This is a genomic window from Streptomyces sp. V4I23 (assembly GCF_030817975.1).
Taxonomy (GTDB): Bacteria; Actinomycetota; Actinomycetes; order Streptomycetales; family Streptomycetaceae; genus Streptomyces.
On sequence record NZ_JAUSZW010000004.1, the window covers coordinates 3,141,833 to 3,369,693 of the forward strand.

A 227,861-nucleotide genomic window follows, 5' to 3' on the forward strand; every position below is an offset into this window, starting at 1 on the left:
GTACGTCTCGTACCTGCTGATCAGCGTGGCGCTCACCATCTGGGTCGCCCGCACCCTCAGCCGGAACGGCAGGGTCTTCCTCGCCGACGTGCTCAAGGGGAACGAGAAGCTCGCCGACGCCGTCAACCACCTGCTGGTGGTCGGCTTCTACCTGGTCAACCTGGGCTTCGTCGCCCTGTATCTGAGGTCTTCCGAGGCAGTCACCGACGCACGCGGCCTCCTCGAGGCCCTGTCGGTGAAGATCGGCGTCGTGCTGCTCGTCCTCGGCGTGATGCACCTCGGCAACGTCTACGTGCTCAACAAGATCCGCCGACGCGGTGTCATGGAGCGCGAGCAGACCCCGCCGGTCGGACCGCAGGGCTGGACCCGGCAGTCCTCCGCCGACCCGTGGAAGGGACCGGCCGCCGGTCCCGCCGGGGCGTGACGGCGGTGGCCGCCCCGGTCCGCGCACTGACCGTCCTCTACGACGCGAACTGCCCCCTCTGCGTCCACCTGCGCAGCTGGCTTCTGCGGCAGCGGCAGCTCGTCCCGCTGCGTGCCGTACCCGCCGGATCGGTGGAGGCGCAGCGCAGGTATCCGGAGCTCGATCACGCCCGGACGCTGCGGGAGATCACCGTGATCGGGGACAGCGGCCAGATCTACACCGGCCAGGCCGCCTGGGTGGTCTGCCTGTGGGCGCTGGCCGAGTACCGGTCCAGGGCCCACTGGCTGGCCACCCCCGCGGGGGCGCCGTTCGTCCGCGTGACCATGCTCGCCGCGGCCAAGTACCGCGAGGCCGTGGGCCGTCCCGGCACCGCGTCGCCCTGCGCAGAGCAGTGCGCCGTCCCCCGTTAGGCTCGGGCACCGTGACTGATCCGAAGGACCCCACCGAGGCCAAGGCTCCCAAGAGCGAGCAGACCCGCACGCTGATCCTGGAGACGGCGCTCCGCCTCTTCCAGGAACGTGGTTACGACAAGACCACGATGCGGGCCATCGCCAAGGAGGCCGGCGTCTCGGTGGGGAACGCGTACTACTACTTCGGCTCCAAGGAACACCTCGTCCAGGGCTTCTACGACCGGATCGCCGCCGAGCACCGCGCGGCGGTCCGGCCCGTGCTGGACAAGGAGACCGACTTCGAGGCGCGGATGGCGGGCGTCCTGACCGCCTGGCTGGACATCGCCGAGCCCTACCACGAGTTCGCGGCGCAGTTCTTCAAGAACGCCGCCGACCCCGAGAGCCCGCTCAGCCCCTTCTCGCCCGAGTCGGAGCACGCCCGCGAGGAGGCCATCGCCGTCCACCGCGAGGTCCTCGCAGGCTCGAAGGCGAAGGTGGCCGAGGAACTGCGGGACATCCTCCCGGAGCTGATGTGGCTCTCCCAGATGGGCCTCGTCCTGTACTGGGTGTTCGACCGCTCCGAGAACAGCGAGCGCAGCCGGCGGCTGGCCGTCCGCGGCGCCCGGCTGACCGCCCGTGGTGTGGCGCTCGCCCGGTTCCGGGTGCTGCGGCCGCTGGTGCGCGAGGTACACGAGCTGTTCACGGACTTCCTGCCCGGGATGGCGCACACCGTCGCCGCCCGCAAGGGGGGCGGCGACGGCTCGGACTCCGTCTCCGGCTCCGGCTCCGGCTCCGGCTCCCGCGACGCGGGCGGCGAGGGCTGAACGGACACCCGCCCGCTGTCACCGCCGGTCCGGGTCCCACAGCCTCCACACGCCCGCGCCGTCCGACAGGCACCGGGCGCGGGCCATGCCCGCCCGGCTGATCCCGCGCCCCGTCACGCCTGGCGTGAGGCGAGCTCCACGACGGTGATGTCGGACGAGGCCCCGACGCGCACCGGCGGGCCCCACGCGCCCGCGCCGCGGGAGACGTACAACTGCGTGTCGCCGTATCGCTCCAGACCCGCGACGGTCGGATTGGCCAGGCCCGCGAGGAGGTTTCCCGGCCAGAGCTGGCCGCCGTGGGTGTGCCCGGACAGCTGGAGGTCCACGCCCTGCTCGACGGCGCCGTGGATGACGACGGGCTGGTGCGCGAGGAGGACGGCCGCGCGGGAGCGGTCGCGGTCACCGAGCGCCTTCGCGAAGTCGGGGCCCTGGCCTTCCCTCTCGCCCGCGACGTCGTCGACGCCGGCGAGGTCGAAACCGCCCGCGATCTCGACGCGTTCGTTGCGCAGCGGCCGCAGGCCCAGCTCGCGGACGTGGTCCACCCACGCGTCCGCGCCCGAGAAGTATTCGTGGTTGCCTGTCACGAAGAAGGCGCCGTCGCGCGAACGGAGCCCGGCGAGCGGTTCGGCGGCGGGCCCGAGGTCGGCGACGCTGCCGTCGACGAGGTCGCCCACGACGGCGACGAGGTCGGGCTGGGCCGCGTTGATGGAGTCGACGATGCGCTGCGTGTGGGCGCGGCCCAGGATGGGCCCGAGGTGGATGTCGCTGACGACGGCGATGCGGTAGCCGTGGGCGGCGCGGGGCAGCTTGGCGAGCGGAACGGTGACGCGCTTGACGCGGGGGCCGCGCAGGACGCCGTACGTGCCGTATCCGACGGTCCCCAGCGCGGCGGTGGCGGCCGCGCCGCCGACGACCCGCGCGACGAACAGCCGCCGCGAGAGCGCCCCGCGGGCCGCGTCGCCGGATATGGGTGCGTCCGTACGAGTCTCCTCGGACGCGGCGTCGCCCGTGTCCGGCGGGACGAGGTCCTTCGTCGCAACGGCCCCGTCGCCGGACGAGCTCGCGGGCCCGGCAGGAACAGCGGCCTCGGCGAGGACGCCGGCGGGCGCCGGCGAGACGGCGGCCGGGGTGGCGACCGGCCCGGCGGCGGAGGCGGGAGCACCCGCGGACGCGGCGTCGCCGGAGGCCGGTGCGCGACGGGCGAGGTAACGCCGCAGCACAGGGCGCACCGCCTCGCCCGCCACCAGCGCCGGCACCAGGTACAGCAGCACCGCGAGCCACAGGAAGCCGGGCCAGGCGACCACCTGCTGCACCGCGAACGGTGCACCCGCGCGGCCCGACATCAGCGCGCCGAGCGACAGCAGCGGCAGCACCCACAGCACCGCCGTGCCGACCCTGCGGGCGGTCCCGCCCGGCGCGGTCGTGTCGCGCACCAGGCGGCGCCACACGTACCAATGCACGCCCGCGAGCAGGGCGACGACCAGAATGATCACGAGCACGACGACAGCGACCACGAACGCGTTCCCCTACCCCTTGTGCGTGCGCTCATGGCGCAATGCGCGCAGACCGCGCAACCCGATGATGCCGATGGCCGTCCCCAGGACAAAGGACGTGATGGCGAGCAGCAGATGGACCCAGAAGTACCCGGTCGGGTCGCCCGCGTCGTCGAACGCGAGCCCACTGGCGTCCTGCCACAGGTTCTTGACGAAAGTGATCCAGATGAACCAGCTCCATACCCCGAACGCGAGCAGGAACCAGGACACGGGGCGGCTGAGCTTCATGAGTCAAGTATCGCGGGCGTCCGCCGAGCGGGCCTCGCGGGGTGCTCTGTCCCGGCGTCGCTCCCGGCGGGTCAGCGGGCCGATCTCCATATTTTCAGCAACGCCCTGTACGTTCTCGTCCGTGTCTGCTCTGTCTGCTGCCCTCAAACCGTTCGCGAGAAGAGCCGCGCTCGCCGCCGTGGCCTCCGCGATGCTGCCTGCCCTGACCGCCGCACCCGCGTTCGGGGCGACGCTCGACGACAAGCCGGGCACCAAACAGCCCAAGCCTCCTGCCACCATGTCGACGGTCGGAGGGGCCCAACTGGGCAAGCCGGGCACGCAGGTCAGACTCGGCGCGGGCGCGCCGGTCCTGCCGAAGGACGTCAGCGGCCGTTCGTGGATCGTCGCGGACGCCGAGAGCGGCGACGTGCTCGCCGCCCACAACGCGCACTGGCGCCTGCCCCCCGCCTCGACGATGAAGATGCTCTTCGCGGACACGGTGCTGCCCAAGCTGTCCAAGGACACCGTCCACAGGGTGACCGCCCAGGACCTCGCGGACGTCGGCGAGGGCAGCAGTCTCGTCGGGGTCAAGGAGGACCACACCTACACGGTCCACGACCTGTGGCTCGGCGTGTTCCTGCGCTCCGGCAACGACGCCGTGCACGTGCTGACGGAGATGAACGGCGGCATGGCCAAGACGGTCCAGGACATGCAGGCGCACGCCGACGAGCTGCAGGCACTCGACACGCGCGTCGTCTCCCCGGACGGCTACGACGCCCCCGGTCAGGTCTCCTCCGCGTACGACCTCACGCTGATCGCCCGCAGCGGCATGCAGAAGAAGGACTTCCGCGAGTACTCCTCCACGGTCCGCGCGAGCTTCCCCGGGGAGCAGAAGGAGGGCGAGGAGCGCGACTCTTTCGAGATCCAGAACACCAACCGCCTGCTCACCGGGGCCGTCGGGATCGAGCCGTACAAGGGCATCGCGGGCATCAAGAACGGCAACACCACGCACGCCGGAGCGACGTTCACCGGTGTCGCCGAACGGGACGGCCGGGTCCTGCTCGTGACGGTCATGAACCCGGAGTCCGAGGAGAGCCAGGCCGTCTACAAGGAGACCGCCCGGCTGTTCGACTGGGGCTTCGCGGCGGCCGGCAAGGTGACCCCGGTGGGTGAACTGGTGCCGCCGAAGTCGGCCGGGACGGCTCCGACGGCCGAGCCGGTCAAGGACGGCAAGGGGGCGCCCGTGAAGCCCGTGGCCGCCGCCCAGCACGGCTCGGGCGGCATGGGCATCGCGCTCTCCGTCGCGGCCGGCGTGCTGGTGCTGGTGGCCGCAGGCGCGTTCCTCGTCAGGCGGCGCTGGCCGCTTCCCGAGAGGATGCGCCGCCTCCCGCGCTCCTGACGTCGTCGCCGTCGCCGCTGCTCCGCGTCGCCGTCCAGGCGGCGCAGAACAGCAGCAGTTTGGCGGTGAAGTTGATCCAGAGCAGGAGCGCGATCGGCACGCCGAAGGCGCCGTACATGCTGCGGGTCGCGACGCCCTGCATGTAGCCGCCGAGCAGCATCTTGAGCAGTTCGAAGCCGACCGCGCCGATCAGGGCGGCCACGACCAGCCGGTGGCGCGGCGGCTGCACACCGGGCAGCAGCGTCAGGACGTAGAGCAGGATCAGGAAGTCGGCGAGCACCGCGACCACGAGGGCGGCGATGCGCAGGAGGACGCCGCCGATCCCGCCCTCCTCCAGGTCCAGCCTCTCCGCGCTCCAGCCGACCGCCGTGGAACCGAGCGCGGAGGCGGCGAGCGAGGCCAGACCGATGCCTCCGAGGCCGGCCAGCACGCCCGCGTCCTTGAGCTTGCGGACCAGCGGATTGCCCTCGTCCTGGTCGTCGCGCTCCCACACGGCCCGCAGACAGTCCCGTATCGAGCCGACCCAGCCGATGCCGGTGAACAGCAGCAGGGCGCCGGCGACCGCCCCCACCGTGCCCGCGTTGGCGACGAGGCCGTCGATGTCGAGCTGGTCGGAGATGCCCGGCACCTGGTCGGAGATCTTGTTCTTCAGCGTGTCCAGCGCCTCCTGGTCGAGCAGCCCGGCACAGATCGCGGCGGCCACCGTGATCAGCGGGAAGAGGGCGAGGAAGCTGAGGAACGTGACGGCCGCGGCCAGCCGCGTCCAGTGCACCCGCTCCAGGGTCTCGTAGCTGCGCCAGGCGTGCGTGCGCATCAGGCGGGCGGCGAGAGGGCCGACGACGGGGAGCTTGATCAGCCAGTCCATGCCGTACGCCTACCCGGCGATCGCGCCGCCAGTGCCCCGACCCGCCGGTGCGGCGGCGAGGCGGTCAGGCGGTGGTGGCCCGCTCGTCGACCGGTGCGCCCTGAGCGGGGACTCCGGGGACGCCGCCCCCGAAGGCGAAGGTGCGCAGCTTGCGCCACACGCCGTCCGCGCCCTGCTCGTACAGGGCGAAGGAGGCGCAGGTCCACTCGGCGGCGTACTCCGACAGCTCCTCGTACGCCCGGTCCATCGCCTCCTCGGGGATGCCGTGGGCGACGGTGACATGCGGGTGGTACGGGAACTGCAGCTCGCGCACCAGCGGGCCGGACGCGTCCCGCACCCGCTGCTGGAGCCACGAGCAGGCCGAGCCGCCTTCGACGACCTGGACGAAGACGACGGGCGACAGCGGGCGGAACGTGCCCGTGCCGGACAGGCGCATCCGGAACGATCGCCCGGCCGCCGCGACGGCCGCGAGGTGCGCCTCCACCGCGGGCAGCGCGGCGGAGTCGACCTCGGTCGGCGGCAGGAGGGTGACGTGAGTCGGAATGCCGTGCGCGGCGGGATCCCCGAAGCCCGCACGCCGCTCCTGGAGCAGGCTGCCGTACGGCTCCGGGACCGCGATCGAAACGCCGAGCGTTACGGTCCCCACGTCGTTCTCCTCAGTCTCGGTGCGCGGGCTGCTGTCGACAGCCTGCGCGGGTGTGCAGCGCCAGTGTGGCGGCTGTACCGCCGGTTCGGCCAGAGTCCTTGGACACAGGTCCTCCGACTCCTTCCGCCCGGGCGGCCTTCCGGTGTGCGCTCGGTGTGCGTCCGGGCGCGCTCGGTGCTCGCGCCCGGTCCTCGCGGTCCTCGCGCTCAGTGCTTGGCGGGGAGGAAGCCCACCCGCTCGTACGTGGTGGCCAGCGTCTCCGCGGCCACCGCGCGGGCCTTCTCCGCGCCCTTGGCCAGGATGGAGTCCAGCGTCTCCGTGTCGTCCAGGTATTCCTGTGTCCGGGTGCGGAACGGTGTGACGAATTCGACCATCACCTCGGCGAGGTCCGTCTTGAGCGCACCGTAGCCCTTGCCCTCGTACTTCCGCTCCAGATCGGCCACAGCCGTACCCGTGAGGGTGGAGTAGATGCTGAGCAGATTGCTGACGCCCGGCTTCTCGACCGCGTCGAAACGGATCACGGTGTCCGTGTCGGTGACCGCGCTCCTGACCTTCTTCGCGGTCGTCTTCGGCTCGTCGAGCAGGTTGATGAGGCCCTTCGGCGTGGAGGCCGACTTGCTCATCTTGATCGACGGGTCCTGGAGGTCGTAGATCTTCGCCGTCTCCTTGAGGATGTGCGGCGCGGGGACGGTGAACGTGTCGCCGAAGCGGCCGTTGAAACGCTCGGCCAGGTCGCGGGTCAGCTCGATGTGCTGGCGCTGGTCCTCGCCGACCGGGACCTCGTTGGCCTGGTACAGCAGGATGTCCGCCACCTGCAGGATCGGGTACGTGAACAGGCCGACCGAGGCGCGATCGGCGCCCTGCTTGGCGGACTTGTCCTTGAACTGCGTCATCCGGGACGCCTCGCCGAAGCCCGTCAGGCAGTTCATCACCCACGCCAGCTGGGCGTGCTCGGGCACGTGGCTCTGCACGAACAGCGTGCAGCGCTCGGGGTCGAGCCCCGCGGCGAGCAGCTGGGCGGCGGCGAGCCTGGTGTTGGCACGCAGCTCCGCGGGGTCCTGCGGAACGGTGATCGCGTGCAGGTCCACGACCATGTAGAACGCGTCGTGGGACTCCTGGAGCGCCACCCACTGGCGGACGGCGCCGAGGTAGTTGCCGAGGTGGAACGAGCCGGCGGTGGGCTGGATTCCGGAGAGCACACGAGGTCGACGCTGCATGGCGGTGCCATTCCCCTGAGGGTGGTGGTGGGCGACGGGCGGGCGAACTGAGGCCATGCTCCACATTCTCTCAGGTGCGGAACCGACGTCCGGCCGCCGGTGCGTTCCTTGCACGAGGCGGGGCGAGGGGTTCGGACCGTGCCTGCTGCGCATCGTGGCCGATGAGACGAGGAACACGGTGCGCTCCGCCGTGCGGGCAGGGCCGGCCGGGCCGACCGGCTGTCCGGGCCGCCGGCCGGACCGGCCCCGAACCGGACCGACCCGGACCGGCCGCCTCGGGCTACGCGGGCAGGCCCGGTGCCGGGTGCGCCGACATCAGGTCCGACACCTCCGCGCGGATCGCGGCCAGCGCGGTCTCGTCGCCCTTGGCCGCCGCCGCGACACCGCGGTCGATCCACTTGGCGACCGCGGCCATGTGCTCCGTGCCGAGGCCGCGGGAGGTCAGCGACGGGGTGCCGATGCGGATGCCGGACGGGTCGAACGGCTTGCGCGGGTCGAACGGGACCGTGTTGTAGTTCACGACGATCCCGGCCCGGTCGAGCGCCTTGGCCGCCACCTTGCCGGGGACGTCCTTGGAGGTGAGGTCGATCAGGATCAGGTGGTTGTCGGTGCCGCCGGAGACCAGGTCGAAGCCGCGCGCGAGCAGCTCGGCGGCGAGCGCCTTGGCGTTGGCCACGACGGCGTGGGCGTAGTCGCGGAAGGAGGGCTGGGCCGCCTCGTGGAGGGCGACGGCGATCGCGGCGGTGGTCTGGTTGTGCGGGCCGCCCTGGAGACCCGGGAAGACGGCCTTGTCGACGGCCTTGGCGTGCTCCTCGCGGCACATCAGCATGGCGCCGCGCGGCCCGCGCAGGGTCTTGTGGGTGGTGGTGGACACGACGTCGACGTGCGGCACGGGCGACGGGTGGGCACCGCCCGCGATGAGACCGGCGATGTGGGCGACGTCGGCGACCAGCACCGCGCCGACCTCGCGCGCGATCTCGGCGAAGGCGGCGAAGTCGATGGTGCGGGGCAGCGCGGTGCCGCCGCAGAAGATGACCTTGGGCCGCTCCTTGAAGGCGAGGTCGCGTACCTGGTCGAAGTCGATGAGCCCGTCGTCGTGGCGCACGCCGTACTGCACACCGCGGAACCACGTGCCGGTGGCCGAGACGCCCCAGCCGTGCGTGAGGTGGCCGCCCATCGGCAGCGCCATGCCCATCACGGTGTCGCCGGGCTGGGCGAAGGCGAGGTAGACGGCGAGGTTGGCCGGGGAGCCGGAGTAGGGCTGGACGTTGGCGTGGTCGACGCCGAAGAGGGATTTGGCGCGGGCGACGGCGAGACGTTCGACCTGGTCGATGTTCTGCTGGCCCTCGTAGTAGCGGCGGCCCGCGTAGCCCTCGCTGTACTTGTTCTGCAGGACCGTGCCGGACGCCTCCAGCACGGCGGCCGAGACGTAGTTCTCGCTGGGGATCAGTCGCAGGGTGTCGGCCTGGAGCAGTTCCTCGGCGCCGACGAGGGCGGCCAGTTCGGGGTCGGCGGCGGCGAGCGCGGGGTGCGGCAGGGGAAGGGCCATGGTGTCCTCCGGGACGGTCCGTGACATCGGTCGTGGTCCCGGGGTGCCCAGGCGATCGACACCACGCGTTACTGCCCCGCGCGGCTTCCTCGGGGTCGGTTCCCCGTACGCCAGTCGCCGCACGTACCGCCCACCCTAGCGGGCACGCCGAAGGCCCGGTTTACCCGTCCGCATGGCGAGCGACGATAGAAACGGGAGCAAACCCCCGGATCCGGGCACCCTCCAGGGGACGGGCGCCGTCCCTCGCAGGCTGGTCCGTCCTGACGATCGGAGCACCCGTGTCGACCACGAGTTCCGCCTTCGCCTCCGCGGAGGCGCACACCGCGCACAACTACCACCCCCTCCCGGTCGTCGTCGCCTCGGCCGACGGCGCCTGGATGACCGACGTCGAGGGGCGCCGGTTCCTCGACATGCTCGCCGGCTACTCGGCCCTGAACTTCGGCCACGGCAACCGCCGGCTGATCGACGCGGCGAAGGCCCAGATGGACCGGGTCACGCTCACCTCCCGCGCCTTCCACCACGACCGGTTCGGGGACTTCTGCGCCCAGCTGGCCGAGCTGTGCGGCATGGAGACGGTGCTGCCGATGAACACCGGCGCGGAGGCGGTGGAGACGGCGGTGAAGACCGTCCGGAAGTGGGGCTACCGGGTCAAGGGCGTCCCCCAGGGGCAGGCGAAGATCATCGTGGCGGCGAACAACTTCCACGGCCGTACGACCACGCTGATCAGTTTCTCGACCGACCACGAGGCCCGGGCGGACTACGGCCCGTACACGCCCGGCTTCGAGATCGTGCCGTACGGCGACCTGACCGCGCTCGAGGCGGCCATGTCCGCGAACACGGTGGCGGTGCTGCTGGAGCCCGTCCAGGGCGAGGCCGGGGTGCTGGTCCCGCCGCACGGGTACCTCCCCGGAGTGCGCCGGCTCACCCGGGAGCGCGGTGTGCTGTTCGTGGCGGACGAGATCCAGTCGGGCCTGGGGCGGACGGGAAAGACGTTCGCGTGCGAACACGAGGGAGTCGTGCCGGACGTGTACGTGCTGGGCAAGGCGCTCGGCGGCGGTGTGGTGCCGGTGTCGGCGGTCGTGTCGTCCGCCGAGGTCCTCGGGGTGTTCCGGCCGGGCGAGCACGGGTCGACGTTCGGCGGCAATCCGCTGGCCTGCGCGGTGGCGCTGGAGGTCATCGCGATGCTGCGCACCGGCGAGTTCCAGGCGCGGGCGGCCGAGCTGGGCGAGCACCTGCACCGTGAACTGCGCCTGCTGGCCGAGAGCGGCGTCGTGACGGACGTGCGCGGGCGCGGGCTGTGGGCGGGTGTGGACGTCGCGCCGGGCCTGGGCACGGGCCGGGAGATCTCGGAGAAGCTTTTGGACCGGGGTGTCCTGGCCAAGGACACCCACGGTGCGACGATCCGGATCGCGCCGCCGCTGGTGATCAGCAAGGAGGACCTGGACTGGGGGCTCGACCAGCTCCGGGCGGTCCTCACGGAGTGAGCCGCGACCCGCGCGGTTCACCCGCCGCGGGGCATTCGCCGGCCGGCCCCCGTCCAGGCCGCCGCGCCTCGGCCGTCGGCGGCCTCCGCATACTCCAGCGACTTGCACAGCGCCTCCAGCGCTCCCGCCCAGGCACTGTCCGGCGGCGTCGCGTACCCGACGACGAGTCCCTCACGGTCGGCGGCGCGCGCGTCGGCGTGACGGAAGTTCGAGAGGCCGTGCAGCGCGAGGCCGTGCCAGGCGGCGGAGCGGACGGCCTGGCGCTCGGTGCCCGGCGGGAGTTCGAGCACCGCGTGCAGCCCCGCCGCGATCCCGCTGACACGGACGGCGGGGGCGCGCTCCGCCAGCGCCGCCACCAGCTGGTCGCGCCGCCGCCGGTAGCGCAGCCGCATCCCCCGTACGTGCCGGTCATACGCGCCCGAGGCGATGAACGCCGCCAGCGTCAGCTGGTCCAGCGCGCCAGAGGCCAACTCCTCGCGGCCCTTGGCCTCCAGGGCCTCGCCGATCATGCTCTCAGGCAGCACCATCCACCCCAGCCGCAGCCCCGGCGCGAGGGACTTGCTCGCCGTGCCCAGGTAGACGACGCGTTCGGGGTCGAGTCCCTGGAGGGCGCCCACGGGCTGGCGGTCGTAGCGGAACTCGCCGTCGTAGTCGTCCTCGAGAATCAGGCCGCCCGTCCTGCGCGCCCAGTCGACGGTCGCGGCGCGCCGGTCGGGATGCAGGGGAACGCCCAGCGGGAACTGGTGCGCGGGCGTCATCAGCACCGCGCCCACGCCCCGCATCCCGCCCAGCCCCTCCGTGCATGTGCCGGCGTCGTCGAAGGGCAGCGCGGGCGTGCCGAGCCCGGCCCCGGTCAGCAGGTTCCAGTGGACGTCGAGCCCGTAGGACTCGACGGCCACCTCCCGCACCCGCCGTTGCCCGAGGATCCTGCCCATCAGCATCAGGCCGTGCACGAAGCCGTTGCAGACGACGACCCGTTCGGGCGCGGCGTATACACCGCGCGCGCGGGCCAGGTAGTCGGCGAGCACGGTCCGCAGTTCGACGCGTCCGCGCGGGTCGCCGTAGCCGAACGCGTCGTGGGGCGCGGCGGTCAGCGCCCTGCGCGCGGCCTTGAGCCATTCCGCGCGCGGGAACGAGGCGAGGTCGGGGCTGCCCGGCTTCAGGCTGTAGGCGGGCCCGCTGCGTGCGGGCCGCGCCCGCACCCGGGTCTCCCCCGACGGCGGCTTGCGCGGCGCGGACCTCTGGGCGACCCGAGTGCCCGAGCCCTGCTGTGCGACGAGCCAGCCCTCGGCTACCAGTTCCGCGTAGGCGTCGGCGACGGTGTTGCGGGCGACGCCCAGGTCGGCGGCGAGGGAGCGGGACGACGGCAGGCGGGTGCCGGGCATGAGCCTGCCGGTGCGGACCGCCTCCCGCAGGGCGTCCATGAGTCCGCTGCGCAGCCGGGTGCCACGCAGTTCCAGATGCAGGTCGACCCCGAAAGTGGCCCAGGAATCCATCATGAGAATGGACCATACCGCTGAGCCACACGGCCCGTACGGTCGTCGCCATGACGACGAACGACACGTACGCCACCGAGGTCCAGCCGCGTATCCGCGTCTCCGAACTCCTCCCCGATGTCTACAAGGCCGTGGTCCGGCTGGACGGGGCCGCCCGGAAGAACCTCGACCCGACCCTGCTGGAACTGGTGAAGATCCGCGCCTCGCAGATCAACCACTGCGCGTTCTGCCTCGACATGCACAGCAAGGACGCGCTGGCCGCGGGCGAGTCGGTGGAGCGGATCGTGCAGCTGAGCGCGTGGGAGGAGTCGCGTCACTTCTACACCGAGAAGGAGCTCGCCGCACTCGAACTGACCGAGGCGGTGACCGTGCTGACGGACGGTTTCGTCCCCGACGAGGTCTACGAGAAGGCGGCCAAGCACTTCGACGAGACCGAACTGGCCCATCTCATCGCGTCGATCGCGGTGATCAACGTCTGGAACCGCTTCGCTGTGACCGGCCGGCTCGTCCCCGGCCACTACACTCCCGGCTCGCTGAAGCACTGAAGGGCGCGAGATGACCGCAACCGCTGGGGCGTTCCGCGCCCTTCACCACGGACGCGAGGCCGGTGATCCGCTCGTCCTGCCAGGGCCGTGGGACGCGGCGAGCGCCCGCGCGTTCGCCGACGCGGGCTTTCCCGCCCTCGCAACGCCGAGCGCGGGGGTCTCGGCGTCCCTCGGCCACGACGACGGCGAGGCCCCGCCGGACGAGATGTTCTCAGCCGTCGCCCGTATCGCACGGGCCGTCACCGTCCCCGTGAGCGCCGATGTCGAGGACGGCTACGGCCTGCCGCCGAAGGAGCTGGTGGCACGGCTGCTGGAGACGGGCGCGGTGGGCTGCAACATCGAGGACACGGACCGCGCGACGAAGAGGCTCAAGGATCCGCACCGGCACGCCGCCTGGCTGGCGGAGATCCGCGCGGAGGCGGGTGACGCGCTGTTCGTCAACGCCCGCGTCGACACGTTCCTGCGCGCGGTGAGCGACCCGGAGGAGGCCGTCGCCCGCATCCGGCTGTATGTCGAGGCGGGCGCGGACTGTGTCTACCCGATCGGTGTGCCGTCCGGGCAGCTGCCGCTGCTGCGTGCTGCCACCGAGGCCCCGATCAACGTGTTCGCGCCCGCGTCCGACCCGCCGGTGGCCGAGCTCGGCCGGCTGGGCGCGACCCGGATCACCTTCGGCCCGGGTCTCCAGCGCCGGGCGCAGGCCGCGGTGGCGGACGTCGCCCGCGAGCTGTACGAGACAGGGCCGGGGCGGGCGAAGCTCTGAAGAGGCTCAACTGCGTTGAGGACAGGCCTGTCATGGAACACGATCACCGTATGTTCGGACTCACCAAGCAGGAACAGTCAGTGATCGTGCTGCGCGACGCGGACAGCATCGTCGCCGCGGTCCGCGCCGCGCTGGACCGGGCCACCCCGGAGGAACGTCCGGGACTCCAGCGGGCCCTGGAGATCGTCGAGGACGCGTCGGCCTCGACGCACGAGGACCTGGAGGCCCGCTGGGTGCGCCAGCGGCTCGACGCTGCGGGTGTGACGGGCCCCGCGGACTCGATCCCGGCGATCAAGGCCCTGCGGGAAGCCGCACCGGGCCTGAGCCTCAAGTCTGCGGTGGACCTGGCGAAGACGACGCGGTCGGCCGAGTCGGCACGCCGCGGCGCCTAACGGAACCCCGCTCGCCTGCCGAGCCCCGGCCCACTCGCCTCCCGAGCCCGCGCCGCGGGCGCCGGGCGGGCGGGCCGGGGGCCGGCCCGCCCCCGGTGTCACTTCTTCGGCAGCCAGGCCTTCCACGTCGACTCGTTCGCCTTGACCCACTTCTCGGCCGCGGCCTCGGGGGACATCTTCTCCCCGGCGATCATCTGCGCGACCTCGTTCTGCTGCTCGGTCGTCCACCTGAAGTTCTTCAGGAACTCGGCGGCGTCCCCGCCGTTCTTCGCGAAGTCCGCGTTGAGGAACTTCTGCAGCGGGGTGTTGGGGTAGGCGCAGGCGACCTTCTTCGGGTCGGCGTCGCAGCCCTCCTTGTACTCGGGGAGCTTGACCTCGACCAGGTCGACCTCGGCGTTCAGCCACTGCGGCGTCCACCAGTACGTGAGGAAGGGCTTCTTGTCCTTCACGTACTTCTTGATGGCCGTGATCTGCGCCGCCTCGGAACCCGCGTAGTTGGTCTTCAGGTTCAGGCCGAGGTTCTTGATGATCGCGTCGTCGTTGGTGACGTAGTCCGGCGAACCCTCCAGGATCTCGCCCTTGCCGCCGCTCTCGGCAGTCGCGAGCTCCTTGGCGTACTTGTCGAGGTTCTTCCAGTCCGTCACGTCGGGGTGCGCGTCGGCGAAGTACTTGGGCACGAACCAGCCGATGTGCCCGGTGACACCGAGGTCGCCGCCCTTGACGACGGTCTTCTTGTCCTCGACGTACCGCTTCTCCTCCTTGGGGTGACCCCAGTCCTCCATGATCGCGTCGACGTCGCCCTTGGAGAGCGCGTCCCAGGCGAGGACCTCGCCCATCTGCTGGGACTTGACCGTGTAGCCGAGCTCCTTCTCCAGGATGTACTCGGCGACGGCCGTGTTGGCCTGCGCGCCGACCCAGGAGGGGACGGTCAGCTTCACCGTCTTGTCGCCGTCGGCCGCGTCCTGGCTCTTGCCGGTCTCGGCGGCACTGCACGCGCTGAGCGAGAGGACGCCCAGGGCGCCGACGACGGCGGTGGCGGTACGGAGGGTTCTGGTGCGGTTTCGCATGAGGGGGCTCCTGCTGTGGGTGACGGGGACGTCAGTGGTGGTCAGGGGGCGTTCCGGACGGATCAGGGACGCTTGCGGGCCGTGGGCTGCGTGACCCGGTCGAGTACGAGACCGAGGCAGACGATCGCCACACCGGCGGTCATCCCGAGGCCCATCTCGCCGCGGGACAGGCCCTTGACGACGTCGTAGCCGAGCGCTCCGCCGCCGACGAGTGCGCCGACGACGACCACGGCCAGGACCAGCACGACGCCCTGGTTGACGGCGAGCTGGAGAGCCGGCCGGGCGAGCGGCAGCTGAACCTGGAAGAGCTGCTGCCGGGTCGAGGCGCCGAGTGAGCGCGCCGCCTCCATCGCGGCGGGGTCGACCTCGCGCAGGCCCTGTGCGGTGATGCGCACGACCGCGGGCAGCGCGTAGACGACGGCCGCGATGATGGCCGACGCCCTGGTGACGCCGAAGAGCGCCACGACCGGGATGAGGTAGACGAACTGCGGCATCGTCTGCATGGCGTCGAGGACGGGCCTCAGCCAGCGTTCCAGCCGCCCGGCACGGGCGCACACGACGCCCGCGAGGACGCCGAGGACCAGCGTGACGACCAGCGCGGCCAGTACCTGGGAGAGCGTGTCGAGGGACTTCGTCCACACACCGAGCACACCGATCGCCGACATCGCGAGCGTGGCCGTCAGAGCCGTCGCCCAGGTGCCGACGAGCCATGCCAGACCGGCGACGATCAGCAGGACCGCCCACCAGGGCAGCAGGACAAGGCCGTCCCGCAGCGGGTTGAGGACCCACAGGGTGAACTGCTCCGACCATGTCTCGGTGCCGCCGAGCACCGGGACGCCCGAGGAGACGTGGGCGGTGATCCAGCCCTGTGCCTTGTTCACGGGGGTGGAGATGTCGAACGTCCAGGCCTCGGGCCAGGCGGTGCCGACGAGGAATCGCGCGGACACCGCCGCGACGACACCCGCCGCGACCAGGGCCCAGCCCGAGCGGCCGTGCAGCGGTCCGCCGCCCGGCGTGCTGTGACCGATGCGGTCGCCGGCCGCCGCGGTGGTGCGGTCGAGCCAGATCGCGATCAGCACGATCGGGATACCGGCGGCCAGCGCCTTGCCGACGTCGACGGTGGACAGTGCCGAGTAGACCTCTTCGCCGAGGCCGCCCGCGCCGACGAGCGCGGCGATGACGACCATCGACAGCGCCATCATGATCGTCTGGTTGAGGCCGAGGAGCATCTGCTGACGGGCGAGCGGCAGCCGGGCCGTCCGCAGGCGCTGCCACGCGCTCGCGCCGAGCGAGGCGGACGCCTCGAGCACCGAGGGGTCCGCGCCGCGCAGTCCGAGCGCCGTCAGGCGGGCCATGGGCGGGGCGGCGTAGATGACGGTGCAGAACAGCGCGGCCGGCGTGCCGGTGCCGAAGACCAGCACGAAGGGCAGCAGGTACGCGAAGGCAGGCAGCACCTGCATGGTGTCGAGCACCGGCCGCAGCGCGCGGTTGATCCGGTCGGACAGACCGGCCGCCAGGCCGATCAGCACACCGAGCAGCGCGGCGACCGCCACGGCGACGACCATCAGCGCGATGGTGAGAAGCGTGGCGTTCCACATGCCCAGCAGTCCGCACAGGGCGAACGCGCCGAAGGCGGTCGCGGCGACCTTGACACCGCTGCGTCCCAGCCCGGCGGCACGCCAGGCGAGGAGGACGCCGGCGGCGAGCACCCCGACCCAGCCGATCGAACTCAGCAGGTCGTACACGCCACCGACCGCGTCGGTGGCCGTGTTGGACAGGTGCAGCAGGAAGTACAGGAACAGCGGGTGGGTGTCGCGGTTGTCGACGACCCACCGGTTGGCGTCGTCGAGCGGCCCGGAGATGTCGACGTGCAGGGCGGCCGGCCAGCTGCCGCTGCCCCACAGGGCGATCCCGGCGGGCACCAGCACGACCGCGAGGGCGGCGAGCGCCAGCAGCTTGGCCTTCACGGGGTGGCGCAGGATGTCGCGGAGCGGCTGCCCGGTGATCCCCTTCTTCTCCGCGGCGGGCGCGGACACGGCGGCGGTCATCGAGACCACCGTCCCTCAGTACTTCGGCGGGCTGTCGGGTGCTGTCGGCGTATCACGCGGCGACCTCCTTGGGGCCGGTCGTGCCCGCCACGACCGCCAGCAGGTCGGCGTGGCCGACGACGCCCAGGCACCGGCCGTCCTCGACGACGCGGGCCGTCTTTCCGGTACGTGCCACGGCCTCGATCGCCTCGAAGACGGTCGCGCCGGGGGCCAGCGCCGGCCCTCCCTCGGCCTCGTCCCCGTCGGCGGGCCGCATCGCGGTGCGCACGGTCATGACCTGCTCGCGCGGCACGTCCCGTACGAAGTCCCGTACGTAGTCGTCGGCGGGGGCGCCCACAATCTCCTCCGGGGTGCCGAGCTGCACGATCCGGCCGTCCCGCATCAGCGCGATGCGGTCGCCGAGCTTGAGCGCCTCGCTCAGGTCGTGCGTGATGAAGACCATCGTGCGGCCCTCCTCGCGGTGCAGCCGTACGACCTCCTCCTGCATGTCCCGCCGGATGAGCGGGTCGAGCGCGCTGAACGGCTCGTCGAACAGCAGGACCTCCGGGTCGACGGCCAGCGCGCGGGCCAGCCCCACGCGCTGCTGCTGGCCGCCCGACAGCTGGCCGGGGCGGCGGTGCTCCATGCCCTCGAGGCCGACCTTGGCCACGACATCGGCGGCACGCGAGCGGCGCGCGGCCCTGCCCATGCCCTGGATCTCCAGCCCGTAGGCGACGTTGTCGAGGACCGAGCGGTGCGGCAGCAGCCCGAAGTGCTGGAAGACCATGGCGGCGCGGTGACGGCGCAGTTCACGCAGTCGCCCGGCGTCCATGGACAGCACGTCCTCGCCGTCGATGGCGATCGAGCCGGACGTGGGCTCGATGAGACGGGTCAGGCAGCGCACGAGGGTGGACTTGCCGGACCCGGACAGGCCCATGACGACGAAGACCTCGCCCTTGCGGACGTCGAAGGACACGTCGCGCACGGCGGCGGTGCATCCGGTGCGTTCCCGCAGTTCGGCGGGGGCGAGAGCGCCCAGCGCGGGGTCGGCGGGCACCCGGTCTGCCTTCGGACCGAAGACCTTCCACAGGTCGCGTACGGAGAAGACGGGCGGCGGCGGAGTGTTCATCAGGCATTGCCTCCCAGCAGGTCAGCGCATTTCTCCCCGACCATCAGCACGCCGATCATCGGGTTGACGGCGGTCATGGTCGGGAAGACGGAGGCGTCGGCGATCCGTACGCCGTCGAGCCCCCGGATCCTCAGGTCGGGTGTGACGACGGCGAGTTCGTCGTCGGCGGCACCCATCCGGCAGGTGCCGGCGGGGTGGTACACGGTGTGCGCGACCTTGCGCGCGTACTCGCTGAGCTCCTCGTCCGAGGTGACCTCGGGTCCCGGGCAGACCTCCCGCTTCAGCCAGCCGGCCAGCGGCTCCTGGGCCGCGATGCGCCGGGCGATGCGGATGCCGTCGACGAGGGTGCGGCCGTCGTAGTCGTCCTCGTCGGTGAAGTACCGGAAGTCGAGGGCGGGCTTGACCTCGGGGTCCGCGCTGGTCAGGTACAGCCGGCCGCGGCTCCTCGGCTTGGGGATGTTCGGGGTCATCGACACGCCGTGCGCGGGGCGTTCGTAGCCCAGGCGCTCCGGGTTGTCGGTGAACGGGACCTGGTAGAAGTGGAACATCAGGTCGGGCCCGTCCGAGGCGAGGTCCCGGCGGACGAACAGACCGGCGTCGCTGTCCATCGCCGAGTTCTCGGGGATCGGCCCGTGGGTCTCCCAGACGATGACGGACTCGGGGTGGTCGAGCAGGTTCTCGCCGACGCCCGGCAGGTCGTGGACGACGGGGATGCCGAGCTTCTCCAGGTCGGCGCGCGGCCCGATGCCCGAGTGCATGAGCAGCCTCGGGGTGTCCACGGCGCCCGCGCACACGAGGACTTCGCGCCGGGCCCGTACGACGTGCTCCTCGCCGTCCTTGGTGCGCACGTGCACGCCGGTGGCCCGGGCGCCCTCGAGCTCCAGGCGGAACGCCCAGGTCTCCAGGGCGATGTGCAGGTTCGGCCGGTCGAGGAAGGGGTGCAGGTAGGCGACCGAGGCCGAGGAGCGCTTGTTGTTCTCCGGGTGGTACGCGAGGTCGAAGAAGCCGACGCCCTCGTGGAACGGCTTGCTGTTGAAGCCCTCGATGCGCGGCACCTCGAGCGCGGTCTGCGCGGCGTCGACGAAGTCGCGGGCGATCGCGTTCCGGTCGGCTTCGTCGACGGGGACGATGTTGTTGCGCAGCTTGGCGAAGTACGGGTCCATCGACGCGGCGTCCCAGCCCTCGGCGCCCGCCTCGGCCCACTCGTCCCAGTCGGACGGCAGCGGTTTGAAGGCGATGAGGGTGTTGTGGGAGGAGCAGCCGCCGAGCACGCGGGCGCGGCTGTGGCGGATGTGCGAGTTGCCGCGGGGCTGCTCGGTCGTCGGGTAGTCGTAGTCCAGTTCGCCCCCGAGGAGTCCCATCCAGCGGCGCAGGGTGAGCACGTCGTCGCGGCCGACGTCGCTGGGGCCGCCCTCGATGACGGCGACGGTGACGTCGGGGTCCTCGGTGAGCCGGGAGGCGATCACGGATCCGGCCGTGCCGCCGCCGACGACGACATAGTCGTACACGGTGTGGTGCTCGGTCATGTGCTGTTCTCTCCGCTCAGCCCGCGAACCAGCGCACGGGGCGCGGGGCGAGGTTCTGGTAGATGTGCTTGGACTCGCGGTACTCGGCGAGACCCGTCGGGCCCAGCTCACGGCCGGTGCCCGACTTCCCGAAGCCGCCCCACTCCGCCTGCGGGAGGTAGGGGTGGAAGTCGTTGATCCACACGGTGCCGTGGCGCATCCGTCCGGCGACGCGGCGGGCGCGGCCGGCGTCGGCGGTCCACACGCCGCCCGCGAGGCCGTACTCGGTGTCGTTGGCGAGGGCGACGGCCTCGTCCTCCGTACGGAACGTCTCGACGGTGAGGACCGGCCCGAAGATCTCCTCACGGACGACCCGCATCCGGCGGTTGCACCGGTCGAGGACCGTGGGGCGGTAGAAGTAGCCGGGGCCGTCCGGACGTTCGCCGCCCGCCCTGAGCACCGCGCCCTCCTGCAGCGCGGACGCGACGAAGTCCTCGGTCCTCGCGAGCTGCTGTGCGGAGACGAGCGGGCCGCACTCGACGCCCTTGTCGGTGCCGCGTCCGAGCCGGATCTTCTCGGCGCGGCGGGCGAGTTCGGCGACGAAGCGCTCGCGCAGGGACTCCTCGACGATGAGGCGCGATCCGGCGGAGCAGACCTGGCCGCTGTGGATGAAGGCGGCGTTGAGCGCCTGGTCGACGGCGGTGTCGAAGCCTTCCTCGGTCGCGCAGGCGTCGGCGAAGACGACGTTGGGGTTCTTGCCGCCGAGTTCGAGGGCCACCTTCTTGACGGTGTCGGCGGCGGCGTGGGCGACCTTGGTGCCGCTGACGAGCCCGCCGGTGAAGGACACGAGGTCCACGTCGGGGTGCTCGGCGAGGCGTGCGCCGACGCTGTCGCCGGGACCGGTGACGAGGTTCGCGGCGCCGGGGGGCAGCCCGGCCTCCATCAGGAGCTCCATCAGCGCGACGGTGGTCAGCGGAGTGATCTCGCTGGGCTTGATCACGAAGGTGTTGCCGGCCGCGAGCGCCGGGGCGATCTTCCAGCTGGCCTGGAGCAGGGGGTAGTTCCAGGGCGTGATCAGCGCGCAGACGCCGACGGGCTCGTGGACGACCACGCTGTGGATCTCGTCGGACCCTGCGTCGACGACGCGGCCGCCGCTCTCGTTCATGACGAGGTCGGCGAAGTAGACGAAGGCGTCGCGCACGCAGTCGACGTCGGTGCGCCCCTCTTCGAGGGTCTTGCCGGCGTCCTGGCTCTCCAGACCGGCGATCCGCTCCCGGTCACGCTCCAGCAGGGCGGCGACGCGACGCAGCAGGGCGGCACGCTCGGCGACCGGCGTACGCGGCCAGGTCCCGTCGTCGAAGGCGGCCCGCGCGGCGGCCACGGCGTCGTCGGTGTCGGCGACGCCGCCCTCCGAGACGACGGCGAACACGCTCGTGTCGACGGGGTCGATGATCTCGCGCGTGGCGCCCGAGAGGGCCGAGCGCCATTCTCCGCCCACGTGGATGGTCTGTTGTGCTGCCGACACGTCGTGTTTGACCTTTCGTTCCCGTTTCGTCCTGCACCGGTCACACCCCGGCGATCTGGCCGCCTGCCCGGGGATCCCAAATCCATGCGGAACGGTTAACGGAAAGTGTCCTGCTTCACACCATGCGTGCGACGTACGTCACTCGCGCCCGAGGACGATCAAGGAGGCGGCGCATGGAGGCCGGCTCCCTTAGGGTCAGGTGCATGACCACGACCTTCAGCGAGCCGTTCCTCCGGCTCACCGAGCAGCACGCGGCCTGGGGCGCCGAACAGCTCGAAGCGTTCAACGAGTTCCTGCCCATGGGCGAGTGGAGCGCCGACCTCGGGGAGTGCCTGTACCGGCAGTCCGGCCGGGAGCTGCGGATCTCGCTGCTGGGCACATTCGACACCGACGAGCAGTCGTGGCTGTGGGCCTGGGCCAACCCCGGCTTCCAGGGCTCGCCCGTGGTGCACGCCGCCGAGACGCTCCGCGCGTACGGCCGAACCCACGGTCTGCCGGAGCTCACAAGTGAGCTGCTCCACCTCGCCGGGCACGAGGATCCGCGCCGCGCCGCGGAGACCCTGGCGTTCGCCGCGATGGGGGTACTCGGCGCGTCCGGCTACATCGGCGTGCAGGCCAACCCGTCCGCGCGCGCCTACCTGGTCCCCGACGACCCCCGGGTCCCCGTCGCCGAGCCGAACGCGATCACGCTCCCCCGCGTCCTGCTCACCGGAGCGGGGCTGCTGGGCGGCTCCGCGCGGCGGGTCGTCGAGGGCTACTTCGCCCACCACGATCTCCCCGTACGCCGGGCCGCCGACCGCATGAGCGCGGGCCTCCCCGACGGCGGCACGGTGGACGTCCTCTTCGACGACCTCGACCGCATCGCCTCCGTGCACATCAACTCGGGGTCACCGGCGGCCGTCTGAACGCACCCCGGCCTCCCGGCCCTGCGGCAGCGCGGAAAACAGCACGCCCCCGGAGGCCGGAGCCGCCGGGGGCGTGAACCGCTGTGTGCGGCAGGTCAGATGAGGCCGAGCTCGCGGACCGCCGCGCGCTCCTCCTCCAGCTCCTGCACGGACGCGTCGATGCGCGCACGCGAGAAGTCGTTGATCTCCAGGCCCTGGACGATCTCGTACTTGCCGTCCTTGCAGGTGACCGGGAAGGAGGAGATCAGGCCCTCCGGGACGCCGTAGGAGCCGTCCGACGGGATGCCCATGGAGGTCCAGTCGCCCTCGGCGGTGCCGTTCACCCAGGTGTGGACGTGGTCGATGGCGGCGTTCGCGGCCGACGCGGCCGAGGACGCGCCCCGGGCCTCGATGATCGCGGCGCCGCGCTTGGCGACGGTCGGGATGAAGGTGTCGGCCAGCCACGCCTCGTCGTTCACGGTCTCGGCGGCGTTCTTGCCCGCGATCTCCGCGTGGAAGATGTCCGGGTACTGGGTCGCCGAGTGGTTGCCCCAGATGGTGAGGCGCTTGATCTCGGAGACGGCGGCGCCGGTCTTGGCGGCCAGCTGCGAGATCGCGCGGTTGTGGTCGAGGCGGGTCATCGCGGTGAAGCGCTCGGCCGGTACGTCCGGGGCGGCGGCCTGCGCGATGAGCGCGTTGGTGTTGGCCGGGTTGCCGACGACGAGGACCTTGATGTCGTCCGCGGCGTTGTCGTTGATGGCCTTGCCCTGCGGCTTGAAGATGCCGCCGTTGGCGGACAGCAGGTCGCCGCGCTCCATTCCCTTGGTGCGGGGGCGGGCGCCGACCAGGAGGGCGACGTTGGCACCGTCGAAGGCCACGTTCGGGTCGTCGGTGATGTCGATGCCCTTGAGCAGCGGGAAGGCGCAGTCGTCGAGCTCCATGGCGGTGCCCTCGGCGGCCTTCAGGCCCTGCGGGATCTCGAGCAGGCGCAGCTTGACCGGCACATCCGCGCCGAGCAGGTGGCCGGAGGCGATGCGGAAGAGCAGCGCGTAGCCGATCTGGCCGGCCGCGCCGGTCACGGTGACGTTGACGGGAGTGCGGGTCATGGCGATCTCCGTATGACAGCTGGCGGTGGGCAACACTGCCCCTCGTGCGGGACATCTCGTCCACGCCCGACCTGAATCTTGACGTGAAGAGAATTCCAGCGGTCAGGCTATCCGACCCGGGCACTGGGCAATCCACACCCCCTTGTGGCGCGGCTCACCCGTCCGGACGACTCGCGAGCGCCGCTTCGCCCACCGTACGGCCGGTCGCGCCGCGATGCGCGTCGCGTCCTGACCGGGTGTACGGCGGCCAGGCCCTGCTGACCAGCCCGTTCCGGTCCGTGGCGGAACGATCACACGATGGCGGAATGGTCACCTCCGTGCCACAGGCCCCAGCCGTCCCTTGAACGCCCTTGGCGCGTGCATGACTCTTGAAACACGACGGCGCCCGTCCTCCCTCGGGGGAGAGGACGGGCGCCGCTCGCCGTTTCGGAGGGCCGCGAAGCCCTCTCTCGAGGACCTAGCGCACCGTGAAGTGCACGGCGTCCTCGAGGATCGGGATGTCCAGCCAGGGCTTCGGCTGCGTCACGAGCGCGAGCAGCACGATCGCCACGCCGAGCACGCCGTACGTGATCATGTCCGTGAAGCGCGAGCGCACGGCGAGCATGCCGACCGAGGGCAGGCAGCGCCGCAGTACGGCTCCGGTGATGAGCGCGACCCCGATGAGCATCGCGCCGACCCGGAAGGCCTCGGCGAAGGCGTCGGTGCCGACGACGAGGATGCCGGCCGCGGTCATCCCGAGGACGGTGAGCAGGGGCCACTGCCGCGCGGGAGCGGGGGCGTCCTTGGGCGCGGCGCGCCCGCCGCCCTCGGGCCGCGCGGTGTCCCGCGTGACGGCGGGAGGCCGCCGCGAGGGCTTCTTCTCCCCGGCCCCGCCGGGACCGGCCTCCTGCCGCGCGTCGTCGGCGGCCCCGTCGTCTCGGGGGCCACCCGGCTCTCCGGCCGCGGACCGGGCCCCGCCCGGCGCGGCAGCGCCCGCGTCAAGGCCGCCCGGCCCCGCGACGGGCGCGTCGTGATCCGCGGGCCCGTCCGTGACAGCCTCGGCGGGCCCGGCGACGGGCGCGGCACCGTCACGGCCGGCCGGCGCGGCAGCGCCCGCGGCGGCGTCGTCGGGGACCTCGTTCGTGCGTACGCCCATGGCGCCGGCTCAGCCCTCGGTCGTGGCCGACGCCGCGCGCTCGGCCGCCTCGACCACGTTGACCAGCAGTTGCGCGCGGGTCATCGGGCCCACGCCGCCCGGGTTGGGGGCGACCCAGCCGGCCACCTCGGCGACACCGGGGTGCACATCGCCGACGATCTTGCCGTTCTCGTCGCGGCTGACGCCGACGTCCAGCACGGCCGCGCCCGGCTTGACGTCCTCGGGCTTGATCAGGTGCGGGACACCGGCAGCGGCGACGATGATGTCCGCCTGCTTCAGGTGCGCCGACAGGTCACGCGTGCCCGTGTGGCACTGCGTCACCGTGGCGTTCTCCGACTTGCGGGTCAGCACCAGCGGCATCGGCCGGCCGATGGTGATGCCGCGGCCGACGACCACCACGTTCGCGCCCTTGATCCCCACGCCGTGGTGGCGCAGCAACTGCACGATGCCGTACGGCGTGCAGGGCAGCGGGCCCTCGATGCCGAGCACGAGGCGGCCGAGGCTCATCGGGTGCAGACCGTCGGCGTCCTTGGCCGGATCCATGAGCTCCAGGACACGGTTTGCGTCGATGCCCTTGGGAAGCGGGAGCTGCACGATGTAGCCGGTGCACTCGGGGTTCTCGTTGAGCTCCCGTACGACCGCCTCGATCTCCTCCTGCGTCGCGGTCCCGGGCAGTTCGCGCTGGATGGAGGCGATGCCGACCTGCGCGCAGTCGCGGTGCTTGCCGTTGACGTACCAGCGGCTTCCCGGGTCGTCCCCGACGAGCAGGGTCCCGAGACCCGGGGTGACACCCCGCTCCTTGAGGGCCGCCACGCGGGCGGTCAGATCGGACTTGATCGCGGCTGCGGTGGCCTTGCCGTCGAGAATCTGGGCAGTCATGCCCCCATCCTCCCGGATGGACCCGTCCCGGTTCCAATCCGGTCCGCCGCGATCTCGCACTTCGGGCGAACAGCAGGTTGCACTTGCACAACACATACGGATACCGGCTGGACAAGAAGTCGACGGTAATACGACGATGAGCCCGCGCAGTGCCGCGGGCAGTGCCGGGGGGCAAAACAGGAAACAACCATGCAGTTCCTCCGCTCGGACCGCGTCGTCCCTGGATCATCCAACGGAGGAACCCCACCCATGAGCTTCGGCGACCCGAACAACCCGTACGGCCAGCAGCAGGGCCAGCAGCCCGGCTACGGCTACCCGCAGGCCCCGCCGGTCCAGCCGTACGCGGGCGGCGGCTACCCGACCGGTCCGACGGAGATGCCGGGCGGCGTCAAGGCGGCCCGCGTGATGCTCTTCGTCATCGCCGGCTTCCAGGTGATCGGTGCGATCTTCGCCGCGATGGGCGCCGTCGGCCTCAACGAGGCCAAGAACGACCCGGCACTCAAGGACGACCTCCAGTTCCAGCAGATCGCCGACATGTCGGTCGGCGCGGTGTGGGCCATCGCCCTGCTGATCCTGCTGTGGGGTGTGCTCGCCATCTTCCTCGGCGTCAAGTTCGGCAGCGGCGGCAACGGCATCCGCGTCACCGCGATGGTCTTCGGCATCATCACGGCGGTCCTGGGCATCTACCCGTTCGTCCTGGTCGGCCTGGTGCACACCGTGCTCGCCATCCTCATCACCGTCTTCGTCGGCAAGTCCGACGGCGGTGCCTGGTTCAACCGCCAGCGCGTCTGACCCCGCGCAGCACCTCACGTGCGAAGGCCGTGAACCCGCTCCGGCGAGGGTTGACGGCCTTCGGCTGTTTTCCGGCACTCTCGTGCCACTCCGAACGTGCCACTCCGAACGGCGCAGGGGCCCGCTGGTTGCTCACCAGCGGGCCCCTGCGCCGTTGTCGGCGGAACCTGCGGAACCTCAGTGGAAGAAGTGGCGCGTGCCCGTGAAGTACATCGTCACGCTTGCCTTCTTCGCCGCCTCCACGACCAGCTCGTCGCGGACCGAACCGCCGGGCTGGACCACGGCCTTGACGCCCGCGGCCGTGAGGATCTCCAGGCCGTCGGGGAAGGGGAAGAACGCGTCGGACGCCGCGTACGAGCCACGTGCGCGCTCCTCGCCCGCGCGCTCGACCGCGAGCTTCGCCGAGTCGACGCGGTTGACCTGGCCCATGCCGACGCCGACGGAGGCCCCGTCCTTGGCGAGCAGGATCGCGTTCGACTTGACCGCGCGGCAGGCACGCCAGGCGAAGGCCAGCTCGGCGAGCTCTTCGGCGGACAGCGCCTCGCCCGTGGCGAGCGTCCAGTTCGCCGGGTCGTCGCCGTCGGCCTGGAGACGGTCGGTGACCTGGAGCAGCGCGCCGCCGTCGATCGGCTTGAGCTCGACCGGGTTCGCCGGGGCGCCCTCGGCGCGCAGCACGCGGATGTTCTTCTTCTTGGCCAGGACCTCGACCGCGCCGTCCTCGTAGCCGGGCGCGACGATGACCTCGGTGAAGATCTCCGCGACCTGCTCGGCCATCGCGACCGACACCGGGCGGTTGACGGCGATCACGCCGCCGAACGCGGACAGCGGGTCGCAGGCGTGCGCCTTGCGGTGCGCCTCGGCGACATCGGCGCCGATCGCGATGCCGCACGGGTTGGCGTGCTTGATGATCGCGACGCAGGGCTCGGAGTGGTCGTACGCGGCCCGGCGCGCGGCGTCGGTGTCCGTGTAGTTGTTGTACGACATCTCCTTGCCGTGCAGCTGCTCGGCCTCGGCGAGACCGCCGGTGCCCGAGGTGTAGAGCGCGGCGGGCTGGTGCGGGTTCTCGCCGTAGCGCAGCACGTTCTCGCGCTCCCAGGTGGCGCCCAGGAAGTCGGGGAAGTCGCTCTCGTCGGCGGGGGCGTAGGAGGACGCGAACCAGGAGGCGACCGCGACGTCGTACGCGGCGGTGTGCTGGAACGCCTCGGCCGCGAGCCGCTTGCGGGCCGTGAGGTCGAAGCCGCCCTCGCGGACGGCCGCGAGCACGTCCGCGTAACGGGCCGGGCTGGTGACGACGGCCACGGACGGGTGGTTCTTGGCGGCGGCGCGGACCATGGACGGGCCGCCGATGTCGATCTGCTCGACGCACTCGTCGGGGCTCGCGCCGGAGGCGACGGTCTCCTTGAACGGGTACAGGTTCACGACGACCAGCTCGAACGGCTCCACGCCCAGCTCGGCGAGCTGCTCGCGGTGCGCGTCCAGACGCAGGTCCGCGAGGATGCCGGCGTGCACCCGCGGGTGCAGCGTCTTGACCCGGCCGTCGAGGCACTCGGGGAAGCCGGTCAGCTCCTCGACCTTGGTCACGGGCACCCCGGCCGCGGCGATCTTCGAGGCGGTCGAGCCGGTGGACACGAGCTCGACGCCTGCCTCGTGCAGCCCGCGGGCAAGCTCCTCAAGACCCGTCTTGTCGTAGACACTGATCAATGCGCGACGGATGGGCTTGTTACCCGACTTATTCACCGACATGAACCTTTCGTCCCTCAATGCTGTAGCCGTGCCGGGCGAGACGCCCCACGACCTCGACGAGCAGCGAACGCTCGACTTCCTTGATGCGCTCGTGCAGAGCGGCTTCGTCGTCCGTGTCCCGGATCTCGACCACGCCCTGGGCGATGATCGGTCCGGTGTCGACGCCGTCGTCGACGAAGTGGACGGTGCACCCGGTGACCTTCGCGCCGTACGCCAGCGCGTCCCGCACGCCGTGGGCACCGGGGAAACTGGGCAGCAGCGCAGGGTGCGTGTTGACGATGCGCCCGCCGAACCGCGCGAGGAACTCCTTCCCCACGATCTTCATGAACCCCGCCGAGACCACCAGGTCCGGACCGTACGCGGCGGTGGCCTCGGTCAGGGCCGCGTCCCACTCCTCACGGGTGGCGAAATCCTTCACCCGGCACACGAAGGTCGGCAGCCCCGCCCGCTCGGCCCGCTCCAGCCCGGCGATGCCCGACCGGTCCGCACCGACGGCGACGACCCGCGCCCCGAACCCGTCGGGATCGGCGGCGATGGCATCGAGCAGGGCCTGGAGGTTCGTCCCCGATCCGGAGACCAGGACGACGAGGCGGGCGGCAGCCACAGGGGGACTCTTTTCGCGTTGCGGTGCGGCTTTGTGCGGTCGTACGAACGAATCGCATCCCTGGATACGGGGAACTCTACGAAGGGGCCGACCGTCAGCAACGATACCGGCACTCAGCACGGCCCCCACGGGACGGGGGCGTGGCCGGGGGGTAGCGTCTGAGGGCAGAGCACCCGCCCGGACGCCGTTCGACGACGGGCATGACGAGGGGAAGACGTTCACCAGATGCCGGACCGACGCCACCGTACGAACCTCCTGTTGACGCGGGAGCGCCAGTCCACGGACGACGACAATCCCTTCGCGCCCCCGCCGGAGGGCCGGCCGGACCAGCCGTGGCGGCCCCGTCAGCCGTCGGACGACGGCTCGTCCTCCGACGGCCGTTCGTCGGGCTCCTCGGGCTCGTCCCCGGACGGCTCGGACGGCACCGACGGCTCGAACGAGTCGAACTGGGGCAGCCAGTGGAGCAGCCGCCAGCCGGGCCGCTCGTCCGGCGGCTTCGGCGGCCGCCCCGGCGGCCAGCGGGGCGACCAGAACGGCCCGGAGGGCGGCGGCCCCGGCCCCGGCGGCCTGCGCTGGGACCCGACGGACCCGGTCCAGCGGCGGGCGCGGTACGCGCTGCTCGGTGGCATGTGGGCGTTCTTCTTCGCGCTGTTCGACTTCCCGGAGATCGCGCTGCTGCTGGGCGCGCTCGCCGTGTACTGGGCGATCAGCTCCCTGCGCGCCAAGCCTCGGCGCACCACCCCCGAAGCGGTGACGAGCGGGGCGCCGTCGGCCGCGCCGGCGCCGTCCCCCCAGTCGAGCAGGCCGCAGATCACGTCGGCGATGAGCGGCCTGGTCATGGCGGGCATGGCGCTGCTGATCGTGGCCGCGTCGTTCACCGCGCAGCTGGTGTACCGCGACTACTACACCTGCGTGAACGACGCCCTGACGAAGTCCGGCCAGATGGCCTGCAACGATCTTCTCCCGGAGCCTCTGCGGGACGTGCTGGGCGTGAAGGAGTAGCTCCCGCCTCCCACGGACGTGAGACGGCCCGGACCGCGACGGCGGTCCGGGCCGTTGCGCGTCCCGCGTCAGACGGCGGCTGCGCGTCCCGCGTCAGACGGCGGCCGGCGGATCGTCCCCGGGCCGGGCGTCGGTGGCGGCGGCGGAGTCCGTCCCCGCCTCGGGCCCGGTTCCGGTGGAGCGGGCGCCCGGCTCCCCGTCCACGGCCGGCTCGGCGGAATCCGCGGGCCCGGCCGCTTCCTCGGACAGGGCGGGCTCGGCTGCCTCTCCGGCCGGGCCCGCCGCCGGGGGCGCCGGGGTGGTCCGCGCGCTCCAGGTGTCCGCCGGAAGGAAGTCGTACGGCTCGAAGTCCTCGTCCGGGGCCGGCTCCCCGGCGAACTCCGGCGCCACCGCCGGGGGCGTCACCGCGTCGCGCGCGGGACCGGCCCCGGTTCCGGCCCCCGGCTCCTCCGTCACACCCGCGCCGCGCACCCGCCATGCGCGCAGCGCCACGGCCACCGGAACCGCGACCACCGACGTCCAGAGCAGGGCGGCCGCGCCCGTCAGCCACCACACCGGCCCGAACTCCGCGAGCCGTTCTCTGCCGAGCGGACCGCCCGCCGCCGCGGCGAGCACGGCCATGAGCGCCCCGCAGCCGACGGACCCCAGCAGAGCCGCCAGCGCCGTGCCGCCGCGTGTCCACGCCTGCTCCCGCTCGCCGTACCGGGGTGCCGCCGCGTGGACGGTACGCCACGCGACGCACAGGCCCGCCACGACCGGAACCGCTGCCGCCGCCCAGTGCGGGGCCGTTCCGGGGCCGGGGCCCGGCACGGCCGCGAGCAGCGGGAACTTCGGGAGCGCGGGTGTGCCGGTCAGCGCGAGCGGAGTGGCCGTGGCGCCCGTGCCGAGCGCGAACCCGGGGCCGAGCCCGTAGGCCGCGGCCCACACTGCCGCGTTCGGCAGCAGGGCCAGCACGAGCAGGACGACGGCCAGGCGGCCGGACCAGTCGCCGGCGAGGTCGAGGAAGGATGCCTGCGCCGCGTGTCGGTGCGCGACGAGGGACACCACCACGAGCACCACGCCCCCGCCCACCATCACCAGGGCGCCGACGGCCGCCGAGCGCAGCGCCACGGCGACCCGGCTGCGGGCGAGGGCGACCCGCAGCCCCTGCGGCAGCCCGGCCGGGAGCGGCCCGAGCGGGCAGCCGCTCGCCGCCCACACCCCGCCGGCGGCGGCCAGGAACGCGAGGAGCGGTACGCGCACGAGAGCGCTCAGCGGTTCGGCGGCGACCGGGCCGCCCGCCGCGTAGAGCACGACGGGCGCCCCGACCAGCACGTACCCGGTGGTCACGGCGGTCAGCGCGCCCGACGCGGACGCCCGGGGCCGCGACGCGTCGGGCTCGAGCGCGTCGCGCGCCGCCCGGTGCGCGAGCCATACGGGCAGCGCGGCCAGCAGCAGGGGCACGACGCCCACCGGGGCGGGGAGCTGCGAGAGGGTGTCCGTGCGGACGAGCTCCGCCCCGTGCGCGAGCAGCCACAGCGCGGTGGCGAGGCGCAGGGCGCCGCCGGGGCCGCTGTCCGGGAACGGCGAGCTGATCCACATCAGCATCACCAGCGCGGTGATCACACCGAGGCCGAGTCCGGCCGCGGTCGCACCGCGGACGCATCCGGCGACGAACGCCGCCGACGCCCCGCCCTGGACGGCGACCGGCGCCTGCGGCAGGGGCGGGCTGTGATCGGTCAACTGGGTCACGCGGCCATGCTGCCAACGACACGCGCTTTCACCCGGTAACGGGCCAATGGCCGTTGTGTCGCTAAAAATACGCTTATGCCATTTACTGCCGAGTGCCGTGTCGCATGGAGCCCCGCATGACACAGAGCGCCACACACTCCGCGTCAGGATCATCGCCGCTCCCTCCGCCCAAGGAGCGGCGAAGGCTTCGCGAGGCGAAGTCGCTGACCGAGACGCAGATCGCCACGATGCTCGGTGTCACCGGCGCCACGATCAGGTCCTGGGAGACCGGCCGCACGAGCCCCCGGGGCCGCGAACGGGAGGCGTACGCGAAGCTGCTCGCCGCCTTCGAGGCGGAACGGGCCGCACCCTCGGAGGAGAGGGCCGCGGACGAGACGGCACCGGGGTCCGAGGCTCCTGAGCCGGCGAACGAGCCGGTCCACGAGGCACCCGAGCCGGCACCCGAGCCGGGCCCGGAGACGGTCCCCGTCGCGGAGACGGCCGAGCGGACGGACGGCTCGGAGCGGCAGCCGGTCCCGGACGACCGGGACGCCGACGCGGGCCCGGCCCCTGCCGAGCCGCCGCTGCCCGTGCCGCTGCTCGTGCCGCTCGCCGGAATGACGCCCGCCGAGGCGTTCGACGCGCTCTACGCGTACGCCGCGCCCGAACTTCTCCGCCAGACCTACGTGCTCACCGGCCGTCGTGGCCTCTCGCAGGAATCCGTCGAGCGCGCCTTCCACCTCGCCTGGCAGCACTGGCCCGAGGTCGCCGTCGACCGGGACCCGGCAGGCTGGGTGCGGGCGGCCGCCTACGACTGCGCCCTGTCGCCCTGGCAGCGGCTGCGCCCCGCCCACCGGCACGCCGACGAGCCGCTGGACGACCCGGACAGGCGCGCCCTGATGCAGGCGTTTCAGGAGCTGCCCCCGTCCTACCGACGGTCCCTTCTGCTCTACGACGGAGTCGGGCTCGACCTGCCGGGGACGGCCGCGGAGACCGAGGCGAGCACCCCCGCCACCGTGAGCCGCGTCCTGAACGCCCGTGAGGCCGTGGCCGAACGGCTGCCCCGTCTCGCCGAAACAGCGGTGCTCCGGGACGAGCTCAGTGCGCTCGTCCGGGCGGCGCCCACGCCCCGCCCGACTCCCGCCGGGGCGGTACGCACGGGGTGCGAGCGCCGGGCCGAGATGTGGACCAGGGCCGTGGTCGCGGCGACCACGCTGATCGTCCTGGCGACGGCTCTGGCGCTGCTGACGTCGCCCCGGCAGTACGAGCCGCCCGTGCCGCCGAGCCAGCAGGTCGAGGGTGTACCGCCGCCGCACGGCGGCCCCCAGGTGCTCAGCGGGGCTCCCTACAGCGGCCCGCGGCAGCTCAGCGCCAAGGACCGGAAGCTGCGCGACAAGCTGCGCGCCGAGCCGGCCGCAGGGCCGCAGCGGCTGCTGCCGCAGCTCCGCTGAGGACCGCCGGGAAAGACCTGTGGGCCCGCCCCCGGAGATCCGGGAGCGGGCCCACACGGTGTCCGGGACGACTCAGCCCGCGAGGATGGCGCGCGCGAGCTTGGCCGTCTCGGTCGGCGTCTTGCCGACCTTGACACCCGCGGCCTCCAGGGCCTCCTTCTTGGCCTGTGCGGTGCCAGAAGAGCCGGAGACGATGGCGCCGGCGTGGCCCATGGTCTTGCCCTCGGGCGCGGTGAAGCCCGCGACGTAGCCGACGACCGGCTTGGTGACGTTGGCCTTGATGAAGTCGGCCGCACGCTCCTCGGCGTCGCCGCCGATCTCGCCGATCATGACGATCAGGTCGGTGTCGGGGTCGGCCTCGAACGCGGCGAGCGCGTCGATGTGCGTCGTACCGATGACCGGGTCGCCACCGATGCCGACGGCGGAGGAGAAGCCGATGTCGCGGAGCTCGTACATCATCTGGTAGGTCAGCGTGCCGGACTTGGACACGAGACCGATGCGGCCGGGCTTGGTGATGTCACCCGGGATGATGCCGGCGTTGGACTGGCCCGGGGTGATCAGACCGGGGCAGTTCGGGCCGATGATGCGGGTCTTGTTGCCCTTGGACTTCGCGTACGCCCAGAAGGCGGCGGAGTCGTGGACGGCGATGCCCTCGGTGATGACCACGGCGAGGGGGATCTCGGCGTCGATGGCCTCGACCACGGCGGCCTTGGCGAAGGCCGGCGGCACGAAGAGGACGGAGACGTTCGCGCCCGTCTTCTCCATCGCCTCGGCGACGCTGCCGAAGACCGGTACCTCGGTGCCGTCGAAGTCGACGGACGTGCCGGCCTTGCGCGGGTTCACGCCGCCGACGATGTTCGTGCCGTCGCCGAGCATGAGCTTGGTGTGCTTCATGCCCGTGGCACCGGTCATGCCCTGGACGATGACCTTGCTGTCCTTGTTCAGGAAGATAGCCATGGTTCTACGATCCCTCTTCCCTTACTTCGCAGCAGCGGCGAGCTCGGCGGCCTTGTCGGCCGCACCGTCCATGGTGTCCACGCGCTGCACCAGCGGGTGGTTGGCGTCGGAGAGGATCTTGCGACCCAGCTCCGCGTTGTTGCCGTCGAGGCGCACGACGAGCGGCTTGGTGACCTCTTCGCCCTTGGAGGCGAGGAGCTGGAGGGCCTGGACGATGCCGTTGGCGACCTCGTCGCAAGCGGTGATGCCACCGAAGACGTTGACGAAGACGGACTTGACGTCCGGGTCGCCGAGGATGATCTCGAGGCCGTTCGCCATGACCTCGGCGGAGGCGCCGCCGCCGATGTCGAGGAAGTTGGCGGGCTTCACGTTGCCGTGCGCCTCACCGGCGTAGGCGACGACGTCGAGGGTCGACATGACCAGACCCGCGCCGTTGCCGATGATGCCGACCTCGCCGTCGAGCTTGACGTAGTTGAGGTTCTTGGCCTTGGCGGCAGCCTCGAGCGGGTTGGCTGCGGCCTTGTCCTCGAGGGCCTCGTGCTCCGGCTGGCGGAAGTCGGCGTTCTCGTCGAGGGAGACCTTGCCGTCCAGCGCCAGGATGTCGCCGGAGGCGACCTTGGCGAGCGGGTTGACCTCGACGAGGAGCGCGTCCTCGGCGATGAAGGTCTTCCACAGGGTCACGAGGACCTCGGCGACCTTCTCGGCCACGTCGGCCGGGAACTGCGCCTGCGCGACGATCTCGCGGGCCTTCTCGATGCTGACGCCCTCGTTGGCGTCGACCGGGACCTTGGCGAGCTTCTCGGGCGTCGTCGCCGCGACCTCCTCGATGTCCATGCCGCCCGCGACGGACGCCATGGCGAGGAAGGTGCGGTTGGTGCGGTCGAGGAGGTACGAGACGTAGTACTCCTCGAGGATTTCCGGAGCGGTCTCCGCGATCATCACCTTGTGGACCGTGTGGCCCTTGATGTCCATCCCGAGGATGTCCGTCGCGCGAGCGACGGCCTCGTCCGGGGTGGCGGCCAGCTTGACGCCGCCGGCCTTGCCGCGGCCGCCGACCTTCACCTGCGCCTTGACGACCGACTTGCCGCCCAGCCGCTCGGTCGCTTCGCGCGCCGCCTCAGGCGTGTCGATGACTTCACCGGCCAGCACCGGTACACCGTGCTTGGCGAAGAGGTCCCTCGCCTGGTACTCGAACAGGTCCACGCGCGTCCGTCCCTTTTCTGATGATCGCGGTTCGTTGTCTGCGTGGGCGTGCCGCGAAGGGCAACGTGACTGCTCTGTCACAAGGGAGGCACACACGGTGTCCGTGGGCGCGGCATGTCCGCCTGGCAGGTTATCCCCGCTGGAGGCGGGTCCCTAAATCACAGATCACACCTGGGCGGTGATTACGGTCACAGATCGCGACTCACCGTGCTCGGAGCGGATGTGTGAGGACGGGCGGCCTTCCGTGCGCAGGGCCGCCCGTGAAGCCGTCGCGCGGGGACGCCCCGCGCGACGGCCGGAGTGCGGACGTGCTCAGATGCCGTACGGCAGGTAGCTCGGGGTCACGTCGGAGACGACGCCCTGGACACCGGCGACGGCGTTGCCCGCGAGAGGCGCGGCGTCGGCCTGGACGTCGCCCGTGACGGCCTGCGCGAACGGCTGCGCCTCGGAGACGACACCGCCCGCGAACGGCTGCGCCTCGGAGACGACACCGCCCGCGAACGGGCCGACCTCGGCGGTCACTCCGTACGCCAGGCCGGTGGCGCTGCCGCCGACTCCCTGGGCGAGCGGCTCCACGTGCTCGACGACGGCGTCGACCAGCGGCTGCACCTCGGAGAGCACAGCGCCGGCGAACGGGCCGACCTCGCCGGTCACCCCGTACGCGAACGGCTGCACCTCTTCGGCGACGCCGTACGCGAACGGCTGCACCTGCTCGGTGACCCCGTAGGCGAACGGGGCAACGTCGGAGACGACACCCTGGGCGAGGACGCCCGAGTCGGCGACGGCCTGGTGCGCGACCGGCTGGACACCGGTCACGGCGGTGGCGACGATCGGCGGCAGGACGGCCGCGGACGTCTCGTCCACGATCGGGCCGGACGCGGCGACCAGGCCCTCGGCCCGGGCCTGCGCGTCGGAGGGGGTCTCCTCCAGGTGGGCCGCGAACGCGGAGAGCGGGCCGAAGAGGTAGTCGATGTCCGCGTCGACCTGCGGGGCCTGGACCTGGGGTGCCTGGACCTGCGGGGCCTGGACCTCGGGGACCTGGACCTGCGGCGTCTCGACGGACGGGGTCTCGTACGCGGGGAGCTCGCCGTCGACGTAGTGGCGGGCCTGGTCCTGCACCCCGGACGTCACGTCCGGGACGCCGACCGGCGGCAGCCCGGTCTCGAGCTCGGCGCCGACGAGGCCGATCCCGGCGGCTCGGACCTCGGCCGAGGCACCGTCGGTGCCCGCATCGGTCGTGACGCCGACGGCGTCGGTGACCTCGTCCACCAGGTCCGGCGTGGAGAGCGGCGCGGAGACCGGCAGTTCGTCGGCGCTCGCGGCGGCGGTGCCGAGGGCCCACATGCCGGTGGCCGTGGCGGCTACGGCGATGGAGCGGCGGATGTTCTTGTTCATGCTCGGGTGATCCTTCGAATTCGTTCGGCGGTCCGGAAGCGGTGGAACGGTTCCGGAGTGGAGGGCAGACCTGCCCACCCCCGCGCGGCAGGTCAGGAGGCGGGGGAAGGCCTGCCCTAGCCGGGGAATTCGAGAATGTCGCGCGGCCTGTCGCGGGTCGGGGGCTCGGCCGCCGGACAGACCTGGCCGGACACGAGCGCGTCCCGCGCTCCGTCCGCGCACGCCGCCCCGTGCTGGTCGCCCGGGCGCGGCGTGTGGTTCTCGCCGCTGTGCTGCACGGTCCCGGGCACGAAGCCGCAGGGGCGGACCGGCTGCGGGCCCTGATCGGGCGCCGACACGAGGACGGGCGTCACGGCCGGTGCGACGGGCGCGTCCGGCGACCACCCCGGCCACGTACCGCCGGCGTACCCGGCGGCAGGGCCGGAACGGGCGTCGGCGGCGGGCTGTCCGGCCGCACCGGCGTCGCCGGTCACGGCCGAAGCCGTGGCCGTGAGACCGCTGCCCCGGCCCGTGGAGGGCTCGATGTCCGGCACGGGCCACGCGGCCTCGGGACCGCTGGGGATCGCGGGCAGTTCACCCGGGGCGGGGAGCGGCAGCGCCCGGGACAGCACCTCGGTGAGGTCGTGCACGGTCCCGACGACGGGCCGCACCGCCTCACGGACGCCGTCCGCCGCGTCCCCGGCGGCACGCCGGAGTTCGCGGATCGCCGCGTGCTCCCTTGCGTCCTGACCCGGCGGCAAGGAGCCGGCCAGGTCGTCCGGCCCGGCCACGTCGCCCAGGCCGTCCGCCTCTTCCGCGTCGGCACGGCCTGCGACGCCGGAGCGGACGTCCGCACCCGCTTCCGCCTCGGCACGGACCTCGGCGTGTGCCTCCACGGCGTGCGCCTGACTGCCGCAGAGCAGACCGAGCGTCAGGAGCCCCGCGAGGAGCAGCAGAACGCGCAGCGCACGCGAACCTGCCACCGCCCGGCGCAGCGCGCACAGGACGGCAGCGGGAGAAAGCGCTGCGGAGGTCACGGAGGAAGAGCCCTTTTCGGTCGGGAGCGGCACGATGCTCGCACGAGCCTCCGGGGGCGGCGCAAGTCCCGTGTTACTGATGAGTCACCATGTCTGCCGATGCGGCCGATACACCGTCATGTCCGGTATGACCGATCGCGTCGTCCTTCCATCGCACCCCTTCAGGGTCCCGCCTGGGCACCCGCCGCGCTTGTCCCCCGGCCGGTTCGAACGGGACCTGTGCGCCTCGCGCCGGCGCGCCTGCCTGGTGCCCGGCCCGCATGTCACGTCGGACGCCGGGGACTTCGGCCGGCGGACTCAGTCCGCCGCCGGCACCGGAAGCGGGCGCTTCTCCATCGCCGCCGCCATGACGTCCGGGAACAGGTCCGGCGTGCACGCGAAGGCCGGTGCGCCGAGGGCCGCGAGCGCCGCCGCGTGCTCACGGTCGTAGGCCGGCGCGCCCTCGTCGGAGAGCGCGAGCAGCGCGACGAACTGCACGCCCGACGCCTTCATGGCCGCGACGCGCTTGAGCATCTCGTCCCGTATGCCGCCCTCGTAGAGGTCGCTGATGAGCACGACCACGGTGTCCGCGGGGCGGGTGATCTGCGACTGGCAGTACGCGAGCGCCCTGTTGATGTCCGTCCCGCCGCCGAGCTGCGTGCCGAACAGCACGTCCACCGGATCGTCGAGCTGGTCGGTCAGGTCCACCACCGCCGTGTCGAAGACGACGAGCCGCGTCGCGATGGAGCGCATCGAGGCCAGCACCGCGCCGAACACCGAGGCGTACACGACGGACGCTGCCATCGACCCCGACTGGTCGATGCAGAGGACGACCTCCTTCTTCACGGACTGCGACGCCCGCCCGTAACCGATGAGGCGCTCGGGGACGACGGTGTTGAACTCCGGCAGGTAGTTCTTCAGGTTCGCCCGGATCGTGCGGTCCCAGTCGATGTCGCGGTGGCGCGGCCGGCTGATCCTGGCGGAACGGTCCAGCGCTCCCGTCAGCGTGGAGCGCGTACGGGTGGCGAGCTTCTTCTCCAGCTGCTCGACGACCTTGCGCACGACCGCCCTCGCGGTCTCCTTCGTCGTCTCGGGCATCGCCTTGTTGAGGGAGAGCAGCGTGCCGACGAGGTGGACGTCCGCCTCCACCGCCTCCAGCATCTCCGGCTCCAGCAGGAGCGTCGACAGACCGAGGCGGTCGATCGCGTCCCGCTGCATGACCTGGACGACGGAACTGGGGAAGTACGTACGGATGTCGCCGAGCCAGCGGGCCACGGACGGCGCGGACGCGCCGAGTCCGGCGGAACGGCTCCCTGAGCGGGAACCGGTCCCGGCGCGGGCGCCGTAGAGCGAGGTGAGCGCGCCGTCCATCGCGGCGTCCGTGCCGGTCAGGGCGCAGCCGGTGCCGTCAGCCTCCTCGCCGCCCAGCACCAGCCGCCACCGGCGCAGCCGCTCGTCGTGGCCGGCAGCGGTCTGTGTCGTCGCCGGTGTCATCGGGCCACCCCCGCAAGGTCGTTGTCGTCGATGCCGAGAAGCAGGCGCAGTACGGGCAGGACCGCGTCGGCGCGCGCGTCGTCGAGTCCCGGCCCGAAGCCCGGGACCGCGGTCTCCGCGTGGGCCGGGCCAGCGGCCGCGGCCGGCCCGCGGCGCACGAGCTCGCCGAGTGTCCGTCGCACGCCGGGCTCGTACGCCGAGAACGTGCGCCGCAGCAGAGGCAGCACGTCCGTGAACGCGTCCGCGGGCACCCCCGTCAGCCAGGCGTCCACCAGACCGAGCAGCCGTTCGTCGTGGACGAGCAGCAGCCCTCCTCCGGATGTCCCGCCGACGAACCCCTCGATCCACGCGGCCGCTTCGGCCGGCTGCGTGGCCGGGGAGAGAGCGAGGGCCATGAGCCGGGCGGCCTCGTCCTCCGCGAGCCGTCCGTCGTCCAGCAGCAGCCGCGCCGCGCGCCCGCGTATGACGCCGGGAACCGATTCGCGGACGGCGAGCTTGCGCAGCACCGCCTGCCAGCGCCCGGCCATCTCGGCGGAGTCGGGCAGCAGTCCGATCGCGCTGTGCACGCCGTCGAGATGGCCGCGCATCTCCGCGGCGGCGTCGGCGTCGAGGCCGCCGCAGGCGGGCGGCAGCCCGACGCAGATCCGCTCGGCGAGACCGGCAGCGACCTCGGCGAGCGCGGCCGTGTCCGTGGCCCGCACGTCCCCGTACCGCAGGGAGCGGGCGAGGGCGGGCAGCGCCTGGGCGAGGTGGCTCACGTCCGCGTCGAGGGCGGCCCGGTCGGCGAGCGCGGTCATCACCACGGGGAGCGCGTCGGGCAGTTCGGCGAGGAGGCACTGCTCGGCCAGTGCCGTGACGTCCCCGAGTGCCGTGGCCGCGAGGGCCTGCGACTCGGCCTTCGCCGTGGCGGCCGAGAGCACGGTGGTGCCCCATACGCCCGCCTCGGCGACCCTGACGAACAGCTCGGGCTCCCAGCGCAGCCGCCACGTCTCGCGGAACGTGCCGGTGCTCCCCCGCCCGGCCGCCGGCTCGCCCCAGTGGACACCGAGGAGGCGCAGCCGGTGCAGCAGCCGGCTCTTGCCGCCGTCGCTGTCCTTGCGCAGGTCGAGCTCCAGCTCGCGCTCCAGCGCCTCCGGCTTGAGGCGGAGGCTGCGCTGCTGCCTGGCCAGATCGCGCTGCAGCGGAACGGCCGGGGCGTCGTCCGGCACTTCGCCGAGCACGTCGCCGACGACGAGCCGGTCCCTGACGAGGTCGAGCGGCACGTCGGAACCGTCGCACATCACGGCCCGCACGGCGTCGGTGGTCTCGCTCAGCCCGGCGAGCGGGCGGCCGCGCACGACGGCGAGGGTCTCGGCGAGGCGCACCGCCTCGATGACGTGCGCGGACGACACCATGTGGTCCTCGTCCCGCAGCAGACCCGCGACCTTGGTCATCCAGCGCTCGACGGGCCGGTCCGGCGCGGCGAACAGATGGCCGTACCAGCCGGGCGAGTCGATGCCGGCGCCGTAGCCGGAGTGCCGCGCGAGGCGGCGGTGCGTCCAGGGCACCCAGGTCATCTCGGTCCTGACCTTGGGCAGTCCCTTGAGGAGGGCGCGGTCGGCCGCGACGGTCGTCTTCCGTGCCAGCGCCGGGACGTGCCAGGCGCCGCAGACGACGGCGACCCCGTCCCCGAACTCCTTGCGGGCGGCGCGCAACTGGACGCGCATGTAGGCCTCGCGGACCAGGTCCCGGTCGTGCCCGCCGTGCCCGTACGTCTCCCGGAGGGCGGCCATGGCCTCGCCGAGCGCGACGAACGGCCCGTAGGCATCGCTCCCTCCGGCACCGCCCGTACCACGGCCCCGGTGCTCGACGACGTCCTCCCACCAGCGCTCGGGGTCGTCGTACCCGGCGGCCTCGGCGAGCACCCCGATGGGATCGATCCGCACGTCCCCCGGCTCGGCCACACCGGCGGACTCCGCCCCGGTGGGGTCGGGTCCGGTGGGGTCGGGTCCGGTGGGGTCGGCGGACGCGCTGGGGCCGACGGACCCGGTCGGGTCGGCGGAGCCGGCCTCCGCCGGGGCCGGTGGCGCGGCGTCCGCCGGGGCCGTGGGGCGGGCGGGAGCGTGGCCCGGCTCCATCGCCAGCGAGTGCGCGGCCGGCAGGTCGATGAAGCGGACGGGCACGTCGTGCGCCAGGGCCCAGCGGATCGCCACCCACTCGGGGCTGAACTCCGCCAGCGGCCAGAACGCCGCCCGGCCCGGGTCGTCGACCGCGTGGGCGAGCAGCGCGACCGGCGGGCGCATCTGCTCGTCCGCGGCCAGGGGCAGCAGCGCGTCCCCCTCGGGCGGGCCCTCGATCAGGACGGCCCGCGGCGACGCCGCGTCCAGCGCGGCCCGCACCGCCCGGGCCGAGCCCGGCCCGTGGTGGCGGACGCCGAGCAGGAGCGGGCCGGTCATGCGCTCACCTCGCGGCAGGCGCGGTAGAAGTCCTTCCAGCCGTCCCGCTCGCGCACCACGGTCTCCAGATACTCCTGCCAGATCACCCGGTCCGCCGCCGGATCGCGCACGACCGCGCCGAGGATGCCGGCCGCGACGTCCTGCGGGCGCAGCACGCCGTCGCCGAAGTGCGCGGCGAGGGCGAGGCCGCCCGTGACCACGGAGATCGCCTCGGCCGTGGAGAGGGTGCCCGACGGGGACTTGACCTTGGTGCGGCCGTCCGTGGAGACGCCGTCCCGCAGCTCGCGGAAGACGGTGACCACGCGGCGGATCTCGTCCAGGCCCTCCGGCACCGCGGGCAGGTCGAGCGAGCGCCCTATCTGGTCGACACGGCGGGCGACGATGTCGACCTCCGCGTCCGGTGTCGCGGGCAGCGGCAGCACGACTGTGTTGAACCGCCTGCGCAGCGCACTGGAGAGGTCGTTGACCCCGCGGTCGCGGTCGTTGGCCGTGGCGATCAGGTTGAACCCGCGCACCGCCTGGACCTCCTGGCCCAGCTCCGGCACCGGCAGGGTCTTCTCGGACAGGATCGTGATCAGGGTGTCCTGCACGTCCGCCGGGATACGGGTGAGCTCCTCGACCCGCGCAGTCATGCCCTCCGACATGGCGCGCATGACGGGGCTGGGCACGAGGGCGTCGCGGCTGGGACCGTGGGCGAGCAGCTGCGCGTAGTTCCACCCGTACCGGATGGCTTCCTCCGGCGTGCCGGCCGTGCCCTGCACGAGCAGCGTGGAGTCGCCGCTGACGGCCGCGGCGAGGTGCTCGGACACCCAGGTCTTCGCCGTTCCCGGCACGCCGAGAAGGAGCAGGGCGCGGTCGGTGGCGAGCGTGGTGACGGCGACCTCCACGATCCTGCGCGGTCCCACGTACTTGGGTGTGATGACGGTGCCGTCGGAGAGCGTGCCGCCGAGGAGGTAGGTGGCGACGGCCCAGGGCGACAGCCGCCAGTTCACCGGTCGCTGCCGGTCGTCGTGTGCGGCGAGCGCCTTCAGCTCGTCGGCGAAGGCGTCCTCCGCATGCGGCCGCAGGGCCTCGGCTCCGCTGGTGGTCCCGGTTTCGGACACGGTCATGGATCCCCCTCCAGATCGTTCGACCCGTTGTGTGATCCACCGTGCACCATGCCACTGACAATCGGCCGTCGTCGCAGGTCGGAGCCGTTTGTCAGTGGTGGCCCATAGCGTCGTGGACATGAATCAGCACGGGGTGCGCTGGACGTCGGAACAGGTGCTGTCGCTGGCTCCTGACGACGCATCACGCAAGGCGGGGAACAAGTTGTCCGCGGCCGGGCCCTGGTCCGGCGCCGGCTGCGACGGATCGGGGGCGGTGTGGGGCCTGTGCAAGGGCAGCGGCAGCCGGCCGTACCAGACGGTGGTGGACACCACGGGCCCGGCCTACAAGTGCAGTTGCCCGAGCCGGAAGTTTCCGTGCAAGCACGCCATCGGACTGCTGCTGCTGTGGGCCGCGGACGAGCAGACCGTGGCGGACGGCGCGGTTCCGGACTGGGCCGGGGAATGGCTGTCCGGGCGCAGGAAGCGCGCAGCGGACCAGGAGGCGGGGGACGCGGGCGCGCCGGCGAAGAGCGCCGACCCAGAGGCGGCGCGGCGGCGCGCCGAGCGCCGGGCCGGTCGGATCACCGCAGGGGCCACGGAGCTGGAGCAGCGGCTGGCCGACCTGCTGCGCGGCGGACTCGCGTCCGCCGAGCAGTCCGGCTACGGCCTGTGGGAGGAGACAGCCGCCCGCATGGTCGACGCGCAGGCACCGGGACTCGCCGCGCGCGTCCGCGAGTTGGGTGCGATCCCGGGCTCCGGGCCAGGCTGGCCGGTGCGGCTGCTGGAGGAGTGCGCCCTGATCCACCTGCTGGACTCCGCGTGGCTGGGACGCGAGCGGCTGCCGGAGCCGCTGGCTGCCACCGTGCGCACACGGGTCGGCCTCCCGTCCGCCGCCGAGGGCGACCGGATCCGGGACCACTGGCTGATCCTCGCGCAGTACGACTCGTCCGACGGCAAGCTCACCACCCGCCGGATCTGGCTGTACGGACGCGAGTCGGGCCGAACGGCCCTGCTGCTCTCGTTCGGGGCGGCGGGCCGCTCACCCCAACTGGCGCTTCCCGTGGGCCTGATGGTCGAGGCCGAGCTCGCGCTGCACGGCGGGGCTGCCCAGCTGCGGGCCGAGGTGGGCGAGCTGTTCACCGCGCCCGTCCCCCTCGGCACGCCGCCGCCGGGCGGTTCCTGCGCTTCGGCCGTCGAGGCGTACGGGCGCGCGCTGCGGGACGACCCGTGGCTGGAGTCCTGGCCGGTCACGCTCTCCGGCGTCGTGCCGCTGCCGGCAGGCGACGGCTGGCAGCTGGCCGACGCGGGCGGCCCCGACGGCCCGGAGGGGACGACGGGCGGCGACCCGGCCGGCGGGGGCGCGCTGCCCGTGGCGGCCTCCGCCCTGTCCCGGCCGGGCCTGTGGAAGCTCGTCTCGCTCGCGGGCGGGCGGCCGGTCACCGTGTTCGGCGAGTTCGGCCACGCGGGCTTCGTGCCACTGACCGCCTGGTCCGACGACGAGTCCGAGACCGTCCCGCTCATCTGAAGGAGGCCCCATGACCGGCACCACCAGTACGTCACCGTGGGAAGAGCTCGTCACGTCGGCCCTCCTCGGCACCGACCGGCGCACACCACCGGCCGGCCTCGTGCCCGCGGGCAAGGAGGCACCCGTCGCCCTGCTCGACGCCGCCGCCCTGCACACCGTGCGGCGCAGGGCGGGGCTGCGGCCCGCTCCCGCCCCGACCGCCGGCGAGCGGCCCGCGGCGGCGCCGCACGACCCCCGGCCCGCCCTGCCGGACGCCGCCCGACGGCGGCTCGCCCAGCTGCTCGCCGACCGTGGCTCGTCGGGGTCCGGCGGCCGCCGGGGCGCCGCGCCGGACCTGACCGAGCTGCTTCCGCAATGGCTGGCCGCCGCCAACGAGCACGGCTACCAGGCCCCGCCGTCCCTCCTGCCCGCCCTGCTCGACGCGGCCCGGGGGCGTACGGACCTGCGGCCGCAGGCTCTGGCGTTCGCCGGGCCGCGCGGGCTGTGGCTCGCCCGGCTCAACGCGGAATGGAAGTTCGCCCTGCGCGGTGGTTCCGGGGGCTCGGCTCTGCCCTCGCCCGACGACGACGACGCCGTGCGTCAGCTGTGGGAGGAGGGCCTGTTCGCCGAGCGCGTCGCCCTGCTCGCGTCGGTGCGGGCGCACGACCCGCAGGCGGCGCTCACCCTCCTCGGGACGAGCTGGCCGACCGAACGGGCCGAGGACCGCCTCATGTTCCTCGACTTGCTGCGGACGGGACTCTCCGGCGCGGACGAGCCGTTCCTGGAGCAGGCGCTCTCCGACCGCAGCCGCAACGTCCGCGCCACCGCCGCCGAGCTGCTCTCGGCGCTGCCGCAGTCCGCGCTCGCCGCGCGGATGGCGGCGCGGGCCGCGTCGTGCGTCGCACTGGACCGGAGCGGCGACGCGGGCGTGCTGATCACGGTCGAGGCGCCGCACGAATGCGACGCCGGCATGCAGCGCGACGGAGTCGTCGCGAACGCGCCGTCCGGCCGCGGCGAACGCTCCTGGTGGCTCGGCCAGCTGGTCGAGTCGGCCCCGCTGTCCACCTGGCCGGCCCGGCTCGGCGGCCGTACGCCGCAGGAGATCGTCACGCTGCCGGTGTCGGACGACTGGGCCGACGAGCTGCACGCGGCCTGGTGCCGGGCTGCGGTCCGCCAGGGCGACGCCGAGTGGTCCCGCGCCCTGCTCGGCGCCCCCGGTACGCCGCCGTCGAGCGGTCCCGGCACCACGTCGCTGGCCGAGCGCTCGAAGCTGCTCGCGACGCTGCCCTCGGAGGAACGGGCCGGCTGGGTCGCGGAGTTCATAGCCGCGCACGGGCTGTCGGAGGCGTTCCAGCTGCTGGGCGTCTGTGCGGTGCCGTGGGCGGAGCCGCTGGGCCGCGCGGTGGTCGACGCGCTCGACATCGCGCGCGACGCGGGGAGTTATCCCTGGAGCTTCAGCGGCGTGATGGGCCTCGCGGAGCGCTGCCTGTCCCCGGCGGAGGCGTCCCGCCTGGAGGTCCTGACGGCGACACCGGCGGAGCAGGAGGACGCGTCACCGGGAGCGGGCGGGTACTGGTCGGAGGCGTTCCAGCGCCTGGTGTCGACGCTGCGCCTGCGCGCCACGATGCACGCCGAACTGGAGCGCTGAGGGGCCGGGGCCTCGCGCCCCCGGGGCGCTGGGCCTCCGGTGCCCCCGGGCGCGCTGCCGGGCCACGCCCGAGAGCACAGGCCGCGTCAGGCACACGGGCCGGGGCCGCGCCCGAGAAGCCGCGCCCCAGAAGCCGGGCCCCGGGAAAGCGGGCCGCCGAGGGCGCGCCGCGCTCACCGGGCCGGCGCGCCCCGGGAGCGCAGCCCGGTACGCCGCCCTCCCCCATAGCCCTCCGGGCATGGGAGGTACCCCCATCGGGCTACGCCGCCGCGCGGACGTTCGTGTTCACCCACTCCACGATGGAAGCCGTCGTCGCGCCCGGCGTGAAGATCTCCGCCACGCCCTTGTCCTTCAGCGGCGCGATGTCCGCCTCCGGAATGATGCCGCCGCCGAAGACCTTGATGTCCTCCGCGTCGCGCTCCTTCAGGAGCTCGATGACCTTCACGAAGAGCGTGTTGTGCGCGCCCGAGAGGATCGAGAGGCCGATGGCGTCCGCGTCCTCCTGGATCGCCGTGTCCACGATCTGCTCGGGGGTCTGGTGCAGCCCCGTGTAGATGACCTCCATACCGGCGTCACGCAGCGCCCGCGCGATCACCTTCGCACCGCGATCGTGTCCGTCGAGACCCGGCTTGGCGACCACCACGCGGATCGGACCCGTCACACCCATCACTGCCTCCACATACCGACTGCGCCGCCTCGGGCACGGGTCCCCGCGCCCGGCGAGCGGAGCGCGGAGAGTGAACGAACGTTATCTGCAGATGTCCAGCATCCCGCAAGCCGCCGTTTCGCGGTGGACTGCGAGGGGGAAATCACACGTGGGACATTTTTCGCTGAGCGTCGTACCGGCACCAGGCACCGCGCAGGCCGCGCGGCCCCGGCGGGCACGACCGCACCAGGGGAGCCGCCGCAGTCCACACAGGTCGCCGCGCCGCCGTGCCGACAGCCGCACGTCACGGTGGCGCGGCGACCGCTTCCGCAGCGCGCGCCCCACGAGGGCGCACCCGGGCCGCACGGGGGCGCCGGTCGGGAGGTCGCTGTGAAGGCCATGCCTCTGCCCTGTTGCCGCGTCGTCACCGAGTTCACCGCGCAGTGGCTGAACGGACTGCGCCACCTCCTCCCCGCCGCGCTCCTGCGCGCCACCGCCCTGGAGCTCGCGATCCTCGCGGGACACCTCGTCCTCTACCCGACCGGGATCACCGCCGAGCGCCCGCCCCGCAGGCGCTCCACTCCCGGCACGGCACAGCTGCCCGCGGCCCGTGCCGACGTCGTGCCCACCGTCCTGCTCCACGGGTTCGTGGACAACCGCTCGGTGTTCGTCCTGCTGAGGCGCGCGCTCGCCCGGCACGGCCCGCACCATGTCGAGTGCCTCAACTACTCCCCTCTCACCTGCGACATCCGCACCGCCGCCGAGCTGCTCGGCCGCCATGTGGAGGAGATCTGCGCGCGGACCGGGCAGCGCGAGGTCGACATCGTCGGGCACAGTCTCGGCGGCCTCATCGCCCGTTACTACGTGCAGCGTCTCGGCGGCGACCACCGTGTCCGTACGCTCGTCACGCTCGGGACCCCGCATGCGGGGACCGCGTTCGCGCCGCTCGCCGGCGCGCACCCGATCGTGCGGCAGATGCGCCCCGGCTCGTCGGTCATCGAGGAGCTGCGCATGCCGGCGCCCGGCTGCCGTACGCGCTTCGTCAGCTTCTGGAGCGACCTCGACCGGATCATGGTCCCGGTCGAGACGGCCTGCATCGACCATCCCGACCTTCTCGCCCAGAACGTACGAGTGAGCGGAATCGGCCATCTCGCTCTGCCGGTTCACCCCGCCGTCGCCGCCGGGATCCGAGAAGCGCTCGCATCGGGTGCGGCCGCGGCCGGTCCTTCGGGAGCGGTCTCGGTCGCCTGAGCCCGGCCGCCGGACGAGACGATGCCGGGCGGTACTCGCAACCGACATTTTCTCGAACGCTTCTCGAACGTAGGGCCAAAGCTGTGCCCGCAGTCCGCCGAAAGACGGCTGATTGCCCGTTTCCTGATTGCGGAGATGCCGCCGAAGATTGTCGCCATCGCGGACCGCCGGGTACAGTCGCGCCACTGCTTCCCCCTGGGACCCCTGCAATCCGGCGGTCCCGGATGCAGGTCCTGCTGCCGAGGCGAGAGAGAAGTTGGTGAACGACCAGCACGCCCACGCCGGGTACACCGGTTATGCCACCGGCAGCTTCGAGTCCGATCCGCTCTTCGGCGCCATGCCGGGCAGTTACGAGTCCGGGCACAGCGGCCAGTACGACGCGTCCCAGTGGGACACGGGGGCGCACGAGACGGCCGGCTACGACGCGTACGCGTCCGCACAGCAGGCCCAACAGCCGCAGTACGACCAGCAGTACGCGCAGTACGACACCACCGGCCAGTACGACACCACGGGCCAGTGGGACGCGAGCGCATGGAACCAGGCCGACCAGACGGGCCAGTACGAGACCGCCGCCGCGGCGTTCGCGTACGACGCGACCGGCCAGTGGTCCTCCTCGTCCTTCGAGACGGGCGCCTACGACGCGACCGCCTGGAACCCCGGCACGGCGACCACGCCGGAAGGTCTCGTACCGCAACAGTTCACGCCGGAGCACGAGTTCGTCCCGGCGGCCGAGTACGACACCGGCTACGCCGACTACCAGACCACCGATCTGCCCGGCGCGGAACATTCCGGTCAGGACTTCCAGAGGTCGGACTTCCAGGACGCCGAGTACGCACCGGAATTCCAGGACTTCCAGACGCCGGACATTCACGCCCAGGACGTCCCCGACCAGGACTTCGCGGGCGCCGCGCACCCCGAGGGCCCGGACACCGGCGACGCCGTGGCGGAGGAGGGCTACGCGACCGAGTACGAAGCCGGTCACGGCCACGACGCCGAGTACGGCGACGACCCGGAGAACAGTGGCGAGTCCCCGCACGACGCGCTGACGCAGACCATGACCTCCGTCCCGGCCGCTCCTGTCACCCCCCGCCCGGTCCGCCGCTCCGGCGGCAGCCGCGGCCGGCGCCGTACGCCCGCCAAGCGCTCCGCGCTTCTCACCGTCGCCGTGCCCTCCGCCTGCGTGATGGGCGTCGCCGGTATCGCCGCGGCCTCCGTCGGCAGCCTCGGCAGCGAGCAGAAGGACGACGCGCCCAATCTGGCGGCCGCCGACCCGACCTCGGTCAAGCACGTCGCCGCCAACAGCAAGATGGACACGCAGCTCGCCGCGCTCAGCGAGGACGCCCGCGACTTCGGTGACCGCGCCTCCCGCACCCAGGAGCGCCTCGACCTCAAGGCCCGCCAGGAGGCGGAGCGGAAGAAGCGCGAGGCGGAGGCGGCACGGCGCGAGGCGCTGCGGCCCAAGTTCGTGCTTCCCGTCAAGCGGGACGGGCTCAGCGCCTACTACGGCCAGTCCGGCGTCAACTGGATGTCCCTGCACACCGGAATCGACTTCCCCGTCCAGTACGGCACCGAGGTGCTGGCCGCCACGGACGGCACCGTGCGCACCCAGTGGAACAGCGCCTACGGCAACATGGCGATCGTGACGGCGGCCGACGGCACGGAGACGTGGTACTGCCACCTCAGCACCACCAAGATCCGCAGCGGTTCGGTCAAGGCGGGCGACGTCATCGCCTACTCGGGCAACTCGGGCAACTCCACAGGCCCGCACCTGCACTTCGAGGTGCGCCCCGGCGGCGGTTCGGCCATCGACCCGCTGCCGTGGCTGCGCGGCCACGGCCTCGACCCGACCTAAGCGGCGGGCAGGCCACAGCGAGCATGAACGAGGCGGGGGCCGCGGCCCCCGCCTCGCTTCGCTGTCAGAGCTTCTCGACGGGCGCGTACCGCAGCAGCAGCCGCTTCGGCTTCTCGTCGCCGAAGTCGATCGTCGCCTGCGCGTCCGAACCCGACCCCGAGACCGCGACCACGGTCCCCAGACCGAACTGGTCGTGCGTGACCCGGTCGCCCACGGACAGCGCGATCACCGGCTTGTCGTTGGTGCGCCGCGTGGCGAAACCGGACGCGCCGCCGCGTGCACGCGACGACGACAGCGACGACGTGATGCCCGACGTCGGTCCGGCCGGCGCGGCCATCGGGCCGGTGCGCTTCCACTCCACATGCGCGCCGGGGATCTCCTCCAGGAAGCGCGACGGCGGGTTGTACGAGGGCTGGCCCCAGGCGCTGCGCATCGAGGAGCGCGTCAGGTACAGGCGCTCGCGGGCGCGGGTGATGCCGACGTACGCCAGGCGCCGCTCCTCCTCCAGCTCCTTGGTCTGGCCCAGCGCCCGCATGTGCGGGAAGACGCCGTCCTCCATGCCGGTCAGGAAGACCACGGGGAACTCGAGGCCCTTGGCGGTGTGCAGGGTCATCAGCGTGATGACACCCGTACCCTCCTCGTCCTCGTCGGGGATCTGGTCGGAGTCGGCGACGAGCGCGACCTGCTCCAGGAACTCGGCGAGCGTGCCCGCACCCTCCTCCTCACCGCGGTCCTGCTCGAACTCCAGGGCCACGGCGGCCAGTTCCTGAAGGTTCTCGATGCGCGTCTCGTCCTGCGGGTCGGTGGACGCCTGCAGTTCGGCGAGGTACCCCGTGCGCTCCAGGACGGCTTCGAGCACGGTGGCCGGTCCGGCGCCGGACTCGGCGATGGTGCGCAGCTCCTCCATCAGCACGTTGAACCGCTTGACGGCGTTCGCGGAGCGGGCCGCCATGCCGTACGCCTCGTCGACGCGGCGGAGCGCCTGCGGGAAGGTGATCTTCTCGCGGAGCGCGAGGGCGTCGATCATCGCCTCGGCGCGCTCGCCGATGCCGCGCTTGGGCACGTTGAGGATGCGGCGCAGCGGGACGTTGTCCTCGGGGTTGGCGAGGACGCGCAGGTAGGCGAGGACGTCCCTGACCTCCTTGCGCTCGTAGAAGCGCACGCCGCCGACGACCTTGTAGGGCAGGCCGACGCGGATGAAGATCTCCTCGAAGACACGGGACTGGGCGTTCGTCCGGTAGAAGACGGCGACGTCGCCGGCCTTCGCCTCGCCCGCGTCGGTGAGCCGGTCGATCTCGTCGGCGACGAACTGGGCCTCGTCGTGCTCGGTGTCCGCGACATAGCCGGTGATCCGGGCACCCGCGCCCGCGTTCGTCCACAGGTTCTTCGGGCGGCGGGACTCGTTGCGCTCGATGACCGCGTTGGCGGCGGACAGGATCGTCTGGGTGGAGCGGTAGTTCTGCTCCAGGAGGATCGTGGTCGCGTCCGGGTAGTCCTCCTCGAACTGGAGGATGTTGCGGATGGTCGCGCCGCGGAAGGCGTAGATCGACTGGTCGGCGTCACCGACGACGCACAGCTCGGCGGGCTCCAGGTCCTCGTACCCCTCGCCCACCAGCTCGCGCACGAGCGTGTACTGGGCGTGGTTGGTGTCCTGGTACTCGTCGACGAGGACGTGCCGGAAGCGGCGCCGGTAGTGCTCGGCGACGTCGGGGAACGCCTGGAGCAGGTGGACTGTGGTCATGATGATGTCGTCGAAGTCCAGGGCGTTGGCCTCGCGCAGCCGGGCCTGGTACATCCGGTACGCCTCGGCGAGCGTCTTCTCGAAGCCGTCCTGCGCCTGGTCGGCGAAGGTCTCCTCGTCGATCAGCTCGTTCTTCAGGTTGGAGATCTTGGCACTGAAGGACTTCGGCGGGAACTTCTTCGGGTCCAGCTCCAGGTCGCGGCAGACCAGCGACATCAGGCGCTTGGAGTCGGCGGCGTCGTAGATCGAGAACGACGACGTGAAGCCCAGCTTCTTCGACTCGCGGCGCAGGATGCGGACGCAGGCGCTGTGGAAGGTCATGACCCACATGGCATGGGCACGCGGGCCGACCAGGTGCTCGACGCGCTCCTTCATCTCGCCGGCGGCCTTGTTGGTGAAGGTGATCGCCAGTATCTGGCCGGGGTGCACGTGCCGGGTGGCCAGGAGGTGGGCGATGCGGTGGGTGAGCACGCGCGTCTTGCCGGAACCGGCCCCGGCGACGATGAGCAGCGGGGAGCCGGTGTGGACGACGGCGGCGCGCTGCTGCTCGTTCAGCCCCTCGAGCAGGGCGGCCGCGTCGACGGCAGGCCGGGGGGCGCCGTCGCGGTAGTACCCGTCGCGGGCCGGCGGCACGTCGTAGGCGCCCTGGAAGAGGTCGTCCGGGATCGGTTCCGGAGCCGACTCCTCGGGGGGCGGAGGAGGCTCCTCGCCGTGGGGCTGGAGATCCGCCAGGAAGCTGTCGTCAAAGAGGCTGCTCATCGCTTATCGAGTCTAGGCGGCCGGACCGACAACCGGGCCCGCATGCCCATACGGGGCAGGTCACATTCCGTGACCGGCCCTGCCCGGCGCGCCACGCCGGTGCCGGATATGCGGCCGGCACCGAAAGAGGTCACGAAAATGTATCGGACATATCGAACATCAACCTTCACAGCCCGCACACGAGTTGGCTAGCGTGCTCGACCAGACGGCCCGCACCCCTCCCGGCGAACCGCGCCGAACGGGTCGACTCCGCCGAATTCGGGCTGCCCCGGAGGCAGTTCGGAACCGGGGACCCGAACTATGCACAACCGGGGTGAATCGGACCGCCTGTCCACGGTCCGTAGGGCATCTTCCGTTCTGCCCGAACCCGACAGCTAACCCGGTAGGCGGTCCACGGAAGAAGGAGATGCCGGCCTTGGCGTCGCATCGCAGGATCCGCAGCCGCAGCACGAAACCCTCCCACGCCGTCGGGTTCACGACGGCCGCCCTCGCCGGCGCCGCCCTCCTGTCGACACAGAGCGCCACCGCCGCGCCCAGCGACCCCAAGCCCTCCGTCGAAGAGGTGCAGAAGAAGGTCGACGACCTCTACCGGCAGGCGGGCAGCGCGACCCAGGAGTACAACAAGGCGAAGGAGGCCACCGCCGAGAAGCGGCGCGAGGTCGACACCCTGTTCGAGGAGGCGGCCACGCGCGCGGAGAAGCTCAACGAGTCGCGTCGCGCCCTCGGCGCCTATGCCGCGGCGCAGTACCGCACCGGCGCGGTCACCCCGACCGCGGCGCTGCTGTTCGCGGACAGCCCCCAGGCGTACTTCGACCAGACGCAGCTGATGGACCGGATGACCGACCAGCAGCGGACCGCCGTCACCGACTACGAGACCCGGCGCGCGGCCGCCGCGAAGCAGCGGGCGGAGGCGACGAAGCGGCTGGAGTCGCTGACCGACTCCCAGCAGGCCCTGCGCATCAGCAAGGAGAAGGTCCAGACGAAGCTGGCCGAGGCGCGCACCCTGCTGTCGAAGCTGACCGCCGAGGAGAAGGCCCGGCTGGCGGCGATCGAGCGCGAGAAGGAGGCGGAGGCGCGGCGCAGAGCGGAGGCGAAGGCGAAGGCCGAGGCGGAGGCCAGAGCCCGCGCCGAGGCCGAGGCGGAGCGGCAGCGCCAGGAGAGCGACCAGCCGCCCCTGGAGACGGGAACCGGGACCGGCGACGACGCTTACGCGACCAGGGCCGACGAAGTCCTCGCCTTCGCCCGCGCCCAGATCGGCAAGCCGTACGTGTGGGGGGCGACGGGCCCGTCCTCGTACGACTGCTCGGGGCTCACCCAGGCGGCCTGGAAGGCGGCGGGCGTCGATCTGCCGCGCACCACCTGGGACCAGGTGGAGGTGGGGCAGCGCGTGGCGACGGCGGACCTGCTCCCCGGCGATCTCGTCTTCTTCTACGACGACATCAGCCACGTCGGCATCTACATCGGCGACGGCAAGATGATCCACGCGCCGAAGCCGGGCGAGAACGTCCGCGAGGAGTCCATCTACTACATGCCGATCTACGGCAGCGTCCGCCCGGTCTGACCCGGTCGCTCACCCCGCGTGCCCGGACGGTCCCGCCGTCCGGGCACGCGTGTGCCGGGGGTCGGTCAGGTCCAGAGCGTCGCGATGAAGACGTTCGCGACCGTCAGACCGCCGACGGCGCCGAAGAGCGCCTTGTCGACCCGCTCCTCGTCCCGCTTGACGTAGACCAGGCCGAGGATCACCACCAGGACCGCCAGCTTGATGGCGATCTTGAGGTTGTTCACCGTCTGGTCGTCGGCCTGGTTGAGGCCCACCAGCGCGACGCCTGTGATCAGCATCGTCAGCGCACCGTGCAGCATCACCGGGTTGAAGCGGGCCGTGCCCGCGCCCATCGCCTTCATCTGGGTCAGGAAGCCGCCCAGCAGGGAGGCGATGCCGATGATGTGCAGCGCGACGAAGACATTGATGAGTACGTCCATGGGGCGGAGCCTAATCGGCGCCGTACCACCGTCCGGCGGCCGGGGGAGCCCGATCGCGGCGTTCGGTCGGCCCTGCGCCGCAATGCGGCCGGGCACCGGCGTCCGGCGCACAGAAAGCGGACATCGCCGTCCAGGTTCGGGCACTTCCCGTCGTCACCTCTCCGTCCCGGGACCGCCCGGTTTAGCGTCAGCGCCCAGGTGGCCGGCTCCCCACCGCCGTCGTGCAGCCGGACGGCTCGGCCACCCCCGCCGAAAGATCCGGCGGCGTACCGCTCCCCCGTGCGGTACGCCGCCGGACCGCAGGTACGCAGGTACGCAGGTACGCAGGTACGCAGGAAGGACGTGTACGCCCCGTGGCAGCGCACCGGAAACCGAGGCAGCATCCGCTCACCGGGCCGGCCGCCCGCACCGCAGCCACCCTCGCGCTCGCAGGCGCGGCGACCACGACCGCGCTCGACGGCTCGGCGCACGCCGAGCCCCGTCTCACGCCCGCCCAGCTCAAGGCCCGCGTCGACCGGCTGTACCAGGAGGCCGGGGAGGCGACCGAGAAGTACAACGGCGCCAAGGAGCTGACGGCGCAGGCCCGCGGAGCGCTCGACGAGCTGCGCGACGAGGCCGCCCGCCGCACGGAGCGGCTCAACGCCTCCCGCAACGCACTCGGTTCCGTCGCCACCGCGCAGTACCGTTCCGGCGGCATCGATCCCGGCCTGCAGCTCGCGCTGACCTCGGACCCCGACGAGTACCTGGCGCGCGCCTCGCTCGCCGAGCGGGTCGGCGAGCGGCACGCGGCCGCCGTCGCCGGTGTGCACCGCCGGCTCGTGGACCTCGGCAGGCTCAGGGCACAGGCCGGCGAGACGACGGCCGAACTGGAGCGGCACCGCCGGGAACTGGCACGACACAAAGCCGTCGTGAAGAACAAACTGGCCGCCGCCGAACGCCTGCTGGCCCGGCTGACCGCCGAGCAGCGCGCCGCGTATGACGCCGGACCGGCCGATCCCGCCCGCGCCGACCGCTCCACCGCACCCCGCGGCGCGCTCAAGCCGCCGAACGGCCGGGCCGCACAGGCCGTCGCCTACGCCTACGGCACACTCGGCAAGCCGTACGTGTGGGGGGCGACCGGGCCGTCCGCATACGACTGTTCCGGGCTCACCCAGGCCGCCTGGCGCTCGGCCGGAGTCTCACTGCCCCGCACCACATACACCCAGATCAACGCCGGGCAGCGCGTCTCCCGCGCCCAACTCGCCCCCGGGGACCTGGTCTTCTTCTACTCCGGCATCTCGCACGTCGGCCTGTACATCGGCGGCGGCCAGATGATCCACGCGCCGCGGCCCGGCGCGCCCGTGCGCGTCGCACCGATCGACCACATGCCCTTCGCCGGGGCGACGCGGGTCTCGTAGCGTCCGGAGCCGTCCGGGATGGCCGCGCGGGTCGCGCCCGGCGTCAGACCAGGCGCCGGGCCGTCGCCCACCGCGTGAGCTCGTGGCGGTTGGACAGCTGCAACTTCCGCAGCACCGCCGACACATGCGACTCGACCGTCTTCACCGAGATGAACAGCTGCTTGGCGATCTCCTTGTACGCGTACCCGCGCGCGATCAGCCGCAGCACCTCGCGCTCCCGCTGGGTGAGCCGGTCCAGGTCCTCGTCGACCGGCGGCGCGTCGGTCGAGGCGAACGCGTCCAGCACGAAGCCGGCGAGCCGCGGCGAGAACACCGCGTCGCCGTCCTGCACCCGGAAGATCGAGTCGACCAGGTCCCCGCCGGTGATCGTCTTGGTGACATAGCCCCGGGCCCCGCCGCGGATCACGCCGATGACGTCCTCGGCGGCGTCCGACACCGACAGCGCCAGGAAGCGCACCGGGTGCTCCGCCGATGCCATCAGCGGCGCACAGCGGCGCAGCACCTCCACGCCTCCGCCGCCGGGCAGGTGCACGTCCAGCAGGACGACCTCCGGCCGGGTCGCCATGATCACGGTGACCGCCTGGTCGACGTCGGCGGCCTCACCGACGACCTCGACCCCGGTGCGCCCGGTCTCCCCGATCTCGGCCTGCACACCGGCGCGGAACATCCGGTGGTCGTCGACGAGCACGACCCGCACGCGCCGCTCGGCGCTCTCTTCCGCAGACTCGGTCATCCGTCAGCCCTCTCCATCTCGAGCTCCACCTCGGTGCCCCCGCCGGGCACCGTGCGCAGCCGTGCCGTGCCGCCGTTGCGCTGCATCCGGCCGATGATCGATTCTCTTACGCCCATTCTGTCGCCGGGAACGGCATCCAGGTCGAACCCCGGCCCCCGGTCCCGCACGGAGACGAAGACGGTGCGCCCCTCGACCTCCGCGTAGACCTGGACCGCCCCTCCCGCGCCACCGTACTTGGCGGCGTTGACCATCGCCTCGCGCGCGGCCTGCATCTGTGCGGCCAGCTTCTCGTCGAGCGGGCAGTCCCCGACGACCACGACCTCCAGGGGCACGCCGTGCTTGTCCTCGACCTCGGCGGCGGTCCTCTTGACCGCCTCGGCGAGGGTGCCGGGCTCCTCGTCCTCGTCCTTGCCGGTGCCCTCCGGGCGGTAGAGCCAGTTCCGCAGCTCGCGCTCCTGGGCGCGGGCGAGCCTGCGCACCTCGCCGCGGTCGTCCGCGTTCCGCTGGATCAGGGTGAGGGTGTGCAGGACGGAGTCGTGGACGTGGGCCGCGACCTCGGCCCGCTCCTGGGCGCGGATGCGCATGGTCCGCTCCTCGGAGAGGTCCTGGGTCATCCGCACCAGCCAGGGGCCCGCGAGCAGGGCGACCCCGGCGATGACGGCGATGGCGGCCGTCAGCACGTTGCCCAGCTGGGCCGCCGAGCCGCGCACCACCATGAACACGGTCAGGCCCATGCCCACGAGCGCCACCCCGGCGAGGGCGCGCGCCAGTTGCACCAGGCGGCGGCGCCTGCTGTCCGTGGCGAGACTGGCCCAGCGGGCCCTGCGCGCGTTGTCCGCCTGCCGCCACACCAGCACCACACCGGCGCCGATGAGCAGCGTCGGCCACACGTAGCGGTTGGCGGTGCCGTTGGTGTCGACATTGCCGACGAAGACCGCCGCGCCGACGAGCAGTGCGACCAGAGCGAACAGCTGCCCCGTGTCGGGCTTGCGCAGCCGGCGCCGGCCGTCGGGCGTGATCTCGAAGACGGAGCGCGGCTCGGCTGCCCGGCCGCCGACGCCGAGCGGTACGACGATCCAGAAGACCGCGTACAGCAGGGCGCCGAGGCCGTCCGCCATGAACAGGGCGAGGAAGAGGAGGCGCACCCAGACGACCGGCAGCCCGAGGTGTCCGGCGAGACCGCGCGCCACACCGCCGAGCATGCGTCCGTCGGCGCTGCGGTACAGCTTGCGGACGGCCATCTCTTCGGTCTCGGTCGGACGGGCGGCGAGGGGCATGCCCTGATCGTCACACGGCCCGGCCGGGCCGGTCATCAGGGCCGTCCCTTAATCCGACCCTGAGAAGTCCCCGTCCCTCAGGGGGAATATCAGGGGACGGCCAGGGTCGGGGCGGCTGCCGCCCCGGCGCCGGGCCCGTCACCATGGAGTCATGACCCAGCCGACCGCCGCGCCGCCCCAGCCACCGCAGGAGCCGCCGTCGCGGCTGCGCCGCGCCCCGCGCCACAAGGTCGTGGCCGGCGTCTGCGCCGGGCTGGGCAGGCACTGCGACATAGACCCGGTGATCTTCCGGATCGTGATCGGCGTGCTGTCGGTGACCGGCGGCATCGGTCTGATCTTCTACGGCTTCGCCTGGCTGCTGATCCCGGCCGACGACGAGGAGGAGAACGAGTTCCGCAGGATGCTCTCGGGCCGCGTCGACGGCGCCTCGCTGAGCGCCGTGCTGCTCGCCCTGCTCGGCTGCGGACTCCTCCTGACGATGCTGGGCAACGGAAACATGCTCGGCTTCGTCACGATGCTCTCGCTGGCGGTGACCGGCGCGGCCGTGTGGTCCCAGCGGCGTACGCACACCCCGCCCGGCGGCGAGCACACGGCCACGGCCGCGGCGCACGCCGTCGCCGAGGCGCCGCCCGAGACGAAGGCCCCTCCCGTACCGGACAGCCCGTCCTGGTGGCGCGACCCGATCGTCAAGGACGGTACGACCGGACCGGTGCCCACCGGATATCTGTGGGGCCCCGAGTCGGCGCTCGCCGAGAGTGCCGTCGCTCCGCCGCGCGCCGGCACGCGCCCGGCCGACGCCGTGGTGGTGCCGCAGCCGCGCGGCCCGCGCGGGATCGGCGGCACCGTGTTCCTGCTGGCACTGGTCGCGGGCGGTCTGGGCACGGGCCTGAGCTGGGAGAGCCGGCCGCTGGGCACGGCCCTGCAGATCGGGCTCGTCGCCGCTCTGGCCGTGTTCGGCCTCGGCCTCCTGGTGAGCGCGCTGCTGGGCCGCACCGGTTTCGGCACGGTCCTGCTGACGATGGTGACGGCGGCTCTGCTGGCGGGCGCCGCGGCCCTGCCGAAGGACATCAGCACGAAGTTCGGCGAGAGGACGTGGGCGCCGGCGTCGGCGACGGCCGTCCGGCCGAGCTACGAGATGGGCTCGGGGCAGGGCACCCTCGACCTCTCCGCCCTCGAACTGCCCGCCGGGCAGACGGTGTCGACGAGGGCGGAGATGGGGCTGGGTCACCTGAGGGTCGTCGTGCCGAAGGACGCCGCCGTGCGGCTGGAGGCCGAGGTGGGGGTCGGAGACATCAGGCTGCCCGACGACGCGCCGGACGATGTGGACGTCGGCCCGGGCCAGGACCGGCGCAGGACGCTTCCCGCCCCGCCGGGAGCGCGACCGGGCGGGACGCTCGTCCTCGATCTGGAACTGGGCATCGGACAGGTGGAGGTGACCCGTGCCGCGTCGTGAGCTCCGGCACGATTTCCGTCCGGGCAGGCTGGTAGCCGGACTGTCCGTCCTGACAGCCGCCCTGCTGTACGGGGGCGATGCGGCGGGCGCCTGGCACACCCCCTGGTTCGTCGCCTTCCCGGTCGTGTTCGGCGGTCTGGTCCTGGCGGGGACCGTCGCCGCCCTGCACTACATGGTCCGGCGCCGCCGGGCCCGCAGCACGGCGTCGAGGGAGAACACCGAGGCGCCGGCGAGCACCAGCGGCAGCCAGGCCATGAGGTAGGCCAGGTCGTTGCCGTAGTAGTACGGATCGGTCTGCCAGCTCACGGTCAGCCACAGGCTCAGCGAGATGAGCGCGCCGCCGAGGGCGGCCAGCCGGGCGAGCAGCCCGACCAGGGTGGCGAGGCCGACGGCGATCTCGCCGATGGCGATGGCATGGCCGAAGGCCTCCGGGTTCTTCAGCGCCAGGTCGACGAGCCAGGGGACGGCGGAGCCGTCGCGCACCGAGTTCATCACCTCGCCGATGGAGCCGGTGCCGCTCGCCGCCAGGAACCGGCTGTCGGTGAGTTTGTCGAGGCCGGCGTAGACGAAGGTCACGCCGAGGAACAGCCGCAGCGGCAGCAGCGCGTACCGGGTGGCCTGCTCTCTCCAGCCGCGCGGCCCGTCGCTGTCCGTCCTGTAGATCGGTGTCGTCTGGTAGGTGTATGTCATCGCTCGTCCCGCCTTCGCTTAGGCCCTCAGACGACCATACGTACGGCGAGGCCCTGCCGCTCACCAGGCGTGCGCCACACGCTGTGACAGGTGGGTGACATGTCGGCCGACGACTCCGGTCGGCCCCGGCACGGGCGCTGCGGGGTCAGTCGGTGATCGCGATGAGGCAGCGGTTGCTCGCCACTCCGGCGGCCGTCACCACCTGCACGTCGACCTGGCCAGGCTCGACCTCCACGGGCACGGGCACCGTGAGCAGGGTGTCGGCCGGATTGGCGAAGCCGCCCGCCACCGGGATGAGCGGCACGTGCACATGGACCGCGCCGAAGCGGACGACGAGCTTCGCCAGCAGGTCCGGCCGTTCCGCGCCCGGCGGCACGAAGCCGGTGCCCCGGATCTCGATGTCGTCACCTGTACGGATGGGCCCGTCCAGGTCACCGGCCTCCCGGGCCCGTACCACCGACATCACGACGGGCCGGCCACCCTCCGCGTGCTTGCCGGCGAAATACGTCCCGGCCGACAACGCCACCAGCAGCACGAGCCCCCACGGGATGTGGGGCAGCCGCTCGGGGGCGCGGGCCAGCGCGGTCAGGGCGAGAACGACGGCGGCAGCGTTGACCAGCACGTACTGCCCGTCGGCGAAGGCGGCCCGCCCGGAGTCGTCGCAGAACAGGTCGGAGGCGCGCGGGTGGTCGGCGCGCACCTTCTGCAGCCGCAGCGCGGCGACCCGTACGGCCACGGTCCTGCGCACCCCGACGGCGATCGCGCACACGACGGCGAAGACGCACAGCAGCCCGCCTCCGGCGGCGAGCCCCAGCCCCTCGGCGAGCCTGTCGCGCCGGACGCCCGACGAGGCTCCGGCCGGCAGGAAGGCGAGATGCAGCAGGGTGCCGCAGACGACGAGCAGCCAGGCGGCGGCGACCGTACGGGAGGTGGACAGGCGGTTGTCCTCACCGGTCAGCACGGCGAGGAGGCCGCCTCGGGCCCCGTGCGCCCGCGCCGCGCCGGTGAGGGCGCCGGCGACGACGAGCGCGGCGAGCAGCCCTGCCGTGCGCGTCGGGGTCCAGCCCGTGCCGATCGCGGTCGCCGTCTGGGCGACGACGAGCGCCGTGAAGCACCCCCACACCCCGGCCAGGGTGCGCAGCCGCACCTTGCGCAGCCGGGACGCGGCCACGGCCCGGTCGAGGCCTGCGACGGTGCGGGCCGACTGCGTCAGCTCGTCGGACACCCACTGCCGCGACGCACCCGGTGAATGGGCGACGCCCGCGGGAAGCCCTCCACCCGCCGCGAACTCGTCCCGTTTGGCGAGGAATTCGGCCACCGCGCGCCGATGACCTTCGCGCGCCCCGTGCGCGCACGTGTCGCACTGTCCCGCTTCTTGCACCGCCACGACCGAACGCCACCTCTCCGCATCGCCAGGCCAACCGCCTTGTGATGCATGGGAATTGTGCCGTACGCAAACCGCCGCCACCCCGATGGTCGAGGCCAGGAAGGGTGAAACCGGCGGAGCGGGGTTGACCTCGGCTACTGGAAGAGGTCCGGTTCGGCGCGGCTGATCTGCTGCCACAGCGGCTGGAAGCTGATCCAGGCCACCAGGTCGCCGCCCAGCTGTTCGCGGGTGGCCAGCGCCTCCCGGCGTCCGATGGGCACGGCCTTGCCCGCGGCCCGCGCCGCCAGCTGCACCTGCGCGCAGCGCTCCATCGAGATGAACCACCAGGCGGCGGCGTCGACCGAGTCGCCGACGGTCAGCAGCCCGTGGTTGCGCAGCACGAGCGCCTTGCGCCGCCCGAGCGCCTCCGCGATCCGCCGCCCCTCGTCCTCGTCCACGCCCGCCCCCGTGTACGCGTCGACCACCGCGTGGTCCTCGTAGAAGGCGCACGCCTCCTGGGTGAGGGGCTCGACCGGGCGGCCCAGCGCGGCCAGCGCCCGCCCGTGCACCGTGTGGGTGTGGGCGACCGCGACGACGTCGGGGCGGGCCAGGTGCACCTGGGCGTGCACGGTGAAAGCGGCCTGGTTGACGCGGTGCCGGCCGACGACGGCCCGGCCCCACCGGTCGGCGAGGACCAGGTCGCCGGCGGAGACATGGGCGAAGGGGACGCCGAAGGGGTTCACCCAGAAGCAGTCGGTGAATTCCGGGTCCCGTGCGGTGATGTGTCCCGACACCCCGTCCTCGTACCCGAAACGCCCGAACAGCCGCAGCGCCCCGGCGAGCCGCTCCTTGCGGTACGCGCGCTCCTCGACGACCGACTCGTGGACGGGCGGCATCGCGAACCGCAACTGCTCCACGGGCAAGGGCTCCGGCGTGAACGTCATGGCCCGGAAGGTAACGCCGCGGAGGTCAACTGACCAGAGCGGCCCCGGACCTCAGGGGCTTGGTTCCCCTCCGGGGCGCCATAAGCGTGCGCCGACGGTCGATCGTGCTCGCTCCCTCTTTCCTCGGGACCTCCGCGCGTTCTCCCTTTCGACACCCGCGCGCCCCTTCAGCTGCGGCCCCCGCATACGGCGACGCCGCCACCCGCACGAGGCGGGCGACGGCGTCGCGTACGGCGGCGGGGAGACTCACTCCCACTCGATGGTGCCCGGCGGCTTGCTCGTCACGTCGAGCACCACGCGGTTGACGTCGGCGACCTCGTTGGTGATCCGGGTGGAGATCTTCGCGAGCACCTCGTACGGCATGCGCGTCCAGTCGGCCGTCATGGCGTCCTCGGACGAGACGGGGCGCAGGACGATCGGGTGGCCGTAGGTGCGGCCGTCGCCCTGGACGCCGACGCTGCGAACGTCGGCGAGCAGCACGACCGGGCACTGCCAGATGTCGCGGTCGAGGCCGGCCGCGGTGAGCTCCTCACGGGCGATGGCGTCCGCCTCGCGCAGCAGGTCCAGGCGCTCCTTGGTGACCTCGCCGACGATGCGGATGCCGAGACCGGGGCCGGGGAACGGCTGGCGCTGGACGATCTCCTCCGGCAGGCCGAGCTCCTGGCCGACCATGCGGACCTCGTCCTTGAACAGCTTGCGCAGCGGCTCGATGAGCTCGAACTCGAGGTCCTCGGGCAGACCGCCCACGTTGTGGTGCGACTTGATGTTGGCGGTGCCGGTGCCGCCGCCGGACTCGACGACGTCCGGGTAGAGCGTGCCCTGCACAAGGAAGGCGACGTCCTCGCCGCCCGCGGCCTCCGCCACGATCTCGGCCTGCGCCTGCTCGAAGACCCGGATGAACTCCCGGCCGATGATCTTGCGCTTCTCCTCGGGGTCGGAGACGCCCGCGAGCGCGTCGAGGAACCGCTTCTCCGCGTCGACGACCTTGAGCTGGACGCCGGTCGCGGCCACGAAGTCCTTCTCGACCTGCTCGGTCTCGCCCTTGCGCATCAGGCCGTGGTCGACGTAGACGCAGGTCAGCTGGGAGCCGATGGCCTTCTGGACGAGGGCCGCGGCGACCGCCGAGTCCACACCGCCGGACAGACCGCAGATGGCGCGCTTGGTGCCGACCTGCTCGCGGATCGCCGCGATCTGCTCCTCGATGACGTTGCCCGTGGTCCAGCTCGGCTCGATGCCGGCGCCGCGGTAGAGGAAGTGCTCCAGGACCTGCTGGCCGTAGGTGGAGTGCATCACCTCGGGGTGGTGCTGCACGCCGTAGAGCTTCTTCTCGTCGTTCTCGAAGGCGGCGACCGGGACCACGTCGGTGGACGCGGTGACGGTGAAGCCCTCCGGCGCGGCCGAGCAGGCGTCGCCGTGCGACATCCACACCGGCTGCTCGTCGGGCGTGCCCTCGAAGAGGGTGGAGCCGGGCTTGGTGACGTGCAGCGGCGTACGGCCGTACTCACGCGCACCGGTGTTGTCGACGGTGCCGCCGAGGGTCGTGGCCATCAGCTGGAAGCCGTAGCACATGCCGAAGACGGGGACGCCGGCCTCGAAGATCTCGCGGTCCAGGCGCGGGGCGCCCTCCGCGTACACCGACGACGGGCCGCCGGAGAGGATGATCGCCTTCGGGTTCTTCGCCAGCATCTCCGCCACGGGCATCGTGGACGGGACGATCTCGCTGTAGACCCGCGCCTCACGGACGCGGCGGGCGATGAGCTGGGCGTACTGGGCGCCGAAATCGACAACCAGGACGACGTCCGGGTTGGATGCGGGCGCGGCAGCGGGGGACGCTGATGACACTGGCGGCCTTCCGGCGGTGGGAGAGGGTCGGTATTTGTCGATTCTACCGGGACGGGCGGGCATACCTTCGTCTCACCATCCGAACCGGGCTTTGGCACGGGGCGGGGGCGGGGTCCATACTGACCGCATGCACACGCAGCTGACCTTCGTCTTTACCTATGGCACCGGCCCGTCCGGCTGCCATGGTCGTGCTGCCTAGCTTCAGACAGCGACTTCCCAGGCGCCCCGGGCCGACAAGGCCCGGGGCGCTTCGGCTTTCTCCGGGCCGTGCCGATCCGGGGCCCCCACACAAGGAGAGCCCCCGTGACCGAGGTACTCGACAAGACCGGCGCCCGCACCGACGACGCCGCGCACGTGATCGCCGGCGCCCGCGAGCGCATCGACGCGCTCGACGACCGCATCATCGGCCTGATCCAGGAACGCATGGCCGTCTCGGCGGTGATCCAGGACGCCCGGATCGCCTCCGGCGGCCGCCGGGTGAACCTGGCGCGCGAGATGGAGGTCCTCGGCCACTACAGGGACGCGCTCGGCAAGCCCGGCACCTCGCTCGCGATGACGATGCTGGAGCTGTGCCGGGGCCGCATCTGAGCCGTGGGCCTACGCCTGCGCACCTGCGTTCGGGCGCATCCTCACCCGTACGGCGCGTGACGCACCCGGTCGGTCTTCGTTGGTCCCGATGTCCGTGCCAGCCAGGGGCGGGCCTCGAGGGAAACCACGCGTGGCTCCGCTGGAGCGTGTGACGCACCCGCAGGTGCGTCGTGGGACCTCGCCCCAGCGCGCGTGACCGGTCGGCAGGGGACAGCAGCCCGGTCACCCCAAGGGCGGTCGGCTCCGGGGACGCCCGGCGCCGACCGCATCCGGTCCGACGGCTGCGCAGGCCGCAGCCCGTCCCGCAGACACGAGTTACGAGCACGTCCCCCTCTGCGCAACCGCACTGTGACAGGCCGAACCCCAGGCGCCCCGAAAGCGCCGGTGCGGCGGCCTCCTCCACGCGGCGCAGCCCCCCGGCGCCGCGCCACGGCACCGCGCAGCCCTGACGCCGGTGCCGAACGGAAGGGCCCCGCGGACCGGTGTCCGCGGGGCCCTTCACCTGTCGTCTCCCCGTGGGGAGGGCGGGTCAGCCGTCCGTACGCCGGCGACGGGCCGCCACGATCGCCACCGCACCCGCGGCGAGCGCTGCGGCCGCGCCGCCCGCGGCAAGCAGGGCCGAGGAGCCGGTGGCGGCGAGACCGCCCTGGGCGGTGGCGCCGCCTGCCGAGGTCCCGGACGTCGTGGAGCCGCCGGTGGTGCCGCCCGTCGACTCGTCGTCGTCGCCACCGCCGCCGGTGGAACCGCCGGTGCCGCCGCCCGTGGCCGGGTCACCCGTGCCGCCGCTGTCGGAGCCGGCGTCCCCGCTGTTCAGGACGACCGCCGCGGTGTTGTCGTCCGTGTCGGGGTCGAAGGGGAGCGCCGGGTGGGACGCCGACCAGTTCCGGACGGTCACCTTGCCCTCCGCCCGGTGGACCACCTTCTCGATCTTCATCTCGAAGGGCAGCGCGAAGTCCTCGTCCTCCCTCACCACGGAGGGGACGGCGCAGAGGTAGCGGGGCGCGCCGAGCTGCTGCTCGCGGTCGCCGCCGGAGGCCGTCACACCGGTGCAGGTGTCGGGCTTCCCGGTCACCGCGGCCCCCTCGGGGACCGTGAAGTCCACGACGCCGATGTCCTCGCCGGAGCGGAGGTAGCCGATCCAGGCCGGGCCCTCGTTGCGGAAACCGACGGTCGTCCGCACGGTCTCCCCGGCGGGGGCCTCGGCGACGGATGCGCCGTAGGCCACGAAGTCGGCGGTGTTCTTCGCGCGGATGGACTGCTCCCGCTGGTTGTCCCGCGGGGCGAGGTCCGCGGAGCGGGCGGAGAGCACCTTCTTCAGGGCGAGCTTCCCGCCGCTGCCCCGGGTGAAGGAGGCCCCGGCGCGCTGGGCGTCCCGTTCCTTCTGCGTGTTCTCGCCGACGCGGTAGACGAAGTCCTCGTGGAAGGCGTGCTGCGCGGCCTTGACGGTGAGGGGTTCTGCCAGCTCGTAGACGGTGCCCGGCTCGTACGAGCCGTCGAACGAACAGATCGCCGTGGAGAGCACATCCTCGGCCGACGCGCCGGCGCCCTTGGTGTACTCGCAGTTGGAGTACCGCTCGGGGATCTCGATGCCGTGCGTGTACTTCAGCGTGAGGAGCACGCCGTCGGCGGCGGCGGTGCCCGTGTTCGCGAAGGAGATCCGCGCGGGCTGTGCCTCGCCGGGCAGGACGTCCTGCCGGAGACCGAGGGGCCGCATGACGAGGTCGGGTCCGCCGACCGTCACCTTGGCCGTGTACGGGGTGAACGTCGCGGTCCCGGACTTCCCGGTGACCTTGATGTCGCCGCCGGCGCCGAGGACGCTTCCCTCGGCGGCGGTGAGCTCCAGGCGGGCCACGCTGTTGAGCGCGGATCCCCAGATGCTGTGGTCGGTGCACACCGCCGTCGTTCCGGTGATCTCGCAGTCGGCGCTCGTGGCATCACCGTCGAACCGGACGTCCGCCACGCCCGCGATCCCGCTGAAGTCGAAGGCGACGGTGTACTCGTCGGTGAAGTCCTCGTCCCGCGGGTTGTCGACCGTGACGTCCAGCGTCGCCTTCTGCGGCGCACCGCTCCCGGGGTGGGGGCGCAGGCCGATCTCCGCGGGACCGCCGAGCGTGAAGACGGGGTCGGCGGCATGGGCGGGAGCGGCGAAGAGCCCGGCAGCGGCGATCATTCCCGCGGCGGCGACGCCGGCCGCGGAACCTCGCGCGCGGGCCGACGAGTTGACGCGTCTCATCTACGAACCTCTGGGTCGGGTGGGATCCATGGGCCGCGTGCCGGGTGAGCGACGCGGCAGTCATGTGACCAGGAGGAGCGGTGAACGGTTGCGCGGGACAAGATCACGGCTTGGCCACGACCTCGCATGTGATCCACCTCACAGGAGGATTTCTCTGGCGTGAGGACAACCATCCCCACTGGTCACAGGTCATGCATGCGTAACAACGGCCTCCTGTGCGCTCCGGCGCGCGGCGGCCGCGAAGAGCCAGGAGGCCGCTGCACTCGGAGGGGGGTGCAGCGGCCTTCGTCGTGCGCGGGGGCGGCCCCGGGCGCGCGGGCTACTTCTTGGGCGGGACCGCCGGGATGCCCAGGAACGGCAGCTTCAGCGCGCCGAACGCCTCGGCCGGGACCGCCGGGGACTTCGGCGCCACCGGGGACAGCCGCTCGTAGGCGGCGCCCTGGGCAGGGCGGGTGTCCTCGTCCCCGTTGTTGGGCCAGAACGACATCGCGCGCTCCGCCTGCGCCGTGATCGTCAGCGACGGGTTGACGCCCAGGTTCGCGGAGACGGCGGAGCCGTCGACGACCGAGATGCCCGGGTGCCCGTACAGCCGGTGGTACGGGTCGATCACGCCCTCCTCGGCCGAGGCGCCGATCGGGCAGCCGCCGAGGAAGTGGGCGGTGAGCGGGGTGCCCATGAGCTCACCGATGTTGGACCCCGCGAAGCCGTTGATCTCCTCCGCGAGCAGGGACGCGGCGCGCGTGGCCTCGGGGATCTGGTTCGGGTTCGGGGCGCCGTGGCCCTGGCGGGCGGTGAGCAGTCCCTTTCCGAGGCCGCTCGGCTTGCGGTAGGTGGTCAGCGAGTTGTCCAGCGACTGCATGACCAGGCCGATGATCGTCCGCTCCGACCAGCGCCGGTTGGACAGCGCGCGGATCGCGAGCAACGGGTGCCTGGCCATGTTGCCGAGCCAGCCGGCGACCCGGCCCTTGACCCGGTAGGGCACCTGGAGGATCGTCATGCCGCCCATGGCGTTCGAGCCGCGGCCGTAGCGGACCGGCTCGATGTGGGTGTTCTCGTCCGGGTGGATCGAGGACGTGATCGCCACACCGCGCGTGAAGTCGACCCGGTCGGCGCCGTGGCGCTTGCGGTAGCGGCGGTTGTCGGTCTGGGCGCCGACGAGTGCCTCGGAGTTGGTCCGGGTCAGTTCGCCGAGGCGCGCGGACAGCCGCGGGAGCAGCCCGCTGTCCTTCATCCGGTGCAGCAGGGTCTGCGTGCCGTACGTGCCGGCGGCGATGACGACCCGGCGGGCCCGGAACGTACGGCCCCGCCCCTTGCGCTTGTTGTCGCTCGGCAGCGTCCTGACCGCGAAGCCGCCGCGCGGGTCCTCGGTGACCGCGACGACGGACGTCATCGGGTGGACGACCGCGCCCGCCTTCTCGGCGAGGTACAGGTAGTTCTCGTTGAGGGTGTTCTTGGCCCCGTGCCGGCAGCCCGTCATGCACTCGCCGCACTCGGTGCACGCCCTGCGCGAGGGGCCCTGCCCGCCGAAGTACGGGTCGGCGACCTCCTGGCCGGGCCTGGCCTTCGCCGATCCCTCGGCGTCCTCGCCGTCCCCGAAGAACACCCCGACCGGAGCCATGTGGAAGGTGTCGCCCACGCCCATCGCCTCGGCGGTCGCCTTCAGGTGGACGTCCGAGGGCGTCATCGTCGGGTTGAGCCGTACGCCGAGCATGCGGCGGGCCTGGTCGTAGTACGGCGCGAGCTCGTCCTGCCAGTCGGTGATGTCCTTCCACTGCGGGTCGTTGAAGAACGGCGCGGGCGGGACGTAGAGCGTGTTGGCGTAGTTGAGCGAGCCGCCGCCGACGCCCGCCCCCGCGAGCACCATCACGTTGCCGAGCAGGTGGATGCGCTGGATGCCGAACAGGCCGAGCGCGGGGGCCCAGAGGTAGTTGCGCAGGTCCCAGGAGTTCTTCGGCAGCGACTCCCGGGTGAACCGGCGGCCCGCCTCGAGGACACCGACCCGGTATCCCTTCTCGGACAGCCGGAGGGCGGAGACCGAGCCGCCGAAGCCGGAGCCCACGACGATCACGTCGTAGTCGTACGCGTCACCGTCATCATCGCCGCCCGCGTCCTGGTTTCGGGCAGGGGGTACCTCGGACATGGCTCTCCTCGTGAAAAATGTGCGGGCGTACGGGTGCGGGGGGCCGGCGGTCAGCGCAGGCGCAGGGCCTTCATCGCCTTCAGGCTGACGCTCATGAACGCGGCGTACTTCTCGTCGTCCATGCCGAACGACGGGGCGAGCGGCAGCAGTCGCTGCTGGGCGACGGTCTGCGCCTCCGTGTACTTGAGGATGCCCTCGGAGCCGTGCCGCCGGCCGAGCCCGGAGTCCTTCATGCCGCCCATGGGCGCCTGGACGCTGCCGTAGGCCGGGGCGTAGCCCTCGTTGATGTTGACGGTGCCGGTGCGCAGCTTCGCGGCGACGGCGTGGCCTCGCTTGCCGTCCTTGGTCCACACGCTCGAATTGAGCCCGTACGCGGTGGCGTTGGCCAGCTCGACGACCTTGTCCTCGTCCGAGAAGCGGTAGACGGACACGACCGGGCCGAAGGTCTCCTCGCCGCACACGGCCATCGGCGCGTCGACGCCGTCGAGGATGGTGGGCTCGTAGAAGTACGGGCCGATGTCGGGGCGGGCGACGCCGCCGGCGACGAGGGTCGCGCCCTTGGCTACGGCCTCCTCGACATGGCGGGTGACGGTCTCCAGCTGGCGCGGGCCGACGAGGGAGCCCATGTCCGCGCCGTAGGCGAGGGAGTTGCCGAGCCGCATCGCCTTGGTGCGCGCGGCGAAGCGCTCGACGAACTCGTCGGCGATCGACTCGTGGACGTACAGCCGCTCGATGGAGATGCACAGCTGGCCCGCGGACGAGAAGCAGGCGCGGACGGCACCGGCCGCGGCCTTCTCCACATCGGCGTCGTGGAGGACCAGCATGGCGTTCTTGCCGCCGAGTTCGAGGGAGACGCCGACCAGCCGGGCGGCCGCCCCCTGGGCGACCTCGCGGCCGGTGCGGGTCGATCCGGTGAAGGAGACGTAGTCGGCGTGCTTGACGACCTCGGGGCCGACGACCGGGCCCTCGCCGATGACCACCTGGAACACCTCGGCGGGCAGGCCCGCCTCGATCAGCAGGTCGCGCGCCCACAGCGCGGTGAGCGCGGTCTCGGTGTCGGGCTTCATGACGACCGCGTTGCCGGAGACGAAGGCGGGCAGGGCGTCGCCGACGGACAGCTCCAGCGGGTAGTTCCAGGGCGCGATCTGGCCCACGACCCCGCGCGGCTGGCGCAGTTCGGTGGTCTTCGTCAGCACGGGCACGACGCCCGTGTGGTGCTTGGGCCTGAGGTACGCGGGGGCCTTGCGCCCGTAGTGGCGGGCCGCGACGGCGACGGCCTGCACCTCCTCGTGCGCGTGGAGCCGGGCCTTGCCCGTCTCCAGCTGGATCAGGTCCAGCACCTCGGCCTGGCGCTGGAGGACCAGGTCGTGGAAGCGCAGCAGCACGGCGGCACGGGCGCGCACCGGGGTGGCTTCCCACACGCGCTGGGCGGCGCGGGCCCGCTCGAAGGCGGCGGCCACGTCGTCGGGGGTGGACTCGGGCAGGTCCGCCAGCTTCTCGCCGGTGAACGGGGCGTGGTTCGCCGTGCGGCCGGAGCCCGTCACACCCTTGGTGAGCTGGGCGACCAGTTCGGGAGTGACCACGTCGGCTGCGGTGCGCACGCCGGCCGGCGAGGCGGCGATGGGGTTGGTGCCGAGGGCGGTTGCGGTGGCCTGCGAGTCCGTCATGGGGGCGAGAGTATGCGGCGGCGGGCACTTTGGGTACCCGTCGGTAACAGCTTTTCACCGGCCCCCACGATTGCGCCAGCGATCACTGGCGGATAAGCCCTGATCAGGGGCTTGTCATGGTTGGACAGGGGTCGGCAGCGTGATGAAGCCGTAGTACGGATCTCCGCGGACGACCGCCCGGACGTCAGTTCGGTCCCGGCCGCCAGCCTCTGAGCATGGTGTCGAACTGCTCGCGCGTCACGGCCCAGTCCTTCGCCGGGCCGGACATGTAGAGGGCGTACTCGGTGCCGTCGTCCTCGTAGTACATCTGGTCGATGGCGCGCCGGGGCCCGGGGTGCTCCGTGCGCTCGGTCCAGGTGAACTCCCAGAGCGCGGACTGCGTCTGGTCGCGGAAGGTGTTGGGACGCAGTTTCACCCGGCGGTAGTCCGGGAGGCGCTTCTCCAGCCGCTGCTGCATGTCGAGCATGTGCATGTAGGGGTTCTCGAAGTCCGGGGAGGGGTCGACGCTGATCCGGATGCGGTGGCGGCCGTTGTCAGGCGTGTAGTCGATCTGGTCGCCGTCGGCCTGGCGCTTCCAGCCGTCGGGCACCCAGAGGCTGAATCCCTTCGGGTCCTTGACGCGCTCCCAGCCGTCGGGAACGTCCGACGCCCGGGCCTGCCCGGTCGGCCCGCTGTCCGTGGCCCTGTCCTGGGCGCCGCCCCGGTCCGCGTACTTCATCGCGGCGAGGCCGGCTCCCCCGCCGATCAGCGCCGCGAGGACCACGACGACGGCGAGCGTGCGCAGCCGCGGACCACGCCGCGGCCGGACGGGGCCCGCGCCGGGCGCCGTGGCCGGGACCGTGCCGGAACCCGCCGCGCCCGTGCCCGCGCCGGAGGCCGGGAATCCGCCCCACGGCAGCCGCTGGGTCACCCTCTGCGCCGGCACGGCCGGCTCCCGGCCCTCCATGGCCTCCGTCAGCATCCGCTCGGCCTCGGCCACCGAGGGGCGGGCCGCCGGGTCCTTGTGGAGCAGCGCCGTGATCACGGGTGCGAGGCGTCCCGCCCGCAGGGGCGCGGGCGGCTCGTCGTCCACCACGGCCTGCATCGTCGCCAGCGGAGACGAGCGGCGGAACGGCGACTGCCCCTCCAGCGCCGTGTACAGCGTCGCGCCCAGCGACCACAGGTCGGACGCCGGGCCCGGGTCGTGGCCGCGTACCCGCTCGGGAGCCAGGAAGTCGATCGAGCCGACGATCTCGCCCGTCCTGGTGATCGTCGAGTCGCCCTCGATCGCCGCGATCCCGAAGTCGGTGATCATCGCCCGGCCGTCACGGCCCAGCAGCACGTTGGCGGGCTTGATGTCCCGGTGGAGCACCCCGGCCGCATGCGCGGCGCCGAGCGCGCCCAGGACGTGCAGCCCGATCCGGGCGGCCTCCCGCTCGTCGATACGGCCGGGCTCCTTGGCGGCGTCGGCGAGCGACGGACCGTCGACGTACTGCATGACGATCCAGGGCCGGGCGTCGTGCTCCAGCACGTCATGGACGGTGACGACTCCGGGATGGCTGATGCGCGCCGCCGCACGGGCCTCCTTCTGGGTCCGGGCGTGCAGCACGATCCGGTCTGCCTCGGAGACGTACAGACCCGCCGTCAGTTCCTTGACGGCGACTACTCTGTGCAACAACTCGTCATGCGCGCGCCAGACTTTTCCCATGCCGCCGCGCCCGATGGTCTCGCCGAGCCGGTAGCGCCCGGCAAGCAGCAGACCGGTGCCTGTGCTGTGAGTGTGTTCCACGTACCCGCCCCGTTCTTAGGATTGACAGGTTACGGAGGGTTGGTACGCGCGTGGAACCGAGGTTCGCTCAAGTGACCGCACTGTGATGCGTGGTGAGCTGCCGAGGCGTCACTCTCTGTGAAAGAGTGGCCGGTTCGGGGTGGTTCGGGCGGAACCGGGAGGCCCGGCAGGGCGGTTGACGGCGGGGCCGCGACTCAGCGCGTGACGCGGTACGTGGCCGTGGCCTGCTGATGGATCTCGGTGACCCGGTCCCGGCGGTCGGCGGGTCCGATCACCTGGATCACGTGATAGCTGTCGCCGACGATCAGCGCGAGGTTGCGGACGAACACCTCGCGGCCGGTGCTGTCCTGCCAGGTGAACTGGCCCTCCGCCATCGACTGCTGCCCCACGTCGATGCGGCGCAGTCCGCTCGCGCTGGCCCACGACGAGTCCCGGAACGGCTGAAGCTCCCGCTCCTTGTCGCGCTGGTAGACCAGCGGATCGTCGCCGCTGGTGCTCACCCGGTCCCGGCCTGGCACCACGATCAGCGTGAAGTCGCCGTCGGAATAACGCACTTGACCGGCGTCGTTGATCGGCCTGCGCTGCCAGTCCTCGTCGACGGCGAGCCGGAAGCCCTCGGGGTCCTCGCGCAGCACGTAGCCGTCGGGCAGGTTCGCGGCCGGTGCCGACGTCTGCGGCTGCTGCGCACCGGGGCTCCCGCTCGGCGAGGGCCCCTGACCGCCCTCCCCGTCACCGCCCGTCCGCCCCGGGCTCGGCCCCGCACCCGCCGTGCGGCCGGCGCCCTGGTCCGGCTCCCCTGAACCGGCCTTGGGCATGAACAGGAACGCGTACGCGACGGCCGCCACCACGGCGAGCAGGATCAGCAGCAGCAAGATGCGGCCCAGGGCACGCGGCGCGCGCGCCCGACCGTCGTACGGCTGCCGCTCCGGACGCACCAGGTGGTCCCGGCGCTCGACCCGCCCCGGACGGACACCGCCTCTCGGTCCCTGCTGCCGGTGCCGGCCGTGCGCCGCCTCCCGGCCGCCGGACCGGCGCCTGCGCACCAGCTCGCCCCGCCGCCGTACGACCGGCAGGCGCGAGGCGTCCACCGGGCCCGCGGGAAGCGGCACCACGCCCATGCCCGCCTCGGGCTCCGGCGCGGAGCGCACCAGAGACCGCAGCCAGCCGCGCAGCTCCTCGAAGTCGGGCCGCTCCGTGGGGTCCTGACGCAGCAGCGATTCGACGACCGGACGCAGCGGCCCGCACTCCTCCGCGAACGCGGGCGGCTCCGCGCACACGAGCTGGACCAGCTCGGCGGCGCTCTCCTCGGGGTACGGGGCATGGCCCTGGACGGCCCGGAAGAGCAGCGCGCCGAGCGCCCACAGGTCCGTCGCGGGTCCGACGGGGGCGGCCAGCTGCCAGTTCTCGTGGACCGGTCCGGCCTGTTCGGGGGCCCACCGCTCGGTGACCGCGCCGACGACGGCGATCCGCGCCTGGCGCGCACGCTCGGCCGCCAGGGGCGTGGTCGGGCCGCGGAAGACGGGGGCGGACTCGCCGCCCGCCACGACGTCGTCCCAGCGGTCGGACGCGGGCGCCGGGGAGCCCCCGGCCGGGAGTGGACGGCGCTGGGCGTCGGCGCGCAGGGCGTCCCCGCCGCCACCGCCGCGGTTCCAGCTGCCCGTCGCCGCGCTGTCCGGGCGGGCGGCCGGCAGCGCGGGACGGGCTCCGTGGGCGCCGCCGTCCGGACGCCCGTGACCGGCCGCCGCCTGGCGCACGCCGTAGGGGTCGTCGCGGTACGTGTCTTTCCGCAGGGGCTCCTGGGCGGGGCGCGCCGCGGGCAGCGCGGGACGGCTGCCGCCCGCGGACAGGGGGCCCGGGCCGTCACGGCCGGGGAACGGAGCGTCGTGCCAGGTCCCGGCGAGGCGGGCGCTGCCGTGCCCGTCCTCGTAGTCGTCGTAGTCGTCGTCGTACGCGGATGCCTCGTCGTGGCCGGCGTCGTCGTAGGCGGATGCCCTGCCCTGGCCGGCGTCGTCGTACGCGGATGCCCCGCCCTGGCCGGCGTCGTAGGCCGTTGCCTCGTCGCCGGCGCGGAGGTCCGTGCCCTCGCCCGGGCGACGGGCCCACCAGTCGGGGTCGAGGCCGTCCTGCACGGGGCGGTCGTCGTCGGCCCCGCCCGTGTACCGCCCGTTGTCGCGCGCCTGGCCGTCATGGACGCGGGCCGCCGCGCGGGCGCCCGCGCGGTAGGCCGCGATGGCGCCCGCCCTGGCGGCTCGTACGTCGGGGACGTGGCCGGTGTCCGTGCCTGCCTGGCGGGGCAACGCGGACCGGGCGGGCTCCAGGGCGGCCGGGCCGTCCGGTGCGCCGCCCAACCGCGGCCGCGGCACCGGCTCGGCGCCGGTGTCTTCCGGGGCGCCCGCGAGGTCGTGACCGCGGCCGGGGCCGTCGAAACCGGCCTCTGGACCGTCGGGGCCGGACCCGGGCGGCTCGGGGACCGGCGCGTACCCGCAGAGCGCCTCCTCGGCCGCTCCGGAGGCCAGGCCGGTGAGCACCACGCGGCCGTCGTCGCAGACGAGGACGGTGCGCACGGTGATGTTCCGGTGGGTCCAGCCGTGGGCGTGCAGCACGCGCAGCGCGGTGAGCACATCGGACGCCACCTCGGCCGCGCGGTACGGGCTGAGCGGCTTCTCGGCGAGGAGGGCGGCGAGCGGGCGTGCGCCGACGAGCTCGCTCACGATCCAGAGCGAGCCGTCCTCGGCGAAGACGTCGAAGACCTGGTCGAGGCGCGGATGGTCGGGGATCTGCGCCGCCGCCTGCGCGGCCTCGACGGCCCGGAGCACGGCCGGGTCCGTGGGGCGCCGGGTCGCCCGCCCCGGTATCCGCCGGGGCACGGCGGCGCCTGCGAGCCCGTCGCCGTCGACCACCTCCGCGTCCACGACCTCCGGCAACGGCACCTGCCGCACCAGCACTTCATGGCCGCTGTACGTGTCGAAGGCGCGCGTCTCGGCCAGCTCGAACGCGTCGGAGGGCGGCAACGGCAGGCGGTAGCGGTCGGCGAGCACCCTTCCCGCATAGTCCTCCACGACGCCTCCCCACAGCGCGGTGTCCCCGCCCGCTCCGGTAATCCCGCACCGAGCCGTCACATTCGGTCGCTCGACGGCCCTTCGGGGCTCCGTACTGTTCGCACGTTCTCACGATACGTGGCCAAGCCCATCCTTGCCGAGTGAACCTTGCCACCGCCGCCGGAGGACGTCCGCCGGCCCCGCGACCTCCGGTCCTGCTGGAGCAAACGCCTTGCCACGAAAGCGGCATGACGTCTCGTGGGGTCTCGGAGACAGGACCGCTCAGCCGGCCTTCGGCTGGAAGGTCTTGAAGAAGGTCTGGAGCGTCACGTCGGCCTCCGCCCAGCCGGCGTCGCGAGCAGTGAACATGATCCCGTAACCGAGGTCCCGACGCACCACGAAGCCCCGGTCCACAGACCGGTACTTCGTTCCTCCTTCGGTGAACGTGAACTCCCAGTCGGCAGCCGTCCAACCCCGGTACTCGACAGCCTTGATGCTCACTCGCTTGTAGTTGTCACGCCGCATCCACGCTTCCTGGGCTGTCCAGTCGGCGACCGGGTTGCTCTTCGGAGAGGTTGTCCAGCCCACGAGCAGCCGTTGACCGTCGGGGCCCGAGAATCGCGCTCCGGCCTTGTCGGTCCCGGTGTGCTTCCAGCCCTTAGGCAGGCCGATGGAGAAACCCTGGTCGTGCCGGTAGGCCACCGTGCTCTGCTCATCACCGGCGTCGGTCCCGTCATCGGACCGATCCGTGCCGCTCCCCTGCGAGCCATTGCTCCCTGGCGCACCGTCACTGCCGCCGTCAGTGGTCTCTTCGCCCGTTCCTGCGCTGCTGTCAGGGGTCTGGGCACCGCCCGACCCCCCGCTCGCGGCCTTGCCGTCGCCGCCCGCGGTCGAGCCCGCCGACGCGGCGGTGTCGTCCTTGCCCTTGCCCTCGTTGGCCTTGTCGTCGCCGCCGAACGCGAAGACGAGCACGGTGGACAGCACCACCAGCGCGGCGACGACCGCGATGATCACCAGGGTGCGGCGGGGCACCACATCGGTGAGCGGCGCGCGGACCGGAGCGGGCTTGCCGGAGGACGGAGCGGCGGAAGCCGTCGGCGCCCCGGCCGTGGTCGCGGTCCTCGTCCCCCCGCCCGCTTCGGACCGCGACTCCGTCTTGGCCGCCGCGGCGGCGTTCCGTACGGAACGCAGGGCCCCGCGCAGCCGCTCGGCCGCCGGGTCCTTCGGCTTGGCGTCCGGGCGCGGCGCTGGGAGAACGGGCGGAACCGGCGGGATCCGTATGGCCCGCGTCTGCTCCACCGGGGCCTCGATCTCGGCCGTCCGGACCGGCGCCTCGGGGGCGTTGACCACCTGGGTGAGCAGAGCGCGGGCGCCCGCGTCGTCGAGCCGCTGGGCCGGGTCCTTGGCGAGCAGGCCGTAGATGACCTCCTCCAGCGGGCCCGCGTTCTTCGGCGGGTCGAGCGGTTCGGTCATGACGGCGGTCAGCGTCGCGATCGCCGAACCCTTGTCGTACGGGGGGGAGCCCTCGACGCTCGCGTACAGCAGGCCGCCGAGGGACCACAGGTCCGCGGCGGGGCCGGGCTTGTGGCCGCGGGCGCGCTCGGGCGAGATGTACGAAGGGGCGCCGACGAGCATGCCGGTCGACGTGATCGACGGGTCGCCCTCGACCTGGGCGATGCCGAAGTCGGTGAGGACGACGCGGCCGTCCTTGCCGATGAGCACGTTCGACGGCTTCACGTCGCGGTGCAGGATGCCCTCGCGGTGCGCGGAACGCAGCACGTCGAGGATCGCGAGCCCGACCTCGGCCGCGCGACGGGGCGTCAGGACGCCGTCCTCGCGCACGACCTCGGCGAGCGACTTGCCCTCGACGAGCTCCATGACGATCCACGGCCGGTCGTCCTCGTCGACGACGTCGTAGACGGTGACGGCGCTGTTGTTACGGATCCGGGCGATGGCCTTGGCCTCGCGGAGCGTACGCGTGATGAGCCGGCGCTTCTCCTCCTCGTCGATCGCGTTCGGGAAGCGCAGCTCCTTGACGGCAACGGTGCGCCCGAGCGTCTCGTCGACGGCACGCCACACCGTGCCCATCCCACCGCGGCCGAGCACGCCTCCCAGCCGGTAACGCCCGGCCAGCAACCGCCCTTCGGGGGCCTTGGCTCCGCTGGGGGCGGCCTTCTTGGCTCCGGCCCCCGCGGCTCCACGGCGGGTGCCGCTCTCGGCGACGCCGGTGGCGTCCTTGCCCGCATTTGTGGCTGCCGCGCCGCCGCCGGAGGCGGACTCACCCGCACCGGTGGCTGCCGCGCCGCCGTCGCGAGGGCCGTTGCCGTCCGCGCTGTCAGAGGCCACGTCAGCACCGGCCTTGGCCGCGCCGGAGGGCGCCGCGTCCCCGTTGCCAGTGGTCGTGCCGGTCACGTCCTTGGCCGCACCCGCGGCCGTCACGTCGTCGGCCGCGGGAGCGTCACCCGCGTCGGAGCCCACCTCGTCGGCGTCGCCGTCGCCCGTGCCCGCCGCCGGGTCCTCCGCGGCGGCTGCCTCCCCGACGCCGGCGTCCGAGGGCTTGACGTCAGCGGACGACAGTTCTCCGGCCGAGGCCTCATCGGACGACACGTCACCTGACGACGTCTCGCCGGACGGCGTCTCGTCTCCCGCCCCGGCATCGGACGCACCGCTCTGAGGGGCCGTCACCGTCCCGCCACGCGCCGCTCCCCCCGGCGCTTCCCCCGCGTCCTCGGGCTTGGAGTCGCCGCTGCCGCCCCCGGCGCCCACGGCGGAGTCCTCGCCCTTGCCGGCGAGGCCGGCCCCCTCGGTCTCGTCCCGCTGGGGCTCCCGCGACTGCTCAGCCTCCGACATGCGTCCCCTCTGCGATCCCTGATCTTCGCCCGCGCCTGCCGCTTCCCGCTCGATGCGGTAACCCGCCCTGGCAGAGCGACCATTGTCCCTTACTCCGGGACGGGAATCTCTCCCGGGTCCACCCACCGGGCGCACGCGGGCGCGCGGACACGGCGCCCAATCGGGCGGTCACGCGGTGTGAGGGCCGCCCCTGCGCTGGTGGGGGCTTTGCCCGCCTTGCCCGCCCCCGTGGGCAAGGCGACTCACCGCCGATCAGGGTTCGGCGGAAACAGTCGGGGAGGCCGGCCTGCCCGCCAGAGCGGACGGGCACGCTCCGGCCCGGCCCCGGAGCATCCGTCAGATCGGCACGATGTCCGGTGCCCCCAGCCGCGCCGCGTCCGCCGTCAGGTCGTCCGGCTGACGCTGCGACTCCCGCTCCGCCTCGACCCGCTTCTCGTAGTGCTCGACCTCCTTCTCGACGTGCGCCTTCTCCCACCCCAGCACCGGAGCCATCAGCTCCGCGCACTCCCGCGCACAGCGCGTCCCCCGGTCGAAGGTCTCGATCGAGATCCTGGTGCGCCGCGTCAGCACGTCGTCCAGATGGCGTGCGCCCTCGTGCGAGGCCGCGTAGACGACCTCGGCGCGGAGGTAGTCGTCGGCGCCGGTGAGCGGCTCGCCGAGCGAGGGGTCCTCGGCGATCAGCGCCAGCAGCTCCTCGGTCAGGGAGCCGTACCGGTTCAACAGGTGCTCCACGCGCACGACATGGAGCCCGGTCCGCGACGCGATCCTCGCCCGGGCGTTCCACAGGGCGCGGTAGCCCTCGGCGCCGAGGAGCGGGGTCTCCTCCGTGACGCATGTGGCCACCCGCTGGTCGAGACCGTGCACCGCCTCGTCCACCGCGTCCTTCGCCATCACCCGGTACGTCGTGTACTTGCCGCCCGCCACGACCACCAGCCCCGGCACCGGGTGCGCCACCGTGTGCTCGCGGGAGAGCTTGCTCGTCGCGTCGGACTCGCCGGCGAGCAGCGGCCGCAGCCCCGCGTACACCCCCTGGACGTCGTCGCGGGTGAGGGGCACGGCGAGCACCGAATTGACGTGCTCCAGCAGGTAGTCGATGTCCGCGCTGGACGCGGCGGGGTGCGCCTTGTCCAGGTCCCAGTCGGTGTCCGTGGTGCCGACGATCCAGTGCCGGCCCCACGGGATGACGAACAGCACCGACTTCTCGGTCCGCAGGATCAGACCGGTGGAGGAGTGGATGCGGTCCTTCGGCACCACGAGGTGGATGCCCTTGGACGCCCGCACGTGGAACTGTCCGCGCTCGCCGATCAGCGCCTGCGTGTCGTCCGTCCACACCCCGGTCGCATTGACGATCTGGCGGGCACGGATCTCGTACTCCCCGCCGGCCTCGACATCGAGCACCCGTGCCCCGACGACCCGCTCACCCTCGCGCAGGAAGCCGACCACCCTTGCGCGGCTGGCCACGTGGGCTCCGTAGCTCGCGGCCGTGCGCACCAGGGTCGTGACGAAACGGGCGTCGTCCATCTGGGCGTCGTAGTACTGCAGGGCGCCCACGAGCGCGTCCTTCTTCAGCGCGGGCGCCACCCGCAGCGCATGACTCCGTGACAGATGGCGGTGCACGGGCAGACCGCGTCCGTGGCCCGAGGAGACCGACATCGCGTCGTACAGCGCGACGCCCGATCCCGCGTACCACCGCTCCCAGCCCTTGTGCTGCAGCGGATAGAGGAAGGGCACCGGCTTGACCAGGTGGGGGGCCAGCCGCTCCAGGAGCAGCCCGCGCTCCTTGAGTGCCTCTCTGACCAGGGCGAAGTCGAGCATCTCCAGATACCGCAGACCGCCGTGGATGAGCTTGCTCGACCGGCTCGACGTGCCCGACGCCCAGTCGCGCGCCTCGACGAGCCCCGTCGCCAGGCCTCTCGTCGCCGCGTCCAGCGCGGTGCCCGCTCCGACGACGCCGGCGCCGACCACCAGCACGTCCAGTTCACGCTCGGCCATACCGGCGAGCGCTGCGGCGCGCTCCTCGGGTCCCAGTGTCGCTGTCCTCACTGCTGCCTCCCGTCGCCCCCGTGCGTCCCCTGCGGTCGGGCTCACAACCTCGATTCTGTCCGCACTCACCGACTTCAGCCACCGCCTGTGGATAACACTCCGTTAGCCACACGCGCACAATCCGACATAACGGTCATATTTACGCCTAGTCTGACATTGCGCACGCCCGTTCCGCCCACAGGGCTTGCGACCTCTGTCCCCTCCGGCTATGGGAAAGGACGGCCACCGCCATGCCCGCAGATCTCGCCGTCATCGGACTCGGCCACCTCGGTCTGCCCCTCGCCCAGGCCGCCGTGGCAGCTCGCATCGAGACCATCGGTTACGACCCCGACCCGCGCCGTCCCGCCGAACCGGCCGCCGGAGTCACCGCCGCGGACATCCGCCGCATGCTCTCCGCCGGCTTCCGCACGGTCACCGACGCGGCCGAACTGGGACGGGTGCGCACCGCCGTCATCTGCGCCCCCACACCCCCCGGCCCGGACGGCGCGCCCGACCTCACCCCACTCGCGGACGCGGCCCGCGCCCTCGCCTCCCGGCTGCGCCCGCACACCACGGTGCTCCTCGAATCGGCCGTCCAGCCCGGTACGACCGAGGAGTTCCTCCGCCCGCTGCTCGAACAGGGCTCCGGCCTGCGCGCGGGGCGCGACTTCCACCTGGCCTACTCCCCCAGCCGCACCGACCCCGGCAACCGGGACCACGGCTACGCCAACACCCCCAAGGTCATCGGCGGCCTCACTCCCGCCTGCACCGAGTCGGCCGCCGCCTTCTACGGCCGGCTCACCGACAAGGTCGTCCGGGCACGCGGCTTGCGCGAGGCCGAGACCGTCAAGGTGCTGGAGACGAACTTCCGGCACGTCAACATCGCGCTGGTCAACGAGATGTCCGTCCTCTGCCACGATCTCGGCATCGACCTGTGGGACGTCATCCGCTGCGCCGAGACCAAGCCGTTCGGCTTCCAGGCCTTCCGTCCCGGCCCCGGCGTCGGCGGGCACGGCGTCCCCCTCGACCCCGGCCACCTCCCGCCCACGGGCCGCACCCTGCGCATGGTCGGCCTCGCCCAGGACATCAACACCCGGATGCCGCAGTACGTCATCCAGCGCAGCGCAACGCTCCTCAACGAGCACGGCAAGTCGGCCCGCGGCGCCCGCGTCCTGCTCCTCGGCATCACCTACAAGCCCGACCTCGCCGACCTGACCGGCTCTCCCGCCACCGAAATCGCCCGCCGCCTGATGGACCTCGGTGCATCCGTCAGCTACCACGACCCGTACGTCCCGGACTGGCAGGTGAACGGGCTGCCCGTCCCCCGCGCCGACTCGCTCTACGAGGCCGCCGCCAACGCGGACCTGACGGTGCTGCTCCAGCACCACCGCACGTACGACCTCCAGGGACTGGCGGTCAAGGCGCAACTCCTGCTCGACACCCGGGGAGCGACCCCCGCGGGCGCGGCCCACCGCCTCTGAGGAGCCGGTGTGCGGCGCTGGACAGATCCGGTCCCGGTACGGGGGGCATCACCGACGACCCGACGCAGGTACGGGAGGCCGCGGACGGCAGGACACACGTCGTCCGCGCGGGCGCCGCGATCGGGGAAGGCCGACGGCTGACGCGCACCCCGCACAGGGAAGGGCCCGGCACCGAAGGACGCAGCGTCCCGAAGTGCCAGGCCCTTCCCTGTGTACGGCCGGACGTCAGCGGCTGTGCTGCGAGTCCGCCACCGTGACCTCGACCCGCTGGAACTCCTTGAGCTCGCTGTAGCCGGTCGTCGCCATCGCCCGGCGCAGCGCGCCGAAGAAGTTCATCGACCCGTCCGGGCTGTGCGAGGGACCGGTCAGGACCTCCTCGGTCGTGCCCACGATGCCCAGGTCGACCAGCTTGCCGCGCGGCACGTCCTCGTGGACGGCCTCCATGCCCCAGTGGCGGCCCTTGCCCGGCGCGTCGGTCGCGCGCGCCAGCGGCGAGCCCATCATCACCGCGTCCGCGCCGCAGGCGATCGCCTTCGGCAGGTCGCCCGACCAGCCCACACCGCCGTCGGCGATGACGTGGACGTACCGGCCGCCGGACTCGTCCATGTAGTCGCGGCGGGCCGCGGCCACGTCGGCGACGGCGGTCGCCATCGGAACCTGGATGCCCAGCACGTTGCGCGTGGTGTGCGCGGCTCCGCCGCCGAAGCCCACGAGCACGCCCGCCGCGCCCGTGCGCATCAGGTGCAGCGCGGCGGTGTAGGTGGCGCAGCCGCCGACGATGACCGGGACGTCGAGCTCGTAGATGAACTGCTTGAGGTTCAGCGGCTCGGCGGCGCCGGAGACGTGCTCGGCGGAGACCGTCGTACCGCGGATGACGAAGATGTCGACACCGGCGTCGACGACGGCCTTCGAGAACTGCGCGGTGCGCTGCGGGGAGAGCGCGGCGGCGGTGACGACGCCCGAGTCGCGCACCTCCTTGATGCGCTGCCCGATCAGCTCCTCCTTGATCGGAGCGTCGTAGATCTCTTGGAGCCGGCGCGTGGCGCTCTCCGGGTCCAGCTCGGCGATCTCGTCGAGCAGGGGCTGCGGGTCCTCGTAGCGGGTCCACAGGCCCTCGAGGTTCAGGACACCGAGACCTCCCATCTCGCCGATGCGGATCGCGGTGCTCGGGGAGACGACCGAGTCCATCGGGGCGGCCAGGAAGGGCAGCTCGAAGCGGTAGGCGTCGATCTGCCAGGCGATCGAGACCTCCTTCGGGTCCCGCGTGCGCCGGCTCGGTACGACGGCGATGTCATCGAACGCGTACGCCCGGCGGCCGCGCTTGCCGCGCCCGATCTCGATCTCAGTCACGATGTGTGGCCTTTCCCTCTTACTTCTGCGCCTGGGGCCCTACCAGTATCCCCGACCCACACACGAGGGGCGGCCCCGGCGACCCGGGACCGCCCCCCTCGTGGGACGTACGCGCTACTTCCTGCTGTAGTTCGGCGCCTCGACCGTCATCTGGATGTCGTGCGGGTGGCTCTCCTTGAGACCCGCCGAGGTGATCCGGACGAACCGGCCCTTGCTCTCCATCTCGTCGATGGAGGCCGCTCCGACGTAGCCCATGGTCTGGCGCAGGCCGCCGACCAGTTGGTGCAGCACGGCCGCGAGCGGACCGCGGTAGGGCACCTGGCCCTCGATGCCCTCGGGGACGAGCTTGTCGTCGGAGGCCACTTCTGCCTGGAAGTAGCGGTCCTTGGAATACGAGCGGCCCTGGCCGCGAGACTGCATCGCCCCGAGCGAGCCCATGCCCCGGTACGACTTGAACTGCTTGCCGTTGATGAAGAGCAGTTCACCGGGGGACTCCTCGCAGCCCGCGAGAAGGCTGCCCAGCATGACCGTGTCGGCACCTGCGGCGAGCGCCTTGCCGATGTCTCCGGAGTACTGCAGGCCACCGTCGCCGATCACCGGGACGCCTGCGGCGCGGCAGGCCAGCGCCGCCTCGTAGATCGCGGTGACCTGCGGGACACCGATGCCGGCGACCACACGGGTGGTGCAGATGGAACCGGGTCCGACGCCGACCTTGACGCCGTCCACACCCGCGTCGATCAGGGCCTGGGCGCCGTCGCGCGTCGCCACGTTGCCGCCGATGACGTCGACACCGACGCTCGACTTGATCTTCGCCATCCAGTTGAGGGCGTTGCTGTTGTGTCCGTGCGAGGTGTCGACGATCAGGAAGTCGACGCCCGCACCGGCCAGTGCCTGAGCCCGCTCCAGCGCCTCCGGGCTCGCACCGACGGCCGCTCCGACGAGCAGACGGCCCTCGGCGTCCTTCGCCGCGTTCGGGTACTGCTCGGCCTTGACGAAGTCCTTGACCGTGATGAGGCCCTTGAGAATGCCGGCGTCGTCGACCAGCGGAAGTTTCTCGATCTTGTGGCGGCGCAGCAGCTCCATGGCGTCCACGCCGGAGATGCCCACCTTGCCGGTGACCAGCGGCATCGGGGTCATGACCTCGCGCACCTGGCGTGTGCGATCCGACTCGAAGGCCATGTCACGGTTGGTGACGATGCCGAGCAGCTTGCCCGCGGCGTCGGTCACCGGCACACCGCTGATGCGGAACTTGGCGCACAGGGCGTCGGCCTCGGCGAGGGTGGCGTCGGGGTGCACCGTGATCGGGTCGGTCACCATGCCGGACTCGGAACGCTTGACCAGGTCGACCTGGTTCACCTGGTCCTCGATGGACAGATTGCGGTGCAGCACACCCACGCCGCCCTGGCGCGCCATCGCGATCGCCATGCGGGACTCGGTAACCTTGTCCATCGCCGCCGAGAGCAGCGGGATGTTCACCCGGACATTCCTGGAGACACGGGACGAGGTGTCGACTGCGTTAGGAAGCACTTCCGACGCACCCGGCAGCAGAAGCACATCGTCGTAGGTCAGCCCGAGTGTCGCGAATTTCTCGGGCACTCCGTCGACGTTGGTCATGACACCTTCCCCAATGGCCTTGATCGGTGCGGATGTCCATGCTAACGGGCTCGGCACCCGTCTCATTCCACGATCAAGATCAGTAAGCAGCTTTGTACGTTCATACGTACGCGGCCGCCGCGCGGATCACTGCTCGGCCAGCGCCCGCAGACGGCTCAGCGCACGGTGCTGGGCGACCCGCACCGCACCGGGCGACATCCCCAGCATCTGCCCCGTCTCCTCCGCCGTCAGCCCGACGGCGACGCGCAGCACCAGCAGCTCGCGCTGGTTCTCCGGGAGGTTGGCGAGAAGTCTCTTGGCCCACTCGGCGTCGTCGCTGAGCAGCGCGCGCTCCTCGGGGCCGAGGGAGTCGTCGGGCCGCTCGGGCATCTCGTCGGACGGCACGGCCGTCGAGCCGGGGTGCCGCATCGCGGCCCGCTGCAGGTCGGCGACCTTGTGCGAGGCGATGGCGAAGACGAAGGCCTCGAAGGGCCTTCCGGTGTCCCTGTAGCGCGGCAGCGCCATCAGCACCGCGACGCAGACCTCCTGGGCGAGGTCGTCGGCGAAGTGCCGGGCGTCGCCCGGAAGTCTGTTCAGACGGGAACGGCAGAAGCGCAGCGCGAGCGGGTGGACGTGCGCGAGCAGGTCGTGCGTGGCCTGCTCGTCGCCGTCGACGGCACGATGGACGAGCGCACCGATGGCCCCCTGGGCGTTCGCCGCCTCGTCGTCACGCATCGGTCCATGGTGCCTCGGCGCCGGAGCGTCCGTGGCACCGCGTCCCATGTTGTGCACCGAAGCGTTATGAGCAGGTGCGCCGGAACTCATCTCCTGCGCCCTCCCCTCCCGCTCGACCGACTTGTCCCCGAGGAACTCCACACCCTCAAGGATGCGGCATCGCGCGGGAAACGGATGCCCTCGGGCATCCGTCACCCCGTACGGGCCCACTCAGCGGACCAGGCCCCACCGGAATCCGAGCGCCACCGCGTGCGCCCGGTCCGAGGCGCCGAGCTTCTTGAACAGGCGCCTGGCGTGCGTCTTCACCGTGTCCTCTGACAGGAACAGCTCACGCCCGATCTCCGCGTTGGACCGGCCGTGGCTCATGCCCTCCAGCACCTGGATCTCGCGCGCGGTGAGGGTGGGCGCGGCGCCCATCTCGGCCGAGCGGAGCCGGCGCGGGGCGAGCCGCCACGTCGGGTCGGCGAGCGCCTGGGTCACGGTCGCCCGCAGTTCGGCGCGCGAGGCGTCCTTGTGCAGATAACCCCGGGCGCCGGCGGCGACCGCGAGCGCGACACCGTCCAGATCCTCGGCGACGGTGAGCATGATGATCCGGGCGCCCGGATCGGCCGACAGCAGCCGGCGCACGGTCTCGACGCCGCCCAGTCCGGGCATGCGTACGTCCATCAGAATCAGGTCCGAGCGGTCCGCGCCCCAGCGGCGGAGGACTTCCTCGCCGTTGGCCGCGGTCGTCACGCGCTCGACGCCGGGCACGGTCGCGACCGCGCGGCGGAGCGCCTCTCGGGCAAGCGGGGAGTCGTCGCAGACGAGGACGGATGTCATGACTGACCTCCGTGGCTCTCGCAGCAAATGCGCGTCACCTTGAGCCTCCAGGCTGGGTACGTTTCATCACCTGAGCGGTTGAACGCTCTCGGACATGTGCCCGACAGCTTGTTCCTTCAACCGCCTCCGCCCTCTCAACGACGGTCACTCGAAAGAGTTACGGGTCGGACGAGGCTCTTCGGCACTCTGCGTAGGGGACCGTACGCGAACCGCAGCGCCGCAGGTCACCGTCGTTTCTTCGGCAAGCCGTGCCCCATTCAGCGGCTTTTCTTCCCATTCGCTGGTGTCTTTGGCTAGATTCGCAATGAGTCATATTTACATCTACTTACACAGCAGATGTACGGTCGTTGGCACAGTGCGGGGTGCCGGATCCGGCACAGGCCGGCCAGGAGTCCCGTCCGTATCCGACTTGTCCTGTATCCACTCAGCACGGTTTCAAGGGGACATGCGCTATGGCAGATTTCTCTCGCCTTCCCGGACCCAACGCCGATCTGTGGGACTGGCAGCTCCTCGCGGCATGCCGTGGGGTCGACAGCTCGCTCTTCTTCCATCCGGAAGGCGAGCGCGGTGCCGCGCGCAGTGCGCGCGAGAACTCGGCGAAAGAGGTCTGCATGCGGTGCCCCGTCCGGGCCGAGTGCGCCGCACACGCACTGGCCGTGCGCGAGCCGTACGGCGTCTGGGGCGGGCTGACCGAGGACGAGCGCGAGGAGCTCATGGGACGCGCACGCCATCGACTGATCCCCGCGACGAGCGCGGGCGGCGCGGTGGGCGGCTGACGCCCGGACCGCGAGCTATCGAAGAAACGTTCCTTCGCCCGTATGAGCGAATACGACAGCGACGACGACCGACGACGATCATCTGCACGAACGGCAACGGGCGATCCCCCTGCGCCCCAGCCCCCGACTCCCCGCCGGTCCCGGCCACTGCCGGGACCGGCTTCCGTGTCCTCAGCGCCGGGCTGCCAAGGTCAGCTGGTCGAGGGTCGCAGCGACCGCCGGGACCTGGGACAGGTCGGGCAGGGTCAGGGCGACGATCTCGCGCACGACGGGCGGGGTCACCGCGATCGTCCGCACGCCCTTGGGGCGCACCGACTCCAGCGCGAGCTCCGGCAGCACCGCCACGCCCAGACCGGCGCCCACCAGCCCGATCACCGCCGGATAGTCGTCCGTCGCGAAGTCGATCCGGGGGGTGAAGCCCGCCTCCTCGCAGACCTCCACGAGCTGACGGCGGCAGCGCGGGCAGCCCGCGATCCACGGCTCGTCGGTGAGGTCGCCGATCGCGGCGCTCTCCGCTCCCGCCAGGCGGTGCCCCTCCGGCACGAGCCCGACGAGCCGGTCGGTGAGCAGCGGACGCACCACGAGGTCGTCCCATTCGGCGCCCGCCGTGCCGTATCGGAAGGCGAGGGCCACGTCGCAGTCACCTTCGCGCAGCATCTCGACGGAGCGGGGCGGCTCGGCGTCGACCAGGGAGACCCTGGTGCCGGGGTGGGCCGCGCGCAGGGCGGCGAGCGCGGTCGGCACGAGCGTGGAGCTGCCGCTCGGGAACGACACCAGCCGGACCCGGCCCGCCCGCAGACCGGCGATGGCCGCGATCTCCTCCTCCGCCGCGGTGAGTCCCGCGAGGATGCCGGAGGCGTGCCGGACGAGCACTTCGCCGGCCTGGGTCAGGCGCATCTCCCGGCCCGTACGGATGAGCAACGGTGTGCCGGCCGAGGTCTCGAGCGCCTTCATCTGCTGGCTGACCGCGGGCTGGGTGCAGCCCAGTTCGCGCGCGGCGGCGGAGAAGGAGCCGGTGGCGGCGACGGCGCGCAGGACACGGAGATGACGGGCTTCGATCACCCCTTGAGCATAAGGGAGCCTTGGGGGCCGAGGGGAAATATCGGCTGGCTCCTTTGAGGAGCACCGGGCTAGCGTGCCCCGTATGAAGCTTCTGAGTGTGAACGTGGGGCGGCTGAAGCCGGTGGACTACGCGGACACCGGCACGACCGGCATCGACAAGCGCCCGGCGGAGGGGGCCGTCCGGGTGAGCGATCCGGGCCGCAAAGGCGAGGGAGGCAGCGGGGTGGCCGGCGACGCCATATCCGACCTGCGTCACCACGGGGGCACCGACCAGGCCGTCTACGCCTTCGCGCGCGAGGATCTGGACCTCTGGGAGAAGGAGCTGGGCAGGCCGCTGGCGAGCGGCTCGTTCGGTGAGAATCTCACGACGAGCGGGCTCGACGTCAACGGCGCGAGGATCGGCGAGCGCTGGCGGATCGGCGAAGAACTGGTGCTCGAGGTCACCGGCGGACGCATCCCGTGCCGCACCTTCGCGAGCTGGCTGGACGAGAAAGGCTGGGTCAGGAGGTTCACCCGGGCCGCCGCCCCCGGGGCGTACCTGCGGGTGATCACGCCCGGCGAGATCCGTGCGGGCGACCCGATCGAGATCGTGCACCGGCCGGAGCACGACGTCACCGTCTCGCTGTCGTTCCGGGCCGGGACCACGGAACGCGCCCTGCTGCCCCGGGTGCTCGCCGCAGGCGACGCCCTGCACCCCGAGCAGCTGCGCGAGGCCCGGGAGTACGTGGCCAGGTACGGGGCCGGGGGCGCGGAGCAGCCGGTCGCCTCGTAGGGGAAATCCCCGAGAGGGCACGTCAGTTGGATCGGGGGCCGATGGGGGACGGTCCCCGATGTGGCCGCGCGCGGCGGCCGGGACGCTGGAGGCATGTCCCGGCTCAAGCGCGTCATCATCATTCTCACGGCCGTCGGCGTCGCCTTCGCCGTCGCGGTCGGCGGCGGGTTCTTCTGGCTGTACTCCGACGCCCGGGTGTCGACCGTCGGCACCACGTTCAGCCGCGAGTTGGCCGTGCCGCCCCTGGCCGAACCGACCGTCGGGCCTGACGGCACCAAGGTCTTCGATCTCACGATGCAGGCCGGGCACAAGGAGTTCAGAGCCGGGCTGCGGACGCCCACCTGGAGCTTCAACGGCGACTATCTGGGACCGACCCTGCGGGCCGCACGCGGCGACAAGGTCCAGGTGCGGATACGGAACAGTCTGGGCGAGACCTCCACCGTGCACTGGCACGGCATGCACCTGCCCGCCGCGATGGACGGCGGCCCGCACCAGGCGGTGGTGCCCGGCGGCGCCTGGAGCCCGCACTGGACGGTGGACCAGCCGGCGGCGTCGCTCTGGTACCACCCGCATCCGCACGGGAAGACGGAGCAGCACGTGCGGCGGGGACTGGCCGGCATGTTCCTGCTCGACGACGAGAGGTCGGCGCGGCTTCCGCTGCCGAAGCGGTACGGCGTCGACGACCTGCCCGTCATCGTGCAGGACGTCCGCTTCGACGGCGCAGAGTTCGACCACGGCCACAAGCTCATGTCCAACAGCGGCTTCCTGGGCGACCGGACCCTGGTCAACGGCACTCTCGACCCGTACAAGGAGGTCGGTGACGAGCTGGTACGGCTGCGCCTGCTCAACGCCTCCACCGCCCGCGTCTACCACTTCGGCTTCGCCGACGACCGGCGCTTCTCGCTCGTCGGGTCGGACGGCGGGCTGCTGGAGAAGGCGGTGCCGATGGACCGTGTCCGGCTCTCACCCGGTGAACGGGCGGAGATAGTGGTGCGGATGCAACCCGGCGAGCGTGCGGTGCTGCGCAGCCATCCACAGAGTCTGGGCGACTTCTGGCAGACCCGGTTCAACGGCGGCGACGACGCGTTCGACGTGCTGGAGCTGCGCGCCGCGAAGACGCTGCACCCCTCCCCGGAACTGCCGGGACGGCTGGGCGAGCCGGAGCTGCCGGACGCCGGGGAGTCGGTGCGGACGCGGTTCTTCGGCCTTCAGCGGTCGGGCATCAACGGCAGGCCGATGTCCATGGAGCGGATCGACGAGACCGTCACCCGGGGCACCACCGAGACCTGGGTCCTGAGCAACAACGACGGGATGCCGCACAACTTCCATGTGCACGACGTGCAGTTCCGCGTGGTGGAGGTCGACGGGCGGCAGCCCCCGCCGCATCTGCGCGGCGCCAAGGACACCGTCTTCGTGCCCGGCAACGGGAGCGTGAGGATTGCCGTGCGGTTCACCGGCCCGGCCGACCCGGACACTCCGTACATGTACCACTGCCATCTGCTGTACCACGAGGACGAGGGCATGATGGGCCAGTTCGTGGTCGTCGAGAAGGGACAGCGGGCGGGCGAGGTGCGTACGCCGCCCTCACACGCGGGGCACTAACGTGCCGCCTATGACGACTGCACTGATCACGGGAGCGACCGCGGGCATCGGCGCCGCGTTCGCGCGGCGGCTGGCGGCCGAGGGACGCAATCTGGTGCTGGTGGCCCGCGACACCGAGCGGCTGCAGGAGCAGGCCACCGAGCTGCACGACCGGCACGGCATCGAGGCGGAGGTGCTGACGGCGGATCTGTCCGAGGACGAGGGGATGGCGGCGGTCGAGAAACGGCTCGCGGACCGCAGGCACCCGGTCGATCTGCTGATCAACAACGCCGGCTTCGGGAACAAGGGACGCTTCCTGGAGGTGTCCATGGCCGACGAGCTGACGATGCTGAAGGTGCACTGCGAGGCGGTGCTGCGCCTGACGTCGGCGGCGGCCGGCTCGATGCGGGAGCGGGGCCGCGGAGGCGTGGTGAACGTGGCCTCGGTGGCGGCGTTCGTGCCGCGCGGCACGTACGGCGCGTCGAAGGCGTGGGTCGTGCAGTTCACGCAGGGCGTGGCGCGGGACATGGCGGGCTCGGGCGTGCGGCTGATGGCTCTGTGCCCCGGTTTCGTCCGGACGGAGTTCCACCAGCGGGCCGGGATGGGGACGGACAACATCCCGGGCTGGATGTGGCTGGACGCCGACAAGCTTGTGTCGTCGGCGCTGGCGGATCTGGCAAAGGGCAAGTCGCTGTCGATCCCCGATCCGCGGTACAAGGCGCTGATGGGCATGGTGAAGCTGGCGCCGCGCGGCCTGCTCGGAGGGGTCAGCTCGCGAGCAGGCCGCAAGTACGGACCGCAGTGATCAGTCGACTCCCGGGCGCCTTCTCTCACGAACCAGGCGGGCCCCGGTGATCCGAGATGCCGACCGGACACGGGTCCTCCGGGTCGAGGCCGATCAGGGCAGTTGATCCGTTCTCCCAGGTCACCCGGATGGTGCGGCCGGTGATCTGGACGTCTGCGAGGGTGGCGACGGGGGCCGGGTCCGGCTCGGCGGTCACCGAGGCGAGGGCGACGAAGAGCGACTCGGCCGACTCGGTGCGCCCTTCGAGCACGTGCGTACGGCTCCGGTCGGCGACCAGGGTCGGGCCCGTCGCCGACTGTGCCGCGACGCCGTAGCCGTGGACGGGGTGGAGCTGGGCGGTCACCGTGCCGTCGGTGGCCCAGCCGGTCTGGCGGACCGGCGTCCCGGGCGGCGCACCGACAACCAGATGGGCGCGGACCTCGGCGCGGCCGTGCGCGAGCGTGGCGGACACGACGCGCACGCCGGGGTGCGGGGTGTGGGCGGAGGCGGCCCAGCCGGGGCCGTGGCCGAGCGGCTCGGCGGGGCCGCGCCGGGTGGGCGCACCGTCGATGAGCAGGGCGAAGTGGTTGTCGGCGGTCTCGATGGCCGGGCCGGTCCGGGTGGAGTAGGCGAACCGGGCGTACCCCGGGTCGTCCTCCCGCGGGTCCACGTGGTTGCTGCCGTGGTTGTGGAGGCGTACGAGACCGTCGGCGGCGGTGGACTGGATCAGCATGCCGGGCGGGCCCAGCGTGGTGACCGCGTCCTCGGTCTCGGCGGGGAGAGGTTCCTCGGGGTCGGTCCACACCGGGTGGGTCGCGGGGAGGAGCAGGCCGAGGAAGCCCTTGGAGGCCCAGTAGGGGGACGCGGGCCCGGAGTAGCTCTGGACGGCCGGTTCGTAGGTGCCGTACCAGCCCAGGGTGAGCAGCCCTCGTTCGTCCGTGGCACCCCGGTCGAGGAAGTGGCGCAGGGTGCCGGAGGCGAGCCGGCGGGTGGCGCCGGGGGTCAGCGGGGTGTGGCCGGTCAGCGCGCCGAGCCAGGGGGCCGCGGCCGCGGCGAAGCGGTAGGTCAGGGAGCGGCCGTAGGGCAGGGGCGCGCCGTTGGCGTCGAAGAGACGGGTGACGTCGTCGAGGTGGCGGTGCAGGCGCGGGCCGTAGTGGTCGAGCAGGGCCTTGTCGCCCGCGAGGTGGGCGTGCAGGACGGGGTAGAAGTGCAGGGCCCAGGCGTTGTAGTGGTCGAAGGCACGGTTCGGGCCGTCGCTGTACCACCCGTCGCCGAGCCACCACTGCTCGATGCGGCCGAGTGCGCGGTCGATGGTGCGCTGTGCCCGGTCGGTCTCGATGCCGGCGTCCTGGAGGAAGCCGGCGACGGTGAGGCCGAAGAGCCACCAGTTGTTGTCGACCGGCGAGGGCCCGAGGGCCGGGAGCAGCCAGTCGACGACTCGTTCGCGGGTCCTGTCGTCGAGGGTGTCCCAGAGCCAGGGGCGGGTGAGCCGCAGGGCGAGGGCGACGGAGGCGGATTCGACGACGGCCTGGCGTACGTCGGCCATGAGCGGCCAGGCATCGGGCGCTTGGGGGCTCAGGTCGCCCGTGGGAGCGGGGCCCTCGGTACCGGCGGCCAGCCCCTCGGCGTACCGGGGCAGGAAGCCGTGCGGGTCCTCGCCGGCCGCGCCCGCGACGCGGAGCGCGGCAAGGAGGAACGTACGGGCGTAGCCTTCGAGGCCGTCGGAGCGGGGGCCCGACCAGCTCGGGCGGGCACCGGGGAGACTGATCAGGCCGTTCCGCGCCGAGGCCCACGGGCGCACCGCGAGAAGCAGGTCGTCGGCGGCGTTCTCCCAGTGCTCCCGGGTCCAGCCGGTGGGCTCGAACGGCATGATGCTCCCCTGGGCAGAGACGACGGGCGACGGCGGAAGCATGAACTTCCTTTGATCGAACGTCAATGGATTGCGTTTGAATGATCGAAACTTCCCGTCGTTCGATCACACTGCCGTAGAGTGGGCATCAGCCGGGCCACACACTGCGAGGGGGACCTTCACCGTGCGCGAGAGTGCTGCCGAACGTCACGAACGACTGCTGGAGCTGGTACGGGAACGCGGCAGCGCACGCGTCTCCGACCTGGCCGCTCTGCTGGGCGTCTCGCCCGTGACCGCGCGCCGGGACGTCGAGCTCCTGGCCGGGGAGGGCAGGCTCGACCGGGTCCACGGCTCGGTGTCCTGGCCGGGGCGGCGTCCCGCGGCGGCGACCGGCGCACCGTCGGCGGCTGGCGGGCACGGCCCCGTGCTCGGACTGCTCGCACCCTCCTCGACGTACTACTTCGCCGAGGTGATCCGCGGCGCCCACGAGGCGGCCGCGCGCGCCGGTTCCCGGCTGATCCTGCGGATCTCGGACTACCGGCCCGAGGAGGACCCGATGCGCACCGAGGGGCTGCTGGCCGCCGGCGCCGAGGGGCTGCTGATCGCCCCGGGCTGGCGCGCCCCCGGGGACCCGGCCGAGCACGGCGAATGGATCACCCGCCTGCCGGTGCCCGCCGTGCTGCTGGAGCGCCGCGCCGCGCCGGGCAGCGCCCTGGACGGCATGGACCGCGTGGCGTCCGACCACGGGCACGGCGCCCTGCTGGCCGTACGCCACCTGATGGACCTGGGCCACGGCACACCGCTGCTGGTGGCCCGGGCCGACAGCCCGACCGCCCTCGCGGTGCGCTCCGGGTACACGGACGCGCTCGGCGCACTGGGACTGCGCGCCCCCCGGACCATGATCGACTCGGTGCCCGCCGAGCAGCGTCCGGAGGAGTTCGAGGCGGCCGTGCGCGCTCTGCACGAGGCGGTGGTCTCGGGCACGGCGAGCGCGGCGCTGGTGCACAACGACGTCGACGCGATCCAGATGGTGCAGCGGCTGGCCGAGCTCGGCGTACGGGTGCCCGACGACCTGGCGCTGATCGCGTACGACGACGAGGTGGCGGCGCTCGCCGACATCCCGCTGACCGCGGTGGCCCCGCCCAAGCGCGAGGTCGGCCGGGAGGCGACGAGGCTGCTCGTGGAGCGGCTCACGGGCCGGCACGACGCGGACGAGCCGCGGCGGCATCTGTCGCTGCTGCCGCGCCTGCGGGTGCGGGACTCGTGCGGGGCGCGCCGTGCGAGCGGGGGCGCGGCGGGAACGGGCGCCGAGCGGGCGGACGCCGACAGAAACGGTTTCTGACCTTTTTCGATCATTCGATCATTCGTTCTTGACTTCGCTCACGCCTCGGCCAAGGATCGCGGCCAACCGCAAATGCCGCCGCTTTGTCAGGAGCTGTGCCGTGAGCCCTACCAGGAATGTCCGGACCCGCCGGACCAGAAACTCCGTCGCCGCGATCGCCACCGCCTCCGCCCTCGCCGTGCTCACGGCCTGCGGCGGCAGCGGCGGGGACTCCCGGACCGAGGGAAGCGACGGGAAGCCGGTGACCATCACCTTCTGGGGATGGGCCAAGGGGACGCAGGAAGTCGTGGACGCGTTCAACGCCTCGCAGAGCGACATCCGCGTGACGTTCGAGGAGACCCCCTCCGGCAACGCCGGAGGCTACGCCAAGATCTCCAACGCGGTGAAGGCCGGCAACGCGCCCGACCTGGTCTCCATCGAGTACCCGATGCTCCCCGAGTTCGTGAGCCAGGGAGCGGTCCAGGACATCAGCTCCCACCTGCCCGACGACGTCAAGAAGAAGTTCCTGCCGCAGGCGGTCGAACTGACCACCCTCGGCGGCAAGAACTGGGCCGTCCCCTTCGACGCCTCGCCGCAGGCCTTCTACTACCGCAAGGACCTGTTCGAGAAGTACGGCGTCGAGGTCCCCAAGACCTGGGACGACTTCCGCAAGGCCGCCGAGAAGGTGAAGAAAGCCGACAAGAAGGCGCGCATAGGCACCTTCTTCCCCGACGATCCGACCACCTTCCAGGCCATGGTCTGGCAGGCCGGCGCCCAGTGGTTCAAGGCCGAGGGCGACACCTGGAAGATCGACACCACGGACGCCGCCACGGCCAAGGTCTCGGCCTACTGGCAGGGACTCCTCGACGACGACCTCATCCGCAGCAACGCCTCCTTCAGTCCCGAGTGGACCAACTCCCTCAAGAGCGGCGGCACCGTCGGATACCTCGGCGCCTCCTGGGGCGCCGGCGTCCTCAAGGGCACGCTGCCCGAGCAGAGCGGCAAGTGGGCCGTCGCGCCGATGCCCACCTGGGACGGAAAGCCGGCCAGCGGCATGCTGGGCGGCTCCACGTTCGCCGTGACCAAGGACAGCAAGAAGGCCGAGGCCGCGGTCGAGTTCGCGAAGTGGATGACGACCACCGAGGACGGCATCAAGGCCCGGATCGAATCCGGCACCTCCAGCGCCTTCCCCGCCGCCTCCGAACTGCGTCCGGCCGCCAAGTCCGCGTTCGACACGGAGTACTACGGCGGCCAGGACATCTACCAGGTCTTCGAGGACGCAGGCGCCTCCATCGGCCCGAACTGGGCATGGGGCCCGACCTCCGGCACCACGAACACCGCCATCAAGGACGCCTTCGGCAAGGTCACGACCGGCGGCGCGACGATCGCCGACGCCGTCAGGGCCGGACACGACGCGACCGTCTCCGAGCTCGACAAGCGCGGCCTGAAGGTCGAGGGCTGAGGAACACCATGAAGGCCCGCACCCGTACCAGCGCCGCTGCCGGCGTCCTGCTGACCCCCTTCTTCGTCCTCTTCCTGCTGGTGATGGTGCTGCCGATCGGTTACGCGGTCTGGCTGAGCCTGTTCACCGAGAAGCAGTCCGGACTGGGCTTCGGCGGCACAGAGACCGTCTTCAGCGGCCTCGACAACTACGCGGCGGCGCTGGGTGACCCGGCCTTCCGCGAGGGCTTCGTCGTACTCCTCGGGTACTGCGTGTTCTACATCCCGCTGATGATCGGCGGAGCCCTCGTCCTCGCCCTGCTCCTCGACTCGGCGCTCGCCCGCGCCCGCCGCTTCTTCCAGCTCGCGCTCTTCCTGCCGCACGCCGTCCCCGGCATCATCGCGGCCCTGATCTGGGTCTACCTCTACACCCCCCAACTCAGCCCGGTCGTCGAGGCGATGGAGGCCGGGGGCATCGGCTTCGACTTCTTCGCCCCCGAGGGCGCCCTGCCCTCCGTGATCAACATCGCGCTGTGGGAATGGCTCGGCTACAACGTGGTGATCTTCTACGCCGCTCTCCAGGCCATCGACCGCTCCGTGCTCGAAGCGGCCACGGTGGACGGCGCGGGCGCCTGGCGCACCGCGCTGAACATCAAGGTCCCGCTGATCCGCGCCTCGGTCGTGATGGTCGCGCTCTTCACCGTCATCGGATCGCTGCAGCTGTTCACCGAGCCGCTGATCCTCAACAAGGGCACCGGCTCCTCCGTCACCTCCACCTGGACACCGAACATGTACGCCTACACCGCGGCCTTCGACCGCAACGACTACGGACTCGCGGCCGCCGCCTCCGTACTCCTCGCGCTCACCGCCGCGCTGCTCTCCTTCGGGGTCACCCGCCTCACCGGCCGGAAGGAGAAGAAGGCATGAGCTCCCCCGCCTCCCCCTGGATGTCGAAGGGCGCCGTCAACGCCGCGCTCGCCCTCGCCACGCTCTACATGCTCTTCCCACTCGTGTGGCTGGTCACCGCGGCCACCAAGGACACCGGCGGCCTCCTCGCCGGAAACGCCTTCTCCTTCGAGGGGTTCAACCTCGGCGCGAACCTGTCCGCCCTGGCCTCGTACGGCGACGGCGTCTACTTCCGCTGGTACCTCAACAGCCTGCTGTACGCGGGCGGCGGAGCCGTGGTCAGCTCACTGATCAGCGTCGCGGCGGGCTATGCCTTCGACAAGTACCACTTCAGGGGCAAGGAGAAGCTGTTCGGCGTGGTCCTGCTGGGGGTGCTCGTCCCGACGACCGCGCTCGCCCTGCCGATGTACCTGCTCGCCAGTGAGGTGGGCATCGTCAACACCTACTGGGCCGTGCTCCTCCCCGTACTGGTGCACCCCTTCGGCGTGTATCTCTCCCGGGTCTTCAGCGCCGGTTACGTCCCCGACGAGGCCCTGGAGGCCGCCCGTATCGACGGTGCCGGCGAGCTGCGCACCTTCTGGTCCATCGGGCTGCGCATGCTGATGCCGGGCTTCGTGACTGTCTTCCTCTTCCAGTTCACCGCGATCTGGAACAATTTCTTCCTCCCCCTCGTGATGCTTTCGGACCAGAAGCTCTTCCCGCTGAGCCTCGGCCTGTACGCGTGGAACAGCAACTCCCACGCCGAGCCGGAGTTCTACCCGCTCGTCGTGACCGGCTCCCTGCTCGCCGTCATACCCCTGATCGTCGCCTTCGTCTCACTTCAGCGGCACTGGAAGGCCGGCCTGACCGCCGGCAGCGTCAAGTGACCCAAGCGACCTGTGAGGAGCCCGAATTCCACCATGCACCACGCCACTGACACTCGCCCCGCGCTGCTGCTTGCCATGAATCCGGCCGTCGCCGCCCGGCTGCTCGCCGACCGCCACCGCGAACGGCTGACCGCGCTCACCCGCACCGACCCGCATCTCGTCGCCCACGACCTGACCGCCCCCTCGCCACGCGTCGCCGCCGCGCTCGCCGAGGCCGAGGTGCTGCTGACCTGCTGGGGCGCGCCCTCGCTCACCGCCGAGGTGCTCGCCGCCGCACCCCGGCTGCGCGCGGTCGTGCACGCCGCGGGCTCGGTCAAGCACCACATCACCCAGGCGTGCTGGGACCGGGGCATCGCCGTGACCTCGGCGGCGGCCGCCAACGCCCTGCCCGTCGCGGAGTTCACGCTCGCCGCTGTCCTCTTCGCCGGCAAGCGGGTGCTGCGTTCCGCCCACCGGTACGCGCAGCTGCGCACCGAGCACAACTGGCACCGTGAGCTCGACGGCGCCGGCAACTACCGCCGTACGGTCGGAGTCATCGGCGCGTCCCGCATCGGGCGGCGCGTGATCGAACTGCTGCGCCCCTTCGACCTGCGGGTCCTGCTGTACGACCCGTATGTGGACGACTCCGGGGCGGCGGAGCTCGGGGTCGAGTGCACGGGTCTGGACGAGCTCTGCGCCCGCGCCGACGTCGTCACCGTCCACGCGCCGCAGGTCCCGGCCACCCACCACATGATCGGCGCCCGCCGGCTGGCCCTGATGCGGAACGGGACCACGCTGATCAACACCTCGCGCGGCTCGCTCGTCGACGAGGAGGCGCTGCTGCCCGAGCTCGTCTCCGGCCGACTGGACGCCGTGCTCGACGTGACCGACCCCGAACTGCCGCCGATGGACTCGCCGTTGTACGACCTGCCGAACGTGCTGCTGACGCCGCACATCGCCGGGTCGCTCGGCGGCGAGCTGCACCGGATGACCGACCAGGCCCTGGACGAGGTGGAGCGGTTCGCGCGGGGCATGCCGTTCGCCGACCCGGTCCACCCGGGGACGCTGGAGCGCTCGGCCTGAGGCGCCCGATGTGACCTGCGTCACTAAAATGGAGGTACGCCATCGACCCTGGGAGGCACGATGAAATTCGTACAGATCATCGACTACAAGACCGACCGGTTCGAGGGCGTGAATGCGCTCATGGACCAGTGGGTCGAGAAGACAAAGGGAAGGCGGACCACCTCGCACCTCATCATGGGGAAGGACCGCTCGGAGGGGTCGCACTACGTCGACATCGTCGAGTTCCCTTCGTACGAAGAGGCGATGCGGAACTCCAAGCTGCCCGAGACCGACCGCATCTTCCAGGAGATGGTGGCGCTCTGCGACGGGATGCCGTCGTTCACCGACCTCGACGTGGTCCGTGACGACCAGCTCAACACGGCGATGGCCCGCCGCTTCTTCCACGAGATCGCCGTCGGCGGGAACCTCGACGCCATCGACGAGATCTTCGCCGCGGACTACATCGACCACGACGTCGCCAACGAGGAGGAGTCCGAGGTCGGCAGCGACGTCATCCGACGCGATCTGACGATGTGGCGCGAGGCCTTCGACTTCACCTTCGAGCTCGACCGGCAGGTGGCCGAAGGTGACGATGTGTGCCTCCTGTGGACCTGGAGCGGCAAGCACAAGGGCGACTTCCAAGGCATCCCGGCCACCGGAGAGCAGTGCTCCATGACCGGCACGACGATCTTCCGGTTCGAGGGCGGGAAGATCAAGGAAGGCTGGTGGCACTTCGACGTCATGCGCCTGATGCGGCAGCTCGGCGCGATGTGACCGACGACCCCGGTGCGAACGGCGAAGGCCCCCGCCCCCGCGGACAGCGGGGGACGGGGGCCTTCTCGGCGTCATCGGCGTCTCAGGCGCCGTGAGGCTCGTACGGCCGTGAGGCCCGTACGTCAGTGGCTGTGGCCGTGACCGTGGCCGTGGCCCGCCTCGGCCTCCTCCTCGGCCGGCTTCTCGACGACCAGAGTCTCGGTCGTGAGCAGCAGCGAGGCGATGGAAGCGGCGTTCTCCAGGGCGGAGCGCGTGACCTTGACCGGGTCGATGACGCCGGCCTTCACGAGGTCGCCGTACTCGCCGGTGGCGGCGTTGAAGCCCTGGCCCGCCTCGAGCTCCGCGACCTTGGCGGTGATGACGTAGCCCTCGAGGCCGGCGTTCTCCGCGATCCAGCGCAGCGGCTCGACGGCGGCGCGGCGGACGACGGCGACACCGGTGGCCTCGTCGCCCTCCTTGCCCAGGTTGCCCTCGAGCACCTTCACGGCGTGGACGAGCGCGGAGCCACCACCGGAGACGATGCCCTCCTCGACCGCGGCGCGGGTCGCGGAGATGGCGTCCTCCAGACGGTGCTTCTTCTCCTTCAGCTCCACCTCGGTGGCGGCGCCGACCTTGATCACGCACACGCCGCCGGCCAGCTTCGCGAGGCGCTCCTGGAGCTTCTCGCGGTCCCAGTCGGAGTCCGTGGTCTCGATCTCGGCCTTGATCTGGTTGATGCGGCCCTGCACGTCCTCGGAGTTGCCGCCACCGTCGACGATGGTGGTGTCGTCCTTGGTGACGGTGACACGGCGGGCGGTGCCCAGCACGTCCAGACCGGCCTGGTCGAGCTTGAGGCCGACCTCCTCGGCGATGACGGTGGCACCGGTGAGGGTGGCCATGTCGCCGAGCATCGCCTTGCGGCGGTCGCCGAAGCCGGGGGCCTTGACGGCCACCGCGTTGAACGTGCCGCGGATCTTGTTCACGACCAGGGTCGACAGAGCCTCGCCCTCGACGTCCTCGGCGATGATCAGCAGCGGCTTGGAGCCACCCGCCTGGATGACCTTCTCCAGCAGCGGGAGCAGGTCCTGGATGGAGGAGATCTTGCCCTGGTGGATCAGGATGTACGGGTCGTCGAGGACGGCCTCCATACGCTCCTGGTCGGTCACCATGTACGGGGACAGGTAGCCCTTGTCGAAGGCCATGCCCTCGGTGAAGTCGAGCTCCAGGCCGAAGGTGTTGGACTCCTCGACGGTGATGACACCGTCCTTGCCCACCTTGTCCATCGCCTCGGCGATGAGCTCGCCGACCTGCTGGTCCTGCGCGGAGAGCGCGGCCACGGCGGCGATGTCGGCCTTGTCCTCGATCGGGCGGGCGGTCGCGAGGAGCTCCTCGGACACGGCCTTGACCGCGGCGTCGATGCCCTTCTTCAGGGCGGCCGGGGAGGCGCCGGCGGCGACGTTGCGCAGGCCCTCGCGGACCAGGGCCTGGGCCAGCACGGTGGCGGTGGTCGTACCGTCACCCGCGATGTCGTTGGTCTTGGTCGCCACCTCCTTCACCAGCTGGGCGCCGAGGTTCTCGTACGGGTCCTCGACCTCGACCTCGCGGGCGATCGTGACACCGTCGTTGGTGATGGTGGGCGCGCCGAACTTCTTGTCGATGACGACGTTGCGGCCGCGGGGGCCGATCGTCACCTTGACCGTGTCGGCAAGCTTGTTGACGCCGCGCTCGAGGGCGCGACGGGCGTCCTCGTCGAACTTCAGGATCTTCGCCATGGGAGCGATTCAGCCCTCTCGGAAATCGTGTTCAAAAGAACCGCGCCCCTCGCCGCCCGGCGTCAGCGGGGTGGCCAGGGGCGCAGCTCAAAGCAAATCTGCCGGGTGAAGCAGGAATTACTTCTCGACGATCGCGAGCACGTCGCGGGCCGAGAGGACGAGGTACTCCTCGCCGCTGTACTTCACTTCGGTGCCGCCGTACTTGCTGTACAGCACCACGTCGCCGACGTTCACGTCGAGCGGAAGGCGCTCGCCGTTCTCGAAGCGGCCCGGGCCCACGGCCAGGACGACGCCCTCCTGGGGCTTCTCCTTGGCGGTGTCCGGGATAACCAGGCCAGAAGCCGTGGTCTGCTCGGCGTCGAGCGGCTGGACCACAATGCGGTCCTCGAGCGGCTTGATGGCAACCTTGGAGCTGGTGGTCGTCACGATCCGACCTCCCCCTTCGGAGATCTCACGGGGTTAACTGATCTGAGGTGGCGACCAGGTGGATCCGTCGTCGCGGGTGCCGGACCTGCCCGTCGCTGTGTTGGCACTCTCCGGTGGGGAGTGCCAGGAGCGAGACTATGACTGCGATTAGCACTCGGTCAAGCGGAGTGCCAATGCAGCGCCGCGTGGCGGCCTGATCCGGTCCCGGCCGCTCCCCCGACGGCCGTGCCGCCCGCGGCGAGCGGCGTCCTCCGCGCCGCCGTGCGGCCCGGCTCCTCGCCGGGTCGTCGGCAGCCGGTGCGCACGGCTCACACGTAGTCCTCCAGCTTCGCCACGGCGTAGCCCTTGGCGGTCACGGTCCGCATGACCCGCCGGATCATGTCCGGCATCGTGCCCTTCCACTCCCCACGGCCCCGGAAGTGGGTGAGGACGATGTCGCCGGGGTGCAGGTCCCGGTCCCATTCGCGCCACTCCATGCGATCGGGGAACGCCTCGGACGCCCACAGCGGCACAGCCTCGATCCCGCAGGACTTCGCGACGCGCAGCGTGTCCTTGTTGTAGCTCCCGTACGGCGGGCGGAACAGCCGCGGGCGCGTGCCGTACCGCTTCTGCAGCCTGTCCTGCTGGCTGCAGATCTCCCGCTTCTGGGCGGAGTACGAAAGGCCGGGCAGATAGGGGTGGTTGAGGGTGTGGTTGTGCAGCGCGACGCCGCGGTCCCGCATCTTCTCGAAGTAGTCGTAGTCGTCGTCGATCACGTAGTCGCTGAGGAAGGCGCTGTACGGGATCTGCAGTTCGGACATCATCCGCAGCAGCTCGGGGTCCTTCTCCGCGCCGTCGTCGATCGTCAGGAAGACGATCTTCTCCTTGGTCGGAACGGTGGTGAAGACCGGCGGCAGTTCGTCGCCGCCCTCGACCTCGAAGCCCTTGCGGGTGGTGATCCTCGGCTTGACGGCGGGCGGCGGGGGCGCGGCGAGCGGGGTCTGCTCCAGGCCCCACTTCTTCGCCGCCGCGGCCCGTTTGGCCTGAGCCCGCCTGACCTTTCCGGCGTACGCGGACAGCGCACCGGACGGGCCCGCCGCCTGCTTCTGCGCCGCCGGACCCCGCTCGGCCTGACGCCCCGCGGCGGACGGCGCCGGACGCGGGGCCTGCCCGTCCCCGCCCGCACAGCCCGAGCCGGTGGCGGCGACGACGAGCGCGGCGAGACCCACCCCGACCCGGTACGCTCTCACTTTTCCCTTTTGTCGTACTAGCTGCATGGCGTCGCATCCTGTCAGCGCGGCGCCCGCCCGCCCGGCCGACACCGCCTGTGCGCGCGGAGCATCCCCCGCCTGGCCCACAATGGCCGGGTGAACGCCTCCGATCCGCTCGCCGCCTTCCTGGCCCTGCGCACCGAGGAGGGGGCCGCGCTGCTGGCGTCGCTCGCCTCCTACGACCCCGCCGACGAACTGGCGGTGGCCACCCGGCTGCGCCGCGAGCATCCGGCGGAGCTCGTCTCGGCGGCCCTCGGGCAGGCCCGGCTGCGGCAGCGCGCGGCGGCGAAGTTCGGCGCGGAGGACGCCGGACGGATGTTCTTCACCCCGAACGGCGTCGAGCAGTCCACCCGCCGGTCGGTCGCCGCCCACCGGGCCGAGCGGTTCGCCGCGCTCGGCGTGCGCAGCGTCGCCGACCTGTGCAGCGGCATCGGCGGCGACGCGCTCGCGCTCGCGCGGGCGGGCATCTCCGTCCTGGCCGTGGACCGGGACCCGCTGACGGCCGAGGCCGCGCGGGCCAACGCCGAGGCGCTCGGGCTCGCCGATCTCGTCGAGGTCCGCTGCGCGGACGTGACGGACATCGACACCTCCGCGTACGACGCGGTGTTCGTGGACCCGGCGCGACGCGGCGGCCGGGGCAGGATCTTCGACCCGGAGGCGTATTCGCCGCCCCTGTCCTGGGCGATCGCCGCGGCCCGCACACGCCCCCACGCCGCGCTCAAGATCGCGCCGGGCATCCCGCACGAGGCCGTCCCCGAGGACGCCGAGGCCGAGTGGATCTCGGACGGGGGCGACGTCAAGGAGGCGGTGCTCTGGTTCGGCACGGACCCGGCCGCGGTCCGCGCGACCCTGCTCCCGGGCCCGCACACCCTGACCGGGCGCGGCCTGCCGGATCCCGCCGTCCGCGCGGTCGGCCGCTACCTCTACGAGCCCGACGGCGCGGCGATCCGCGCGCATCTGGTCGCCGAGGTCGCCGAGGACGTCTCGGGCGGCCTGATCGACGAGACGATCGCCTACATCACGTCCGACGAGCTGCACCCGACGCCGTACGCCACGGCCTACGAGATCACCGACGCGCTGCCCTTCAACGTGAAGAAGCTGAAGGCGCTGCTCCGGGAGCGCGAGGTCGGTGTCCTGACCGTGAAGAAGCGCGGCTCGGCGGTCGAACCGGAGGAACTGCGCCGCAAGATGAAGCCCCAGGGGCCGGCCTCGGCGACCGTGTTCCTCACGCGAGTGGCCGGGGCGCCGGCCATGCTGGTGGGCCACCCGGCCTAGCCGGCGATCCGGCGGCGCGGGCCCCGGCTCAGGGCCGGGCCCGCGCAAGGGCGCCGGATCAGACGCGGGCGCCGGAGGCGGCCCGGCGCGGGACGAGCCGCAGCGCCCAGCGGTAGTGGCCCACCGCCTTCGAGACGCCGATCAGGCCCGTCAGCCACAGGATCATCCCGAGACCCATCAGCAGCACCACCCCCGGCACCGTGTCCTGGCCGGGCTCCGCGCCGGCCGGGACGGCGAAGCAGGTCCACAGGCCGCCCGCGCACATCAGGAACGACGGCAGGAACCAGGTCAGGCTCAGGCCCGGCGAGGCGAAGCGTGCGTCGCCTGCCGGGTCGCTGGCCAGGCGGCTCCACGCGCGCAGCAGCCCGCGCACCTTCGCGTCGCGGGCGAGGCCGAAGCCGATCAGCAGGCCGGTCGGCACCATGAAGGCGGCGCCCAGCAGGAGCAGCACCCCGCCGAACATCTTGCTCAGCGCGTCGAGCGGCTCGTCGAACGTCCGCAGCGCGGCGGCGACCAGCACCCAGCCGACCGCGAACCCCGCGGCCAGCAACCACAGTTGGATCAGCACGGCCCCGCCGATGCTCATCCGGTGGAGCTCCGCCATCGCCCGCGCCCGGTCGGCGAGCAGCGACGTGCGGTCGGGCCACGCCCGTACGCCGAAGGGCGGGGGCGGGGGCGGGAGGGTGCGTCCTGACATGGTCATGAGGCTACCGGGCGCTTTCCCGGGCGCGGGGCGCACCCGGGCCCCGGCTACGGCACGGCGCGGGCGGCCCGGTCCAGCAGCAGTTCCCTCTCCCGCGCGTTGCGGGCGAGGGACGCCGCCCGTTCGAACTCCGCCCGTGCCTCGCCGGCGCGGCCCAGCCGGGCCAGCAGGTCGCCGCGGACGCTCGGGAGCAAGTGGTAGTCCTTCAGGGCGGGTTCACCGGCCACCGCGTCCACCAGGGCGAGTCCGGCCCCGGGCCCCTCGGTCATCGACACCGCGACCGCCCGGTTCAGTTCCACGACCGGAGACGGCGTGAGACGGACCAACTGCCCGTACAGCGCGGCGATCGTCGCCCAGTCGGTGTCCCCGTAACGGAGAGCCCGCGCGTGGCAGGCGGCGATGGCGGCCTGGAGGCAGTACGGGCCGTACGGGCCGCCGCCCGCGCGTCCCAGTGCCTCGATGCCGCGCCGGATCAGCAGCCGGTTCCACTTGGCGCGGTTCTGGTCGGCGAGCAGGACGGGCTCGCCCGAGGGTCCCGTACGGGCCGGGATGCGGGACGCCTGGAACTCCAGCAGCGCCGCCAGGCCGTGGACTTCCGGTTCGTCCGGCATCAGGCCGGCGAGGACCCGGGCCAGGCGCAGCGCGTCCTCGCAGAGCGCCGGGCGCACGAGGTCGTCCCCGGCGGTCGCCGCGTATCCCTCGTTGAAGATCAGGTAGATGACGTCGAGCACGGAGCCCAGGCGCGCGGCGCGCTCGGCTCCGTACGGCGCCTCGAAGGCCACGTCCGCCGTGGCCAGCGCCCGCTTGGCGCGCACGATGCGCTGCGCGACCGTCGGCTCCGACACGAGGAACGCGCGGGCGATCTCCGCGGTCGTCAGCCCGCCGAGCAGCCTGAGCGTGAGCGCGACCCTGGCCTCGGTGGACAGCACCGGATGGCAGGCGGTGAAGATCAGCCGCAGGAGGTCGTCGTCGATGTCGTCCGCCTCGGCCGGCTCGGGCGGCGGCGGCGCGTCCTCCAGCGTGCGCCCCACCTCGGCCAGCTTGCGGGCGTACGTCTCCTTGCGGCGTACGAGATCGACGGCGCGGTGCTTGGCGGTGGCCATGAGCCAGGCTCCCGGCCTGTCCGGGACGCCCGACTCCGGCCACTGCTCCAGCGCGGCGACCAGAGCGTCCTGCGCGATCTCCTCGGCGATGCCGACGTCCCGCACGATGCGGGCCACGCCGGCGATGATGCGCGCCGACTCGATCCTGAAGACCGCCTCGACCGTGTTCCCTGCGCTTCCTGCCGTCACGGCCACCCATCAGAGCAGCCGCGGCGCAGCGGACGCAACCGCAGCCGGCTCAGCCCTCCATGATCTGGCGGACCTCGCAGGTGACGGACCACTCCTCCGGGTGGATCTCCAGGAAGCGCTTGGCCCATTCGAGGGCCTCGGCCTTGTCCTTGCACTGCATGAGGGCGTAGCCGCCGATGACTTCCTTGGTCTCGGTGAAGGGGCCGTCGGTGTACGACAGCTTCCCGCCGGACCAGGTCACGCGGGTGCCCTCGGAGGACGGGAGCAGGCCGGCGGTGTCCAGCATGACCCCGGCCTTGGTGATCTCTTCGAGCAGCTTGCCCATGCGCTCGTTGAAGTCCTCCGGGAAGTCGTCCGCGGGGATCTCGTTCTCGTTGACGCGGATCATCGACAGGAAGCGGGGCATGGTGACTCCTCGGGTCGTGAGTACGGGGCCGTTCCCCGCCTCTCACCTGTGCGTCGAACGGGAGACGGCCGGATCGACATCCTCCCGGAAATTTCTTCCGGGAAATCCCGGCGGGTTCTCAGCCGAGCGACTCGAAGCGCCAGCGGTGCACCGGCCGGGTGATCACATCGGGGGCGGGCTCGGGAAGTTCGGGCAGCTCCGCGTCGGCGTGCGCCGCCTCCCACCAGGTGATGACCAGCACCCGGTCCGGCGCGGCCCGGAAGGTCTCGCGGCGCAGCGGATCGCGCGCGAGCTGCTGGGCGCGGGCCCACTCCAGCAGCTCGGCACCCCGGCCGTCCACGGCGCGGGCCTCCCACATCAGGGCGACGACGGTCATGAGTACAGGTTGTCCTTGCTGACCTCGTGCACATGATCGTGGTCGTGGATCGCGCCGGCGGGGTCCGTGCCCGGCACGTGCGGGTCCGTCACGGGCAGCGACGAGTCCGCGGACAGCTCCCAGTCGGAGGCCGGCCGGTTGCGCGCCACCATCTCCGCGCCCAGAGCGGCGACCATCGCGCCGTTGTCCGTGCACAGCTTGGGCCGCGGGACGCGCAGCCGGATGCCCGCACGCTCGCAGCGCTCCTCGGCGAGCGCGCGCAGCCGCGAGTTGGCCGCGACGCCGCCGCCGATCATCAGGTGGTCCACGCCCTGGTCCTTGCAGGCGCGCACTGCCTTGCGGGTCAGCACGTCGACGACCGCCTCCTGGAAGGACGCCGCCACGTCCCGCACCGGCACCTCCTCGCCCGCGGCCCGCTTCGCCTCGATCCAGCGGGCGACGGCCGTCTTAAGGCCCGAGAAGGAGAAGTCGTACGCCGGGTCCTTCGCGCCGCTCAGGCCGCGTGGGAACGCGATCGCCTCCGGGTCCCCCTCCCTGGCCAGCCGGTCGATCACCGGGCCGCCGGGGAACCCGAGGTCGAGGACGCGCGCGATCTTGTCGAACGCCTCACCCGCCGCGTCGTCGATCGTCGCGCCCATGGGACGCACGTCGGCGGTGATGTCGGGGGCGAGCAGCAGCGAGGAGTGGCCGCCGGAGACGAGGAGTGCCATGGTCGGCTCCGGGAGCGGGCCGTGCTCCAGCTGGTCGACGCAGATGTGCGAGGCGAGGTGGTTGACCCCGTACAGCGGCTTGTTCAGGGCGTACGCGTACGCCTTCGCCGCCGAGACACCCACCAGCAGCGCGCCGGCGAGCCCGGGCCCGGCCGTGACGGCGATGCCGTCGAGGTCGCGGGCGCTGACCCCGGCCTCCTTCAGGGCGCGCTCGATGGTCGGCACCATCGCCTCCAGGTGCGCGCGCGAGGCGATCTCCGGGACGACGCCGCCGAAGCGGGCGTGCGTGTCCACGCTGGAGGCGATCGCGTCGGCGAGCAGGGTCGTCCCGCGGACGATGCCGACTCCGGTCTCGTCGCAGGAGGTCTCGATGCCGAGTACGAGCGGTTCGTCAGCCATGGGTGTGAGTCTCAGTTCCTTGAACGGTCAGGCTTGTACGGTCAGGCGCATGACGAGGGCGTCGATGTTGCCGGGCTGGTAGTAGCCGCGACGGAATCCGATGGGCTCGAAGCCGAAGCGCTCGTACAGCTTCTGGGCCCGGGTGTTGTCCACACGCACTTCGAGGAGCACCTCGTCGCACTCGAAGGCGGTGGCGTGCTGGAGCAGATCGGTCAGCAGCCGGGCGCCGAGGCCGCTGCCCCACTGGCCGCGTTCGACCGCGATGGTCTGGACGTCGCCGAGGCCGCCCGCCGCCGCGAGGCCCGCGTAGCCGACGATCCTGCCGTCGAGCTCGGCGACGACGTACCGGCGGGTGGCCTGCGGGCCCCGTGCGTGCGCGAGCTCGGACCAGAACATCCCGGCCGACCAGGCGTCGTCGGGGAACAGCTCGTTCTCGAGCTCGAGCACCGGCCGGATGTCCCACCAGCGCATCTCACGCAGGGCGGCCGCGCTCACTTCGGAGTGACCACCTTGTAGTTCTTGGGAACCTGGGCGTCGGGTCGGCGCAGGTACAGCGGCAGCGGGGCGAGGAAGTCCTCGCCGGCCGCCAGCTTCCCGGCCGCGAGCGCGGCGAGGGCGGCGGCGCTGACGTGCTCGGGTCCGCGGGCGTCCGGGAACGTCTCCGGGTACAGCAGGGCGCCGGCGCCGACCGCGGGCAGGCCCGCGACCTGCTCGGCGATGTCGGCGGGCCGGTCGACGGCGGCGTCGGTCACACGGGTGCGGGCATCCGCGTACCGCGCCCAGTAGACCTCCTTGCGGCGCGCGTCCGTCGCCACCACGAACGGCTCGTCGAGGCCGGCGGCGTACGCGAGGCCGTCCAGCGTGCACACCCCGTGGACGGGGACACCGAGCGCCGACGCGAACGTCGTGGCCGTCACGAGCCCGACGCGCAGTCCCGTGTACGGCCCCGGTCCGACGCCGACCACGATCCCGGTGACGGCGTCGAGTTTCACGCCGGCCTCGGCGAGCACTCGGTCGACGGCGGGCAGCAGCAGCTCCCCGTGCCTTCGGGCGTCCACCCGGCTGGACTCGGCGACGACGGCGGACCCGTCGTGGAGAGCGGCGGTGACGGCGGGCGTGGCGGTATCCATGGCGAGCAAGAGCACGCAAACAGCCTACGGCTCCGGCGGGGGAGGCGCGGCCGCCCCGTCGAACGCGGGGCCTGCTGCTACCGTCACCACAACCGGGAAGAGATTCGAAAGGTGGGCACGGTGGCACGGAGCAGCTCGGGACTCGTGGCCGGGCTCACGGCGGCCGCGCTGGCCGTCGTCGGCTTCCTCGCCTATCAGGCGTCGGCGAACGTTCCCGACAGCCTCAACGCGCCCAAGGCCCCGAGCGCCGTCCCGTCGGCGAAGGCCTCCGGCAGCCCGCAGGAGAAGGCGAAGGACCCGCTCGCGGTGCCGGCGCACTCCGGTACGGGCGTGCGGGTGGTCTACGCGCTGGGCGAGCGGCGGGTGTGGCTGGTCGGCGCGAAGGGCAAGCCGCGCACCTTCGAGGTCATGCCGTCGACGGTGAGCCCCGCTCCCGGCACGTACACCGTCACCTCGCGCTCGGGCAGCGTCCCCGGGTCGGACGGGGTCCCGGTCGAGCACGTGGTGCGGTTCGCGAAGGTCGGCGACGTGTCGATCGGCTTCAGCGCGGCCGTGAACGGCTCGACGGCGAGCCCGGACCCGAACAGGAGGACGGGCGGCGTGCGGATGACGCGGGCCGACGGGGACGCGATGTGGGTGTTCGCGACGATCGACTCGAAGGTGGTCGTGGTCCCGTAGGACCACCCGTACGGAACCGGCTGTACGAATCCGGGCCCGCCCGTCCGCTACGCGGCGTCGCGCCGCGCCTCGTCCGTCTCCCCGGCCCGCGGCCTCTCGCGCGGCGGGGTCGACACCGCGCTCGCCGCCGCGCAGGACGCCAGCAGGTCCCGCATCGACAGGACCGGGGGGTGCGGCACGGGCGCCGCGGGCGCGTGCTGCCGGTTCTGCGGTTCGCGCTCCGATGCCGACATGGACGCCTCCTGGTGGGCTCCGGGGGCGGGCGTGGTTAGGTAGACCTAACCAGGTCTCTCTACCATGTCATCACGCGCGGGACGCCGGGCGCAACATTTTCCCGACGTCTTGTCGGAACGTACGGCGTTTCGTGTCGGGACCGCGCCCGCGTCCCACTGGTTCAGGCCAGATCCAGCTCCGCCCAGCGCTCCCCGTACCCCCGCAGCACCACCTCGCGGCGGTCGTCCTCCGTGTCGCCCACGACCCGGTGGATCACCACGTGCAGACGGTCCTCGGACAGGTCCTCGACCTTGCCCTCGCCCCACTCCACGACCACCACCGATTCCGGCAGCGAGACGTCGAGGTCGAGGTCCTCCATCTCGTCGAGGCCTCCGCCCAGGCGGTACGCGTCGACGTGGACGAGCGCCGGTCCGCCCGTCAGGGACGGGTGGACGCGCGCGATCACGAACGTCGGGGACGTGACGGCTCCGCGTACCCCGAGCCCCTCGCCCAGGCCGCGCGTCAGCGTCGTCTTGCCCGCGCCGAGCTCGCCCGTGAGCATCACCAGGTCGCCGGGGCGGAGCAGTTTCGCGAGCCTGCGGCCCAGATCCTGCATCTGCACGGGGGACTCGATCGAGAGGCGGGCGGAGCCGGCGACGGCCTTCTCAGCCGCCGGGCTGTGCGGTGCTTCCAGCGGTGCTTCCATACGTGCCAACGTTAGCCGCTGCCGCGACCGCGCCCGCCCGGGCCAGCAGGTCCGCCAGCCGGTCGGTGACGGCCTCGGGATGCTCCAGCATCACCAGGTGCCCCGCGTCAGGCACGATCACCAGCTCGGCCTCCGGCATCAGATCGGCGATCGCCTCACTGTGCGTCCCGGGCGTGACCAGGTCCTTGTCACCCGCGAGGACGAGGACCGGCAGCTCGTCGAACACGACGAGCGCCTCGGCCTTGTCGTGTTCGGCGAAGGCCGGGTAGAACTCGGCGACCACGTCGATCGGTGTCGACTCGATCATCCGTTCCGCGAACCGCGCGACCGCCGGGTCCACGTCCCTCGACGAGAACGAGTACCGCTTGATCAGGCCCGCGAACAGGTCGGCCGTCGCCCGCCTGCCCCGCTCGACCAGCTCCGCCTGCGAGCCGAGTGCCCGCAGCACCCCGGGCAGCACCCGGCGCACCACGTTGACGCCCGCCACCGGGAGGCCGTAACTGACCTCGCCGAGCTTGCCCGACGACGTGCCGATCAGGGCGATCGCCGCCACCCGCTCCCGGACGAACTCGGGGTAATGGGCGCCCAGCGCCATCATCGTCATGCCACCCATCGAGTGGCCGACGAGCACCAGCGGGCCCTCGGGAGCCGCCGCGTCGACGACCGCCTTCAGGTCACGGCCGAGCTGGTCGATGGAGACCGGCACGCCGTCCGGGCCCGCCTGCGCGGCGCCGCGCGCCGAACGGCCGTGGCTGCGCTGGTCCCAGTACACCGCGCGCACCAGACCCCGCAGCGCCGCCCGCTGGAAGTGCCACGAGTCCTGGTTGAGGCAGTAGCCGTGGCTGAAGACGACGGTGACCGGGGCGGGCGCCTTGCGGCCGAACATCCGGCGGCGGCGCGGCGCGGCCACGTCCGGGTCGACCTCCTCCACCTCGTAGTAGAGCTCGGTGCCGTCGTCCGCGACCGCCGTGCCGGGCATGCCGCGCAGCGAGCCGTAGGGACCGGCCGCGTCGAGGGCGAGACGCGCCTTCCTGCGCATGCCGCGCCCGACCGTGAGGCGCTCGAGCGCGACGCCCGCGGCGGCGCCGGCCGCGACCACGCCTATGGCGGCACCGGCGATGCCCGCCCTGCGCCAGTTGCCCGTGGCCACCGCTGCGGCGGCCTCGGCCACCTCCCCCGTGCTGGTCTCGCTCACCGTGCCTCTCCTACTCGTCGGCGGTCCGCTCGTCGCACTCTTCGGGAACCTCGTTCACATAGACGCGCGGCACCCGGGCGCCGATGCGGGTGACGATCTCGTACGCGATCGTGTCCGCCGCCCGCGCCCAGTCCTCGGCGGTCGGCTCGCCCCGGTCGCCCGGGCCGAACAGCAGCGCCTCGGCTCCCTCCTCGACCGTCTGCCCGCCGAGATCGACGACGAACTGGTCCATCGCGACCCGGCCGGCGACCCGCCGCCATTCCCCGCCGACCAGCACCGGACCGCGGCCCGACGCATGGCGCGGAATGCCGTCCGCGTAGCCGAGGGGCACGAGGCCGAGCGTCGTCTCGGAGCCGGTGACGTAGTGGTGGCCGTAGCTGACGCCGTGGCCCGCCGGCACCTGCTTGACGAGCGCCACGGACGCGGCGAGCGTCATCACCGGGCGCAGGCCGAAGTCCGCGGGCGTGCCCAGCTCGGGGCTGGGCGAGACGCCGTACATCGCGATGCCGGTCCGTACGAGATCGAAGTGGGACTCCGGAACGCTCAGCGTGGCCGGGGAGTTGGCGATGTGCCGCACCTCGGGCTCGACGCCGGCCTTCTCGGCGTGGTCCACCATGTCGCGGAACACGTCCAGCTGGTCGGCGATCGAGGGGTGCCCTGGCTCGTCGGCACAGGCGAAGTGCGACCACAGACCCGTGATCTCGACCAGGCCCTCGTCCTCGGCGGCGCGCGCGGCCGCGACGAGCGCGGGCCAGTCGGCGGGCTGGCAGCCGTTGCGGCCGAGTCCGGTGTCCGCCTTGAGCTGGACGCGGGCCGGTGCACCGGCCTCCCTGGCCGCCGCGGTGACCTCCCTCAGCGCCCACAGGCCGCTCACGGACATGTCGAGGTCCGCCTCGATGCCCTCGCGCCACGGGTCGCCCGGCGTCCACAGCCAGCACATGATCCGCCCGCCGATCCCGGCCGCGCGCAGGGCGAGCGCCTCGTGCGGGGTGGCCGTGCCCAGCCAGGTCGCGCCCGCGGCGAGCGCGGCACGGGCGCAGGGCACCATGCCGTGCCCGTACGCGTCCGACTTGACCACGGCCATCAGCGCGGAGCGCGGCGCACGGGCGCGCAGCGCGCGGACGTTGGCGCGCAGGGCCGCGAGGTCGATCTCGGCGCGAGCTCGCGGCGGTGCGGGGGGCGGCGGTGTCTGGCTCATCGCGCCCAGTCTCTCAGAGCCGCCTGGCTCGATCCGTATGGGCGGCAGTCGACTGTGTCACTCGCCGGGCGGCGCCGGGGCCCGTTGTTCCCTCACATCGCGCCAGGCGGCCGGGAGAGTCGCCGCCACCTCGTACGCGGTGATCGGCACGCCCCGCGCGGCGCGGAGCCGGGCCGCGAGGCCGTGCAGGTAGGCGGCGGCGGAGCCCGCGTCACGCGCGTCGAGTCCGGCGGCCAGCAGCGAACCGGCGAGCCCGGAGAGCACGTCCCCGCTGCCCGCGGTCGCCAGCCACGGGGTGCCCATGGGGTTGACGCGCACCGGGGAGCGGCCGCCGTCCGCGGCGGCGACCAGCGTGGTCGAGCCCTTGAGCAGCACGGTCGCCCCGAACCGCGCGGCCAGTTCCCGCACGGACGTGAGCCGCGCCGCCTCCACCTCCTCGCGCGACACGCCGAGCAGCGCGGCGGCCTCGCCCGCGTGCGGCGTCATGAGGGTGGGCGCGGCCCGCTCGCGCACGGCGGCCGGGTCCAGCAGCCGCAGCCCGTCGGCGTCGACGAGCACGGGAACGTCGGAGGCGAGCACGTCCCGCACGGCGTCCCCGTTCTCCCCGATGCCCGGCCCGACGACCCAGGACTGGACCCGGCCCGCCTTCCCCGGCGGTCCCGCGTGCACCAGGCTCTCCGGGAAGCGGGCGATCACCGCGTCGGCCGCCGGTCCGACGTACCGCACGGCTCCGGCCCCGCCGCGCAGGGCGCCCGCCACGGCGAGCACGGCCGCGCCCGGGTAGCGCGCGGACCCGGCGACGATGCCGACGACACCTCGGCGGTACTTGTCGCTCTCCGCGGCCGGGAGGGGCAACAGCCGTGCCACATCGGCGTGTTGCAGCGCCTCCAGGTCCGGCACGGCCGGCAGGTGCTCCTCGATGCCGATGCCGACCAGCCGGACCGTGCCGGTGTACTCCTTAGCCGGGTCGACGAGCAGGCCCGGCTTGTACGTCCCGAACGTCACCGTGGCGTCCGCGCGCAGCGCCTCCCCGCGCACCTCTCCCGTGTCGGCCTCGATGCCGCTCGGCAGGTCGACGGCGACGACGACGGCGTCCGATCCGCGGGCGGCGCGGGCGACCGGCACGGCGTCCGGCCGCAGGCCGCCGCGTCCGCCGATCCCGGTGATGCCGTCCAGCACGAGGTCGGCGGAGGCGAGCGCCTCGAACGGGTCGTCCGCGACCCGGCCGCCCGCGGCGAGCAGGGCCGCCAGACCGGCGGCGTGGGTCCGGTCGGGGGCGAGCAGCACGGCGACGACCCCGGCGCCGCGGCGGGCGAGGCGCGCCCCGGCGAACAGGGCGTCGCCGCCGTTGTCCCCGCTGCCGGCCAGCAGCACGACGCGCGCGCCGTACACCCTTCCCAGCACCCCGGCACAGGCGGCGGCCAATCCGGCGGCGGCCCGCTGCATGAGCGCCCCTTCGGGCAGCCGGGCCATGAGCTGCGCCTCGGCGTGCCGGACGGTCTCGACGCTGTAGGCAGTACGCATGCGCCCGAGTCTGCCCCACGCCCCCGCCTGCCGCGCGAGGACGCCGCGCCACAAGTCTCGCGAAACGGGCCGGAGTTACGTAGCCCAGGAGCGCGGCACGCTGCGCCCTCCTGCGGGCAACGCCCGGCGCGCCCTTGGGCACCCCGCCGTTTCTCGGCGGGAATGAGCCCGCCCCTCCGTCGCGGGCACCGTCGCCGCGGACGCGACCGGCCGCGCCTCCGGCAGCCACGCCCGGACTCGCCCGCCGGGATCGCGACCGCCGCCTCAGGGCGGGATGGGGCGAGGGCAGGAATGCGGCACGCCCCGCCAGGGGGCGAGCGTGCGCCGCGTGAGCGTCCAGGAGGACCGGGCACGGCGGGTATCGGCGCTGCGCCTCAGCGCCAACCCGCCGGACGCGCGCACCCCGGCGTGTGGAGCGGAACGCAGCCGGTGGGCGCTGCGCCTCAGCGCCAAGCCTCCCCGCGCGGGCCCACCGCGTCGGGGCGGGACGCTCCCGGCGGGCCGGCCCGCCTCAGCCCTCCGCGATCACCACCGCCGACGCCACCCCCGCGTCGTGGCTGAGCGAGACGTGCCAGGAGCGGACGCCCAGTTCGGCCGCGCGGGCCGCGACCGTGCCGCGCACGCGCAGGCGGGGGCGGCCCGAGTCCTCCACGTACACCTCGGCGTCCGTCCACAGCAGTCCGGCCGGAGCGCCGAGCGCCTTGGCCAGCGCCTCCTTCGCGGCGAACCTCGCCGCGAGAGACGCGTACCCCCGCCGCTCCCCGCTCGGCAGCAGCAACTCGTGCGCCACGAAGAGCCGTTCCGCCATGTGCGGCGTGCGCCTCAGCGACGCGGCGAAGCGGTCGATCTCGGCGACGTCGATCCCCACCCCGATGATCATGCGGTGGCGCCTCCCGCCCCGTGCCCGCCCCTCACTCCACCGTCACCGACTTGGCGAGGTTCCTCGGCTGGTCGACCTCGTTGCCGCGGGCCGTCGCCAGCTCGCACGCGAAGACCTGGAGCGGCACCGCGGCCACCATCGGCTGGAGCAGGGTCGGTGTCGCCGGGATCCACACCAGGTGGTCCGCGTACGGCACGACCGACTCGTCGCCCTCCTCCGCGATCACGATGGTCCGCGCACCCCGTGCCCGGATCTCCTGGATGTTGGAGACGATCTTGTCGTGCAGCACCGAACGCCCCCGCGGCGACGGCACCACGACCACCACCGGCAGGTCCTCCTCGATCAGCGCGATCGGCCCGTGCTTGAGCTCGCCCGCCGCGAACCCCTCCGCGTGCATGTACGCCAGCTCCTTGAGCTTGAGCGCACCCTCCAGCGCCACCGGATAGCCCACGTGCCGCCCCAGGAACAGCACGGTGTTCTTGTCCGCCAGCGAACGCGCCAGCTCGCGCACCGGCTCCATGGTCTCCAGGACCCGCTCGACCTCACCGGAGATCTGTGCCAGGTCGCGGATCACGGCCCGGATCTCGTCGCCCCACTTGGTGCCCCGCACCTGGCCCAGGTAGAGGGCGACCAGGTAGCAGGCCACCAGCTGCGTCAGGAACGCCTTCGTGGAGGCGACCGCCACCTCGGGGCCCGCGTGCGTGTACAGCACGGCGTCCGACTCGCGCGGGATGGTCGACCCGTTGGTGTTGCAGATGGCCAGCACCTTGGCGCCCTGCTCCCGCGCGTGCCGCAGCGCCATCAGGGTGTCCATGGTCTCGCCGGACTGCGAGATCGCGACGACCAGCGTCCGCTGGTCCAGGATCGGGTCCCGGTAACGGAACTCGCTGGCCAGCTCCACCTCGCAGGGGATACGGGTCCAGTGCTCGATGGCGTACTTCGCGATCATGCCCGCGTGGAAGGCGGTCCCGCAGGCCACGATGACGACCTTGGTCGCCTCGCGCAGCACGGACACCGGGATGCGCACCTCGTCGAGACTCAGCGACCCCGAGGCGTCGATGCGGCCCAGCAGGGTGTCGGCGACCGCCTTGGGCTGCTCGGCGATCTCCTTGAGCATGAAGTAGTCGTAACCCCCCTTCTCGGCCGCGGAGGCGTCCCAGTCCACGTGGTAGGACCGCACGTCCGCGGGCGCCCCGTCGAAGCCGGTGACCGTCACACCGTCACGGCGGAGCTCCACCACCTGGTCCTGTCCCAGCTCGATGGCGGACCGGGTGTGGGCGATGAACGCGGCCACGTCCGAGGCGAGGAAGGACTCGCCCTCCCCGACGCCCACCACCAGCGGGGAGTTGCGCCGGGCGCCGACCACCACGTCCGGTTCGTCGGCGTGCACGGCGACCAGCGTGAAGGCGCCCTCCAGCTGACGGCACACCAGCCGCATGGCCTCCGCGAGGTCGCCGCACGACGAGAACGACTCCGCGAGCAGATGCGCGACGACCTCGGTGTCGGTCTCCGACGCCAGGTCGTGCCCGCGCTCGGCCAACTCGGCCCGCAGCACGGCGAAGTTCTCGATGATCCCGTTGTGCACGACGGCGACGCGCCCCGCATTGTCCAGATGGGGATGGGCGTTGGCATCCGTCGGGCCGCCGTGCGTGGCCCACCGCGTGTGTCCGATCCCGGTGGAACCGCTCGGCAGCGGCCGCTCCACCAGCTCCTTCTCCAGGTTGACGAGCTTGCCCGCCTTCTTCGCCGCAGCGAGCCCGCCGTCCGCGAGCACGGCGACCCCGGCCGAGTCGTAGCCGCGGTACTCCAGCCGCTTCAGTCCGGCGATGACCACATCAAGCGCCGACTGCCCGCCGACGTAACCCACGATTCCGCACATGTGCGCAGCCTACGGCGCGGGGCGCGGCTCGGCAGCGGGCCGGTCCGACGGCCGAGCTCCGCCGGCCGGGCCCGCGCGCTCAGACCTTCGCCCTGAAGGCCCGCATCGCCAGCGGGCAGAACACGGCCGCGATGCCCGCGGCCCACAGCAGCGACCACAGCACCGGCTCCGCCACCGGACCGCCCAGCAGCAGCCCGCGGAACGCGTCCGACAGATGGGTGACCGGGTTGACGTCGCTCCACGCCTGGAGCCAGCCCGGCATGGTGTCGACCACGACGAACGCGCTGCTGGTGAACGTGATCGGGAAGATCAGGGTGAAGGCGAACGCCTGCACCTTCTCCACGTCGCCGGCCAGCATGCCGATCAGCACCGCGCTCCACGACACCGCCGCCGCGAAGACGACCAGCAGCAGCGCGCCCGCCAGGAATCCGCCGACGCCGCCGGTGACCCCGAACCCGAGCAGCAGGCCGAGCCCGATCATCAGCAGCATCGCCCACACGTGCTTGGCGAGGTCCGCGGTGATCCGCCCGATCAACGGCGCGGAGCGGGCTATGGGAAGGCTGCGCAGCCGGTCGAAGACCCCTTTGGTCAGGTCGGTGTTGAGCGCCATGGCCGTGTACATCGTCATGAACAGGGTGTTCTGCACGATGATGCCGGGCAGCGCGTACTTCAGATACGCCTCGGGAGAGCCGGCCATCTGTCCGCCGAGGACGTACGTGAACAGGAACACGAACATGATCGGCGTGACGCTGTAGTCCACGAGCTCCAGGGGGTTGTGCTTGACGGCCACCAGGCTGCGCCACGCCATCGTGAGGGTCTGCCGGCCCCAGGCCAGCGGTTTCACCCGGCCCGATGCGGTCAGGGGCGCGGTGATCGTCGTGGCGGTCATGCCGGACTCACCGCCTTCTCCCTCTCGTCACCGCCGCCGTCCCCTTCCGCGCCCGCGTGCCCGCCCGGCCCGGAGCCGTTCCCGGACGCGGGCGCGGCCCGGTGTCCGGTGAGCGCGAGGAAGACCTCGTCCAGCGAGGACCGCCGCAGGGTCAGCTCCCCCACCGCGATCCCCTCGCGGTCGAGGCTGCGCACGACCGTGGGCATCAGCTCGGGATCCTTCACCGGGGCGGTGATCGACCCGCCCTCGATCCGGGCCCCGTCCCCCGCCGCTGCGGACACCAACCGGTGCGTCGCCGGCAGGTCCACGGACCGGACCGGCCGCAGCTCCAGCACCTGGCCCCCCACCTCGGACTTCAGCTGGTCCGGGGTGCCCTCGGCGATCACTCGGCCCTTGTCGATCACCACGATGTCGTCGGCGAGCACATCCGCCTCGTTCAGGTACTGCGTGGTCAGCAGGGCGGTCGCACCGTCGGCCACCAGGGCGCGCAGCATGTCCCACAGCTCGCCGCGGCTGTGCGGGTCCAGGCCGGTCGTCGGCTCGTCGAGGAAGAGGATGAGCGCACGAGGCCCGCCTCCCGGACGACGTCGTGGCCGGCCACCGTCGCCCGGCCGCCGTCGGGGGACAGCAGGGTGGCGAAGATCCGCACCGCCGTCGTCTTTCCCGCCCCGTTCGGGCCGAGCAGGCCGAGCACCGAGCCGGTGCGGGCCGCCAGATCCACCCCCGCCAGTGCCTCGGTCTCCTTGAACCGCTTGACCAGGCCCTCCGCCTGGATCGCGTAGGTCATGGGATGTCCCCCTGCTGACTTCGCGGGCTTCGCGGACGTCGCGGGTCGGCGCCCACCTCACAGACAACTGTGACGCACGCCACTGACATTCCGGACGGGCACGGCCCTGCCGCGTGACCCACCCCACCCCCCACAGCGGTCCCGCAGCCCCGACAATGACCATGTGATCTCTTCGCCGCCACGAAGCGCCCACCGCCGGGCAGAGCCTGCGTCGACCCCGTACGTCGACCTCACCCGAGCGGAGTGGAGTGCCCTGCGCGAGAAAACGCCGCTGCCGCTGAGCGCCGAGGAGGTCGAGCGGCTGCGCGGCCTGGGGGACGTCATCGACCTGGACGAGGTCCGGGACGTCTACCTGCCGCTGTCCCGGCTGCTGAACCTCTACGTGCAGGCCACGGCCGGTCTGCGCGGCGCTCTCAACACGTTCCTCGGCGACGCCGGCAACGGACACGGCGCCCAGCGCGGGACGCCCTTCGTCATAGGCGTCGCCGGGTCCGTCGCCGTCGGCAAGTCCACGGTGGCCCGTCTGCTCCAGGCCCTCCTGGCCCGCTGGCCCGAGCACCCCCGCGTCGAGCTCGTCACGACCGACGGGTTCCTGCTGCCGATGAAGGAACTCCAGGCCCGGGGGCTGATGTCCCGCAAGGGCTTCCCCGAGTCGTACGACCGCCGGGCGCTGACCCGCTTCGTCGCCGACATCAAGGCGGGCAAGGACGAGGTCACCGCGCCCGTCTACTCCCACCTGATCTACGACATCGTCCCGGAGGAGCGGCTGACCGTACGCCGCCCGGACATCCTCATCGTCGAGGGACTCAACGTCCTGCAGCCCGCCCTGCCCGGCAAGGACGGCCGCACCCGGGTCGGCCTCGCCGACTACTTCGACTTCAGCGTGTACGTCGACGCCCGGCCCGAGGACATCGAGACCTGGTACCTCAACCGGTTCCGCAAGCTGCGCGAGACCGCCTTCCAGAACCCGTTCTCCTACTTCCGCAAGTACACGCAGGTCTCCGAGGAGGAGGCTCTCGACTACGCGCGCACGATGTGGCGCACCATCAACCGGCCCAATCTGCTGGAGAACGTGGCGCCCACCCGGGGGCGCGCCACACTGGTGCTGCGCAAGGGCCCCGACCACAAGGTGCAGCGCCTGTCGCTGCGCAAGCTCTAGGAGAACGCTGCGTGTTGCATCTGCGGCTCATCACCCCGGCCGACCGGACCGCCGAGGTGGTCTCCGTGCTGGAGAAGACGGTCGGCACGGCCCATCTCGTGGTGCTCCCGGGCGCCGCCCGCGATCCCCGGGGCGACCTGATCCTGTGCGACGTGGCACGGGAGGCCGGCGACGCGCTCCTGTCCGAGCTGCGGGAGCGCGGCATCGACGAGTGCGGCTCCATCGCCGTCGACGACATCGGCCTGTCGCTGTCGGCCCGCGCGGAAAAGGCGGAGAAGGACGCGCCGGGCGAGGGCGCGGACGCGGTCCTGTGGGAGCAGCTGTCCGACGCCACGCACGAGGAGTCGACGCTCAGCGTCACCTACCTCGCGTTCCTGACCCTCGCGATGACGATCGCGGCGTGCGGCGTGGTGCTCGACAACGCGATCCTGATCGTCGGCGCCATGGCGGTCGGCCCCGAGTTCGGCCCGCTGGCCGGCTTCTGCACGGCCCTGGTGCGGCGCGCGCCGAAACTCGCCTGGCGGTCGTTCCTCGCGCTGATCGTCGGCTTCGGCGCCGCGATGCTGATGACCGCGGGATTCAGCTTCCTCATGGACGCGCTGGACCTGTTCTCCGCCGCGAAGCTGGACGCCGAGCGGCCCAACACGGCCTTCATCTACGCCCCCGACGAGTTCTCGTTCGTCGTCGCCGTCCTCGCCGGCGCGGCGGGGATGCTCTCGCTGACCTCCGCAAAGTCGGGCGCACTGGTCGGCGTCGCCATCTCGGTGACGACCGTCCCGGCCGCGGCGAACGCGGCCGTGGCCTTCAGCTACTCCGAGTACCAGCAGGCATGGGGCTCCACGGAGCAGCTGCTGCTGAACCTGCTCGGCATCGTCCTGGCCGGCACGCTGACGCTGCTGGTGCAGAAGGCACTGTGGCGCGCGAGCCGCAAGGGTACGCGGAGCGAGGGGGCCCGTACGTGATCCCCGTACGAGCCCCCCCCTCGTGAAGCACGCCTGCTAGCCGAGCGCCGACTTCACCACGTCGGCCAGCCGCCCCGCGACGGCCTGCGCCTGCTCGAGGTCGGCGGCCTCGACCATGACCCGCACCAGCGGCTCGGTGCCCGAGGGGCGCAGCAGGACGCGGCCTGTGGCACCGAGCTCGCGCTCCGCCTCGCCGACCGCCTGCGCCAGCTCGGCGGACGTCTGCACCCGGGACTTGTCGACGTCGCGCACGTTGATGAGCACCTGCGGCAGACGCTGCATCACGCCGACGAGGTCGGCCAGGGAACGGCCGGTCGCGGCGACCCGGGCCGCCAGCATCAGGCCGGTCAGCGTGCCGTCGCCGGTGGTGGCGTGGTCCAGGACGATCACATGCCCGGACTGCTCGCCGCCGAGCGCGTAGCCCTGCGCCTTCATGGCCTCCAGGACGTAGCGGTCGCCGACCGCGGTCTGCACCAGCTCGACGCCCTCGCGCTCCATCGCCAGCTTGAAGCCCAGGTTCGACATGACGGTGGCGACGACCGTGTTGCCACGCAGCGCGCCCGCCTCGCGCATCGCGAGCGCGAGCACCGCGAGGATCTGGTCGCCGTCGACCTCGTTGCCGTCGGCGTCCACGGCGAGGCAGCGGTCCGCGTCGCCGTCGTGGGCGATGCCGAGGTCGGCGCCGTGCTCGACCACGGCCGCCTTGAGCAGGTCCAGGTGCGTCGAGCCGCAGCCGTCGTTGATGTTCAGGCCGTCCGGTTCCGCGCCGATGGTGACGACCTGGGCGCCGGCCCGGGCGAACGCCTCCGGGGACACGCGGGCGGCCGCGCCGTGTGCCTCGTCGAGGACGATCTTCAGTCCGTCGAGGCGGTTGGGCAGGACGGCGATGAGATGGGCGACGTACTTGTCGAAGCCCTCGTCGTAGTCCGTCACCCGGCCCACGCCCGCGCCGGTCGGCCGGTCCCACGGCTCACCGGTGCGGTGCTGCTCGTAGACCTGCTCGATCCGGTCCTCCAGCTCGTCGGCGAGCTTGTGGCCGCCGCGCGCGAAGAACTTGATGCCGTTGTCCGGCATGGCGTTGTGGCTGGCGGAGAGCATCACGCCGAGGTCGGCGCCGAGCGCGCCGGTGAGGTAGGCCACCGCCGGGGTGGGCAGCACGCCGACGCGCAGCACGTCGACACCGGCGCTGGCGAGGCCGGCCACGACGGCCGCCTCCAGGAACTCTCCGGAGGCACGGGGGTCACGTCCCACCACCGCGGTCGGGCGATGGCCCGCGAAGGTGCCCGCTTCGGCGAGCACGTGCGCCGCGGCGACCGACAGGCCGAGCGCAAGCTCTGCCGTCAGGTCCGCGTTGGCCACACCGCGTACACCGTCCGTTCCGAAGAGTCGTCCCACAGTTGTCCTCCGAAGAAGCTGAATGCGCGAGTTCGTTATACGCCCGAGGTCGTCGGGCCGATGTCCGGGGGTCGATAAACGAACGCCCCGGCAGCACGGAGTGCCGCCGGGGCGAACGTGAAGCCGTACAGAAGCCGTACCAGCTTGTACAGGCCAGCGTGCGCTTTAGCGCTTGCTGTACTGCGGAGCCTTGCGGGCCTTCTTGAGACCGGCCTTCTTGCGCTCGACCGCACGGTCGTCGCGGGAGAGGAAGCCGGCCTTCTTCAGCGCGCCGCGGTTGTTGTCCACGTCCGCCTCGTTCAGCGCACGGGCCACGCCGAGGCGCAGGGCACCGGCCTGACCGGAGACGCCGCCACCCGAGATGCGGGCGATGACGTCGTAGCGGTTGTCGAGCTCGAGCACCTTGAAGGGCTCGTTGACTTCCTGCTGGTGCACCTTGTTGGGGAAGTAGTCCTCAAGGGTGCGGCCGTTGATCTTCCACTTGCCGGTGCCCGGAACGATCCGGACGCGGGCGATGGCGTTCTTGCGGCGGCCCAGGCCGGCGGCCGGCTGCGGCTCGCCGAAGCGGGAAGCCATGGACTCGGAGGTGTACTCACCCTCGACCGGAACCTCGGTCTCGGTGGTGTACTGCTCGACGTCAACCTCTTCGAGCGGGGTCTCGGCGGTGGTCTCAGCCACGATTCTCCTCAGATTCTTTTCGTCTTAGGGGTGGCCGGACTTACTGCGCGACCTGGGTGATCTCGAACGGGACCGGCTGCTGGGCAGCGTGCGGGTGGTTCTCGCCCGCGTAGACCTTCAGCTTCGAGAGCATCTGACGGCCCAGGCTGTTCTTGGGGAGCATGCCCTTGACGGCCTTCTCGATGGCCTTCTCGGGGCTCTTCTCGAGCAGCTCGTCGTAGCGGACGGAACGCAGACCGCCCGGGTAGCCGGAGTGGCGGTACGCCATCTTCTGGGTCCGCTTGTTGCCGGACAGGTGCACCTTCTCCGCGTTGATGACGATGACGAAGTCACCAGCATCGACGTGGGGGGCGTAGATCGGCTTGTGCTTGCCCCGGAGAAGGGTTGCGGCGGTGGTCGCCAGACGGCCCAGGACGATGTCCTGCGCGTCGATGATGTGCCACTGGCGCGTCACATCGCCGGGCTTGGGGCTGTACGTACGCACGGTCGTAGCCTTCGCTTCTTCAAGTGAGTGGGTCCTGACAAGGCCACCCGGACGATCACGACAGCCATGACCGCACGTCGGGGACGCAACCCGAGTGTCGATCGCTGGTCATCGGCCCGGTGGACCGGCGTAAGGGCCTCTCACGTGAGATAGAGCAAGCCAATACGCATAACGAACCAGAAGAATACCGCTGCCCCCCGCGCGTGGTCAAAACGCCCCCGCCCCCGCGGGGGCGGGAGACCCGGCCCCGGGCGGCGCTACCGGGCCCGGTCCACGCGGCGCTCGTCCCAGACCGGCTCCGGCGTCTCCCGCACGACCCCGTCCGAGCCGAACACCAGATACCGGTCGAACGACCGGGCGAACCACCTGTCGTGCGTCACGGCCAGCACCGTGCCCTCGTACGCCTCCAGGCCCCGCTGCAGCGCCTCCGCCGACTCCAGGTCCAGGTTGTCCGTGGGCTCGTCCAGAAGCAGCGCCGTCGTGCCCGCCAGCTCCAGCAGCAGGATCTGGAAGCGGGCCTGCTGGCCGCCGGACAGCTTCTCGAAGGGCTGGTCCCCCTGCCGCTCCAGTTCGTAGCGCCGCAGCACCGACATCGCGCCGCCCCGGTCCTTCGCGTGCTCCGTCCACAGGATGTCGACGAGCGTGCGGCCGAGCAGCTCGGGGTGGGCGTGGGTCTGGGCGAAGTGGCCGGGCACCACCCGCGCCCCCAGCTTCCACTCCCCCGTGTGCGCGACGGAGTCCCCCGCCAGCAGCCGCAGGAAGTGCGACTTGCCGGAGCCGTTCGAGCCGAGCACCGCCACCCGCTCCCCGTAGAAGACCTCCAGCGAGAACGGCTTCATCAGGCCGGTCAGCTCCAGACCGGTGCAGGTCAGCGCCCGTACGCCCGTCCGGCCGCCCCGCAGCCGCATCCGGATGTCCTGTTCGCGCGGCGGCTCCGGCGGCGGGCCCGCCTCCTCGAACTTCCGCAGCCGCGTCTGCGCCGCCGCGTACCGCGACGCCAGCTCATGGCTGACCGACGCCGCCTGCCGCAGGCTGAGCACCAGCTTCTTCAGCTGCGCGTGCTTCTCCTCCCAGCGCCGCTTCAGCTCCTCGAACCGCGCGAACCGCTCCTTGCGCGCCGCGTGGAACGTCCCGAAGCCCGCGCCGTGCACCCACACGTCCGACCCCGCCGGCCCCGGCTCCACCGCCACGATCCTCTCCGCGGCCCGGGCCAGCAGCTCCCGGTCGTGGGACACGAACAGGACCGTCTTGCGGGTCTCCTGCAGCCGGTCCTCCAGCCACCGCTTGCCCGGCACGTCCAGATAGTTGTCCGGCTCGTCCAGCAGCAGCACCTCGTCGGGACCGCGCAGCAGCGCCTCCAGCACGAGCCGCTTCTGCTCGCCGCCGGACAGCGTCCGCACCTGTCGCCACTGCGCCTTCTCGTACGGGATGCCCAGCGCCGCCATGGTGCACATGTCCCAGACCGTCTCGGCCTCGTACCCGCGCGCCTCCGCCCAGTCGCTCAGCGCCTGGGCGTACGTCATCTGCGCCGCCTCGTCGTCGACCGTCATGATCGCGAGCTCGGCCGCGTCCACCGCGGCCGCCGCCTCCCTGATCCGCGGCTGCGCCACCGACACCAGCAGATCCCGGACCGTGCGCTCGTCTCTCACGGAACCGACGAACTGCGGCATCACCCCGAGCCCGCCGCTGACCGTCACCGAGCCGCCGTGCGGCCGGAGTTCCCCCGCGATGATCCGCAGCAGCGTGGTCTTCCCCGCGCCGTTGGCCCCCACCAGCGCGGCCACCGCGCCTTCCCCGACACGGAAGGACGCGTCACCGAGGAGCACCCGCCCGTCCGGTAGGCAGTACTCCAGATGCGCGGCCTCTACGTGTCCCATGGGCCGAATTCTCACCGCCCGTACCGCCTTTGCCCAACCGGTTTAGGATGCGCGGCATGAGCTTTGGGCAGGGGGGACCTCAGTGGGGTTCCGGCGGACAGAACCAGGACCCGTACAACCAGGGCCCGTACGGGCAGGATCCGTACGGCCAGGACCCGTACGGCGGCGTCCGCGGTCAGTACGGCGGGGACTCGGGCAGCCCTGACTGGGCCGCGCTCGCCGACGCGTCCGCCGCCCGCGCCCGCCGCAAGCGCTGGCTGATGATCGGCGGCGGCGCGCTCGCCACCGCGCTGATCGCCGGGATCGTCGCGACCGCGATCGTCTCGTCGAACAACGACGGCAGCGACACCGCGTCCGACAAGAACAGCACCCTGCCCACCGCGCCCACCCTGCCGCAGGACACCACCCAGCCGCAGCCGTCCTTCTCCTCGGTGGAGCCCCTGCCCCCGCCGAACCCGAAGGACTTCGTCTCCGACCGCAAGAAGGACACGGCGCCGCTCAGCGCCGAAACCCTCTTCCCCGGCAGGAAGCTGACGATGGGTGACGGCGACCGCGTCTACACCAAGGGCGCCACCTCCCGCACCGGCAACTGCGCGTCGGTCACCAGCGGCGCCCTCGGCCCGGTCCTGGAGACGCACGGCTGCGAACAGGTCTTCCGCGCGACCTACCTCAAGGACGGCATCGCGGTCACCGTCGGCGTCGCGACCTTCGAGAACGAGGCGAAGGCCAAGACGGTCGTCCAGCAGGCCAAGGGCGGCATCGCTCCGCTGCCCGGCGCCGGCGTCCCCACGTTCTGCAAGGGCGGCCCGGTCTGCCGGAACACGTACAACTCCTACGGCCGCTACGGCTACTTCACCATCACGGGCTACACGAAGGCCAAGTCCGTGACGACCGGTGACACCAAGGCGTACCGCTCCGGCGACGACATCAGCGAGTTCGCGTTCCGCCAGATCGTGCGCCGCGGCGAGGCCCAGGCCTCAGCCGCAGCCACCGCACCCGCCCAGTAGCGGACCGGTCGGCAGCGAACGCCGGTTGCGCGCCTCCCGGTTCCGGGCGGCGAGCAACTCGTCCGCGGGGTAGCCGACTTCCTCCAGTGTCAGTCCGTGCGGCCGCACGACGTGCACCGCCGAGTCACGCACGCCCGCCGCGAGGACCTTGGCCGGCCACTCCACCGGCCGGTGCCCGTCCCCCACGAACAGCAGCGCGCCGACCAGCGAACGCACCATGTTGTGGCAGAAGGCGTCGGCCTTCACGGTCGCCGTGACGACACCGGAGGCGTCCCGCTCCCAGGACAGCCGCTGCAACGTGCGGATGGTGGTGGCGCCCTCGCGCCTCCTGCAGTACGCCGCGAAGTCGTGCTCCCCGACCAGCCGCTCGGCCGCCGCGTTCATCGCGTCGACGTCCAGCGGCCAGTCGTGCCACAGCACATGGCCGCGCAGCAGCGGATCGACACCGCCGGGATTGTCGGTCACGCGGTACGCGTAGCGGCGCCAGATCGCCGAGAACCGCGCGTTGAACCCCGCCGGGGCCTCGGTCACGCTCCACACGCGCGCGTCCTTCGACAGCCGGCCCGCCAGCCGCTTCAGGAGCTTGTCCCGGTGCTCCGCCCACAGCTCCTCGGGCAGGTCCACGTGCGCCACCTGCCCGCGCGCGTGCACCCCGGCGTCCGTGCGCCCGGCGACCGTCAGCTCGTACGTCACGGACGACCGCGTCACCGTACGCAGCGCGTCCTCGATCTCGCCCTGCACGGTCCGCTGCCCGCGGGCCTGCTTGGCCCAGCCGGAGAAGTCCCTGCCGTCGTACGACAGATCCAGCCGCACCCGCACGAAGCCGGGCTCCACCTCATCGCTCACGCCATCAATCCTCTCAAGCAGCGGACACGGAACGGGCCCGCCCCCCGAGGGGAGCGGGCCCGTGAGCCGTCAGAACGCGGTTCAGGCGTCCTTGGCCTCGTCGGCCGGGGCCTCGTCGGCCTCGGTCTCCTCGACCTTGGCCTCCTCGGCCTTCGCCTCGGACTCCTTGACCGCACGCTTGGTGGCGGCCTCGGCCTCGGCGACGGTGGCCTTCTTCGCGATCTCACCCTCGACCAGCTCGATCACGGCCATCGGGGCGTTGTCGCCACGACGGTTGCCGATCTTCGTGATGCGGGTGTAGCCGCCGGGACGCTCGGCGTAACGCGGAGCGATCTCGGTGAACAGGGTGTGCACGACGCCCTTGTCCGTGATGGTCTGCAGCACCAGGCGACGGTTGTGGATGTCGCCCTTCTTCGCCTTGGTGATCAGGCGCTCGGCGACCGGACGCAGGCGGCGGGCCTTCGCCTCGGTCGTGGTGATGCGGCCGTGCTCGAACAGCGACTTCGCCAGGTTCGCGAGAAGCAGCTTCTCGTGCGCGGCGCTGCCGCCGAAACGGGCTCCCTTGGTGGGACGCGGCATGGGGTTTCTCCTTGTGATCTGCACCGGCCGTGTCAGGTACCGGTGTCAGTTCCCTCCTGGCGGTCGCCGGAGGGTGTGCGAGGGGCGTGCCCCTCGCGGGGCCCCGGACGAACCGGGGAAGTCCAGTCCCGGGCCGGAGCCCGGGTGCCGGGGGCAGGGCCCCACGGCCGAGTCCGCCCGGTGCGGGCGGCGGGCCTCACGACCCGCCGCCCGCACCGGGAGGGGCTCAGTACTGCTCGGTCTCGACGAACCCGGCGTCCGCGTCGTCGTCGGCGCCGAAGGCGTCGGCGGCGGCGGTCGGGTCGAATCCGGGCGGGCTGTCCTTGAGGGCCAGGCCCATGCCGGCCAGCTTCGCCTTGACCTCGTCGATCGACTTCGCACCGAAGTTGCGGATGTCGAGGAGGTCGGCCTCGGAGCGCGCCACGAGCTCACCCACGGAGTGGATACCCTCACGCTTGAGGCAGTTGTACGAACGAACGGTGAGCTCGAGCTCCTCGATCGGCAGCGCGAGGTCGGCGGCCAGGGCGGCGTCCGTGGGGGACGGGCCCATGTCGATGCCCTCGGCGTCGATGTTGAGCTCACGGGCCAGACCGAACAGCTCGACCAGGGTCTTGCCGGCGGACGCCATGGCGTCGCGCGGGCGCATGGCCTGCTTGGTCTCGACGTCGACGATCAGCTTGTCGAAGTCGGTGCGCTGCTCGACTCGGGTCGCCTCGACCTTGTAGGTGACCTTGAGCACCGGCGAGTAGATGGAGTCGACCGGGATACGGCCGATCTCCTGGCCCACCTGCTTGTTCTGCACGGCGGAGACGTAGCCGCGACCGCGCTCGACGGTCAGCTCCATCTCCAGCTTGCCCTTGCCGTTCAGCGTGGCGAGCACCAGGTCGGGGTTGTGCACCTCGACACCGGCCGGCGGGGCGATGTCAGCAGCGGTGACCAGGCCGGGACCCTGCTTGCGCAGGTACATCACGACCGGCTCGTCGTGCTCCGAGGAGACGACCAGCTGCTTGATGTTGAGGATGAGGTCGGTGACGTCCTCCTTGACGCCCGGCACGGTGGTGAACTCGTGCAGGACACCGTCGATGCGGATGGACGTGACCGCCGCACCCGGGATCGAGGAGAGGAGCGTACGGCGCAGGGAGTTGCCGAGCGTGTAGCCGAAGCCCGGCTCCAGCGGCTCGATGACGAACCGCGAGCGGTACTCGTCGACAACCTCTTCGGTCAGCGAGGGGCGCTGAGCGATCAGCATGGTGTGTTTCCTTCAGTCGTGGACGCCCGCTATTTGACGTCCTCTGATACAGGGTACGGGCGGTACGCCCCAATGGGGACGTACCGCCCGGAACACCCTGGTCAAGCAGCCGAGCGGCCGTGCGTCAGACGCGGCGGCGCTTCGGCGGACGGCAGCCGTGCTGCGACATCCGGGGGATGACCCCCGGACCCCCAGCCGGACACCGTCCCGCAAGCGGCCGTGCGTCAGACGCGGCGGCGCTTCGGCGGACGGCAGCCGTTGTGGGGCGTGGGGGTGACGTCCTGGATCGAGCCGACCTCGAGGCCGGTGGCCTGGAGGGAGCGGATCGCGGTCTCACGGCCGGAGCCGGGACCCTTGACGAAGACGTCGACCTTGCGCATGCCGTGCTCCTGCGCGCGGCGGGCGGCCGACTCGGCGGCCATCTGCGCGGCGAAGGGGGTGGACTTGCGCGAGCCCTTGAAGCCGACGTGGCCGGCGGAGGCCCAGGAGATCACGTTGCCGGTCGGGTCCGTGATGGACACGATCGTGTTGTTGAACGTGCTCTTGATGTGCGCGTGGCCGTGAGCGACGTTCTTCTTTTCCTTGCGGCGCACCTTCTTGGCAGCGCCCTGACGACCCTTGGGGGGCATCTATAACTCCTACGGGAGGTGGTCGGTCCTACAGCGAAGACCGTGGACAGTCGTCCGCTGCGGACTACTTCTTGCCCGGCTTCTTCTTACCGGCGATGGCGCGACGCGGGCCCTTGCGGGTGCGCGCGTTCGTGCTGGTGCGCTGGCCGTGGACCGGCAGGCCGCGACGGTGGCGCAGACCCTGGTAGCAGCCGATCTCGACCTTGCGGCGGATGTTCGCCTGGATGTCGCGGCGGAGGTCACCTTCGGTCTGGAAGTTGACGTCCACGTACTCGCGAATCTTGACGAGGTCCTCTTCGGCCAGGTCACGAACGCGGATGTTGGGGTCGACACCGGTGGCGGCGAGGGTCTCCTTGGACCGGGTGCGCCCGATGCCGAAGACGTAGGTGAGGGCGACCTCAATACGCTTGTCGCGCGGGAGGTCAACGCCTTCAAGGCGTGCCATTCATGGCTCCTGTTGTAGTCGGAGGTCTTCCGCAAAGCCGTTCCGTGGTCGCCGACCCTTGGAGAAGGGTGGTACGCCCAGGTCTCCGGCCTCCACCGGAGGTGTCGCCAGCCGTAGCCAGGCGGGCTCTGCGTATGTACATGTTTTTACGTGCGTCGCGCGAAGAACTGCGAGTGCAGGTGGTCGTGCGTCAGCCCTGGCGCTGCTTGTGGCGCAGGTTGTCGCAGATGACCATGACCCGGCCGTGACGGCGGATCACCTTGCACTTGTCGCAGATCTTCTTGACGCTCGGCTTGACCTTCATGGGATGTGAGGTTCTCCGGGTCAGTGCCGACACCCCGCGGAAGGGGGTGCGACAAGATCTACTTGTAGCGGTAGACGATCCGCCCACGCGTCAGGTCGTACGGAGAAAGCTCCACGACGACCCGGTCGTCCGGAAGGATTCGGATGTAGTGCATCCGCATCTTGCCGGAGATGTGCGCGAGGACCTTGTGACCGTTCTGGAGCTCCACCTTGAACATGGCGTTCGGGAGGGACTCGATCACGGTGCCCTCGATTTCGATGGCACCTTGCTTCTTGGCCACGCTTCGCCTTTCGAATCGGCTACCTTGATCGACTCTCCTCCCCGGGTGTGGACACACGGGTACACGAGAGCCGACGCATCAGTCTACGTCAGGCCCTTCGAAAAGACGAATCCGGCAAGTGTGCCCACCGTAGAAGATCGTTACGCTGTCGGGAGCGGCCCGGCCGTCAGGCCAGGGGGTCCGGCGCCGCGGTGACGCCCAGCTCGGCCAGCTTCGCCTTCCCGCCGTCGGGGGCCGTCAGCACGAGCGGGCCCTCCTCCGTGAGCGCCACGGAGTGCTCCCAGTGCGAGGACCAGGTGCCGTCGGTCGTGACGACCGTCCAGTCGTCCTCGAGCACATCGGTCAGCGGCGTGCCGAGCGAGACCATCGGCTCGATCGCGAGGCAGAAGCCCGGCACCAGCTTGGGGCCGCGGCCGCGCTTGCGGGAGACGTAGTTCAGCAGGTGCGGGTCCATGTGCATCTCGGTGCCGATGCCGTGACCGCCGTAGTCCTCGATGATCCCGTACTTGCCGGTCGCGGGACGCGGCTGGCGGCGGATGTACGTCTCGATGGCGCGGGAGATGTCGACGAGGCGGTTGCCGTTCTTCATCGCGGCGATGCCGGCCCACATCGACTCCTCGGTCACCCTGGACAGCTCGATGAGCTCCGGGGCGTGACCGCTGCCCACGAAGGCCGTGTACGCCGCGTCGCCGTGCCAGCCGTCGACGATCGCGCCGCAGTCGACGGAAATGATGTCGCCGTCCTTCAGGACGGTCTTCTCGTCGGGGATGCCGTGGACGACGATCTCGTTCACCGACGTGCAGATCGTCGCGGGGAAGCCGCCGTACCCGAGGAAGTTCGACTTGGCGCCGTGGTCGGCGATCACCTTGCGGGCGACCTCGTCCAGGTCCCGGGTCGTGGCGCCGGGCACCGCGGCCTCCCGGGTCGCCGCGTGGATGGCGGCGACGACCAGTCCCGCCTCGCGCATCTTCGCGATCTGCTCGGGGGTCTTGATCTGCACCATTGCGGCGGACGCCTTTCTCGGCGGGGAATCAGGGGCTTATCAACAATACGGCCGCGGCGTCCGTCGGACACCGCGGCCGTACTCGAGACTGTCCGGATCAGGCCTGGGCGGCCTTGTCCTTCTGCAGGGCCTCCATCGCCCGGGCGGTCACGTCGGCGACCTTGCCCAGCGCGGAGATGGTGACCACCAGGCCCTGGGCCTTGTAGTAGTCGATGATCGGCTCGGTCTGCGTGTGGTAGACCTCGAGCCGCTTGCGCACCGTCTCCTCGGAGTCGTCGTCGCGCTGGTACAGCTCGCCGCCGCACTCGTCGCAGACACCCTCGGCCTGCGGCGGGGTGTACGTGACGTGGAAGACGTGCGCGCTGTCGTTGCGGCACACGCGACGGCCGGCGATCCGCTTGACGACCTCGTCCTCGGGGACCTCCAGGTCGAGGACCGCGTCCAGCGTGACGCCCTCGCTCTGCAGCATCTCGTCCAGTGCCTCGGCCTGGCCCACGTTGCGCGGGAAGCCGTCCAGCAGGAACCCGTTCACGGCGTCGGACTGGGACATGCGGTCCTTGGCCATCCCGATGGTCACCTCGTCCGGGACCAGGTTGCCGGCGTCCATGTATGCCTTGGCCTGCTTGCCCAGCTCCGTGCCCTGGGAGATGTTGGCACGGAAGAGGTCGCCCGTGGAGATGTGCGGGATCGACAGGTTCTTGGCAAGGTACGCAGCCTGCGTTCCCTTCCCGGCACCGGGCGGTCCGACAAGGACGATTCGCATCAGCGGAGGAACCCTTCGTAATTGCGCTGCTGGAGCTGGCTCTCGATCTGCTTCACGGTCTCCAGACCCACACCCACGATGATGAGGATGCTCGTCCCGCCGAACGGGAAGTTCTGGTTCGCGCCTCCGAAGCCTGCCAACGCCATCGTCGGAACAAGAGCAATCAGACCCAGGTACAGCGAGCCCGGCCAAGTGATCCTGTTGAGCACGTAGCTCAGGTACTCGGCAGTAGGACGACCAGCCCGGATACCCGGGATGAAGCCACCATACTTCTTCATGTTGTCCGCGACTTCCTCGGGGTTGAACGAGATCGCCACATAGAAGAAGGCGAAGAACACGATCAGGAGGAAGTACGTAGCGATGTAGTAGGGGTGGTCACCCTTGACGAAGTGGGCTTCGATCCAGGTTTTCCAGCCTGCGTTGGAGTTCGAGAACTGCGCGACGAGCGCCGGGATGTACAGCAGCGACGACGCGAAGATGACAGGAATCACACCTGCCTGGTTCACCTTGAGCGGGATGTAAGTGGACGTACCGCCGTACGACCTGCGGCCGATCATGCGCTTCGCGTACTGCACAGGGATACGGCGCTGGGCCTGCTCGACGAAGACGACGAGGCCGACCATCACGAAGCCGATCAGGATGACCGTGCCGAACTCGATCCAGCCGCCCGCGAGCTTGCCGCTCTCCTTGATGGCCCACAGGGCGCCCGGGAAACCGGCGGCGATCGAGATGAACATCAGGATGGACATGCCGTTGCCGATGCCGCGGTCGGTGATGAGCTCACCCAGCCACATGACGGCGGCGGTGCCGGCGGTCATCGTGACCACCATCACGACGGTGGTGAAGATCGACTGGTCGGGAACGATCTGGTCGGCCACCGTGCAGCCGCTGAACAGCGCGCCGCTGCGGGCGGTCGCCACCAGGCCGGTGCCCTGGAGCACGGCGAGCGCGACGGTCAGATACCGCGTGTACTGCGTGATCTTCGCCGTGCCGGACTGGCCCTCCTTCTTGAGGGCCTCGAGCCGTGGGATCACCACGGTCAGCAGCTGAAGGATGATGCTCGCCGTGATGTACGGCATGATGCCCAGCGCAAAAATGGTGATCTGCAGCAGCGCCCCGCCGCTGAACATGTTCACCAGCCCGAACAGGCTGTTGTTGCCCTTCTGGGCCGCATCCACACAGATCTGAACGTTCTGATAGTCCACACCCGGGACCGGAATGTGCGACCCGAGGCGGTACAGCACGATGATGGCCAGTGTGAACAGCAGCTTCTTGCGCAGGTCGGGCGTCTTGAACGCCCGGGCGAACGCGGTGAGCACGGTGCCTCCTGCGACCCCCGCGCTTCTGCGTCAGAGGTGACGGTCTTGAGGATCGACGAATACGTATCCGCACGGTTTGCCGGGTAGGCACACCGGGCTGAAGTTAACAGTGCACGCCACCTTACCGGCGACCATGCCCCCCTAGGAACGACCAACCGGGGATGCCCCTTTTGGAAGGCATCCCCGGCTGGACGTTCAAGCCATCGAGTAGTCTCAGACGAGCTCGGTGACGGTGCCGCCGGCGGCGGCGATCTTCTCCTTGGCGGAGCCGGAGACGGCGTCGACCGTCACCTGCAGCGCCACGGAGATCTCGCCCTGGCCCAGGACCTTGACGAGGCTGTTCTTGCGCACGGCACCCTTGTCGACCAGGTCGGCGACGGTGACCTCGCCACCCTGCGGGTACAGGGCGGCCAGCTTGTCCAGGTTCACGACCTGGTACTCGGTGCGGAACGGGTTCTTGAAGCCCTTGAGCTTCGGCAGGCGCATGTGGAGGGGCATCTGCCCGCCCTCGAAGCGCTGCGGAACCTGGTAACGGGCCTTGGTGCCCTTGGTACCACGACCGGCCGTCTTACCCTTCGACGCCTCACCACGACCGACACGGGTCTTGGCGGTCTTGGCGCCGGGGGCGGGACGGAGGTTGTGGACCTTCAGCGGGTTCTGCTCCGCCATGTCAGTCGACCTCCTCGACCGTCACGAGGTGGCGGACGGTGTGCACCATGCCGCGGAACTCGGGACGGTCCTCCTTGACGACCACGTCGTTGACCCGCTTGAGGCCAAGCGAACGCAGGGTGTCGCGGTGGTTCTGCTTGCTGCCGATGTACGACTTCGTCTGCGTGATCTTGAGGCGAGCCATTACGCACCCGCTCCCGCACGCGCACGCAGCAGAGCCGCGGGAGCGACGTCCTCGAGCGGCAGACCGCGGCGCGCCGCGATCTCCTCGGGACGCTGCAGGCCCTTCAGGGCCGCCACGGTCGCGTGCACGATGTTGATCGCGTTGTCCGAGCCGAGCGACTTCGACAGGATGTCGTGCACGCCCGCGCACTCGAGCACGGCACGCACCGGGCCACCGGCGATAACACCGGTACCGGGGGAAGCCGGCTTGAGCAGAACGACGCCGGCAGCCTTCTCGCCCTGGATCGGGTGCGGGATGGTGCCCTGGATACGGGGGACCTTGAAGAAGTGCTTCTTGGCCTCCTCAACACCCTTGGCGATGGCGGCCGGCACCTCCTTGGCCTTGCCGTAGCCCACGCCGACGGTGCCGTCACCATCGCCCACCACGACGAGCGCGGTGAAGCTGAAGCGACGACCACCCTTCACAACCTTGGCGACGCGGTTGATCGCGACAACGCGCTCAACGTACGCGGTCTTCTCGGCGGCAGCTGCGCCGCCGTCACGGCCCTTCCGGTCCCGCCGCTCGCCGCCACCGGCACCGCTTCCGCGGCGCTGGGGTCCAGCCATTGGATTTACCTCTCTCTGTTTCCGCTAGCTACGGCAGGCTCAGAACTTGAGCCCGGCTTCGCGGGCGGCGTCCGCCAGGGCGGCGATGCGCCCGGCGTACTGGTTGCCACCACGGTCGAACACGACAGCCTCGACACCGGCGGCCTTGGCACGCTCGGCGACCAGGGCGCCGACCTGCTTGGCCTGCGCGGACTTGTCGCCCTCGCCACCCCGGATGGAGGTGTCCAGGGTCGACGCCGACGCCAGGGTGTGACCCTTGATGTCGTCGATGACCTGGGCGACCATGTGGCGGTTCGAGCGCGTCACGACCAGGCGCGGACGCTCGGCCGTGCCCGAGACCTTCTTGCGGACGCGGATGTGGCGGCGCTTGATGGCAGCAGCCTTGTAGGCCTTGCCCTTGGCGATCTTCACACCGTATGCCATGGCTTACTTACCCGCCTTTCCGACCTTGCGGCGGATGACCTCGCCCGCGTACTTCACGCCCTTGGCCTTGTACGGGTCGGGCTTGCGCAGCTTGCGGATGTTCGCGGCGACCTCGCCGACCTTCTGCTTGTCGATGCCCTCGACCGAGAACTTGGTCGGCGACTCGACCTTGAAGGAGATGCCCTCGGGGGCCTCCACCAGGATCGGGTGGCTGTAACCGAGCTGGAACTCCAGGTTGGAGCCCTTCGCGGCGACGCGGTAACCGACACCGCTGATCTCGAGCGCCTTGGTGTATCCCTGGGTCACACCGGTGATCATGTTCGCCACCAGCGTGCGGGACAGGCCGTGGAGGGCCTTGTTCTGACGCTCGTCGTTGGGACGGGTGACGTTCAGAACGCCGTCCTCGCCCTTAACAATCTCGATCGGAGCGGCAACGGTGTGCGTCAGGGTGCCCTTGGAGCCCTTGACGGTGACCGTGCGGCCGTCGATGGTGACGTCCACGCCGGAGGGAACCGGGATGGGGAGCTTGCCGATGCGCGACATTTGCTTTCCTCCGTTCCCGACTACCAGACGTAGGCGAGGACTTCCCCACCCACGCCCTTCTTCTGCGCCTGCTGGCCGGTCAGGAGACCGTGGGACGTGGAGATGATCGCCACGCCCAGGCCGCCGAGAACCTTCGGCAGGTTGGTGGACTTCGCGTAAACGCGCAGACCCGGCTTCGAGATGCGCTTGATGCCGGCGATCGAACGCTCACGGTTCGGGCCGAACTTCAGCTCGAGGACGAGGTTCTTGCCGACCTCGGCGTCCTCGACCTTCCAGCCGGTGATGAAACCCTCCTGCTGGAGGATCTCCGCGATGTGCGACTTGATCTTGCTGTGCGGCATCGACACGGAGTCGTGGTATGCCGAGTTCGCGTTCCGCAGACGCGTAAGCATGTCTGCGATCGGATCAGTCATGGTCATGAATTGGCCTTCGGCCTCTCTCGCCGGGGTTTCCTGTATGCGCCATCCCTCTCCCCACACAGGGGCGGGACGGGTGCGGCGCGGGGACCTACGGCGTAGTAAGTCGTACGGGCGGCGGACGCCCAACCCTCCTAGCCTAAGCCATGGAGGGAAGGGCCTCCGCCATACCCAGTGCTTACCGAGAGACTCCGGTCATCCCGATGAAGGGATTACCAGGAGCTCTTGGTCACGCCCGGCAGCTCGCCACGGTGAGCCATCTCACGAAGGCACACGCGGCACAGGCCGAACTTGCGGTACACGGAGTGCGGACGGCCGCAGCGCTGGCAGCGGGTGTACGCGCGCACACCGAACTTCGGCTTGCGAGCAGCCTTGGCAATCAGAGCCTTCTTCGCCATCTCGCTCACGCCTCCTTGAACGGGAAGCCGAGGTGACGAAGGAGGGCGCGGCCCTCGTCGTCGTTGGTCGCCGTGGTGACCACGGTGATGTCCATACCCCGGACACGGTCGATCTTGTCCTGGTCGATCTCGTGGAACATAACCTGCTCCGTGAGACCGAAGGTGTAGTTGCCACGGCCGTCGAACTGCTTGGGGGACAGACCACGGAAGTCGCGGATGCGCGGGAGCGCGAGCGACAGGGTGCGGTCCAGGAACTCCCACATGCGGTCGCCACGGAGCGTGACGTGGGCACCGATCGGCTGACCCTCGCGCAGCTTGAACTGCGCGATGGACTTGCGGGCCTTGGTGACGGCCGGCTTCTGACCGGTGATCGTGGTGAGGTCGCGGATGGCGCCCTCGATCAGCTTGGAGTCGCGGGCGGCGTCGCCCACACCCATGTTGACCACGATCTTGACGAGGCCGGGAACCTGCATGACGTTCTCGTAGGAGAACTCCTCACGCAGCTTGCCCGCGATCTCCTCGCGGTACTTCGTCTTCAGACGCGGAGTGGTGGTGGTAGCCATCAGATGTCCTCACCCGTCCGCTTGGCAACGCGGATCTTGTTGCCCTCTTCGTCGAAGCGGTAACCGACGCGCGTGACGACCTTGTTGCCGTCCTTCTCCACGACGAGCTGAACATTGCTCACGTGGATGGGGGCCTCGGTCGTGACGATGCCACCGGTCTGCGAACCGCGAGCGGTCTGGCCGGCCTTGGTGTGCTTCTTGACCCGGTTGACACCCTCGACCAGGACGCGGTCCTCGCGGGGGAAGGCCTGAATGACCTTGCCCTGCTTGCCCTTGTCCTTGCCGGTGATGACCTGTACCAGGTCGCCCTTCTTGATCTTCATGCTTACAGCACCTCCGGCGCGAGCGAGATGATCTTCATGAACTTCTTCTCGCGCAGCTCACGGCCCACGGGGCCGAAGATACGGGTGCCGCGAGGGTCGCCGTCGTTCTTCAGAATGACGGCGGCGTTCTCGTCGAAGCGGATGTACGAGCCGTCCTGGCGGCGGCGCTCCTTGACGGTGCGAACGATGACCGCCTTGACGACGTCACCCTTCTTCACGTTGCCACCGGGGATCGCATCCTTGACGGTGGCGACGATGACGTCACCGATGCCCGCGTAGCGGCGACCGGAGCCACCGAGAACACGGATGCAAAGGATCTCCTTGGCACCAGTGTTGTCGGCGACACGCAGTCGCGACTCCTGCTGGATCACGTCTATCTCCTGATTGTCTGCCGGTTCCCGGCGGGGGCTGTCCTCTTACGAGGGGAAGCCCCCACCGAGCCTGGCGGAACGAACTCGAAGGGTTACCCCTTCAAGCAATTACTTGGCCTTCTCGAGGATCTCGACGACGCGCCAGCGCTTCGTCGCGGACAGCGGCCGGGTCTCCATGAGGAGGACACGGTCGCCGACGCCCGCGGCATTCTGCTCGTCGTGCGCCTTGAGCTTGTTCGTACGGCGGATGACCTTGCCGTACAGCGCGTGCTTCACGCGGTCCTCGACGGCGACGACGACGGTCTTGTCCATCTTGTCGCTGACGACCAGACCCTCACGGGTCTTGCGGAATCCGCGCTCGGTCTTGTTCTCAGTCACGTTGCTCTCGCTCATCAGGCGCTCTCCACCGTCTCGATGCCCAGCTCACGCTCACGCATCAGGGTGTAGATCCGGGCGATGTCCTTGCGGACGGCCTTCAGCCGGCCGTGGTTCTCGAGCTGACCGGTCGCCGCCTGGAAGCGGAGGTTGAACAGCTCTTCCTTGGCCTCGCGGAGCTTGGCAACAAGCTCCTCGTTGCCCAGCTCGCGCAGCTCGGACGCCTTGGTTCCGGCCGACATCACGCCTCACCTGCCTCGCGCCGAACGATGCGGCACTTCATCGGAAGCTTGTGAGCAGCGCGGGTGAGCGCCTCACGAGCAATCTTCTCGTTCGGGTAGGACAGTTCGAACATCACCCGACCGGGCTTGACGTTCGCGACCCACCACTCCGGGGAACCCTTACCGGAACCCATGCGGGTCTCGGCAGGCTTCTTGGTCAGCGGGCGGTCCGGGTAGATGTTGATCCAGACCTTGCCGCCACGCTTGATGTGGCGGGTCATCGCGATACGAGCCGCCTCGATCTGGCGGTTGGTCACGTACGCCGGAGTGAGGGCCTGGATGCCGTACTCGCCGAACGCAACCTGCGTACCACCCTTGGACATACCGCTGCGCTTCGGGTGGTGCTGCTTGCGGTGCTTGACCCTACGGGGGATCAGCATTTCGGTCAGGCCTCCGTTCCGGTGCTCTCAGCCGGAGCGGCGGCAGCGGCCTCGGCCTTGGGGGCCTCGGCAGCAGCAGCCTGCTGCGGCTTGCGACCGCGACCGCCACGCTCGCCACCGCGGCCACCACGGGCCGGGCGGTCGGCGCCGCCACGGGCCGGGCGGTTGCCGGCGCGGGCAGCAGCGTTCTCGGCGCGGACCTCGGCGATGTTCTTGACGTCGCCCTTGTAGATCCAGACCTTCACGCCGATGCGGCCGAAGGTGGTCTTGGCCTCGAAGAAGCCGTACTCGACGTTCGCGCGGAGCGTGTGCAGCGGCACACGGCCCTCGCGGTAGAACTCCGAGCGGGACATCTCGGCGCCGCCGAGACGGCCACCACACTGGATCTTGATGCCCTTGGCGCCCGCCTTCATGGCCGACTGCATGCTCTTGCGCATGGCACGGCGGAAGGAGACGCGGGAGGACAGCTGCTCGGCAACGGCCTGGGCCACAAGCTGAGCGTCGACCTCGGGGTTCTTGACCTCGAGGATGTTCAGCTGGACCTGCTTGCCCGTGAGCTTCTCGAGGTCGCCGCGGATGCGGTCGGCCTCGGCGCCACGGCGGCCGATGACGATACCGGGACGCGCGGTGTGGATGTCCACCCGCACGCGGTCACGGGTGCGCTCGATCTCAACCTTCGAGATGCCGGCGCGCTCCATGCCGGACGTCATCATCCGACGGATGGCGACGTCTTCCTTGACGTAGTCCTTGTACAGCTTGTCGGCGTACCAGCGGGACTTGAAGTCCGTGGTGATACCGAGCCGGAACCCGTGCGGGTTTACCTTCTGGCCCATTACCGGGTTCCTTCCTTGCTGCTGACGACCACGGTGATGTGGCTGGTCCGCTTACGGATCCGGTAGGCACGGCCCTGAGCACGCGGACGGAACCGCTTCAGGGTCGGGCCCTCGTCCACGTACGCCTCGCTGATGAACAGCGTGGAGGCGTCCGTGTGGTCGTAGTTGTGCGCGGCGTTGGCAATGGCGCTGTCCAGCACCTTGCCGACCGGCACGCTCGCGGCCTGCGGGGCGAAACGCAGGACCGCCTGAGCCTCCGTGGCATCCATGCCACGGATGAGGTCCACCACGCGGCGGGCCTTCATGGGCGTGACGCGGATGTACCGCGCCTGGGCCCTGGCTTCCATGGTTGTCCCTTCGGTGTAAGTCATGAGTCGTTCCACCCCGCCTTAGCGGCGCTTCGACTTCCGGTCGTCCTTGACGTGGCCGCGGAAGGTGCGAGTCGGCGAGAACTCGCCGAGCTTGTGGCCGACCATGGACTCGGTGACGAACACCGGGACGTGGGTCTTGCCGTTGTGCACCGCGATCGTGTGGCCCAGCATGGCCGGGACGATCATCGAGCGACGGGACCAGGTCTTGATGACGTTCTTGGTGCCGGCTTCGTTCTGCGAATCCACCTTCTTGATCAGGTGGTCGTCGACGAAGGGCCCCTTCTTGAGACTGCGCGGCATCTAAACCCGCTCCTAGCGCTTCTTGTTCGTCTTGCGGCGGCGGACGATGTACTTGTTGCTCGCCTTCTTGGGAGAACGAGTACGACCCTCCTTCTGACCCCACGGGGAGACCGGGTGGCGACCACCGGAGGTCTTGCCCTCACCACCACCGTGCGGGTGGTCAACCGGGTTCATCGCCACACCGCGAACGGTCGGGCGAACGCCCAGCCAGCGCTTGCGGCCGGCCTTGCCCCAGTTGATGTTCGACTGCTCGGCGTTGCCGACCTCGCCGATGGTGGCGCGGCAGCGGACGTCGACCAGGCGGATCTCGCCGGACGGCATACGCAGGTGGGCCATCTGGCCCTCCTTCGCCAGCAGCTGCACGGAGGCACCCGCGGAGCGGGCGAACTTCGCGCCGCCGCCGGGCCGCAGCTCGATGGCGTGGATGGTCGTACCGACCGGGATGTTGCGCAGCGCCAGGTTGTTGCCGGGCTTGATGTCGGCGGCCGGGCCGTTCTCGACACGGTCGCCCTGGTTCAGGCCACGCGGCGCGATGATGTAGCGCTTCTCGCCGTCTGCGTAGTGCAGGAGCGCGATGCGCGCGGTGCGGTTCGGGTCGTACTCGATGTGAGCGACCTTGGCCGGCACGCCGTCCTTGTCGTGACGACGGAAGTCGATCACGCGGTAGGCGCGCTTGTGGCCACCGCCCTGGTGACGGACGGTCACACGACCGGTGTTGTTACGGCCGCCCTTGCTGTGCAGGGGGCGGACCAGCGACTTCTCCGGCGTGGACCGCGTGATCTCGACGAAGTCGGCGACGCTGGAGCCACGACGGCCCGGAGTCGTCGGCTTGTACTTGCGGATACCCATTTCTCAGTCCTCGTCCGATATCGGACGATCCAGACCGCCCTCAGGCGGTCGGACCGCCGAAGATGTCGATACGGTCGCCCTCAGCAAGGGTCACGATGGCGCGCTTGGTGTTGGCGCGCTTGCCGAAACCGGTGCGGGTGCGCTTGCGCTTGCCCTGGCGGTTGATCGTGTTGACCCCGGTGACCTTGACCGAGAAGACCGCCTCGACGGCCTGCTTGATCTGGGTCTTGTTGGCACGCGGGTCGACGATGAACGTGTACTTGTTCTCGTCCAGCAGCGCGTAGCTCTTCTCGGACACAACCGGCTTGACGAGAATGTCGCGCGGGTCCGAGTAGGTCTTGCTGGTGATCGTGGCCTCGGACATCAGGCCTCGCTCCCTTCGGTGTCGTTGGCGGCCTTGGGGCCGGACACGAAGGACTCGAAGGCGGCCTGAGTGAAGACCACGTCGTCGGAGACGAGCACGTCGTACGTGTTCAGCTGGCCCGGCTCCAGGATGTGGACCTGGGGCAGGTTGCGGGCGGACAGCCACGCGGCCTCGTCGCTGCGGTCCACGACCAGGAGCAGGTTCTTGCGCTCCGAGATCTTGCCGAACAGCGTCTTGGCGGCCTTGGTGGAGACCTCGCCCTCGACCACGCCGGAGACGACGTGGATACGGGAGTGGCGGGCCCGGTCCGAGAGGGCACCGCGCAGGGCGGCGGCCTTCATCTTCTTCGGGGTCCGCTGCGAGTAGTCACGCGGCACGGGGCCGTGGACGACGCCACCGCCGGCGAACTGCGGCGCACGGGTCGAACCCTGGCGGGCGCGGCCGGTGCCCTTCTGGCGGTAAGGCTTCTTGCCACCACCGCGGACCTCGCCACGCGTCTTGACCTTGTGCGTGCCCTGACGGGCAGCGGCCAGCTGCGCGACGACGACCTGGTGGATCAGCGGGACGCTGACCTTGGCGTCGAAGATCTCGGCCGGGAGCTCGACGGTCCCGGTCTTGTCGCCTGCGGGCGACAGAATGTCAATGGTGCTCATAGTCCTCAGGCCCCCTTGGCCGCAGTGCGGACCAGGACCAGGCCGCCGTTCGGACCAGGAACTGCGCCCTTGATGAGGAGCAGGCCCTTCTCCGCGTCAACGGCGTGAACGGTCAGGTTCTGGGTGGTGACCCGCTCGTTGCCCATACGGCCCGCCATGCGGAGGCCCTTGAACACACGGCCCGGGGTGGCGCAGCCACCGATGGAACCGGGAGAGCGGTGCTTGCGCTGGGTGCCGTGACCGGCGCCGAGGCCCTTGAAGTTGTGACGCTTCATGACACCGGCGAAGCCCTTGCCCTTGCTCTTGCCCGTGACGTCGACCTTGACGCCGGACTCGAACACCTCGGCAGTGATCTCCTGGCCCAGCGTGTACTCGCTGGCGTCAGGGGTGCGGAGCTCCACCAGGTGACGGCGGGGGGTCACGTCGGCCTTGGCGAAGTGGCCCTTGAGGGGCTTGTTCACCTTGCGCGGGTCGATCTCGCCGAAGGCGATCTGGACCGACTCGTAGCCGTCGATGTCGTTCGTACGGACCTGGGTAACGACGCAGGGCCCGGCCTTGACGACGGTCACCGGGACGACACGGTTGTTCTCGTCCCAGACCTGGGTCATGCCGAGCTTCTCGCCCAGGACGCCCTTGATCTGCTTAGCCATCTCTTCCGCGCCTCTCAGAGCTTGATCTCGATGTCGACGCCGGCCGGAAGGTCCAGGCGCATCAACGAGTCAACGGTCTTGGGCGTCGGGTCGAGGATGTCGATCAGGCGCTTGTGCGTGCGCATCTCGAAGTGCTCGCGCGAGTCCTTGTACTTGTGCGGCGACTTGATGACGCAGTACACGTTCTTCTCAGTGGGCAGCGGCACCGGGCCTGCGACCGACGCACCAGTGCGGGTCACCGTCTCGACGATCTTCTTCGCCGAGGAGTCGATGACCTCGTGGTCGTAGGCCTTGAGCCGGATGCGGATCTTCTGTCCCGCCATGGCTACTCAGTAGTCCTTTGTCTAGTGAAACGCTCTGGAACTCGGCGAGTCCTGCTCTCTTCTCCGACCCACGCGGTCGGGCGTGTCGCACTCCCTCTACGAAGATCTCCCGAAGGATTTCCCAACCAAGGGGGCACGGGCCGAGACCGCGCATCGGGGGAAGAGCTCCCACCGAGTGCCTGGCCGGTACCCCGCTGACACTTCCCGGAAGATTCCCGTACGTCCGACCCGCGTGGGATCGACGAGTACTGTGGGACTCGCTTCCGGTCCTCCCGGCGGGAGGCGCGCAGCATCGGCACTCAACCGAGCAACCCGGACAGTCTGCCACACGCTCAGGGCCCGTGGCCAATCGAGCCGAAGAGATTACCCCGCGGGGGTTGCGTGTCAAACCGCGGCACGCGGTTCGCTCCCCGGAAGCCCTTGCCCGGGGGCGCACGGCAGGGCTGCTCGCCCGTGCCCGCCGCTCCCGCCGGCGCCCTTTCGGCCCGAGCCCCGGCCGGCCCCGGTTCGGGTCTCATACCGGGACGATACGGTCGCCCCGCAAGGAAAACCCGTCGAAGCACGTCTGGGCGCACACTTACAGTGACCGCGCAGCCGCTGTTACGGGGGAACGGTCACCATGCGTACGCACTATCCGAGGACACGACATCTGCCCTGGTCACCAGGGGCGACCGCAGACGATGTGCGCGTCACCGACCTGCGCGGACTGCTCGGGCGCGAGGTCGTCGTCACCGAGAAGCTCGACGGCGAGAACACCACGCTGTACCGCGACGGTCTGCACGCCCGGTCCCTCGACTCGGCTCACCACCCGTCCCGGGCCTGGGTCAAGGCGCTGCACGGACGCATCGGACACGCCGTTCCCGAGGGCTGGCGGGTGTGCGGCGAGAACATGTACGCCCGGCACTCGATCGCGTACGACGACCTGGACGGCTACTTCTACGGGTTCTCCGTGTGGGACGAGCTCGGTTGGTGTCTGGACTGGGACCGGACCGTCCGCTTCCTGCGCGACCTGGGGGTTCCGACGCCGCGTGTGCTGTGGCGCGGGGTCTTCGACGAGCGTGCGCTGCGGGCGCTGAAGCCGGACCTCACGCGGCAGGAAGGGTACGTCGTCCGCACCGCCGACGGCTTCATGGCCGAGGAGTTCGGGCTGCGCGTGGCCAAGTGGGTGCGTGCCGGTCATGTGCAGACCGGTACGCACTGGATGCACGCAGCCGTCGTGGCGAACGGGCTCGGCCCGAACGCGCCGCTGTGGGCGGTGCGTTCGGGCGCTCCCGCCGACGCGGCGGCACTGGCCGCCGCGCTCGGGGTGCCCGGCGGCGACGCGGCGGCCCTCGGCAGGCTGGAGGTCGCGGGCGTCACGGGCGACGCCCGGCTCTCGGGCGTCCTGGCCGCACTGCTGCACGGCAGCCGGCGGGCGTGGCTCGCGCCCAGGCTGGCCGCGGTGCTCGGCATGCCGCTCGCCCGGCGCGTGGCGGACCTCGTCGGGCTGGCCCCGGCGCTGCACCGGCCCTATCCGGACGAGGACCGGCGGGCCGGTCTGGTGCGCATGTCGTACGCCGCCGACCTCGGCGTCCTGCACGCCGTCGCCCGGGCGACGGCCCCGACCGCCGAGGCGCGCGAGCAGGTGGAGTGGTCGGCGCTGCACGCCGAGGACGCCGCACCGATCGCAGGGCTGGCCGAGGTCTTCGCGGACCTGGAGCCGGACGCCGCGGCCCGCTGCCGGGCCGAGGCGCGCGAGGCGTACGCGCTCGGGCGGATCGGCACGGCCGCGGAGGCCGTCGCGGCGACCTGGCAGTGGCGCGCCGGCGACTTCCCGAAGCTCGTCCAGACCGTGGGCCCGGCGGGCAGCGGCAAGAGCACGTTCGCACGGGGCCTCGCCGGGGTGGACGCGTACGTCTCGCTCGACGACCTGCGCGAGGCCCGCGGTTCACGCGCCGACCAGAAGGCCAACGCGGAGATCCTGCGCGCGGGGCTCGACCGGCTGGACGCCGCCCTGGCGGCGGGCGGCACCGCGGTGTGGGACGCGACCTCGCTCAACCAGCAGCAGCGCTCCCTGGTGCACGCGGTCGCACGGCGCCGTGACGCCCTGGTCACCCACGCCGTCGTGCTCGTCGACGAGGACGAGCTGGTCCGGCGCAACGGCATGCGGGAGCACCCGGTGCCGCCTGCCGTCCTCACCGCCCAGCTGCACCGCTTCGGCCCGCCGTATCCGGGCCAGGCGCACCGCACCTGGTACATCGGGGCGAGCGGGACGATCGAGGAGGAGGTGTAGCGGTGCGTACCAGCGAGGAGATCTACCACCGGGTGCGCTGGGACGCGCGTTTCGACCCGGCCCGCTTCGTGATCGGCGTCCTGCAGCGCGGGGCCGCGCCGGGGCGCGTACCGCTGCCCGCGTTCGTGCCCGGCGGCGACATCCCCTGGCACCGGGTCCTCTTCTTCGAGGCCGACGGCGAGGTGGTCTGGGACCGGACCTCCGGCGTGGACCGGATGGACGACACGGACGCCGGGCGGGTGCGCGAGGCGCGCCGGCTGCGGGCGCCGTTCTTCGCCGCCCGGACGCCGCACGTGTGGGACGGCGCCGACTGGGTGCCGGCGCGCACGCCCAAGGGGGCCGTGCCCGCGGGCCGCCTGCGCGCGCTGACCTGGAACACCCTGTGGGACCGCTACGACGCCGACCGCATCGACACCGCCCTGCGCAGGCCGCTGCTGCTGGCCGCCCTGCGCGAGGCCGACGCCGACGTCATCGCGCTCCAGGAGGTCGAGCCCCGGCTGCTCACGATGGTGCTCGGCGAGGCCTGGGTGCGCGAGGCGTACACGCTCGGCGCCGATCCGGGTGCGCGGGACGTCGACGAGTGCGGTCTGCTCCTGCTGAGCAGGCTGCCCGTACGGGAGGCGGGGCACCACGAGCTCGGCTCGCACAAGGCGGTGAGCGCTCTCGTCGTGGAGACGGGAGCGGGGCCGGTCACGGTGGCCGCGACGCACCTGAGCAGCGACCACTCGGACGACGGCGCGGGGCGGCGTGACACCGAACTGGCAAGCATCGCCGAGGGGTTGGCGTCCCTGGACGGCGACGTCGTCCTGATGGGCGACTTCAACGACGGCACGGACGCACCGGCGGCGGCCCTCGGGATGCGCGACGCCTGGAGCGAGGCCCACGGCAGGGGCGACACGACGCCCACCTTCGACCCGGGCGTCAATCCGCTGGCCGCGGTGTCCTCGCTGACCGGGCGGGCCTCCCGGCTGGACCGGGTGCTGCTGCGCGCGAAGGCGCTGCGGGTGCGGGAGGCCGCGCTGCACGGCGACACGCCCACGGCGGAGGGCCTGTACATCTCGGACCACTACGGCGTACGGGCCGACCTGGATCCCGGGGGCGAGGAGTCGGCCGAGGTGCTGGACGTACGGGCGACGGCCCGTACGGCGCTGGCGTGGATCCCGCCGCGTGAGTTCTGGCCTCCGCTGCAGGAGATCCGCGCGGACCACGACCCGCAGATCCGCCGCTGGCCGCCGCACGTCAACCTGCTCTTCGGATTCGTGCCGGAGCACGCGTTCGAGCGGGCGGTCCCGCTCGTCGCGGCGGCTGCCGCGGCGAGCGCGCCCTTCGAGGCCCGGCTCGCGGGCGTGCAGTGGTTCGGGCACCGCGACGACGCCACGGTGTGGCTGGACCCGGCGGCCGGCGGCGAGGAGCCGTGGGCTGCTTTGCGGGAGGCGCTGGCCCGGCGCTTCCCTGGCTGCCGCGGCCACCGCGAGGGCTTCACCCCGCACCTCAGCCTGGGGCGGACCACGGACCCGCACGCCTTGGCCGCCGAGTGCACCGCGCGCCTCGCCCCGATGCCGGTGCACGTCGGCGAACTGGCGCTTGTGTCGCGCCGGGGCGCCGAGCCGATGAGGGTCCGGGCGACGGTGTCGCTGGGCACGGGCGAGGTGCGCTGGGCACCGGAGGAGGCGGACGCCGCGGACGCGGCCGGCGGCACACGCCGCTCCCCCGCGGCGGCCTCCGCGACGGAGAGGACGGACGCCGGGGGCACGGCGCCTTCGGCGGGGCCGGCCGGATCCGCCGACGACACCCCGCGCGCCGCCCGCGTCGCGGAGCGCGTGGCGAACGCGCTCGACGACGGTGTCGTCCACGTGGTGGGCTCCCGGCGCATGGGCTGTGCCCTGCCCGGCGCGGACCTGGACCTGGTGGCGGCGCTGCCGGGCGACGCCCGGCTGGAGGACGTACGCGCCCGGCTGGTGGCGGCGCTGCCAGGGGCGGCGGACGTACGGGAGGTGGTCGGTGCCCGGGTCCCCGGTCTGCGCACGGACGTCGGCGGCCTGACCGTGGACCTGGTCGTGGTCCCCACCGGCGCGGCCGATCCCGCCACCGCCGTCGAGCGCCGTACGGAACTGGGCGCGGCGGCGGCGATCGCGCTCAGCGCCGTCAGCGACGCCGAAGCGGTCCTCGCGCTGGCCGGCGACCGCCGGGAGACGTTCACCCGGCTGGCCCGGGAGGTCAAGGCGTGGGCCAAGGCACGCGGCCTGGACTCGGCGCCGTTCGGCGGGCTGCCCGGGCTGGCGTGGTCCCTGCTGGCGGCCCGTACCGTCCGCGAGGCGGGCGACCTGCCGCCCGCCGAACTGCTGCGGCACTTCTTCGCGACGTGGGCGGCCTGGGACTGGCGCGAACCGGTGGTCGCACCCGGTGCGGGCGCACCGGACCTGCCCGCGGGCGCGCCCTCTGCCGGCGCGCCGGACCTGCCCGTGGTGATCACGACTCCCTCCGAGCCCGTACGCCCGTGCAGCGACCAGGTCACACCGGGCATGCGCGACCTGCTCACCCAGGAGCTGTTCCGCGCCTGGGAGGTGCTGGAGAAGGGTCCCGCCGGCCTGCTGTCCACGCCTCCGCTGCACCGCCGGCACGCGGCGTGGGCGGTGGTGACCGTGCCGCCGGGTCCGGCCGAGGGCCGGGTCCGGGGCCGGATGCGCGCGCTGCTCACCGAGCTCTCCGAGGTGTCCCCCGAGGTCCACGCCTGGCCCCGCCCGTTCGGCTGGGACCCGGTCCGCCTCGCGATCGGACTGGGCGCGACCCCGCCGGACCGGGACGTGCTCGAACGGATCGCGGACCGGTGGCTGCGGGGGCTCACCGGTGTGACGCTGACGCGCGCCGAGGGCGGGGACGTGCCCACGCTGCGCTGACCGCCGGGGAGCGGCGAAGAGCACACGCGTTCCCAGGCAACCCGGGCCCCGTCGCCGCCGTCTTGCTGATCGCGGAAGGGGTTCCTGACCAGCCCGTCCGCATCTGGGGAGATCACAGTACGCAGACGGGGGCACGGCATTGCCCGTCCGCTGCGGGGGGAAGCGGACGGAGCATCACCGGTGAACGACAGAGCTGTCCGCGCGCTGCCCACGGCCGCGCGCGAGAACCATCAGGACGCCGTCCGGCGGCCGGGGCCGCGCCGCCGCAGTGTCGTCGCCGCCGTCACGGCGCTCGCCGCCCTCGCCGGCACGGGCGCGCTCGGCGCCTGCTCCGTTCCCGCCCCTCGGCGGAAGGGGCCGGTGGCTGATCCGGCGCCCGGCATTCCGATAGCCAGCTCCCGGCGTGCGCAGCTGATGCAGATCCTGGCGCACCCGGACGACGACCTGTACTTCATGAACCCGGACACGCAGCAGATGCTGGACGCCGGTGTCCCGCTGGTCTGCGTGTACGTCACCGCGGGCGAGGCGGACGGCAAGAACCACATACCGGGGAACTGGGACGTCCCGTCCGACAAGAGCGCGTACTCCTCGGCCCGTCACCAGGGCCTTCGGCAGGCGTACGCCGAGCTGCTGGGCCTCGACAGGTTCACCGACTGGCAGAAGGGCGTCGCCACCCTGCGCGGCGACCGGCGCGCCGAGATCAACACGCTGGCGAACGGCGTCCGCCGGGTCGAGCTGATCTTCCTCAACCTCGCCATGCACACGGCCCGCGGCGGCCGGATGGGCCTGCCGAGCCTGTGGCGGGACCGGGCGCTCGGCCTCGCGACCGTGGTCGCCGACGACTCCCCCCTCCGCAAGGCCGACTCGTACGACTACGACCAGCTCGTCGACGTCCTCGTCGGGCTGATGGAGCGCTACCGGCCGACCGTCGTGCAGACCCTGGACCCGGACCCCGACATCCAGCACAGCGACGAGGCGACCCGCAGGAAGGACAGCGAGCAGCGCGGCTACTCCGACCACGCCGACCACACGGCGGTGGCGTCGTTCAGCTGGGCGGCCATGGTCCGCTGGGTGGCCGAGGCGACGCAGGACGGCGGCGAGGTGCCCGCCTTCGTGGCCACCTCCTTCCGCGGCTACTACAACCGGCACTGGCCGAAGAACCTCCCCGCCGCCGTGCTGGGCCGCAAGGCGGCCCACCTCGTCCCGTACGGCGGTGACGCCGACTGGGACTGCGGCAACGCGGCCGGCTGCGGCGACTACAACGTCGGCGGCAAGCGGCCGCTCAAGAACAAGAAGGGCTGGGTCCGCTCGACCCACTACCGCTACCCCGGCCCCCGTACCGCGGTCGCCACCGAACCGGACGGACGGCTGTCCGCCTACGGCGTGCTGGGGCTGAGGGCCGTGCGCTGGCGTGAGACCGAGCCCGGCAGCGGCCGCTGGGGAGAGCCGGACGACCTCGGCGGCGGCCCGCTCGCGCCGGCGATGGGCGCCTCCGCGCTGGCGGACGGCAGACAGCTGCTGTTCGGACTGCGGTTCGCGGCCGTCGGCGGGCACGGCGGGGACAACGCCCGCGAGATCGTGCTGCTGGAGCAGCGCTCAGCCGGCGGCCCGTTCCTCGCCTGGCGCGGGCTCGGCAATCCGGAGCACGACGACGACCGCGGCCGGCGCATCGGTGTGCCGGTGGCCGTCACGGCACCGGACGGCCGGGTGCACCTGTTCGTGCGCAACGCGGACAAGGGCGTCAGCGGCCGCGTCCGGCAGGCCGACGGGAGCTGGAGCGGCTGGCAGGACCTCGGGGGCGGCGAGATCCAGGACGGGCTGACCACGGCGGTCGACGGCGAGGGCCGCGTCCACCTCTTCGCCGCGGGCCACGACACCGTGCACCACTGGGCGCAGGACGCGCCCGGCGGGCCCGTGCTCCACCGCCTGGGCGGCGCGCTGCCGGTCGCCGTGGAGGCTCCGGCCGCCCTGACCGCCGCCGACGGGTCGCTCCAGCTGCTGTACCGGCAGGAGCGGCCCTACAGGAGAGCGACGCCGACGGACTCCCGCGGCACCGCGGCCGCCGCGCTGACCTGCGTACGCCCCGACGGCAAGCGGCTGCCGGCCGGCCGCTTCGAGGGATACGGGCCCCTCCGCGCGGCCACGGGCACGGGCGGCGACGCCGTCCTGCTCGGCAAGGACCTGCGCGGGCGGATCCAACTCCGTTTCGCGGGCCGCCTGCTGACCCGTACGACGGGGGCGCAGAGCATCGACACCCCCACGCTGCACCTGGGCGCCGACGGCACCGCGACCGTCGTCGGCCTGGGCGCGGACGCGCACCCGTGGACGTGGTCCCCACGTCCCCGCACCGAGGGCTGAGGTGCTGAGGCCGCGTCAGAAGGATGTCCGCGCCCGGAGTCTGCGCAGCATCCGGGCGTCCTCGAAGCCCACCTCGCGCGCCGCGCTCTCCACCGTCGCGCCGTGACTGACCAGGTGCTCGGCCCGTTCGACCCGCAGCGTCTGCTGGTAGCGCAGGGGTGTCAGACCGCCCGTGGCGCGGGCGAACAGCCGGGTCAGCGTGCGCTCGCTGACCCCGGCCGAGGCGGCGAGGCGGGCCAGCGGGAGGGGCTCGGCGAAGCGGGCGTCGATGAGGTCCTGCACGCGGTGGACGGTGTCGTCCACATGGGAGCGGTGCCGCAGCATGGCGCTGGCCTGCGGCTCGTGCCCGTTGCGGCGGGCGTAGACCACCATCTCGCGTGCGACCCGCGCGGCGAGCGCCGGTCCGTGCCGGCCCGCGAGCAGGTGCAGTGCCAGATCGATCCCGCTGGCGATGCCGGCCGAGGTCACCACCCGGTCGTCGGCGGTGAACAGTACGTCCCTGACGACGACCGCCCGCGGGTGGCGCGCCGCCAGCTCGTTCTGGAGCCCGTGGTGCGTGGTGCACCGGCGCCCGTCGAGCAGTCCCGCGAGCCCCAGCGCCTCCGCCCCCGCGCACACGCTGGCGACACTGCCGCCGGCGGCGTGGTGGGCACGCAGCCGCTCCAGCAGGGCCGGCCCGGGGAGCGGGCCGCCGCGCAGCGTGGGCGCGCGCCAGCCCGGCACCACGACCAGGTCGTCCGGTCCCAGCTCCGGCCAGCAGGTCCGCGCGGCGAGCGGCAGACCCTGGGCGCTGGGCACCTGCTCCTGCTCGGCCACGTAGGAGAGCCGGTAGGGATGCCCGAAATCCGCCGCCGTGCCGAAGACCTGGGCGGGCCCGGCCAGGTCGAGCAGGTGGACGCCGGGGACGAGGACGAAGACGACCTGGGTCACGCCTCGGATGCTCCCGGTTCCGCCTCCAGTTCGGCAACCGTGGCGATCCGGGCGAACCGGTCGCGCAGGACCGCCTCCGTGCGCTCGATGATCGCCTCGGCGCTGAGGTCGCCGATCGGGTTCGTCGTGGTGGCGTCGGTGACGAAGACCATCCGGTAGCCGAGGTCGCTGCCCACGCGGGTGGTCGTCTCCACGCACTGTTCCGTACGGATGCCGCACACCCACAGCTCGCCCACGCCGGCGGCGGTCAGGAGCTGCTGCAGGTTGGTCGTGGTGAAGGCGTTGTGCGAGGTCTTGTGCAGGACCGGTTCGCCCTCCGCCGGCCGCTCAAGCTCCTCCAGCAGCCGTACGTGCCCGAGGGCCGGGTCGAACGCGCCGCCGCTGCCGGGCTCGTGGTGCAGCACCCAGACGACGAGGTCCCCGGCCGAACGGGCCAGGCGGACCAGCCTGTTCACCGGCTCGGCGATCTTCGGATCGGCGATCTGCTCCCACAGCGGGCGGGCCCGGAAGGACTCCTGGACATCGATGACTATCAGCGCTCGTCTCATGGCACCCATTCTGACCAGGCACGGCCCTTGATCAGCAGTCCCGATCCGGGCCGGTGGCGGAACGATCCGGTCAAGGACCTGCCGCTGTCCGGACATGACGAAGGGCCCCGCACCGACAGGTGCGGGGCCCTTCTTGCAGCTCGGCGAGCTACCAGGTCAGAGCAACAATTACTTGTTGATCTTGGTGACCTGGCCAGCGCCCACGGTCCGGCCACCCTCACGGATGGCGAACTTGAGGCCCTCCTCCATGGCGACGGGCTGGATCAGCTCGACGGTCATGGTGGTGTTGTCGCCCGGCATGACCATCTCGGTGCCCTCGGGGAGGGTCACGACGCCGGTCACGTCCGTGGTACGGAAGTAGAACTGCGGGCGGTAGTTGTTGAAGAAGGGGGTGTGACGGCCACCCTCGTCCTTCGACAGGATGTAGGCCTGGGCCTCGAACTCGGTGTGCGGCGTGACCGAACCGGGCTTGATGATGACCTGGCCGCGCTCGACGTCCTCGCGCTTGATGCCACGGAGGAGCAGACCGACGTTCTCACCGGCCTGGCCCTCGTCGAGCAGCTTGCGGAACATCTCGATGCCGGTGACCGTGGTGGTGGTCTTCTCGGTCTTGATGCCGACGATGTCGACGGTCTCGTTGACCTTGAGGACACCACGCTCGATACGACCGGTGACGACGGTGCCACGACCGGTGATCGTGAAGACGTCCTCGATCGGCATCAGGAACGGCTTGTCGACGTCACGCTCGGGCTGCGGGATCGCCTCGTCGACGGCGGCCATCAGGTTCAGGACCGACTGGCCCCACTCCTTGTCGCCCTCGAGAGCCTTGAGCGCCGAGACCTTGACGACGGGAACGTCGTCGCCCGGGAACTCGTACTCGGAGAGGAGCTCACGCACCTCGAGCTCGACGAGCTCCAGGATCTCCTCGTCGTCCACCATGTCGGCCTTGTTCAGGGCGACGACGATGTACGGAACGCCGACCTGGCGGGCCAGGAGCACGTGCTCCTTGGTCTGCGGCATCGGGCCGTCGGTGGCGGCGACCACGAGGATGGCGCCGTCCATCTGGGCAGCGCCGGTGATCATGTTCTTGATGTAGTCCGCGTGACCGGGGCAGTCGACGTGGGCGTAGTGACGCGACTCGGTCTGGTACTCGACGTGCGCGATGGAGATGGTGATACCGCGCTGGCGCTCCTCAGGAGCCTTGTCGATCTGGTCGAAGGCCGAGGCCTCGTTCAGGTCCGGGTACGCGTCGTGCAGCACCTTGGTAATGGCGGCCGTGAGGGTCGTCTTACCGTGGTCGATGTGACCGATGGTGCCGATGTTGACGTGCGGCTTAGTCCGCTCGAACTTCGCCTTCGCCACTGGGGTCCTCCTGTGGAGTGGTTCTGTACGCCTTACTCATCGGCGCCAGGTGATCTTTGCTGGGAAGCCGGCCGCCGGGGTCCGACCCTAAGGTCTCGGGGCGAACCCCCGGCGGACGGTGTCAAGCCTACGGCGTGGACTCGGGTGAGTTACTCGCCCTTGGCCTTCGCGATGATCTCCTCGGCGACGTTCCGGGGAACCTCGGCGTAGGAGTCGAACTGCATCGAGTAGCTTGCGCGACCCGAGGTCTTGCTGCGGAGGTCTCCGACGTAGCCGAACATCTCCGAGAGAGGCACCAGACCCTTGACGATCCGGGCACCCATCCGCTCCTCCATGGCCTGGATCTGACCACGGCGGGAGTTGATGTCGCCGATGACCTCACCCATGTAGTCCTCGGGCGTGGTGACCTCGACGGCCATCATCGGCTCGAGCAGCACGGGGCTGGCCTTGCGCGCGGCCTCCTTGAAGGCCTGCGAACCGGCGATCTTGAACGCGAGTTCGGAGGAGTCGACCTCGTGGTAGGCGCCGTCGATGAGCGTGACGCGAACGCCCGTCATCTCGTAGCCGGCCAGGATGCCGAACTGCATGGCCTCCTGCGCGCCCGCGTCCACCGAGGGGATGTACTCCTTGGGGATGCGGCCACCGGTGACCTTGTTCACGAACTCGTACGAGGCGTCGCCGCCCTCGATGGGCTCGATCGCGATCTGCACCTTGGCGAACTGACCGGTACCACCGGTCTGCTTCTTGTGGGTGTAGTCCACGCGCTCGACGGCCTTGCGGATCGTCTCGCGGTACGCGACCTGCGGCTTGCCGACGTTGGCCTCGACCTTGAACTCACGGCGCATACGGTCGACCAGCACCTCGAGGTGCAGCTCGCCCATACCACCGATGATGGTCTGGCCGGTCTCCTCGTCCGAGTGGACCTGGAAGGAGGGGTCCTCCTCCGCGAGACGCTGGATGGCGACACCCAGCTTCTCCTGGTCACCCTTGGACTTGGGCTCGATGGCGACCTGGATGACCGGCGCCGGGAAGTCCATGGACTCCAGGATCACCGGGTTCTTCTCGTCGCACAGCGTCTCACCGGTGGTGGTCTGCTTCAGGCCCATGACGGCGACGATGTCGCCGGCGCCCACCGACTCGATCTCCTCACGCTTGTTCGCGTGCATGCGGTAGATCTTGCCGATGCGCTCCTTCTTGCCCTTCACGGAGTTCAGCACCGCGGTGCCGGAGTCCAGGCGACCGGAGTAGATCCGGACGAAGGTGAGCTTGCCGAGGTGCGGGTCGCTCGCGATCTTGAACGCGAGGGCCGACAGCGGCTCGTCGTCGGACGGCTTGCGCTTGACGACCGTCTCCGGGTCCTTCACGTCGTGGCCCTCGATGGCCTCGACGTCCAGGGGGGAGGGGAGGTAGCGCACGACCGCGTCGAGCAGGGGCTGGACGCCCTTGTTCTTGAACGCGGTGCCGCAGAACACCGGGGTGACGGTGGTGTCCTTGGAGACGCCGGACGCGATGGTGATACGACGGATCGCGGTGTACAGCTGCTCCTCGGTGGGCTCCTTGCCCTCCAGGTACAGCTCCATGATCTCTTCGTCGTTCTCGGCGACGGTCTCCAGCAGCGTGCCGCGCCACTCCTCGGCGGCCTCGGCGTGCGTGGAGGGGATGTCGACGACGTCGTACATCTCGCCCTTGGTGGCCTCGGCGGACCACACGAGGGCCTTCATGCGAACGAGGTCGATGACGCCCTTGAAGTCGGCCTCGGCACCGATCGGGAGCTGCATGACGATCGGGGTCGCGCCGAGGCGGTCCTTGATCATGTCAACACAGCGGTGGAACTCGGCACCGGTGCGGTCGAGCTTGTTGACGAAGCAGATACGCGGAACGCCGTAGCGGTCCGCCTGACGCCAGACGGTCTCGGACTGCGGCTCAACACCGGCGACACCGTCGAACACCGTGACGGCACCGTCGAGCACGCGGAGCGAACGCTCCACCTCGACGGTGAAGTCGACGTGACCCGGGGTGTCGATGATGTTGATCGTGTGATCGACGTTGTCGAGCGGCCAGTGACAGGTCGTCGCGGCGGACGTGATGGTGATGCCGCGCTCCTGCTCCTGCTCCATCCAGTCCATCGTGGCAGCGCCGTCGTGGACCTCACCGATCTTGTAGCTCACACCGGTGTAGAACAGGATGCGCTCGGTGGTCGTCGTCTTGCCCGCGTCGATGTGGGCCATGATCCCAATGTTGCGGACCTTGGCCAGGTCAAGCGAAGTGGTGGCCATATGGCTCAGTCTTCTCTCGGTCTCGATGTGGGTAGCGACTACCAGCGGTAGTGCGCGAAGGCCTTGTTGGACTCGGCCATCTTGTGCGTGTCCTCACGCTTCTTGACCGAAGCGCCGAGGCCGTTGGAGGCGTCGAGCAGTTCGTTCATGAGGCGCTCGGTCATGGTCTTCTCGCGACGGGCGCGGGAGTAACCGACCAGCCAGCGCAGCGCCAGCGTGGAGGCGCGGCCGGGCTTGACCTCGACCGGCACCTGGTAGGTGGCGCCACCGACACGACGGGACTTGACCTCGAGCGCCGGCTTGACGTTCTCGAGGGCGCGCTTCAGCGTGATGACCGGGTCGTTGCCGGTCTTCTCGCGGAGGCCTTCCATGGCGCCGTAGACGATGCGCTCAGCGGTGGAACGCTTGCCGTTGAGCAGGATCTTGTTGATCAGCGAGGTCACCAGAGGAGAACCGTAAACCGGGTCGATGATGACCGGGCGCTTCGGGGCGGGGCCCTTACGAGGCATTCTTACTTCTCCTTCTTGGCGCCGTAGCGGCTGCGGGCCTGCTTGCGGTTCTTGACACCCTGGGTGTCGAGCGAACCGCGGATGATCTTGTAACGAACACCCGGCAGGTCCTTCACACGGCCACCACGCACGAGCACGATGGAGTGCTCCTGCAGGTTGTGTCCCTCACCCGGAATGTAGGCCGTGACCTCGATGCCGGAGGTCAGACGCACACGCGCGACCTTACGCAGGGCCGAGTTCGGCTTCTTCGGGGTGGTCGTGAACACACGCGTGCAGACGCCGCGGCGCTGAGGAGAACCCTCGAGTGCGGGCGTCTTGTTCTTCTCGACCTTGTCCTGCCGGCCCTTGCGGACCAGCTGCTGGATCGTAGGCACTACTTCTCCGGTTTCTGTGTGCCGTCAGTGAAGCTAACCTGGAACATCGCCGACCCACGCGGTCGGGTGTGTCGAATACTGCGGACCTCCGCCGCGAGCGGAAAAGGCGCAGATTGCGGTGGCCGGTATCTGACTCGCCATGCGGTTGAGGACACGCACACGAGCCCAGGCACACCCCAGGCACAAGGTCTGAGCGTACCTATCGCATGGACTCCGGTCAAAACAAATGCCCACGCATACGAGGGCCCGGGCGACGTGGGAGAACGTATCCCGGAACGGATCGGTGCGCGGGCCGGTACGAAGGGCCCGCGGGCCCGCCTGTCCCCCGCCTTCCGGCGGACCCGGGGCGTCGGCGCGAGCCCCGGTCGCGTGAGGTCAGTCCCAGGCGGCGCGGCTCGGCTCGGCGGCGGTTCGCGGCTCGGTCCCCTCCTCGCCGGGCTCCAGGAACTGGTTGACGACCTTGACGAACACACTCATCCGCTCGTCGGGGACGCCGAGGCACTCGACACGCCCTATCGGGCGATCTTCTGCGATCTGCTTTCCGACCAGACCATCGACATCCTGCCTCTGCAGGATGTCCAGTTCGACGACTACATCGGCAAGGCCGGCTCGCTGTCCGGCACCGTACCCATCCCGGACGAAGCCATCGCCGAGCGCGTCCGCCAGGTCGAGGAGGGCCGCACCGCGGTCTATCTGGAGCGCGGCGGGGACCTGTGGTGGGGCGGCATCATCTGGACGAGCACCCTGCAGAGCAGCGAGCGCGGGGTGCTGACCCTGGCCATCCAGGCCGCCACCTTCGACTCGTACGCGGCCCGGCGCCGCATCCGCGAAGAGATCAAGTTCACGACGCCGACCGACCAGCTGGAGATCGCCCGCACTCTCTGGAACCACCTCCAGAAGACCGACGACGGCAACATCCGGGTCAAGGTCGGCGCGGAGACCTCGTCCGTCAAGCGGACCGCGGCCTGGCGCGACGGCTGGCCACTCCCCTCACCGCGGACCGGCTCCTCGCCGCGCTCCGCGCCGAAGGCGTCAAGGTCGTCGAGCACGACGGCTGGCGCACCCACCACCGCAACCGGGCGGGAGCCTGGGGCCCCGTCGTCGGCGTGATGATCCACCACACCGTCTCCAGCGGCACCGCCTCGTCCGTCGAGCTCTGCTACAACGGCTACGCCGGACTGCCGGGCCCGCTCTGCCACGGCGTGATCGCCAAGGACGGCACGGTCCATCTCGTCGCCAACGGACGCGCCAACCATGCGGGAGGCGGCGATCCCTCCGTCCTCCAGGCAGTGATCACCGAGACCTACGGGACCCGGCCGCCCACCCCCCGCGAGCACCAGGGCAGCTCCGGCGCCGTCGACGGCAACTCCCGCTTCTACGGCTTCGAGTGCGTCAACCTCGGCAACGGCACCGACCCCTGGCCGGCGGGCCCAGCTCGACGCCATCGAGCGGACCTCCGCCGCGCTCTGCCGGGCCCACGGCTGGGGCGCCAAGTCCGTCATCGGCCACCTGGAGTGGTCCGACTGGAAGAGCGACCCGCGCGGCTTCGCGATGCCGGGCCTGCGCGACCGGGTCCAGAAGAGGCTCGCCTCCACCCCGTCGCAGCAGCCGCCGACCCCGCCGAAGCCGGCCGCCCCGCGCTACCAGCGCTTCCCCGGTACGGCGTTCTTCAGGACCAGCCCCAGCTCCCCGATCGTCACCGCGATGGGCCGCCGGCTGGTCGCCGAGGGCTGCGGCCGCTACAAGGTCGGCCCGGGCCCCCGCTGGTCCGAGTCCGACCGCCAGTCGTACACCGCCTGGCAGCGCAAGCTCGGCTTCCGCGGCGCCGACGCCGACGGCTGGCCGGGCGCCATCTCCTGGAACGCGCTCAAAGTCCCCCACACCCTCTGAGGAGCCCCCCATGGCCCTGTCCGAGAACACCAAGCGGACCGCCCGCACCGTCCTGCAGACCGCGGTCGGCATCGCCGTCGTGCTGCCCGCGATCGTCGACGCCGCCGGCGTTCCGGCGACCCTCCCCTGGGTCGCCGGGGCCCTCGCCGTCGCCGGCGCGCTCACCCGCGTGATGGCCCTACCGGCCGTCCAGCGCCTGCTCCCCGGCTGGCTGCGCACCACCTCGGGGGCGGCCGATGACCGAGTCTGATCCGAACGACCCGGTGGCGGTGGCGCTGGAACTGGAACGGCTGCGCGGCACGTTGGAGGCCGGGTTCGCCCGGGTCGACGGCTCACTCGCGCTGCTCGTCCAGCGCAGCGACCAGACCGACAAGCAGCTCGCCGACCACGAGGCCCGGCTCGACGCGCTGGAACGCGCCCGATGGCCGCTGGCCTCGATCGCCGCGCTCACCGCCACCTCCGGACTCGGCCTCGCCCTGTGGGAGATGGCGAGCCGATGAAAGACCGAAGGGCGGTCACCCCGTACGGGGTGACCGCCCTTCGTTCGCCCTGCTTACTGGTTGTACGGACCGTAGTCGTAGTCCTCCAGCGGAACGGCCTGGCCGGAGCCCGTGCCGAACGGCGAGTAGTCGATGTCGTCGTAGCCGACGGCCGAGTACATCGCGGCCTTGGCCTCCTCGGTCGGCTCGACCCGGATGTTGCGGTAGCGGGACAGGCCCGTACCGGCCGGGATGAGCTTACCGATGATGACGTTCTCCTTGAGGCCGATCAGGGAGTCCGACTTGGCGTTGATCGCCGCGTCGGTCAGGACCCTGGTCGTCTCCTGGAAGGACGCCGCCGACAGCCACGACTCGGTCGCCAGCGAGGCCTTGGTGATACCCATCAGCTGCGGACGGCCGGAGGCGGGGTGACCGCCCTCGGTGACCACACGACGGTTCTCGGTCTCGAACTTCGAGCGCTCGACCAGCTCGCCCGGCAGCAGCTCCGCGTCGCCGGACTCGATGATCGTCACCCGGCGCAGCATCTGCCGGATGATGATCTCGATGTGCTTGTCGTGGATCGACACACCCTGCGAGTTGTAGACCTTCTGGACCTCGCCGACCAGGTGCACCTGGACCGCGCGCTGGCCGAGAATGCGCAGCACGTCGTGCGGGTTGGTGGCACCCACGGTGAGCTTCTGGCCCACCTCGACGTGGTCGCCCTCGCCGACCAGCAGACGGGCACGCTTCGAGATCGGGTAGGCGGTCTCGTCGCTGCCGTCGTCCGGGGTGACGACGAGCTTCTTGGTCTTCTCCGTCTCCTCGATACGGACGCGGCCGGCCGCTTCCGAGATCGGGGCGACACCCTTGGGCGTACGAGCCTCGAAGAGCTCGACGACACGGGGCAGACCCTGGGTGATGTCGTCACCGGCCACACCACCGGTGTGGAAGGTACGCATCGTCAGCTGGGTACCGGGCTCACCGATGGACTGGGCGGCGATGATGCCGACCGCCTCACCGATGTCGACCAGCTTGCCGGTGGCCAGCGAACGGCCGTAGCAGTACGCACAGGTACCGACCGCGGACTCACAGGTCAGGACCGAGCGGGTCTTGACCTCCTCCACACCGGCCGCGACGAGCGCGTCGATGAGCACGTCACCGAGGTCGACGTTGGCAGGCGCGATGACCTTGCCGTCGACGACGACGTCCTCGGCGAGCATGCGCGCGTACACGGAGGTCTCGACGTCCTCCGCCTTGCGCAGCACGCCGTCGGCGCCCTTCTCGGCGATCCGCAGCTTGAGGCCGCGGTCGGTGCCGCAGTCCTCCTCGCGGATGATGACGTCCTGCGAGACGTCCACCAGACGACGGGTCAGGTAACCCGAGTCGGCGGTACGCAGGGCGGTGTCCGCCAGACCCTTACGGGCACCGTGCGTGGAGATGAAGTACTCCAGCACCGACAGGCCCTCACGGAAGGACGCCTTGATCGGACGCGGGATGGTCTCGTTCTTGGCGTTGGACACCAGACCACGCATACCGGCGATCTGACGCATCTGCATCATGTTTCCACGAGCACCCGAGTTGACCATCATGAAGATGGGGTTGGTCTTCGGGAAGTTCTCGTTCATGGCCTCGGCGACCTCGTTGGTCGCCTTGGTCCAGATCGCGATGAGCTCCTGCGTGCGCTCGTCCTTGGTGATCAGACCGCGCTCGTACTGCTTCTGGACCTTCTCGTCCTGCTCCTCGTAACCCTTGACGATCGCCTTCTTCGCCTCGGGAACGACGACGTCGGAGATGGCCACGGTGACACCGGAACGGGTCGCCCAGTAGAAGCCGGCCGCCTTCAGGTTGTCGAGCGTCGCCGCCACGATGACCTTGGGGTAGCGCTCGGCGAGGTCGTTGACGATCTCGGAGAGCTGCTTCTTGCCCACCGAGTAGTCGACGAACGGGTAGTCCTCGGGCAGCAGCTCGTTGAAGAGCGCACGGCCGAGCGTGGTCTTGAGACGGAAGCTGTCACCCTGCTGCCACGTCCCTGCCTCGACGGCGTCATCCCCGTCTTCGACCGGAGGCGTCCAGCCGCGCGGCGGGATGGTGCCGACCGGGAAGCGGATGTCGACCTTCGCCTGGAGCGAGAGCTCCCGGGCGTCGAAGGCCATGATCGCCTCGGCGGTGGAGTTGAACGCACGGCCCTCGCCGCGCACCTCGCGCTCCTCCTCGTCCGTGGTGAGGAAGAAGAGGCCCAGCACCATGTCCTGGGTCGGCATGGTGACCGGACGGCCGTCGGCCGGCTTGAGGATGTTGTTCGAGGACAGCATCAGGATGCGGGCCTCGGCCTGCGCCTCCGCGGACAGCGGCAGGTGCACGGCCATCTGGTCACCGTCGAAGTCCGCGTTGAACGCGGTGCAGACGAGCGGGTGGATCTGGATGGCCTTGCCCTCGACCAGCTGCGGCTCGAAGGCCTGGATGCCGAGGCGGTGCAGCGTGGGCGCACGGTTCAGCAGCACCGGGTGCTCGGCGATGACCTCTTCGAGGACGTCGTACACGACGGTGCGGCCGCGCTCGACCATGCGCTTGGCCGACTTGATGTTCTGCGCGTGGTTCAGGTCGACCAGGCGCTTCATCACGAACGGCTTGAAGAGCTCCAGCGCCATGGCCTTGGGCAGACCGCACTGGTGCAGCTTCAGCTGCGGGCCGACGACGATGACGGAACGCGCCGAGTAGTCGACTCGCTTACCGAGCAGGTTCTGACGGAAACGACCCTGCTTGCCCTTCAGCATGTCGCTGAGGGACTTCAGCGGGCGGTTGCCGGGACCGGTGACCGGACGGCCACGACGGCCGTTGTCGAACAGCGCGTCGACGGCCTCCTGGAGCATGCGCTTCTCGTTGTTCACGATGATCTCGGGCGCACCGAGGTCGAGAAGGCGCTTCAGTCGGTTGTTCCGGTTGATCACACGGCGGTACAGGTCGTTCAGGTCGGAGGTCGCGAAGCGGCCACCGTCCAGCTGCACCATCGGACGCAGGTCCGGCGGGATGACCGGCACGCAGTCGAGCACCATGCCCTTGGGGCTGTTGGACGTCTGCAGGAACGCGGAGACGACCTTGAGGCGCTTGAGCGCACGGGTCTTCTTCTGGCCCTTGCCGGTACGGATGATCTCGCGGAGGCGCTCGGCCTCCTCCTCGAGGTCGAAGGACTCCAGGCGCTTCTGCAGCGCCGCGGCACCCATCGAGCCGTCGAAGTACGTGCCGAAGCGGTCACGCAGCTCGCGGTAGAGCAGCTCGTCGCCCTCGAGGTCCTGGACCTTGAGGTTCTTGAAGCGGTTCCACACCTCGTCGAGACGGTCGATCTCGCGCTGGGCGCGGTCGCGCAGCTGCTTCATCTCACGCTCGGCGCCCTCGCGCACCTTGCGGCGCACGTCGGCCTTGGCGCCCTCGGCCTCGAGCTCGGCCAGGTCGGTCTCGAGCTTCTTGGCGCGGGCCTCGAGGTCGGCGTCGCGGCGGTTCTCGATCTGCTGGCGCTCGACGGAGACGTGGGCCTCCAGCGACGGCAGGTCGCGCGTGCGGCGCTCCTCGTCCACGAACGTGATCATGTACGCGGCGAAGTAGATGACCTTCTCGAGGTCCTTCGGCGCCAGGTCCAGCAGGTAGCCCAGACGCGACGGGACGCCCTTGAAGTACCAGATGTGGGTGACGGGAGCGGCCAGCTCGATGTGGCCCATCCGCTCACGACGCACCTTGGCGCGCGTGACCTCGACGCCACAGCGCTCACAGATGATGCCCTTGAAGCGGACACGCTTGTACTTGCCGCAGTAGCACTCCCAGTCCCGGGTCGGACCGAAGATCTTCTCGCAGAAGAGTCCGTCCTTCTCGGGCTTGAGCGTGCGGTAGTTGATGGTCTCCGGCTTCTTGACCTCGCCGTGGGACCAGGTCCGGATGTCGTCCGCGGTGGCGAGGCCGATCCGCAGCTCGTCGAAGAAGTTGACGTCGAGCACTTTTTCGTCAATCCCTCTTTCGGGGTTGTGCCCTCCGCGTCAGCGGAAAACGGGCTCTGTATCAGTGGTCTGTACGGTCCCGGGGACGGCCGGGGCTCCCTCGCGAGAGCCCCGGCCGGGCCCGTCAGACCTCTTCGACGCTGCTCGGCTCGCGCCGGGACAGGTCGATACCGAGCTCCTCCGCAGCACGGAAGACGTCCTCGTCCGTGTCGCGCATCTCGATGGACATGCCGTCCGAGGACAGCACCTCCACGTTGAGGCAGAGCGACTGCATTTCCTTGATGAGCACCTTGAAGGACTCGGGAATGCCGGGCTCGGGGATGTTCTCGCCCTTGACGATGGCCTCGTAGACCTTCACGCGGCCGGTCACGTCGTCGGACTTGATCGTCAGCAGCTCCTGGAGCGCGTAGGCGGCGCCGTACGCCTCCAGCGCCCACACCTCCATCTCACCGAATCGCTGGCCACCGAACTGGGCCTTACCACCCAGCGGCTGCTGGGTGATCATCGAGTACGGACCGGTCGACCGGGCGTGGAGCTTGTCGTCGACCAGGTGGTGGAGCTTGAGGATGTACATGTACCCGACGGAGATCGGGTCCGGGAACGGCTCGCCGGAGCGGCCGTCGAACAGACGCGCCTTACCGGTCGGGAGCACCATGCGCTCGCCGTCACGGTTCGGGATGGTGTGCTGCAGCAGGCCGGCCAGCTCGTCCTCGCGGGCACCGTCGAAGACCGGGGTCGCGACGTTGGTGCCGGGCGCGACGTCGTCGGCGCCGATGGCCTGCAGACGCTGGGCCCACTCCTCGCTCAGGCCGGAGACGTCCCAGCCGCGACTGGCGAGCCAGCCGAGGTGGATCTCCAGGACCTGTCCCGGGTTCATTCGGGACGGGACACCCAGCGGGTTGAGGATGATGTCGACCGGCGTGCCGTCCTCCAGGAACGGCATGTCCTCGATCGGCAGGATCTTCGAGATGACGCCCTTGTTGCCGTGACGGCCGGCGAGCTTGTCACCGTCGGTGATCTTGCGCTTCTGGGCGACGTAGACGCGGACCAGCTGGTTCACGCCCGGGGGAAGCTCGTCGCCCTCCTCGCGGTCGAAGACGCGCACGCCGATGACCTTGCCGGTCTCGCCGTGCGGCACCTTCAGCGAGGTGTCACGGACCTCACGGGCCTTCTCACCGAAGATCGCGCGGAGCAGGCGCTCCTCCGGGGTCAGCTCGGTCTCACCCTTGGGCGTGACCTTGCCGACCAGGATGTCGCCGGCGACGACCTCGGCACCGATACGGATGATGCCGCGCTCGTCGAGGTCGGCGAGGACCTCCTCGGAGACGTTCGGGATGTCCCGGGTGATCTCCTCGGGGCCGAGCTTGGTGTCACGGGCGTCGACCTCGTGCTCCTCGATGTGGATCGAGGAGAGGACGTCGTCCTGCACGAGGCGCTGCGACAGGATGATCGCGTCCTCGTAGTTGTGACCCTCCCACGGCATGAACGCCACGAGCAGGTTCTTGCCGAGCGCCATCTCGCCGTTCTCCGTGGCGGGACCGTCGGCGAGGACCTGGCCCTCGATGACGCGGTCGCCCTCGGAGACGATGACCTTCTGGTTGACCGAGGTGCCCTGGTTGGAGCGGGAGAACTTCGCGACGCGGTACGTGGTGTACGTGCCGTCGTCGTTCGCGACGGTGACGTAGTCGGCCGAGACCTCCTGGATGACACCGTCCTTCTCGGCCTTGATGACGTCGCCGGCGTCGGTGGCACAGCGGTACTCCATGCCGGTGCCGACGAGCGGGGCCTCCGCCTTGATGAGCGGAACGGCCTGGCGCATCATGTTCGCGCCCATGAGGGCACGGTTGGCGTCGTCGTGCTCGAGGAAGGGGATCATGGCGGTCGCGACCGACACCATCTGGCGCGGCGAGACGTCCATGTAGTCGACCTCGGCCGGCGGGACGTAGTCGACCTCGCCGCCACGACGGCGGACGAGAATGCGGGACTCGGTGAAGCGCAGGTCCTCGGAGAGGGTCGCGTTCGCCTGGGCGATGACGAAGCGGTCCTCCTCGTCGGCGGTCAGGTAGTCGACCTCGTCGGTGACCTGGCCCTCGACGACCTTGCGGTACGGCGTCTCGACGAAGCCGAACGCGTTGACGCGGCCGTAGGAGGCGAGCGAGCCGATCAGACCGATGTTCGGGCCTTCAGGGGTCTCGATCGGGCACATGCGGCCGTAGTGCGAGGGGTGCACGTCACGGACCTCGAAGCCGGCCCGCTCACGGGAGAGACCACCCGGGCCAAGAGCCGACAGACGGCGCTTGTGGGTGAGACCCGACAGCGGGTTGTTCTGGTCCATGAACTGCGACAGCTGGCTGGTGCCGAAGAACTCCTTGATGGAGGCGACGACCGGCCGGATGTTGATCAGGGTCTGCGGCGTGATCGCCTCGACGTCCTGCGTGGTCATGCGCTCGCGCACGACGCGCTCCATACGAGCCAGACCCGTACGGACCTGGTTCTGGATGAGCTCGCCGACGTTGCGCAGACGACGGTTGCCGAAGTGGTCGATGTCGTCGGTCTCGACGACGATCTGCGTGCCGTTCTCGCCGACCGTCTCGGTCTCGCCTGCGTGCAGCTTGACCAGGTACTTGATGGTGGCGATGACGTCGTCGGTGGTCAGGACACCGGCGTCCAGCGGCTCGTCGGCGCCGAGCTTCTTGTTCACCTTGTAGCGGCCGACCTTCGCGAGGTCGTAGCGCTTCGGGTTGAAGTAGAGGTTCTCGAGCAGCGTCTGAGCGGCCTCACGCGTCGGCGGCTCGCCCGGACGCAGCTTGCGGTAGATGTCGAGCAGCGCGTCGTCCTGGCCCTGGGTGTGGTCCTTCTCCAGGGTGGCGCGCATGGACTCGTACTCGCCGAACTCCTCGAGGATCTGCTCGGTCGTCCAGCCGAGCGCCTTGAGCAGGACGGTGACGGACTGCTTGCGCTTGCGGTCGATGCGGACACCGACCATGTCGCGCTTGTCGATCTCCATCTCCAGCCAGGCACCCCGGGACGGGATGATCTTGGCCGTGAAGATGTCCTTGTCGGACGTCTTGTCGATGGAGGAGTCGAAGTAGACACCCGGCGAGCGCACGAGCTGCGACACGACGACACGCTCGGTGCCGTTGATGACGAAGGTGCCCTTGTTGGTCATGAGCGGGAAGTCGCCCATGAAGACCGTCTGGGACTTGATCTCGCCGGTCTCGTTGTTGGTGAACTCGGCGGTGACGAAGAGCGGGGCGGCGTACGTGAAGTCGCGCTCCTTGCACTCGTCGATCGAGTTCTTCGGAGGCTCGAAGCGGTGGTCGCGGAAGGTCAGCGACATCGACCCGGAGAAGTCCTCGATCGGCGAGATCTCCTCGAAGATCTCTTCCAGACCGGACTTGGTGGGGACGTCCTGTCCGCTTTCGAGAGCCGCCTCGACACGAGCCTTCCACGCCGCATTGCCGAGCAGCCAGTCAAAGCTCTCGGTCTGCAGCGCGAGCAGGTTCGGAACCTCGAGGGGCTCCTTGATCTTTGCAAAGGAGATGCGCAGCGGGGCAGTGCTTGCGCCGTTGTTCGTATTCGCGGTCGAGGCGTTGCGCGAGGCGGCCAAGAGGGGGTCCTTCCGAGGGCTCGGACTCACTACGCGCGTACCGGTCCCATACTGTGCACGGAGAGAAAGTCCAGGTCGGGACGGATCTTCAACCGATGCTCAGGTACGGGCATGCCCCGGGTGACGGGCAGGGGGCAGCTAACAGGCAGCGCAAAGGGTCAGTGTAGCCACTTGGCACACTGATGTCCAGTGCGGGTTTTCGAGACCCTCGAGACCCTCGTTGTTCTCATCTCCGCGAACCTCATGCGCCGTGAGGCGCACATCGATACTGCCCGTTCGGTCGTCGATCCATGCCTCGGATACGGATCGTTGTGACGACGCGTCCTGAGAATTGCGCGCTGCGTGCGGTTCGTCAAGGCCCCTGCCCCTGAGCTGCTGCTCCGGGATCATCACAGGCCGCTGTGAGCGCACGGCGAAGATCACCATACTCGCCGGGACGGCAAGAGCAAGAAAGCCGTCCCGCGCATGCCGAAGGGCGACCACCCGGTTGGGTGATCGCCCTTCAGTGTGCGTGCGTTACACGCGAGGAGTCAGGAGACTCGCAAGGTCACTTGACCTCGACGGAGGCGCCGGCGGCCTTGAGGGACTCGGCAGCCTTCTCCGCGGCCTCCTTGGCGACCTTCTCGAGGACCGGCTTCGGGGTGCCGTCGACGAGGTCCTTGGCCTCCTTCAGGCCCAGGGAGGTCAGCTCACGCACGACCTTGATGACCTGGATCTTCTTGTCGCCGGCGCCGGTGAGGATGACGTCGAACTCGTCCTTCTCCTCGACGGCCTCGACCGGGGCGCCGGGGGCACCCGGGGCGACGGCGGCGACGGCCGCAGCGGCGGTGACGTCGAACTTCTCCTCGAACGCCTTCACGAACTCGGAGAGCTCGATGAGGGTCATCTCCTCGAACTGCGCGAGCAGGTCTTCCTGAGACAGCTTCGCCATGATGGCGGTCCTTCCACTAATTCGGCTGGTGCCGATGTCCATGTGAGGCGGGCGTACGTTCGGCCCGCTGCGATCCGTGCCTAGGCGGCGCGGATCAATGCGCGAGCCGAATTACTCGGCACCGCCCTGCTCGGCGAGCTTGACGCGAAGCGCCTCCGCGGTGCGGACGAACTTCGACGGCAGCGCCTGGAAGAGCGAGGCAGCCTGGGACTGCTTGCCCTTGAACGCGCCGGCCAGCTTGCTGAGCAGAACCTCGCGGGACTCGAGGTCCGCAAGCTTCTTGATCTCATCGGCGGACAGCGCCTTGCCATCAAGGACACCGCCCTTGATGATCAGGTTCGGGTTGTCCTTGGCGAAGTCACGAAGACCCTTCGCCGACTCCACCGGGTCACCGGTGATGAAGGCAACCGCCGTCGGACCGTTGAACTGGTCGTCGAGCGTGTTGATCCCGGCCTCGTTGGCCGCAATCTTGGTCAGCGTGTTCTTCACCACGGCGTACTGGGCGTTCTCACCGAGCGAACGGCGCAGCTGCTTGAGCTGGGCCACGGTGAGACCCCGGTACTCGGTCAGCACGGCGGCGTTCGAGCTGCGGAACTGCTCCGCGAGCTCGGCCACCGCGGCAGCCTTGTCGGGCCTTGCCATAGAGCGTCGGCCTCCTTCCGGGTGATGAGGACCGCTCAGAAGGGGCTGAACAAAACGAAACGCCCCGGCGCAGGCGCACGGGGCGTAGCTCGACCTGAACGGAATCCGATCAGGGAGCTTTCCACTGTCACCTGCGCGGGTCGTCCGCTGCTGAGCGGATCCTTCGGCCACCGGACCCTCGGAAGGAGAGCACGGCAACGACCAGCGGTCTTTGGCTTCCGTGGAAGAGTACGGGAACGGATCGCCGCGAGGCAAATCGGGTCATCGCCGCCCACGAGGGCGACGGCCCTGCGCCTGGGAGCCGTCGCCGTCGCCGAGGCCCTGGCCCGGTCCCGGAGGTCCTTGCCGTGGCCTGGAAGGTGTGTACGCCCGCTCAGCGCCCTGTGAGGGCCGGCCGGAGGATCGCCCGTGAAAAAGCCGGCCCCCGCCGCTCCGAGGAGCGACGGGGGCCGGCTTCGTACGCGAGACCCGCGACTGCCGTCAGGTTCAGACGGCGGCCGGGTCCTCCTCGACGAGGAGGTTGCGGGTGCGGTTCGGGTCCAGCGGGATGCCGGGGCCCATGGTGGTGGCCAGGGTCGCCTTCTTGATGTAGCGGCCCTTCGCGGCGGACGGCTTCAGACGGAGGATCTCCTCCAGCGCCGCGGCGTAGTTCTCGACCAGCTTCGTCTCGTCGAAGGAGACCTTGCCGATGATGAAGTGCAGGTTCGAGTGCTTGTCGACGCGGAACTCGATCTTGCCGCCCTTGATCTCGTTGACGGCCTTGGCGACGTCCATCGTGACGGTGCCGGTCTTCGGGTTCGGCATCAGACCACGCGGACCGAGCACGCGGCCGAGGCGGCCGACCTTGCCCATGAGGTCCGGGGTGGCGACGACGGCGTCGAACTCGTTCAGGCGGTTGCCCTTGGAGATCTCGTCGATGAGCTCGTCGGAGCCGACGATGTCGGCGCCCGCGGCACGCGCGGCCTCGGCACGGTCACCGGTCGCGAAGACCAGGACCCGGGCGGTCTTACCGGTGCCGTGCGGAAGGTTCACGGTGCCACGGACCATCTGGTCGGCCTTGCGCGGGTCAACGCCCAGACGGAAGGCGACCTCGACAGTGCCGTCGAACTTGGTGGCGGCGGTGTCCTTGGCGAGACGGACGGCCTCGAGCGGGGCGTAGTTGCGCTCCCGGTCGACCTTGGCGTCCGCAGCGCGGAGAGTCTTGCTGCGCTTCACTTCTGCTCCTGATGTGTTGAGCGTGGAGTTGTGGTGCGGGCCAGCGCTTGGCCCTGCCACAGAGGTCAAACGGGGACTGTCAGCCCTCGACCGTGATGCCCATGGAACGGGCGGTGCCGGCGATGATCTTCTCGGCGGCGTCCAGGTCGTTGGCGTTCAGGTCGGGCATCTTGGTGCTGGCGATGTCACGAACCTGGTCGCGCGTGAGCTTGGCGACCTTGGTCTTGTGCGGCTCGCCGGAGCCCTTGTCCACACCCGCGGCCTTGAGGATCAGCTTGGCGGCCGGCGGAGTCTTGGTGACGAAGGTGAAGGAACGGTCCTCGTAGACCGTGATCTCCACCGGCACGACCATGCCACGCTGCGACTCGGTCGCGGCGTTGTAGGCCTTGCAGAACTCCATGATGTTGACGCCGTGCTGACCCAGGGCGGGGCCGACCGGCGGAGCCGGGTTGGCCGCACCGGCCTGGATCTGGAGCTTGATAAGCCCCGTGACCTTCTTCTTCTTGGGAGGCATTGCTCTCTCCGGGTCCTAGTGAGAGTTTTCAGCACCCCAACCGATCATCCGGATGGAGGCATACCGCACAACGATAACGGGTATCCATGTGCGGCCAAAAACCGAGCAGGTCAGACAGCCTGCGAGAGGCGGTCTGACCTGTTCGGAAGCGGTGGGTCCGAAAAACGTCAGTTCTTCTGGATCTGGTCGAAGCTGAGCTCGACCGGGGTCTCGCGGCCGAAGATCTCGACGAGGCCCTTGACCTTCTTCGAGTCGGCGTTGATCTCGTTGATCGTCGCCTGCAGCGTCGCGAACGGGCCGTCGGTGACGGTGACCGAGTCGCCGACCTCGAAGTCCAGCACCTGGACCTCGACCTTGCGGGCGGGGGCCGGCTTGCCCTCGGCCTCGGCGGCCTCGCGGGCGGCCTTCTCCTCGGCCTCCGGGGCGAGCATCTTGACGATCTCGTCCAGGGTCAGCGGGTACGGGTCGTAGGCGTTGCCCACGAAGCCGGTGACACCGGGGGTGTTCCGCACGACGCCCCAGGACTCGTTCGTCAGGTCCATGCGGACGAGCACGTAGCCGGGCAGCTTGTTCTGCCGGACGTTCTTGCGCTCGCCGTTCTTGATCTGGACGATCTCTTCCTCGGGGACCTCGGCCTGGTAGATGAAGTCCTCGACGTTCAGCGAGACGGCGCGCTGCTCCAGGTTGGCCTTCACGCGCTTCTCGTAGCCCGCGTAGGTGTGGATCACGTACCACTCGCCGGGCAGGCCGCGGAGCTCGTCGCGCAGAGCGGCGATCGGGTCGGCGGGAGCCTCCGGCTCGGCCTCGGCCTCTTCGGCGTCCTCGGTCTCGGCGGCGGGCGTGACCTCGTCCGCAGCCTCGGCGTCGGTCTCGTCCTCCACGTGCAGCGCGGCGTCCTCGGCCGGCTCGCCGGCGGCGTCGTCGGCAGCTTCGGCCTGGTCCGGCTCCACACCGTCTGCCGCCTCGACGATGTCGAGCTCGTCCTCGACGGACTCGAAGCTCTCGCCGGACGTGGCGGAGTCGTTCAGGTTCGGGTCAGACACGGTGGCTGCTTCTTCCTGGATACAGATGGGGTGGAACAATGCGAAAGGGGCGCCGTGTCCGGCGCCCTCCGCAGGATCAGCCGAAGACGTACTTGACTGCTTCCTGGAAGCCCAAGTCAATCACGGTCACGAGGCCGATCATGATGACGACGAAGACGATCACCACAGTGGTGTAGGTCGTCAGCTGATTGCGCGTGGGCCAGACGACCTTGCGCAGTTCAGCGATGATCTGGCGATAGAAAAGCCCGAGACGGCCCAGCGGGCCCTTCTTGCCGCGCTTTCCGCCCTTGCGGGACTTCTTCTTCGACTCCGGCGACTCGTCCTCGGCATCAGGCATGTCGATGGAGCCCACGGCGTCCGTCACGATCTCTCACCTGATTCCGGGTCGTGGCCGTGCCGCGCCCGGTGGAGCCGCACGGCGGTGCATAGATGTACGTACATGCGCACACAGCCTGGCGAAGGTGTGTGTAGCAGGGCCGGAGGGACTTGAACCCCCAACCGCTGGTTTTGGAGACCAGTGCTCTACCAATTGAGCTACGACCCTTTGTGGTTCCCCAACCTACCGCATCCGGCCGGGTGCACTAAGTGCCCGGTGCGGATGTGGCTGGTGAAGGCCAACGACCAGTGAGTGTACGTGCTCCCAGGCCCGGCGTCGAACACGATGTCCTCGGGTCCACTTCTGACCACTGTTGTCCGCTCCGCGAATCCTGCGTGCCGGCTCCGTTTGCCGTCTGGGAGCATGGGCGGCATGAGCGCTGCAACCCCTCCCACCGAGCGCCGGGTCTCCGCCCGCATCGGCGCGATCTCCGAGTCCGCGACCCTCGCCGTCGACGCCAAGGCCAAGGCCCTCAAGGCCGCCGGGCGGCCGGTGATCGGCTTCGGCGCGGGTGAGCCCGACTTCCCGACACCCGACTACGTCGTCGAGGCCGCCGTCGAGGCCTGCCGCAACCCGAAGTACCACCGCTACACACCGGCCGGCGGTCTGCCCGAGCTGAAGAAGGCCATCGCCGAGAAGACGCTGCGCGACTCCGGCTACGAGGTCGACCCCGCCCAGATCCTCGTGACCAACGGCGGCAAGCAGGCCATCTACGAGGCGTTCGCCGCGATCCTCGACCCGGGCGACGAGGTCATCGTCCCGGCTCCGTACTGGACGACGTACCCCGAGTCGATCCGCCTCGCGGGCGGTGTCCCGGTCGAGGTCGTCGCCGACGAGACCACCGGCTACCGCGTCTCGGTCGAGCAGCTGGAGGCCGCGCGTACGGAGAAGACCAAGGTCGTCCTCTTCGTCTCGCCGTCCAACCCCACCGGCGCCGTCTACAGCGAGGCCGACGCCCGCGCGATCGGCGAGTGGGCCGCGGAGCACGGCCTGTGGGTGCTGACCGACGAGATCTACGAGCACCTGGTCTACGGGGACGCGACGTTCACCTCGCTGCCCCAGCTCGTGCCGGCGCTGCGCGAGAAGTGCATCGTCGTCAACGGCGTGGCCAAGACGTACGCCATGACCGGCTGGCGCGTCGGGTGGATCGTCGGTCCGAAGGACGTCGTCAAGGCCGCGACCAACCTGCAGTCGCACGCCACGTCGAACGTCTCCAACGTGGCCCAGGTGGCCGCCCTCGCCGCCGTCTCCGGTGACCTGGACGCCGTCGCGGAGATGCGCACGGCCTTCGACCGCCGTCGCCAGACCATCGTGCGGATGCTCAACGAGATCGACGGCGTGGTCTGCCCGACCCCCGAGGGCGCGTTCTACGCGTACCCGTCGGTCAAGGGTCTGCTGGGCAAGGAGATCCGGGGGCGGCGTCCGCAGACCTCGGTCGAGCTCGCCGCCCTGATCCTCGACGAGGTCGAGGTCGCCGTGGTCCCGGGTGAGGCCTTCGGCACCCCCGGCTACCTGCGTCTCTCGTACGCGCTGGGCGACGAGGACCTGGTCGAGGGCGTGTCCCGGATCCAGAAGCTGCTGGCCGAGGCCCGCGACTGACGCGTTCCCCGTGCGCACGGGCTCCCGGCTCCGGCCGGGAGCCCGTTTCTGTGTTCGAGCAAGAACCCGATCGGGGAAAAGGGCTGCCCAGGACGTGTTCCGTGCGGCAGGATCCCTGAATGGAGCACGTACGAGACGTCAGCCTGCTGCCCAAGGCCCATCTGCACCTGCACTTCACCGGGTCGATGCGGCCAGCCACCCTTCTCGAACTCGCCGACAAGTACGGCGTGCACCTGCCCGAGGCGCTGACCGGCGGCGAGCCGCCCAAGCTGCGGGCCACCGACGAGCGGGGCTGGTTCCGCTTCCAGCGGCTGTACGACATGGCCCGCTCGTGCCTGCGCGAACCGGAGGACATCCAGCGTCTGGTGCGCGAGGCGGCCGAGGAGGACATCAGGGACGGCTCGGGCTGGCTGGAGATCCAGGTCGACCCGACCTCGTACGCGCCCCGGCTGGGCGGGCTGATCCCGGCCCTGGAGATCATCCTCGACGCGGTGGACACCGCGTCGCGCGAGACCGGTCTCGGGATGCGGGTCCTGGTCGCGGCGAACCGGATGAAGCACCCGCTGGACGCCCGTACCCTCGCGCGGCTCGCCGTGCGCTACGCGGACCGGGGCATCGTCGGCTTCGGCCTGTCGAACGACGAGCGCCGGGGCCTGGCCCGCGACTTCGACCGGGCCTTCGCCATCGCCCGCGAGGGCGGCCTGCTGGCGGCCCCGCACGGCGGCGAGCTGACGGGCCCCGCGTCCGTGCGCGACTGCCTCGACGACCTGCACGCGGCCCGCATCGGTCACGGCGTGCGCGCCGCGGAGGACCCGCGGCTGCTGCGCAAACTGGCCGAGCGCCAGGTGACCTGCGAGGTGTGCCCGGCGTCGAACGTGGCGCTGGGCGTGTACGAGAAGCCGGAGGACGTGCCGCTGCGGACGCTGTACGAGGCCGGTGTCCCGATGGCGCTGGGCGCGGACGACCCGCTGCTGTTCGGCTCCCGGCTGGCGGCGCAGTACGAGTTCGCCCGCCGCCATCACGGCTTCACTGACGAGGAGCTCGCGGAACTGGCCCGCCAGTCGGTGCGCGGCTCGGCGGCGCCGGCGGAGGTCAAGGAGAAGCTGCTGGCCGGGGTCGACGACTGGCTGGGCGGCCCGGGGGCCTGAAGCGGCGGTGGGGCGGGTACGCCGGGAAGCCACGCGGCGAACGCGCGGGGTGAAGAGCGGCGGTCATCGGCCCGGCATGGCGCTCAGCGGGGACCGTCCGCGACGGAGATTCCGCGCAGCAGCGTGCGCGCGAGACCCGCGGCGAACTCGTCCAGCGGCTGCGGGGGCCTGCGGTCGGCCGTGGCCTCGTAGGCGAACGCCCGCTGGGCGCAGGCGCCGAGGAGAAGTGACGCGGCCGCGTACGTGTCGGCGTCGGGGCTGATGCGGCCCGCCTGCTGCTCCGTCCGCAGGTAGGCGGCGAGGCCCTCGATCGGCTTGTGCGGGCCGGTGCGCATCTCCCGCATGGCCTCTTCGTGGCGGCGCTTGAGCTGGGGCTCGGCGTACAGCGAGGCGGCCATGGGGAAGGTCTGCTCGTAGAAGAGGGCCGCGTGGCGGGCGATGTCGGTCAGGTTCTCCTCGACCCCCGCCCGGCCGGGGTCCACGATCAGGGTGCTCAACAGGGCGCCGAGCTTCGGCAGCCGTTCGTTGAGCACGGTCACGAAGAGCTCCTCCTTGCTGGAGAAGTGCTTGTAGAGCGCCGCTTCGGAGCAGCCCGCGGCCTTGGCGATCTCCTTGGTGGTCGTGCGCGCCAGACCGAGGGACAGCATCAGCTCACGCGCGGCGTCGACGATGCGGACGCGGGTCGGCTTCTGCTCCATGCGTGCTCCTACCGGGCTTGACGGGTGGGTGAGTACCCACTCACCCTAGTGGTGAGTGAATACTTACCCACCCCGAGGAGGGTGTGCACGATGAGGCTCACAGTTTTCGGCGCCACCGGTGGAATCGGCCAGGAGATCGTCCGGCAGGCCCTCTCCGCGGGACATGACGTCACTGCCGTGGTGCGCGATCCGGCCCGCCTCACCGTGACCGGTGACGGCCTCGACGTCTTCCGCGCCGACCTCCGGGACTCGGAGGCGCTGCGCCCGGCCGTCGCCGGGCGGGACGCGGTCCTGTCCGGGCTCGGCGCCCGCAGGAAGGCCGACGCCGGCGTCGCCGCCCGGCTGACCCGGTCGGTGCTGGCGGCGATGGAGGCCGAACGCACCCGGCGACTGCTGGTGGTCAGCGCGGCCCCGCTGGGCACGCCCGCGGAGCGGGAGCCGCTGCTGGACCGCGCGATGATGTCCGTGGTCGACTCGGTCCTGAAGGACATCTACGCGGACCTGCGGGTGATGGAGGGCGAGCTGGCGCGCAGCGCCACGGACTGGACGGCCGTCCGGCCGCCCCGGCTGCTCGACAAGCCGCTGACCGGCCGCTATCGCACGGTCGTCGGCGGCAATCCGCGCAGTGCCCGGACGATCGGCCGCGCTGACGTGGCCCACGCGATGCTCGCGATGACCGACGATCCCGCGACGGTGGGACAGGGCGTCGGCGTCGCGTACTGACGCTCGGGCCGGTACGGACGTCCGGCCGACGCATCACGTACCGACGGCTCGCCCGACGCGTCACACCCTGACGGCTCCGGCCCGACGCATCACGTACCGACGGCTCCGGCCGTCACACCGCCGACGGCTCAGAGGCTGACGCGCCTCGCGCCGACGGCTCAGAGGCTGACGCGCCTCACGCCGACGGCTCGGGCGACGGGCGTCAGAGGCTGACGCCGACCGTCACCGGCTCGTTGACGAGGGTCACGCCGAAGGCGTCCCGCACCCCGGCCACCACTTCGCGGGCCAGCGCCAGCAGGTCCTCGGTGGTGGCCTCGCCCCGGTTGGTGAGCGCGAGGGCGTGCTTGGTGGAGATCCGGGCCGGGCCGGCGCCGTAGCCCTTGGTGAAGCCCGCCCGGTCGATCAGCCAGGCGGCGGAGGTCTTGGTGCGGCCGTCGCCCGCGGGGTAGGCGGGCGGGGCGACACCGTCGCCGAGCCGGTCGCGCACGCGGCCGAGGAATGTCTCGTACTCGGCCGCGGTGAGGATCGGGTTGGTGAAGAACGACCCGGCCGACCAGGTGTCGTGGTCCTCGGGGTCCAGGACCATGCCCTTGCCGGCGCGCAGCCGCAGCACGGTCTCCCGTGCGTCGGCGGCCGGGACCCGGTCACCGACCTCGACGCCGAGGGCCTTGGCGGTCTCCGCGTACTTCACGGGGGCGGACAGGCCGCCCGCGTCCTCCAGCTCGAACCGCACGCGCAGCACGACATAGCGCTCGGGGTGCTGCTTGAAGCGACTGTGCCGGTAGGAGAAGGCGCACTCCTCGTTCGACAGCGTCACGGTCTCGCCCGTGGTGCGGTCGTAGGCGACGACCTCGGTGATCGTGCCGGAGACCTCCTGGCCGTACGCACCGACGTTCTGGATCGGGGTGGCGCCCGCCGAGCCGGGGATTCCGGCCAGGCACTCGACGCCGGCCAGGCCCGCTTCGACGGTGCGGGCCACCGCGTCGGTCCAGACCTCGCCCGCGGCGAGCTCCAGCCGTGTCCCGTCGAGCGCGAAGCCGCGGGTGGCGATGCGCAGGGCGGTGCCGTCGAAGCCCTTGTCGCCGATGACCAGGTTGCTTCCGCCGCCGATGATCAGCAGCGGGGTGCCGGCGTCGTCCGCCTCGCGGACGGCGGCGATCACCTCGTCGTCGGTGGTGGCCACCACGAGACGCGTCGCGGGGCCGCCGAGGCGGAAGGTGGTCAGGGGGGCGAGGGGGGCGTCGTGAAGTTCCTGCACGGGGACAAGAGTACGGTCCGCGGCCGCGCCGCTCGGGCGGGGCCGCGGACCGGGGCCGTACGGACGGATCGCGGTCAGACGGCGATCCGCTCGGGCTCGGCGGCGGTGCTCCGCACCGGGCCGTCGTCCTCGGGCTCGTCGGGCGTGGTCCGGCCACCCGGGATCATCAGAGCGACCAGGGCGGCGACGGCCACCACGGACGCGCCGATCCACAGCGCGGGCACGGTGCCGTCGGTGAACGCCTCTGCCGACTCGTACCCTCCCTGAGCAGCGAAAACCGCGCCGAGTACGGCGATGCCGAGAGCGCCGCCGACCTCGCGCAGGGCGTTGTTCGCTCCCGAGGCGATGCCCTGTTCCGCGGGCCGGACACTGGACATCACGACGCTGGCGGCGGGGGCGAAGTACAGGGCCATGCCGACGCCGCCGAGAATCAGCGCGGGCAGCTGGGCCGTGTACGACACCCCGGGCTCGATGACCAGGGCGAACAGGCCGAGGCCGACCGCCTGGAGCGCGAGTCCGGCGGCGACGACCGGACGGCCGCCGATCCGGTCGGAGAGGTAGCCGGCGACGGGTGCGACGAGCAGCGGCATCCCGGTCCAGGGCAGCATCCGCAGGCCGGCCTCGGTGGGCGAGTAGCCGGCGACACCCTGCAGGAACTGGCTGAGCAGGAAGATCGAGCCGAACATGCCGAGGAACATGAGCAGGCTCGCGATGTTGATCCCGAAGAAGGCACGGTTGCGGAACAGCCGCATCGGCAGCATCGGCTTCGCGGCGACGTGGCCGTGCCACACGAAGGAGACCAGCAGCACGGCGCCCGCGATCAGGGCGAAAAGGACGCGGGTGCTGGTCCAGCCGTGCGCGTTCCCGTTGACGAGACCGTAGACGACGCCGAAGAGACCGCCGCTGACGAGCAGCGTGCCGGGGACGTCCAGACGGGCGTCGGGGGCGTACGACTCGGCGAGGCGCAGGCGGGCGAGGGGCAGCAGGGCGAGGCCGATCGGCACGTTCAGCCAGAAGATCCACTGCCAGGACATGTGCTCGGTGAGACTGCCGCCGATGAGCGGCCCGCTGGCGACGGCGAGGCCCGTGACGGCGCTGAAGATCCCGAGCGCCGCGCCCCGGCGCGCGGCGGGTACGGCGGCGGTGAGCAGCGTCAGTGTGAGCGGCATCATGATCGCGGCCCCCACGCCCTGGACCGCGCGGGCGGCGACGAGGGCGTCGATCCCCGAGGCGAGCGCCGCAGCGGCGGAGGCGCCGGTGAAGATCGTCAGGCCCGCGACGAAGAGCCTGCGCCGTCCGAAGCGGTCACCGAGGGCCGCTCCCAGCATCAGGAGGACGGCGAAGGTGAGCGTGTACGCGTTCACCGTCCATTCCAGGTCCTCGAGCGCGCCGCCGAGGTCCTCCCGTATGGAGGGGAGCGCGGTGGTGACGACGAGATTGTCGAGGGCCGCCATGAAGCCGGCGACGCTGGTGATCACGAGGGCCCAGGCGGCACTGCCGCGAGGCGTCTGCTGGTTCTGGTTCACTGCTCCCCCAGAGGGTTAGTTATCAATGACTAACTTTAGCGGGCAGAGAAGAGCGCCGGTCGCGCTCGTGCCGGATCACTCTTCGGCGGGACGTGCGGCGAGATAGAAGCCGGACCAGATGCGGTGATCGGCGGGGAAACCCATGGACACCAGGACGTTGATCAGCATCCCGTAGGCCAGGAACGTGGTCGTCTCGTTCACGTCCGCGCCGAGGTGCAGGTGGACCGCGTCCCACAACTCCAGCCACCCCGCCCGCACCTGCTCGCCGAACGCGTGGTCGCCGGCGGCCTCGGCCGCCGCCACCGCGACGTACGTCTGCATCTGCATCAGCAGCTTGTCGGGGTCGTCCGCGATCAGGCGCTGGTAGGCGGCCGCCATCGCACTCAGGGCCTCCTCCCCCGCGAGCCCCTCGGCGGCCTCGTCGAACACCCTGCGCGTGTCGGCCAGGCACCGCGCGGAGGCGGCGAGGAAGATGGCCTGCTTGTTCGGGAAGAGCCGGAACAGGTACGGCTGGGAGACACCGACCCGCTTGGCGATGACCTCGGTCGACGTCCCCTGGTACCCGGCGCGGGCGAACTCGGTGATCGCCGCACGCACGACGCTCTCGCGCCGCTCCTCCGCACTCATCCTGACCATGCGACTAAGTTAGTGACCAATAACTAATTCCGTCAAGCCCCGAGGGAACGCGTAAGGGGCACCCACAGGGAGGGGCGCCCCTTACGGCATGCGCACCGCTCAGGCGAGCTGGACCACGGCGCGGGACATGCCCAGCACCTTCTGCCCGCCACTCGTGGCCGTGAGGTCCACCCGCACCCGCTTGTCGTCCAGGAGTGCGGCGACCTTGCCGGTGACCTCGATGACCGCGCCCTTGTCGTCGTTCGGCACGACGACCGGCTTGGTGAAGCGGACGCCGTACTCGATCACCGCGCCCGGGTCGCCCAGCCAGTCCGTCACGACGCGGGCCGCCTCGGCCATCGTGAACATGCCGTGCGCGATCACGTCCGGCAGGCCGACCTCGACGGCGAACTTCTCGTTCCAGTGGATCGGGTTGAAGTCGCCGGAGGCGCCCGCGTACTGAACGAGCGTGGCACGCGTCACGGGAAAGCTCTGCGCCGGCAGTTCGGTGCCGACCTCGACGTCCGCGTAAGCGATCTTCGCTGCCATCACGCCTCCTCGGCGGCACGCGCCACCAGCTTGGTCCAGGCGGTCACGACGTGCTCGCCCGCCTCGTCGTGCACCTCGCCGCGGATGTCGAGCACGTCGTTGCCCGCGAGGGACTTGATCGACTCGATGGTCGAGGTGACCGTCAGCCGGTCCCCCGCCCGCACCGGGCGCCGGTAGGCGAACTTCTGGTCGCCGTGCACCACCCGGCTGTAGTCCAGGCCGAGCTGCGGGTCCTGCACGACCTCGCCCGCCGCCTTGAACGTGATGGCGAACACAAAGGTCGGCGGAGCGATCACATCAGGGTGACCGAGTGCGACGGCCGCCTCCCGGTCGGTGTACGCGGGATTCGCGTCACCCACCGCCTCGGCGAACTCACGGATCTTCTCCCGGCCCACCTCGTACGGCGCCGTGGGCGGATACGTCCGCCCGACGAACGACTGGTCGAGCGCCATGGACTGGCTCCCTCCTGATTGACCCCCGGTGGGGGCGGATCCCAGAGTGTGCGGACCGGCCCCGAAGCGGGACCTGTCCCGGACTGACGGCGAGAAACGACACGAGGCCGCCCCCAAGGGGGGCGGCCTCGTGTACGAGCCTGATTCAGCGCGTTTCGCGGTGCGCCGTGTGCGAGTTGCAGCGCGGGCAGTGCTTCTTCATCTCAAGACGGTCCGGGTTGTTGCGCCGGTTCTTCTTGGTGATGTAGTTCCGCTCCTTGCACTCCACGCAGGCCAGCGTGATCTTCGGGCGGACGTCGGTGGCAGCCACGTGAGTGCTCCTTGACGGACGGATGGACGGATGAACGCAGAAAAGAGTAGCCGATCGAAGGACCGACCCCACAATCGGCTACTGTGTGTAGCGGTGACCGGACTTGAACCGGTGACACAGCGATTATGAGCCGCTTGCTCTACCGACTGAGCTACACCGCTTTGACACGGAGCCCCCTCACCCGAAGGTGAGGGTTACCGCACCAGAGCCCCAATACGGAATCGAACCGTAGACCTTCTCCTTACCATGGAGACGCTCTGCCGACTGAGCTATTGGGGCGAGCGATGAAGACATTACACGGTCGCCCGCCGATCGCCCAAATCCGTTTCCCGGCCCTCTGTCCGGCCTGTGCCGGGCGGCTCCCTGCGGCCGGCGCTCCCGCCCCAGGCGTCCCCCGGAGCCCCACGTGTCACCCCACGGCCACGGCCCCGTTGTCCGGCTTTCCTCTCGGGCGTCCCCGACGTCCCGTACGCCACATGCGACCCCACCGGTACGACTATTGCGCTCCTCCTCGAAGGCCATGACGAGCCGCCCTAGGCTCGTCTCACGCTGCGTGATCCTCTCCGGTTCCTCCGGCCCTCCGAACCTTCCGGACGGCCGGTTTCCACCGGTCCTACGCCCCGAGCCCGACCGCCCCCACAGGAGCGCGATGCCCGACAGCCAGCCGCCGCCCCCCGGCGGCGCGACCGCGGACTCCGCAGCGCTGCTGCTCTGCGGCGCGCGGCTGACCGACGGCCGCACCGTCGACGTACGGCTCGGCGGCGGCCGTATCGAGGCGGTCGGCACCGCCGGCAGCCTGCCCTCGCTCGCCGCACGGCTCGATCTGACCGGCTTCCTGCTGCTGCCCGCTCCCGCCGAGCCGCACACCCACGGCGACACGGCGCTCAGCGCGGAGACGCCCGGCCCCGTCTCGTACGAGCCCGACGACATCCAACGGCGCGCCACCGAGGCCGCGCTGCTGCAACTGGGACACGGGGCGACCGCGCTGCGCTCCCATGTGCGCATCGGGGACGTGCAGGGGCTCGGCGCCCTGGAGGCGGTGCTCCAGGCCCGGCGGTCGCTGCGCGGCCTCGCCGATCTGACCGCGGTGGCCGTGCCGCGGCTGCTGACGGGAGCCGCGGGCGCCGAAGGGGTGGCGCTCCTGCGCGACGCCATGAAGATGGGCGCCGGCGTGGTCGGCGGCTGCCCGGACGCCGATCCCGACCCCACCGGCTACGCGGAGACGGTCCTGGAGCTCGCCGCCGAGCACGGCTGCCCGGTCGACCTGCACACCCACGGCGACGACCCGGCCCGCCTCGCCCGGCTGGCCGCCATGGCCGGCGGCCTGCGTCCGGGAGTGACGATCGGCCCTTGCGCCGGACTCGCGAGGCTGCCGCGCGACATCGCCGCCCGCGCCGCCGACCAGCTGGCCGCCGCCGGCGTCACGGTGGTCTCCCTGCCGCAGGGCGGTTGCGCGGGCGTCGAACAGCGGGGCAACGCGCCCGTGCGGCTGCTGCGGGCCGCCGGCGTGACGGTCGCCGCGGGCAGCGGCGCCCTGCGCGACGTCATCGCCAACCCGGTGGGCCGGGGGGACCCGCTGGAGGCGGCCTACCTGCTGGCCTCGCAGGCCGGGATGCGGCCGTCGGACGCGTACGACCGCGTGGCCGGCACCGCGCGCGAGGTGATGGGACTGCCCGAGGTGCGGGTCGAGGCGGGTTTCCCCGCGGAGCTGCTCGCCGTGCGCGGGGAACGGATCTCGGGTGTGCTGTCCCTCGCCTACAGCCGGATCGTCATCCACCGCGGGCGCGTCGTGGCACGCACCAGCGCCGTACGCGAGTACTGCGACTCGGCGGCGGCCGTCGCGCTCGAACTGCCGCGCCAGGGGCGGCCGGACGGCTGTCCCTGAGCGCCCGCCCCGTTTCGGACGTACGGTCGTAGACATGCGCATTGTCATCGCTGGTGGACACGGTCAGATCGCGCGCCGACTGGAGCGGCTGCTCTCGGCCGGCGGACACGAGGTCGCGGGCATCATCCGCAAGCGGGAACAGGGCGACGACCTCCGGGAGGCCGGAGCCGAACCGGTGCTGATGGATCTGGAGTCGGCGTCCGTCGAGGAGGTCGCCGCGGTGCTGCACGGCGCCGACGTGGCCGTCTTCGCGGCCGGCGCGGGCCCGGGCAGCGGCGTCGAGCGCAAGGACACGGTGGATCGCGGCGCGGCAGTGCTCTTCGCCGACGCGGCGGAACGGGTGGGCGTACGGCGCTTCATCGTCGTCTCGACCATGGGCGCGGACGCCCGTCACGAGGGCGACGACGTGTTCGACGCCTACCTGCGGGCGAAGGGCGCGGCGGACGACTACGTACGCGGCAAGTCCGGCATCGACTGGACGATCCTGCGGCCCGGCACGCTCACGAACGACGCCGGCAAGGGCCTGGTGCGGCTGGAGGCGGCCACGGGACGCGGTTCGGTGCCGCGCGACGACGTGGCGGCGGTGCTCGCCGAGATGACGGAGACACCGGCAACGGCGGGGCTGACACTGGAACTCGTCTCCGGCTCGATCCCGGTGACGGTGGCCGTGAAGGACGTCGCCGGGAACTGAACGCGCCGCCCCGACCGATGAATTCCCTTCGCCCGCAAGGCACTTGAGGTCATGAGCCAGCAGACACCCCGGATCAGCCCCGCGATCGTCGCACGCGGAGAGCAGCTCTACGCCTACATCCGCGGTTCCGTACGGATGGACGACTTCGCCGTGGTCGCCGACCGCCTGCCCGAACTGATCGGCTGGCTGGACGCCGGCGGAGCGTGTTTCGCGGGCCCGCCGTTCTTCCGTTTCAACACCGTCGCCACGGACGCGGAGTCGGTGGTCGAGGCGGGCATGCCGGTCACGTCGATGCCGGAGCCGGAGGGCGACATCGGCATGGCCCTGCTGCCCGCGGGCCGCTACGCGACGGTCCGCCACCACGGCCACCCCGACCAGCTCCTCGACGTCGTGACGGCGCTGCGCGCGTGGGCGGCGCGGGAAGGCCTGGCCTGGGACATGACGGAGGTCGACGGCGTGGAGCACTGGGCGTGCCGCCTGGAGTCGTACCTGACGGATCCGCGGGTGGAGCCGGACCCGTCGAAGTGGGAGATCGAACTGGCCTTGCGCCTGGCGGACTGACGCGGAGGGCGGCCCGGGCCGGTGGTGTCCCAGAACCCCTGGTCGCGCCGATCGCGCGCTTCAGTGGCCGGTCAGCGCTCCAGGCGGCCGGTCTCGTGCTCGGCGCTCTCGAACGGCCAGGGCTTCGCCAGGCCGGCACACGGCGGACGCTGCGGGGCGCTGTGGGATGGTGGTCGTGTGACGTTGGAAGACCTCGTCCGGCTGCGCCGGGCCCGTGACGCGATGGACCGCGACTACGCGCAGCCGCTCGACGTTCCGGCGCTGGCGCGCGTGGCCCTGATGTCGCCGGGCCATTTCTCGCGCAGCTTCCGCGCCGCCTTCGGGGAGACGCCGTACAGCTACCTGATGACGCGCAGGATCGAGCGGGCCAAGGCCCTGCTGCGGCGCGGCGATCTGTCGGTGACGGAGGTCTGCTTCGAGGTCGGCTGCACCTCGCTGGGGTCGTTCAGCTCGCGCTTCACCGAGCTGGTCGGCGAGAGCCCGAGCGCGTACCGGGCCCGCAGCCATGACGAGGGCGCCGCCGTCCCGGCCTGCGTCGCCAAGATCCACACGCGACCGGTCAGGAATGGAGAAGCGAAAGCCGCACGCCGCCCGTAGCGTGAAACGCATGGACATCAAGCTTTCGCAGTGCTTCGTCGCCGTCGACGACCACGACAAGGCGCTCGCCTTCTACCGGGACGTTCTCGGCCTGGAGGTGCGCAACGACGTCGGGTTCGAGGGTATGCGCTGGGTGACCGTCGGCTCGCCGTCGCAGCCCGATGTGGACATCGTCCTCGAACCGCCCCTCGCCGACCCGAACGCCTCGCCCGCCGACAGGCAGGCCATGGCGGAACTGCTGGCGAAGGGCCTGCTGCGCGGTGTCATCTTCCGGACCGACGACTGCGACGCCACCTTCGAGCGCATCCGCGCCGCGGGCGGCGAGGTGCTGCAGGAGCCGGTCGACCAGCCGTACGGCGTCCGCGACTGCGCCTTCCGCGATCCCTCCGGCAACATGCTGCGCTTCAGCCAGCCTCGCAAGAACTGAGTTCGGTCCCGCGAACCGGCGTTACCCTGCCGACGAACCCCGCCCCGCACGAGGCTTGGCGCGAGGTGAACGAGATGTCCCCCGCGAACTGACCCGTGCCGGACGCTTGTTGGTCCGGCGCGTGCCCACCGCTGGTTGGTCCGACGCCTCGGGGCAACGCGCCGCGTGGCCGGAGCCCAGAGCCGCCACAGGCCGAAGCGGCATGGACCCCCTGGTTGCTGCGACGCCGAGTGCGACGCCGACGGAGGCCGCGAAGGCGGCCCCGCCTAGTAGATGGAGACAGGATGAGCCGGGCCACGACGGACACGCAGTCGACTGCGCTGCCCGTTGCCGACAGCCACGATCTGATCCGCGTGCACGGCGCACGCGAGAACAACCTCAAGGACGTCAGCATCGAGATCCCGAAGCGCCGGCTGACGGTGTTCACCGGGGTCTCCGGCTCGGGCAAGAGCTCGCTGGTGTTCGACACGATCGCCGCGGAGTCGCAGCGGCTGATCAACGAGACCTACAGCGCCTTCGTCCAGGGCTTCATGCCGACGCTGGCGCGGCCCGAGGTCGACGTCCTCGACGGGCTGACGACGGCGATCAGCGTCGACCAGCAGCGGATGGGCGGCGACCCCCGCTCCACGGTCGGCACCGCCACCGACGCCAACGCGATGCTGCGCATCCTCTTCAGCCGGCTCGGCACGCCGCACATCGGCCCGCCCAGCGCGTACTCCTTCAACACCGCCTCGGTCCGTGCGAGTGGTGCGATCACGGTCGAGCGCGGCGCCAAGAAGGCGGTGAAGGCGACCTTCTCCCGCACCGGCGGCATGTGCAGCCGCTGCGAGGGCCGGGGGACGGTCTCCGACATCGACCTGAGCCAGCTCTACGACGACTCCAAGTCCCTCTCCGAGGGCGCGTTCACCATTCCCGGCTGGAAGTCGGACAGCTTCTGGACCGTGCGGGTCTACGCCGAGTCGGGTTTCCTCGACCCGAACAAGCCGATCCGCGAGTTCACCGAGAAGGAGATGCAGGACTTCCTCTACCGGGAGCCGACCAAGGTGAAGGTCGAGGGGGTGAACCTCAGCTACGAGGGCCTGATCCCCAAGATCCAGAAGTCGTTCCTGTCCAAGGACAAGGAGGCGATGCAGCCGCACATCCGGGCGTTCGTGGAGCGGGCGGTCACCTTCACGACCTGCCCCGAGTGCGACGGGACCCGGCTCAGCGAGGGCGCCCGGTCGTCGAAGATCGAGGGGATCAGCATCGCCGACGCCTGCGCGATGGAGATCAGGGACCTGGCCGCATGGGTCCGCGGCCTCGACGAGCCGTCGGTGGCGCCGCTGCTCACCGCGCTGCAGCAGACCCTCGACTCGTTCGTGGAGATCGGCCTCGGCTACCTCGCGCTGGACCGGCCGTCGGGCACGCTGTCGGGCGGTGAGGCGCAGCGCGTCAAGATGATCCGTCATCTCGGTTCCTCGCTCACCGATGTCACCTATGTCTTCGACGAGCCGACCACGGGCCTGCATCCCCATGACATCAGCCGGATGAACGACCTGCTGCTGCGGCTGCGGGACAAGGGCAACACGGTGCTCGTCGTCGAGCACAAGCCGCAGACGATCGCGATCGCCGATCACGTCGTCGACCTCGGCCCCGGTGCCGGTACGGCGGGCGGCACCGTCTGCTTCGAGGGCACCGTGGAGGGACTGCGGGCCAGTGACACCGTCACCGGCCGCCATCTCGACGACCGGGCCGCCCTCAAGAAGACGGTGCGCGAGCCCACCGGGGTGCTGGAGATCCGCGGCGCGACGGCGCACAACCTGCGCGACGTCGACGTAGACATCCCGCTCGGCGTGCTGACCGTCGTGACCGGCGTCGCCGGCTCCGGCAAGAGTTCGCTCGTGCACGGGTCGGTCCCCGCGGGCGCGGGTGTGGTGTCGGTCGACCAGGGCCCGATCCGCGGCTCCAGGCGCAGCAACCCGGCCACCTACACCGGGCTGCTCGACCCGATCCGCAAGGCGTTCGCGAAGGCCAACGGCGTGAAGCCTGCGCTGTTCAGCGCCAACTCCGAGGGCGCCTGCCCCACCTGCAACGGCGCCGGCGTGATCTACACCGACCTGGCGATGATGGCCGGTGTCGCCACGCCCTGCGAGGAGTGCGAGGGGAAGCGGTTCCAGGCCGAGGTACTGGAGTACACCTTCGGCGGCAAGGACATCAGCGAGGTGCTCGCGATGTCGGTGACCGAGGCCGAGGAGTTCTTCGGCTCCGGCGAGGCGCACACGCCGGCCGCGCACCGCGTCCTCGACCGGCTCGCCGACGTCGGGCTCGGCTACCTCAGCCTGGGCCAGCCGCTCACCACGCTCTCCGGCGGCGAGCGGCAGCGGCTCAAGTTGGCGACCCACATGGCCGAGAAGGGCGGCGTGTACGTCCTCGACGAGCCGACCACGGGCCTGCACCTCGCCGACGTCGAGCAGTTGCTCGGCCTGCTCGACCGGCTCGTCGACTCCGGCAAGTCGGTCATCGTCGTCGAGCACCACCCGGCGGTCATGGCGCACGCCGACTGGATCATCGACCTCGGCCCCGGCGCGGGCCACGACGGCGGCCAGATCGTCTTCGAGGGCACCCCCGCCGAGCTCGTCGCCGCCCGCTCCACCCTCACCGGCGAACACCTCGCGGACTACGTCGGCAGCTGAGCGGGGCCCTCAGGGACACCGTGAGCCGTCGCACCGGATTCCGGCGGCACGTCGCCGCGAACGGCACAGCCGAGGACGGCCCTCCGCACCGCCCGAGGGGGCAGCGTCGGCCGGCCGCTCCGCGGCGGTGGTCCGGGGGGTACGCCAAGTCCCTGAAGGACGACGCCGTGTACGCCGAGCCCCTGAGGGACGACGCCGAAGGCCTCCACCGGCCCCGAGCAGCACCCACGTCCACGGCCCGGTCGGGCCGTGGACGTGGACGTGGACGTGGTGCTGGGGACGTAGCCGCCGGTGGAGGCCGGCAGTCCCGTCCACGTCCCGGTCGGACCCGCTGGTGGAGAGCGGGCTCGAGCGAGACAGGGCCCACCGGCCCGGCCCCGTCGCCCCGCACAGCAAAATGGCCCCTGATCCGCGTTTCCGCAGATCAGGGGCCGTATCTATCGCGTGGCGGCGCCAGGATTCGAACCTGGGTAGGCTAAGCCGACGGATTTACAGTCCGCTCCCATTGGCCACTCGGGCACACCGCCATGGGATGTCGCCCGGACACTCCGCAGTGGGGCGGTGCTCCGTGGCAACGACGTAAACGATACCTGATGCACAGGGGTGCTTCGCCACCGGATTGATCAGCGCTCGGGGCGGGTGCGGGTGGCTAGGCTTGGCGGAGCGGTCCGGGCGGTCCGGACACGCTCCACGCACCCGATTCAAGGAGCCACAGGACATGGCCGACTCCAGTTTCGACATCGTCTCGAAGGTCGAGCGGCAGGAGGTCGACAACGCCCTCAACCAGGCCGCCAAGGAGATCTCGCAGCGCTACGACTTCAAGAACGTCGGCGCCTCGATCGCCTGGTCCGGCGAGAAGATCCTGATGCAGGCGAACTCCGAGGACCGCGTCAACGCGATCCTGGACGTCTTCCAGACGAAGCTGGTCAAGCGGGGGATCTCGCTGAAGGCGCTGGAGGCGGGCGAGCCGCAGCTCTCCGGCAAGGAGTACAAGATCTTCGCCTCGATCGAGGAGGGCATCTCCCAGGAGAACGCCAAGAAGGTCGCGAAGATCATCCGCGACGAGGGTCCGAAGGGCGTCAAGGCGCAGGTCCAGGGCGACGAGCTGCGCGTCAGCTCCAAGAGCCGGGACGACCTCCAGGCCGTGCAGGCGCTGCTCAAGGGGCAGGACTTCGACTTCGCGCTGCAGTTCGTGAACTACCGGTGAGGTAGGACGCCCACCCGGGACGTACGGGGGCGGAGCGGCTCGGGCCGTTCCGCCCCCGCTCTGTCGGGGAGCGCGTAAGGCCGGTGCCGCGCCGTGAGGGGCCACGTCCGATTTCCGCCAGCGCCGGGTACGTCCGGGACGCAGACTCGTAGACGAGCGGGCATGGACGCCCCCGAGGGGCGTCCGGCGAAGCCACCCGCAACGAGATCCCGCAAGGAGGGACGCGCGTCATGACCACCCTGTACGACGTCGTCGACAGCCCGCTGGGCGAACTGCTGCTGGTCGGCGAGGTCTCGGCCTCGGCGAAGGGCGGCACCGCGCTCGCGTCGCTCTCGCTGCCCGGGCAGAAGGGCGGCGCCGTCGTCCAGGACGGCTGGTGCCGCGACCGGGCGGCCTTCGAGGAGATCGGCCGCCAGCTGTCCGCGTACTTCGCGGGCCGGCTGACCCGCTTCGAGATCGAGTACACCGACAGCGGGACCGCCTTCCAGCGGCGGGTGTGGCGCGCGCTGGAGGACGTCCCGTACGGACGGACCACGACCTACAAGGAGATCGCCGAACGGGTCGGCACCTCGGCGGTCGGTGTGCGCGCTGTCGGGACGGCGATCGGGCGCAATCCGCTCCTCGTCGTCCGGCCGTGCCATCGCGTGATCGGCGCGGACGGCGCGCTGCGGGGGTACGCAGGCGGGCTCGAGTCCAAGGAGCGACTCCTCGGGCTGGAGGGCGCGCTCGCGTCGTGAACGACACGCTCTTCCCGAGGGAGCGGGCCGTCATCGCCCCCGGCGCGGTCCATGTGCCCGGCTGGCTGCCGCGCGACCGGCAGCGGGAACTCGTCGAGGCATGCCGGTCCTGGGCCCGCGGCCCGGTGCCGCTGCGGCACACCGCGCTCCCGGGCGGAGGCGTGATGTCGGTGCAGACGGTGTGCGTGGGCTGGCACTGGCAGCCGTACCGCTACTCCCGCACCGCGGACGACGTGAACGGCGAACGCGTCGCCGCGTTCCCGCGGTGGCTGGTCGACCTGGGCCGCGAGGCGCTGGCCGAGGCGTACGGGGACGACCGGACGTACGGCGACGCCTCGGCGTACACCCCCGACACGGCGCTGATCAACTTCTACGACGGCGCGGCGCGGATGGGCATGCACCAGGACAAGGAGGAGCGCTCCGGCGCTCCCGTGGTGTCGCTGAGCATCGGCGACACCTGCCTGTTCCGCTTCGGGAACACGGAGAACCGGGGGCGGCCCTACACGGATGTGGAGCTGCTGTCCGGGGACTTGTTCGTCTTCGGCGGCCCCTCCCGTTTCGCGTACCACGGTGTGCCGAAGGTCTCCGCGGGCACCGCCGATCCGGCGGCCGGGGTGGCCGGCGGGCGGCTGAACATCACCCTGCGGGAGACGGGCCTGTAGCCGGGCGGAACTCGCGGGCTCCCGGCAGACGCACGGGGCAGGAAGTCAGCGCGAACGGGAGTGGCCGAACAGGATCCGGTAGATGATCAGCAGCACGAGCGATCCGCCGACGGCCGCGGCCCAGGTCGCGCCGTCGTAGAACTCGTTGGCTATCGGCCGGTCCAGATAGCGGGCCGACAGCCATCCTCCGGTGAACGCGCCCGCGATGCCGGTGAGCGTGGTGCCGATCAGCCCGCCCGGGTCCCGGCCGGGCAGCAGGATCTTGGCTATCGCCCCCGCGAGCAGCCCGAGGACGATCCAGCTGATGACGCTCATGCCATGAACCTGCCTTTCGAATGGTGTCGTGTCCGGGGACGACGGTGAGACGGGGCGCGGTTGCGCGGATCAGTAGGGTGCGACGCATGACACGGGAGTTGAAGCGCTCGCTCGGGGTGTTCGACGCGGTGGTGATCGGTCTGGGATCGATGATCGGCGCGGGCGTTTTCGCGGCGCTGGCCCCCGCCGCGCGCGCGGCCGGTACGGGACTGCTGATCGGTCTGGCGCTGGCCGCCGCGGTCGCCTACTGCAACGCCATGTCGTCGGCCCGGCTCGCCGCCCTGTACCCGGCGTCGGGCGGCACCTACGTGTACGGCCGGGAGCGGCTGGGCGATTTCTGGGGCTACTTGGCGGGATGGGCGTTCGTCGTCGGCAAGAGCGCCTCGTGCGCAGCGATGGCACTCACCGTCGGGGCGTACGCGTGGCCGGAGCAGGCGCATGCCGTCGCGGTCGCCGCGGTGGTGGCGCTGACTGCCGTGAACTACGCGGGTGTTCAGAAGTCGGCGCTGCTCACCAGGGCGATCGTGGCGGTGGTGCTCGCTGTGCTCGTCGCGGTGGTCGTCTCCTCTCTGGGGTCGAGCGCTGCGGACGTGGGTCGGCTGGAAATCGGCGGCGACGTCTCGGTCGGCGGAGTGGTGGAGGCCGCCGGCCTGTTGTTCTTCGCCTTCGCGGGGTACGCCCGGATCGCGACGCTGGGCGAGGAGGTGCGTGATCCGGCCCGTACGATCCCCCGGGCCGTGCCGCTGGCCCTCGGCATCGCGCTCGTCGTCTACGTGTGTGTGGCCGTCGCCGTCCTTTCCGTGCTGGGCGCCGGTGAGTTGGGCAGGGCGACGGCTCCGCTGGCCGATGCCGTGGAGGCGGCGGGGGCCGGCGGGCTCGGGCCCGTCGTGCGGGCGGGCGCCGTCGTGGCGGCGCTCGGGTCGTTGCTCGCGCTGATTCTCGGCGTCTCGCGCACGACGCTGGCGATGGCCCGGGACGGCCATCTGCCGGGAGCACTGGCCGCCGTCCATCCACGGTTCCAGGTGCCGCACCGCGCGGAGTTGGCCGTGGGGACCGTCGTCGCGGTGGTGGCGGCGACGGTGGACCTGCGCGGGGCGATCGGCTTCTCGTCGTTCGGAGTGCTGGTGTACTACGCCATTGCCAACGTCTCGGTCTGGACGCTGAGTTCCCGGCGGGCGCAATTGACCGCCGCCTGCGGTCTGGCGGGGTGCGTGGTCCTCGCGCTGTCGCTGCCCGCGGTGTCGGCCATCGCGGGGCTGGGCGTGCTGGCCGTCGGCGCCGTGCTCTACGCGCTGCGCCGGCCCGGGCGGGACGGGTCGGCCGACCGCTGAGCGCCGCACACGACCGCCCGCGGGGGGCGGTCGGCGACTCGGCACCGACTGCAGCGGACGAGGCTCAGAGGCTCGCGAAGGGGCGGTCCGAGGGGACGATCTCGCGGCCGAGCGGCATCAGCGACACCGGGATCAGCTTGAAGTTGGCCACGCCGAACGGGATGCCGATGATCGTCAGGCACAGTGCGATGCCTGTGACGATGTGGCCGAGCGCGAGCCACCAACCGGCCAGGATCACCCACAGCACATTGCCGACGAGCGACGGCGCCCCGGAGTCGCGGCGGTCGACGGTCGTGTAGCCGAAGGGCCAGAGGGCGTAGACGCCGATACGGAACGACGCGAGGCCGAACGGGATGCCGATGATCGTGATGCAGAGGATGACGCCCGCGGCCAGGTATCCGAGGAAGAGCCAGAAGCCGCTGAGGATCAGCCAAATGACGTTCAGAATGGTTTTCACGGGCGATGACCTGCCATCTGCTCGAGGCGGGCGATTCGTTCCGCCATGGGCGGGTGGGTGGAGAACATCTTGGAGAAGCCCCGGCCCGGTCCGAAGGGGTTCGCGATCATCATGTGGCTCGCCGTCTCCAGGCGGGGCTCCGGCGGCAGCGGAAGCTGCTTCGTCCCGGCGTCGAGCTTGCGCAGGGCGCTCGCCAGCGCCAGCGGGTCGCCGGTGAGCTGGGCGCCCGACGTGTCCGCCTCGTACTCCCGCGAGCGGCTGACCGCGAGCCGGATCACCGAGGCCGCCAGCGGACCGAGGATCACGATCAGCAGCATGCCGACGAGGCCGGGGCCGTCGTCGTCGTCCGAGCGGCCGATGGGGATGAGCCAGGCGAAGTTGACCAGGAACATCACGACCGAGGCCAGGGCTCCGGCGACGGACGAGATGAGGATGTCGCGGTTGTAGACGTGGCTGAGCTCGTGGCCGATGACGCCGCGCAGCTCGCGCTCGTCGAGGATCCGCATGATCCCCTCGGTGCAGCACACGGCCGCGTTGCGCGGGTTGCGGCCGGTGGCGAAGGCGTTGGGCGCCTGGGTCGGCGAGATGTACAGGCGGGGCATGGGCTGGCGGGCGGCGGTGGAGAGCTCGCGGACGATCCGGTACAGCGCGGGCGCCTCGAACTCGCTGACCGGACGGGCGCGCATGGCGCGCAGCGCCAGCTTGTCGCTGTTCCAGTAGGCGTAGGCGTTCGTACCGAGGGCGACGACGAGCGCGACGAGCAGCCCCGTCCGGCCGAAGAAGCTGCCGATGACGAGGATGAGGGCGGACAGTCCCCCGAGGAGTACGGCGGTCTTCAGCCCGTTGTGCCGGCGGTGCACGGTACGCCCTCCAAGCGGTGCGGCAGGGGAACCCTTTGCGTAGTGGTGCTCCACTGACCAGTGGACCCTTCTGTACTGGTCAACGCCAGGCGAAGGACGCTGGTTCCCCTGTGCTCCCGGCCCCTGGGCGTGGGCCGTTCGGGTGACGGTCAGAACAGCGTGTCCGCGGCGAAGCGCAGCACCAGCTGGGGATAGCCGGAGAGCACGACACCGCCGACCGCGGTCAGCGCGATGGCCACGGTGACGGGCGCGGGCGTGCGCCGGCGCACCGGCTCGGCCTCCGCGCCGCTCACAGCGCCATGGGGGGCGCGGAAGAGGAGCGCTGTCCACTGGAGGTAGTAGTAGAGCGCGATCACGACATTGACGCCCATGACGACCGCCAGCCAGCCCAGGCCCGCGTCGACGGCCGACGAGAACACGGTGACCTTGGCGAACAGGCCGATGATGCCCGGCGGCAGGCCGGCCAGGCAGAGCAGGAAGAAGCCCATCGCCAGGGCGGCCGCGGGGCGGGCCGCGTACAGGCCCCGGTAGTCCTCGATCCGGTTCTGCGGGTGGTTCCGGGCGACGAGCGCGGCGACCGCGAAGGCCCCGAGGTTCACGACGGCGTACATCAGGGCGTAGGCGACGGTGGCGCCGATCTGGTCGTCGCTGGAGTACGCGGCGGCGGCGATCGGCACCAGGAGGTAACCGGCCTGCCCGACGGAGGACCAGGCCAGCAGTCGTACCGCGCTCCACGCGCGCGTGGGCGACTGGCGCAGGGCCGCCACGTTGCCCGCGGTCATGGTGAGGGCGGCCAGGACGGCGAGCGCGGGACCCCAGATGTCGGCGTACGCGGGGAAGGCGATGACCGTCACCAGGATGAGGCCGGTGAATCCGACGGCCTTGCCGACGACGGAGAGATAACCGGCGACCGGGAGGGGCGCGCCCACATAGGTGTCGGGGACCCAGAAGTGGAAGGGAACGGCTGCGGTCTTGAACGCGAAGCCGACGAGCGTCAGGGCGACGCCCGCCTTGGCGAGCGTGTCCAGCTGGCCGGGAACGTTCTCGAGGCCGGCGGCGACCTGGGTGAGGTGCAGCGTGCCGGTCGCGGCGTAGACGAAGCTGACGCCGAGCAACGTCACGGCCGTCGCGGTGACGGAGGACAGGAAGAACTTCAGGGCGGCTTCGCTGGAGAGCCGGTCGCCGCGCCTGAGTCCCACGAGGGCGAAGGCGGGCAGCGACGCGACTTCGAGGGCGACCACGAGTGTGGCGAGGTCGCGGGAGGCGGGCAGCAGCGCCGCGCCGGCCGCCGAGGAGAGCAGCAGGAACCAGAACTCTCCGGCGGGAAGGTCCTTGCGGGTGTCCGTGAGCGAGAGCACCGCGGTCAGCAGCGCGCCGCCGAGGACCAGGAACTGGATGGCCAGGGTGAAGTGGTCGGCGGTGTAGCTGCACGCCTCGGTGCCGTCGGTCAGGCAGAACGTCGAGCGGTCGCCCTTGCGCAGCGGGAGCAGGCTCGCCATCGCGGCGATCAGGCCCGCGATGGCGACGGCGCCGAGCAGCGGCTTGCGACGCTCCTCGACGAAGAGGTCCGCGACGAGGACGACCAGTCCGACGACGGCCGTGATGGTCGGCGGCGCGATCGTGAGCCAGTCGACCGACTGGACCAGGCTGGGGACGCTGTCGGCTGCCATGGTCACGACTTGCCTCCTGCGAGGAGCTGCTGCACTGCCGGGTCGGTGAGGCCGAGGAGGACCGCGGGCCACAGTCCGGCGATGACGGTGAGGGCCACGAGCGGAGTCCAGGCGGCGAACTCGTATCCGCGGACGTCGGTGAGCGGGGCGAACGCCCGGCCGTCCGCCGCGCCCGTGCCGCCCTGGGGCGGGGCTCCCATGCAGACCCGGCGCACGACGACCAGCAGGTACGCCGCGGTCAGCAGCGTGCCGAAGGCGGCGATCGCCATGAAGACGAGGAACGCGGGGCGGCTGAGCCCGTCCCCCGGGTCGAAGGCCCCGAACAGGGCGAGCATCTCTCCCCAGAACCCGGCCAGGCCCGGCAGTCCGAGGGACGCGACGGCCGCGAAGGCGAGCAGACCGCCGAGGCGGGGAGCGCGTCCGTACAGCGCGGCACCGGTTGCTCCGGCGAGGGTGTCGAGATCCGCGGTGCCGTAGCGGTCCTTCACCGCGCCGACCAGGAAGAACAGGAGGCCGGTGATGAGGCCGTGGGCGATGTTGGCGAAGAGCGCGCCGTTGATGCCGGTGGGCGTCATGCTCGCGATGCCGAGGAGGACGAAGCCCATGTGGCCCACGGAGGAGTAGGCGATGAGCCGCTTCAGGTCGCCGCCCGCGCCCTTGCGCGCCAGAGCGAGACAGGCGAGCGATCCGTAGATGATGCCGACGACGGCGAAGGCCGCGAGGTACGGGGCGAACGTCTGCATGCCGTCGGGCGTGATCGGCAGGACGATGCGGACGAATCCGTACGTACCCATCTTGAGCAGGACACCGGCGAGCAGAACCGAGCCGATGGTCGGGGCCGCGGTGTGCGCGTCCGGCAGCCAGCTGTGCAGAGGCCACATCGGTGTCTTGACCGCGAGCCCGATCCCGATCGCCAGAACAGCGATGACCTGCACGGATGTGGTGAGGTCGCGGCCGTTGTCAGTGGCGAGTGCCACCATGTCGAATGTGCCGGCCTTCAGCCCGATGAGCAGGAGGCCGAGCAGCATGACGACCGAGCCGAGCAGTGTGTAGAGGATGAACTTCCAGGCGGCGGGCTGCCGTCCTTCACCGCCCCAGCGGGCGATGAGGAAGTACATCGGGATGAGCACCATCTCGAAGGCCAGGAAGAACAGCACCAGGTCGAGGACCGCGAAGGTCGCGAGAGTGCCGGATGCGAGGACGAGCAGCAGAGCGACGAATGCCTTCGGCGAGGGGCCGGCAGGCATCTTGAAGTAGCCGTGGAGCGCGCAGAGGAAGGTCAGCAACGCCGTCATCACGAGAAGGGGGAGCGAAATGCCGTCGACACCGAGGTGGATCCGCACGTCGAGTGCCGGGATCCAGCTGATGTCCGTCGTGGCCTGCATCCGCGACGGCCGGTCGTGGTCGAAGCCGAGCGCCAGCACCACGGCGGCGGCCAGGACCGCGCCGGTGACGGTCACGCCGTGCCGCAGGACCGCCTGGTCCGGGCTCGAGCCGCGCAGGCCGGGCGGGGCGGGCAGGAGCGCCGCGGCGGCACCCAGGAGCGGGCCGACGACGATGAACGCGAGAAGGAACTGCATCACGGACTCGCTGATATCGATCACGGCTCACGACCCCGCGTTGACGTTGGACAGGACGACGGCGGCGACGGCCAGGACGACGGAGCCCGCGAGCAGCGCGCCGAGGTAGGTCTGCACGTTGCCGGTCTGCGCGCGGCGCACGGCGCTGCCGAGCAGGCGTGCGCCGGTGCCCGATCCGCTGACGTAGGTGTCGACGACCTCGCGGTCGAGGAAGCGGACGAGCTGCGCGGCGGCGCGTACCGGGCGGACGAACAGCGTGGAGTAGACGGCGTCGACGTGGAATCCCGCCGCGGCGTGCCGATGGAGCGGGCCGAGCAGCAGCCGGGCGGGGTCGGACGGGTCGGGAGCCGCCGCGATCGATCCGTAGGCGGGGGTGTGGGCCGCGATCGCCTCGGCCTCCGAGACGGCCGGTTCGGCGCCGGGGTGAGCGGCCACGGCGCCGATGGGGGGACGTGCGGCGGCCGCCGTCGTGTGCCGCCACGCCCCGTAGGTGACCAGTCCGCCGACCAGGGCGACGCCGGTGCCGAGGACGGCGGTGGTGACGGTGGGGGCGAGGGCGTGGCCGTCGAACCAGCCGGGCAGCCGGTCGAGGGTCAGGCCGAAGGCGAGTGACGGCACGGCGAGGACCCAGAGCACGGTGGTCATGGCGACCGGCTCCCGGCCGTGGTCGGGTGCCTCGGCACCGCGGCCGCGGAAGGCGAGCAGCCACAGCCGCATCGCGTAGGCGGCGGTGAGGACGGCGGTCAGCAGTCCGGCGACCAGCACGGTCCAGCCGGCGCCGGTGGGGGCGACGGTGGAATCGCCGAGCGCGGTGTGCTCGGCGGCGACCAGGACGGCTTCCTTGGAGAAGAAGCCGGCGAAGGGGGGGATCGCGGCGAGAGCGAGCAGCGCGACGGTCATCGTCCAGTAGGCGTCGGGCACGCGCTTGGCCAGGCCGCTCATCCGGGACATGGCGGCGAGCGAGTTCGTGCCGGCGGCATGGATGATCACGCCGGCGGCGAGGAAGAGCAGCGCCTTGAACGCACCGTGGGACAGGAGGTGGAAGACGGCGGCGCCACGGTCGCCGACGGCCAGTGCCCCCGACATGTAGCCGAGCTGGCCAATGGTCGAGTAGGCGAGGACGCGCTTGATGTCGTCCTGGGCGAGCGCGGCGAGCGCCGAACCGACCATCGTGACCGCCGCCATGGCGGCGAGGACGGTCATGGCCGCGGCGGACGCGGCGAAGACGGGAAGGAGCCGGGCCACGAAGTAGACACCGGCCGCGACCATCGTCGCGGCGTGGATCAGCGCGGAGACGGGCGTGGGGCCCGCCATCGCGTCGGGAAGCCAGGTGTGCAGCGGGAACTGCGCCGACTTGCCCGCCACGCCCGCGAGGAGCAGGAGTGCCACCAGGGTGGGGTGGTCGATGGCGTCAGCGGCGACGGCGCCGAGGATGCCGCTGATGCGGAAGGTGCCCGCGTCGGCGGCGAGCGCGAACAGACCGATCAGGAAGGGGACATCACCGAGCTTGGTGACCAGGAACGCCTTGAGCGAGGCGGCACGCGCCTCGGGCGTCTCCCAGTAGTGGCCGACGAGGAAGTACGAGCAGATGCCCATGATCTCCCAGCCCACGAGCAGCACCATCAGGTCGCCGGAGTAGACGACGAGCAGCATGGCGGACGTGAACAGGGAGATGAGCGCCGCGTACGAGGGGTAACGCGGGTCGTCGCGGAGATAGCCCGTCGAGTAGATCTGCACGCAGGACGCGACGATCCCGACCAGCACGGCGACGAGCGCCGCGAAGCCGTCGATGTGCAGGGCGAGGTCGATCGGGACCGAGCCCGTGGGCGTGAGCTCGGTCGACGCGGTGATGGTCCGCCCGCCTTGCTGGCGCGCGGCGACGAAGACGGCGAGAGCGGCGGCGGCGAGCGTGGGCAGGACGGCCAGGGGGCGGACGAATCCGGGGGCGGCGCGGCCGAGGAGGAGTCCGGCGGCGGCGCCGAGGAACGGAAGAAGGGGGACGAGAACGGCGAGGGTCGTCGTGGTCACGCGGTGGCCTCGGCCTTCTCCTCGCGGTCTGCGGGTGTGTCGCTGTCGTCGAGTGTGCCGCTGCCGTCGGGTCCGGTCGGCTCGGCCGTGTCACGGAGGCGGTCGACGTCGGAGCTGCCGCGGTTGCGGTAGACCATCAGCACGATCGCCAGGCCGATCCCGATCTCGGCGGCGGCGATGGCGATGATGAACAGGGTGAGTGCCTGGCCGGCGTGGAGCGTGTCGCGCAGCCACACGTCGAAGGCGACCAGGTTGAGGTTGACCGCGTTGAGCATCAGCTCGACGGACATCAGGACCAGGATGGCGTTGCGGCGTGCGAGGACGCCGTACAGCCCGATGCTGAAGAGGAGGACGGCGAGCACGGCGGGATAGGCGAGATGCATCAGCTCTTCCCCTCTCGGGCCGTACGGTCGGCCGCACCGTCGCGGCCCGTGCGGCCGGCCCGGTCCGGCGGCACGGGACCGGTCGCGGCGGGCGGTTCCGGGTCCCGGCGGGACAGCACGATCGCGCCGACGAGGGCGGCGAGCAGGAGGACGGAGAGCGCTTCGAACGGCAGCACCCAGTGCCGGAAGAGGATCTCGCCGGACACCTTGGTGGATCCCTGCACGGGTCCGTCGAGGTCGATCCAGGTGGTGCGGAACGCGTCCACGACGACCCACACCAGGGCCGCCGCGGCGGCGGCGGCCACCGGGAGGGCCACCCACCGGTTGCCCGAATCGGCGTCCGGGGAGCGGCCGATGGGGGCCTTGGTGAGCATCAGCCCGAAGAGAAGGAGGACGACCACGGATCCGACGTAGATCAGGACCTGCACCCACGCGATGAACTCGGCGGTGAGCAGGAGGTACTCGACGGCGAGGCCGCCGAGCGTCACGACCAGCCAGAGCGCGGCGTGCACCAGCTGCCTGGTCGTGACGGTGACGAGGGCCGCGCCGAGCGTGGCGAGGCCGACGAGCAGGAAGGCGATCTCGACACCGGTCGGCGAGAGGAAGCCCTGGGGCGCGGAAGCGGCGGCGAGCGTCATGCAGGGCCTCCCTGTCCCGGTTCGGCGCCGGGCTCGGTGCCCGGTTCGGTACCGGTGTGGGCCTGGACCGCTGCTGCCTCCTCGGCGGCCGCGAGCTTCTCGGCGGCCTTGCGGGCGGCCGCGATCTCCTTCGGCTCCTCGGCGCCCGGGTCGAGTGCGGGCGGCGCGGGCACCGTCCACATCCACTCGCGGAGCTTGTCGCGCTCGTGGGTGAGTTCGTGGATGTCGGTCTCGGCGTACTCGAACTCGGGCGACCAGAACAGCGCGTCGAAAGGACACACCTCGATGCAGATACCGCAGTACATGCAGAGCGAGAAGTCGATGGCGAACCGGTCGAGGACGTTCCGGCTGCGCTCACGGCCTCCGGGGGTGGCCGCCGGGACGGTCTCCTTGTGGGAGTCGATGTAGATGCACCAGTCGGGGCACTCACGGGCGCAGAGCATGCAGACCGTGCAGTTCTCCTCGAACAGGCCGATCACGCCGCGGCTGCGCGGCGGGAGCTCGGGCAGGACGTCCGGGTACTGCGCGGTGACGTGCTTCTTCGTCATCGTCCGCAGGGTGACGGCAAGGCCCTTGGCGAGGCCGCTGCCGGGGATCGGGGACATTACTGGATCACCACCTTGACGATGCCGGTGAGGGCGATCTGGGCGAGGGCGAGGGGGACGAGGGCCGTCCAGGCGAGCTTCTGCAGCTGGTCCTCGCGCAGCCGCGGATAGCTCACGCGCAGCCAGATGACGAGGAAGGCCAGCAGCACGGTCTTGAGGAGGGTCCACACCCAGCCGAGCCCGTCGGCACCGAACGGACCGTGCCAGCCGCCGAGGAAGAGGACGGTGGTCAGACCGCACAGGACGACGATGCCCGCGTATTCGGCGAGCAGGAACAGGGCGAAACGGAGGCCGGTGTACTCGGTGTACGCACCGAAGATGATCTCGGAGTCGGCGACCGGCATGTCGAAGGGAGGACGCTGCAGTTCGGCGAGACCGGCGACGAAGAAGACGACGGCGCCCACGATCTGCCAGGGCAGCCACCACCACTCGAAGGCGTTCAGGATGCCGGGCAGTGAGACCGTGCCGGCCGCCATGGCGACGGACGCGGCGGTGAGCAGCATCGGCAGTTCGTATGCGAGCAGCTGAGCGGCGGTACGCAGACCGCCGAGAAGGGAGAACTTGTTGGCCGACGCCCAGCCTGCCATGAGCGACCCGAGCACGCCGACGCCCATGACGGCGAGGACGAAGAAGATGCCTGCGTCGACGACCTGGCCGACCGCGCTCTCGCTCGGACCGATGGGGATCGCGACCAGGACCAGGAGGTAGGGCAGCAGGGCGACGGCGGGCGCGAGTTGGAAGATGCGGCGGTCGGCGTCCGCCGGGACCACGTCCTCCTTCTGCGCGAACTTCACGCCGTCGGCGACGAGCTGGGCCCAGCCGTGGAAGCCGCCCGCGTACATGGGGCCGAGGCGTCCCTGCATGTGGGCCATGACCTTGTGCTCGGTCTGCCCGATGATCAGCGGGAGGACCATGAACACGGCGAAGACGACGATGAGCCGGAAGGCGACGTCGAGGGCGTCGTTCACGCGGGGTCGCCTCCGGCAGGTCGGTTCGGCTCGTCGGCCTCGGGTTCGGGTGCGGGCTCGGGTACGCGCTCGGGCTCGGGTACGCGCTCGGGCTCGGCGCGCGGCTCGGGCTCGGGTAGGCGCTCGGCCTCCGCGCGTGGCGCGGGCTCGGCGCGCGGCTCGGGCTCGGGTAGGCGCTCGGGCTCGGCCTCCGCGCGTGGCGCGGCGTCGGGCGCGGCTGCGGGGGCTTCACCGGGCGGCCGCGCCTCCTCGGGGGCCGTGCCGGGCGCGCTGGCGGGCGGTTCCTGATCGTCGAAGGCGGGGCGGGCGTGGTGCCAGGGCGCGTCGGAACTGCGGGTGCGCGGGCCGGCAGGAGTTTCCTCGCCCGCGTCCCCCGCATGCCCAGCAGCCGCCGCCTGTGACGCCGAGCCCTCGCTCGCACTGCGCGTACGCCGAGCCGGACGGGCCTCGCCCGCACCACCCGGAGCCGCAGGGGCCTGCGACGCCGAGCCCTCGCTCGCCGTGCGGGTGCGGCGCGGCGGGCGGTCGGCCGTCGCGCCGGGGGCGGCGGCCGCACGCGGGGTGCGGGCGGGCCGGGCCGGTGCGGGCGGGAGCTGGCCCTTCAGCGGGCCCCACTCGTTCGGGTCGGGGACGCCGGGCGGCAGCATCTGGCGTCGCTTGGGCCCGCCGTGCTCGGACTCCCCCGGCTCCTTGGCACCCGGCCATGCCTTGGCCACCCGGGCGGCCAGGACGAAGTCCTTGCGCAGCGGGTGCCCTTCGAAGCCCTCGGGAAGGAGCAGGGGATCGAGGTGCGGATGCCCGGTGAAGTCGACGCCGAACATCTCGTGCGTCTCGCGCTCGTGCCAGCTCGCGCCCGCGTAGACGTCGACGGCGGTCGGCAGCGAGGGGGCGCTGTGCGGGACGGTGGTGCGGACGAGCAGCCGGCGGACCGCGCGCCCCTCCAGGGAGACGACGTGCGCGCACACGCGGAAGCCGATGCCGGGTTCGTCGACCGCGCTCAGCCAGTCGAAGTAGGTGCAGCCCAGCTTGTCGCGGGCGATCTCCAGCGCCGCGATCCAGGTGCCGGCGGGGACGTCGACGGTGAGGAGGTCGTAGCCGCGTTCGGCGGTGGCCTCTTCGCCGAAGATCTCGGTGACGGCGTCCGGGAGGCTGTCGTACGGGTTCACCGCTCGCCCTCCGATCCGGCGTCGGGGCCCGCGCCGGGGGTCAGGGGCGGGCTGACGAGACCGCTGCGCAGTGCCGCGGTGGACGGGCGGGTTCCCCCGCCGTGCCCGTAGCGCTCGCCGAGCGACTCGCGGGCGATCTTCTCCTGCAGCTTGAGGATGCCCTGGAGCAGCGCCTCCGGACGCGGCGGGCAGCCGGGCACGTAGACGTCGACGGGGATGATCTGGTCGACGCCCTTGGTGACGGAGTACGAGTCCCAGTAGGGGCCACCGCAGTTGGAGCAGGCGCCGAAGGAGATGACGTACTTGGGCTCGGGCATCTGCTCGTACAGACGCTTCACGGCAGGTGCCATCTTGTCCGTCACCGTGCCGGAGACGATCATCAGGTCGGCCTGGCGCGGGCCCGGCGCGAAGGGGATCACGCCGAGGCGGATGAAGTCGTGCCGGGCCATGGAGGCCGCGATGAACTCGATCGCGCAGCAGGCGAGCCCGAAGTTGAAGACCCACAGGCTGTAGCGGCGGCCCCAGTTGAGGACGACCTTCATCGGCTCGGGGGCAAGGCGCGCCAGTGCGCCGAGCCGCCGGGGCTCGGGAAGGTCCACGGGAGTCACGCCCATGTCAGGACGCCCTTCTTGTACGCGTAGAGCAGTCCCACGGCCAGGAAGCCGAGGAAGATGAACATTTCGACGAGCGTCGTCGCGCCGTAGCCCCCGGCGGCGAAGACGGTCGCCCACGGGAAGAGGAAGATCGAGTCGACGGCGAAGATCACGTACAGGAAGGCGTAGACGTAGTAACGGACCTGGGTGTGGGCCCAGCCCTCGCCCACGGGGTCGACACCGCACTCGTAGGTGAGCAGCTTCTCCGGGGTCGGCACCACCGGCCGCAGCAGCCGCCCGGCGCCGAAGGCCACGGCGACGAACAGCACGCCGATCACCGCGAGCAGTCCGACGACCGAGTAGCTCTGGAAGTAGTCCGCCGCGGTGACGACCACGGTCCTTTCCGGCACGTCCGCCCTCGCTCCCTGACTCGTTGACCTCGTCGGCGCCTGTTCGACGGCGTTCGACGTCGTCGGTCCCTACGCACCGGAGTCTAGGCCCTGCTAAAGGGAGCGTAAGCAGTCGCGTCAGGGATCAGGTGGGGTTGTCCCCACCTGATCCCACCCAGGAACCCCATGGCGTGCGCTGTCCCCGCCCGGCAGGCTGGCCCTCATGACCGCGAGCAACGCCACTTTGGACAACGGAGGACCGCCCCCCGTGCGCTTCGCTTTCGACCGCCGCACCTGGAAAGAGGTCGCGCACCTGCTGGGCGATTTCCCCGTCTCGCTGCTCGCCTTCGTCTACGTCGCGGTCACCGTGGTCGCCGGCGTGGGCCTGTCGGTCACCGTGATCGGCCTGCCCCTGCTGGCCCTCGGGCTCGCGGGCGCGCGCCGGATCGGTCGGGCGGAGCGGGCCAGGGCCCGCGCGCTGCTCGGCGTGGAGGTCGACGAGCCCAGCCCGCTCGGCCGTCCCGAGGGAGGCGGCCTGGTCCCCTGGGTCTGGTCGCGGCTGAAGGACCCGGTGGCGTGGCGGACGGTGCTGTACTCGTTCGTCCGGCTGCCGTGGGGTGTGCTGACGTTCGCCCTCACGCTGGTGGGGCTGCTCGTGCTGTGGCCGGTGCTGCCGTTCCTGGCGCATGCCATGGCGAGTGCGGACCGTGCGATGGTGCGCGGCCTGCTGTCGCCGTCGGACGAACTGGAGCGGCGCATCGCCGAGTTGGAGTCCGACCGGGGCGTCGTGATCGACACCGCCGCGGCCGATCTGCGCCGTATCGAACGCGATCTCCACGACGGCGCCCAGGCCCGGCTCGTCGCGCTCGCGATGGGGCTCGGCCTCGCCAAGGAGAAGCTCCTGGAGGATCCCGACGCCGCGGCGGCGATGGTCGACGAGGCGCACGGCGAGGTGAAGCTCGCGCTCCAGGAGCTGCGGGACCTCGCCCGCGGCATCCACCCCGCCGTGCTCACCGACCGCGGCCTCGACGCCGCTCTGTCCGCGATCGCGTCCCGCTGCACGGCCCCGGTGACGGTGACGGTGGATCTGGCCGAACGGCCCGCGGAGGCGATCGAGGGGATCGCGTACTTCACGGTCTCGGAGCTCCTGCAGAACGTCAGCAAGCACGCGCAGGCGACCCGTGTGTCGGTGGACGTGTGGCGGGCGGACGAGCGGCTGCTCATCCAGGTCGTGGACGACGGCAAGGGCGGGGCGCGGCTGGACGGCGGCACCGGGATGGCGGGGCTGGCCGAACGGCTGGGCGCGGTGGACGGCCTCTTCGCGCTGGACTCGCCGGCGGGCGGCCCGACCACGGTCACGGCCGAGCTGCCCTGGCGCGCGCGGACGGCGCACGGCGGGCGCTGAGGACCGCGGTCGCCGCCGCTGAGGACCACGGTCGCCGGCGCTGTGGCCCGGGGTCTCCGCTTCGCGGTCGCCGAGGACCGGGATCGCCGGCCCTCAGGAAGGGTGCGGATCGGCCCGCCGCACGAGGGCGACGCCGGGCCGCCGGCCGCCTCCCGTGGTGGGGAAAACCCCCCCGCGCGAACGGATACCGCCCTCATGGTGAGCGACGCGCCCCTGCCAGCAGGCTTGTGGACATGACAGCCCGCCCCGCCGAACGAGACCTCATCACAGAACGAGACCTCATCGCAGAACGGACCACGTCGATGGCCATGGACCACGGATACGGCGCAGTGCCCCGGTCACGCACGCACTTCCTGCCTCCCGTACTGCGCGCGCCGCTGGAGGGCAGGGCCTGGCGGGAGTTCGGATGGATCCTGCTCAGCCTGCCCCTGAGCGTGCTGCTCTTCGCCTTCGCCGTCTCCCTGACCGCCGCGAGCGCCGGCCTGCTCGTCACCTTCCTCGGTGTGCCGCTGCTCGCGGGGTCGTTCGCCGTGCTGCGCGGTTTCGGCGCGGTGGAGCGGGGCCGCGCCAGGGCTCTGCTGAACGTGGACGTCGCCGCGCCCGAGCCCGTCCGCGTCAGGAGGAGCGGCGCCGCCGGCTGGATCGGGGGCGTCCTCAAGAGCGGGGCCTCCTGGCGGCACCTGCTGTACGCGGTCCTCCACTTCCCCTGGGCCGTCTTCGGCTTCTGCCTCGCGGTGCCTCTGTGGACGTCGGGCTGGGCGCTGCTCCTCTATCCGCTGTGGCAGTGGGTCTTCCCCATGTACGCGGGCATCGAGCGGGCTGCAGCTCTACGGCGACGGAACGCACAGCTTCTACCTCGACTCCCCCTTCGAGATCGCCGTCACCAGCCTCATCGGCCTGCTGCTCACCCTGGCCACGCCCTGGGTGGTCCGCGCGCTGACCGGCGTCGACCGGCTGATGGTGGCCGGGCTGCTCGGCCCCTCCCGGCTGGCCACCCGCGTCGTCGAGCTGGAGTCGGACCGGGGCGTGGTCGTCGACACGGCCGCGGCCGATCTGCGCCGTATCGAACGCGATCTCCACGACGGCGCCCAGGCCCGGCTCGTCGCGCTCGCCATGGACCTCGGGCTCGCCAAGGAGAAGCTGTCCGAGGACCCGCAGGCGGCGGCCCGCATGGTCGACGAAGCGCACGGCGAGGTGAAGGTGGCGCTGCGGGAGCTGCGCGACCTGGCCCGCGGCATCCACCCCGCCGTGCTCACCGACCGCGGCCTGGACGCCGCGCTGTCCGCCGTCGCCTCGCGCTGCGCGGTGCCGGTGACGGTCGAGGTCGATCTGGACCGCAGGCCGGCGGCGGCGATCGAGGGCATCGCGTACTTCACGGTCTCGGAGCTCCTGCAGAACGTCAGCAAGCACGCGCGGGCGACCCGGGCCTCGGTCGGCGTCTGGCGCTCGCAGGACCGGCTGATGCTCCAGGTGACGGACGACGGCAGGGGCGGCGCGGCCCCGGCGGCGGGCAGCGGTCTGGCCGGGCTCGCGGACCGGCTCGGCGCGGTGGACGGCATCCTCGCCGTCGATTCCCCGGCGGGCGGCCCGACCACCGTCACGGCGGAGCTGCCGTGGCGCGGCTGATCCGCAGGCGCCCCCTACCCACCGGCCCGGCCCCGCGACGCACCGGAGCCGCGCCGTCCCCACCGGTCCGCCCCCGTCCCGGTCGGCGACGCACCCGAAGCGCGACCCGTCCCCGAAGCCCGGCCCGCCCCTCAACCCTCCACCCCCGCTGCGTCCCCCGAACGGCGGCCCGGACGCGCGGCCCCGGCCCTGCACATGCCTGCGGACAACGGCGGCATCCCGGCAATACCGCCGGCCTGGACCCGATCTCGAGACGAAGCTGGAATGCTGGGCAGCGCAGGCGCGGAAGGATCATCGAACAGGGGGGACGCAGGACTGTGGAGGACAGGGTGCGGGTGGTCATCGCCGAGGATTCGGTACTGCTCCGGGAGGGTCTGACCCGGCTGCTGACCGACCGCGGGCACGACGTCGTGGCGGGCGTCGGCGACGCGCAGGCACTGATCAAGACCGTTGCCGAGCTGGCGGACCGGGACGCGCTGCCGGACGTCGTGGTCGCCGACGTACGGATGCCGCCCACCCATACGGACGAGGGCGTCCGGGCCGCGGTGCAGCTGCGCCGCGAGCACCCCGCGGTCGGCGTGCTGGTTCTGTCCCAGTACGTGGAGGAGCAGTACGCGACCGAGCTGCTCGCGGGCAGCACCCGCGGGGTGGGCTATCTGCTGAAGGACCGGGTAGCCGAGGTACGAGAGTTCGTGGACGCCGTCGTGCGGGTGGCCCGCGGAGGCACCGCGCTCGATCCGGAGGTCGTGGCGCAGCTGCTCGGCCGGAGCCGCAAGCAGGACGTCCTCGCCGGGCTCACCCCCCGGGAACGGGAGGTCCTCGGTCTGATGGCCGAGGGCCGGACGAACTCGGCGATCGCCAAGCAGCTCGTCGTGAGCGACGGCGCGGTGGAGAAGCACGTGAGCAACATCTTCCTCAAGCTCGGCCTCTCCCCCAGCGAGGGGGACCACCGGCGTGTGCTGGCCGTGCTGACGTACCTGAATTCCTGAACTTCCGCCCGCCGCATCCGGCGGCGGTGCCGACACCCGGGGCCCAGGACCGAAGAATGACGAGGGGAAGAGATACGGGAGAGAATCCTGGGACGGGTGAAGCATGACAAACCAGGGCGACACGACGTCTCATAGGGGCGTCCAACATATGAGCGGTCCAGGGAAGGCGACCCTTACCGTCGTAGGGTTGCCAGTGGGACGGTCGGTGGACCGGCCGCCCGGAGGAGCCGCCTCGAGGGAGGTCCAGTTCAGTGACCAGTCAGGTCAGTAGCGCGGCCGATCAGGCCGACGAGGCCAACGGCGGCCATGAGGCCGTCGTCGGCGAGCAACGCAGGCCCGCAGGCGACAAGGAGATCCGCCGACTGGACCGGGTGATCATCCGCTTCGCGGGTGACTCCGGTGACGGCATGCAGCTGACGGGTGACAGGTTCACCTCCGAGACGGCGTCGTTCGGCAACGACCTGTCCACGCTGCCGAACTTCCCCGCGGAGATCCGGGCCCCCGCCGGAACCCTGCCGGGTGTCTCCAGCTTCCAGCTGCACTTCGCCGACCACGACATCCTCACGCCCGGCGACGCGCCGAACGTGCTGGTCGCGATGAATCCGGCGGCGCTCAAGGCCAACATCGGCGACGTGCCGCGCGGCGGCGAGATCATCGTCAACACGGACGAGTTCGCCAAGCGCGCGATGGCCAAGGTCGGCTACGACACCTCTCCGCTGGAGGACGGCTCGCTGGACGCGTACCACGTCCATCCCGTGCCGCTGACGACGCTGACAATCGAGGCGCTCAAGGACTTCGGCCTTTCCCGCAAGGAGGCCGAGCGCAGCAAGAACATGTTCGCGCTGGGGCTGCTCAGCTGGATGTACCACCGGCCGACCGAGGGCACGGAGTCCTTCCTGCGGACGAAGTTCGCGAAGAAGCCGGCCATCGCCGAGGCGAACATCGCCGCCTTCCGCGCCGGGTGGAACTTCGGCGAGACGACCGAGGACTTCGCGGTCTCCTACGAGGTCGCCCCGGCCACCAGCGCCTTCCCCGCGGGAACGTACCGCAACATCTCCGGCAACCTCGCCCTGTCCTACGGCCTGATCGCCGCGAGCAAGCAGGCCGATCTCCCGCTGTACCTGGGCTCGTACCCGATCACCCCGGCCTCGGACATCCTGCACGAGCTGTCCAAGCACAAGAACTTCGGCGTGCGCACCTTCCAGGCCGAGGACGAGATCGCCGGGATCGGCGCTGCGCTGGGCGCGGCGTTCGGCGGTTCGCTGGCGGTGACCACCACCTCCGGTCCGGGTGTGGCGCTGAAGTCGGAGACGATCGGGCTCGCCGTGTCGCTGGAGCTGCCGCTGCTGGTGGTGGACATCCAGCGCGGCGGCCCCTCCACCGGTCTGCCGACCAAGACCGAGCAGGCGGACCTGCTGCAGGCCATGTACGGGCGCAACGGCGAGGCTCCGGTGCCGGTCGTCGCCCCCCGCACCCCGGCCGACTGCTTCGACGCGGCCATCGAGGCGGCCCGGATCGCGCTGACGTACCGGACCCCGGTCTTCCTGCTGTCCGACGGGTACCTCGCCAACGGCTCCGAGCCCTGGCGCATTCCCGACACCGACGAACTGCCCGACCTGCGCGTCCAGTTCGCCACCGGACCGAACCACACGCTGGACGACGGCACCGAGGTGTTCTGGCCCTACAAGCGCGACCCGCAGACGCTGGCCCGCCCCTGGGCGCTGCCCGGCACGCCCGGCCTGGAGCACCGCATCGGCGGCATCGAGAAGCAGGACGGCAGCGGCAACATCTCGTACGACCCGGCCAACCACGACTTCATGGTCCGCACCCGGCAGGCCAAGATCGACGGCATCGAGGTGCCCGACGTCGACGTCGACGACCCGGACGGCGCTCGGACCCTGGTGCTCGGATGGGGCTCGACGTACGGCCCGATCACGGCCGCCGTACGCCGCCTGCGGGCCGCGGGGCTGCCCATCGCGCAGGCCCATCTGCGCCACCTGAACCCCTTCCCGGGGAATCTCGGGGACGTACTCGGGCGTTACCCGAAGGTAGTGGTACCGGAGATGAACCTCGGCCAGCTCGCCGCCCTGATCCGGGCGAAGTACCTGGTCGACGCGCAGAGCCACACCCAGGTGAACGGGATGCCGTTCAAGGCGGAGCAGCTCGCAGAAGCTCTCAAGGAGGCCATCAATGACTGAGGCGCTCTCGCTGGTGCCCAAGGCCGAGGCCAAGCAGTCCATGAAGGACTTCAAGTCCGATCAGGAAGTGCGCTGGTGCCCCGGTTGCGGTGACTACGCGATCCTCGCCGCCGTGCAGGGCTTCATGCCCGAGCTCGGCCTGGCGAAGGAGAACATCGTCTTCGTCTCCGGCATCGGCTGCTCCTCGCGCTTCCCGTACTACATGAACACGTACGGGATGCACTCCATCCACGGCCGCGCCCCCGCCATCGCGACCGGCCTCGCCTCCTCCCGCCGCGACCTCTCCGTCTGGGTCGTCACCGGGGACGGCGACGCGCTGTCCATCGGCGGCAACCACCTGATCCACGCCCTGCGCCGCAACGTGAACCTCAAGATCCTGCTGTTCAACAACCGGATCTACGGCCTCACCAAGGGCCAGTACAGCCCGACCTCCGAGCTCGGCAAGATCACCAAGTCGACGCCGATGGGGTCGCTGGACGCCCCGTTCAACCCGGTCTCCCTGGCGCTGGGGGCCGAGGCCTCGTTCGTCGCGCGCTCCGTCGACTCCGACCGCAAGCACCTCACCGAGGTGCTGCGGCAGGCCGCCGACCACCAGGGCACCGCGCTCGTCGAGATCTACCAGAACTGCAACATCTTCAACGACGGCGCATTCGAGATCCTCAAGGACAAGCAGCAGGCGGAGGACGCCGTGATCCGGCTGGAACACGGAAAGCCGATCCGGTTCGGCCCCGAGCTGTCCAAGGGCGTGGTCCGCGACGAGCGGACCGGTGACCTCACGGTGGTGCGGGTGACGGCGGAGAACGAGTCCAGGGTCCTCGTCCACGACGCACACAACCCCAGTCCCACCACGGCCTTCGCGCTGTCCCGGCTCGCCGACAACGACACGCTGCACCACACGCCCATCGGCGTCCTGCGCAGCGTGGAGCGGCCGGTCTACGACACGCTCATGGCCGACCAGCTCGAAACGGCCGTGGAGCAGAACGGCAAGGGCGATCTCGCGGCGCTCCTCGCCGGCAACGACACCTGGACGGTCGTCGGCTGAGGCCGCCCCACTCGCGAAAGGGCCGGGAGCAGTGCTCCCGGCCCTTTCGCGTGCGCGTCGGCGGGCGGGGACGCGGACCTGGTCAGACGGTCTCCGCCGCGCGGGCCTTCCCGTCGTCGTACGCGGCCCGGGCCGCCTGCACGTCGGCCACCCGCCGCTCCGTCCAGCGCGCGAGGTCCCACACCTGCCGGGCGGCCTCCCTGCCCAGCCCGGTGAGCGAGTAGTCGACGCGCGGCGGGATGACGGGCTTGGCGTCGCGGTGCACGAAGCCGTCCCGCTCCAGCGTCTGGAGGGTCTGGGCCAGCATCTTCTCGCTGACGCCGCCGACGTGCCGGCGCAGCTCGCTGAACCGGTACGACCGCTCCAGCAGGGCGGCGAGCACGAGCACCCCCCAGCGGCTGGTCACGTGCTCCAGGATCAGCCGGGACGGGCACATCTCGCGGTTCACGTCCGGGGCCCCGGCCCCATTGCTGCTTACGGCCATGCCAGTACCTTACTTCAAAGTGGGTACTTTCGAATTGTTAGCGCCCTCTCTAGGGTGGTTTCACCAGGCGGATGACGCACGTGAAGCACGCGAAACGGAGAAACCACCCATGAGCATCGTTGTCACCGGAGCCACCGGAGCCCTCGGCCGTCTCGTCGTCGACGAGCTGCTCGCCGCCGTCCCGGCCGACCGGATCGCCGCGGTGGTCCGCGACAAGGAGAAGGCGGCGGACCTCGCGGCGCGCGGCGTCGAACTGCGGATCGCCGACTACAGCGAGCCGGCCACCCTCGACGGCGCCTTCCGCGCCGGGGACCGGGTGCTGCTGATCTCCGGCAGCGAGGTCGGCCGACGCGTCGCGCAGCACGCCGCCGTGATCGAGGCGGCGAAGGCCGCGGGCGTCGCACAGCTCGCGTACACCGGCGTACTGGGCGGGCCGGACGCGGACTTCGACCTGGCGGCCGAGCACAAGGCGACCGAGGAGCTGATCCTCGACTCCGGGCTGCCGTACACCTTCCTGCGCAACGGCTGGTACACCGAGAACTACACGGGCAACCTCGGCCCCGTACTGGAGCACGGCACCGTCGTCGGGAACGCCGGCGACGGCCGGATCGCCTCGGCCACGCGTGCCGACTACGCGGCCGCCGCGGCCGCTGTGCTGACGGGCGAGGGCCACCTCGGCGCGGCCTACGAGCTGAGCGGCGACGCCGCCTGGTCCCTCGCCGAGTACGCCGCCGAGCTGTCGCGGCAGACCGGCCGCACCATCACGTACACCGAGGTCCCGGCCGAGACGCACCTCGGCATCCTCACCGGCGCGGGTGTTCCGGAGCCGTTCGCCCGCATCCTCGTCGACGTCGACAGGGCCATCGGCCGCGGGCTGCTGGCCCGCACCACCGGCGATCTGGCGCGGCTGGCCGGGCGGCCCACCACACCGCTCGCCGAGACGGTCGCGACGGCGCTGGCCACCGCCTGACCCCCCGCTTCGGCGATCGCCGCCCCGCCCGCGCCAGGCACGATCCGTCATGACCGTATGGCGATACGGACATGACATACCGCCCTCGCGCGCGTACCTTCTTGGGGGAACGCGCGCGCAGGGGCAGGAGGGTCAGTGAAGTCGCAGAACGAACAGCGGGCAGGGCTGCTGTACGGGATCGGCGCCTACGGCATGTGGGGTCTGGTCCCCCTTTTCTGGCCTCTGCTCAAGCCGTCCGGGGCGATGGAGATCCTGGCCCACCGGATGGTGTGGTCCCTGGCGATCGTGGCGGTCGCCCTGCTCGCGCTGAAGCAGTGGGGCTGGGTACGCGAACTGGTACGGCAGCCGCGCAAGCTGGGCCTGATATCGGTCGCCGCGACGGTGATCACCGTCAACTGGGGCGTCTACATCTGGGCCGTGAACTCCGGCCATGTCGTCGAGGCCTCGCTGGGCTACTTCATCAACCCCCTGGTCACCATCGCCATGGGCGTCCTGCTGCTGAAGGAGCGCCTGAGGCCCGCGCAGTGGGCGGCCGTGGGCATCGGCTTCGGCGCGGTGCTGGTCCTGGCGATCGGCTACGGCAGGCCGCCGTGGATCTCGCTGACGCTCGCGTTCTCCTTCGCCACCTACGGGCTGGTGAAGAAGAAGGTCAACATCGGCGGCCTGGAGTCGCTGGCGGCCGAGACGGCGATCCAGTTCCTGCCGGCGCTCGGCTTTCTGCTGTGGCTGGGCGCGAACGGCTCGTCGACCTTCGGCTTCCACGGCGCCGGCCATGCGGCGCTGCTCGCCGCGACGGGTGTGGTGACGGCCGCACCGCTGGTCTGCTTCGGCGCCGCGGCCATCCGGGTGCCGCTGTCGACGCTGGGGCTGCTGCAGTACCTGGCGCCGGTGTTCCAGTTCCTGCTGGGGATCCTGTACTTCCACGAGGCGATGCCCGCCGAGCGGTGGGCCGGGTTCGCGCTGGTGTGGCTGGCGCTGACGTGCCTGACGTGGGACGCGCTGCGGACGGCCCGCCGGACCAGGGCACAGGCGCTGCGTCTCGCGGCGGACGCCCTGAAAACGGCGCCGCCCGAGACCGCTCCCCTGCCGGAGGCGTCCTTGACGCCCCAGGCTCCCGCCGCCGCCCAGCCGGACCGCACCGCCTGACCCGCGGCAGCCGGACGCCCGCACCCCTCGCCCCGACCGGCCGGGACCGCCCCCACCGAGCGCGCCTGCCGATGGGGGGCGCGCCCGCGCACCGGGCCGCGCCCGGATCGGGCCGCGCCCCGGGCACAAAGGTGCGCAGGGCCACCTGTCGACCGCCGAGCGGTCCATACACCCTCCCCCGCACTGTCTCCCGGTGACGCGCCCGGCAGGGCTCAATCTCCACTCGAACGGCCCAGCTCCGCCTCTGGTCGCAGGCCACCCCTGGTGGCCGGTGTTACCACCGGAGGACGAGGCCCGGTCACACGGACCGCGGAAACCCACAGAGCGGAGCGAGCGCGTCATGCCCCAACCCCTCGCACTTTCGATCGACTTCGGTCAGGGGATCACCGACGCGTGGTCCGCGGTGGCCAGGTTCATTCCGAAGTTCCTCGCCTTCCTGGCAATCCTGATCATCGGCTGGGTCGTCGCCAAGGTGATCGCCAAGGTCGCCGACCGCCTCCTGCGCAAGGTCGGCTTCGAGCGCATGGCCGAGCGCAGCGGTGTCTCGAACACCCTCAGGGACTCGAAGTACGACGCCACCGGCATCATCTGCAGGATCCTCTACTACGGGATCATGCTGATCGCCCTGCAGCTGGGCTTCGGGGTCTTCGGACCCAACCCGGTGAGCACGATGATCAACGGCATCGTCTCGTGGATCCCGAAGGCGATCGTCGCCTGCGTCATCGTGGTCGTCGCCATGGCCATCGCCCGCGCCGTCCGCGACATCGTCCGGGGCGCCCTCGGCGAGACCTCGTACGGCCGGGTGCTCGCCACCGTGGCCTGGGGCTTCATCGTGGCGCTCGGCGTCATCGCGGCGCTCGGCCAGGCGCAGATCGCGACGGCGGTCACCGGGCCCGTCCTCATCGCCGTGCTCGCCGCCATGGCGGGCATCCTGATCGTGGGAGTCGGCGGTGGTCTCGTCAACCCGATGCGCGAGCGCTGGGAGCGCTGGCTGGCCACGGCCGAGGCCGAGTCGGGCCGTGCCAAGGACACCCTCACCGCCTACCAGCGCGGCCGCGCGGACGCCGCCGCCGGGCAGCCCGTCACCGAGCGCCAGCCCGGCCGTGCCCGCGGCACCGATACGGGCGACACCCAGGAGAGGGGATGGGGCGAGGACATGCCCCCCGGGACGGGCACCGGTCGCGACCCGATGTGACCCCGCGGGTCCGTGTGCCTCACCGGGACACCGCGCACGGGCAGGGCCCGGTCGACGGCCGTCGACCGGGCCCTGCCCGTCGGTCGCGTCAGGCGGCGTCGAGCAGATCGTGCTCGCGGATCAGCCAGCAGACCGCCGTGAGCCGCAGGGTGGCGAAGTCGTAGCCGACCGGCTCGGACCAGTCGGCCTCCGACAGCCAGTCGGTGAACCCCAGGACGTAGTCGGCGAGATCCTCACGGCGCAGCACGTCGCCCGGCTCCGCGCGCACGGGGGATCCGGACCGGCGCTGACTGGGCACCAGCGGCACCAGCGCGTCCCGGACGGCGGCCGCGTGCTGGTCGACGGCGGCGACGAGCCCCGGCTCGAAGGCGAACTCCGAGAGCCGGGGCATGTACGCGGCGGCCACGCCGGCCAGCGGGCAGCCGGGCGGCCCGCCGAGGGGCGAAGCATCCATCCCCTCACGCTAAACCGGGAACAGACCACTCAAGACGTGATGTCCATCGCAAAGCGCCCGTGCCGGACGGCCGGTCACTCCCGTCCCCGGTCGACTCCCAGCGCCCTCTCCACCTCGGCGGCCACCGCCTTCCAGTGCGCCCTGCGGCGCTCGCGCTCCTCCGCGTCCGCCAGGCGCTCCTGGTGGAACCGGAGCACCGCCCCGTCGCCGGAGCGTGCGGCGGAGACGGCGACCTGCGCGGTGCTCGTGCCGTACGTCACGCGGATACGGTCGCCGGGGCGGCAGGAACGGACCTCGCCCGTGACACCGTCGGCCGTCTCGTACGTCTCCCCCTTCACCGCGGGCAGCCGCACGCCCTTGCCCAGCCACAGCTGCACCCCCTCGGGGCTCACGAGGAAGTCCCACACGGCCGCGGGCGGCAGCCGCAGGGTCCTGGACACGCCGATCTCCCAGCCCGCGTCCCTGGTCAGTCCGGTGGTCATGATCCGTCTCCCTCGGCCTGGCGGGCGCGGTGCGCCCGCACCTTGCTGCGGTTGCCGCAGTGCTCCATCGCGCACCAGCGACGGCGGCCGGGCCGCGAGGTGTCGACGAAGAGCAGATGGCAGTTGTGCGAGGCGCACTCGCGGATGCGGTGCGCGTACGGACCCGTGAAGAGCTCCACGGCGTCGCGCGCGACGGTCGACAGCAGCGGGGCCACCCCGGCCCGCTCGGGCATCCACTGCCGCGATCCGTCCTCCGCGATACCGAAGGCGAGTGGCGGCTCGGCGGCGGCCGCGTTCACCGTCGCCACATCCGCCGGGTCAAGGTCGCGGGCGTGCACGCGGGCGCCGGCCATCCGCCACAGGGCGTCCCGCAGCCGGCGGACCGCCGCCAGGGAGGCGGCGTCGACGTCCAGCAGCAGGCCCCCGTGCAGGCGGCCGGCCGCCACCCAGCGCAGTAGGCCGGCCGGCTCGTCCAGCACCTCGTAGCGAGCGAATTCGCCCGGTCCGCCCGTGGTCAGCAGCTCCAGGCAGAGCGCCCCTGCGTCGAAGCGGTAGGGGCGCCCTTCCCGCGTTCGCAGTTCCAGTCCCGGCGATTCCGTTGCCGTCCCACCCATGTAACCAATATAACCGGTTGCCATGACACTGCACTGGAAGCTCGTTGTCGACGCCGCCGACCCGCACGCCCAGGCGGACTTCTGGGCCGAGACCCTCGGCTATCTCGTCGAGGACAACAGCCGGATCGTCGAGCAGGTCCTCGGCTACGGCGGCGTGCCCGTCGAGGCCACCGTGGAATCGCACGGCCGACGCGCATGGCGCGATCTGGCCGCCGTCCGCCATCCGGACGACCCCTACGACGAGAACACCGGTGGGGGACTCGGGCGGCGCATCCTCTTCCAGCGCGTCCCGGAGGCGAAGACCGTCAAGAACCGCCTCCACATCGACGTGCACGCCGCACCCGGCGAGAGGGACGCGGAGGCGGAGCGGCTGCTGCGACTGGGGGCGACGGTCGTGCGGCACGTAAAGGAGCCCGGCGGGGAGTGGGTGGTGATGGCGGACCCGGAGGGCAACGAATTCTGCGTGCAATGACGGCTGTTCGGGTGTTCGACATACGAACACCCATGTCCGGATCCCGCTCTTGACGGAACGTCAACATCTCACTGAACATTCAGCACGCACAGCGCACGTCAAGCTCCAGCGCCCCGGGCCCCGCCGGCCCGGGGCGTCACGCACGTTCCGTTCCATCCCCGTACGGAATCCGGAGCCCCCACATGAACCTCTCCGTTCCCAGACGCACGCTCGCGGCCACCGTCTTCGCCCTCGCCGGGCTGCTCGCGGCCGGCGCGCCGGCGGCCACCGCCGCACCGAGCGCCCCGGCGGCCGCGCTCGCCGCACCCGACATACCCCTCGCAGGCGTCAAGGCGCACCTCAGCGAGTTCCAGTCCATCGCCACCGCCAACGGCGGCAACCGGGCACACGGCAGGCCCGGCTACAAGGCGTCCGTCGACTACGTGAAGGCGAAGCTGGACGCGGCCGGATTCACCACATCCGTCCAGCAGTTCACGTACAACGGCACGACCGGCTACAACCTGATCGCCGACTGGCCGGGCGGCGACCTCAACCAGACCGTCATGGCGGGCGCCCACCTCGACTCGGTCTCCTCCGGCGCCGGCATCAACGACAACGGCTCGGGTTCGGCCGCCGTACTGGAGACCGCGCTCGCCGTCTCCCGCGCGCAGCTGAAGCCCGTCAAGCACCTGCGCTTCGGCTGGTGGGGCGCGGAGGAGCTGGGCCTGGTCGGCTCGCGACAGTACGTGAACAGCCTGCCGACGACGGAGCGTTCGAAGATCTCCGGCTACCTGAACTTCGACATGATCGGCTCGCCGAACCCCGGCTACTTCGTCTACGACGACGACCCGGCGATCGAGCAGACCTTCAAGGACTACTTCGCCGCGCTCGGCGTCCCGACGGAGATCGAGACCGAGGGCGACGGCCGCTCGGACCACGCGTCGTTCAAGAACGTCGGCATACCCGTCGGCGGCCTGTTCACCGGCGCCAGCCGCACCAAGACGAGCGCGCAGGCGCAGAAGTGGGGCGGCACGGCCGGTCAGGCCTTCGACCGCTGCTACCACTCCTCGTGCGACACGACGTCCAACATCAACGACACCGCGCTGGACCGCAACAGCGACGCCGTCGCCCATGCGATCTGGGCCCTGTCGGCCGGCACCACCGTCCCGCCCGGCGACTTCTTCGAGAACGCCGCCGACGTCGCCGTCCCGGACGCCGGAGCGGCCGTCACCTCGACCGTGACCGTCTCGGGACGCACGGGCAACGCCCCGGCCGCCCTGAAGGTGGGGGTGGACATCAAGCACACCTGGCGGGGCGACCTGGTGATCGACCTCGTCGCGCCGGACGGGACCGCGTACCGGCTGAAGAACTCCAGCAGCGGCGACTCTGCGGACAACGTCATCACGACGTACACGGTGGACGCCTCGACCGAGGCGGCCAACGGCGTCTGGAAGCTGCGGGTGCAGGACGTGGCCCGGTACGACACCGGCTACATCGACAGCTGGAGGCTCGCCTTCTGACGGCTCCGGCCCCGGCGAGGCCGGAAGCCACCGCCGCGGGCCCGCGGCCGGAGGTCGTCCGACGCCGCGTCCCATGAGCGCGCCCCGCCGTACGGGGAGTACGGCGGGGCGGCGGGGCGGCGGGTCGGACACCGCGGCGGGCCGGCCGCAGCCGGGCCGGCCGTGGCCGCTACTTGTCCTGGTTGGCCGCCTCGACCAGGGCGTCCTTCGTCACGGCGCCGACGTAGACCGTGCCGTCGTCCGTCATCAGGGCGTTGACCAGGCGCGTGGAGAAGACCGTGCCCTCGCCGAACGTGCCGGTGACCTTGTCCCCGAAGGCGTCCAGGAACTGCTCGGCCTCGGCCGGGACGTCGCCCTTCTCCGGAGCCTCGGCGCCCGCTCCGCCGGGCGCCTCGATCCGGGCGATGGACGTCCAGCCCTCGCCGATGACGTCCGGTCCGGCGAAGTCCGCCAGGCCGCCCTCGAACTCCTCGCGGGCGTGCTTGTCCCCCTCCAGCCTGTCGGCCTCCGTCACCTTCGCCCCCTTGGGCGGGGTGAAGTCGAAGGTCGAGGCGGCGGGCCGGGAGAAGTCGACCTTGGTGAAGCCCGCGTCGACGACGGCCTTGCCGCCGCTGCTCGGCGTGAGCGTGAACTTCAGCGGGGTGCCGGTCTCCGCGTCCACCGCGATGGTGACCGAACCGACCGTCGAGCCCTTCTGCTCGGGCTTGACGACCAGCTTGTACGCGTCCCGGCCGGCCACCTTGGCCGTGCCGCCGACGGTGATCGACGTCGTGCCCTCGGAGGCCTTCAGCACCTCGTCCGCGAGCTCCTTCGGCGTGGCCGGCAGGTCCTCCCCCCGCTTCTCGGCGGAACCGGAGCCGTCCTCGCCCTTGCCGGCCTCCTCGGCGTGGAAGACCTCGTTCGAGGCGCTGTCGTAGCCCCACATCTCGTCGCCGTTGTGGATCAGGCTGTACTCGGCCGAGTCCCGCAGGATCGAGATCTTCTGGCGGTCGGGCCCGTCGGCCGCGATCCGCAGCGTGTGCGTGCCCGAGGCGAGCTCGGTCAACTGGGCCTGCGGGTCGGCAAAGGAGCCCTCGGCGCCCTCGCCGCCCGCCCCCGCGAGCGAGCCGGCCAGACCGTCGAGCGCGGGCAGTCCCAGGTCGGTGGTGATCTTGACGGTGCCGGAGAGCTGCTCGGTGTCGGACGCGGCGATCTTCTCGATCAGCTGCTGAGCGGTGATCTTCGGCAGATCGGGGTCACCGGAGGCGGCGAGCGCCGGGACGAGCCCGATCGTCCCCGCCGCGACCCCGGCCACCGCGAGGGGGACGAGATAGCGGGAGGCCTTGCGGCGCCCCGCCGCGAGGCCGTCGGCCGCCTCGGTGGAGTGTGCGCTGTCGTTCGGTGCCATGGTGTGCCCTACCTCCGTGGTTGGTCAGGGGTGGTGTTCACCATCTGACCAAAACGGCCGCGGGGAAGCGTCAGCCCGCGGGCGCAAACCCGCGTACCCCTCTGGGATGACACCGGCCGCCCTCAAGTCCCCCGCCCCGTAGGGGGCGAGCAGGTCCCGGGGCTCAGCCCGCGCGGTGGACCACCGCGTCGCACAGCTCCTCCAGCGCCGCCTTCGCGAAGCAGTCGGGCAGCGGGGCGAGCATCGCCCGCGCCTCCTCCGCGTAGCGGACGGAGTCCCGCCGGGCCTGCTCCAGCGCCGGGTGCTCGCGCAGCCGGCGCAGCGCCTCGGCGTGCCGCTCGTCGTCGCTGAGGTCGCCGTCGAGCAGGGCGACGAGCTCCAGGTCCTCGGGGCGGCCGTGCGCCTCGGCCGCGGCGCGCAGGTGCAGCACCGGCAGCGTCGGGATGCCCTCGCGCAGGTCGGTGCCCGGCGACTTGCCGGACTCGTGCGCGTCGGAGGCGATGTCGAGGACGTCGTCGGCGAGCTGGAAGGCGACGCCGAGCCGCTCCCCGTACTGCGTGAGAACGTCGACGACCCGCTCATCGGCGCCGGACATCATCGCGCCGAAGCGGCAGGACACGGCGACCAGCGAACCCGTCTTGCCGGCCAGCACGTCGAGGTAGTGCTCCACCGGGTCGCGGCCGTCGCGAGGGCCCGCCGTCTCCAGGATCTGTCCGGTGACCAGCCGCTCGAACGCCTCCGCCTGGATGCGTACGGCCTCCGGGCCGAGGTCGGCCAGGATGTGCGAGGCGCGGGCGAACAGGAAGTCGCCGGTGAGGACGGCCACGGAGTTGCCCCAGCGGGTGTTCGCGCTGGGCACGCCGCGCCGCACGTCCGCCTCGTCCATCACGTCGTCGTGGTACAGCGTCGCGAGATGGGTGAGCTCGACGACGACGGCCGAGGGCACGACGCCCGGCGCGTGCGGGTCGCCGAACTGGGCGGTCAGCATCACGAGCAGCGGGCGGAAACGCTTCCCACCGGCCCGGACGAGGTGCTGTGCGGCCTCCGTGATGAACGGGACCTCGCTCTTGGTGGCGTCGAGCAGGCCCGCCTCGACAGCCGACAATCCGGTCTGGACATCGGCCTCAAGAGCCTGGTCCCGCACGCTCAGCCCGAACGGCCCGACGACGGTCACGAGGGGGTCTCCTGTCTGCTGACGATCACACGGATTGTCGATGTGTCGCTGGATTCACTCAAGTCAGCGTATCCGGTCGGCTTTCGATCACCATGAGCGCCTTCCCGCCACCCCCGGTATGTTCGTGATCAGCCGCAATGACCTGGAACAGGGGCTTTTACCCCTACCCGTGATGGTCCCCGCCGCCCCTCGGCGGGGCCCCGCCGCCGAGGTACAGCCATGCGTATCCGCAGAGACTTTCCGCACGAGACGGCTCACGAGGACCTGCACGTCCGCCTGCCCGACGGCATCGCCCTGTACGCCCGCCTGTGGCGGCCGGTGACGGACGAGCCCGTGCCCGCCCTGCTCGAGTACGCGCAGGACCGGCTCACCGACGCGACAGCGGTCCGCGACGGGGAGCGCCACCCCTGGTACGCGGGCCACGGCTACGCCTGCGTCCGCGTCGACGTGCGCGGGCACGGCAACAGCGAGGGTGTGCCCGGCCCGGAGGGCGGTGCGGCCGAGCTCGCGGACGGCGTCGCGGTGATCGAGTGGCTGGCACGGCAGCCGTGGAGCACCGGCCGGGTCGGCATGATCGGCATCGGCGCGGCCGGCCGGAGCGCGCTGCAGATCGCGGCCCTCGCGCCGCGGCCCCTGCGGGCCGTGGTCGCGGTGGGCGCGAGCGACGACCCGTACGACACCGACGGGCCCTATCTCGGCGGATCGGTCACCGGCGAGTCGCTGCACTCCCGGGCCGCCGCCCGGCTCGCGCACGCCGCCCGGCCGCCGGACCCGCTGCACACGGGGGACGCGTGGCGCGCGATGTGGCTGCGGCGGCTGGAAGCCGTCGAGCCCGGCGTGCCCGCGTGGCTGGCGCACCCGCTGCGCGACGAGTTCTGGCGGAGCGCCGGGATCAGCGACGACACGGACGCGGTGCGGGCGGCCGTCCTCGCGGTGAGCGGCCTGCACGACCCCGCCCGCGACGCCGTGCTGCGGCTCGTGGAGCGGCTGCCGGCGGACCGGGTGCGCGGACTGATCGGGCCGTGGCCGCGCCAGTACCCGGACCGCGACCCCGAACGGGGGATCGGCTTCCTCCAGGAGACGCTGCGCTGGTGGGACCAGTGGCTGAAGGACCAGGACACGGGCGTGCTGTCCGAGCCGCTGCTGCGCTGCCGGCTCGGGCCGTCCGCGCCCCGGCCCGGCCGCTGGACCGGCGAGGACGCCTGGCCGTCGCCGCACGTCACCGTCGTCCCCTACGCGCTCGGCGCCGCCCCGGGCGCCCCCGTACCCGTTTCTTCCCCGCAGCACACCGGGACGGACGCGGGCCGGACGCGCCCCGTGGGCCACGCCGCCGATCTGCCGCCGGACCAGCGGGAGGAGGACGCGCGGTCGGTCTGCTTCGAGTTCCCCGTCGGCACGGCGCCGGTCGTCGTCCTGGGACGGCCCCGGGTGACCCTGCGGCTGCGCCTGGACGCGCCGCACGGACAGGCGGTGGCCCGGCTCTGCGACGTCGCACCGGACGGCGCCTCCACGCTCGTCACGCGCGGCGCCCTCGACCTCGCCGCGCGTGCGGGCCGGGAGCGGGCGCTCGCCTGGACGCCGGGCACGACGGAGGACGTGTCGTTCGACCTGTCCCTGGCCGGGCACACCTTCGCGCCGGGCCACCGCGTCCGGCTCGCGGTCTCCTCCGCGTACTGGCCCTGGCTCTGGCCGCATCCGGACGCGGCGGGCTTCACCCTGGACCCGGCGGGCTCGCGGCTGGAGCTGCCGGTCCGCGAACCGGCCGGGCCCGGCGGCGCGTTCGCGGAGCCCGAGCACTCCGAGCCGCCGGCCGTAGCGGTCCCCCAGACCCTCGACGGGGACCGCCCCCGCCTGCTGCTGACGCGTGACGTGGCGGACGGCCTGTGGACCCTGGACGCGACGCCCCACCGAGGGGGCACGCATGTCCACCCGGACGGCCTGGAGCACACCGAGGAAGCCCGCGCGACGTACGCGATCCGGCAGGACGATCCGCTCTCCGCACAGGCCCGCACCACCTGGACGATCCGCCTCCACCGGCCGGAACTCGGCTGGGACGTCCGCGTCGAGACCCGCTCCGCCCTCACCTGCGACGCGGCCGGCTTCCTGTCCTCGGACGAGATGGTGTGCCGCGACGGCGACGAGATCGTGTTCCACCGCACCTGGGAGAAGCGCCTGCCCCGCACGGCGCACTGACGGGACGACGGCCCGCGCCGGAGCACCTCCGCGTGATCCATTGGGCCCTGCCGCGGCAGGCGGGCGGGCACGTAACGTGTCACCCACACCCGTGGAAAGCGAGGCAGGCACCGATGTCCGAGCAGAGCCCGCTCGATCTGGCCGAGGGCGACCCCTTCGGCCCGCACAACCTTCCGTACGGCGTCTTCACCACGGCCGACGAGCCGGAGCGCCGCAGGCTCGGCGTCCGGATCGGCGGCCATGTGCTCGACGTCGGAGCAGCCGCCCTCGCGCTCGGCTCCCCGTACGCCGGGGTGCTGGCGCAGCCCAGCCTCAACCCGCTGCTCGCCGCCGGGCGCACGGCCTGGCGCGACGTACGGCGCGCCCTGACCGCCTGGGTCACGGTGCCCGCGCACCGGCCCGACGTGGAGCCGCTGCTGCACCCGCTCGACGCGGTGACGATGCACCTGCCGTACGAGGTCGCGGACTACGTCGACTTCTACGCGAGCGAGCACCACGCCACCAACGTCGGAAAGATCTTCCGGCCCGACGGCGACGCGCTCACCCCCAACTGGAAGCACCTGCCGATCGGTTACCACGGCCGGTCGGGCACGGTCGTCGTGTCCGGTACGGACGTCGTCCGGCCGTCCGGGCAGCGCAAGGCGCCCGCCGACCCGGCCCCCGTCTTCGGCCCGTCCGTGAAGCTCGACATCGAGGCCGAGGTCGGCTTCCTCGTCGGCACTCCGTCCGAGCGGGGCAGGCCCGTCCCGCTCGCGGACTTCCGCGAGCACGTCTTCGGGCTCTTCCTGCTCAACGACTGGTCGGCGCGCGACATCCAGGCCTGGGAGTACGTGCCGCTCGGCCCGTTCCTCGGCAAGTCCTTCGCCACCTCGGTGGCGGCCTGGGTCACCCCGCTGGAGGCGCTGGAGGCCGCCCGGACCGCGCCGCCCGCACGGGACTTCGCTCTGCAGCCGTATCTCGACGACGCGGCCGAGGAGGAGCCCGGCGGCTTCGACCTGCGCATCTCGGTCGCGCTCAACGGTCATGTGGTGGCCGAGCCGCCGTTCGCCTCGATGTACTGGACGGCCGCGCAGCAGCTCGCGCACATGACGGTCAACGGCGCATCGCTGCGCACGGGCGACCTGTTCGGTTCGGGCACGGTCAGCGGTCCCGAGGTGAACCAGCGCGGCTCCTTCCTCGAACTCACCTGGAACGGCCGCGACGCCATCGAACTGCCCGACGGCAAGCGCACGTTCCTGGAGGACGGCGACGAGGTGACGCTCACCGCCTGGGCCCCCGGCCCCGACGGCGTCCGCGTCGGCCTCGGCGAGGTCACGGGCCGCGTCGTGGCCTCCGCCTGACCGGCCCGCACGGGCCCCGCCGCCACTCCTCGGCGGCGGGATCCCGGGCGGCCGAGGGCCCGCCCGTCAGAACTCCACGAGCCTGACCACGACCATGAACGAGCCGCAGGCCAGCATGAACAGCGCGAACGCCGCCTTCCACGGGCGGCGCCGGCGCACCAGGTCCCGGCCCGCGCCCGCGATCGCGAAGACCGCGCCGATCACGCCCAGTGCGCCCATGACGGCAGCGGTCCAGTAGGCCCAGGGGTGCTCCCCCAGCAGGCGCAGGAGGAGCAGGGCGGGCCCCAGGAACCCGAGTGGCCACATGTGGTCACCGCCGGACTCCTCCGCCGCTCGGTGCCGGATCTGCTGCTCGGTCATGTCTCCCCCGTGGTCGTCGGCCGTTCGTCTCGCCCCGGGTAGGACGACGCGCAGCACCGCCGGGTTGCCCCGGCGGTACGCGGACACGGCAGAGGGCCCGGTCTCTCCTCGGGGAGAGGCCGGGCCCTCGGGCGTGCCGAGCTAGCGCACGAACACGCTCGCCTGGCCGGCCAGATCCAGGAAGTACTGCGGCGCGAGGCCCAGCGCCAGCGTGACCGCCACGCCGACGCCGATCGTCGTGATCGTCAGCGGGGACGGCACGGCGACCGTCGGGCCCTCCGGCTTCGGCTCGCTGAAGAACATGAGCACGATGACCCGGATGTAGAAGAACGCCGCGATCGCCGACGAGATCACACCCACCACGACCAGCGCTCCCGCGCCGCCCTCCGCCGCCGCCTTGAACACCGCGAACTTGCCGGAGAACCCGGACGTCAGCGGGATGCCGGCGAAGGCGAGGAGGAACACCGCGAAGACCGCCGCCACGAGCGGCGAACGCCGCCCGAGACCGGCCCACTTGGACAGGTGCGTCGCCTCGCCGCCCGCGTCGCGGACCAGCGTGACGACCGCGAACGCGCCGATCGTCACGAAGGAGTACGCGAGCAGGTAGAACAGGACGGACGAGATGCCCTCGGGCGTCGTGGCGATCACACCGGCGAGGATGAAGCCGGCGTGGGCGATCGACGAGTACGCCAGGAGCCGCTTGATGTCGGTCTGGGTGATCGCGACGATCGCGCCGCCGAGCATCGTGACGATGGCGACCGCCCACATGACCGGGCGCCAGTCCCAGGTCAGGCCCGGCAGCACCACGTACAGCAGCCGCAGGAGCGCGCCGAAGGCGGCGACCTTGGTGGCCGCGGCCATGAAGCCGGTCACCGGGGTCGGCGCGCCCTGGTAGACGTCGGGCGTCCACATGTGGAACGGCACCGCGCCGACCTTGAACAGCAGGCCCATGAGGATCATCGCGCCGCCGATCAGCAGCAGCGCGTCGTTGCCCATCGTGTCGGCGAGCGCCGGGTCGATGGTGCGGATGCTGCCGTCGACGACCTCGGCGATACGGGCGTAGGACACCGAGCCCGCGTAGCCGTAGAGGAGCGCGATGCCGAAGAGCAGGAACGCGGAGGAGAACGCGCCCAGCAGGAAGTACTTCACGGCCGCTTCCTGCGACATGAGCCGCTTGCGGCGGGCCAGCGCGCACAGGAGGTACAGCGGGAGGGAGAAGACCTCCAGGGCGATGAACAGCGTCAGCAGGTCGTTGGCGGCCGGGAAGACCAGCATGCCGGTGATCGCGAACAGGACGATCGGGAACACCTCGGTGGTGGTGAACCCGGCCTTCACCGCGGCCTTCTCGTGGTCGCTGCCCGGGACCGCGGCGGCCTCGGCGGCGAACGAGTCGACGCGCTTGCCGTGCGCGGCAGGGTCGAGGCGGCGCTCGGCGAACGTGAACACGGCGACCAGCGACGCCAGCAGGATCGTGCCCTGCAGGAAGAGCGCCGGTCCGTCGACCGCGATCGCGCCCATGGCGGCGATGTGCGCCTTGGTGGTGCCGTATCCGCCGGCGGCGAGCCCGACGACCGCGGCGAAGGAGGCCGCGAGCGCGACGACGGTCAGGAACACCTGGGTGTGGTACCGGATCTTGCGCGGGACGAAGGCCTCCACGAGCACGCCCAGCACGGCCGCGCCGACGACGATCAGCACGGGTGCCAGCTGGGCGTACTCGATGTGGGGCGCGGGGATCTTGCCGAGCGGCTCGACCTCCGCAGCCGTCGTCCACAGGCTGTGGACAGCTGTAGCGCTCACTTGGCCGCCTCCACATCGGGCCGGGGGTCCTGCTTCTGTACGTCGGACATCGTGTGCTCCACGGCCGGGTTGACGATGTCCGTCAGCGGCTTCGGGAACACGCCGAGGAAGAGCAGCAGCGCGATCAGCGGTGCGACGACCGCCAGTTCACGTGCCTTGAGGTCGGGCATCGCACTGACCTCCGCCTTCACCGGGCCGGTCATCGTGCGCTGGTAGAGCACGAGGGTGTAGAGCGCGGCGAGCACGATGCCGAAGGTCGCGATGATGCCGGCCACCGGATAGGCGGCGAACGTGCCGACCAGGACCAGGAACTCGCTGACGAACGGCGCGAGTCCGGGCAGTGACAGGGTGGCGAGGCCGCCGATCAGGAACGTGCCCGCGAGCACCGGGGCGACCTTCTGCACACCGCCGTAGTCGGCGATGAGCCGCGAGCCGCGCCGCGAGATCAGGAAGCCGGCCACCAGCATCAGCGCGGCGGTCGAGATGCCGTGGTTGACCATGTACAGCGTCGCGCCCGACTGGCCCTGGCTGGTCATCGCGAAGATGCCCAGGATGATGAAGCCGAAGTGCGAGATCGAGGCGTACGCGACCAGGCGCTTGATGTCCCGCTGGCCCACCGCGAGCAGGGCGCCGTAGACGATGCTGATCAGCGCCAGCGTGATGACGACCGGCGTCGCCCACTTCGACGCCTCCGGGAAGAGCTGGAGGCAGAAGCGCAGCATCGCGAAAGTGCCGACCTTGTCGACGACCGCCGTGATGAGCACGGCGACCGGGGCGGTCGCCTCGCCCATCGCGTTCGGCAGCCAGGTGTGCAGCGGCCACAGCGGGGCCTTCACCGCGAAGGCGAAGAAGAAGCCGAGGAACAGCAGCCGCTCGGTGGTGGTCGCCATCTCCAGTTGGCCGCTCGCCCTGGCTTCGGCGATCTCGGAGAGCGAGAAGCTGCCGGCGACGACGTACAGGCCGATGACGGCGGCCAGCATGATCAGTCCGCCGACCAGGTTGTACAGCAGGAACTTCACGGCCGCGTACGACCGCTGGGCCGCCGCGTTCTCGTCCGTGCCCGCGTGGGCGCGGTCGCCGAAGCCGCCGATGAGGAAGTACATCGGGATGAGCATGGCTTCGAACAGGATGTAGAAGAGGAAGACGTCGGTGGCCTCGAAGGAGAGGATCACCATCGCCTCGACCATCAGGATCAGCGCGAAGAAGCCCTGGGTGGGCCGCCACCGCTTGCTGCCGGTCTCCTGAGGATCGGCGTCGTTCCAGCCGGCGAGGATCACGAACGGGATCAGCAGCGCGGTCAGCGCGACGAGCGCGACCCCGATGCCGTCCACGCCCAGCTCGTACCGCACCCCGAAGTCCTTGATCCAGGCGTGCGATTCGACGAGCTGGTAGCGGTCGCCGCCGGGCTCGAACCGTACGAGCACGATCGCGGCGAGCACGAGCGTCGCCAGCGAGACCAGCAGGGCCAGCCACTTGGCGACCGTCCGGCGCACGGCGGGCACGGCCGCCGTGGCGATCGCGCCGAGCGCCGGGAGCACGGCCGTTGCCGTCAGCAGAGGAAAGCCTGCGTTCACTACTTCGGACATACCGATCAGACCGCCCTCATCAGCAGGGTCGCGGCGATCAGGATCGCCGTACCGCCGAACATCGAGACCGCGTAGCTGCGGGCGTAGCCGTTCTGCAGCTTGCGCAGCCGGCCGGAGAGCCCGCCGAACGTGGCCGCCGTGCCGTTGACCACTCCGTCGACCAGGGTGTGGTCGACGTAGACCAGCGAGCGCGTGAGGTGCTCGCCGCCGCGGACCAGGACCACGTGGTTGAAGTCGTCCTGGAGCAGATCGCGGCGGGCGGCGCGGGTGAGCAGCGAGCCGCGCGGCGCCGTGACGGGCACCGGGCGGCGCCCGTACATCAGGTACGCGAGCCCCGCGCCGAGCAGCAGCACGACGACCGTCGAGGTCGTGATCGCCGGGACGCCGATGACGGGGTGCGGGTGCTCGAACTGCGTGACCGGCTCCAGCCAGTGGACGAAGGACTCGTTCAGGCTGAACAGACCGCCCGCGAAGACCGACCCGAAGGCGAGCACGATCATCGGGATCGTCATCGACTTGGGCGACTCGTGCGGGTGCGGCATCTCACCGGGGTGCACCTCGATACCGGGCTCGACGCTGGGCGCCGTGTCCGGGTCGGGCGCGGGCTGCCAGCGCTTCTCGCCGAAGAACGTCATGATCATCACGCGGGTCATGTAGAACGCGGTGATGCCGGCGCCCAGCAGGGCCACGCCGCCGAAGATCCAGCCGCGGATGCCGTCGTCGTACGCGAAGGCCGCCTCGATGATCTTGTCCTTGGACCAGAAGCCGGACAGGCCCGGGAAGCCGATGATCGCCAGGTAGCCGAGGCCGAAGGTGACGAAGGTGACCGGCATGTACCTGCGCAGGCCGCCGTACTTGCGCATGTCGACCTCGTCGTTCATGCCGTGCATGACCGAGCCCGCGCCGAGGAACAGCCCGGCCTTGAAGAAGCCGTGCGTCACCAGGTGCATGATCGCGAAGGCGTATCCGATGGGACCGAGACCGGCCGCCAGGATCAT

General features: G+C 71.4%; 208 protein-coding genes, 4 tRNA genes, 4 pseudogenes and 2 riboswitches (2 of these 218 running past the window's edge). Of the genes and pseudogenes, 67 read left to right on the top strand and 149 right to left on the bottom strand.

Going from position 1 to position 227,861, the window contains the following annotated elements; all coding sequences use genetic code 11:
* The 3 genes in view from QFZ82_RS16350 to QFZ82_RS16360 are tightly spaced (at most 11 nt apart) and all read left to right on the top strand, a layout consistent with a single transcriptional unit that may run on beyond the window.
* A protein-coding gene (locus QFZ82_RS16350) for a hypothetical protein (protein ID WP_307713882.1) crosses the window boundary here: on the top strand, positions 1–424 show its 3' portion. It extends 20 nt beyond the left edge of the window; 424 of the gene's 444 nt are visible here — the last part of the coding sequence; the start codon falls outside the window, past its left edge; the stop codon is at positions 422–424.
* The gene (locus QFZ82_RS16355; protein ID WP_307713883.1) at positions 421–834 is read left to right on the top strand and encodes a thiol-disulfide oxidoreductase DCC family protein; all 414 of its coding nucleotides are present in this window, start codon (positions 421–423) and stop codon (positions 832–834) included. Before QFZ82_RS16350 ends, QFZ82_RS16355 begins: the two co-directional genes overlap by 4 nt.
* Positions 835–845: 11 nt before the next feature.
* Positions 846–1,637 (top strand): TetR/AcrR family transcriptional regulator, encoded by a 792-nt coding sequence (locus QFZ82_RS16360; protein WP_307713884.1) that lies wholly within the window; start codon positions 846–848, stop codon positions 1,635–1,637.
* A 113-nt stretch (positions 1,638–1,750) separates the two neighbouring features.
* Here QFZ82_RS16360 and QFZ82_RS16365 read toward each other — a convergent pair whose 3' ends face one another.
* Entirely contained in the window at positions 1,751–3,151 is a 1,401-nt protein-coding gene (locus QFZ82_RS16365) for a metallophosphoesterase (protein WP_307713885.1), read from the bottom strand.
* Positions 3,152–3,163: 12 nt separating this feature from the next.
* Positions 3,164–3,418: an SCO4848 family membrane protein gene (locus QFZ82_RS16370; protein ID WP_307713886.1), complete on the bottom strand. Its 255-nt coding sequence runs from the start codon at positions 3,416–3,418 to the stop codon at positions 3,164–3,166.
* 190 nt (positions 3,419–3,608) lie between these two features.
* On the opposite strand from QFZ82_RS16370, the gene QFZ82_RS16375 reads away from it, so the two are divergent.
* Positions 3,609–4,796 (top strand): D-alanyl-D-alanine carboxypeptidase family protein, encoded by a 1,188-nt coding sequence (locus tag QFZ82_RS16375; RefSeq protein ID WP_373429423.1) that lies wholly within the window; start codon positions 3,609–3,611, stop codon positions 4,794–4,796.
* On the opposite strand, the gene QFZ82_RS16380 is transcribed toward QFZ82_RS16375, so the two are convergent.
* From QFZ82_RS16380 to glyA, 4 genes are all read right to left on the bottom strand, one after another.
* Entirely contained in the window at positions 4,744–5,661 is a 918-nt protein-coding gene (locus QFZ82_RS16380; protein ID WP_307713888.1) for a YihY/virulence factor BrkB family protein, read from the bottom strand. The genes QFZ82_RS16375 and QFZ82_RS16380 overlap by 53 nt on opposite strands.
* A gap of 64 nt (positions 5,662–5,725) precedes the next feature.
* Positions 5,726–6,307 carry a 2'-5' RNA ligase family protein gene (locus QFZ82_RS16385; protein ID WP_307713889.1) on the bottom strand — a complete coding sequence of 194 codons (582 nt, stop codon included), beginning with the start codon at positions 6,305–6,307 and terminating at the stop codon, positions 5,726–5,728.
* A gap of 206 nt (positions 6,308–6,513) precedes the next feature.
* A complete protein-coding gene (gene trpS / locus QFZ82_RS16390; RefSeq protein ID WP_177153357.1) occupies positions 6,514–7,524 on the bottom strand; it encodes a tryptophan--tRNA ligase in 1,011 nt (336 codons plus the stop codon).
* A gap of 280 nt (positions 7,525–7,804) precedes the next feature.
* A complete protein-coding gene (glyA, locus tag QFZ82_RS16395; RefSeq protein ID WP_307717743.1) occupies positions 7,805–9,073 on the bottom strand; it encodes a serine hydroxymethyltransferase in 1,269 nt (422 codons plus the stop codon).
* Positions 9,074–9,111: 38 nt separating this feature from the next.
* A riboswitch (ZMP/ZTP riboswitch) is annotated at positions 9,112–9,201 on the bottom strand.
* Positions 9,202–9,351: 150 nt separating this feature from the next.
* On the opposite strand from glyA, the gene rocD reads away from it, so the two are divergent.
* Complete coding sequence (gene rocD / locus QFZ82_RS16400) at positions 9,352–10,557, top strand: ornithine--oxo-acid transaminase (protein ID WP_307713890.1); 1,206 nt, start codon at positions 9,352–9,354, stop codon at positions 10,555–10,557.
* Positions 10,558–10,652: 95 nt separating this feature from the next.
* Here the strand turns inward: rocD and QFZ82_RS16405 are convergent.
* Positions 10,653–12,056: pseudogene (locus QFZ82_RS16405) on the bottom strand (PLP-dependent aminotransferase family protein); the annotation flags it as partial.
* A gap of 47 nt (positions 12,057–12,103) precedes the next feature.
* Between QFZ82_RS16405 and QFZ82_RS16410 the strand changes: the two are divergent.
* Genes QFZ82_RS16410 through QFZ82_RS16420 form a run of 3 tightly spaced genes read left to right on the top strand, consistent with a single transcriptional unit; the run spans position 12,104 to position 13,750 of the window.
* Entirely contained in the window at positions 12,104–12,598 is a 495-nt protein-coding gene (locus QFZ82_RS16410; RefSeq protein ID WP_307713891.1) for a carboxymuconolactone decarboxylase family protein, read from the top strand.
* 10 nt (positions 12,599–12,608) lie between these two features.
* Positions 12,609–13,358 carry an isocitrate lyase/phosphoenolpyruvate mutase family protein gene (locus QFZ82_RS16415; RefSeq protein ID WP_307713892.1) on the top strand — a complete coding sequence of 250 codons (750 nt, stop codon included), beginning with the start codon at positions 12,609–12,611 and terminating at the stop codon, positions 13,356–13,358.
* Positions 13,359–13,408: 50 nt separating this feature from the next.
* Positions 13,409–13,750, top strand: a complete 342-nt coding sequence (locus QFZ82_RS16420) for a hypothetical protein (protein ID WP_307713893.1) — start codon at positions 13,409–13,411, stop codon at positions 13,748–13,750.
* Positions 13,751–13,848: 98 nt separating this feature from the next.
* On the opposite strand, the gene QFZ82_RS16425 is transcribed toward QFZ82_RS16420, so the two are convergent.
* The 5 genes from QFZ82_RS16425 to QFZ82_RS16445 all read right to left on the bottom strand — a co-directional run bounded on the left by QFZ82_RS16425 (position 13,849) and on the right by QFZ82_RS16445 (position 21,003).
* Positions 13,849–14,817, bottom strand: coding sequence for an ABC transporter substrate-binding protein (locus QFZ82_RS16425; protein WP_307713894.1), 969 nt, complete (start codon positions 14,815–14,817; stop codon positions 13,849–13,851).
* 62 nt (positions 14,818–14,879) lie between these two features.
* Positions 14,880–16,865: a proline/glycine betaine ABC transporter permease gene (locus tag QFZ82_RS16430; RefSeq protein ID WP_307713895.1), complete on the bottom strand. Its 1,986-nt coding sequence runs from the start codon at positions 16,863–16,865 to the stop codon at positions 14,880–14,882.
* A 52-nt stretch (positions 16,866–16,917) separates the two neighbouring features.
* Positions 16,918–17,973, bottom strand: a complete 1,056-nt coding sequence (locus tag QFZ82_RS16435) for a glycine betaine/L-proline ABC transporter ATP-binding protein (RefSeq protein ID WP_307713896.1) — start codon at positions 17,971–17,973, stop codon at positions 16,918–16,920.
* Positions 17,973–19,499, bottom strand: a complete 1,527-nt coding sequence (locus tag QFZ82_RS16440) for a GMC family oxidoreductase (RefSeq protein WP_307713897.1) — start codon at positions 19,497–19,499, stop codon at positions 17,973–17,975. Before QFZ82_RS16440 ends, QFZ82_RS16435 begins: the two co-directional genes overlap by 1 nt.
* A gap of 16 nt (positions 19,500–19,515) precedes the next feature.
* Positions 19,516–21,003 carry an aldehyde dehydrogenase family protein gene (locus QFZ82_RS16445; RefSeq protein WP_307713898.1) on the bottom strand — a complete coding sequence of 496 codons (1,488 nt, stop codon included), beginning with the start codon at positions 21,001–21,003 and terminating at the stop codon, positions 19,516–19,518.
* A 203-nt stretch (positions 21,004–21,206) separates the two neighbouring features.
* On the opposite strand from QFZ82_RS16445, the gene QFZ82_RS16450 reads away from it, so the two are divergent.
* On the top strand, positions 21,207–21,908 hold the full coding sequence (locus QFZ82_RS16450) for a DUF6882 domain-containing protein (RefSeq protein WP_307713899.1): 702 nt from the start codon (positions 21,207–21,209) through the stop codon (positions 21,906–21,908).
* 95 nt (positions 21,909–22,003) lie between these two features.
* Here QFZ82_RS16450 and QFZ82_RS16455 read toward each other — a convergent pair whose 3' ends face one another.
* From QFZ82_RS16455 to QFZ82_RS16465, 3 genes are all read right to left on the bottom strand, one after another.
* Complete coding sequence (locus tag QFZ82_RS16455) at positions 22,004–22,993, bottom strand: malate dehydrogenase (protein ID WP_307713900.1); 990 nt, start codon at positions 22,991–22,993, stop codon at positions 22,004–22,006.
* Positions 22,994–23,450: 457 nt separating this feature from the next.
* The gene (locus QFZ82_RS16460; protein WP_307713901.1) at positions 23,451–24,128 is read right to left on the bottom strand and encodes a DUF3017 domain-containing protein; all 678 of its coding nucleotides are present in this window, start codon (positions 24,126–24,128) and stop codon (positions 23,451–23,453) included.
* A 9-nt stretch (positions 24,129–24,137) separates the two neighbouring features.
* Positions 24,138–25,007, bottom strand: coding sequence for a bifunctional methylenetetrahydrofolate dehydrogenase/methenyltetrahydrofolate cyclohydrolase (locus QFZ82_RS16465; RefSeq protein WP_307713902.1), 870 nt, complete (start codon positions 25,005–25,007; stop codon positions 24,138–24,140).
* Positions 25,008–25,256: 249 nt separating this feature from the next.
* Here QFZ82_RS16465 and QFZ82_RS16470 point away from each other — a divergent pair, with 249 nt between their 5' ends.
* On the top strand, positions 25,257–25,799 hold the full coding sequence (locus tag QFZ82_RS16470) for a hypothetical protein (protein WP_307713903.1): 543 nt from the start codon (positions 25,257–25,259) through the stop codon (positions 25,797–25,799).
* Positions 25,800–25,976: 177 nt separating this feature from the next.
* Here the strand turns inward: QFZ82_RS16470 and purH are convergent, their stop codons facing one another.
* A complete protein-coding gene (gene purH / locus QFZ82_RS16475; RefSeq protein ID WP_307713904.1) occupies positions 25,977–27,542 on the bottom strand; it encodes a bifunctional phosphoribosylaminoimidazolecarboxamide formyltransferase/IMP cyclohydrolase in 1,566 nt (521 codons plus the stop codon).
* A complete protein-coding gene (gene purN, locus QFZ82_RS16480) occupies positions 27,529–28,146 on the bottom strand; it encodes a phosphoribosylglycinamide formyltransferase (RefSeq protein ID WP_307713905.1) in 618 nt (205 codons plus the stop codon). The genes purH and purN overlap by 14 nt, the downstream gene beginning before the upstream one ends.
* Positions 28,147–28,371: 225 nt before the next feature.
* Here purN and QFZ82_RS16485 point away from each other — a divergent pair, with 225 nt between their 5' ends.
* Positions 28,372–29,148 (top strand): hypothetical protein, encoded by a 777-nt coding sequence (locus QFZ82_RS16485; RefSeq protein ID WP_307713906.1) that lies wholly within the window; start codon positions 28,372–28,374, stop codon positions 29,146–29,148.
* A 93-nt stretch (positions 29,149–29,241) separates the two neighbouring features.
* Here the strand turns inward: QFZ82_RS16485 and QFZ82_RS16490 are convergent, their stop codons facing one another.
* Positions 29,242–30,879: a DUF6350 family protein gene (locus QFZ82_RS16490; RefSeq protein WP_307713907.1), complete on the bottom strand. Its 1,638-nt coding sequence runs from the start codon at positions 30,877–30,879 to the stop codon at positions 29,242–29,244.
* 116 nt (positions 30,880–30,995) lie between these two features.
* Here QFZ82_RS16490 and QFZ82_RS16495 point away from each other — a divergent pair, with 116 nt between their 5' ends.
* Entirely contained in the window at positions 30,996–32,309 is a 1,314-nt protein-coding gene (locus tag QFZ82_RS16495; protein ID WP_307713908.1) for a helix-turn-helix domain-containing protein, read from the top strand.
* Between the two features lie 72 nt (positions 32,310–32,381).
* Here QFZ82_RS16495 and sucD read toward each other — a convergent pair whose 3' ends face one another.
* From sucD to QFZ82_RS16530, 7 genes are all read right to left on the bottom strand, one after another.
* Positions 32,382–33,266 (bottom strand): succinate--CoA ligase subunit alpha, encoded by an 885-nt coding sequence (gene sucD, locus QFZ82_RS16500; protein ID WP_177148697.1) that lies wholly within the window; start codon positions 33,264–33,266, stop codon positions 32,382–32,384.
* A gap of 21 nt (positions 33,267–33,287) precedes the next feature.
* Positions 33,288–34,469, bottom strand: a complete 1,182-nt coding sequence (gene sucC, locus QFZ82_RS16505) for an ADP-forming succinate--CoA ligase subunit beta (RefSeq protein WP_177148696.1) — start codon at positions 34,467–34,469, stop codon at positions 33,288–33,290.
* A gap of 312 nt (positions 34,470–34,781) precedes the next feature.
* Positions 34,782–35,864, bottom strand: coding sequence for a hypothetical protein (locus QFZ82_RS16510; RefSeq protein WP_307713909.1), 1,083 nt, complete (start codon positions 35,862–35,864; stop codon positions 34,782–34,784).
* A gap of 116 nt (positions 35,865–35,980) precedes the next feature.
* Positions 35,981–36,880, bottom strand: coding sequence for a hypothetical protein (locus QFZ82_RS16515; RefSeq protein WP_307713910.1), 900 nt, complete (start codon positions 36,878–36,880; stop codon positions 35,981–35,983).
* Positions 36,881–37,177: 297 nt separating this feature from the next.
* A complete protein-coding gene (locus QFZ82_RS16520) occupies positions 37,178–38,353 on the bottom strand; it encodes a VWA domain-containing protein (RefSeq protein WP_307713911.1) in 1,176 nt (391 codons plus the stop codon).
* Complete coding sequence (locus QFZ82_RS16525) at positions 38,350–40,788, bottom strand: DUF5682 family protein (protein WP_307713912.1); 2,439 nt, start codon at positions 40,786–40,788, stop codon at positions 38,350–38,352. The genes QFZ82_RS16520 and QFZ82_RS16525 overlap by 4 nt, the downstream gene beginning before the upstream one ends.
* On the bottom strand, positions 40,785–41,897 hold the full coding sequence (locus QFZ82_RS16530) for an AAA family ATPase (RefSeq protein ID WP_177148691.1): 1,113 nt from the start codon (positions 41,895–41,897) through the stop codon (positions 40,785–40,787). The genes QFZ82_RS16525 and QFZ82_RS16530 overlap by 4 nt, the downstream gene beginning before the upstream one ends.
* 118 nt (positions 41,898–42,015) lie before the next feature.
* On the opposite strand from QFZ82_RS16530, the gene QFZ82_RS16535 reads away from it, so the two are divergent.
* On the top strand, positions 42,016–43,401 hold the full coding sequence (locus tag QFZ82_RS16535; protein WP_307713913.1) for an SWIM zinc finger family protein: 1,386 nt from the start codon (positions 42,016–42,018) through the stop codon (positions 43,399–43,401).
* Positions 43,402–43,411: 10 nt separating this feature from the next.
* Complete coding sequence (locus QFZ82_RS16540; protein WP_307713914.1) at positions 43,412–45,028, top strand: DUF5691 domain-containing protein; 1,617 nt, start codon at positions 43,412–43,414, stop codon at positions 45,026–45,028.
* 259 nt (positions 45,029–45,287) lie between these two features.
* On the opposite strand, the gene QFZ82_RS16545 is transcribed toward QFZ82_RS16540, so the two are convergent.
* Positions 45,288–45,695: a cobalamin B12-binding domain-containing protein gene (locus tag QFZ82_RS16545; RefSeq protein WP_177148688.1), complete on the bottom strand. Its 408-nt coding sequence runs from the start codon at positions 45,693–45,695 to the stop codon at positions 45,288–45,290.
* A gap of 378 nt (positions 45,696–46,073) precedes the next feature.
* Here QFZ82_RS16545 and QFZ82_RS16550 point away from each other — a divergent pair, with 378 nt between their 5' ends.
* Complete coding sequence (locus QFZ82_RS16550) at positions 46,074–46,925, top strand: triacylglycerol lipase (RefSeq protein WP_307717744.1); 852 nt, start codon at positions 46,074–46,076, stop codon at positions 46,923–46,925.
* 259 nt (positions 46,926–47,184) lie between these two features.
* Complete coding sequence (locus QFZ82_RS16555; protein ID WP_307713915.1) at positions 47,185–48,777, top strand: M23 family metallopeptidase; 1,593 nt, start codon at positions 47,185–47,187, stop codon at positions 48,775–48,777.
* A gap of 64 nt (positions 48,778–48,841) precedes the next feature.
* On the opposite strand, the gene pcrA is transcribed toward QFZ82_RS16555, so the two are convergent.
* Positions 48,842–51,277 (bottom strand): DNA helicase PcrA, encoded by a 2,436-nt coding sequence (gene pcrA, locus QFZ82_RS16560; protein WP_307713916.1) that lies wholly within the window; start codon positions 51,275–51,277, stop codon positions 48,842–48,844.
* A gap of 240 nt (positions 51,278–51,517) precedes the next feature.
* Positions 51,518–51,681: riboswitch (cyclic di-AMP (ydaO/yuaA leader) on the top strand.
* Positions 51,682–51,683: 2 nt separating this feature from the next.
* Here pcrA and QFZ82_RS16565 point away from each other — a divergent pair.
* On the top strand, positions 51,684–52,838 hold the full coding sequence (locus QFZ82_RS16565; protein WP_307713917.1) for a C40 family peptidase: 1,155 nt from the start codon (positions 51,684–51,686) through the stop codon (positions 52,836–52,838).
* A gap of 65 nt (positions 52,839–52,903) precedes the next feature.
* On the opposite strand, the gene QFZ82_RS16570 is transcribed toward QFZ82_RS16565, so the two are convergent.
* Positions 52,904–53,257, bottom strand: a complete 354-nt coding sequence (locus QFZ82_RS16570) for a hypothetical protein (RefSeq protein WP_307713918.1) — start codon at positions 53,255–53,257, stop codon at positions 52,904–52,906.
* Between the two features lie 353 nt (positions 53,258–53,610).
* On the opposite strand from QFZ82_RS16570, the gene QFZ82_RS16575 reads away from it, so the two are divergent.
* Positions 53,611–54,654: a C40 family peptidase gene (locus QFZ82_RS16575; protein WP_307713919.1), complete on the top strand. Its 1,044-nt coding sequence runs from the start codon at positions 53,611–53,613 to the stop codon at positions 54,652–54,654.
* Positions 54,655–54,697: 43 nt separating this feature from the next.
* Here the strand turns inward: QFZ82_RS16575 and QFZ82_RS16580 are convergent, their stop codons facing one another.
* Positions 54,698–55,387 carry a response regulator transcription factor gene (locus tag QFZ82_RS16580; protein WP_307713920.1) on the bottom strand — a complete coding sequence of 230 codons (690 nt, stop codon included), beginning with the start codon at positions 55,385–55,387 and terminating at the stop codon, positions 54,698–54,700.
* Positions 55,384–56,664 carry an ATP-binding protein gene (locus QFZ82_RS16585; protein ID WP_307713921.1) on the bottom strand — a complete coding sequence of 427 codons (1,281 nt, stop codon included), beginning with the start codon at positions 56,662–56,664 and terminating at the stop codon, positions 55,384–55,386. The genes QFZ82_RS16580 and QFZ82_RS16585 overlap by 4 nt, the downstream gene beginning before the upstream one ends.
* 151 nt (positions 56,665–56,815) lie before the next feature.
* On the opposite strand from QFZ82_RS16585, the gene QFZ82_RS16590 reads away from it, so the two are divergent.
* A complete protein-coding gene (locus tag QFZ82_RS16590) occupies positions 56,816–58,117 on the top strand; it encodes a PspC domain-containing protein (protein ID WP_307713922.1) in 1,302 nt (433 codons plus the stop codon).
* Between the two features lie 168 nt (positions 58,118–58,285).
* Here QFZ82_RS16590 and QFZ82_RS16595 read toward each other — a convergent pair whose 3' ends face one another.
* The 4 genes from QFZ82_RS16595 to guaA form a co-directional block, all read right to left on the bottom strand.
* Positions 58,286–58,807, bottom strand: coding sequence for a DoxX family protein (locus QFZ82_RS16595; RefSeq protein WP_307713923.1), 522 nt, complete (start codon positions 58,805–58,807; stop codon positions 58,286–58,288).
* Between the two features lie 145 nt (positions 58,808–58,952).
* A complete protein-coding gene (locus tag QFZ82_RS16600; protein WP_307713924.1) occupies positions 58,953–60,194 on the bottom strand; it encodes a hypothetical protein in 1,242 nt (413 codons plus the stop codon).
* A gap of 134 nt (positions 60,195–60,328) precedes the next feature.
* Positions 60,329–61,117 carry a class II aldolase/adducin family protein gene (locus tag QFZ82_RS16605; RefSeq protein WP_307713925.1) on the bottom strand — a complete coding sequence of 263 codons (789 nt, stop codon included), beginning with the start codon at positions 61,115–61,117 and terminating at the stop codon, positions 60,329–60,331.
* Positions 61,118–61,363: 246 nt separating this feature from the next.
* A complete protein-coding gene (gene guaA, locus QFZ82_RS16610; protein ID WP_307713926.1) occupies positions 61,364–62,959 on the bottom strand; it encodes a glutamine-hydrolyzing GMP synthase in 1,596 nt (531 codons plus the stop codon).
* Between the two features lie 303 nt (positions 62,960–63,262).
* Between guaA and QFZ82_RS16615 the strand changes: the two genes are divergently transcribed.
* The gene (locus tag QFZ82_RS16615; RefSeq protein WP_177148674.1) at positions 63,263–63,547 is read left to right on the top strand and encodes a chorismate mutase; all 285 of its coding nucleotides are present in this window, start codon (positions 63,263–63,265) and stop codon (positions 63,545–63,547) included.
* A 529-nt stretch (positions 63,548–64,076) separates the two neighbouring features.
* On the opposite strand, the gene QFZ82_RS16620 is transcribed toward QFZ82_RS16615, so the two are convergent.
* From QFZ82_RS16620 to QFZ82_RS16650, 7 genes are all read right to left on the bottom strand, one after another.
* A complete protein-coding gene (locus QFZ82_RS16620) occupies positions 64,077–65,780 on the bottom strand; it encodes a peptidase (protein WP_307713927.1) in 1,704 nt (567 codons plus the stop codon).
* A gap of 319 nt (positions 65,781–66,099) precedes the next feature.
* Positions 66,100–67,920: a GMC oxidoreductase gene (locus QFZ82_RS16625; protein WP_307713928.1), complete on the bottom strand. Its 1,821-nt coding sequence runs from the start codon at positions 67,918–67,920 to the stop codon at positions 66,100–66,102.
* A gap of 50 nt (positions 67,921–67,970) precedes the next feature.
* A complete protein-coding gene (locus QFZ82_RS16630; RefSeq protein ID WP_307713929.1) occupies positions 67,971–69,587 on the bottom strand; it encodes a succinic semialdehyde dehydrogenase in 1,617 nt (538 codons plus the stop codon).
* Between the two features lie 184 nt (positions 69,588–69,771).
* Positions 69,772–71,355 carry a serine/threonine-protein kinase gene (locus QFZ82_RS16635; RefSeq protein WP_307713930.1) on the bottom strand — a complete coding sequence of 528 codons (1,584 nt, stop codon included), beginning with the start codon at positions 71,353–71,355 and terminating at the stop codon, positions 69,772–69,774.
* Positions 71,356–71,549: 194 nt separating this feature from the next.
* Complete coding sequence (locus QFZ82_RS16640; protein ID WP_307713931.1) at positions 71,550–74,414, bottom strand: protein kinase; 2,865 nt, start codon at positions 74,412–74,414, stop codon at positions 71,550–71,552.
* 261 nt (positions 74,415–74,675) lie between these two features.
* Complete coding sequence (locus QFZ82_RS16645; protein ID WP_373429292.1) at positions 74,676–77,243, bottom strand: serine/threonine-protein kinase; 2,568 nt, start codon at positions 77,241–77,243, stop codon at positions 74,676–74,678.
* Between the two features lie 336 nt (positions 77,244–77,579).
* Complete coding sequence (locus tag QFZ82_RS16650) at positions 77,580–79,286, bottom strand: glycerol-3-phosphate dehydrogenase/oxidase (RefSeq protein ID WP_307713932.1); 1,707 nt, start codon at positions 79,284–79,286, stop codon at positions 77,580–77,582.
* 230 nt (positions 79,287–79,516) lie between these two features.
* Between QFZ82_RS16650 and QFZ82_RS16655 the strand changes: the two genes are divergently transcribed.
* Positions 79,517–80,746, top strand: coding sequence for a nucleotide sugar dehydrogenase (locus QFZ82_RS16655; RefSeq protein WP_307713934.1), 1,230 nt, complete (start codon positions 79,517–79,519; stop codon positions 80,744–80,746).
* Between the two features lie 225 nt (positions 80,747–80,971).
* Here the strand turns inward: QFZ82_RS16655 and QFZ82_RS16660 are convergent, their stop codons facing one another.
* From QFZ82_RS16660 to QFZ82_RS16675, 4 genes are all read right to left on the bottom strand, one after another.
* Positions 80,972–82,096: a GuaB3 family IMP dehydrogenase-related protein gene (locus QFZ82_RS16660; protein WP_307713935.1), complete on the bottom strand. Its 1,125-nt coding sequence runs from the start codon at positions 82,094–82,096 to the stop codon at positions 80,972–80,974.
* Between the two features lie 114 nt (positions 82,097–82,210).
* Positions 82,211–83,710, bottom strand: coding sequence for an IMP dehydrogenase (gene guaB / locus QFZ82_RS16665; RefSeq protein WP_307713936.1), 1,500 nt, complete (start codon positions 83,708–83,710; stop codon positions 82,211–82,213).
* A 126-nt stretch (positions 83,711–83,836) separates the two neighbouring features.
* Positions 83,837–84,424, bottom strand: coding sequence for a sigma-70 family RNA polymerase sigma factor (locus QFZ82_RS16670; protein WP_307713937.1), 588 nt, complete (start codon positions 84,422–84,424; stop codon positions 83,837–83,839).
* A gap of 210 nt (positions 84,425–84,634) precedes the next feature.
* Positions 84,635–85,246 (bottom strand): response regulator transcription factor, encoded by a 612-nt coding sequence (locus QFZ82_RS16675; protein WP_003948568.1) that lies wholly within the window; start codon positions 85,244–85,246, stop codon positions 84,635–84,637.
* Between the two features lie 452 nt (positions 85,247–85,698).
* On the opposite strand from QFZ82_RS16675, the gene QFZ82_RS16680 reads away from it, so the two are divergent.
* A complete protein-coding gene (locus tag QFZ82_RS16680; RefSeq protein ID WP_177148662.1) occupies positions 85,699–86,022 on the top strand; it encodes a WhiB family transcriptional regulator in 324 nt (107 codons plus the stop codon).
* Between the two features lie 171 nt (positions 86,023–86,193).
* Here the strand turns inward: QFZ82_RS16680 and QFZ82_RS16685 are convergent, their stop codons facing one another.
* Positions 86,194–87,084 carry a LysR family transcriptional regulator gene (locus QFZ82_RS16685; RefSeq protein ID WP_307713938.1) on the bottom strand — a complete coding sequence of 297 codons (891 nt, stop codon included), beginning with the start codon at positions 87,082–87,084 and terminating at the stop codon, positions 86,194–86,196.
* A gap of 82 nt (positions 87,085–87,166) precedes the next feature.
* On the opposite strand from QFZ82_RS16685, the gene QFZ82_RS16690 reads away from it, so the two are divergent.
* The 3 genes from QFZ82_RS16690 (at position 87,167) to QFZ82_RS16700 (ending at position 90,242) form a co-directional block, all read left to right on the top strand.
* The gene (locus tag QFZ82_RS16690; protein WP_307713939.1) at positions 87,167–87,856 is read left to right on the top strand and encodes an MOSC domain-containing protein; all 690 of its coding nucleotides are present in this window, start codon (positions 87,167–87,169) and stop codon (positions 87,854–87,856) included.
* A 93-nt stretch (positions 87,857–87,949) separates the two neighbouring features.
* Positions 87,950–89,458: a multicopper oxidase family protein gene (locus QFZ82_RS16695; RefSeq protein ID WP_307713940.1), complete on the top strand. Its 1,509-nt coding sequence runs from the start codon at positions 87,950–87,952 to the stop codon at positions 89,456–89,458.
* 10 nt (positions 89,459–89,468) lie between these two features.
* Positions 89,469–90,242, top strand: a complete 774-nt coding sequence (locus QFZ82_RS16700; RefSeq protein ID WP_307713941.1) for an SDR family oxidoreductase — start codon at positions 89,469–89,471, stop codon at positions 90,240–90,242.
* Positions 90,243–90,267: 25 nt separating this feature from the next.
* On the opposite strand, the gene QFZ82_RS16705 is transcribed toward QFZ82_RS16700, so the two are convergent.
* Positions 90,268–92,091 (bottom strand): DUF2264 domain-containing protein, encoded by a 1,824-nt coding sequence (locus tag QFZ82_RS16705; RefSeq protein ID WP_307713942.1) that lies wholly within the window; start codon positions 92,089–92,091, stop codon positions 90,268–90,270.
* 163 nt (positions 92,092–92,254) lie between these two features.
* Here QFZ82_RS16705 and QFZ82_RS16710 point away from each other — a divergent pair, with 163 nt between their 5' ends.
* The 6 genes from QFZ82_RS16710 (at position 92,255) to QFZ82_RS16735 (ending at position 98,418) form a co-directional block, all read left to right on the top strand.
* The gene (locus tag QFZ82_RS16710) at positions 92,255–93,412 is read left to right on the top strand and encodes a substrate-binding domain-containing protein (protein ID WP_307713943.1); all 1,158 of its coding nucleotides are present in this window, start codon (positions 92,255–92,257) and stop codon (positions 93,410–93,412) included.
* A 154-nt stretch (positions 93,413–93,566) separates the two neighbouring features.
* Positions 93,567–94,853, top strand: a complete 1,287-nt coding sequence (locus QFZ82_RS16715; RefSeq protein ID WP_307717746.1) for an ABC transporter substrate-binding protein — start codon at positions 93,567–93,569, stop codon at positions 94,851–94,853.
* A gap of 8 nt (positions 94,854–94,861) precedes the next feature.
* Positions 94,862–95,758, top strand: a complete 897-nt coding sequence (locus tag QFZ82_RS16720) for a carbohydrate ABC transporter permease (protein ID WP_307713944.1) — start codon at positions 94,862–94,864, stop codon at positions 95,756–95,758.
* The gene (locus QFZ82_RS16725) at positions 95,755–96,603 is read left to right on the top strand and encodes a carbohydrate ABC transporter permease (protein ID WP_307713945.1); all 849 of its coding nucleotides are present in this window, start codon (positions 95,755–95,757) and stop codon (positions 96,601–96,603) included. The genes QFZ82_RS16720 and QFZ82_RS16725 overlap by 4 nt, the downstream gene beginning before the upstream one ends.
* 33 nt (positions 96,604–96,636) lie before the next feature.
* Positions 96,637–97,665, top strand: coding sequence for a hydroxyacid dehydrogenase (locus tag QFZ82_RS16730; protein ID WP_307713946.1), 1,029 nt, complete (start codon positions 96,637–96,639; stop codon positions 97,663–97,665).
* Between the two features lie 60 nt (positions 97,666–97,725).
* Positions 97,726–98,418 (top strand): ester cyclase, encoded by a 693-nt coding sequence (locus tag QFZ82_RS16735; protein WP_307713947.1) that lies wholly within the window; start codon positions 97,726–97,728, stop codon positions 98,416–98,418.
* A 122-nt stretch (positions 98,419–98,540) separates the two neighbouring features.
* On the opposite strand, the gene groL is transcribed toward QFZ82_RS16735, so the two are convergent.
* From groL to QFZ82_RS16750, 3 genes are all read right to left on the bottom strand, one after another.
* Entirely contained in the window at positions 98,541–100,169 is a 1,629-nt protein-coding gene (gene groL / locus QFZ82_RS16740) for a chaperonin GroEL (RefSeq protein ID WP_307713948.1), read from the bottom strand.
* A gap of 117 nt (positions 100,170–100,286) precedes the next feature.
* A complete protein-coding gene (groES, locus tag QFZ82_RS16745; protein WP_177148652.1) occupies positions 100,287–100,595 on the bottom strand; it encodes a co-chaperone GroES in 309 nt (102 codons plus the stop codon).
* 308 nt (positions 100,596–100,903) lie between these two features.
* Positions 100,904–101,851 (bottom strand): polysaccharide deacetylase family protein, encoded by a 948-nt coding sequence (locus tag QFZ82_RS16750; RefSeq protein ID WP_307713949.1) that lies wholly within the window; start codon positions 101,849–101,851, stop codon positions 100,904–100,906.
* 48 nt (positions 101,852–101,899) lie between these two features.
* Between QFZ82_RS16750 and QFZ82_RS16755 the strand changes: the two genes are divergently transcribed.
* The gene (locus QFZ82_RS16755) at positions 101,900–103,120 is read left to right on the top strand and encodes a methyltransferase domain-containing protein (protein ID WP_373429424.1); all 1,221 of its coding nucleotides are present in this window, start codon (positions 101,900–101,902) and stop codon (positions 103,118–103,120) included.
* Positions 103,121–103,178: 58 nt separating this feature from the next.
* Here QFZ82_RS16755 and QFZ82_RS16760 read toward each other — a convergent pair whose 3' ends face one another.
* From QFZ82_RS16760 to tsaB, 7 genes are all read right to left on the bottom strand, one after another.
* Positions 103,179–103,817, bottom strand: a complete 639-nt coding sequence (locus tag QFZ82_RS16760; RefSeq protein ID WP_307713951.1) for a hypothetical protein — start codon at positions 103,815–103,817, stop codon at positions 103,179–103,181.
* A 53-nt stretch (positions 103,818–103,870) separates the two neighbouring features.
* On the bottom strand, positions 103,871–105,121 hold the full coding sequence (locus QFZ82_RS16765) for an RNA polymerase sigma factor (RefSeq protein WP_373429293.1): 1,251 nt from the start codon (positions 105,119–105,121) through the stop codon (positions 103,871–103,873).
* A 43-nt stretch (positions 105,122–105,164) separates the two neighbouring features.
* Entirely contained in the window at positions 105,165–105,521 is a 357-nt protein-coding gene (locus tag QFZ82_RS16770) for a YciI family protein (RefSeq protein ID WP_307713953.1), read from the bottom strand.
* A gap of 118 nt (positions 105,522–105,639) precedes the next feature.
* A complete protein-coding gene (locus QFZ82_RS16775) occupies positions 105,640–105,897 on the bottom strand; it encodes a hypothetical protein (protein ID WP_307713954.1) in 258 nt (85 codons plus the stop codon).
* On the bottom strand, positions 105,894–107,006 hold the full coding sequence (gene tsaD / locus QFZ82_RS16780; protein ID WP_307713955.1) for a tRNA (adenosine(37)-N6)-threonylcarbamoyltransferase complex transferase subunit TsaD: 1,113 nt from the start codon (positions 107,004–107,006) through the stop codon (positions 105,894–105,896). Before tsaD ends, QFZ82_RS16775 begins: the two co-directional genes overlap by 4 nt.
* Before the next feature lie 27 nt (positions 107,007–107,033).
* Positions 107,034–107,501 carry a ribosomal protein S18-alanine N-acetyltransferase gene (gene rimI / locus QFZ82_RS16785; RefSeq protein WP_373429294.1) on the bottom strand — a complete coding sequence of 156 codons (468 nt, stop codon included), beginning with the start codon at positions 107,499–107,501 and terminating at the stop codon, positions 107,034–107,036.
* Positions 107,498–108,151 carry a tRNA (adenosine(37)-N6)-threonylcarbamoyltransferase complex dimerization subunit type 1 TsaB gene (gene tsaB / locus QFZ82_RS16790; RefSeq protein WP_307713956.1) on the bottom strand — a complete coding sequence of 218 codons (654 nt, stop codon included), beginning with the start codon at positions 108,149–108,151 and terminating at the stop codon, positions 107,498–107,500. The genes rimI and tsaB overlap by 4 nt, the downstream gene beginning before the upstream one ends.
* Before the next feature lie 129 nt (positions 108,152–108,280).
* On the opposite strand from tsaB, the gene QFZ82_RS16795 reads away from it, so the two are divergent.
* The gene (locus QFZ82_RS16795; RefSeq protein ID WP_307717748.1) at positions 108,281–108,814 is read left to right on the top strand and encodes a hypothetical protein; all 534 of its coding nucleotides are present in this window, start codon (positions 108,281–108,283) and stop codon (positions 108,812–108,814) included.
* A gap of 47 nt (positions 108,815–108,861) precedes the next feature.
* Here QFZ82_RS16795 and QFZ82_RS16800 read toward each other — a convergent pair whose 3' ends face one another.
* The 9 genes and pseudogenes from QFZ82_RS16800 to QFZ82_RS16840 all read right to left on the bottom strand — a co-directional run bounded on the left by QFZ82_RS16800 (position 108,862) and on the right by QFZ82_RS16840 (position 118,085).
* Positions 108,862–109,047 (bottom strand): hypothetical protein, encoded by a 186-nt coding sequence (locus QFZ82_RS16800; RefSeq protein WP_307713957.1) that lies wholly within the window; start codon positions 109,045–109,047, stop codon positions 108,862–108,864.
* Positions 109,048–109,208: 161 nt separating this feature from the next.
* On the bottom strand, positions 109,209–109,721 hold the full coding sequence (tsaE, locus tag QFZ82_RS16805) for a tRNA (adenosine(37)-N6)-threonylcarbamoyltransferase complex ATPase subunit type 1 TsaE (RefSeq protein ID WP_373429425.1): 513 nt from the start codon (positions 109,719–109,721) through the stop codon (positions 109,209–109,211).
* On the bottom strand, positions 109,693–110,928 hold the full coding sequence (locus QFZ82_RS16810) for an alpha/beta fold hydrolase (protein ID WP_307713959.1): 1,236 nt from the start codon (positions 110,926–110,928) through the stop codon (positions 109,693–109,695). The genes tsaE and QFZ82_RS16810 overlap by 29 nt, the downstream gene beginning before the upstream one ends.
* A gap of 10 nt (positions 110,929–110,938) precedes the next feature.
* Positions 110,939–112,126: an alanine racemase gene (gene alr / locus QFZ82_RS16815; protein ID WP_307713960.1), complete on the bottom strand. Its 1,188-nt coding sequence runs from the start codon at positions 112,124–112,126 to the stop codon at positions 110,939–110,941.
* A gap of 57 nt (positions 112,127–112,183) precedes the next feature.
* Positions 112,184–113,650 (bottom strand): NAD(P)H-hydrate dehydratase, encoded by a 1,467-nt coding sequence (locus QFZ82_RS16820; RefSeq protein ID WP_307713961.1) that lies wholly within the window; start codon positions 113,648–113,650, stop codon positions 112,184–112,186.
* 511 nt (positions 113,651–114,161) lie between these two features.
* Positions 114,162–114,530 carry a holo-ACP synthase gene (locus tag QFZ82_RS16825; RefSeq protein WP_307713962.1) on the bottom strand — a complete coding sequence of 123 codons (369 nt, stop codon included), beginning with the start codon at positions 114,528–114,530 and terminating at the stop codon, positions 114,162–114,164.
* Between the two features lie 31 nt (positions 114,531–114,561).
* Positions 114,562–116,409, bottom strand: coding sequence for a glutamine--fructose-6-phosphate transaminase (isomerizing) (glmS, locus tag QFZ82_RS16830; protein WP_307713963.1), 1,848 nt, complete (start codon positions 116,407–116,409; stop codon positions 114,562–114,564).
* Between the two features lie 79 nt (positions 116,410–116,488).
* On the bottom strand, positions 116,489–117,298 hold the full coding sequence (locus tag QFZ82_RS16835; RefSeq protein WP_307713964.1) for an ABC transporter permease: 810 nt from the start codon (positions 117,296–117,298) through the stop codon (positions 116,489–116,491).
* Positions 117,295–118,085 (bottom strand): annotated as a pseudogene (locus QFZ82_RS16840) (ATP-binding cassette domain-containing protein). The gene QFZ82_RS16835 and the pseudogene QFZ82_RS16840 overlap by 4 nt, the downstream one beginning before the upstream one ends.
* Positions 118,086–118,248: 163 nt before the next feature.
* Between QFZ82_RS16840 and coaA the strand changes: the two are divergent.
* Together coaA and QFZ82_RS16850 are read left to right on the top strand one after the other, a co-directional pair.
* Positions 118,249–119,244, top strand: coding sequence for a type I pantothenate kinase (coaA, locus tag QFZ82_RS16845; RefSeq protein WP_307713965.1), 996 nt, complete (start codon positions 118,249–118,251; stop codon positions 119,242–119,244).
* A gap of 11 nt (positions 119,245–119,255) precedes the next feature.
* Complete coding sequence (locus QFZ82_RS16850) at positions 119,256–120,206, top strand: DUF389 domain-containing protein (protein ID WP_307713966.1); 951 nt, start codon at positions 119,256–119,258, stop codon at positions 120,204–120,206.
* A 36-nt stretch (positions 120,207–120,242) separates the two neighbouring features.
* Here the strand turns inward: QFZ82_RS16850 and glmM are convergent, their stop codons facing one another.
* The 4 genes from glmM to QFZ82_RS16870 form a co-directional block, all read right to left on the bottom strand.
* Positions 120,243–121,601 (bottom strand): phosphoglucosamine mutase, encoded by a 1,359-nt coding sequence (glmM, locus tag QFZ82_RS16855; RefSeq protein WP_307713967.1) that lies wholly within the window; start codon positions 121,599–121,601, stop codon positions 120,243–120,245.
* Between the two features lie 165 nt (positions 121,602–121,766).
* The gene (gene rpsI / locus QFZ82_RS16860; RefSeq protein ID WP_307713968.1) at positions 121,767–122,279 is read right to left on the bottom strand and encodes a 30S ribosomal protein S9; all 513 of its coding nucleotides are present in this window, start codon (positions 122,277–122,279) and stop codon (positions 121,767–121,769) included.
* Between the two features lie 40 nt (positions 122,280–122,319).
* Positions 122,320–122,763, bottom strand: a complete 444-nt coding sequence (rplM, locus tag QFZ82_RS16865; RefSeq protein ID WP_307713969.1) for a 50S ribosomal protein L13 — start codon at positions 122,761–122,763, stop codon at positions 122,320–122,322.
* Between the two features lie 257 nt (positions 122,764–123,020).
* The gene (locus QFZ82_RS16870; RefSeq protein WP_307713970.1) at positions 123,021–124,640 is read right to left on the bottom strand and encodes an ABC-F family ATP-binding cassette domain-containing protein; all 1,620 of its coding nucleotides are present in this window, start codon (positions 124,638–124,640) and stop codon (positions 123,021–123,023) included.
* 56 nt (positions 124,641–124,696) lie between these two features.
* Between QFZ82_RS16870 and QFZ82_RS16875 the strand changes: the two genes are divergently transcribed.
* The gene (locus QFZ82_RS16875; RefSeq protein WP_307713971.1) at positions 124,697–125,647 is read left to right on the top strand and encodes a hypothetical protein; all 951 of its coding nucleotides are present in this window, start codon (positions 124,697–124,699) and stop codon (positions 125,645–125,647) included.
* On the opposite strand, the gene truA is transcribed toward QFZ82_RS16875, so the two are convergent.
* The 31 genes from truA to rpsJ form a co-directional block, all read right to left on the bottom strand.
* On the bottom strand, positions 125,618–126,493 hold the full coding sequence (gene truA, locus QFZ82_RS16880) for a tRNA pseudouridine(38-40) synthase TruA (protein WP_307713972.1): 876 nt from the start codon (positions 126,491–126,493) through the stop codon (positions 125,618–125,620). The two genes, QFZ82_RS16875 and truA, sit on opposite strands and share 30 nt — an antisense overlap.
* Before the next feature lie 81 nt (positions 126,494–126,574).
* Positions 126,575–127,072, bottom strand: coding sequence for a 50S ribosomal protein L17 (rplQ, locus tag QFZ82_RS16885; protein ID WP_307713973.1), 498 nt, complete (start codon positions 127,070–127,072; stop codon positions 126,575–126,577).
* A 226-nt stretch (positions 127,073–127,298) separates the two neighbouring features.
* Complete coding sequence (locus QFZ82_RS16890; RefSeq protein WP_003956430.1) at positions 127,299–128,321, bottom strand: DNA-directed RNA polymerase subunit alpha; 1,023 nt, start codon at positions 128,319–128,321, stop codon at positions 127,299–127,301.
* A gap of 224 nt (positions 128,322–128,545) precedes the next feature.
* Entirely contained in the window at positions 128,546–128,950 is a 405-nt protein-coding gene (gene rpsK / locus QFZ82_RS16895) for a 30S ribosomal protein S11 (protein WP_003948617.1), read from the bottom strand.
* A 64-nt stretch (positions 128,951–129,014) separates the two neighbouring features.
* The gene (gene rpsM / locus QFZ82_RS16900; protein ID WP_177148628.1) at positions 129,015–129,395 is read right to left on the bottom strand and encodes a 30S ribosomal protein S13; all 381 of its coding nucleotides are present in this window, start codon (positions 129,393–129,395) and stop codon (positions 129,015–129,017) included.
* Between the two features lie 190 nt (positions 129,396–129,585).
* Positions 129,586–129,699, bottom strand: coding sequence for a 50S ribosomal protein L36 (gene rpmJ / locus QFZ82_RS16905; RefSeq protein ID WP_003956441.1), 114 nt, complete (start codon positions 129,697–129,699; stop codon positions 129,586–129,588).
* 58 nt (positions 129,700–129,757) lie between these two features.
* On the bottom strand, positions 129,758–129,979 hold the full coding sequence (infA, locus tag QFZ82_RS16910; RefSeq protein WP_003956442.1) for a translation initiation factor IF-1: 222 nt from the start codon (positions 129,977–129,979) through the stop codon (positions 129,758–129,760).
* 166 nt (positions 129,980–130,145) lie between these two features.
* Entirely contained in the window at positions 130,146–130,982 is an 837-nt protein-coding gene (gene map, locus QFZ82_RS16915) for a type I methionyl aminopeptidase (RefSeq protein WP_307713974.1), read from the bottom strand.
* Positions 130,983–131,079: 97 nt separating this feature from the next.
* On the bottom strand, positions 131,080–131,745 hold the full coding sequence (locus tag QFZ82_RS16920) for an adenylate kinase (RefSeq protein ID WP_307713975.1): 666 nt from the start codon (positions 131,743–131,745) through the stop codon (positions 131,080–131,082).
* Positions 131,745–133,064: a preprotein translocase subunit SecY gene (secY, locus tag QFZ82_RS16925; protein ID WP_177148625.1), complete on the bottom strand. Its 1,320-nt coding sequence runs from the start codon at positions 133,062–133,064 to the stop codon at positions 131,745–131,747. Before secY ends, QFZ82_RS16920 begins: the two co-directional genes overlap by 1 nt.
* A gap of 213 nt (positions 133,065–133,277) precedes the next feature.
* Positions 133,278–133,733, bottom strand: a complete 456-nt coding sequence (gene rplO / locus QFZ82_RS16930; RefSeq protein WP_177148624.1) for a 50S ribosomal protein L15 — start codon at positions 133,731–133,733, stop codon at positions 133,278–133,280.
* 1 nt (position 133,734) lies between these two features.
* Positions 133,735–133,917 (bottom strand): 50S ribosomal protein L30, encoded by a 183-nt coding sequence (gene rpmD, locus QFZ82_RS16935; RefSeq protein WP_071273185.1) that lies wholly within the window; start codon positions 133,915–133,917, stop codon positions 133,735–133,737.
* Entirely contained in the window at positions 133,917–134,522 is a 606-nt protein-coding gene (gene rpsE / locus QFZ82_RS16940; RefSeq protein ID WP_005313527.1) for a 30S ribosomal protein S5, read from the bottom strand. Before rpsE ends, rpmD begins: the two co-directional genes overlap by 1 nt.
* A gap of 39 nt (positions 134,523–134,561) precedes the next feature.
* Positions 134,562–134,945: a 50S ribosomal protein L18 gene (gene rplR, locus QFZ82_RS16945; protein ID WP_177148623.1), complete on the bottom strand. Its 384-nt coding sequence runs from the start codon at positions 134,943–134,945 to the stop codon at positions 134,562–134,564.
* Positions 134,946–134,948: 3 nt separating this feature from the next.
* The gene (gene rplF / locus QFZ82_RS16950) at positions 134,949–135,488 is read right to left on the bottom strand and encodes a 50S ribosomal protein L6 (RefSeq protein ID WP_307713976.1); all 540 of its coding nucleotides are present in this window, start codon (positions 135,486–135,488) and stop codon (positions 134,949–134,951) included.
* 20 nt (positions 135,489–135,508) lie between these two features.
* The gene (gene rpsH / locus QFZ82_RS16955) at positions 135,509–135,907 is read right to left on the bottom strand and encodes a 30S ribosomal protein S8 (protein WP_019888762.1); all 399 of its coding nucleotides are present in this window, start codon (positions 135,905–135,907) and stop codon (positions 135,509–135,511) included.
* Between the two features lie 209 nt (positions 135,908–136,116).
* Entirely contained in the window at positions 136,117–136,302 is a 186-nt protein-coding gene (locus QFZ82_RS16960; RefSeq protein ID WP_003956452.1) for a type Z 30S ribosomal protein S14, read from the bottom strand.
* A gap of 5 nt (positions 136,303–136,307) precedes the next feature.
* The gene (gene rplE / locus QFZ82_RS16965) at positions 136,308–136,865 is read right to left on the bottom strand and encodes a 50S ribosomal protein L5 (RefSeq protein ID WP_019888759.1); all 558 of its coding nucleotides are present in this window, start codon (positions 136,863–136,865) and stop codon (positions 136,308–136,310) included.
* Positions 136,865–137,188 (bottom strand): 50S ribosomal protein L24, encoded by a 324-nt coding sequence (rplX, locus tag QFZ82_RS16970; RefSeq protein ID WP_177148621.1) that lies wholly within the window; start codon positions 137,186–137,188, stop codon positions 136,865–136,867. Before rplX ends, rplE begins: the two co-directional genes overlap by 1 nt.
* Before the next feature lie 2 nt (positions 137,189–137,190).
* Positions 137,191–137,559: a 50S ribosomal protein L14 gene (gene rplN / locus QFZ82_RS16975; RefSeq protein WP_003956455.1), complete on the bottom strand. Its 369-nt coding sequence runs from the start codon at positions 137,557–137,559 to the stop codon at positions 137,191–137,193.
* 108 nt (positions 137,560–137,667) lie between these two features.
* Positions 137,668–137,952, bottom strand: a complete 285-nt coding sequence (gene rpsQ / locus QFZ82_RS16980; RefSeq protein ID WP_093656384.1) for a 30S ribosomal protein S17 — start codon at positions 137,950–137,952, stop codon at positions 137,668–137,670.
* Positions 137,952–138,176, bottom strand: coding sequence for a 50S ribosomal protein L29 (gene rpmC / locus QFZ82_RS16985; protein ID WP_017949657.1), 225 nt, complete (start codon positions 138,174–138,176; stop codon positions 137,952–137,954). Before rpmC ends, rpsQ begins: the two co-directional genes overlap by 1 nt.
* Complete coding sequence (gene rplP / locus QFZ82_RS16990; RefSeq protein ID WP_017949658.1) at positions 138,176–138,595, bottom strand: 50S ribosomal protein L16; 420 nt, start codon at positions 138,593–138,595, stop codon at positions 138,176–138,178. Before rplP ends, rpmC begins: the two co-directional genes overlap by 1 nt.
* Before the next feature lie 5 nt (positions 138,596–138,600).
* Positions 138,601–139,428, bottom strand: a complete 828-nt coding sequence (gene rpsC / locus QFZ82_RS16995; RefSeq protein ID WP_177148620.1) for a 30S ribosomal protein S3 — start codon at positions 139,426–139,428, stop codon at positions 138,601–138,603.
* Positions 139,428–139,775 carry a 50S ribosomal protein L22 gene (gene rplV, locus QFZ82_RS17000; protein WP_043264895.1) on the bottom strand — a complete coding sequence of 116 codons (348 nt, stop codon included), beginning with the start codon at positions 139,773–139,775 and terminating at the stop codon, positions 139,428–139,430. The genes rpsC and rplV overlap by 1 nt, the downstream gene beginning before the upstream one ends.
* Before the next feature lie 42 nt (positions 139,776–139,817).
* Complete coding sequence (gene rpsS, locus QFZ82_RS17005) at positions 139,818–140,099, bottom strand: 30S ribosomal protein S19 (protein ID WP_177148619.1); 282 nt, start codon at positions 140,097–140,099, stop codon at positions 139,818–139,820.
* Between the two features lie 12 nt (positions 140,100–140,111).
* Positions 140,112–140,948, bottom strand: coding sequence for a 50S ribosomal protein L2 (gene rplB / locus QFZ82_RS17010; protein ID WP_177148618.1), 837 nt, complete (start codon positions 140,946–140,948; stop codon positions 140,112–140,114).
* Between the two features lie 40 nt (positions 140,949–140,988).
* The gene (gene rplW / locus QFZ82_RS17015) at positions 140,989–141,312 is read right to left on the bottom strand and encodes a 50S ribosomal protein L23 (RefSeq protein WP_307713977.1); all 324 of its coding nucleotides are present in this window, start codon (positions 141,310–141,312) and stop codon (positions 140,989–140,991) included.
* Complete coding sequence (gene rplD, locus QFZ82_RS17020) at positions 141,312–141,965, bottom strand: 50S ribosomal protein L4 (protein WP_307713978.1); 654 nt, start codon at positions 141,963–141,965, stop codon at positions 141,312–141,314. The genes rplW and rplD overlap by 1 nt, the downstream gene beginning before the upstream one ends.
* A gap of 5 nt (positions 141,966–141,970) precedes the next feature.
* The gene (gene rplC / locus QFZ82_RS17025) at positions 141,971–142,615 is read right to left on the bottom strand and encodes a 50S ribosomal protein L3 (protein WP_005313592.1); all 645 of its coding nucleotides are present in this window, start codon (positions 142,613–142,615) and stop codon (positions 141,971–141,973) included.
* A 14-nt stretch (positions 142,616–142,629) separates the two neighbouring features.
* Positions 142,630–142,938 carry a 30S ribosomal protein S10 gene (gene rpsJ / locus QFZ82_RS17030; RefSeq protein WP_003948644.1) on the bottom strand — a complete coding sequence of 103 codons (309 nt, stop codon included), beginning with the start codon at positions 142,936–142,938 and terminating at the stop codon, positions 142,630–142,632.
* 619 nt (positions 142,939–143,557) lie between these two features.
* Here rpsJ and QFZ82_RS17035 point away from each other — a divergent pair.
* The 3 genes from QFZ82_RS17035 to QFZ82_RS17045 all read left to right on the top strand — a co-directional run bounded on the left by QFZ82_RS17035 (position 143,558) and on the right by QFZ82_RS17045 (position 150,465).
* Positions 143,558–145,210, top strand: a complete 1,653-nt coding sequence (locus QFZ82_RS17035; RefSeq protein ID WP_307713979.1) for an RNA ligase family protein — start codon at positions 143,558–143,560, stop codon at positions 145,208–145,210.
* 2 nt (positions 145,211–145,212) lie between these two features.
* Positions 145,213–148,107 carry a poly(A) polymerase gene (locus QFZ82_RS17040; RefSeq protein ID WP_307713980.1) on the top strand — a complete coding sequence of 965 codons (2,895 nt, stop codon included), beginning with the start codon at positions 145,213–145,215 and terminating at the stop codon, positions 148,105–148,107.
* A gap of 204 nt (positions 148,108–148,311) precedes the next feature.
* Complete coding sequence (locus tag QFZ82_RS17045; RefSeq protein WP_307717749.1) at positions 148,312–150,465, top strand: PIG-L family deacetylase; 2,154 nt, start codon at positions 148,312–148,314, stop codon at positions 150,463–150,465.
* Between the two features lie 15 nt (positions 150,466–150,480).
* Here QFZ82_RS17045 and QFZ82_RS17050 read toward each other — a convergent pair whose 3' ends face one another.
* The 6 genes from QFZ82_RS17050 to rpsL form a co-directional block, all read right to left on the bottom strand.
* A complete protein-coding gene (locus tag QFZ82_RS17050; RefSeq protein WP_307713981.1) occupies positions 150,481–151,395 on the bottom strand; it encodes a GlxA family transcriptional regulator in 915 nt (304 codons plus the stop codon).
* Positions 151,392–151,943: a cysteine hydrolase family protein gene (locus QFZ82_RS17055; protein ID WP_307713982.1), complete on the bottom strand. Its 552-nt coding sequence runs from the start codon at positions 151,941–151,943 to the stop codon at positions 151,392–151,394. Before QFZ82_RS17055 ends, QFZ82_RS17050 begins: the two co-directional genes overlap by 4 nt.
* 168 nt (positions 151,944–152,111) lie before the next feature.
* Complete coding sequence (gene tuf, locus QFZ82_RS17060) at positions 152,112–153,305, bottom strand: elongation factor Tu (RefSeq protein ID WP_307713983.1); 1,194 nt, start codon at positions 153,303–153,305, stop codon at positions 152,112–152,114.
* A gap of 149 nt (positions 153,306–153,454) precedes the next feature.
* Positions 153,455–155,581, bottom strand: coding sequence for an elongation factor G (fusA, locus tag QFZ82_RS17065; RefSeq protein ID WP_307713984.1), 2,127 nt, complete (start codon positions 155,579–155,581; stop codon positions 153,455–153,457).
* 38 nt (positions 155,582–155,619) lie between these two features.
* The gene (gene rpsG, locus QFZ82_RS17070) at positions 155,620–156,090 is read right to left on the bottom strand and encodes a 30S ribosomal protein S7 (protein WP_100108597.1); all 471 of its coding nucleotides are present in this window, start codon (positions 156,088–156,090) and stop codon (positions 155,620–155,622) included.
* 2 nt (positions 156,091–156,092) lie between these two features.
* Positions 156,093–156,464, bottom strand: coding sequence for a 30S ribosomal protein S12 (rpsL, locus tag QFZ82_RS17075; protein ID WP_003948652.1), 372 nt, complete (start codon positions 156,462–156,464; stop codon positions 156,093–156,095).
* A 977-nt stretch (positions 156,465–157,441) separates the two neighbouring features.
* On the opposite strand from rpsL, the pseudogene QFZ82_RS17080 reads away from it, so the two are divergent.
* The 3 genes and pseudogenes from QFZ82_RS17080 (at position 157,442) to QFZ82_RS17090 (ending at position 158,854) form a co-directional block, all read left to right on the top strand.
* Positions 157,442–158,354, top strand: a pseudogene (locus QFZ82_RS17080) (peptidoglycan-binding protein).
* Positions 158,355–158,364: 10 nt separating this feature from the next.
* Positions 158,365–158,604 (top strand): hypothetical protein, encoded by a 240-nt coding sequence (locus QFZ82_RS17085; protein ID WP_373429295.1) that lies wholly within the window; start codon positions 158,365–158,367, stop codon positions 158,602–158,604.
* Entirely contained in the window at positions 158,591–158,854 is a 264-nt protein-coding gene (locus QFZ82_RS17090) for a hypothetical protein (protein WP_307713985.1), read from the top strand. The genes QFZ82_RS17085 and QFZ82_RS17090 overlap by 14 nt, the downstream gene beginning before the upstream one ends.
* 53 nt (positions 158,855–158,907) lie before the next feature.
* Here QFZ82_RS17090 and QFZ82_RS17095 read toward each other — a convergent pair whose 3' ends face one another.
* The 9 genes from QFZ82_RS17095 to QFZ82_RS17135 all read right to left on the bottom strand — a co-directional run bounded on the left by QFZ82_RS17095 (position 158,908) and on the right by QFZ82_RS17135 (position 171,318).
* On the bottom strand, positions 158,908–162,819 hold the full coding sequence (locus QFZ82_RS17095) for a DNA-directed RNA polymerase subunit beta' (RefSeq protein ID WP_307713986.1): 3,912 nt from the start codon (positions 162,817–162,819) through the stop codon (positions 158,908–158,910).
* 124 nt (positions 162,820–162,943) lie between these two features.
* Positions 162,944–166,429, bottom strand: a complete 3,486-nt coding sequence (gene rpoB / locus QFZ82_RS17100; RefSeq protein WP_307713987.1) for a DNA-directed RNA polymerase subunit beta — start codon at positions 166,427–166,429, stop codon at positions 162,944–162,946.
* A 547-nt stretch (positions 166,430–166,976) separates the two neighbouring features.
* A complete protein-coding gene (gene rplL, locus QFZ82_RS17105; protein ID WP_307713988.1) occupies positions 166,977–167,360 on the bottom strand; it encodes a 50S ribosomal protein L7/L12 in 384 nt (127 codons plus the stop codon).
* Between the two features lie 111 nt (positions 167,361–167,471).
* Positions 167,472–168,002, bottom strand: a complete 531-nt coding sequence (rplJ, locus tag QFZ82_RS17110) for a 50S ribosomal protein L10 (protein WP_307713989.1) — start codon at positions 168,000–168,002, stop codon at positions 167,472–167,474.
* Positions 168,003–168,488: 486 nt separating this feature from the next.
* Positions 168,489–169,217: a 50S ribosomal protein L1 gene (gene rplA, locus QFZ82_RS17115; RefSeq protein WP_307713990.1), complete on the bottom strand. Its 729-nt coding sequence runs from the start codon at positions 169,215–169,217 to the stop codon at positions 168,489–168,491.
* A 79-nt stretch (positions 169,218–169,296) separates the two neighbouring features.
* Positions 169,297–169,731 (bottom strand): 50S ribosomal protein L11, encoded by a 435-nt coding sequence (rplK, locus tag QFZ82_RS17120; RefSeq protein WP_177148603.1) that lies wholly within the window; start codon positions 169,729–169,731, stop codon positions 169,297–169,299.
* Between the two features lie 167 nt (positions 169,732–169,898).
* Complete coding sequence (gene nusG, locus QFZ82_RS17125; RefSeq protein WP_307713991.1) at positions 169,899–170,774, bottom strand: transcription termination/antitermination protein NusG; 876 nt, start codon at positions 170,772–170,774, stop codon at positions 169,899–169,901.
* A gap of 76 nt (positions 170,775–170,850) precedes the next feature.
* Entirely contained in the window at positions 170,851–171,138 is a 288-nt protein-coding gene (gene secE / locus QFZ82_RS17130; RefSeq protein ID WP_177148601.1) for a preprotein translocase subunit SecE, read from the bottom strand.
* Between the two features lie 107 nt (positions 171,139–171,245).
* Positions 171,246–171,318 (bottom strand) — tRNA-Trp (locus tag QFZ82_RS17135).
* 204 nt (positions 171,319–171,522) lie between these two features.
* On the opposite strand from QFZ82_RS17135, the gene QFZ82_RS17140 reads away from it, so the two are divergent.
* Complete coding sequence (locus tag QFZ82_RS17140) at positions 171,523–172,749, top strand: pyridoxal phosphate-dependent aminotransferase (RefSeq protein ID WP_307713992.1); 1,227 nt, start codon at positions 171,523–171,525, stop codon at positions 172,747–172,749.
* A gap of 119 nt (positions 172,750–172,868) precedes the next feature.
* Positions 172,869–173,897: an adenosine deaminase gene (locus tag QFZ82_RS17145; RefSeq protein ID WP_177148599.1), complete on the top strand. Its 1,029-nt coding sequence runs from the start codon at positions 172,869–172,871 to the stop codon at positions 173,895–173,897.
* 83 nt (positions 173,898–173,980) lie between these two features.
* Here QFZ82_RS17145 and QFZ82_RS17150 read toward each other — a convergent pair whose 3' ends face one another.
* Positions 173,981–174,595 carry a TetR/AcrR family transcriptional regulator gene (locus tag QFZ82_RS17150; RefSeq protein ID WP_307713993.1) on the bottom strand — a complete coding sequence of 205 codons (615 nt, stop codon included), beginning with the start codon at positions 174,593–174,595 and terminating at the stop codon, positions 173,981–173,983.
* A 90-nt stretch (positions 174,596–174,685) separates the two neighbouring features.
* Here QFZ82_RS17150 and QFZ82_RS17155 point away from each other — a divergent pair, with 90 nt between their 5' ends.
* A complete protein-coding gene (locus QFZ82_RS17155) occupies positions 174,686–175,318 on the top strand; it encodes an NAD(P)-dependent oxidoreductase (protein ID WP_307713994.1) in 633 nt (210 codons plus the stop codon).
* Positions 175,319–175,520: 202 nt separating this feature from the next.
* On the opposite strand, the gene QFZ82_RS17160 is transcribed toward QFZ82_RS17155, so the two are convergent.
* From QFZ82_RS17160 to QFZ82_RS17195, 8 genes are all read right to left on the bottom strand, one after another.
* Positions 175,521–176,645 (bottom strand): UDP-N-acetylmuramate dehydrogenase, encoded by a 1,125-nt coding sequence (locus tag QFZ82_RS17160; RefSeq protein WP_307717751.1) that lies wholly within the window; start codon positions 176,643–176,645, stop codon positions 175,521–175,523.
* Positions 176,646–176,650: 5 nt separating this feature from the next.
* Positions 176,651–178,102, bottom strand: coding sequence for an MFS transporter (locus tag QFZ82_RS17165; RefSeq protein ID WP_307713995.1), 1,452 nt, complete (start codon positions 178,100–178,102; stop codon positions 176,651–176,653).
* A 75-nt stretch (positions 178,103–178,177) separates the two neighbouring features.
* Complete coding sequence (locus QFZ82_RS17170) at positions 178,178–178,738, bottom strand: TetR/AcrR family transcriptional regulator (protein WP_307713996.1); 561 nt, start codon at positions 178,736–178,738, stop codon at positions 178,178–178,180.
* A gap of 99 nt (positions 178,739–178,837) precedes the next feature.
* On the bottom strand, positions 178,838–179,266 hold the full coding sequence (locus QFZ82_RS17175) for a MaoC family dehydratase (protein ID WP_307713997.1): 429 nt from the start codon (positions 179,264–179,266) through the stop codon (positions 178,838–178,840).
* Positions 179,266–179,718, bottom strand: a complete 453-nt coding sequence (locus QFZ82_RS17180; protein WP_307713998.1) for a MaoC family dehydratase N-terminal domain-containing protein — start codon at positions 179,716–179,718, stop codon at positions 179,266–179,268. The genes QFZ82_RS17175 and QFZ82_RS17180 overlap by 1 nt, the downstream gene beginning before the upstream one ends.
* Positions 179,719–179,863: 145 nt before the next feature.
* A complete protein-coding gene (rpmG, locus tag QFZ82_RS17185) occupies positions 179,864–180,028 on the bottom strand; it encodes a 50S ribosomal protein L33 (protein WP_003956487.1) in 165 nt (54 codons plus the stop codon).
* A gap of 88 nt (positions 180,029–180,116) precedes the next feature.
* Positions 180,117–180,189, bottom strand: a tRNA-Met gene (locus QFZ82_RS17190).
* Positions 180,190–180,234: 45 nt separating this feature from the next.
* Positions 180,235–180,307, bottom strand: a tRNA-Thr gene (locus QFZ82_RS17195).
* A 370-nt stretch (positions 180,308–180,677) separates the two neighbouring features.
* Between QFZ82_RS17195 and QFZ82_RS17200 the strand changes: the two genes are divergently transcribed.
* The 6 genes from QFZ82_RS17200 (at position 180,678) to QFZ82_RS17225 (ending at position 186,861) form a co-directional block, all read left to right on the top strand.
* Complete coding sequence (locus QFZ82_RS17200; protein ID WP_307713999.1) at positions 180,678–181,913, top strand: amidohydrolase family protein; 1,236 nt, start codon at positions 180,678–180,680, stop codon at positions 181,911–181,913.
* Positions 181,914–181,947: 34 nt separating this feature from the next.
* Complete coding sequence (locus QFZ82_RS17205) at positions 181,948–182,604, top strand: SDR family oxidoreductase (protein WP_307714000.1); 657 nt, start codon at positions 181,948–181,950, stop codon at positions 182,602–182,604.
* 51 nt (positions 182,605–182,655) lie between these two features.
* Entirely contained in the window at positions 182,656–183,165 is a 510-nt protein-coding gene (locus QFZ82_RS17210; RefSeq protein WP_307714001.1) for a GyrI-like domain-containing protein, read from the top strand.
* Positions 183,166–183,342: 177 nt separating this feature from the next.
* Positions 183,343–183,762 (top strand): helix-turn-helix domain-containing protein, encoded by a 420-nt coding sequence (locus QFZ82_RS17215; protein WP_307714002.1) that lies wholly within the window; start codon positions 183,343–183,345, stop codon positions 183,760–183,762.
* A 10-nt stretch (positions 183,763–183,772) separates the two neighbouring features.
* Positions 183,773–184,189: a VOC family protein gene (locus tag QFZ82_RS17220; RefSeq protein WP_307714003.1), complete on the top strand. Its 417-nt coding sequence runs from the start codon at positions 183,773–183,775 to the stop codon at positions 184,187–184,189.
* 284 nt (positions 184,190–184,473) lie between these two features.
* Positions 184,474–186,861 carry an excinuclease ABC subunit UvrA gene (locus QFZ82_RS17225; protein ID WP_307714004.1) on the top strand — a complete coding sequence of 796 codons (2,388 nt, stop codon included), beginning with the start codon at positions 184,474–184,476 and terminating at the stop codon, positions 186,859–186,861.
* A gap of 445 nt (positions 186,862–187,306) precedes the next feature.
* On the opposite strand, the gene QFZ82_RS17230 is transcribed toward QFZ82_RS17225, so the two are convergent.
* Positions 187,307–187,388, bottom strand: a tRNA-Tyr gene (locus QFZ82_RS17230).
* A 191-nt stretch (positions 187,389–187,579) separates the two neighbouring features.
* Here QFZ82_RS17230 and QFZ82_RS17235 point away from each other — a divergent pair.
* From QFZ82_RS17235 to QFZ82_RS17245, 3 genes are all read left to right on the top strand, one after another.
* Entirely contained in the window at positions 187,580–188,068 is a 489-nt protein-coding gene (locus QFZ82_RS17235) for a YajQ family cyclic di-GMP-binding protein (RefSeq protein ID WP_307714005.1), read from the top strand.
* 230 nt (positions 188,069–188,298) lie between these two features.
* Positions 188,299–188,805, top strand: coding sequence for a methylated-DNA--[protein]-cysteine S-methyltransferase (locus QFZ82_RS17240; RefSeq protein WP_307714006.1), 507 nt, complete (start codon positions 188,299–188,301; stop codon positions 188,803–188,805).
* Positions 188,802–189,467, top strand: a complete 666-nt coding sequence (locus QFZ82_RS17245; RefSeq protein ID WP_307714007.1) for an alpha-ketoglutarate-dependent dioxygenase AlkB — start codon at positions 188,802–188,804, stop codon at positions 189,465–189,467. The genes QFZ82_RS17240 and QFZ82_RS17245 overlap by 4 nt, the downstream gene beginning before the upstream one ends.
* 45 nt (positions 189,468–189,512) lie before the next feature.
* On the opposite strand, the gene QFZ82_RS17250 is transcribed toward QFZ82_RS17245, so the two are convergent.
* Entirely contained in the window at positions 189,513–189,782 is a 270-nt protein-coding gene (locus QFZ82_RS17250) for a GlsB/YeaQ/YmgE family stress response membrane protein (protein WP_307714008.1), read from the bottom strand.
* Between the two features lie 86 nt (positions 189,783–189,868).
* Between QFZ82_RS17250 and QFZ82_RS17255 the strand changes: the two genes are divergently transcribed.
* Positions 189,869–191,113, top strand: coding sequence for an APC family permease (locus tag QFZ82_RS17255; RefSeq protein ID WP_307714009.1), 1,245 nt, complete (start codon positions 189,869–189,871; stop codon positions 191,111–191,113).
* Positions 191,114–191,177: 64 nt separating this feature from the next.
* Here the strand turns inward: QFZ82_RS17255 and QFZ82_RS17260 are convergent, their stop codons facing one another.
* From QFZ82_RS17260 to QFZ82_RS17315, 12 genes are all read right to left on the bottom strand, one after another.
* Complete coding sequence (locus tag QFZ82_RS17260) at positions 191,178–191,570, bottom strand: YccF domain-containing protein (RefSeq protein ID WP_307714010.1); 393 nt, start codon at positions 191,568–191,570, stop codon at positions 191,178–191,180.
* Positions 191,567–192,430 carry a zinc metalloprotease HtpX gene (htpX, locus tag QFZ82_RS17265; protein ID WP_307714011.1) on the bottom strand — a complete coding sequence of 288 codons (864 nt, stop codon included), beginning with the start codon at positions 192,428–192,430 and terminating at the stop codon, positions 191,567–191,569. Before htpX ends, QFZ82_RS17260 begins: the two co-directional genes overlap by 4 nt.
* 149 nt (positions 192,431–192,579) lie before the next feature.
* Positions 192,580–194,100 (bottom strand): NADH-quinone oxidoreductase subunit N, encoded by a 1,521-nt coding sequence (locus QFZ82_RS17270; protein ID WP_307717752.1) that lies wholly within the window; start codon positions 194,098–194,100, stop codon positions 192,580–192,582.
* A 2-nt stretch (positions 194,101–194,102) separates the two neighbouring features.
* Complete coding sequence (locus QFZ82_RS17275) at positions 194,103–195,704, bottom strand: NuoM family protein (RefSeq protein WP_307714012.1); 1,602 nt, start codon at positions 195,702–195,704, stop codon at positions 194,103–194,105.
* A gap of 3 nt (positions 195,705–195,707) precedes the next feature.
* Entirely contained in the window at positions 195,708–197,708 is a 2,001-nt protein-coding gene (locus QFZ82_RS17280; protein ID WP_307714013.1) for an NADH-quinone oxidoreductase subunit L, read from the bottom strand.
* Entirely contained in the window at positions 197,705–198,091 is a 387-nt protein-coding gene (gene nuoK, locus QFZ82_RS17285) for an NADH-quinone oxidoreductase subunit NuoK (RefSeq protein WP_307714014.1), read from the bottom strand. The genes QFZ82_RS17280 and nuoK overlap by 4 nt, the downstream gene beginning before the upstream one ends.
* Positions 198,091–198,729, bottom strand: coding sequence for an NADH-quinone oxidoreductase subunit J (locus tag QFZ82_RS17290; RefSeq protein WP_307714015.1), 639 nt, complete (start codon positions 198,727–198,729; stop codon positions 198,091–198,093). The genes nuoK and QFZ82_RS17290 overlap by 1 nt, the downstream gene beginning before the upstream one ends.
* Positions 198,726–199,334 (bottom strand): NADH-quinone oxidoreductase subunit I, encoded by a 609-nt coding sequence (locus QFZ82_RS17295; RefSeq protein ID WP_307714016.1) that lies wholly within the window; start codon positions 199,332–199,334, stop codon positions 198,726–198,728. Before QFZ82_RS17295 ends, QFZ82_RS17290 begins: the two co-directional genes overlap by 4 nt.
* Positions 199,334–200,302 (bottom strand): complex I subunit 1 family protein, encoded by a 969-nt coding sequence (locus tag QFZ82_RS17300; RefSeq protein ID WP_307714017.1) that lies wholly within the window; start codon positions 200,300–200,302, stop codon positions 199,334–199,336. The genes QFZ82_RS17295 and QFZ82_RS17300 overlap by 1 nt, the downstream gene beginning before the upstream one ends.
* Complete coding sequence (locus QFZ82_RS17305; protein WP_307714019.1) at positions 200,299–201,468, bottom strand: NADH-quinone oxidoreductase subunit C; 1,170 nt, start codon at positions 201,466–201,468, stop codon at positions 200,299–200,301. The genes QFZ82_RS17300 and QFZ82_RS17305 overlap by 4 nt, the downstream gene beginning before the upstream one ends.
* Positions 201,465–202,082, bottom strand: coding sequence for an NADH-quinone oxidoreductase subunit B (locus QFZ82_RS17310; RefSeq protein WP_307714021.1), 618 nt, complete (start codon positions 202,080–202,082; stop codon positions 201,465–201,467). Before QFZ82_RS17310 ends, QFZ82_RS17305 begins: the two co-directional genes overlap by 4 nt.
* Positions 202,073–202,471: an NADH-quinone oxidoreductase subunit A gene (locus QFZ82_RS17315; protein WP_307714022.1), complete on the bottom strand. Its 399-nt coding sequence runs from the start codon at positions 202,469–202,471 to the stop codon at positions 202,073–202,075. The genes QFZ82_RS17310 and QFZ82_RS17315 overlap by 10 nt, the downstream gene beginning before the upstream one ends.
* A gap of 202 nt (positions 202,472–202,673) precedes the next feature.
* Between QFZ82_RS17315 and QFZ82_RS17320 the strand changes: the two genes are divergently transcribed.
* The 5 genes and pseudogenes from QFZ82_RS17320 (at position 202,674) to QFZ82_RS17340 (ending at position 209,710) form a co-directional block, all read left to right on the top strand.
* On the top strand, positions 202,674–203,855 hold the full coding sequence (locus tag QFZ82_RS17320) for a sensor domain-containing protein (protein WP_307714023.1): 1,182 nt from the start codon (positions 202,674–202,676) through the stop codon (positions 203,853–203,855).
* A 302-nt stretch (positions 203,856–204,157) separates the two neighbouring features.
* A pseudogene (locus QFZ82_RS17325) lies at positions 204,158–205,481 on the top strand (sensor histidine kinase).
* 329 nt (positions 205,482–205,810) lie between these two features.
* Positions 205,811–206,470, top strand: a complete 660-nt coding sequence (locus tag QFZ82_RS17330; protein ID WP_307717753.1) for a response regulator transcription factor — start codon at positions 205,811–205,813, stop codon at positions 206,468–206,470.
* A gap of 251 nt (positions 206,471–206,721) precedes the next feature.
* Positions 206,722–208,668: a 2-oxoacid:acceptor oxidoreductase subunit alpha gene (locus QFZ82_RS17335; protein WP_307714024.1), complete on the top strand. Its 1,947-nt coding sequence runs from the start codon at positions 206,722–206,724 to the stop codon at positions 208,666–208,668.
* Positions 208,661–209,710, top strand: coding sequence for a 2-oxoacid:ferredoxin oxidoreductase subunit beta (locus tag QFZ82_RS17340; protein WP_307714025.1), 1,050 nt, complete (start codon positions 208,661–208,663; stop codon positions 209,708–209,710). Before QFZ82_RS17335 ends, QFZ82_RS17340 begins: the two co-directional genes overlap by 8 nt.
* Before the next feature lie 82 nt (positions 209,711–209,792).
* Here the strand turns inward: QFZ82_RS17340 and QFZ82_RS17345 are convergent, their stop codons facing one another.
* Positions 209,793–210,194, bottom strand: a complete 402-nt coding sequence (locus QFZ82_RS17345; RefSeq protein ID WP_307714026.1) for a helix-turn-helix domain-containing protein — start codon at positions 210,192–210,194, stop codon at positions 209,793–209,795.
* 109 nt (positions 210,195–210,303) lie between these two features.
* On the opposite strand from QFZ82_RS17345, the gene QFZ82_RS17350 reads away from it, so the two are divergent.
* The 3 genes from QFZ82_RS17350 (at position 210,304) to QFZ82_RS17360 (ending at position 213,505) form a co-directional block, all read left to right on the top strand.
* On the top strand, positions 210,304–211,164 hold the full coding sequence (locus QFZ82_RS17350; protein ID WP_307714028.1) for an SDR family oxidoreductase: 861 nt from the start codon (positions 210,304–210,306) through the stop codon (positions 211,162–211,164).
* 135 nt (positions 211,165–211,299) lie between these two features.
* Positions 211,300–212,310: an EamA family transporter RarD gene (rarD, locus tag QFZ82_RS17355; protein ID WP_307714029.1), complete on the top strand. Its 1,011-nt coding sequence runs from the start codon at positions 211,300–211,302 to the stop codon at positions 212,308–212,310.
* 340 nt (positions 212,311–212,650) lie between these two features.
* A complete protein-coding gene (locus QFZ82_RS17360) occupies positions 212,651–213,505 on the top strand; it encodes a hypothetical protein (RefSeq protein WP_307714030.1) in 855 nt (284 codons plus the stop codon).
* Between the two features lie 88 nt (positions 213,506–213,593).
* On the opposite strand, the gene QFZ82_RS17365 is transcribed toward QFZ82_RS17360, so the two are convergent.
* The 3 genes from QFZ82_RS17365 to QFZ82_RS17375 all read right to left on the bottom strand — a co-directional run bounded on the left by QFZ82_RS17365 (position 213,594) and on the right by QFZ82_RS17375 (position 215,055).
* Complete coding sequence (locus QFZ82_RS17365) at positions 213,594–213,959, bottom strand: DUF6401 family natural product biosynthesis protein (RefSeq protein ID WP_307714031.1); 366 nt, start codon at positions 213,957–213,959, stop codon at positions 213,594–213,596.
* Positions 213,960–214,033: 74 nt separating this feature from the next.
* The gene (locus QFZ82_RS17370; RefSeq protein ID WP_307714032.1) at positions 214,034–214,441 is read right to left on the bottom strand and encodes an SRPBCC domain-containing protein; all 408 of its coding nucleotides are present in this window, start codon (positions 214,439–214,441) and stop codon (positions 214,034–214,036) included.
* The gene (locus QFZ82_RS17375; protein ID WP_307714033.1) at positions 214,438–215,055 is read right to left on the bottom strand and encodes an ABATE domain-containing protein; all 618 of its coding nucleotides are present in this window, start codon (positions 215,053–215,055) and stop codon (positions 214,438–214,440) included. The genes QFZ82_RS17370 and QFZ82_RS17375 overlap by 4 nt, the downstream gene beginning before the upstream one ends.
* Before the next feature lie 22 nt (positions 215,056–215,077).
* On the opposite strand from QFZ82_RS17375, the gene QFZ82_RS17380 reads away from it, so the two are divergent.
* Together QFZ82_RS17380 and QFZ82_RS17385 are read left to right on the top strand one after the other, a co-directional pair.
* Positions 215,078–215,527 (top strand): VOC family protein, encoded by a 450-nt coding sequence (locus tag QFZ82_RS17380; protein WP_307714034.1) that lies wholly within the window; start codon positions 215,078–215,080, stop codon positions 215,525–215,527.
* Between the two features lie 182 nt (positions 215,528–215,709).
* A complete protein-coding gene (locus QFZ82_RS17385) occupies positions 215,710–217,026 on the top strand; it encodes a M28 family metallopeptidase (RefSeq protein ID WP_307714035.1) in 1,317 nt (438 codons plus the stop codon).
* Between the two features lie 169 nt (positions 217,027–217,195).
* Here the strand turns inward: QFZ82_RS17385 and QFZ82_RS17390 are convergent, their stop codons facing one another.
* Positions 217,196–218,413, bottom strand: a complete 1,218-nt coding sequence (locus QFZ82_RS17390) for a DUF2092 domain-containing protein (protein ID WP_307714036.1) — start codon at positions 218,411–218,413, stop codon at positions 217,196–217,198.
* Between the two features lie 163 nt (positions 218,414–218,576).
* Positions 218,577–219,587: a polyprenyl synthetase family protein gene (locus tag QFZ82_RS17395; protein WP_307714037.1), complete on the bottom strand. Its 1,011-nt coding sequence runs from the start codon at positions 219,585–219,587 to the stop codon at positions 218,577–218,579.
* Between the two features lie 219 nt (positions 219,588–219,806).
* Here QFZ82_RS17395 and QFZ82_RS17400 point away from each other — a divergent pair, with 219 nt between their 5' ends.
* Positions 219,807–221,780 (top strand): CocE/NonD family hydrolase, encoded by a 1,974-nt coding sequence (locus QFZ82_RS17400; protein ID WP_307714038.1) that lies wholly within the window; start codon positions 219,807–219,809, stop codon positions 221,778–221,780.
* 113 nt (positions 221,781–221,893) lie between these two features.
* A complete protein-coding gene (gene fahA, locus QFZ82_RS17405) occupies positions 221,894–223,120 on the top strand; it encodes a fumarylacetoacetase (RefSeq protein ID WP_307714039.1) in 1,227 nt (408 codons plus the stop codon).
* Between the two features lie 66 nt (positions 223,121–223,186).
* Here fahA and QFZ82_RS17410 read toward each other — a convergent pair whose 3' ends face one another.
* The 4 genes from QFZ82_RS17410 to nuoL form a co-directional block, all read right to left on the bottom strand.
* Positions 223,187–223,480, bottom strand: coding sequence for a hypothetical protein (locus QFZ82_RS17410; RefSeq protein WP_307714040.1), 294 nt, complete (start codon positions 223,478–223,480; stop codon positions 223,187–223,189).
* Positions 223,481–223,621: 141 nt separating this feature from the next.
* A complete protein-coding gene (nuoN, locus tag QFZ82_RS17415) occupies positions 223,622–225,277 on the bottom strand; it encodes an NADH-quinone oxidoreductase subunit NuoN (RefSeq protein WP_307714041.1) in 1,656 nt (551 codons plus the stop codon).
* A complete protein-coding gene (locus QFZ82_RS17420; RefSeq protein WP_307714042.1) occupies positions 225,274–226,863 on the bottom strand; it encodes an NADH-quinone oxidoreductase subunit M in 1,590 nt (529 codons plus the stop codon). Before QFZ82_RS17420 ends, nuoN begins: the two co-directional genes overlap by 4 nt.
* A 5-nt stretch (positions 226,864–226,868) precedes the next feature.
* Positions 226,869–227,861 carry the 3' portion of an NADH-quinone oxidoreductase subunit L gene (gene nuoL / locus QFZ82_RS17425; RefSeq protein WP_307714043.1) on the bottom strand. Its footprint extends 951 nt past the window's final position, so the window shows 993 of its 1,944 coding nt (coding positions 952–1,944); its start codon lies beyond the right edge, outside the window — the gene reads right to left on this strand; its stop codon occupies positions 226,869–226,871.

Excerpts from the sequence above, each read along its gene's own strand:
- QFZ82_RS16370 (WP_307713886.1), bottom strand. The coding sequence starts at position 3,418 with ATGAAGCTCAGCCGCCCCGTGTCCTGGTTCCTGCTCGCGTTCGGGGTA.
- QFZ82_RS16375 (WP_373429423.1), top strand. The coding sequence starts at position 3,609 with ATGCTGCCTGCCCTGACCGCCGCACCCGCGTTCGGGGCGACGCTCGAC.
- QFZ82_RS16380 (WP_307713888.1), bottom strand. The coding sequence starts at position 5,661 with ATGGACTGGCTGATCAAGCTCCCCGTCGTCGGCCCTCTCGCCGCCCGC.
- trpS (WP_177153357.1), bottom strand. The coding sequence starts at position 7,524 with ATGCAGCGTCGACCTCGTGTGCTCTCCGGAATCCAGCCCACCGCCGGC.
- glyA (WP_307717743.1), bottom strand. The coding sequence starts at position 9,073 with ATGGCCCTTCCCCTGCCGCACCCCGCGCTCGCCGCCGCCGACCCCGAA.
- QFZ82_RS16410 (WP_307713891.1), top strand. The coding sequence starts at position 12,104 with ATGACGACGAACGACACGTACGCCACCGAGGTCCAGCCGCGTATCCGC.
- QFZ82_RS16415 (WP_307713892.1), top strand. The coding sequence starts at position 12,609 with ATGACCGCAACCGCTGGGGCGTTCCGCGCCCTTCACCACGGACGCGAG.
- QFZ82_RS16420 (WP_307713893.1), top strand. The coding sequence starts at position 13,409 with ATGTTCGGACTCACCAAGCAGGAACAGTCAGTGATCGTGCTGCGCGAC.
- QFZ82_RS16425 (WP_307713894.1), bottom strand. The coding sequence starts at position 14,817 with ATGCGAAACCGCACCAGAACCCTCCGTACCGCCACCGCCGTCGTCGGC.
- QFZ82_RS16430 (WP_307713895.1), bottom strand. The coding sequence starts at position 16,865 with ATGACCGCCGCCGTGTCCGCGCCCGCCGCGGAGAAGAAGGGGATCACC.
- QFZ82_RS16435 (WP_307713896.1), bottom strand. The coding sequence starts at position 17,973 with ATGAACACTCCGCCGCCGCCCGTCTTCTCCGTACGCGACCTGTGGAAG.
- QFZ82_RS16440 (WP_307713897.1), bottom strand. The coding sequence starts at position 19,499 with ATGACCGAGCACCACACCGTGTACGACTATGTCGTCGTCGGCGGCGGC.
- QFZ82_RS16450 (WP_307713899.1), top strand. The coding sequence starts at position 21,207 with ATGACCACGACCTTCAGCGAGCCGTTCCTCCGGCTCACCGAGCAGCAC.
- QFZ82_RS16455 (WP_307713900.1), bottom strand. The coding sequence starts at position 22,993 with ATGACCCGCACTCCCGTCAACGTCACCGTGACCGGCGCGGCCGGCCAG.
- QFZ82_RS16460 (WP_307713901.1), bottom strand. The coding sequence starts at position 24,128 with ATGGGCGTACGCACGAACGAGGTCCCCGACGACGCCGCCGCGGGCGCT.
- QFZ82_RS16465 (WP_307713902.1), bottom strand. The coding sequence starts at position 25,007 with ATGACTGCCCAGATTCTCGACGGCAAGGCCACCGCAGCCGCGATCAAG.
- QFZ82_RS16470 (WP_307713903.1), top strand. The coding sequence starts at position 25,257 with ATGAGCTTCGGCGACCCGAACAACCCGTACGGCCAGCAGCAGGGCCAG.
- purH (WP_307713904.1), bottom strand. The coding sequence starts at position 27,542 with ATGTCGGTGAATAAGTCGGGTAACAAGCCCATCCGTCGCGCATTGATC.
- QFZ82_RS16485 (WP_307713906.1), top strand. The coding sequence starts at position 28,372 with ATGCCGGACCGACGCCACCGTACGAACCTCCTGTTGACGCGGGAGCGC.
- QFZ82_RS16495 (WP_307713908.1), top strand. The coding sequence starts at position 30,996 with ATGACACAGAGCGCCACACACTCCGCGTCAGGATCATCGCCGCTCCCT.
- sucD (WP_177148697.1), bottom strand. The coding sequence starts at position 33,266 with ATGGCTATCTTCCTGAACAAGGACAGCAAGGTCATCGTCCAGGGCATG.
- QFZ82_RS16510 (WP_307713909.1), bottom strand. The coding sequence starts at position 35,864 with ATGAACAAGAACATCCGCCGCTCCATCGCCGTAGCCGCCACGGCCACC.
- QFZ82_RS16520 (WP_307713911.1), bottom strand. The coding sequence starts at position 38,353 with ATGACACCGGCGACGACACAGACCGCTGCCGGCCACGACGAGCGGCTG.
- QFZ82_RS16525 (WP_307713912.1), bottom strand. The coding sequence starts at position 40,788 with ATGACCGGCCCGCTCCTGCTCGGCGTCCGCCACCACGGGCCGGGCTCG.
- QFZ82_RS16530 (WP_177148691.1), bottom strand. The coding sequence starts at position 41,897 with ATGACCGTGTCCGAAACCGGGACCACCAGCGGAGCCGAGGCCCTGCGG.
- QFZ82_RS16535 (WP_307713913.1), top strand. The coding sequence starts at position 42,016 with ATGAATCAGCACGGGGTGCGCTGGACGTCGGAACAGGTGCTGTCGCTG.
- QFZ82_RS16540 (WP_307713914.1), top strand. The coding sequence starts at position 43,412 with ATGACCGGCACCACCAGTACGTCACCGTGGGAAGAGCTCGTCACGTCG.
- QFZ82_RS16545 (WP_177148688.1), bottom strand. The coding sequence starts at position 45,695 with ATGGGTGTGACGGGTCCGATCCGCGTGGTGGTCGCCAAGCCGGGTCTC.
- QFZ82_RS16550 (WP_307717744.1), top strand. The coding sequence starts at position 46,074 with ATGCCTCTGCCCTGTTGCCGCGTCGTCACCGAGTTCACCGCGCAGTGG.
- pcrA (WP_307713916.1), bottom strand. The coding sequence starts at position 51,277 with ATGAGCAGCCTCTTTGACGACAGCTTCCTGGCGGATCTCCAGCCCCAC.
- QFZ82_RS16565 (WP_307713917.1), top strand. The coding sequence starts at position 51,684 with ATGCCGGCCTTGGCGTCGCATCGCAGGATCCGCAGCCGCAGCACGAAA.
- QFZ82_RS16570 (WP_307713918.1), bottom strand. The coding sequence starts at position 53,257 with ATGGACGTACTCATCAATGTCTTCGTCGCGCTGCACATCATCGGCATC.
- QFZ82_RS16580 (WP_307713920.1), bottom strand. The coding sequence starts at position 55,387 with ATGACCGAGTCTGCGGAAGAGAGCGCCGAGCGGCGCGTGCGGGTCGTG.
- QFZ82_RS16585 (WP_307713921.1), bottom strand. The coding sequence starts at position 56,664 with ATGCCCCTCGCCGCCCGTCCGACCGAGACCGAAGAGATGGCCGTCCGC.
- QFZ82_RS16590 (WP_307713922.1), top strand. The coding sequence starts at position 56,816 with ATGACCCAGCCGACCGCCGCGCCGCCCCAGCCACCGCAGGAGCCGCCG.
- QFZ82_RS16595 (WP_307713923.1), bottom strand. The coding sequence starts at position 58,807 with ATGACATACACCTACCAGACGACACCGATCTACAGGACGGACAGCGAC.
- QFZ82_RS16605 (WP_307713925.1), bottom strand. The coding sequence starts at position 61,117 with ATGACGTTCACGCCGGAGCCCTTGCCCGTGGAGCAGTTGCGGTTCGCG.
- QFZ82_RS16620 (WP_307713927.1), bottom strand. The coding sequence starts at position 65,780 with ATGAGACGCGTCAACTCGTCGGCCCGCGCGCGAGGTTCCGCGGCCGGC.
- QFZ82_RS16625 (WP_307713928.1), bottom strand. The coding sequence starts at position 67,920 with ATGTCCGAGGTACCCCCTGCCCGAAACCAGGACGCGGGCGGCGATGAT.
- QFZ82_RS16630 (WP_307713929.1), bottom strand. The coding sequence starts at position 69,587 with ATGACGGACTCGCAGGCCACCGCAACCGCCCTCGGCACCAACCCCATC.
- QFZ82_RS16645 (WP_373429292.1), bottom strand. The coding sequence starts at position 77,243 with ATGTCGGAGGCTGAGCAGTCGCGGGAGCCCCAGCGGGACGAGACCGAG.
- QFZ82_RS16655 (WP_307713934.1), top strand. The coding sequence starts at position 79,517 with ATGCCCGCAGATCTCGCCGTCATCGGACTCGGCCACCTCGGTCTGCCC.
- guaB (WP_307713936.1), bottom strand. The coding sequence starts at position 83,710 with ATGACCAACGTCGACGGAGTGCCCGAGAAATTCGCGACACTCGGGCTG.
- QFZ82_RS16670 (WP_307713937.1), bottom strand. The coding sequence starts at position 84,424 with ATGCGTGACGACGAGGCGGCGAACGCCCAGGGGGCCATCGGTGCGCTC.
- QFZ82_RS16675 (WP_003948568.1), bottom strand. The coding sequence starts at position 85,246 with ATGACATCCGTCCTCGTCTGCGACGACTCCCCGCTTGCCCGAGAGGCG.
- QFZ82_RS16680 (WP_177148662.1), top strand. The coding sequence starts at position 85,699 with ATGGCAGATTTCTCTCGCCTTCCCGGACCCAACGCCGATCTGTGGGAC.
- QFZ82_RS16690 (WP_307713939.1), top strand. The coding sequence starts at position 87,167 with ATGAAGCTTCTGAGTGTGAACGTGGGGCGGCTGAAGCCGGTGGACTAC.
- QFZ82_RS16695 (WP_307713940.1), top strand. The coding sequence starts at position 87,950 with ATGTCCCGGCTCAAGCGCGTCATCATCATTCTCACGGCCGTCGGCGTC.
- QFZ82_RS16700 (WP_307713941.1), top strand. The coding sequence starts at position 89,469 with ATGACGACTGCACTGATCACGGGAGCGACCGCGGGCATCGGCGCCGCG.
- QFZ82_RS16705 (WP_307713942.1), bottom strand. The coding sequence starts at position 92,091 with ATGCCGTTCGAGCCCACCGGCTGGACCCGGGAGCACTGGGAGAACGCC.
- QFZ82_RS16720 (WP_307713944.1), top strand. The coding sequence starts at position 94,862 with ATGAAGGCCCGCACCCGTACCAGCGCCGCTGCCGGCGTCCTGCTGACC.
- QFZ82_RS16725 (WP_307713945.1), top strand. The coding sequence starts at position 95,755 with ATGAGCTCCCCCGCCTCCCCCTGGATGTCGAAGGGCGCCGTCAACGCC.
- QFZ82_RS16730 (WP_307713946.1), top strand. The coding sequence starts at position 96,637 with ATGCACCACGCCACTGACACTCGCCCCGCGCTGCTGCTTGCCATGAAT.
- QFZ82_RS16735 (WP_307713947.1), top strand. The coding sequence starts at position 97,726 with ATGAAATTCGTACAGATCATCGACTACAAGACCGACCGGTTCGAGGGC.
- groL (WP_307713948.1), bottom strand. The coding sequence starts at position 100,169 with ATGGCGAAGATCCTGAAGTTCGACGAGGACGCCCGTCGCGCCCTCGAG.
- QFZ82_RS16750 (WP_307713949.1), bottom strand. The coding sequence starts at position 101,851 with ATGCAGCTAGTACGACAAAAGGGAAAAGTGAGAGCGTACCGGGTCGGG.
- QFZ82_RS16760 (WP_307713951.1), bottom strand. The coding sequence starts at position 103,817 with ATGTCAGGACGCACCCTCCCGCCCCCGCCCCCGCCCTTCGGCGTACGG.
- QFZ82_RS16770 (WP_307713953.1), bottom strand. The coding sequence starts at position 105,521 with ATGCCCCGCTTCCTGTCGATGATCCGCGTCAACGAGAACGAGATCCCC.
- QFZ82_RS16775 (WP_307713954.1), bottom strand. The coding sequence starts at position 105,897 with ATGACCGTCGTCGCCCTGATGTGGGAGGCCCGCGCCGTGGACGGCCGG.
- tsaD (WP_307713955.1), bottom strand. The coding sequence starts at position 107,006 with ATGGCTGACGAACCGCTCGTACTCGGCATCGAGACCTCCTGCGACGAG.
- QFZ82_RS16800 (WP_307713957.1), bottom strand. The coding sequence starts at position 109,047 with ATGTCGGCATCGGAGCGCGAACCGCAGAACCGGCAGCACGCGCCCGCG.
- alr (WP_307713960.1), bottom strand. The coding sequence starts at position 112,126 with ATGAGCCAGACACCGCCGCCCCCCGCACCGCCGCGAGCTCGCGCCGAG.
- QFZ82_RS16820 (WP_307713961.1), bottom strand. The coding sequence starts at position 113,650 with ATGCGTACTGCCTACAGCGTCGAGACCGTCCGGCACGCCGAGGCGCAG.
- QFZ82_RS16825 (WP_307713962.1), bottom strand. The coding sequence starts at position 114,530 with ATGATCATCGGGGTGGGGATCGACGTCGCCGAGATCGACCGCTTCGCC.
- glmS (WP_307713963.1), bottom strand. The coding sequence starts at position 116,409 with ATGTGCGGAATCGTGGGTTACGTCGGCGGGCAGTCGGCGCTTGATGTG.
- QFZ82_RS16835 (WP_307713964.1), bottom strand. The coding sequence starts at position 117,298 with ATGACCGCCACGACGATCACCGCGCCCCTGACCGCATCGGGCCGGGTG.
- QFZ82_RS16870 (WP_307713970.1), bottom strand. The coding sequence starts at position 124,640 with ATGGGACACGTAGAGGCCGCGCATCTGGAGTACTGCCTACCGGACGGG.
- QFZ82_RS16875 (WP_307713971.1), top strand. The coding sequence starts at position 124,697 with ATGAGCTTTGGGCAGGGGGGACCTCAGTGGGGTTCCGGCGGACAGAAC.
- rplQ (WP_307713973.1), bottom strand. The coding sequence starts at position 127,072 with ATGCCGCGTCCCACCAAGGGAGCCCGTTTCGGCGGCAGCGCCGCGCAC.
- QFZ82_RS16890 (WP_003956430.1), bottom strand. The coding sequence starts at position 128,321 with ATGCTGATCGCTCAGCGCCCCTCGCTGACCGAAGAGGTTGTCGACGAG.
- rpsK (WP_003948617.1), bottom strand. The coding sequence starts at position 128,950 with ATGCCCCCCAAGGGTCGTCAGGGCGCTGCCAAGAAGGTGCGCCGCAAG.
- rpsM (WP_177148628.1), bottom strand. The coding sequence starts at position 129,395 with ATGGCACGCCTTGAAGGCGTTGACCTCCCGCGCGACAAGCGTATTGAG.
- rpmJ (WP_003956441.1), bottom strand. The coding sequence starts at position 129,699 with ATGAAGGTCAAGCCGAGCGTCAAGAAGATCTGCGACAAGTGCAAGGTG.
- map (WP_307713974.1), bottom strand. The coding sequence starts at position 130,982 with ATGGTGCAGATCAAGACCCCCGAGCAGATCGCGAAGATGCGCGAGGCG.
- QFZ82_RS16920 (WP_307713975.1), bottom strand. The coding sequence starts at position 131,745 with ATGCGAATCGTCCTTGTCGGACCGCCCGGTGCCGGGAAGGGAACGCAG.
- rplO (WP_177148624.1), bottom strand. The coding sequence starts at position 133,733 with ATGGCGGAGCAGAACCCGCTGAAGGTCCACAACCTCCGTCCCGCCCCC.
- rpmD (WP_071273185.1), bottom strand. The coding sequence starts at position 133,917 with ATGGCTCGCCTCAAGATCACGCAGACGAAGTCGTACATCGGCAGCAAG.
- rpsE (WP_005313527.1), bottom strand. The coding sequence starts at position 134,522 with ATGGCTGGACCCCAGCGCCGCGGAAGCGGTGCCGGTGGCGGCGAGCGG.
- rplR (WP_177148623.1), bottom strand. The coding sequence starts at position 134,945 with ATGGCATACGGTGTGAAGATCGCCAAGGGCAAGGCCTACAAGGCTGCT.
- rplF (WP_307713976.1), bottom strand. The coding sequence starts at position 135,488 with ATGTCGCGCATCGGCAAGCTCCCCATCCCGGTTCCCTCCGGCGTGGAC.
- rpsH (WP_019888762.1), bottom strand. The coding sequence starts at position 135,907 with ATGACCATGACTGATCCGATCGCAGACATGCTTACGCGTCTGCGGAAC.
- QFZ82_RS16960 (WP_003956452.1), bottom strand. The coding sequence starts at position 136,302 with ATGGCGAAGAAGGCTCTGATTGCCAAGGCTGCTCGCAAGCCGAAGTTC.
- rplE (WP_019888759.1), bottom strand. The coding sequence starts at position 136,865 with ATGGCTACCACCACCACTCCGCGTCTGAAGACGAAGTACCGCGAGGAG.
- rplX (WP_177148621.1), bottom strand. The coding sequence starts at position 137,188 with ATGAAGATCAAGAAGGGCGACCTGGTACAGGTCATCACCGGCAAGGAC.
- rpsQ (WP_093656384.1), bottom strand. The coding sequence starts at position 137,952 with ATGAGCGAGAGCAACGTGACTGAGAACAAGACCGAGCGCGGATTCCGC.
- rpmC (WP_017949657.1), bottom strand. The coding sequence starts at position 138,176 with ATGTCGGCCGGAACCAAGGCGTCCGAGCTGCGCGAGCTGGGCAACGAG.
- rplP (WP_017949658.1), bottom strand. The coding sequence starts at position 138,595 with ATGCTGATCCCCCGTAGGGTCAAGCACCGCAAGCAGCACCACCCGAAG.
- rpsC (WP_177148620.1), bottom strand. The coding sequence starts at position 139,428 with ATGGGCCAGAAGGTAAACCCGCACGGGTTCCGGCTCGGTATCACCACG.
- rplV (WP_043264895.1), bottom strand. The coding sequence starts at position 139,775 with ATGGAAGCCAGGGCCCAGGCGCGGTACATCCGCGTCACGCCCATGAAG.
- rpsS (WP_177148619.1), bottom strand. The coding sequence starts at position 140,099 with ATGCCGCGCAGTCTCAAGAAGGGGCCCTTCGTCGACGACCACCTGATC.
- rplB (WP_177148618.1), bottom strand. The coding sequence starts at position 140,948 with ATGGGTATCCGCAAGTACAAGCCGACGACTCCGGGCCGTCGTGGCTCC.
- rplW (WP_307713977.1), bottom strand. The coding sequence starts at position 141,312 with ATGTCCGAGGCCACGATCACCAGCAAGACCTACTCGGACCCGCGCGAC.
- rplD (WP_307713978.1), bottom strand. The coding sequence starts at position 141,965 with ATGAGCACCATTGACATTCTGTCGCCCGCAGGCGACAAGACCGGGACC.
- rplC (WP_005313592.1), bottom strand. The coding sequence starts at position 142,615 with ATGGCTAAGCAGATCAAGGGCGTCCTGGGCGAGAAGCTCGGCATGACC.
- rpsJ (WP_003948644.1), bottom strand. The coding sequence starts at position 142,938 with ATGGCGGGACAGAAGATCCGCATCCGGCTCAAGGCCTACGACCACGAG.
- QFZ82_RS17035 (WP_307713979.1), top strand. The coding sequence starts at position 143,558 with ATGCGTACGCACTATCCGAGGACACGACATCTGCCCTGGTCACCAGGG.
- QFZ82_RS17055 (WP_307713982.1), bottom strand. The coding sequence starts at position 151,943 with ATGAGACGAGCGCTGATAGTCATCGATGTCCAGGAGTCCTTCCGGGCC.
- fusA (WP_307713984.1), bottom strand. The coding sequence starts at position 155,581 with ATGGCCACCACTTCGCTTGACCTGGCCAAGGTCCGCAACATTGGGATC.
- rpsG (WP_100108597.1), bottom strand. The coding sequence starts at position 156,090 with ATGCCTCGTAAGGGCCCCGCCCCGAAGCGCCCGGTCATCATCGACCCG.
- QFZ82_RS17085 (WP_373429295.1), top strand. The coding sequence starts at position 158,365 with ATGGCCCTGTCCGAGAACACCAAGCGGACCGCCCGCACCGTCCTGCAG.
- QFZ82_RS17090 (WP_307713985.1), top strand. The coding sequence starts at position 158,591 with ATGACCGAGTCTGATCCGAACGACCCGGTGGCGGTGGCGCTGGAACTG.
- rplL (WP_307713988.1), bottom strand. The coding sequence starts at position 167,360 with ATGGCGAAGCTGTCTCAGGAAGACCTGCTCGCGCAGTTCGAGGAGATG.
- rplJ (WP_307713989.1), bottom strand. The coding sequence starts at position 168,002 with ATGGCAAGGCCCGACAAGGCTGCCGCGGTGGCCGAGCTCGCGGAGCAG.
- rplK (WP_177148603.1), bottom strand. The coding sequence starts at position 169,731 with ATGCCTCCCAAGAAGAAGAAGGTCACGGGGCTTATCAAGCTCCAGATC.
- QFZ82_RS17140 (WP_307713992.1), top strand. The coding sequence starts at position 171,523 with ATGAGCGCTGCAACCCCTCCCACCGAGCGCCGGGTCTCCGCCCGCATC.
- QFZ82_RS17145 (WP_177148599.1), top strand. The coding sequence starts at position 172,869 with ATGGAGCACGTACGAGACGTCAGCCTGCTGCCCAAGGCCCATCTGCAC.
- QFZ82_RS17150 (WP_307713993.1), bottom strand. The coding sequence starts at position 174,595 with ATGGAGCAGAAGCCGACCCGCGTCCGCATCGTCGACGCCGCGCGTGAG.
- QFZ82_RS17155 (WP_307713994.1), top strand. The coding sequence starts at position 174,686 with ATGAGGCTCACAGTTTTCGGCGCCACCGGTGGAATCGGCCAGGAGATC.
- QFZ82_RS17170 (WP_307713996.1), bottom strand. The coding sequence starts at position 178,738 with ATGGTCAGGATGAGTGCGGAGGAGCGGCGCGAGAGCGTCGTGCGTGCG.
- QFZ82_RS17175 (WP_307713997.1), bottom strand. The coding sequence starts at position 179,266 with ATGGCAGCGAAGATCGCTTACGCGGACGTCGAGGTCGGCACCGAACTG.
- QFZ82_RS17180 (WP_307713998.1), bottom strand. The coding sequence starts at position 179,718 with ATGGCGCTCGACCAGTCGTTCGTCGGGCGGACGTATCCGCCCACGGCG.
- QFZ82_RS17200 (WP_307713999.1), top strand. The coding sequence starts at position 180,678 with ATGCCCGACAGCCAGCCGCCGCCCCCCGGCGGCGCGACCGCGGACTCC.
- QFZ82_RS17205 (WP_307714000.1), top strand. The coding sequence starts at position 181,948 with ATGCGCATTGTCATCGCTGGTGGACACGGTCAGATCGCGCGCCGACTG.
- QFZ82_RS17210 (WP_307714001.1), top strand. The coding sequence starts at position 182,656 with ATGAGCCAGCAGACACCCCGGATCAGCCCCGCGATCGTCGCACGCGGA.
- QFZ82_RS17220 (WP_307714003.1), top strand. The coding sequence starts at position 183,773 with ATGGACATCAAGCTTTCGCAGTGCTTCGTCGCCGTCGACGACCACGAC.
- QFZ82_RS17225 (WP_307714004.1), top strand. The coding sequence starts at position 184,474 with ATGAGCCGGGCCACGACGGACACGCAGTCGACTGCGCTGCCCGTTGCC.
- QFZ82_RS17235 (WP_307714005.1), top strand. The coding sequence starts at position 187,580 with ATGGCCGACTCCAGTTTCGACATCGTCTCGAAGGTCGAGCGGCAGGAG.
- QFZ82_RS17240 (WP_307714006.1), top strand. The coding sequence starts at position 188,299 with ATGACCACCCTGTACGACGTCGTCGACAGCCCGCTGGGCGAACTGCTG.
- QFZ82_RS17250 (WP_307714008.1), bottom strand. The coding sequence starts at position 189,782 with ATGAGCGTCATCAGCTGGATCGTCCTCGGGCTGCTCGCGGGGGCGATA.
- QFZ82_RS17255 (WP_307714009.1), top strand. The coding sequence starts at position 189,869 with ATGACACGGGAGTTGAAGCGCTCGCTCGGGGTGTTCGACGCGGTGGTG.
- QFZ82_RS17270 (WP_307717752.1), bottom strand. The coding sequence starts at position 194,100 with ATGGCAGCCGACAGCGTCCCCAGCCTGGTCCAGTCGGTCGACTGGCTC.
- nuoK (WP_307714014.1), bottom strand. The coding sequence starts at position 198,091 with ATGCATCTCGCCTATCCCGCCGTGCTCGCCGTCCTCCTCTTCAGCATC.
- QFZ82_RS17290 (WP_307714015.1), bottom strand. The coding sequence starts at position 198,729 with ATGACGCTCGCCGCCGCTTCCGCGCCCCAGGGCTTCCTCTCGCCGACC.
- QFZ82_RS17295 (WP_307714016.1), bottom strand. The coding sequence starts at position 199,334 with ATGTCCCCGATCCCCGGCAGCGGCCTCGCCAAGGGCCTTGCCGTCACC.
- QFZ82_RS17310 (WP_307714021.1), bottom strand. The coding sequence starts at position 202,082 with ATGGGCGTGACTCCCGTGGACCTTCCCGAGCCCCGGCGGCTCGGCGCA.
- QFZ82_RS17320 (WP_307714023.1), top strand. The coding sequence starts at position 202,674 with ATGACCGCGAGCAACGCCACTTTGGACAACGGAGGACCGCCCCCCGTG.
- QFZ82_RS17340 (WP_307714025.1), top strand. The coding sequence starts at position 208,661 with ATGACTGAGGCGCTCTCGCTGGTGCCCAAGGCCGAGGCCAAGCAGTCC.
- QFZ82_RS17345 (WP_307714026.1), bottom strand. The coding sequence starts at position 210,194 with ATGGCCGTAAGCAGCAATGGGGCCGGGGCCCCGGACGTGAACCGCGAG.
- QFZ82_RS17350 (WP_307714028.1), top strand. The coding sequence starts at position 210,304 with ATGAGCATCGTTGTCACCGGAGCCACCGGAGCCCTCGGCCGTCTCGTC.
- QFZ82_RS17360 (WP_307714030.1), top strand. The coding sequence starts at position 212,651 with ATGCCCCAACCCCTCGCACTTTCGATCGACTTCGGTCAGGGGATCACC.
- QFZ82_RS17365 (WP_307714031.1), bottom strand. The coding sequence starts at position 213,959 with ATGGATGCTTCGCCCCTCGGCGGGCCGCCCGGCTGCCCGCTGGCCGGC.
- QFZ82_RS17370 (WP_307714032.1), bottom strand. The coding sequence starts at position 214,441 with ATGACCACCGGACTGACCAGGGACGCGGGCTGGGAGATCGGCGTGTCC.
- QFZ82_RS17375 (WP_307714033.1), bottom strand. The coding sequence starts at position 215,055 with ATGGGTGGGACGGCAACGGAATCGCCGGGACTGGAACTGCGAACGCGG.
- QFZ82_RS17380 (WP_307714034.1), top strand. The coding sequence starts at position 215,078 with ATGACACTGCACTGGAAGCTCGTTGTCGACGCCGCCGACCCGCACGCC.
- QFZ82_RS17385 (WP_307714035.1), top strand. The coding sequence starts at position 215,710 with ATGAACCTCTCCGTTCCCAGACGCACGCTCGCGGCCACCGTCTTCGCC.
- QFZ82_RS17390 (WP_307714036.1), bottom strand. The coding sequence starts at position 218,413 with ATGGCACCGAACGACAGCGCACACTCCACCGAGGCGGCCGACGGCCTC.
- QFZ82_RS17400 (WP_307714038.1), top strand. The coding sequence starts at position 219,807 with ATGCGTATCCGCAGAGACTTTCCGCACGAGACGGCTCACGAGGACCTG.
- fahA (WP_307714039.1), top strand. The coding sequence starts at position 221,894 with ATGTCCGAGCAGAGCCCGCTCGATCTGGCCGAGGGCGACCCCTTCGGC.
- QFZ82_RS17410 (WP_307714040.1), bottom strand. The coding sequence starts at position 223,480 with ATGACCGAGCAGCAGATCCGGCACCGAGCGGCGGAGGAGTCCGGCGGT.
- QFZ82_RS17420 (WP_307714042.1), bottom strand. The coding sequence starts at position 226,863 with ATGTCCGAAGTAGTGAACGCAGGCTTTCCTCTGCTGACGGCAACGGCC.